Raw genomic sequence first — 230,686 nt, forward strand, 5'->3', positions numbered from 1 at the left:
GTTATGCGCCAGCCATCCGCATCCGTATAATGCAATACGGCCATCAGGTAGGTGCCGGGTTCTACGTCTAGATTATCGTTCTTAAATACCACCTCGCCGGTTTTGCAGTTTTTGCATAACTGATCTACTTGTTTTTGCCCGATTTCAAACTTAAAATTACCTTCGAGATCATAAAGGTTTAGTGCTATTATTCCGTTGAAGGAAGTGTTCCCCGCATTTTGGATAAAGGTACTTACCGTTATTTTTTTGCCCTGGTACAATTCATTGGGTTTTTGCACCGCTACCTCTTCGTATAAATTTAAATTGTTTTGGTTGATAACTTCCAGCGTTACGTGGTCGGAGTAGGCATTGCCGCCTTTTAACTGTTCCCATTGGCCGCCTTCTATTCTACTAAAAATATAGAGGTTGTACACTCCTGGTAATAACGACACCATACCGTCCGTTTTGAAATCAATGCCTTCGGTATAATGGTACCCGCTTTCCAAGCTTTCTTTCGGATACGTTTTAATAAAATCAATAAAATTACCATTCTCGTCGAAGGCAGCGGCGCCGTAATCGCCGGTAAAAGTACCATTGCCGTTGTTGATAATATCCGTATGAACCGTAAAGGTATGCCCGAAGCTTATTACCGGAGTACTAATGGTTACGTCGTCGTATAATTCTAAATCTGCGGTTTGCTGATCGGGGTTTTGGTTAGGAGCTTTAATGTTAATTAAAGCTTGCTGGTTACTGTTATAACTACCGGTTCCGCCGCCGGTGCCCTGGCCATCGGGGTTCAAAGCCGAAATCGCAAAAAAACCATCGTAGTAGCCGCTCCAGCCCCAGTTCATGTGAAACAAATCGTTTTGATCGTAGCCGTCACACACAAAAGCGTGCCCGCCGCCACTACCAAATCCGGCAAATAAAATGGGTTGTGCTTTATCCAGTTCTGTTTTCAAAAGATCAATCCATTCTGAATCAGAATAATCGCGCCGTTGTACGCCTCTTACTTCTGCGTAGCCAAAATAGGTTTTAAGGGCAAATTCGGAGCAATGCTCGCCCTGGCTGGAGGCCGAAATAACGTAAGCACTGCTACCACCGGTAGAGCCTGTACCGTAACTCATGTCCACGCTAATACCTACGTCGCGCATTAAAGTAGCAATAGCAGTATTGGATCCATTTATGCTATTGGGCATGTTCTCCCAGTCGTAAACCGAGTTGCTAAAGTTAGCCGAAAGTGTCCCGTATTTTTCGTGATTATACGAGTGGAAACCGCTGCCTTGGGCGGGATACTTCCAGTAACGCATAATTTGCGCCATAGCCGTAGCCACACATCCCGTAACGGCACGTTCATTGGCATCGTTATCGTACGGACAAAGCTCGTTGTAATAAGGAGATTGATCCCAGGTGGTGGAAATTAACGGATCTACCGATTCGGCTAAGGTAGAATGGGTGCGCGCCAAAGGGGAAGTACCTTCCTGTAAAGCTTTCCAGGTACGTTTAATTTTTTCGTTGGTGGTTTTTTGCTGGGCTGCCACCCGGATTTCGTTTTTATATCCTTCCAGCCATTTTACTAAGTTAACGGGCATTTTGGCCGGGTTAAAAGTACCCGAGCGGGTGTAACCCAACACCGGAGTTACATTATCATCCGCCGAAATAAAAACCATACCTCCGTTAGCGGGAGCAGCAAAGACGTAGTAAAAGGTAAAAGGAGTCTGGCGGGAATGGGAGTTGTTTTGTTTCGATATTTCCCGGTGAACCAAGCTTAAGGTTTGCTGGCTTTTGCCGTTGCTGGCAACGGGAGCCACCTGGGAGAAAAAGTTGGAAGCCACCCGTAAGGCATCTTCGGCGGGTACGTGTTTAGCTGCGCTGCTAAACCAGCTAAAACAGCCGATCAGAGCGAATAAGTAAATTTTTTTCATGGTTAAATAGAGATTAATTGCTTAGATAGAGTAAAAATAATACTAGGAATAGTTCAATGTTTCAAAAATATAGAAATCACTTTAGTCTATCAAGAGTATGAAAGAGCAACAAATAAATTATTCATTCCTTTGAGTTTATAGATACAAAGGTACCCTGGAATGAAGCGGAGAGAAATAGGTTTTGCTGCTCATTTCCCTGGGTAGTACTGCCCAGGTACAGAAAGGCGAACCTTGCTTCGAATTCTTCGAAACAGTTATAAAGTTTTAAACCCGATCCTAACCAAAATTATTCGGAATTTCTAAATCTCTTCCGGAAAAGGAGTATTCGGGTACGGCCATTGGCATATTCCCTCACTTGGATGATAGGACTAAGATAAGATAGTAAAATAGCTTCTAAAAATACTTAAGAAAGAAGTTTGCTGCTTTAGAAGACATTAGAGGATATACAAGCGCATTTGCCAAAAGATTTCCGGATATTTGCCCTGCTGTATTTACAAAAACACATTACTGTTTATTTCATTTAAAATTATTTCTCTTTGCCTTTCCACCCACTCACCATCGATTTACCCGTGCGGGAAATAATCCCGGAAGTAAAAGAACAACTCACCTCCCGGAACACCTTGATTGTACAGGCCCCGCCGGGAGCTGGTAAAAGTACCTTGTTGCCACTAACTTTATTAGAGGAGAACTGGCTGGCCGGTAAAAAAATAATTATGCTCGAGCCCCGGCGCTTGGCCGTTCGTACCATTGCCGAACGGATGGCTTACTTGTTAGAGGAAGAAGTAGGGCAAACCGTGGGTTACCGCATCCGCTTCGAGAACCGCGTTTCTGCCCAAACCCGCATTGAAGTAGTAACCGAAGGCATTCTGACCCGCATGCTCCATACGGATAATGCTCTAGCAGGAGTTGGATTAATTATTTTTGATGAATTTCACGAACGCAGTATTCACGCCGATGTGGCAATGGCTTTGAGCCGCGAATCGCAGCGAAGGCAACGGCCTGATTTACGCTTGCTGATTATGTCGGCTACGCTGGATATGCCTACCCTGGCGGGTTTGCTGAACGCCCCCATCGTGCAAAGCCAGGGAAGGCAATACCCCGTTGAACTAATTTACGCCCCCGGCGACCTGGACGAATCGCTGTTGCCTGACCTTACGGCCCGAACCGTGCAACGTGCCCTTCGCGAAAAAGCTGGCGACGTGCTGGTGTTCTTGCCCGGCGAAGGGGATATCAAAAAAGTAGAAGGTATTTTGCGCCGGCAATTGCCCCGGGATATTATGATTCACCCGTTGTTTGGCATGTTGCTCCCCAATAAACAATACGCCGCTATAATGCCCGACCGCAATGGCAAACGTAAAATAGTGCTGGCTACAAGTATTGCTGAAACCAGCTTAACTATTGAAGGCGTTGCGGTAGTGGTAGATACCGGCTTTGGCAAAACTTCCCGCTTCGACCCCAACTCCGGCTTATCCCGCCTTGAAACTATTCGCATCAGCAAAGACGCCGCTGACCAACGGGCCGGCCGGGCCGGAAGGCTTGGTCCCGGTACTTGTTACCGGCTCTGGACAGAAGTTACCCATGCCCGCCTGGCTCCACATCGCACTCCCGAAATTCTGGAAGCCGACCTGGCCAATTTGGTGCTGGACCTGGCCCAATGGGGAATTATGGATGTTAACCAGCTTACCTGGCTGAGTCTGCCGCCCAAAGCCACTTTGCTGCAAGCTACAGAAACCCTGCACCAGCTTCATGCCCTGGAGCACGGCCGCATTACTGAGCACGGTAAAAAAATGCACGCCCTGCCTACCCACCCGCGCATTGCCCACATGTTGCTCGCCGCCGAAGAAACCAACCAGTTGGCACTAGCTACGGATATTGCCGCTATCCTGGAAGAGCGCGACCCGCTGCCTCGCGATTCTGGAATCGATATAAATTTAAGAATGGAAGCTTTGCGGCGCTATCGTCAGGAAAATGTAGGCGGCAAAGCTCTGAAAAAAATAGAAAAAATAGCGGCCCAATATCGTCGGATGTTCGAGATAACTCCTGAAAATGGCTCCGTAGACCCCTACGAAACCGGGGTATTGTTGGCGCATTGCTACCCGGAGCGCATTGCTTGCGCCCGCCCCGGCAACAATGCGCAGTTCCAATTGGCCAACGGTAACTATGCCCAAGCCGGTCACCGCGACGATCTCGCGCACGATCCGTGGCTGGCCGTTGCTAACCTGGATGCCCGGCAGGGTATGGGTAAAATATTCCTGGCCTCGCCGCTCAACCCCAAAGATCTGGCCCCACTCGTGAAAAAACAGGAAACTATTACTTGGGATACTACTGATGGCGAACTTACCGCTTCCTTGGATTTACGTATTGGTTCCATTGTACTGCAACGCAAACCCCTACCTACCCCTGACGAGAAATACCGCCCTAGTGCTATTTCGGAAGCCTTAAAACGGGAAGGAGAACACTTGCTCAACTTTACCGAGGCCGTAATACAATGGCAAAACCGCGTACTAAGCCTCCGCAAATGGCGGCCCCAAGAAAGTTGGCCCGACGTTAGTACCCCAACTTTGCTCATGACGAACTGGGAATGGCTGCGGCCTTCTTTACAGGATATAGAAGTACCCGAGGAGTTATTTCAAATTGACCTGTTGTCCATTCTGCAACAATTCTTAACTCCTGCCATGCAAGTTCGCCAGGAAGCTTTGGCCCCGTCCGAAATTACTTTACCAGATGGCTCTACCATGGAGTTGCAATACTTTGCTAACGGCAATCCACCGGTACTGGAAATCCGCTTACAAGATGTGTTAGAATGGTCAAACAAGCCAGTAGTAGATGAAGGGGAAATGCCAGTAGAGTTACATTTACTTACGCCGGATTTCAAGTTGCTAGCAACCGTAACCGATTTAGCAAAGTTTTGGCAGGAGAACTACCCGAGTTTGAAGCCTGAATTGGAGAAGAAATTTTCTAAGGTAAATTGGCCAACAAAGTAGAATAGGGAAGAACTACGCGCTGCTTTTTTAGCTGGTTCCAGTATTATACTTGGTTATCTTCGTCTTCTTGAACTTGCCGGGAATTTTCTAAATTCCTTTCCTGTATGAGCCATATTCTATTAAAAATGAGCAAGATTACTTTCTAAGCTGAAGTAATGCTTTAATGAAAAAGTAACATTAAAATACAAGTATTTGCCATTTCTTAATGCAAGTTCGGGAGGAATGAAGCGCTTCAATTCTATGAACTTAATATAAGTTCATAAAACTATTATACCTGTTGTTTTAATATTTACTAAACCAGAATTAGAGCAAATTATTTATATTTAAAAGCTAAAAATATAAATCATGCGCTTTCCGATCCGATGCCTCCTTAGTTACTTCTTATTCTGGTTGTTGCTTTTGAATCCGGGCCTTGCTCAATCCAGAATTTCCTGGAAAAATGTTTCCATATTGGTATACACTAAAAACGGTAAAGGCTACGTGCACGATAATATTCCGAGTGCCGTAGCAGCCATGCAAAAATTGGCGCAGCAGCGTGGTTTTAAAATTAATGTGAGCGACAAGCCCGAAGTTTTTACCACCGAAAATTTAAAAAAATATACCCTTTTACTTTTCCCGAGTACCAATAACGATGTATTTGATACGGACGAACAACGATTGGCTTTCCGGAAATACATGCAGGCGGGTGGCGGTTTTGTGGGGCTACACTCCGTAATTGGTACCGAACGTAATTGGCCTTGGTTTAAAATGATGCTGGGCGGATCATTTGTCTGGCACCCACCTTTTCAAAAATTGAAAATTATCTTGATTGATCCTTCTCAACCAAGTGCGCAAGGATTACCTAAAGTTTGGGAAAAAGAAGACGAATGTTATTTAATGAAGGATCTTTATCCTGGAACGCATACTTTTCTGGCCCACGATCTGAATAATTTAAATCCAAGTGAGGGCGAAAAAATAAAAAGTGTTGCCGGCCCCTATACCTCGCTTTACCCGGCTGCGTGGTACCAAAAATTCGACGGCGGAAATATCTGGATTACAGCTCTGGGCCACGCTAAAACCGATTACCAGGATCCCCTGTATCTCCGGCATATTTGGCAAGGCATAGAATACGTCGCCGGTCAGGTTCATAAATTAGATTACGCCAAAGCCTACGCCACTCAGCACGACGAAGCCGTGCGGTATTAATAATAACATTTCTGAATTTACTTATTAAAGATTATAAAGGTACTAATCCGTTTTTTATGGTAAATAATAATTCGTTTAATCCTTCGCGGCGGAGCTTCTTAAAAAAAGCGGTAGCCGGAACCGTTACCTCCAGCTTGGCGGTAGCCGGATTCCCGACCATTGTGCCGGCCTCGGTATTTGGTAAAAACGCACCTAGTAATCAAATTAACATCGGGGCAATTGGTACCGGCCGTATTTCCCGCGATCACGACATGCCTGGCATTTGGAAGCACGAACAAGCCCGTATAATGGCCGTTTGTGACCTCGATCAAAAAAGGGCGAATGAAGCTAAAGATTTGGTAAATGCTTTTTACAGTAAAAAAACAAATAAACTCTACGATGGGGTTAAAGGTTACTTTGATCATTTAGAGCTGTTACAAAATAAAGATATTGATGCGGTGGTAATTAGTACTCCCGATCACCAGCACGCCTATATTGGCATCCACGCCGTGGAAGCGGGTAAAGATGTGTACCTGCAAAAACCGGCTTCACTCACCATTGCCGAAGGGCGGGCGCTTAGCAATGCCGTACACCGCTCGGGCCAGATTTTGCAAATCGGGAGCCAGCAACGTTCCTCCGCCCAATTCCGTTACGCCGCCGAGTTGGTACGCAATGGTCGTATCGGCCAATTAAAAACGGTATTGGTTGGTTTACCCGGCGACCCGGCCGGAGAAGAAGAACCAGAAATGCCGGTTCCTAAAAATCTAAATTATGATGCCTGGTTGGGTTCTACGCCCTACATGTATTATACCGAAAAACGCGTTCATCCGCAAAATGATTACAGCCGGCCCGGTTGGCTGCGTTGCGAACAATTTGGCGCGGGTATGATTACGGGTTGGGGTTCGCACCACGTAGATTGCGCACATTGGGCCATGGATACCGAATATACCGGCCCGGTAGAAGTAGGGGGCTGGGCCGAATACCCGACCAAAGGTTTATGGGACGTACACGGTAAATTCCGTACCGAAGCGCTTTATGCCAACGGTGTGAAAATGATTGTGAGTAATGATTTACCAAACGGTATTCGTTACGAAGGCACGGATGGTTGGATATTTGTTACCCGCGGCGATTATGCCGTAACCGCCAGCGATCCGGTAGCTAAAAAATCCGGCACAAAAGCCCTGGAAACCAGTAATCCTAAACTTTTAACTTCTAAAATCGGACCCTCCGAAATTCATCTTACCGAAAGCAGTGACCATCATGAAAACTGGTTAGAATCCATAAAATTGCGTAAGCAGCCCATTGCGCCCATAGAAATTGGTCACCGCTCTTGCTCTACCTGCCTGATCCACCAGATTGCTATGAAGTTGAAGCGAAAAGTATACTGGGATCCAATGAAAGAAAAATTTAAAAACGACGACGAAGCCAACAGCATGCTTTCCCGCCCCCAACGCTACCCGTATTTAGTAGGTTGACATTGATTCCGGAGAACAGAAATATCCGCCGTATTTTCTTTGTCTAGAACTACAATTAGGGCATGTTTTTCTGTTGCAAGTTTTCAACTTGGAACTTCGTATAGGAGCCAGTTTCTAACTGGGGGACGGTTAAAGGAATGAAAATCTAAGTTTTGCCCCTTACAAAATGGCTGGATAAAAAGCTCCCCGATAAAAACTAGAAGCAGAAGAACGGCTGCAAAAGCTTTTTTTTAGGTATCCTATTAGTTTTTATACCAGGTCTGTGGGGTAGTTAGCAATTATAAACCGTTTAAACAACTATGCACCGTAACCTGAAATACTTATAAAGACTTACCAAAATCGAGAACTAATTAATCATCAAAAATATTTTCCATCTAGGTTATCGGAATTAAAATCAGCCTATATTTTGATTTGCTGCGACGGAATCTTTTTCTTTACCAGTTAGATTTTTCGCTTTTAAATAGTACGAATGAAAAAAAATCCTTTAACCGCCTTTTGTGTCCTTATCTCCGTGTTCCTACTTTCTTGTTCCGGAAACAAAAAAGAAACTACCAAAAACGAATCGGCCACAAATAGCTCCGCAGTGACTAGCAAAATCAAATTAATTAACCTCGATCCAGGGCACTTTCACGCCGCTCTGGTGCAAAAGTCGATGTACCCGAACGTGAATCCGCAAGTGCACGTTTTTGCGCCCGCCGGACCAGATGTAGACGAATATTTAAAAAAAATTAACCAGTATAATGGCCGCGTAGAAAGTCCGACGGAGTGGCAGGAAGAAGTATATACCGGACCCGATTACCTACAGAAAATGCTGGCTGCCAAACCCGGTAATGTGGTAATAATGGCTGGTAATAACCAGAAAAAAACGGAGTACATTAAAACCTCTGTTGAGGCGGGTTTACATGTACTGGCCGATAAACCAATGGCCATTAATACGGCTAATTTTAACTTGCTGAAAGAAGCGTTTGCCACCGCCAAAAAAAATAAAGTTCTGCTTTACGATATTATGACGGAGCGCTACGAAATAACCACCATGCTGCAACGTGAATTCTCGCAGTTAGCGGAGGTTTTTGGTACGCTGCAAAAAGGAACAACTGCCGAACCCGCTATTACCAAAGAAAGCGTGCATCATTATTTTAAATACGTTTCCGGGGCGCCGCTTATCCGGCCGGCCTGGTTTTTTGATGTAGCCCAACAAGGCGAAGGAATTGTGGATGTAACTACTCACCTCGTAGATTTAGTGCAATGGGAGGCTTATCCGGAGCAGGTAATCGATTATACCAAGGACATTAAGGTAAACACCGCCCGGCATTGGCAAACCAAGCTAACTCCCAGCCAATTTAAAAAAGTAACGAATTTAACTTCTTACCCTGACTATCTGCAAAAATCGGTGGTAAACGATTCTTTACTGGGCGTTTATGCTAACGGTGAAATTAATTACCAAATAAAAGGTACCCACGCTAAAGTTTCCGTAATCTGGAACTATGAAGCGCCGGAAGGCGCTGGTGATACACATTTTTCTATTATGAGAGGTACCAAAGCGAATCTGGTAATCCGGCAGGGAAAAGAACAAAATTATAAACCAGTATTGTCCATCGAGCCCGCACCCGGAGCAGATTTAAAAACGTTTGAATCTGCTTTACAGAGTGGTTTAACGCAGGTACAGAAAAAATTTCCGGGAGTAACTATCGAAAAAAATGGTTCTAACTGGACGGTTACGGCTCCCGAAAAGTACCATAACGGCCACGAAGCCCACTTTGGCCAGGTTACCGAAAAATACCTGCAGTTTTTAAGTACCGGTACAATGCCGGAATGGGAAGTTCCGAACATGATTGCTAAATATTACACTACCACCCAAGCCTTAGAATTAGCCCGTAAAAAGAAATAAATCCGATTTCTAAAATCAGGAAAAAGTAGTTTTTAGTTATAAGTGAAAGTCGGATTTGTTTAGGTCCGGCTTTTTGTTTTATCAGAAGAATAGTCAATACACAATCATATAAAACAATTGCCATAAACCCGACGGGTTTCTCCGCAATCGTTATAGAAGTTGATTAAGCGATCTGGAAGGTGTAGTAGCTGGTTATAATTAGAATCAGTTAGCCGAGAATGAAGGACAGTAGTTTGGCTAGGAACGGCCTTCCAAGGTTCCGGTTCCGATAATTGTTGGGATTCCGACGTGTAGGGGCGTGCTGCGCACGTTTCTACCAGAGGAAAGAAAAAAGTAATAGCAGCCTCTCCTCCCCTGTTTTTAGGGGAGGTGCCCGGAGGGCGGAGAGGTAAAAGAGGTCCGCCGGTCACGAGGCAAACTGATTACTTTTCAAATAAGATAGCATCGCCAACTGGAGACGGGAACCGGCTCGCACGGTAAATTGCTCCGAGTAAGACTTTTATACTTCCATCTAGTATAATTTATCTCTTGCAGCAAAAATTTAATTTAGAATAGAACAGATTTACCAATGTGGATGTTGCTTACCTAACAGAATTTTGAAATATTATCAGCTGCTTGGGCGTTAGATGATACAGATTAATTCCATTTTCTTTTTCTGCTTGAATAAGGGTGAAAGAAGAAAATTTTAATCGGTATTTTAAAGAGCTTCGTTTGTACTAATTTATTTATTTATCCGGGTGAAACAACTTTACCTTCTTTTTTTATTCATCTACTTACTTTGTCTGGCTTGTTCTTCACCCGAGGATAAAAAAGAGGAGGTGCCTACGCCCGTTCCTACGCCTTTTCAACTTCAATTTTCCGATCGTTTTCAACCACCTGCTATCCCCGAAGATAATCCTTTAACCGTTGAAGGCGTGAACCTGGGGCGCCGTTTATTTTACGAAAAGAAGCTTTCGGGCAATAATACCATGTCCTGCGGGAGTTGCCACCAGCAAAAATTGGCTTTTACCGATGGACAAGCTTTTAGTACCGGTATAGATGGTCAACAAACTACTCGCAGTGCTATGAGTTTGGTAAATCTGGCCTGGAATAAAACCTTTAACTGGGCTGGTGAAGCTAACTCTTTAGAAGCGCAGGCTCGCATTCCGATTGAAAACCCACTGGAAATGCACCAAAACCTGGACGAAGCCGGGCGGGAATTACAAAATACGGCCACTTATCCCCGCCTTTTTCAAAAAGCATTTGGCACGAGTACCATCACCTCCGATTTAATGCTGAAAGCCTTGGGCCAGTTTACCCGCACGCTTATTTCTACCAATTCGAGTTACGATAAGTACCGGGCCGGGGAGGCTTCGCTTTCCGTAGAAGAATTGGAAGGCATGCAATTGTTTTTTACCCATCCGGACCCTAGCCGTAAATTACGGGGCGGTAATTGCGGTGACTGCCACGGCAGCGATTTTTTTACCTTGCAACAATTTCATAATAACGGCTTGGACGTTGATTTTACCGATAAGGGTAGGGGAGCAGTTACCGGAAAAGCAACGGATAATGGTAGATTTAAAGCGCCTTCTCTCCGGAATATTGCGGTAACGGCGCCTTACATGCACGATGGCCGTTTAAAGACCTTAGAAGAAGTACTGGATCATTATAATGAACATATTCAAAGTGCCAGCCCGAACCTGGATCCTTTAATTATAGAAGCTTCCAATAAAGTGGGCGGGAAAGCCTTGGAACTTACGCCCGACGAAAAAGCAAAAATTATTAAATTTTTACATACTTTAACCGATGAATCGTTCTTAAAAGACGAGCGTTTCTCGGAAATTACTACTCCTTAATCAGGCGTTAGATTTAAAAATTTAGTAAAAAGTTTTTATGGTAGGGCAGGTTGCTTTACTTTTACCGCATAAAAATTTCCTTGAAAAGTACCCTTACTATATTGCTACTGGTGGTAATGATGCTGCAAAGCTTCAGCAAGGTACTTATTGTCTTAAATTACCAGGCAAATAAAAATTACATTGCCGCGTTTTTGTGCGTGAATAAACAAAAACCGCAGCTTCATTGCGAAGGGCATTGTTACCTCAAAAAAGAATTAAATAAAGCGGAAGAAGCCCAAAAAAAATCAACCAATCAAAATCAAAAATTCGAAATTACTCTTTTCTGCCAAAATCTTTTGAAGGTTAATTTCCAGCCCGAATATAAGCTAGAAACGTATCAGGTATTTAAGCCGGCCTCTTACCGGTTTTCGGTCTTACTAAATTATTTCCACCCACCCCAAGTTCTCGCTTAACCTCTTCGTTATTTTACCTTATTTAATTAGGTTTCAAGATTTCACCGGTTTTAAATCAACTTAAAACTAGGTTTTGGGCCTTTGGCAATCTATTTATTCGCCTAATTTAGTAGGCTGGAGACAGAATGCCCCTAAATTTTGGGTAATAAAGTTTCAAAAAAATTCCTGGAACTTTTAACCTGTAACTATTAACGCTCTAACTTTTAATTTCTCATGCAAAACTTACTTTCCAAATATACTGCCTCTGTGGCCCTTGCTTTTATTTCTTTATGCACGCCTTCCTGCAAAGAAGATCCGGATACAACTCCGGCCTTGCCCGGCCAGGTTACCCTAGAATTTGATAATGTGGTGGGAGATGCGGCTTTATCACTCGATGATCAGGAATATACCAATGCCAACGGCGACAAGTTTAAAGTTTCCATGTTTAAGTACTACATCAGCAATTTAATTTTTAAAAAAGCGGATGGTACCGAATATAAACAGCCGGAAAGTTATTATTTGATTGATGAAAGTACGCCTAATTCTAAGCTGGTTACTATAAAAGACATACCCGCCGGCGAATATACCGGCCTTACCTTTACCATTGGCGTGGACAGCGTTCGCAATGTTTCGGGAGCGCAAACGGGTGCATTAGATACGGCTAACGGCATGTTCTGGACCTGGAAAAGCGGTTATGTTTTTGTAAAATTAGAAGGTACTTCGCCGCAATCTCAAAACGGCGGACTTGTATTTCATATTGGCGGTTTTCAAAAACCAAATAATACCATTCGTACCGTTTCTCCTTCTTTAAACGGCAATAAACTACTAGTAGAAGGCGGTAAAAATCCGGAAGTGCACATGAAAGTAAACGTGCTGAAGATGTTCCAGGGCGTAAACACTATTAAATTTGCGGAACTAGCCACCACTATGGGCGGTGAGAATTCGGTGAAAGTAGCCGACAATTACGTCAATATGTTTACGGTTGATCATATTCATCCTTAATGTTTATGGTTCGCCAAGTTTGGAAGCAATTCTGTCACTTAAGTTTTTTGGTAGTTAGTTGCGGAATAACAGCTTGTAACCCGGAGCCTGTAGTACCAACCGAGGGAGTTAATGCTCAATTGAGTTATTTTCCGGAACCCGTTTACCAGTACCAGAACAATCCCCTGACGCGAGTTGGATTTGAATTAGGACGTAAGCTTTTTTACGACCCCATTTTATCGGAAGATGGTTCTATTTCCTGCGGGAGCTGCCATAAGCAATTTGCCGCCTTTGCCGATTTAGAACATTCGGTAAGCCATGGGTTAAATAATCAATTAGGTACTCGTAATACGCCGGCTTTAGCCAATCTGCGCTGGAATCCAAATTTTTTCTGGGATGGTGGGGTAAATCACTTGGAATTGGTACCCTTAGCCCCAATCACAAACCCAGTAGAAATGGGCTCGAATGTAAATTCTATTATCCGGAAACTAAATCGTGATCCGGGTTATGTAACGGAATTCCGAAAAGTTTTTCACCAGGATAGCGTTAATAGCCAGCAACTGTTTCGGGCTTTAGCCCAATTTACCGGCGAGCTAATTTCGGCTAGTGCCCCTTATGACCAATACGTGAATGGTAAAACCGACGCTCTTACGGCAGAGCAAAAACAAGGTTTATTAGTTTTTGAAGCTAAATGCAGCGCCTGCCATAAGCCCGGTTTATTTACCGATCATTCTTTCCGCAACAACGGTTTGAATTCGGATTTTAAGCAAGACCCGGGCCGGAGAATAATAACAGACCAGCCAACGGATGAAGGTAAATTCAAGGTGCCCAGCCTGCGGAATGTAACCGTGAGTTCCCCTTATATGCACGATGGTCGGTTTCGAACCTTAGTTCAGGTGCTGGAACATTACGCGAAAGGGGTAAAAACCTCGGCTACGCTGGACCCCCTGCTTGCCGGGGCTAACCCTGGTATTGCTTTATCCGACGAGGAAAAAAAACAATTACTGGCTTTTCTGGAAGCTTTAACGGATAAAAAATTCATCACCGATCCGCGCTTTGCCGATCCTTTTTAATGTTTAGCATGAAAAAATATACTTACTTACTCTTACTTTTCAGCTTTATTCATACGAAAACCCAAGCCTGCGATATTTGCGGCTGCTTTATGGGCATTACGCCGTATGATAACCAGAGCAGCGTGGGCGTGCTGCATCGTTACCGCAGTTTTAATGGTTACAAAAGCCTGAATCAAAAAAAACATTTTTTCCCGAGAGGAGGGGGCATTTTTACGGGTGGCCCTAATAACGAACCAGGCGGCTCGCACAGCCACAACGGTAACCCCACGGATTTTGAGGTTTACCGCGTAACCGAACTTCGGGGGAAGTACTTTATTCACCAGCGCGTTGAATTAAATGCGTTTGTGCCTTACGTGCAGAATACGACGCAGTACAACCAGAACCGGACTACCTTAGCCGGTATCGGGGATATTAATATTTTTGCCGGCCTGCATTTACTGCGCCAGATTGAAGTAGCCGGTGTGCAGCAACGCTTAATTGTGGGTGGTGGTATAAAATTACCCACCGGTCATTATTACCGGGCCAACGGCGAAGGCATTCGGTATCCCTTGTTGTACCAAACCGGTACCGGCAGCGTCGATTATTTTGGTTACGTAAATTATATTGCCGGCTACAAAAAATTTGGGTTGAGCTTAAACTCCAGTTACAAGATTAATGGGGAAAACTATTACCACGAAAGTATTGCCAATAGCTCCGCCCACTTTGCCAATTTATTTTACCGCTACCATCTAAACGATAACTGGAACATAAACCCGTCGGTGCAGTTTTTTTATGAGTATACCAAAGGTGAAAAATTTAAAGGTGAATTAACCGGCGAACACAAAATGAACAATGCCTTACTCGGACCGGGATTCGATATTTACTACAAAAATGCCGGCATAAATCTGGCTTTTCAGTTACCCGTTTTCCAGGAAGATATTGGCCATCCGGCCAGTTCCGGCCGTTTGATGCTCGGTTTTAGTTACAATTTTAATCAGACCAAATATTTAATTAAAAGTAACTAAGGATTTATGAAGCACTGGTCTCGATATTTGATTTTAATAATACTAACAAGCCTCTATTCCTGCTCCATTTCGGAAAAAGAACAGCTCAAGAAGTTGGAAGAACAAGTTCTGACCCGGCACGATGAAGTTATGAGCCAAATGGATAAAATATATCAAAAACAGCGTAAACTTCAAACTTACCTCCAAAAAGCCGATTCAACTAAAAGCGATGGTAAGCTAGTCAGGAAACAAATAGTAGATTTAAAAATGGCCGATGAAGCCATGATGGATTGGATGCACCAATATAAAAGCCCAACTAACTTAACACCTGAAAAAGCCAACTTATATTTGCAGGACCAATTAGTAAAAATAAAACAAGTAAAAAAACAAGTGGAAGGCGCCTTAGCCAACTCGGAAAAATAGAAGCAAGTAGTGAAACAAAAACATAAATTATATTTTTTGCTTAAGCCAGTCAGTTTTTTCTTGCTGGTTAACTTACTTTTTGGCTGTTCTCAGCCGCGTAATACCAAAAACTCTTTGCCCATTTTAGGAGAAAGAGAAGCCGTTCAAAAGGTAGTTGATGGAAAAACCCTGACCGACACCATTTACCACCAAATTCCTGATTTTAGTTTTATCGACCAAGATAGCCAACAAGTAACCAGTCAAACATTGGCCGGAAAAATTTACGTGAGCGATTTCTTTTTTACCACGTGCCCCACTATTTGCCCTAAAATGAAAAGCCAGTTGTTACGGGTAAACGAAAAATTTAAAAACAACGATCAGGTGGTGCTTTTATCGCATACCATTGATCCGCAGCACGATTCCGTAGCCGTTCTCCGGGACTATGCGGAGCGCCTAGGGGTAAACAGCGCCAAATGGCATTTTGTAACCGGGGCTAAAGATAGTATTTATAGCCTGGCGGCCCAGTACATGGTTTCGGCCGCCGAAGATGAAAATGAGGCTGGCGGGTTTGTGCACAGTGGTGCCTTTATTTTAGTAGACCCTAACCGCCACGTACGGGGCATTTACGATGGCACCAATCCGGAACAGGTTGATCAATTAATGAAAGATATCCCGGTATTATTAGCAGAAAAGCCATAACATGCTAAGAAGTAAAGATCTGGGTTTTCTTGTATTTGGGCTGGCAATATTTTCTGTATTCCGTTGTTCTCCAACAATTACCGATAGCGGAAAACAATTATACGAACAGCATTGTGAAACCTGCCACATGCCGGATGGCAGCGGTTTACGTCGGCTTATTCCGCCGATTGCGCATTCCGATTATTTAGTTAAACACCGCCAGCAATTACCTTGCTTACTTAAGCACGGCATGGAAGAAACTATCACGGTAAATGGTCAAAATTACCGTCAGAAAATGCCCGGGGCCGAAAATTTAACCCCCGACCAGGTAACTAATCTGCTGAATTTTGTGCAAACAAATTTTGGTAATAAGAACGAGCGTTTTACCATACCGGAAGTAGCGGCTATGCTCGACTCTTGTGCCGCGCATGATTATTAATAGGTATACCAACTTATTACTTTATTTAAAGCCAAAGAGCGTAGCTACTAGCTACGCTCTTTGGCTTTAAAGCTAAGATTAGAAATCTTACCAGAAAATAGTATATAATGCGGCGATAATCCCGAAAATAATAACTGCTCCCACCGCAAAACCTGTCGAAGTTTTAAACATAGAAGCATCAATGGCCAAACCTTTGGGGTTATTCTTGCTTTTCGGATCAAATAAAGTAATAATCACCATTAAGGCTACCAATATCAAAAACACAATTCCCATACGATCGATAAAGGGAATTTCGGGGAATTGAAATTTTAAAAAGGTAGATAAAGGTATGGTTAAAACCGCAGCTACTAAAGCGGCGGGTGCCGTGGTACGTTTCCAGAAAAAGCCTAAGGCAAAAATAGCAAATACGCCCGGCGAAATAAAGCCGGTATACTCCTGAATATACTGGAAAGCCTGGTCAAGATTACGTAAAACCGGCGCTACGAAAAGAGCAATTATAAAAGCCGCCACCACTACTAATTTGCCAAATGTAACCAATCGTTGCTCCGAGGCATTCCGGTTAAAAAATTTCCGGTAAATATCCAGGGTAAAAATGGTAGATATACTATTGGCTTTACCCGCTAACGAAGCCACAATGGCCGCGGTTAGCGCCGCAAAAGACAAACCTTTTAAGCCGGTTGGCAGCAGATTGAGTAAAACCGGGTAAGCGTGGTCCGGAATAACGTTACCGGCCTCGTTTGCCATTTCGGTCTGAAACTGGCCATTTTTGAAAAGCACGTATGCGGCTATACCCGGTAAAACCACAATAACCGGCATCATTAATTTTAGAAAAGCGGCAAATAATAAACCACTGCGGGCTGTTTTTAAATCGGCGCCTAAAGCCCGCTGCGTAATATACTGGTTACAACCCCAATAATTCAGGTTGATAATCCACATACCCCCAATTAAAACCGATAAACCGGGTAAATCCATATACGCATCGCGGGTACCGCCTTCCCCGTTCGGAATCATTAGCTCGCCTTTTGATAGAATCATACTAAAATGATCGGCGGCTTCTTTCCGTAAAAAACCTAAACCTTCCCAGGCGCCTCCATCCCCTAAAGTAGTAGCTACCAAATCCAAAGCTAAGTAAGTAGTGGCTAAGCCACCTAGTACTAATACAAAAACCTGAATGACATCTGTATAACCAATTACTTTCATGCCGCCAAGGGTAATAAATATGGCGAATATGGCCAAACCATACATGCAGTAAAAAAAGTCGATACCCGAAACGGTTTGCACGGCCAAAGCGCCCAAATACAAAATAGAAGAAAGGTTCACGAATACATAAACCAACAACCAGAAAACGGCCATAATCGTACTTACCGCATCGTTATAACGTTGCGATAAAAACTGCGGCATGGTGTAAATTTTGTTTTTCAGGTAAATAGGAATAAAGAAAATGGCTACTACCATTAACGTAGCCGCAGCCATCCATTCGTAAGTAGATATAGCCAGACCCAAAGCAAAGGCAGAACCCGAGGTACCAATAAATTGCTCAGCCGAAATATTGGACGCAATCAGCGAAGCGCCAATAGCCCACCAGGTTAAGGATCCCTCCGCCAGAAAATAATCTTTCGAATCGGCCTGGCCGGTTTTATTTTTTCGGTAAATCCAATAGCCGTAGCCGGATACAATTATAAAGTACACCAGAAAAACGATGTAGTCAATTGATTTCATAGGATGGTGAAAGTGTGGAAGTATGAATTTGTTGCGGCTTAAAGATAATTTTAAATTAAAACTATGTCTATTTACTGACCGATATTTTTATATAAAAAACTTAAAAAATTGAAAAATTAAGTGCCTTAGTTACAAACAGCAATTATTCTAATCTGTAATTTTAAGCAAGCTAGAATTCTTTATTTAAACCATTTTGCGGGCTTTTATTAAAATTTAGTAATAAATAAACCCGGTAAGTAAAAAAGCTCACCGGGTTAACTTTAAATATTAAAATTTTACTAATTTTAGATATACTGATTTATCAGGTTTTCGAATAATTCTTGCTTACCGCTAATTTGCTTCGGTTCACCATTTTTAAGCGCTAATTCGCGCAACTCTTCCAGGGTAAGCTGGCCTTGTTCAAAACGCTGTCCATCGCCGCTATCAAACGAGGCGTACCGGTTTTGGCGCAATTTCTTATAATCCGATTTCTGCAGAATGTTATCCGCAATTGTTAAAGCGCGGGCAAAAGCATCAATGCCGCCAACGTGCGCTAAAAATAAATCTTCCAAGTCGGTGGAGTTGCGGCGCAGTTTGGCGTCGAAGTTAACGCCGCCATTACCTAGTCCACCGGCTTCCAAAATTACCAGCATGGCTTCCGTTAATTCATACAAATCTACCGGGAATTGGTCGGTATCCCAGCCGTTCTGGTAATCGCCGCGGTTCGCATCAATGCTACCCAATAAGCCGGCATCGACGGCTATTTGCAATTCGTGGGCGAAAGTATGCTGGGCCAGCGTAGCGTGATTAGTTTCCAGATTTAATTTAAAATCGTTTTGTAAATCAAACTTGTTTAAGAAGCCAATTACGGTAGCGGCATCAAAATCGTACTGGTGCTTGCTTGGTTCCATCGGTTTCGGCTCAATCAGGAAGGTACCGGTAAAACCCGCTTTGCGGCCGTAGTCGCGGGCCATGGCCAGGAAACGACCCATATGCTCGATTTCGCGCTTGGTATTGGTATTAAGCAAAGACATGTATCCTTCCCGGCCTCCCCAGAATACGTAATTTTGCCCGCCTAAAGCAATAGTAGCATCAATGGCGCCTTTTACTTGAGCCGCCGCGTAGGTTAATACGTTAAAATCGGGGTTAGTGGCCGCCCCGTTCATGTAGCGCGGGTGCGAAAACAAATTGGCGGTACCCCACAGTAAGTTAATGCCGGTTTCTTTTTGCTTTTCCTTGGCGTAATCCACCATGGTTTGCAAGTTGCGCTCTGATTCGGCAATAGATTTGCCTTCGGCGACAATATCAAAGTCGTGAAAGCAATAATAGCTCAAACCTAACTTAGAAGTAAACTCAAAAGCGGCATCCATTTTTTCTTTGGCGCAGGTAATGGCATCGGAACTCGTTGACCACGGAAATTCCCGCGTGCCCGGCCCAAATGGATCACCGCCGGTGCCCGTAAAAGAATGCCAGTAAGCTACCGAAAACTTGAAGTAATCTTTCATGGGTTTACCGGCTACCACTTTGTTTTCGTCGTAATATTTAAACGCCAAAGGGTTCGTTGATTCTTTGCCTTCGTAAGCAATTTGGGAAATATTCGGAAAGTATTCTTTCGCTCCTGTTACTACTTTAACTGCCATATTTTTTGCTTGGGTTTAGTTTTAGAATTTTACTAATTAAATATCAATTGGAATGAACTCCTTCATAAAAAAGAGTTGGGGTTTTGAATTATACGCAGGCTACTAGTTGTGGCGCCCGGCTAATCCCACAATAATTTAAATTTTAAGCGGAAAAGCGGTTTAATTGTACCTGCAATTCGGCTAACCAATCCTGGTAAATAGCTTCGTATTGTTCTTGTAATTGCGTTTCGGGTTCTACGGCCCGGGTGCGGCGTAAACCCACAAATGCCTGCGAGTAATCAGCGTAAATTCCGGCTCCAACGCCTGCCCCGCGAGCAGCTCCTTGCGAACCATCGGTATTATACAGTTCCACTACCGTATTGGTGACGGTAGCAAAGGTTTGGGCGAACAAAGGACTTAAAAACATATTTGCGTCGCCGGCTTTCACCGTGCGGGCGTTTATCTGCAGACCTTTCATAATATCAAAACCGTAGCGCAGGGCAAAGATAATTCCTTCCTGGGCCGCCCGCGCCAAATGAGCCGGCGTATGTTGATTAAAGGACAAACCGGCAATATGCGCGCCTACTTGTTGATTTTTTAGAAACCGTTCCGCCCCGTTACCAAAAGGCAAGATAAGTAAACCTTCTGCGCCGGGCGCCACGCTTTGCGCCAGATCGTTGATTTCTTCGTAGGTATAGCTGGCGTTGTTTTTTTCGGAAGTAAATACCGTTTTTCGTAGCCACGAATTTAAAATGCCCGTGCCGTTTACGCACAGCAAGGTACCCGTAGACGGTTGTTCCGGCGTATGATTGACGTGCAAAAAAGTATTTACCCGCGATTCGGGGTCGTACGTAAATTGGTTATTAACCCCGTAAATAACGCCGGAAGTACCCGCGGTGGCGGCTATTTCGCCGGGATGCAGTACATTTAAGGAAAAAGCATTATTCGGTTGGTCACCGGCCCGGTAAGCAATAGGTGTTCCCGCAGCTAAACCTAATTCTTCCGCCGCTGGTGCCGATACTTCGGCTTGTAAACCAAAACTGGGCACAATTTCCGGAATAAGTTCGGCCGGAATACCGTAATGATCGAGCAAGTCGAAAGCGGGGGCGTTTTCTTTGAAGTTCCACAAAATACCTTCCGATAAACCGGAGGCCGTGGTCTGAATCTTACCAGAAAGTTTCATGGCAATAAAATCGCCGGGCAGCATAAACTTGTGAACGCGGCGGAAAATTTCCGGTTCGTTTTCTTTTACCCATTTCAGTTTAGAAGCCGTGAAATTCCCCGGTGAATTTAAATAGCAGGATAAGCAAGTTTCCGGGCCAATAGCGCGAAAAGCTTTGTCACCCAACGAAACCGCCCGGCTATCGCACCAGATAATAGAAGGCCGCAGTACTTCCTGGTTTTCGTCGACAACTACTAAACCGTGCATTTGGTAAGCAATGCCAATCGCTTTTATGTCTGCTACTTGAATCCGGCCTTCCCGGATAACCCGGTGCGTTACCTCTCGCAGGTAATACCACCAACGTTCGGGATCTTGTTCGGCCCAGCCTTCCTGCTTTACCATCATGCCCATTTCCTGCGCCGGCGCAAAAGCCGAAAGTAAAACTACTCCGGTGGCGGCATCTATTAAAGTAGCTTTTACCGAAGAGGAGCCAATATCATATCCTAATAAATACATCGTGCTTTTATATCCGAATGAACTATTTTTTAGTAACGTGCCGCAATTGGTTCCGGAAGAGTAAACCTTGCAGCCTTTTAATAACTGGGTGAATTATTAATTTATAATGGAATAAAAAGGCTTCAAACTTATTTATAAAAATTCATTATTAATAATTCGTTTATAGCAATTATATTACAAATTAAATAAGAAGCACACTTATTGTAAAAGTTACAATATTAAAATATTATTCTTAGCAAACCAATTTAAAAGTAGTTATTTTAGCTTGTTAAAGCGATTAAGTTTTAAATTAATATCGGAAGGAGAAAGTGTTTTAATAATTTGGGGGCGTAAACATTTTCTTTTTTACCGTGTTATGGCTAATTATTACAGGATAGATTTATGGTTCAAACTAAATTTGCCGGTTCTATTTTAAATTTTAAACCCGAAGATATTATTCCCGCCGTATCCACGGACTGCATTATATTTGGTTTAGACGATGGCAAACTAAAAGTACTCCTCCTAAAACGTAACATCGAACCTTCCTTGGGCTTATGGGCCTTGCCGGGCGGCTTTGTCCTGAACTTTGAAGAACTGGAAATGTCAGCGAAGCGCACCTTGCACGATACCACCGGCATGACGAATGTTTTTATGGAGCAAGTACAAGCTTTTGGACAAGTAGACCGCTTTCCCTGGCGACGGGTAATTACCATAGCCTTCTACGCCCTCATAAAATACCGCACCGACGATCTAAGGGCCGGGCCGGACGCTAGTGATATTCATTGGTTCGATATTTCGGATTTGCCGGAATTGGTTTTTGACCATAAACACATCTTAAATGTTACCTTGCAGCACTTGCAAAGTAAGGTGCGGAGCGAACCCATTGGTTTTGAACTATTACCGCCTAAATTTACTTTAACGCAGTTGCAGGAATTATACGAAGCCGTTTTACGCACTACTTTTGATACCCGCAACTTCCGCAAAAAACTGCTCAAGATGAATTTGCTCGAACAATTAAACGAAACCCAAACGGGAGTAGCCCACCGGGCGGCCCGCTTGTACCGCTTTAATCCGGGTATTTATCAGAAATTGAAAGAAAAAGGCTTTACTTTTGAATTGTAGAATATAGGTTAGTGGCCATTTTTCGTTTATAAGGAAAATAAAACTTTCATGAAGAACCGAGCGAACCTGCTGATTCCCTTTTTCTGCTTGGTTTTTGTTTCCCCCACCGCTTTATGGGCGCAAGATGTTGAAATTCCTAGTTCGGAGTTAATTATCAAGCAGACTAAAAATCAAAAACTATTAACGAAAATAGGTCTTAATATTGGTGCTGGAACCTCCGACATGAAGCTGAACCAGTTAAATAAACGGCTGGCTGATATGAATATTGGTTGGCTTGATCCAACGCTTTCCATAGTTAATACAAGTATCTATGCCGAGATTAAGAAAGTGATAGGCATTTCTATAGATTTTGGAGTAGGTATTTCGCAGGATGGCAAGCTCAACCGGCTAAATTCGTATTTAAGTTTTACTACATTCTCTTTCGGACCAAGTATTTATGTGCCGTTATATCGCTCGAACCGGATTTTCCTGTGGGCTACCGGTGGGGTACGTTCCGTAGACATGACCTTAAAATACAATGCTATCCGGAATAATGCCGTTAATTTTAATTCGCTTTTAAGTAATCCGGGAGCCAATAGTAACAGCTTTCATGTAACTAGTGGTTTAAATCAAAATGCGCAATTTGGGGGAAGGTTTCAGTTCCGGTTAGAAAAAGGTTACCAGGAAAAATCCCCGGATTTCCGGCTGGGCCTGGATGCCGGTTATGCTTATTGCTATCGTTTTTATCCCTGGCACGAAACGGGAAGTAATGCGCCCATTGTTAATATGCCGGAGGTAAAGCCGGATAACTTTTATTTTAATTTAAATTTTTCGGGGTACTTTTAGCGAATGAAACAGTAGATCTAATTTGCATGAAAATACTCCTGGTGGAAGACGAACCCAAAGTAGCTTCTTTTATAAAAAAAGGTTTAGAAGAGCAATCTTATGATGTAGAACAAGCCTATGACGGTTTTTTTGGAAAACGGCTGGCGCTGGAAAAAGAATACGATTTAATAATTCTAGATGTTATTTTGCCCCAATTAAACGGCCTGGAAGTTTGTAAAGCAATCCGGCAGCACAACAGTTCAGTGGCAATTTTAATGTTAACCGCCTTAGGCAATACCACCGATAAAATTGAAGGTTTAGATGCCGGGGCCGACGATTACTTAGTTAAACCTTTCGAATTTCAGGAATTACTCGCCCGCATTCGGGCTCTTACCCGCCGTAAGAATGATTTACCCAGCGGCGAAATTTTACGCATTGCCGATCTGGAATTAGATATGGCGCGCAAAACCGTTACCCGCAACAACCAGCCCATTACGCTCACCGCCCGGGAATTTGCCTTGCTCTCATATTTGCTGCGCAACAAAGGCCGGGTAGTATCGCGGGTAGATATTATCGAAAATGTTTGGGAAACATCTTTCGATACCGGCAGCAACGTTATTGATGTATACATCAACTTTTTGCGTAAAAAAGTAGATAAAGATCATTCGGTTAAATTAATTCATACCTTGGTAGGAATGGGTTACGTGATAAAAGAAGCCTGATTTCCATGACTATCCGCTCGAAATTAACGCTTCAATTCGCGGTTATATTTTCGTTTATTCTTATTCTCTTTTCGGTTTTTATTTACGTGTTTGTGTCGCTTTACCAGGAAAGAGATTTTCAGCAAAACTTAAAAAACCGGGCCAATATTGTCGCGCACGTTTACCTCGACGCCAACCAGGTAAGTCAGGAAACATACCGGAAAATTTTGCGGCAGTATAACCAATCTTTGCCTTACGAAATTGTAAACGTTTATGATAACACCGGTAAACTGGTTTTCCAGGAAGGAGAGGGTAGGTTACCGGTAAGCAAAGAAATACTCTCAGCTTTGCAGCAAAATATCGAAGTCATGCAGCTGGTGCAGGGAAGGCAATTAGTGGGGGTGCCGTACTTCGACGCGAAAAATAAAAAAAAATACCTGGTAATTGCTTCTTCCATTGATGCCAATAGCCGGCAGCAGTTGCGCGAGTTGCGGCTTATTTTATCTTTTGGCTGTTTAATAGCCGTGGTTATTGTTTTAGCGGCGGGTTGGGTATTTGCCCGGCAGGCTTTGCGGCCCATCACCAAAGTAGTACAGGAAGTTGAGAAAATCAGCGCCTCGGATTTGCATTTAAGATTAACCGATTCGGTGGGTAAAGACGAGTTATCGCATTTGGCGCATACGTTTAATAAAATGCTCGACCGGCTGGAGCAAGCTTTCGCCATGCAAAAAACGTTTATTTCCAACGCTTCGCACGAACTTCGTACCCCGCTTACCGCCATGATCGGAGAGTTGGAAGTTGCCTTAATGAAGCCCCGCGCCGCCCACGAATACGAGCGGGTATTGCACGCTACCCTCAACGAAGCCAAGCTTTTAACGCAGCTTTCTAATGGGTTATTACAAATTGCGCAGGCCAGCTTTGATATCTCTAAAATAGAATTAAAAAAAGTCCGGTTCGATGAAGTGGTTTTTTTGGCGAGTGAGGAAGTAAAAAAACGCCACCGCCAGGCTAAAATTGATATTAATTTTGAAAACCTACCCGAAGACGAAAGTAAATTATTTTGTAAAGCGAACGAATCATTGTTGTTAATTGCCTTCATCAACGTTTTTGAAAATGCCTGTAAATTTTCGCCACCGGAAGGATTAATATCGGCCACTATACATGTTACCCCGGCGCAATTACAATTGCGGGTGCAGGATAGGGGAGTCGGGATTAAAAATGAAGATTTGCAGCATGTTTTCGTTCCTTTTTTCCGGGCCGATAATGTCCGGGATATCTCGGGCCACGGTATTGGTTTGCCACTCGCCGAAAAAATTATCAAATTGCACCAAGGTACCATTCAAATTAATTCGGCGCTTCACGTCGGTACCGAAGTTTTAATTTCACTTCCCGCAGCATTTTAATCTTATTTTAATGTGCCTTTAATGTCTTATTAATCTTGCCGGAATAAGTTTGTAAAGTGATAAAAGCTTAAACAGCTAAATTCTTTATAAAAATAGACGTAGAAATTCGGCATGAAGTCAATAGATGGTATTTCATTTAAAAGTCTGAGCAGTGATTTGCCCGCAGGATTGGTAGTTTTTTTAGTTGCTTTACCGCTTTGTTTGGGTATTTCGTTAGCGTCCGGGGCTCCCTTAGTAGCAGGGGTTATTGCGGGCATTGTGGGAGGTATTGTTGTTTCCCTTTTAAGTGGCTCCTCTTTAAGTGTTAGTGGACCGGCGGCCGGATTAACCGTAATTGTTTTAAATGGTATTACTAAGTTAGGTTCTTTCGAAGCATTTCAGTTAGCGGTAGTAATTGCCGGACTGTTGCAGCTTACTTTAGGATTCCTGAAAGCCGGTATTATCGGGCATTATTTTCCGTCGAGCGTGATTAAAGGCATGTTGGCAGCCATTGGTTTGACTTTAATTTTAAAACAAATTCCTCACTTTTTAGGGGTCGATAAAGATTTCTTCGGTGAAATGGAGTTTTTACAGTTCGACGGCCGGAATACGTTTACCGAAATGACGTACGCCATGCAGCACGTGGAAAAAGGTGCTTTAATCGTGGGAATTATTTCTCTGCTGATTATCATCTTGTGGGATAATCCTAAGTTAAAAAAATACGCCTTTTTTAAATTTGTGCCTTCCGCTTTAATTGCGGTATTGGTAGCTTTAGGGCTTAATTATTTTTTCCGGATTAGTACGCCAGTTTTAACTATCGGCACCGAACATTTGGTACAGTTACCAGCTATGGATTCTTGGGAAAAAATGGTAAATCAGTTAAGCCAGCCAGATTGGAGCGCTTTTAAAAATGTCGACGTTTATATTTTAGCCCTGACCATTGCCATTATTGCCTCCCTCGAAACGCTGTTAAGTGTAGAAGCAGTAGACCGGATGGATCCCTTGAAGCGGGTTACGCCGACTAACCGCGAATTAAAAGCCCAGGGAATCGGTAATTTTATCAGTGGTTTACTGGGTGGTTTGCCCATGACGGCCGTAATAGTGCGGAGTTCGGCTAATATAAATTCCGGTGCTAAAACTAAATTGTCGGCTTTTACGCATGGTATTTTGCTTACCATAAGTGTATTGTTTTTATCGCCTTTTTTAAATCTTATTCCTTTATCGGCACTGGCCGCGGTATTATTGGTAGTAGGTTACAAACTTACCAAGCCGGCTTTATATGTCAATCAATTTAAACTAGGTTGGGAACAATTTATTCCGTTTATTGTAACTATAGTAGCTATATTGTTTACTGACTTGCTCATTGGTATCTCTATCGGTTTGGCAGTGGGGGTATTCTTTATCCTAAAGGCGAATTACAAAACTCCTTACTTTTTTCATAAGGAGCAGCACCACGAAGGTGAGGTAATTCGGTTGCAACTAAGCGAAAACGTATCGTTCTTAAACAAGGCCAGTATATTACTAACATTGCACCACTTGCCCGATAACAGCGAAATAATAGTAGATGGCTCCAAGTCAACGTTTATTGATTACGATGTGCTTGATGCCATTCAGAATTTTAAAATTAATGCGCACGAACGTAACATTCGCCTGCATTTAAAAAATATACCCGAAGTTATATCCACGAACGCACACTAACTCATTCTAAAAACCTGAATAGAAAATGGAAAAAATATTTGAAAATAACCGTAAATGGGTAGCTGATAAATTAGTACAAGATAAAGATTATTTTAAAAGACTGGCTTTAGGTCAGAAACCGCGTTACTTGTTTATTGGCTGTTCCGATAGCCGGGTACCGGCCAACGATGTATGCGGTACAGGACCGGGCGAAATGTTTGTGCACCGCAATATTGCCAATATGGTAGTTAATACCGATATGAACATGTTATCGGTGTTGCAGTACGCCGTGGAAGTATTAGGGGTACAAGATGTAATTGTTTGCGGCCATTATGGTTGTGGCGGGGTAAAAGCGGCTATGGGCGATCAGCAATATGGTTTAATCGATAACTGGCTGCGCAATATCAAAGATATAATGCCTTCGCACCAGGAAGAACTGCAAAACTTACAAGATGAAGAGGCCCGTTGGCGCCGCATGGTGGAGTTAAACGTAAAGGAGCAAGTAAATAATTTATACAAGACCACCATCGTGCAGAACGCTATCAAAGCGGGTAAAACCTTAAAATTGCACGGTTTGGTGTACGATATTGCCAATGGTATCTTAAAAGATATTAACTGGTCAACCGAAGATTTTAAGCTCTACGCGGAAAGTTATCACCTAAACATGGAAAATACTACTTCTCAACTAACTGAGGTAGTACCGCAAGAATAACCGGAAACGCAGAGAGTTTAAAATTTCTAATTCGTACCGTACTTGTTGTAACGGATTAGAGCAAAGATAAAATTACATTTAGCTGTTTCTCCTTTATATTTACTAAAAAGCCTCGCATATTTTATGCGAGGCTTTTTACTTTTTATTCATCTGGTTTTATTAAAAACTTCAACAAAAATAGTATAATAAACCAGATTATGATAATTAACTGACTACCATAAAATTATTAGTCGAACAACGAACAACTACTTATTTTTTCTTACCAATCGTTATTCCGGTTTGAAGAGTTATAATTATCGTTTCTGTTGTATCGACGGGGGTTATCTTCCTGATGGCCCCGGTTTTCATTGAAATCATTGTTCCAACGGTGCTGGCTGTTCATATTGCCTCTTTCCTGATACAAACGCTCCTCGTCTTCACCGGTAAAGCGGTCCCAGGCCTGGCTTATTTTGTTACCCATCCGGTCAAAGAAACCTTCGTCTTGGTGCTCGTTATTCCGGCGATTTTGGTACAGGTCATCGTTAAAGCCGCGGCCTTGGTTCATGTTATTGCGGTTACCGTAATCAGAGGAATACCGGTTTGGTTGATTATAATCGCTATAGCGCTGCTGGTTGTATTGGTTTTGGTTCCGGAATGACTGCGACGAACGGTTATTGTCGTTGTTATTGTCGTTATCGGTCCAGCGATTCCAGGTTTCATTTATCTGATCGCCGGCCCGTTCAAAAAAGTTGCGATCGTTGTGGTGCCGGTTCTGCGAATTTTGCCAACTGTTATTATCGTTTTGCTGATTAAACCGGTTATCGTTCCGGTACGGCGTATGCTGGTTGCCGTAGTTGTAATTTTGGCTTTGGCCATATTGGCGGTTATTGCCTTGACTGTTTTGCCAGTTTTGATCGTGTTGCGACCAGTTATCGTTTTGCTGGTTATTTTGGCGATTGAATGGTTGATAAGCCGAGTACTGGTTTGGTCCGGAATTAGAGCGGTGATCGGCAGTGCCCTCGTTAGAGCCGGGCCACATACTGGCCTGATTCGTGCCAAATTCGTTGCGGGTAGAATTATCGCGTCTCGGATTTTCGTTTCCGGTCCGGAAACTATTAAAAGATGTCGGATCAGAATCTTCGTAATTTCTCATAATTGACATTTTTTAGTTTATCGTTTATACTTACTATAACCGGAGTTACTCCGGTTGGTGTTCTTTTTACGATAGGCAAATTAGAAATGTTCAAATAGCGGAAAGTGCTTAATTATAGCAATATCTAAAGAAAAGGGTATTGCTTTTTATATTTAACAAAGAATTAAGGTGGTACAGAAACTTAATTAGCAAGATTTATGCTTTTCTTTAAAAGATTCAAAAAGTTGATAATCTTGATTACTTTTTTGTAAAGCCCGGTGGTTAAACTAAAATACCAATAGCAGTTTAACAAGAAGGTAGTAATACTAATATATAGCAGTTTAAGTAGTTAACGTGCCTGCTTTGCAGATATAATCCTAAATCGTAGTCTTATTCTTAATTGAACTTTCTTAAATATAAAAATTATTAAAAACTATATGATCCAGAAACATTTACTTAATTCGGTTTTAGCGGTAGTGCTTTTCTTTTTCCTGGCAAGTTGTGAGGAACTGTTCGATACTTCTGATACCAAGCCAGATGGTTCCGCCCCAGCCGTTAGACTGGAAGCCCCCCAAAATAACAGTGTTTTTAGCTTAGGTAATAATGTACCCATTAAATCCGTTATCAGCGACAAAGACCGCATAAAAGAAATGGAAGTGCAAGTGGTATTGTTAGCGGATGGCAGCGCCAACCAAACAGTTTGGGGGTACAAGAAGAATCCGACAACTAACCCGGTTATTGTGGATACTACCATTAATACCGCTGTTTTAACGCCGGGTAACTATTTACTCCGCATGAATTTGGTTGATAACCGGACCAACAGCAAAGTGAAAGAAGTATTTTTCTCCGTAAAATAAGTAAAGTCCTTTATTTAACTTTTTACCTGTTTTTACCCGGGGCATCTGCAAAGATGCCCTTTTTTGTTGCTTCCGATAAGCAATAAACTCCGGCTTAAGTAATTGAAGAAAGATAGAGAAAGGGATAGAAGCAGATGAACGGAAACCTAATTGTAATTATAAAACTTTGTATATATTTACTTGTTAGTATTTACTAGTACATAAAATTTAACCTTACCTTAGAAATAAGGCCTGAAGCGTGAGTATGGATGATTTTACTCCGTATATAGTGCTGATAACCGGAACAACTCCGTATATCTGGGAGTTGGCAGCAATAAAATTAAAAATGAAAGAACTCTTAGAAAAGTATGCAAACGATAGTTTTGGAAACTTAGAAATACCTGAAACTGACGAAAAAAAGCAGCAGTTGGCTAGAGAAGTCTTCGGTAAGAATCTTGTAAGCGTACTTGACGGCTGGTTAGAAATCGCTTTTGATTTTGTTGACAATCCTGAACCTAAGGAGCCATTCCAAAGGGAAAATGAATTTAGTAGAAGAGACAAAGCTTTTAGAGAAAATTTTAAAAACCTGGACTCTCAGACAAAAGAAAAGATAAAAGAACTTATCTCAGATACAGCAACAGGAATACTTTTCAGTACTCTAGTATCCTTTGACCAATTCGACTATGGACAACTTAAAATAACCCTTTCACCAAAGACAATCGACAACCTTGATGAAGAATGGATTATTACAGATGAGGATATTGACTTACACGATGAGTTAGATGGATGGGTTGAAAATTATAGCAAACAAGTAAAAAATAAAGCAACCTAACAAGGTATAATCATCATCCTTCGGCCGATGGCCTCGCACGTTGTTTATACTAGACGTTGGCAGCAATTATTTAAAAACAATGAAACAATTTTTAACCTTATTTTTTTTATTCAGTTTACTAGTCTCTTGTAACCAAGAAGTAAAAAATAAGAAAATAAACAAAAAGGAAGCAGAAAAAAGAAATAAGGTACAAAGGCCTAATATTAGCTATAGTAATAAAATATCCACAGGGAAATGGTATTTTCTGCCTTATACAGATTCAACAATCATAAATAAATCCATCTTCAAATATTCTCAATCCTGTGCAAGCTTTGCCTACATGATTTCATATGATAGCAGCAATCCTGACAGTATCTTTTTTAAAGGTTATCATGAAGAGACAATGATGCCACTTATAAAAAGAAGCGATACTATTTTTTGGGCAGGAGACACCATACAGCATTGGGAAATTACTTTTAATAATGACTTTTCGTCTCTTCAATTTCAAGAGTATATGGATAAATCTTATGCTCACAAAGCAGACCCAAGGCTTTTTCAGTTCGCTAAATCTGTTAAGGAGATTCAAAATTTAGCCATTTACTTTAACAAGTTCATTTTGGCAGGTGCTTATAAAAATGAACAAAGTAAAGTGAGATTTACTGATAAGTTTGAAGTAGTTGGTATTGATAATGCAGCAACCTATGAATTAGTAATTGATTTTTGGGAAATGGTTCCACAAATGGATCTTATAAACTTATTTGACAAGAAAGGGGAATTATTAAAACAATTAAACTGGGAATATGATGGTGAGATTCTAAAACTTAGAAATGTAAGACAGATTTATGATAAGGATGGAGACCTTGATAGAGGTGTAGCAGAAGATATAATTTATGAACTCAAAAAAATAAAATAACTTCTGCCAACACCGTGTATACCAAAACCATGCTTCGCTATGATCTTGGCATGCACGAGGCCCGTTACTCATTTTTTGCATGGTGCCAACACGTCCTTGGCTTGGCGAAGGTAGCGATTTTACCATCCCAATAAATACGAAATAATTCTGTTTTTTTGTCCACAAAATTGTAAAACGAAGTACTAAACCGCCCCATTTGCCAAGCTATTGTTACTTGCCGGGTTTCTGTTTTTGTTTCTTATTATCGGTATTAAGGAAGCAACGAAATTCCGGTCAATACTGCTTTGCCATTTTTTAAAAACTCATAAGTCATGCGGTCGGCTTGGCAGTCGATAAATGTAAGATGCTTTAATGTCTTACATTTAAAGAAAGTATTGAGCAAAGTCGCATTTTTGAATGTTACTTTCGAAAAAGAACAATTATCAAAAGAACAATCTTCCAAAGTACCATCAAAAGTAATGTCAACCAGGGAGGAATCTTTAAATAAAGTAAATTTCCATACGGCATTAATAATAGTATTCTTTTGAAAATCTACCCGCAGAAACTCTGTTCCAGAGAAATTAGCCGTTGCAAAACTACAGTTATTGATTTCATTTTTTGTAAATTCAGCATCAATGAAAGAACAACCGATAAATGTGTTTTCAAACAAATAGGATGCCTGCAATTTGCTGTCTCTCATATCCGAACCCGAAAAATCACAATTTTCTATGTAATTACCTTTCAAAATAAGTCCGGCTAATTCTGAATTTAAAAACTTACAGTTCTTTAAATTAGAAGCGCTAAATTTTTCTTGAAGATTCTTTAAGCCTGAAAAGTCTGCATCAACCCAGTTTCCTTTTGACATATCCCAATTCCAACCAAATCTTTTCCGTTGCTTTAATGGTGTTATCTCATCCATTTGACTGTCTGTTGGTTTAGCCTCTGCCGGTAAGGGTACCATAGTCTTCACACTATCTGAAAAATAGTTTAGGTCAACGCCAAAAATTTCTGCCAGTCGGTTTAAAGTGGTAATATCCGGCATTGATTCGCCACGTTCCCATTTACCTACGGCTTGTGAACTGATGGCTACTTGTTGGGCAAGGTCGGCTTGTGAAAAATTAATTTTCTTTCTTGCTTGGGCAATTTTATTGCCAATAGATTTTGAGTTTAGCATATTATTTTTTGTTTTTTTGATGCGACAAAGCTATTCTGTTCAATAAGGATCATGCAAATAAAATCGCCTACTTATGGTTGTAAATACGCTACATTCCGTTGTTTTAGTACAACTATTGGTGGTTGGACGGAATTATAATGAAATTACCTTTTAAAACGCGAACAAATTTTGGTTTAACTTAAAAGTTAAGTCAGAAATTGTAGTCTTTTGTTCCGTTAGTATTTTGTGAGCTCCGTAAATTGAATGGTCGTTTAATTGTGCAGGTAACAAATTGGATAGGCAAAGCCCGAAGTGGAGCAAGAATTTATATATAATTGTACGTTGTGCTGCTTTTTATCTTTTTGCTCTTTTATTTTCTGGAACATTTATGACCCCAGCTCCATCCACTAACGATTTGTTATTTTCCAGTACTACTTTAACGACAACAGTAAATTCTGGCCAATCTCTGCCTTGCAGGGTCACGAATCCGTTTGAATCTTGGCTGGAAACTACAAAACCTTCATCCGGAAAATCTTGAGCATCAAAAATAGGATCGAAATCTAAACTCATTTCTGGATCCACTTTATTAGCTGAATCTAAAAGGTTTGAATACCTGGTCTTAAAATTATTTGTTAACATTGGGTTGCGATCTACCCAAGTAGTATCACTTGAAGGCGGGGATTTAGGAGTACAATAATCCGCATATTCATTCATAAATTTTAATGCTACCTTAACATCAGGAGCCACATTCAATTTTTTGATTCATTAGAAATAGCTGTTTTGTCGTTTGTCAGTAGGTTACATGAAGCCTCTAATATAATTAGCGTGAAAAGGTAAATGTATTTCATTTTATAAATCCTTAATGATTTTAGAATTGCATAACGTACTTGGCTAAGGCACGCTTTAGTGTGCTTTAGGTGTGGTTAGCAACAGTTCGTTTTAACCACCAATACTTATTATTACTATTTTCTTTTCATTCTTATCATAAAAAGCAAAGATGTCTTTATCACCCCTACCAACTCCTATAAAATCACCAGAATAGATATAGCATATAAATTTTAATTTTTCACCTAATTTATTTAGTGGCCAGTAATCTTTTTTAAAATACCTTGGCCTTTTACCTAAGTCTAAATCCTTTATAACAATACTGAAATCCAACAATCCATTTTTCAATTTCTCTTTTCTTTCAAAATACAACTTCCTATCCATTTCTAAATAGTCCATCCAATTTTCATTTGTATCAAAAAAAGTGAAGTCTCCAGTAAATTGTAATTTGTTATCTATTAGATTAAAGCTTATTAAATCAATATTATAATCACCAGTATAGCATCTAATAGAGTTATTACAATAGGGGTCGTTATTTAAATAAACAATATGAATCAATCCTGAAAGCCTTTTACTGACAATGGATAGGTCAATAGTAGCTAAAGGATAAAAGTGTTTTTTGTATAATTCAATATTATCGTAGAATACATCTTCATATTCAGGATAAAATTGAATACCATTCATTTATATAGAAATCCAAATTTTTGACGATAAATTTATTTCGATGAATTGTAGCTAACTTCCAGATAAACGGAGTCGTTCCGGTTATCGGCATTATATTTAACCAAGTTATTCCATATATCCTCCCTTACTGGAGGTATAAACAAAGTACAAAGTAATATAGCTGATTACGGCCTATACTTTTAAAGGGGCATTTTCCTATAGATAATTTTACAACGAAACCCCGCGTTTCCACGGAATAAAATCATCCTGGCCGAGTTGTACGGCTTTGGGAATGATTTCACCGCTGGCTACTTTAAGGCAGAATTCCAGGATTTCTTCGCCTTTGCTTTCTATGGTGGCTTCGCCGGTAATAATGTCGCCGGTATCCAGGTCAATAATGTCGGCCATACGTTGGGCCAGTTTGGTATTAGTAGATATTTTAACCACCGGGCAAACCGGGTTGCCGGTGGGCGTACCCAGGCCGGTAGTAAAAACAATTACGTTCGCGCCCGACCCCGCTTTACCGGTAGTAGCTTCTACATCGTTACCAGGCGTACAAACCAAACTTAAACCGGGTTTACGGACCGGTTCGGTATAATCAAGTACATCGACCACGGGCGCGGTTCCCCCTTTTTTGGCGGCTCCGGCGCTCTTAATGGCATCGGTAATTAACCCGTCTTTGATATTGCCCGGCGAAGGATTCGCGTCGAAACCAGAACCTACGGCCTGGGCCTGGGCGGAGTAGCCTTTCATGAGCCGGATAAATTTATTCGCGGTTTCGTCGTCTACGCTGCGGTCTACCAGTTCTTGTTCTACCCCGTTTAGTTCCGGAAATTCGGCGAGCAGCACCGAACCGCCTAAAGCCACTACTAAATCGGCCGCGTAACCCAAGGCCGGGTTAGCCGAAATTCCCGAGAAACCATCGGAACCGCCGCATTTAACGCCTAAAACCAATTTGCTGAGCGGCGCCGGCTGACGGATTTGTTTATTGGCTTCGATTAAACCTACGAACGTTTGTTTTATAGCATCGCCCAGTAATTGTTCTTCGCTTTGGCTGCTTTGCTGCTCAAAAAAGTAAACCGGCTTATCAAAATTCGGGTTACGTTCCCGGATGTGCTGCTGCATCTGGTCGAATTGTAAATGCTGGCAACCTAAACTCAAAATAGTAACCCCGGCCACGTTCGGATGATCCATGTACCCTACCAGTAACTTACTTAAAATCTCGGAATCCTGGCGCGTACCGCCGCAACCACCCTGGTGGGTTAAAAACTTAATCCCATCAATGTTTTCGAATACGCGTTTAGTTTCGAATTGCTCGGTGTATAATTTAAAATCAGTTTGCGCAATAACTTCGGCGGACTTACTTTGTTGATACAATTCTACCAGTTGGCGGGCTTGGGTTTGGTATTTCTGACTTTTGCCGTAGCCTAGTTCTTTCGTTAATGCGTCTTTAATAATATCGAGGTTACGGTTTTCGCAAAATACGGTAGGTACGAATAACCAATAATTGGCGGTGCCCACTTTGCCGTCGGAGCGGAGATACCCGTTAAAGGTGCGGTTTTGCCATTTGCTTACGTCGGGAGGCGTCCAGGTGTATTGCTTGGTGCGGCTGCTGTATTCCGAAGCCGCGTGTTTTAAGTTAGCCGTGGAAATAAGTCCGCCCCGGGGAATAGGCTGCATGGCTTTACCCACTAATACGCCGTACATGGTAACCAAGTCGCCGACCGCAAAATCCTTCGCGGCAAATTTATGTTTAGCGGCCACGTGGTCTTGCAGCAAATACGTTTCGTTTTCAAATATAATAGTTTCTCCCTTTTTTAAGTCGGTGAGGGCAACAATTACGTCATCTTGCGGGTGCACTTTTAAAACTTTGGCTTGCATATTTTAGTCCATGGTCGACAATAAATAGTCGATAGTTTACGTGAAATATTGTTTATAATTAATTGTTCTGTTTGGCGTAGAGATTTAAAACGAGAACTTTCTCGCTGATTACAAAACCGGAACACCTATAAAGAAATAGATTTAACGGCGGAAAGTCAAAAGAAATGCTTTGTTATTTACATGAGCCGCAACTGTCAGCTTGTTGTTTTTAAAAATAGATTCCCTGCCACTCGCATCATTGTTATAAGGTTAAGAAAATCAGCCATCATTAAGTTTCTATCTTCCTGCGGAAGCCATTAAAATCCATACCATATTATTTTTTATTTCCGGAATAAACCTTCATCTTCCGGGTTAGAAGACCAGAGTCAAGGAAAGCTTTTATAGATTTTGCTATCCGGGTAGGGTATAATTCGCTAGCTGCTTCCTCTTGTTTTGGTTACCTTTAGAACAGCCAGCGCTCTTTCACCAAGGCTTTGATAAATAAAATGTAATAATTGACTTATACTTTTCACGATCTATTATTTAAAAACTATGCAAAATAGAAGAAATTTTTTGAGAGCTTCCGGTGCCTTAATGTTAGGCGGACTGGGCGGTTTAATGCTACCGGGCTGTAATACCAAGGATGCCAAATCCACTTCTGAAACGGCCACTGCTGATAGTACGGCTACCGCCACCACTAACCAGACAACTGCTGCGGCCAATTTACCGGCGGCTGGTTTGCAATTGTACACGGTGCGCGATTTACTGGAAAAAGATTTAAAAGGAACTCTCCAGAAAATAGCGGATATCGGGTACAAAAACATGGAATCGGCGGCCGGTTCTAAAGGGCATTACTACGGCATGAAACCGAAAGAATTTGCCTCGATGCTGGATGGTATGGGCATGAAAATACGCAGCAACCACGTGCTTATTGGTGGCCAGACGAAGGAAGAGGCCCCCTTACCGCCTAGCGTACAAACCTTAAACAACGGGATGCAGCAACTCGTGGATATGGCCGCCGAAGCTGGCCAGAGTTATTTAACCTGTGCTTTCTTGTTTCCGAGCGAACGTAAAACCATTGACCAGTACAAAAAATACGCGGAGCTGTTTAACAAAACCGGAGAGGCTTGTAAAAAGGCGGGTTTGTCTTTTGCCTATCATAACCACGATTTCGAGTTTCAAAAAATAGATAACCAAGTGCCCTACGATATTCTTTTAAATGAAACCGATAAAGAGTTGGTTAAAATGGAATTGGATCTGTATTGGGCCACCAAATCCGGTAACGATCCGGTAGGTTTATTCGAAAAAAATCCCGGCCGTTTCCCGCTCTGGCACGTGAAAGACATGGACAAAACCGAAAAGAAATTTTTTACCGAAGTAGGTAATGGCTCCATCGATTTTAAACCCATCTTTGCTGCGGCTAAAACTTCCGGTATGGAATATTATTTTGTGGAGCAAGATGTTACACCCGGCAACCCCCTTGATAGCATTACCACCAGCTATAAAAATTTAGGCAAATTCGTAACGGTATAGTACGTCTGCTTACTTTACAACTACCCAACTGTTTGCTTGGCTAAAAAGCAGGCGGTTGGGTTTTTTCATGGAGCGATGATTGGCCGTGGTAATTTGTATCTGTATATAAACCAGAGCAGGTTCCATCCGGATTTTCCTTCTTGTTAGCATCCGGATTGCTTTAAATTTCCTTACTTGTAAATAATGACAATTTAGTAAAAACGACAGACAGTTGATTGATAAAACTAAATCTATAACTCCGAACCGTAAAGCATTACGCTTACGAAAGATGATAAGGCCAGTCCCATTTTTTGTTTTTTGATATAAAAGTTTTTATAACAATTATTGTTTTTTATCTTGGTTGGGTCATTATTTGTGGATTTAAGCAAAGTATTAACCACCCAAATTAAACGGGCTTTGCTTAAAGCTGTTATTTTGGCATTATAAACCTATTGCATGAAAAACCTTAATTTACTTCTTTTATATCTTCTGGTATGTTTAGTGGCGGGCTTGGCTCCGGTTTATGGTCAAGAAACAGAGGAGTTTGATGAATTACAATTCGATAAAATTTTAATTGCAAAAAGTGCCAGTAAATCGTTGAATGCAAAATTTAATATTGCCGGTAATTCGGCCAGTTTAGTGAAAGCCTTTGGCCCGCCTAAATCCAAAACCATTGAATTTGCCGAGATGGACCAGGTTAATTTTACCGTGTACCGGTACCCGGGCGCGGAAATATCGTTTTACCAGGATAAAGTGATTTACTTCCGAATAAAAGGGCCGGAGTTTAAAGTTATGGCACCTGCCAGCGAATCAAATAAATTCCTGATTCAGGTTGGCAATCCAATCAGCCAACTGAAAACTGTTTACCCAAAATCGTATAAAAGCCTGAACAGCGATGGCGTATTATTCTTTTTATTATACAACCAAAAGGCGGATAAAACTACCAAAAAATTAATTAAAACTAAGTTGGAGCCAGGTATTGGCGTTTTTACCACCGATGGCATAATAACGGATATTGTTTTAGAAGAATAATTTATTGCCAGATTACCATCCACTAAGTTATCAGCCATTTAACCGACTTGACTTACTAAGCCAGCTTACCAAAACGTTTTTCCAGCACTTGGTGGCGGTAAGCAAAAATCCCTTCTAATTGCTTTTTCACGAATAAAGCATGCGCCAGCGCGCCCAACGGACCGAACGGTAATTTGTAATGCACTTGGTCGCGCATTTCTACCCCCCGGGTATTTCTTTAAAGAAATGAGTGTGATGCCACAAGGCATAAGGGCCAAAGCGTTGTTCATCCACAAAATACACTTTTTCGGCTACGTGGGTTATTTCTGTCATCCAGAAAAGTTTTAGGCCAAATAAGGGCTTAACATAATAGGTAATAATCTGGCCCGGGTACATTTTAGCAGAATCGGAATTGTTTATTACTTCAAAACCCATGTAAGCCGGCGTAATTTCGGCAAGATTATCCGGCGAAGAAAAAAAATCCCAGGCAAGGTCTAAGCTAATGGGTAACTTTTGCGTTCGCTTTAAAACGTAGTGGCTCATGCCTTGAATGCGTTAAGTTGTTGTTAAATTTTTAGATCTGCTTACCTAACCACCAGAAGCAGGATAAGTTTTAAATTTTAGATGATAGGTCTTGGAAATTTGTTTTTTAAGCTGCTTTAATAACCTACTTACAGAAGGAAAATTCTAAAGTATTTTCTTATGGTATACATAATTTATAAATGTTCTTTCCTTTAAAATTCCTTTGGTAGAATAACCAGTATCGATTAAGTGGTTGCGAGTATTAATTTCAAGTTTTCCACGAGAAATGCCTTTTGTACCAAGAATAAGCTTTTCTATTTAGGTAAAAATTTTAGAGTTTGCGCCCCAAAAGGATAAATGAAATAGGTATTGCTAACTTTGATCAATAGAGTTAGCCCGACATTTTACCAGCCTGGAAGATTTTCGTGTCTTAGGCTGCTGGCAACATGCGGTAAGCGCCATTTTAGATCTGGTCCTGGGTGGAAGGCTCGGCAACTGAGATGATTGTGCTGAAAATAGCTATGGCCATGCCCATCTGGCTTTTCTACAAGAGGCGTTCGACTTAGTATTGGCCAAGGGCATAATACCCTGGAGCGGGTGGAGCCTCAACGGGACCGCCGCAACTAGCAGCTTGTTACCCTAGTGCCTGGCCGACTTGTCGCTGGCCGGTCGGCACATCCGCTGCAATGGCAATGAGTGGCAGGGGAGCGTACCGGCGGGCAAGAAGCCTGCTGGGGTACAAATGGTTAAGGTCTGAGGGGCGAATTTTTGGTTGCAGGAAATGTCGATGGAACAGAAGCGGAGTGAGCTTACCGCCATCCCCGCGTTACTAGATGGGGTGGCCCGTGTGGTCAGAGCCGGAGTCCGCCCGGAGCAAGGGCACTGAGAAGGGGCTGCCCTTTGGGCGAAGATGCCAGCCGGGAAAGAGAGGAGAGCGGGAGAGCGGGCCGGCAAACCGGCATCGGCTGGGCAAAATGGGCGCTCTATTTACTGAAAAAGGAGCAAGTTAAAATAAGGAGCCAATGAAATCGTAAAAAGCTAGCCGAAGCCCCAACTACCTGCTACAAATCCTCACACCGTAAACTTTGGGGCGGAAACCTTATATGATTGAACCTGATCAGTCATATTTGTAAAAGCAATACTACCGGTTTGTCGTTGAAGCCTTTTCAAGTCTCCAGAATAGGGTGCTATATTATTTGAATCGTACCCTGTCTGCTTCGTGGCCGGCAGGCTTCGTTTGGCTCTATTAGGCGCATTGGAACGTGCCGCGGCACGTTCTACCTATTTCACAATTCCCGTTTCTCACCACCGAAACCTTAGAAGGCCCTCTACCGCCAAACGGGTGTCCACTTTTCTTAGCTACTGTTCATCATCTAACAGAAACCCTCCCAATACGTCTTATTCCTTTTAAATTGGTATTATCATGTCATTACGATTGTCGCTAACAAGCCTCTGATTAACTGCACCAAGGTAGTAGGATAAACTCCTAACCAAATCAACAATAAAGCTAAAATCGCCATAGTTGCCCCGGTAGCAAAGGAGATTGCCGGATGGAGTACTTTGCGTTCTTTTTTCTGATTTGGCACGGTTTGCGCAAACATAGCGGCAATTACTTTAATGTAGTAATACAACCCGATTACGCTGTTGAGAACCAGCATGAAAACCAGCAACCAATGCTGCGTATTTACCCCGGAAGCCAGAATATAAAACTTGCCTACAAAGCCGGCGGTTAACGGAATGCCGGCCAATGATAAGAGCATAGCCGTAAAAATAGCGGCCGTGCCGGGCCGCCGCCAGAATAACCCGCGGAAATCGCGTAACCGGTCGGCATCGCGCTTGGTATCCGATAAAAGTGCCACTACCCCGAACGCACCTAAACTAGTAATAAAATAGGCTACCAGGTAAAAACTCACTGCTTCGATACCCAATTGATTTCCGGCCAGAAAAGCTACCAGAATATACCCCAAATGCGCAATAGAAGAATAAGCCAGCAAGCGCTTGATATTCCTCTGGCGTAAGGCCAGTAGGTTGCCCGCCAGCATCGAAGCAATGGCAATTACCGTAAAAATCAACATTAGGTTTTGGTACCGATAGGCATCTACCTGGGCAAAAAACGAATGAGGAGTGCCATCATTCCTCCTTTGGATACGGTAGCAATAAAGGCCGTTACCGGCGCTGGGGCACCTTCGTATACATCGGGTGCCCACATGTGAAAGGGTACCACGCCTAATTTAAAGCCGACGCCTACTACCATTAGCCCAAAACCCGTTAACAGCAAAAGAGGTAACTCCGGTAACGCTTTTAGATGTGCGGCAATCCCCGGGAAAGTCATGGTACCGCTATCGGCATAAATTAAAGCCATGCCAAACAGCAAAAAGGCCGACGACATAGCGGCTAAGATAAGGTATTTAATGCCAGCTTCGTCGGAATGCTCGCGGGTACGCAAGTAGGCAATTAAAGCGTACAAGGCTACGCTGAGTACTTCCAAGCCTAGGAATAGCGCCATAAAATGCTGACTAATGACCAGCACGCTGGAGCCGAGGGTGGCGAGTACGAGCAAAATATAGTATTCTTCCCGGCGTTCTTCCCGTTGTTCAAAGTAGGCATACGACAACATCGTTACAAACAGGGAAGTAGCCAGAATTAACCCCAAATTAAATACTCCCCAGCCATCAATTATAAAAAATGGGTCTAGGGGATAAGGCTCGCGGCCGAGTGGCATAAGGGTAAATAGTGATACCAGGTGGGCAGCCAGAGTAATGCCGTAGATAACTTTATGATTACGTTTTACCGCTATCACGAGCATATTTAAAGTAGCGGCTCCCACTAACACCAGCAGCGGCATCAGGGCATAAAAATCATTTAAGCGCATGCGAACCTCCTTTTATGGGAACAGTTAAAACAGAATCGATGGGTATATTTTGTTGGGCCACCTGAACGGCCTTAGAAGTTTTTACGTCCGGTTTTTTGTAGGCTTGCAATTGTTCTTGCAAGGATAACCGGGCCCGATCTAACACGGGTTGCGGATTTAATCCGAGCCACAAAATTAGTATCACCAGCGATACCGCCATCAGCATTTCCCGGAAATTAAGGTCGGGTAATAAGTGCTCGGAATAGTTTTTACCCAGAAATACTTTTTGCATAATCCGTAGCGAATAAGCCGTAGCAGCTACCAAGCCGATGGTCGCTAAAATGGTGAGTACCCGGTTGGCTTGCCAGCTACCTACCAGCGTCAGGAACTCCGCAATAAAATTACCTAAACCGGGTAAGCCCAGGGAGGCCATTACAAATACCATGGTAATCACGCCCATCTTGGGAATGCTGGACCAAAAGCCACCCATTTGCCGGATGTCGCGGGTATGCAAGCGTTGGTACAGAAAGCCCGCCAAAATAAATAAAGCTCCGGTACTTAGGCCGTGCGTAATCATCTGCATGACTACTCCCTGAAAAGCCCATTCGTTAAAGGCAAACACACCGAGCGCCACAAAGCCCATGTGGCTCACGCTGGTATAGGCGACTAATCGTTTTAAATCGGTTTGGGAAAAAGCCAGAATGGCGCCGTACAAGATTCCTATTACTCCTAACAGCATGGCCCAAGGTGCAAAAGCCTGCGCCGCCTCCGGAAACAAAGGCACCACGAATCGTAATAACCCATAAGCTCCGGTTTTAAGCAGCAGGCCCGCCAGAATAACACTACCGGCCGTGGGGGCTTCGGAGTGCGCATCCGGTAACCACGAATGAAAAGGCACCACGGGCAGTTTCACCAGGAAAGCCGCTAGGAAACCGGCCATCAACCACCCGCCTACGGCCGGGGAGAAGGAAGTATTTAGTAATTGAAAGTAGTTAAAGGTGTAAGTGCCCGTATTACTGCCGTGAACAAAATAAACCCCCAAAATAGACAGCAACATCAGCAGCCCACTGGCTTGGGTAAAAATGAAAAATTTATAAGCCGCGTACATCCGGTTTTCGTGGCCCCAGATACCAATTAAAAAATACATGGGTATCAACATTACTTCCCAGAAAAAGTAAAACAGGAATAAATCCATGGTGAGGAAAACCCCGGTAATTCCCGCCAGCACCCACAAAATATTAAAATAGAAAAAGCCAACTTTGGTTTTTATCTCGGTCCAGGAAGCGAGTATGGCCATCATACCCAAAAAGAAAGTAAGCAGCAGCATGAGCAAGCTTAAACCATCCAGGGCCAGCGAAAAGGACACGCCCCATTGCGGTACCCAGGGAATATCTAATCGGATAATCCAACTACTGTTAGGTTGAATTAGCGTGGAACTACTGGTCCAGAAAAATAAGGTGGTAATGAAATTAGCCAGTACTACCCCTAATGCAATCCAGCGGGGTAAGGCAGGATTTAATTTGCTGGAAAGCCAGGCAACTATGCCGCCCATCAGAAGGAAACCAATTAGCCCAGCTAGAATCATGGCAGTAAACTTAAGGTGATAATTAACAAGGCTCCTACCACTATTCCCATCATGTACCAGCGCAAGATGCCGCTTTGCGTTTGGGTCAGTCCGCGGTTAAAGGTGCGGGCCAGGGCTGCTATTGCCGTATATATTTTATCGATAACATCATTTTTATTAATGGTAGCCAGATAAACAAAAGGCCGCACTAATACGAGGTCGTACAATTTATCGAAACCCCAGCCAGAGTACCAAAATTGAAGAATGCTTCTAACCAGGCCCGATTGGTCGAGAATATTTTGTAAGGCAGGCCTTTTGAGAAAAAACAAATAGGCCAAGTACACGCCCGACGAAGATACCATTACCGCCAGTACCTGGAACAGCCACTCCAAATTTCCTAAGTTTTCGTTAATGGTAATAGCAGGTAAAGTAGAAGTTAAAAAATCGGAGAAGATAGTAACATGACCGAAATTATGCGGCAGCTCAATAAAACCACCTACCAGAGAAAGAACCGCGAGAATGACTAAAGGAATTGTAATTACTTTGCCGGGCGGATGCGATAACTGGGTTTTGGGTTCACCGTAAAAAGTAATAAATACCATCCGGAAGGTATACACTCCCGTAATAAACGCCCCGAACAGACCTGCCAAATAAAGCCAAAAACTGCCACGTTCACCAGCTAAAGAATACCATAAAATTTGGTCCTTACTGTAAAATCCGGCGGTAATTAAAGGTAAAGCAGCTAAAGAAGCCGAACCAATCAGAAAAGTCCAGAAAACAACCGGCATTAATTTTCGGAGCCCACCCATTTTAAACATGTTTTGTTCGTGATGCAAAGAAATGATGATAGCGCCGGCACTTAAAAAAAGTAAGGCCTTAAAAAAAGCATGAATCATAAAATGGAAAATTCCCGCCGACCAGGCCCCTACGCCTAAAGCCAAAAACATATACCCAATTTGGCTAATGGTAGAATATGCCAGTACCCGTTTTAAATCCGACTGGGTTAAAGCGGAGCAGCCAGCAAGTAGTAAAGTTACGGCCCCAATAATGGCAACGGTTAACTGTGCCGCCGGTGCTAAGTCAAAAATTACGTGCATGCGGGCAATTAAATATACCCCCGCGGTAACCATGGTAGCCGCGTGAATTAATGCGCTCACTGGTGTTGGACCGGCCATAGCATCGGGCAGCCAGGTTTGCAAAGGCAATTGTCCCGATTTGCCTACCGCCCCGCCTAAAAGCAAAAAAGCAATGATAACAGCGGTTTGGGTGCCTACTCCCCATAGTTGCGGTGCCTCAGTAGCAATGGTCTGAATATGCAGGGTACCAAAATTCTGAAATAACATGAATAATCCGATGGCCAGGGCGGTGTCACCCACGCGAGTAGTAATAAAAGCTTTGCGGGCCGCGTAACCGTTGGCAGGTTCCGTGTACCAGAAGCCAATTAAAAGATAACTGCAAAGACCCACGCCTTCCCAACCTAGATATAAGAGCAGTAAGTTATCGGCCAACACCAGTACCAGCATGGAGCCCACAAATAAATTGAGGTAAGCGAAAAAGCGGGCGAAACCTTCGTCGGGAGCCATATAGGCCGTAGAATACAGGTGAATAAGAAACCCAACGAAAGTGATAACAAAGATAAAAACCAGCGAAAGTGCATCCAGGTGAAAGGCGATGGATGGATTAAACCCGGCAACATCAAACCATTGTCCTACTTCCTGGCGATAGTAAGGCGGAGTGGGATGAGCAGATATAAAATTAATTCCTAAAATGATAGTTATCAGAGCGGTTAGTCCAACGCTGCCCACGCCAATTATTGCAACCGCGGTACGCGAAATTCGGGCGCCAAGTAAAATAAGCAGGACCGCCCCAGCGAAAGTTAAAGCAGGTATAGACCAAAGTAAATCTTCCATAATTATCCGTGCATTTGATTGGCAGCGTCACTGTCCAAGGTTTTTAGCTGGTGGTATAATTGTAAAATCAAGGCCAGTCCAACGGAAACCTCCGCGGCGGCCATGGTTATAATGAAAATAAACATTACTTGTCCTTCGGGCTGCGCCCAACGGGCACCAGCGACAATAAAGGCTAAACCGGCGGCATTCAGCATTATTTCTACTGAAACCAGCATAAAAATTATATTGCGCCGAATGAGCACGCTGATTAAGCCCAGCATAAAAAGAATGCCGGCCAGCACTAAGCCGTGTTCCATGGGTATGGGATTCATAGTTCCGTCTCCTCTAAAAAACGATGCATTACTTTTCTTTTCTGCCGGCCTAAATGGTAAGCTCCCACAATACCCGCCATCAGCAGCATCCCGCTTAATTCTACCCCTAAAATATAAGGTCCAAATAGCGACATACCCACGGCTTTCGCCTCCACCGGTTGGCCCCGGTAACTAGGAGAATCTGCCGCGGTAAAAATGTACAGCAGCTCACTCAAGAGTACTAATGAAAGTATAGCCGGACCAAGCCAGATACCAGGCCGCAACCATTCCTTTTCGTGCTGCACGTCTTCGTGGGTCAGGTTGAGCATCATAATCACAAAAATGATAAGTACCACAATGGCCCCGGCGTAAATAATGATTTCTAAGGCGGCCATAAACGGCGCACCCAGCACAAAAAAGATAACCGAAATAGCCAGAAAAGAAACCACTAGGTAAAGCAGGGCGTGAATAAGATTATAGCGGGTAATAACCATTATTGTAGAAACAATGGCTACTGCCGCCGCGAGATAAAAAGTTAGTTCCATAGGTTTAAGGCAATAAACTTTTTATATCCACCGGTTCGCTTTCATTGATGGCTTCGCCTTTTCCTTTACCCCCAATGGCCATACCGGCCACTTTGTAGTAATTGTAGCCGGGGTATTTTCCTTCGCCGTCGATGAGCAAGTCTTTTTTCTCATACACCAGGTTCTGGCGATTGTATTCGGCCATTTCAAAATCCGGAATCAGTTGGATGGCATAGGTAGGGCAAGCTTCTTCGCAGAAACCGCAGAAAATGCACCGCGAAAAATTAATGCGGAAAAACTCGGGGTAGCGGCGGCCGTTTTCATCTTCGGTAGATTGCAGCGAAATGCAATCTACGGGACACGCGGCCGCGCAGAGGTAACAGCCCACGCAGCGTTCCCCCATATCCGGGTCGCGGGTCAATACAATCCGTCCCCGCCAGCGCGTTGAAAGTTTAACTTTCTCCTCCGGGTACTGGATGGTGTCGCGTTTGTTAAACGCGTGCAGAAATACAAGCCACATACTGCGCAGAATGCTGAACATGTTACCTCCTTTTTTTAATAGTATCAGGTAGTAAGTACCAGATACCTGTTTTTTTCTTTTTCTATCGCGAGCGTCCTCGCTCGTGATAATCATTGTCCGGCTGCTGGCCGGTAGGATGCAAGCGTATTTAATATTAACTCAAGTTTATCGGTTCGTCCGGCCGGAGGTCTACCAGATAATAGACACGAGCGAGTCTGCTCGCGACAGCTAGAGATTAATTCTGTTTTACTACTTGCTACTCATTCATCCACAACACTATCCCGGCGGTTACCAGCAGGTTTAACAAGGTTAAGGGCAGCAATATTTTCCAGCCGTATTCCATTAATTGGTCGTAACGGGGACGGGGTAAGGAGGCCCGCAGCAAAATAAATAAGCTGAGAAAGACAAACACTTTTAAGGCAAACCAAGCAAGAGGCGGCAAAAAAGCGGGTCCGAGCCAACCGCCGAAGTAGAGCGCCACCACCATACACGAGATAAGCGTAATACCTAGGTATTCACCTATGAAGAACATTCCGAATTTCATCCCGGAATACTCCGAATGGAACCCGGCAATTAATTCACTTTCGGCCTCGGGGATATCAAAAGGCAGACGGTGGGTTTCGGCTACTCCGGCAATAAAGAAAATGACAAAACCTATAAATTGCGGCACCACAAACCACAATCCCCGCTGCGCTTCTACGATGTCTTTCAAGTTAAAAGAACCGGCTAATAATACAGTTCCCATTAAAGCCAATCCCATAAATACTTCGTAGGAAATCATTTGGGCCGCGCCCCGCATGGCACCTAACAAAGCATATTTGTTATTTGATGCCCAACCGCCCAGAATTATACTGTAAGCACCCATCGACGACATAGCCAGGAAAAACAGAACGCCGATATTTAAATCAGCCACCATAATGCCCGGTGCAAATGGAATGACCACAAAGCCCAGCAACACGGTTACCACCACAATAGCCGGCGCAATAACAAACACGGCTTTATCTGCGAACGGCGGAATCCAATCTTCCTTGAAGAAAAGTTTCAGGGTATCGGCCAGTACAATAAATAAACCGAAAGGCCCAGCGCGGTTAGGGCCGTAGCGGTCTTGCCACAAAGCCAACATGCGGCGCTCCAGCCAGATAAGTCCGGCGGCTACATTGAGCATCACGAATAATACTCCCCCGATTATCAGGAAATAATTGGTGCTTGATTCTTCCATGCTGGTTTAATTTCGGGTTCAGATTTTAAAATAATCGCCCAGGTAGGCAGGTCGGTGAAGGGTACACCCGGTAGACCTTTCGGCAAACCGGCCGTACCTCTAGTTAGGATGTTATTTAGTTTTACCGGTAATTGGTAGTTTTGCCGGTCCAAGGTGAAGCTTAGAGAATCTCCTTCTTGCAATCCTAAATCCATAGCATCCGCCGGACTTAAAGCCACGTACGGATTAGGTGCTCTTTGAGCAATACCAGGTGATAAAATGCTCAACTCCTCGGAACCGAAAATATGGTACAGCGGTACCATAAATAAATGGTCGCTAAGGGGTTGAAAGTCTTCAGGAACAGCTGTGAAATAATGAGGAGTAGTTTCGGGTTTTGGTTCTATCAGCCGAATTCCTGGGTCACCGTAACGTAAATGCCCGCCCACCTCATCCTGGTATTTATTTACGGACTGCATTGAATTCCAGCCCGGCGACCAGAAGAACGGGATAATGGGCGATGGTACCTGGCCCCGATAACCTTCCATAGTAAACGATAAAGGTGAATCCGGGTCTTCGGGTGGTTTGGGTTCGCTCACGTTTAAGTGGGCGTTCATGGCAGTACGGCCGCTGTAGCGGTGCGGTTCGCGGGCTATTTTTTCGCCGGCAATCCGGAAACTAGCCGGTGGCCCAATGGATTCTAAACCTTTAAAGAGACTATTATCTTCTTGAATGGCTCGGGTGATATCGTCCAGGTTTTCCCAACCACTAAGCTTGGGGTGATGCAAAGTCTTACCTATTTGAATGAGCCAGCGCCAGCTTTCCTGAATATCTTCGGCAGTAGGATAAACCTGGTAAAATCGTTGTGCCCGCCCTTCGTTATTTACCAACGTACCGTCTGCTTCGGCGAAAGTGCCGGCGGGCAGTAAAATATGGGCTTTATCCGAGGTGGCGTGATGCAGGTGGTCGAGCACCACTACTTGTTTAGCGTTTTTCAGGAAGGAATCTACCGTTACTTTATCGGTACTGCGGTAAAGGTTATTTTCCAGAATAATAACCGAATCCGAATACCCGTTTTGAATGGCTTCCATGGCTGATTCGAGCCGGTGGCCACCCATCATAGCTAAGCCCAAACTATTGCATTCGGGTACGGTTAAAACCATTCCCGCCGCAGTGTTTTGACTGTATAATGCCGAAACAATATTAGCTGCTGCCTTCAAAACGGCTTCACTGCCGCTGGAACATCCCGAAATAATGAGTGGTTTGCGGGCGGCTTTTAACGCCTCGGCAATTTGCTGAGCTAATAGCAATTCAGCTTCGGGCAGATTCATCACCGGCGGTGAATCACTGTTAATAAAATACGCTACCGCAAAGCCTAATCGCGCAATTGCATCCGGAGAAGCGGGCCAGGTAGCCGTGGCTACTTCATCTAGTTTAGTAGCAGTAATAGTGGAAAGAAATAACGGGCCCGTCTCGCCTTGAATTAATTCCCGGGCCGCGGCATCCTGCCATAATGGTATATTAGCTTTATTTACCTGTTCCAATGGTTGCTGCCGTACTGCTTGCCGTACGGCCAGCGCTAACATTGGAGCCGTATTGGTTAGGTCTTCGCCCAAAATAAAAATGGCATCGGCTTTTTCTACTTCCTTCAACGAAGAAGTACGGGCTGGGCTTTCTTTTAATATTTTAAGGGTAAGTGCTGTTAGGTCATATTCGTTATCTGAAACACCTTGGTAAAAATTATCTGCGCCGACTAAGGTTTTTAAAGCAAAATTAGATTCCAGGGATGCCCTTGGGGAACCAAAACCCATTAATCGGGATGATTTTAAGGCCGTTGTTACTTGCTGCAAAGCCACTTCTTTTGTAACGGCTTCGGGCAGTTGCGTGCGCACCAAAGCTTTACGTACCCGACTGGCGCTGTTCACAAATTCATACCCAAACCGGCCCCGGTCGCAGATAAAATACCCATTTACTTCGCCGTTATACCGGTTGGTGATTTGCCGCAAAGAGCCGTAACGCTCGCCGGCGGTAATATTGCAACCCAAGCTGCAATGCTGGCACACCGATGGCGCCATGGTAAGGTCCCACTTGCGGGTATAATGCTGTTTTAAAGTTTTATCAGTGAACACGCCGGTGGGGCAAACTTCGGCCAGGTTACCGCTAAATTCACTTTCCAACACCCCATCTTCGCTCCGGCCAAAATAAACGTGATTATGCGCCGCAAAAACGTCTAAATCTTTGCCGCCCGCGTAATCTTTATAGAACCGGACACAGCGATAACACTGAATGCAACGGTTCATTTCGTGGTTCAGGAAGGGACCTAAATATTGGTTACGATAGGTGCGTTTTTTAAACTGGTAGCGGCGGTAGGAGTGGCCCGTCATTACCGTCATGTCCTGGAGGTGGCAGGAACCGCCCTCATCACACACGGCGCAGTCGTGCGGGTGGTTGGTCATGAGCCATTCAATAACCGTTTCCCGGAATTCTTTCGCTCCTGGCTCATCAATCGAAAGGCGAAGGTTATCCCGCACCGGCTCCATACACGACATTACCAAACGGCCTTTGGTATCGGTTTCATCTTTAAAAACTTTAATCGCGCATTGGCGACAAGCGCCCACCGAACCCAGGGCCGGATGCCAGCAAAAGTAAGGTAAGTTAAAACCCAACGTAAGGCAGGCTTCTAATAAATTCTTGTCTGATTTAACCTCGTAAGGTACATTGTCGATATAAATAGTAGCCATTACCTACCTCCAGGGACATTGTTTCTCGTGAATATGCCGTTCAAAATCCTCCCGGAAATATTTCAGGGCGCTCTGCAGGGGTTCCATGGCGCCCGGGGCCAACGCGCAGAACGTGTTACCAGGGCCTAGCAGTTTAGTATGAAAATCGAGTAAATCCATGTCATCCGGTTTGCCTTCGCCGCTATCCAAGGAAAGCAATATTTTTTCTACCCACGGCAAGCCTTCGCGGCAAGGCGTACAGAAGCCGCAAGATTCCTGCGCAAAAAAGTGCTGCAGGTTATGCACAAACCCCACGGGGCAGGTGTGGTCGTCCAGGATAATCATGGTTCCAGTTCCCAAACGGCTACCCGCCGCTGCTACCGAGGCATAATCCATGGATACATCCAAATGTTCTTCCACCAAAAAATCAGTAGAAGCACCTCCCGGTAAGGCTCCTTTAAATGTATAACCGTTGCGCATACCACCCGCGTGTTCTTCCAGCAGTTCCCGCACGGTTACGCCCATAGGTAGTTCCCAGGCACCCGGTTTATTTACCTTACCGCTGATGCCATAAATTTTAGTACCCGCATCGGCAGACCGGCTCAAGCTTTTAAACCAGTCAGCCCCGTTGTTTATAATATGCGGCAGGCAGCTTAGCGTTTCGACGTTATTAACTATGGTGGGTTTACCAAACAAGCCGCTTACTTGCGGGAAGGGGGGTTTGGCGCGGGGAGTAGCGCGTTTGCCTTCCAGGGCATTGAGTAAGGCGGTTTCTTCGCCGCACATGTACCGGCCCACTCCCGTGTGTAAATACATTTCTAAGCTGTAGCCGGTGCCCAATATATCCTGTCCCAAATAACCGGCTGCATAGGCTTCTTGAATGGCTTTGGTAATTTCCTTGGCGGCTACTTTGTACGCCCATCGCAGGAATACATAAGAAATATCTGCTTGAATGGCATAAGCCGCTATAATCATTCCTTCGATGAGCTGATGTGGGTTTCCTTCCAGTAAAAGTCGATCTTTGAAAGTACCGGGTTCCATTTCATCGGCATTCGCTACCAGGTATTTGGGTCGGGGCACGTCTGGACCCATGGGCACAAAACTCCATTTCAGGCCGGTGCTAAACCCCGCGCCCCCGCGCCCTTTCAGATTTGATTCTTTCACTAAATTAGTAACACCTTCCGGAGTGAGTTCCCGGAGCACTTTTCGCACCGACTGGTAACCGCCTACTTTTTCGTATTCTGGCAGGTTCAACGGTTTCCTATCAGGACGGATGTGCTGCGTTAAAGGTCTTTCCATAGAAGGTTCTTTTTAGTTAGAAAGATGAAACTCTGTTACTTGGAATGTTAATGACGCATTCGGTATTTATTGTTTATAGTTGGAGCCACTTCCCGTCTCCAGGCGGCGGTGCAATCTAGTTTGACAAGTCCCTGTTTGCCTCCTGGCCGGCGGGCCTCGTTTGGCTCTTCCGGGCTGGTCTAAGCTTCCTGTCCTCCTAACGTCGGAATTCTGCTCCGCAGAACCAGAACCTTAGAAGGCCCTCCACAGCCAAACTGCTGTAGTTTATTCTTGGCTACTAATTATCAGTAATCATAATAATAGAATTACCAAATACGTCTTATTAATCTACTTTATCACTTTTTATATTTTTGCTTTTATTCTATGTATGCATTCTGATAATTGCACTCACTTATATAATCTTTTCAACTTTCCAACCTTTCAACCTTAAAACAACCTGCAACTCAATCATACTTACGAAGAATCTCGGTTAAATCTGCGGGGGCTACGTCCTGGTATAAATCTCCGTCTACCAACAGGGCTGGAGCGTGGTCGCAGGTTCCCAGGCATACATTGGGCAGCAGAGTAAAACGACCGTCGGGAGTAGTTTGGCCGTAATTTATTTCGAGTAGTTGCATCAGGCTTTTTTTAAGGTCTTCGTAGCCCATTACCCAGCAGCTAATACTATCGCAAAGCAAAATAACGTGTCGACCTACCGGTCTTCGGAAGATTAGATTATAAAACGTAGCCACACTGTCCAGTTCATCGGGCGACATATCCAGCAGTATGGCGGTGTCTTTCAAACTCTCGTCCGAAACCCAGCCTCGGTGCTGCTGTACCACTTTTAATGCTTCAATGCAGGCCGCCTTTTTCCTGGGAACCAGGCCTATTTCATGCTCTATCTTCTGTATTTCCTCCTGGGTTAACATACTTTTTAATTATGAATTAGAAATTATGAATTAGAAATTGGTGGTTCACATTCAAGAATTTGCAGCACTTTATTTTAAAACTCCCCTCCTAAGCTTAGGAGGGGCAGGGGTGGTTAGTTTTTATTCTGATGTAGCTTATACTTTTATTTATTTAGATTATTTAAATCATTTATTCAGGCATCATTTCAAATCTCACCTATCAATATCCGCCAGCACATAATCCATGGCTCCCAGAATAGACAGCAAATCGGCTACGGTATAACCCCGGCTGATATAGGGTAACATTTGCATGTGGGGGAAAGAGGGAGTCCGGATGCGTACCCGGTAAGGCGAAGTGTTACCGTCGCTAATCAGGTAATAACTGTTGGCGCCTTTAGTGGCTTCTATACAGCTCATTGCTTCACCGGCCGGAATCACTGGTCCCCAACTTACATTTAAGAAATGCGTGATGAGTGTTTCAATGTCCTGCATGGTGTGTTTTTTAATGGGGGGTGTAGTCAGCGGATGGTCAGCTTTGTGCGGCCCTGCAGGCATATTTTTCAAGCATTGTTCAATAATGCGAAGGCTTTGCCGCATTTCTTCCACGCGAACCAAAGCCCGGTCGTAGCAATCGCCGTTATTCCCAATAGGCACCTCAAAATCAAATTGCTCGTACCCAGAATAAGGCCGTTTTTTCCGGAAATCCCATTCCAAGCCGCAAGCTCTTAGATTAGCACCCGTTACACCCCATTCAATTGCCTCCTCTAAGGTAAATATTCCAATGCCGATAGTACGGGCTTTAAAAAGACTGTTACGCAGCACCATACTGTCGTATTCTTTCAAACGTTTAGGGAAATAATCTAAGAAGCTTTGTACCAGCGTTTCCCAACCCCGGGGTAAATCCTGCGACACACCACCAATTCTAAACCAGTTGGGGTGCATGCGGCCGCCACAAACGGCTTCCACTACTTCAAACACTTTCTCACGGTCGGAGAACATGTAAAATACCGGTGAGAGTTGGCCTAAATCCTGAGCGAAGGTACCGTACCAGACCAGGTGGCTGGCAATCCGGAAAAATTCGCATAGCATTACCCGGATTACTTTAACCCGCTCCGGCACTTCGATACCGGCCAGTTTTTCCACGGCGAGTAAATAAGCCAGGTTATTCATGACTCCACCCAGGTAATCTACCCGGTCAGTGTAAGGAATATAAGTATGCCAGGACTGGCGTTCGCCCATTTTCTCAGCACCCCGATGGTGGAAGCCAATTTCGGGTACCGCATCCACAATATCCTCCCCGTCGAGTTGCAGAATAATCCGCAACACGCCGTGCGTACCCGGGTGCTGAGGTCCGATATTCATAAACATGAAATCGCTGTCGGCACTTTGGCGTTTTAGCCCCCATTCTTCCGGGTTAAATTGTAAGGCTGCTTGTTCCCGGTCTTGTTTTTCGTCCCAGAGCCGGAAGGGACCCATTTCGGTGGCCCGGGCCGGATGTTCTTTACGCAGCGGATGGCCTTCCCAAGTACGGGGCATGAGGATGCGGGCCAGGTGCGGATGGCCTTCGAACTTAATCCCGAATAAGTCAAATACTTCCCGTTCGTACCAGTTGGCATTTACCCATATATTGCAAATACTTGGCACCGAAGGATATTCGCCGAACAAGCCTACCTTTAAGCGGATAAAGGTGTTGCGAGCGTACGAGAAAAGGTGATAAACTATAGTGAAGTCAGCGTGCGGAACGTGGTTGGTACTGCGGTTACGGGTACGTTCGTCTATGGCCGTTAAATCGTAGAGGAAGAGGAAAGGCTGGGAAATTTCGTTTTTCAGAAATTTGAATATTTCCTGTATCTGGTTGTTAGGAACCCAGAGGGTAAGAATATTATCTTTGGTCGTTTGCCGGGTAAATGTTTTCTCCCCGAACTTCGACTGCAATAGTTCCAATGTATCGCGGTTGCCTTCCATTTGTGAGTGTACCCTTGGTAAAGGGTGTTGCCTTGGTTCCTGTATGCGTATTACCTCATGAATCTTAATGCCCGGTGGTTTCTTTTACTGGATGTATTATTTTTATAATTAAGCTTATTCACTGTAAAGTACTCTACCAATTGGCGCACGTATTAGCAAAGCGCCAGCGGCGTCAAGTGCTCGTAAAATTTATATACTCTAGTATTTACTATTACTTTCAAACCTCATCCGGCGACCGGAAAGTGGTCATTTGCTGCCTTTTTTCTACTTTTCGCTCTTTTACATCTAGTTTGTCTGGTCGAATAATTCCTTGCTCACTCACGGTCCAGCTTAAAGGCCGTTTTTCTTTACCCACTGATTCGGATAATAAAACCAATCCTTCCATGAAAGCATCCGGGCGGGGCGGGCAACCGGGCACGTACAAATCCACGGGCAAGAATTTATCCACGCCTTGCACCACGCTATAGATATCGTACATGCCGCCGGAATTGGCGCAGGAACCCATGGAGATGACCCATCGCGGCTCCATCATTTGCTCGTGCAAGCGTTTAATGATGGGTGCCATTTTAATAAATACCGTCCCGGCAATAATCATCACGTCGGCTTCGCGCGGCGTACCCCGGATTACTTCGGCCCCGAAGCGAGCCAAGTCGTACTTGGGCGTCATGCTGGTGGCCATTTCGACGAAGCAGCAGGAAAGCCCGAAATGAAAGGGCCACATGGAGTTTTTGCGTCCCCAGGCTAGTAAACTTTGCACCGAGCTCAGCATAATGCTTTGCTGCACGGTATCTTCAAAAGAGCCGGTTCCTTTTATGGTATTAGCCGGAGTTTCGGGTTTACTTAGCCACCATTTCATGCGCCTTGCTTTTCAGAGTCATTCTTTTATAAGCCTGCAGAATTTTCTTGCCGTCCGGACCAAAATCCAGGGCTCCGTTGCGCCATTCGTAAATTAAAACCACTACCAGTAAAAGGACAAAAACCAGCACCCCGGCATAGCCGTACCAGCCCAGTTCTTTAAAAGCAATGGCCCACGACACAATAAAGATGGTCTCCACGTCGAAAATGACGAAGAGCATGGCAATAAGATAAAATTGAGCAGAAAAGCGAAGACGGGCCGAGCCGGTGCTTAGTATACCTCCTTCGTACGGTTCACCGGTGGCCCGTTCTTGATGGCGCCCGCCTAACAAATGCGAAAGGGTTAAAATAATCCCCACGAGGCTAAAGACAATAGCGCCGTAAACTAAGAGAGGCCAAAGAAGATTCGGGTTTTCGGTAGACGGATTCAAAACGGATTCTCCTCCCGAGAATCGTTTGGTTTTAATAATTACCGCATCAACATCAATTGCACACTAACTGGAATAAAAAAGTAAATTTTATCTAGGTAAAATTATATAAGTTCCGGCTAACAGAACACCTTCTAATTAAAACCTAGAAATTTACTATTTACTTCGTTAATGACCGGTTATATAATGTTCCAGGTCTTCGATAATAATTCTTTGTTCTTCAATAATGAATTTTACTAAATCGCCGATGGAAACTATCCCTACTAATTCGTTATTATCTACCACGGGTAAATGGCGGAATTGCCGATTAGTCATAAGTTTCATGCAATCTTCTACGGTGGCATCAGAGGTTACCGTTATCGGATGCTCGCTCATAACTTCCCGGATTGGCGTTTCTTTCGAAGCTTTTCCTTTCAGGATAACTTTGCGGGCATAATCCTTTTCGGTAAAAATTCCAATAAACTTTTCGTTTTCTATGACCAATAGAGCACTCAGATTCTTTTCCATCATGAGTTCTAGTCCATCGAAAACGGTTCTGCTGGGGTCAATGGAATAAATTTTATTCCCTTTTTTTTGTAAAATATTTCTGACCTTTCCCATTTTACCTCTTCCTCCTCAAGAGTATTAAGTAGAAGGTAGAATTAAAAAATTATTATAATGAGGTTAAGTTTAGGCAGCTCGAAATGTAAAGGATTTAAATATAAATATTTTTTTTTATTACATGCAAATAAAACTTAAAATATTATATAAAAATTGAAGGTTTTATTTTACTTTTTATTTTTTGGAAGTGGGTAATCTATTGCCCCTGACTAATATAGGTGTGGTTACCCCTAATTTTTAAGATTTCTAGTTGATTGATAGAAGAGATTCCTGGTTCCTAGCTCTTATAAATGGCGGATAGAAGAAATAAGCGGCTATTTTGCGCTTATTTTAATTTACAGTAAATAGTACCAGGAGTATTAAAGTTTATGGATAAATACCTGATAAAAGAATAACATAATAGCAGAATATAGCAGAATTAAAAATTGCAACTAACTAAGGATCAAAAATTTATTATATTGCTTGGTTTAGGTAAATAGCACAAACAGAGATTTTCGATTGGTACAGCTTTTCTATAATCAGCCGCTTGCATAAAAAAATCTAAACCTTAGGAGAAGTAGGATACTGATATTCCACCATAAAAAGTTTTAGAATAAGTCCTACGGCAGAAGTAAATGGCAGGAGCATCTAACCCTCCTCTCTAATTCATAATTTTTAATTCTATTTAGGTCAACCATTAATTACTACTCGCTGGAAAAATTAAGCTCGCGAATGGTTACCAGGTCCTTCTCTTCATCTACATCGGTCAGTTCGGGTAAAAGGGCGACCGTTTGGCCAGCTGCTTTTATGTTGTTGAGCGTATCGGGTAATACCGAATCAGTACTCCATTTTTTACCGGTAAAAAAAGACTCGTGTAAGGTTTTCATGCCTAATAAATAATAGCCGCCGTCTTGCGCCGGACCAATTACCACATCGTTGCGCTCTAATTTCTCGAAGGCTTGTTCAATTATTTCTTCGGTTAATTCGTAACAGTCGCTGCCAATAATACAAACTTGTTCGTACCCGGCCGTAAAAGCTCGCTCAAAAGCATGACGCATTCTTTCACCTAAATCCTGCCCGGATTGCACGTAATTTTCATAAAAAGGCGGACTCCAATTATCTTCCTGGATGTAATCGGAATAATAAACCGCTTTGGTTACTGGCAAGGTTAGGGTTATTTCGTAGGTTCGCTTTAGTAATAACTGGTAAACCTGTAAAGCTTTTTCCTCCCCAATACTGGCCGCTAACCTGGATTTAACTTTTCCTTGAACACTGTTTTTAACAAATATTAAGAGTAGTTTTTTATTCATAAACTTTAATGCCTTTTTTAAGCCAGATGGCCCAATAACGATTGTAGGTATGCACCTTATCGGTAGGAGTATTATCCTGATTGACTACGATAAAACCTTCGTTTTTCCATTCAAAAATGCCCCCGTATAAGTTTTTTACGTTTTTAAAACCTGCCCGCAATAATTGCTCGCCAATCCGTTCGCTTCGTACTCCCACCGCGCAGTAAATCACAATCGGCGCATCCCGGCTAATGTTTTTAACTTGCTCTATGGAGAAAGTATCATAATCTATAAACTGAGCCTGAGGCAGATGGCTTACCGCGTATTCGGCCGGGGAACGAGTATCCAGCAGAAATATATTTTGCTTTTGCTGTAATTCAGCGGCCAATTGAGCGGGCCGGATAATAGAAACCGTTTTTTTATATAATAAACTTAATTGCGTATCAAAAGCATTTTGGCCGCAACTGGGGAATAATCCGGCTACTAGCAATGGCGCAAGTAAAACGATTTTCTTCATGGTTAAGCGGTGGCCCCTCCGCAGCTGGAACCCGCGCCCGCGGTGCAACCATAGCAATGCTGATTGACAACAATAGAACGATTATTTAATTCTTCTAAATCAAACTGGCTGATGTGCTGCGCACCGGGCGTACTTACTTTTAAATCGAGCATCTGATTAAAATCGCAGTCGTACAAATAACCATCCCAGCCGATTGAAAGGGTATTGCGGCACATGGTGTTGGCCGCCGCCGTTGGATTATAAGCATTTACCAGTTTTTCCATGTAGCCGTCGTAATTATTGCTTTCAATTAAGTAATCTAAAAAACGACTGATGGGCAAATTGGTAATCGCAAATAAATTATTGAACGCAATGTTATAAGCTGCTTTCAGTTTCTTTTTAAATTCATTTTGCAAGGCTAATTGGTTACCCGGTAAAAAAGCACCCGACGGATTATACACTAAGTCTATTTCGAGGCCGGAACCTACCTGGCCATAACCAACCGTATTTAACATTTGAAGAGCCTTAATAGAATCTTCAAAAACCCCATCGCCGCGTTGGGCATTGGTGCGGGCCGCCGTAAAATAAGGCAGCGACGAAACCACATGTACCTGGTGCTCTTTATAAAACTCGGGCAAATCGTGGTATTTTTTATTGGCTAATATAATCGTGAGATTACATCTAACCATTACTTTTTTGCCCAATAAGGTAAGCTGCTCTACCAGCCAACGAAAATCCGGGTTCATTTCTGGCGCGCCACCGGTTAAATCTACAAGGGGTATATCCGAGCCGGCCAAAGCGGTTAAACATTCTTCCATGGTAGCACGAGTCATTATTTCCCGGCGGTCCGGACCCGCGTCTACGTGGCAGTGTTTACATACCTGGTTGCACATTTTGCCCAGGTTCATCTGAAAGATAGTAATTCCGGTGGGTTGGTAAGGCACTAATCCGGATTGCTTTAATTTTTGGGCAAAAGCAGGGAACTGGGTTCCCTGCTGCGTGGCCTGATTTAAAACTTGTAACTGAATAAAGGAATCGGCTAATGAATGTTCCTGCCTTTTTAATGTTTTCATACTTACATGGTCAATTCTTTCACTTTGTTCATCATCTGCACTCCGTGTACCAGCAACGCTCCCCCTTTTATAGCGGCCGCTACGTGAATAGCTTCCATCATTTGTCCTTCTGTAGCCCCTTTTTCCAGGGAATCCACGGAATAAGCATCAATACAATAAGGGCATTGTACGGTATGGGCCACAGCTAAAGCAATCAACGATTTTTCCCGCTCGGTCAGTTCGCCTTCTTTAAAAACTTCGCCGTAGTAGCTGAAAAACTTAGCGGCCAGTTCGGGTTGAAATTCGCTTATATTACCAAATTTTTTTAAATCATCGGGGTTATAATAAGTTTTGCTCATGTTTATGGAGGTTGTTTAGGTTGAATGGTAAATTATTATTTGAAAAATAGTAAAAATGATTCCCGTAACACTACCTGGCTAATAACCATTTTATTTGTAGCCGCACGTAATATTTATTACCAAAAGGTAAATCAATTGCTTGCGCTGAATGTTGGTTCCTTTTTTAATAATCGGGATAGAATGCTTCTGAATAAGGCCTGAATTAACCAATCAATGAAGGTTCAATCGCTTTTTTAAAGATCCAGGAAATATTAGGAAAAAAGGGGAGGTCCCCGGAATGAAAAGGAAGGAGTAAGATAATTTTTAAAGGAAAAAGTAAATGGACTGCTCTGGTATTGGAGAGTAGAGAAAACCGCCGCTAATAAAGTTAAAAGTAATTGGGGCAACTGCTTGTTATAATAAGCCACTTGAAGATCCTGGTAAGTGTCTAAATCGGAGTAAACCGTGGCTAAATTGATGGTTTCGTAGTTGTTGCTCCAGGCTTGTAATTCCGCCAGTACCGAAGAAGTCTGCCAGTTAATTTGCGCAAAGCCGGTATTTTGTTCGAATAAAGTTTTATCTAAACCCAGGAGGTAAACCCCACCATCGCGGGCCGGACCAAAAACGGCGGCCTTTTGTTGCAATAAAGTAGCAGCTTGTTTTATGTCTTTGGTTCGCAACTGCGCACAATCGTTCCCGATAATAATTACTTTAGCAAAACCACGGGCAAAAAAGGTGGCAAATGCCTTCTGCAATCGTTCCCCAAAAGTGTGGCCTTGTTGGCTACTGGAATTTACCACGAAAAAGATAGGCCGGAGTTTTGCCCCAGCTTTCGGGCGTGTTCCATTAATTTGTGGAAAAACTGCTTTTGTGCGCTTACCTTTTGCTTTTCAATTAAATTTTTATGCAAAACTTCTTCCTGCGGCGTGCGGGTAAAAAGCAGGAGAGCGGTATTTTCGGTAGAAGAAAGCAAGTCAGCAGTAATAAAGATAATGATGTAACAATTTACCTATTTATTTCTAAAGAATACGCATAAATAGTCATTCCAGATTTATTAAGCACTGAGTAATACAGAAGCAGGTAAATATTAAATATATTTTATGCCCTGGCTTGTGCTTAAAATAGAATGAACCAATGAATAATTACTGTTTGCAGGGAAAGAGCAACCCGCAGGAGGCGATTATTATTCGTAAGGAGGAAGCATTTATATTTAGATTTCAGGTAGTTTAGTGCTTCAGAATAATTATTTCAATTACTACATAACTCAAAAAGAATTTGAAATATGCGTTTTTTAATTAGTCTATTTATTTGCCTGTTTACTTTATCGAGCTTTGCCCAAATAAATTCATCCGTAACTTACCGCAACCCAGTTATTGCCGGCGATTTTGCTGATCCTTCGGTTATTCGCGTCGGGGATACTTATTATGCCGCGGGTACTTCTTCTGAATGGGGGCCAGCATATCCTATTTATTCTTCGAAGGATTTAGTTAACTGGCAATACGTGGGACCGGTTTTTAAAACCCTGCCTTCCTGGACCATGGGCAGTTACTGGGCTCCGGAGTTATATTACCATAATGGTACATTTTACGTGTATTACACGGCTCGCCGCAAATCTGACCAGCATTCTTACATCGGAGTGGCCACCACAAAAGATTTAAGCCAAGGCTTTACGGATAAGGGTTGTTTATTAGAATGGACCAACGAAGCCATTGACGCCTTCGTGATAGAAGATGCCGGGAAACTTTACATTACCTGGAAAGCCTATGGCCTGGATAAAGGAAAAGCTATCCAGATTCTGGGCCGGGAACTTACTCCCGACGGACTTAAAGTAACCGGGGAAGTATTTACCTTACTACAAGCCGAACCCAATAATTGGGAAGCTGGTGGCGTAGAAGGTCAAGCCATTTTCAAAAAAGGCCGTTATTTTTACATGACTTATTCGGGTAATGCTTGTTGCGGACCCGAATGCAATTACCAGGTGGGGTTTGCCCGGGCGGAAAAATTGCAAGGACCTTGGGAAAAATACGCGGGAAACCCGGTATTAAAAGGAGACCAAAATTGGAGATGCCCCGGCCACGGAACGGTAGTAACTACGCCGGATAGCCGCTATTTTTATTTGCACCATGCTTACAATGGAACCGATTTTATATTTACGGGCCGGCAAGGAGTACTCAGTGAGCTAGTTTGGGATAACAAAACCGGGTGGCCAACATTTAGATATGGCAACACGCCACCTGATCAAGCAGCTTCTCCCTTTAATGTTGCTCAGCAACAAAACTTACATGTAACGACGAGTTTTGAAAAAAAAGATAAACAACTTCCTTGGGTTTGGGATGTAAGCCAACCAAAGCCAGAATTTAAGCAAGAAAATGGATTTTTGCAACTTACCCCTGATAATTACGCCCAGCTGGCCGGTAGCTTTTTGGGCCTGGTAATTAAAAAAGGTACCTATACCTTTACGGCCGAATTTCTTCCACAAGACAAAGTGCTGCAAAGCGTTTGTGTTTACGGCGATGCTAAAAATGCCCTGGGAGTTGGGGTAAGCAAGGATTCCCTGGAATTATGGCAAGTAAAAGACGGTCGCCGGCAAATTTTACAAAAGCATCCTTTGCCGAACAGCAAATCACCTATCCGTTTAACGATGACTAGTAAACAAGGTAAATTTTACCAATTTAGTTGGAAAGATACTAGGGGAAAATCAGGTTCAATAAAGGACGTGCCTTTAGATGGCACTTTTCTACCGCGTTGGGACCGGGCGCCCCGGTTAGGCATCAGTGTAAGGGAAGAGGGGAAGGCAACCGGAACGGTTGGTTCAGTAAGTCTTACATACGATTAAAAAATTGAATATCCGTTTAACGTATGTCCTGTTAATGAAATTTTTCTTTTAAAATGGCAATTTCCACGGCTGGCGAAATGCGCTCGTACAATATATTATAGGCCGCGGAGGTAATGGGCATGTTTACCCGCAGTTTTTTATTTAACTCGTGAATGATTTTAACGGCGTAATAGCCCTCGGCAATCATATTCATTTCTACTTGAGCTGATTTAACGGAATAGCCCCGCCCAACCATATTGCCGAACGTGCGGTTCCGGCTGAATTGCGAATAAGCAGTAACCAGTAAATCGCCTAAATATGCCGAGCCGCTCAGATTCCGGACTCCGGGATGAATAGCTTGCAAAAAAGCTTCTATTTCGAGCATGGCATTGGAAACCATTACTGCCTGAAAGTTATCGCCGTAGTTTAGACCGTGGGCAATGCCGCAAGCCAGGGCAATAATGTTTTTCATGACGGCGCAATATTCAATACCGTAAATATCTTCAACCGGCGAGGCCCGTACGTACCGGTTGCGCAGCAAAGCGCAAAAGCTTTCGGCCAGATTTACGTCTAAGGCTCCGATGCTTAAGTACGATTGTTTTTCCAGGGCAACTTCTTCGGCGTGGCAGGGTCCGGCAATAACGCATTGCTGACTCATAGGTACCTGAAAGTTATTTTGGAGGTATTCGGTAACCAGACAATTTTTTACGGGAATCATACCTTTTATGGCCGACACCAGAAACTTATCCGCGAAAATAGCTGCCGGTAAATTTTGTAAAACTGATTCGATAAAGGCAGCAGGTACCGCCAGAATAACCCATTTTGCATCCTGAATTACCTTTGCTAAATCAGTAGCCGGTTCTACGTATTGTAAATCAAAAGTAACTCCGCTTAAATACCGGGCATTGTGGCAATACGTTTGCAAATGTTTCACATCAGCCTCGTGCCGGAACCACCATTTAACCGGAGTTTTATTTTCGGAGATTATTTTTACTAAGGCAGTGGCCCAACTACCGCCTCCAATTACCGCTACCTTTTCCAATTAATTCGTTTTAATAAAATCGGATGTATAAAATTTAAAAATAAAATAAATTGCTTGGTTATTCTAATCGCATCCGGAAAAATGCATGTCTCAACGTACAACTAATACCAAAAAAGCGGCGCTTTTTAGTATTAGGTAATTTATTAAGGTTTAAATAAAATGGGTATTGGTAAATTATACGATTTCTCCTTTACTACTTGCCATAAGCAATCCAAGAAAGGCCAACAAACCCGCCGGGTTTAGCCAGATATGTTAGGTAAGCCAGCTTATGCTATTGGGTATTACTCACCAAATGAAACATAGGTTTAACATGGAAAAGGGTAGTTATGAACCACCCTTTTCCATTTAAATTTTTAGGAGTAAACTACGAATTACCTTCTTTTTCTTCCCCGCCGGCTTTATTCAGCGATTTTTCATCTTTTACAATAATGGCGGTACCATTTTTTAATTGGGTGGTTACGGCCCGGAAAGGCCCGGAGATTACTTCTTGCCCAGGTTTTAAGCCGCTGGTAATTTCAATATTATCAAAATCGCTGATACCGGTTTTTACTTCCACCATTTTAGCCTTGCCGTTTTCCTGCACAAAAATAACTTCTTTTAAATCTTCTACCGGAGCGGGTTTGCTGTTGGCGTTGTTAGCAGTATTATCTTGATTATTATTCGATTGTTCCGTTTTAACGGGTTTAGTAGTACTGGCATTTTCGTTTTCGTTGCGGGTAGTAACGGCGGCTAAGGGAACCGACAATACATTGTCTTTTTGTTCGGTAATGATATCTACCGATGCGGTCATGCCGGGCCGAAAAGGAGTAGTGTTTTTCTTCTTCAGGTTTTGGTAAGAGTCGCTGAGTAAACGAATCCGCACTTCAAACTCGGTTACCGCTTCCAGGGTGGTGGCATCTTTAGCCGTATTGGCAATGGCGGTTACTACTCCCCGGAATTTAGTATCGTCATTGGCGTACGAATCTACTTCCACAATTGCCGAATCGCCGAGACCTACCCGGATAATATCGTTTTCGTTTACGTTCACCCGCACTTCCATGGAATGCAAATTGGCAATCCGGAGCATTTCGGTACCGGCCATTTGCGACGTGCCCACTACCCGTTCGCCGCGTTCTACGTTTAGTTTAGAAATAGTGCCGCTTACCGGCGCGTAAATGGTGGTTTTTTGTAAGTTTTTACTCGCTTCGTCCAGGCTGGCCTGGGAGCTTTGCAAGTTAAATTCAGAAGCCCGCACTCGTTGCTTCGCCGATTCTATTTCCTGAATGCTGGCTTCGTATTGCGCTTTACTTTGGTCAAACTCCGATTGCGATATTACTTTTTGTTTAAATAGCTCGGCGTTTCGCTGGTGCGTTAAACGAATATTGGAACTACTGGCAATCAACTGCGATAGCTGCGCTTTGGCCTGCGCCATATTGGCCCGCTCGGTATTTACCCGCGCATTCTGAGCGTCCACCATTGCTTTGTAATTATCGGCCCGAATGCGCAGCAGCAACTGGCCTTTTACCACGGAGTCGCCTTCTTTCACGTATAAGTCGGTAATCTCCCCGGAAACGTCCGGACTGATTTTTACCTCTACCTCGGGTTGTACTTTGCCTGAAGCGCTCACCTTTTCTACAATTTTGGTTTGTTTAGCTTTGGCAACAGTTACTTCCACCCCGTTGGGTTTCCCAATCCAACCTTGTTTTTTAGCAATAACTAGCCCTACTATTACTACCAGGGCTATGGCACCTATACTATACAATAATCGGTTTGAATTCTTTTTGGCCATGAATATTTGCTTTTATAAGCGCTAGAAGGATAAAGGTTTATTTTGATAGTAATCTAAAACTTTTAACTTGAATGTATAATCGTATTTTGCCTGAATGAGGTCGGATTGAGCTTTGGTGAAATTATTGCGGGCCACATTAAAGTCGGTGGCATTCATCACTCCATTGGCAAACCGAATCTCGGCATTTTTATAAGATTGCTCTAAAGCCGCCAATTGATTTTTAACGGCGATAAATTTCTTCTGGGCCGCTAAGGCATCCGCTACCGATTGCTGAATACTTTTTTGTAGCTGGTCCCGTACCAGTTCCGTATTGAGTACCGCATTCTGATGATTTATTTTAGAACGGCTAACGTTGTTCCGGGCCAAAAAACCGTTAAAGATCGGAACATTTAAGGATAAGCCAATATTCTTACTTTGGTTATCTTTTATTTGGTCAAAATATGGGTATTTCATAGTCCGAGAACCCGGAACAAAAATTTTCAACTCCTCTCCTGGTAATCCATCATTACTGGCAAATCCTAATGTTTGCTCTACCAGCGAACCAGTTGGTTCAAATAAAGGCCGGCCACTGGAATACAGCGTATTGTAACCGGCATTAAAAGAAAGTTGCGGGTAATAAGCGCTTCTGGAAATATCAATGCCGGCTAGAGCACTGCTTACGCGCAGATCAGCCGCTTTTACTTCCGGTAAATTTAATTGGGCGGTTTCAAATATTTGATTGGCATCTACAATTATCACGTCCTGGTCGGGGTCAGGAATAGCCGGTACCTCTAGTTCAAAAATTGCGTTAGGTAGATTCAATAATTGAGATAAGTTAAGCTTAGCAATGTCGATATTATTCTTGGCAGTAATAATATTTACATCATCCGAAGCTAATTGCGCTTTAAGTTCCAGCACATTAGTTTCCGGTACGGAACCAGCGTTGAATAACTTTTGGGTCCGGTCTAATTGCGCCAATGTACTACTGCGCAATAATTCGTTCGCTTTTAAAATTTCGTTATTGAAAATAATTTGAATGTAAAACGTGACTACGTTCAACATAATATCGTTCCGGGAGCGGGCCACATCCGCTACGGCTGCCTGATTATCAAAATTATTCCGCTTAATAGTATTTATTAACTGACCGCCAGAGAACAACGGCACACTGGCATAAACCTGCAAGTTATTGGATTTAATAGTTTCGCTGACGAAGCTGTTGGTAGTAGGGTCAATTGACCGGCCAGAATTTAAATTATAAGCGGTACTGCCGTTTATAGTTGGTAGCCGGTTTAATTGCGCTTGCCGCAATGTTACCCGGGATAAATCGGCTTGGAGTTGCGTCTGTTGAATCGTTAAATTGCTTTTTATTGCCTGGTCAATGCATTCTTGCAAAGTCCAAGTTTTAGGCTTGGTTTGAGCCATGGCTGGTTGGCTAAAGATAAAGCCAATTATGAAAGCCCCAGCCACTACTATTTTTTTGGAAAGATTTATCATCATAGGTCGATGTTGGGAATGTAGGTGATTTTTTTTATCCAGCTTAACTGACTAAGGTATTGAAGCGTAATGGGTTTTAAACCGGTATCCATTTGTATAAATTGGCGGGCTAGTTCGTTTTTAGCGCGCCGGGATACATTCATGGTGGCAATATTACAATCATCGTGGGCGATGACACTGCCAATAAAAGCAATGCTGCCTTTCATATCGTCGGCATCAATAATTAAAGTATGTAAAGTGGCCGAAAAATCGCACGAAAAACCATCTACTTCCACAATGCGGATAACGCCGCCGCCCCGACTTTCACCGATAACTTCTACTTGGTTGGTGGCGCCGGTTAACTCTAGCTTTACCGTATTGGGGTGGAGGGTAGAGGCATTGCCTACGGAACGAAACGTGTATTGTAATCCCGCTTCGGCGGCGTAAGTAAAAGCATCTCTCAAATGAACATCGTCGGTGGCAAAATCGAGTAAGCCGGCAACAACCGCCCGGTCCGAGCCGTGGCCTTCGTAGGTACGGGCAAATGAATTATAGAAAGTAATCGTCGCCGTGCGCGGTGTTTCCCCTAATATCCGGATAGCGGCTCGCGCAATTCGTACCACGCCGGCGGTATGCGAACTCGAAGGACCAATCATAACCGGTCCGATCATGTCAAAAATACTGCTTTTTTCGGCCATCTGACGAATATAGGAAGCTATACTTCAAAAAATCAAATTTACTTATTCGCTACAATTAAGAAAGTATTAGTTAAAATATTTAAGCGGCTTATATTAAATTTAGTATGAATGCTGTTTTTCCGGCTTTTCCTGCCATACTTTAATGTGCAAGATAAAGGTAAGTTTATTATGATAGATGCGAATAATTTTAAATGGGTTGCCCAAAGGATATCACCAGAATAAAAATTTAACCTTAAGTTTACAGGCAAAACTATTTTCCTTTTGTTTAATGAGCATGCCATTGGAGCCGCAGGTATTAGAACAACTAAAAAAGCTGGAAGAAAAATATTCGGCTTTAGGTCAGGATCTCGCTGCCTACCTGGAAGGATTGTATCACTCCGATTTTTTAAATTATTGGAATTATATTCACCTGGATACGCTGTTAAGTTTGCAAACCCCGCGAACTACTTTTCCGGACGAGAAAATTTTTATTTTGTATCACCAAATTACCGAGCTTTACTTTAAGCTTTGCCTGAATGAATACGAACAGATTGGAAACTTACCCGAAGAGGCTCTGTCGGAGTTAATTTTACGCATCAGCCGGATTAACCGTTATTTCGAAAACTTGATCGATTCGTTTGATGTGATGGTTGATGGCATGGACCCGAAAGAATTTTTACAGTTCCGGATGTCGTTAATGCCGGCCAGTGGCTTTCAGTCGGTGCAGTTTCGGATGATTGAAATTTGCTCGACCGATTTAAAAAACCTGATGGATAAAGAAAAGCGCAACGCCCTGGGTTTAACCGCCGGTCACGAAGAAATGATGGGTTGCATTTATTGGAAAGAAGGCGCAACAGAAGTGGATTCCGGTACTAAAACCTTAACCTTACTGCAATTCGAAGAAAAATACGCCGATACGCTTTCGGTATTTGCTTTAAAATTTAAAGATAAAAACGTTTGGGCCGTGGTAAAACGCTTGCCCGAAGCCGACCAGCAAAATCCAAAATTATTGCGCCAGTTGAAATTGCTGGATAGCAACGTAAATGTAAACTGGCCCTTAATGCATTTTAAATCAGCGGTGCGTTATTTAAAGAACGAGAAAGAAAGTCTGGCCGCTACCGGCGGCACTAATTGGCAGCAGTATTTACCGCCCAAATTCCAGAAGCGCATTTTTTTTCCCTCTATCTGGACCGATCAGGAAATAGAAGACTGGGGAAAAGGCTGGGTAGAAAAAGTATTAAGTGACTTGTAATTAAGTTGCAGGTTGTACGTTGTACGTTGTACGTTTTAAGGGTTAAGTTTCTATTGTATATAACCAAGTGGATTCAACTTCAACTCTATTACGCTTATCGAATTTGCTAAAAAAATGCTTTATTGCTTTTTAGTTGTGGTTATAGGCTTTTTTTATTTACAGCTAAATATCTCTTTTTCCTCAAAGTAGGTAATCGGCCTGTTTACGGAAGGAAGAAATTTTAAATACACAACACGTATTGTATCACCTACCCTGGTTAAATCTTCTTCTAAAGAGTCTGATTTATAATTTACCCCATGGTAGTAAAAGTTATACAATAAAGTAGCCTTATGGTATCTTATTCTTTTTGATTCATTAATTAGTATAGCTTCTCCACAGATACCATAATGTTTTACAAGAAAGTTAAATACAGGAGTCGAAAGAATTATACATAGAAAGTAACAGACGAATCCAATTCCCATTAATTTTCCAAGTAAACTATTAGAGTTTTTACGAATCATTTAGATATAAAAAGATTGCCTATAACGAACAAGTTAAAAAAATTCTTTATAAGCCATAATAATTCAATTATTATGGCTTATAAAGAATTTTTTTAACCGTAAAATCTCCAACCTAAGACGTATAACCTAATCCTAGGTTTTAGGTAGGATTACGGGGTCAAAGGAAGTAAAAACGGTTTCGGGCAGTTCATCGAAAACCTGGATATCGGTTAGCTTGGCTTTTCCCCGGTCGCCGGATAATTTAATTTTACCGTAAGTTTGGTAGTTTTGCCAGGGCATAACAAAAACCGGCGTTGAATCGGCGGCATTTCTGTAATGCGCCCATTTAGACACTAAGTGCGAAGATTTATTTACGTAAACGTGGTACTTATTATCGGGAGTAACGCCCACTTTTTGAAAAGTAAGCTGCAAAACATCCGCTTTCTGCCCGCCCGAAACGGTATCTTCCCCTACATATTTAAGAGTAACCCCCGAGTCTTTTAACTTAAATGGCATTACCAACCAATACGAATCGTTAATCCAGGCTTCTTTGCCTTCTTGCAGGTATTTGGCCAGAGAATCGGGCTGCGTAACTTCTGTCCCATTTTTAAAAACCTTGCCTTTACCCGTATTTATATTCACTAAAGTTTTAGTACCGTCTTTTAAATTTTCAATGCGCACATTCCCGGTATACTTATCCCAGATTAATTTCCGGACGTCGAAGAAGTTCCAGGCGATAAAGTGGGTGGCATCCCAGTTTTGGCGGCCGCCTTGCGCCGCCATCACCGAATCCGCAATCTGAATGGCTTTCGGGTCAGACCCAGTTAAATTAAAGCCATCCATCGGTGGGTTACCAGTTTGCTTTTGCTCTTCCTTCGATTGGCACATCTGGAAAGTAAGACAAGTAATTAGCAATACTAAGTTTAAAAAAGTAGTTGTCGTTTTCATAATGGTTTTTATAATGGATTAGGAACCTAAAAATCAACCTTATAGTAAATAGGAATCTTGTTTAAACAATGTCTTTGGCTAACGGTATATAGTTTTTTGTTTAGTTGCAAAATAAATGATACAATTTCGTTTCTTCAGAAAAAATATATAAATAATAAGGGTGCAAAAAGGTACCAGAATTTTCTAATTAAAATAAATAATTTGCTGATTATTAACTTAAAATGAAAAGATGCTACTTGCATTACTTAAAGTAAGTAGCCTAGAGAGAGCCAGAAAAAATTAATACTTTTTTTACGCCAGGGTTTCTTACTCTCTATTAACTCACCTACTCAGATGAATTTTTCAAGTGTTCTCCTGCTGTTTTTTGTTTGTAATTTCTTTATTAGTTGTTCATCGCAAAGCCAATCCAGGTCGGAAGAATTATATTCTGGCCATGCAACCAAAACTCCGGTTTCCCATCAGGCTTACAGCGAATTGTTGCAAAAGTATGTTTCGACCCAGGGGAAAGTAAATTATAAAGAATTTTTAAAAGACAGTGTTGCTTTAAATCAATACCTGCAAACCCTGAGCAATAATCCCCCCGCTGAAACCTGGAGCCGGGCCGAGCAACTGGCTTATTGGATAAACGCCTATAATGGTTTTACGCTGCAACTCATTTTACGCAACTATCCCCTAAAAAGCATCAAAGACATCGGCAGTAAAATTAAAATACCGTTCGTAAACACGCCCTGGGACGAGAAGTTTATTCGTATCGGACAATCCCGTATAGACTTAAACGAAATAGAACACAGTATTTTACGCCAAAAATTTAACGAGCCGCGCATCCATTTTGCCATTGTTTGCGCGTCGGTTTCTTGCCCGCCCTTGTTAAACAGGGCCTATACCGCCTCTGATTTAAACCAACAGCTAAATAAGCAAGCGCACCTATTTATCAATGATCCCAGCCGCAATAAGATTAAGCCTAATCAAATTCAGATTTCAAAGATATTTAGTTGGTTTAAAGGGGATTTTACCAAAAAAGAATCTTTAATAGGCTTTTTAAATAAATATTCCCGGGTAAAAATTAATCCGGATGCTCAGGTTTCCACGCTCGACTACAACTGGAATTTAAACGAATAGACGATAGACCATAGACGATAAACCATGGACCATAGACTATGGTCTATCGTCCATTGTCCATGGTCCATAGACAGGAGATCATTAATAATTTATGGAATAAGAAATACTGTTCTTTTCCCTTACTCCTGGTTTTTCGTTGGAAAGTTGAAAGATTATAAAGTTGGAAAGTTGACATAATAAAGTTAATATTATTTTATGTAAATGAAGTTAAATTTCAATCTATCAAAAGTTTACCGTTGCTTTCTGGTTATTAAACTTTCTAACCTTTCAACTTTCCAACCTTTCAACCGGCAACTATTTTACTGCGACCACTCGGTGGGTTCGCGGTCCCAACGGTGTTGTTTTAATTGGTGCAATAGTTCTTCAGGTAATCCTTTGCCGTCGCTGGCTTTTAAGTTAGCCTCGGCGTGATTCACTTTGCGCATACCCGGGATAACGGTTCCTACCTGCGGGTTACTTAAAATAAAACGAAGCGCCATTTCGGGCATCGTCATTCCGGCCGGAATCAAAGGTTTTAAAGCATCGGCGTGGTCTACGCTGGAATTTAGATTTTCCGGTACAAAATAAGTGCTGCGCCAGTCGTCGGCGGGGAAAGTAGTTTCTTTGGTAAAAGTGCCGGTTAAAGTGCCTTCATCAAATGGAACCCGAGCAATAATGCCCACATCTAATTTTTGGCAGAGCGGAAATAATGCGTCTTCGGGAGCTTGGTCGAATATATTATAAATTACCTGCACGGCTTCAATCAGTCCGGTTTGCAAAGTGTGCAGCACATTGTTCGGTTCCCAACGGTTCACGCTTACTCCCATTGCCTGAATTTTACCGGCTTTTTTTAGATCTTCTACGGCCCGCTGCCATTGCTCCTCTTGCGCCCAGGAATCTTCCCAGACGTGAAATTGCTGCAAGTCAATGGTCTCTACACGTAAGTTTTTCAGGCTTTTTTCGGTGTACTCCACAATGTGGTCGTACGGGAAGCAATCTTCCAGTTTAGACGCGCGGGTAGAAGGCCATTGAAAATTTTTAGGCGGAATTTTAGTGGCCAGGTACAGCTTTTTGTCGGCGTGCCGTTTTTGTAATTTACCTAAAATTTGTTCGCTGCGGCCCGAGCCATAACCCCAAGCCGTATCAAAAAAATTACAGCCTCGTTCCACCGACAAGTCCAGCGATTGATTAGATTCCTCATCGTCCGAACCGGTCCAACCGGCCAGGCCCCACATACCATAACCAATTTCACTCACTTGCCAGCCGGTGCGGCCAAATCTTCTGTATTCCATAGTTTATCATTTATTGTTAGTTGAAAAATTTTACAGTTAATTTTGTCTGAATCGCGGAATTCGGGTAATCCGTTTAATCTACAATTTAATTACTCGTGAAATCTGCGAAAATCCGCAATTCAGAAACTTTGTAATGCCTCGTATACTTTGTGTACCGGTAATCCCATAACATTGTAAAAAGAGCCTTCCAGCCGATAAATGGCTGCCATCCCCATCCAATCCTGCGCCCCGTAAGCCCCGGCTTTATCATAGGGTTGGTATTTTTCCAGGTACCAGGTAATTTCGGCTTCGCTTAATTCTTTAAAATACACCCGGGTTACGTCGTGAAAAATTACTTTATTTGGCCGGGAAAGTAAACAAACGCCCGTTATCACCTCGTGCGCTTTGCCCGAGAGGGAGCGAAGCATGGTTCGGGCTTCGTTTAAATCAGCGGGTTTATTTAAAACTTTATCTTCGAGACAAACAATGGTATCGGCGGTAAGTAAAACTTCGTTTTCTGCTAAACTTTCCCGATAAGCTGCTGCTTTTTTACCCGCTAGGTACTCGGCTATTTCGTGGCGGTGTAAATGCTCCGGAAAAGATTCCTCTACTTCTTTAACGCGCACCGTATAGTTTAAACCAAGTTTGGTCAATAGCTCTTGTCGGCGCGGAGAATTAGAGGCAAGGACTAACTTCGAGGTAAAATTCATTTTGTTTAATCGAACTAAATACAAATCCACTGATTACTTTCGGGTAGAAAAAAGTTGATTTCTGAGGCATGAGCGCCCCGCTGTAACAAACTGTTTTAACCTGCTCTATCGTAACTCCATTGGTAATAAAAGCTACCTCGGCCTCCTCGTGATCTACCCGGCTTAAACATTCGGCAAAATTCCGAATGTACTGAATTTCAGTACTGGTGCGCTGCGCCTCTTGCGAAATGCCGAGAATTTTTTCCAGCACAAAATAATGTAGTACCGTTAAATCCAGTTCTTTTACCACCGCGGGCAAGGGCCAGCTAATGTCGGCGTGAACCTCGGTCTTGAGGCGAATTTTGTATGGTTTTCCGCGCAGGTAAAGCCCAAAGGCCCATTTTTTTCCAATGATAATCTCGTTCAGGTCAAACGGGTCCGCTAGAGGAATAATGGTAAAATAAGCGGCAATTTTAGATAAGAATTCTTCGGAACTTAAAGGCAAATGCCGGAATAAGCGGTGCGTGGGTAAAATGCGTAAATCGCAACCTTCAGTGTTCGTCAGGTAAATAAAATGGTAATTATACGATTCAGTTCCGGTGTGGTCCGGGTTTGCCGCCCTGCTGGCTTTTCGGTACTGCAACGAGCTTTCGTAGCGGTGATGGCCATCGGCCAGCAACACCTGTTTGTCTTTTAATACGCGTATAAATTCTCGAACGGCAGCAGCATCCTGAATAACAGCTACCACATCCCGCACGCCTTGGTAATCTTCACTTTCGTGTAAGGGCGCCTGGATGCTTTCGTCCATGTACTTTTCGAGCAAAAAATCCGGATCGGTGTATAAGCCGTGAGTAGGACTAACCTGCAACTGGGTTTCGGTTAACAAGTCAATCCGGTCGTTTACCGAGGCCGGAATGGTATTTTCGTGACGCAACAAAACTTGTTCGTCCCAGTCGTACGCCTTTATTTGGCACATAAACCCTTTCCGGCAGTGTTCCTGCTCCGACCCAGGTAGCCGGAAGTATTGGTAATAAACGTAAATACCCGGTAAATAATCTTGTTTTAGGATGCCTTCCGTTTTCCAGGTTTGCAGCAATTGGGCGGCTTCTTTAGCGGGAAAAGTACCCTGGGGTACCGATAAATGAATGCTATTATAGGAATTTTGATAAAGCGCTTCCCGCTGTTTTAAAGAAACCACATCAAAAAGCGGGGAAGTTAAATCCTGAATGGAGTTGCTAAGTTCCTGGTTATAACGCCAGCCCCGCAAGGGAATAATTTCGGCCAAAGTAAGTAGAAGGTTTTAGGTTTTACGTTTATTAATGGCTATTACTCCTGCTAGGAGGTAAAGTTTAACATAAATTAAATTTTTATCCGGCTGCTTACTATAATTTTTGAACAGATTTCGAATAAAAATAAGTTAGAAAACGTAAAACTTGCTACTCAAGGAGCAAGTCGCGAAATCTGCCAGTCAGCATTCGTTACATTTTTAGTGTACACAATGCGATCGTGCAGCCGATTAGGGCGGCCTTGCCAAAATTCTACTAAGTGGGCCCGTACTAAGTAACCTCCCCAATGTTCGGGTCGGGGGATTTTAGGTAAACCCGCAAACTTAGCGGTATACTGTTCGTGGGCTTCTTCCAGTTCTTGCCGGTTGGTAACCCTTTTACTTTGCGGCGAAGCCCAGGCGCCAATTTGGCTGCCAAGGGGCCGGCTCCAGAAATAGGCATCGGATTCGTTTTCCGTTGTTTTTTCTACTTTCCCCTCAATTCGTACCTGCCGTTCCAGCTCGGGCCAAAAAAAAGTAAGCGCTACTGCTGAGTTATGGGCTATGTCTTGCCCTTTGTGGCTGAGATAATTGGTAAAAAAAAGAAACCCTTCCGCAGTTACACCTTTAAGCAAAACCACCCGGGCCGAAGGAGTTCCCACCGGATCGGCGGTAGCTAAAACCATAGCCGTTGGTTCGGGCAAAGCCGCTTGAATAGCTGCCTGCAGCCACGTATCAAATTGTTGGTAAGGATGAGCCGCCACACTGCTTTCATTTAATTCCTGTAAAGAATAGTTTTTCCGAATACTGGCAAGATCAACAGTTAAAGGCATATATATTATAATATTTATATTTTAAATGGCTTAAAATGCTAATTTTTCTAAATTATATCGCATATTTCATAAAATTGTAGTATTTTGCAGCTTAAAATCTTAATCCTTTTTTATTGATCGTAAAAGCATTAAGTATTTGCCGCCAGAACTATTCAAATTTGAGAAAATAATTCATACATAGTAGATTATTTTTCAAATTACTGCTACTATTAACCTCGAAATAGCGTAAAGCGAAAGGTTAATTCATGACCTTTAAAACAATTAACTCCGAAGTTTATTTTGATTATGACGAAAGTTAAAAGTGGCAGTATACTTATTTCTGAACCTTTTTTAGGCGACCCAAATTTTGAACGTACCGTAGTGCTGGTTTGCAAACACGATGAAGAAGGATCTTTTGGACTGGTACTGAACCGTAAAACCAATCTTAAGTTAAGTGATGTGCCCGAATTAGAACACCTGAACTTTGATATGGAACTGCATGTAGGCGGGCCCATGGAACATAATACTTTGCATTACATTCACCAGCTTACGGAATTAACCGAATCTATAACCTTAGGTTCTCATGTTTTTTGGGGCGGTGATTTTGAACAACTTAAATTTTTATTAAATACCAGTAAAATAGACCCGGACGACATCCGATTCTTTTTAGGTTATTCCGGTTGGTCGGCAGGCCAGTTGGAGGATGAAATAAAAAATAATGTTTGGATAGTAAATAATTCAGCAACTGATAATCTATTTCATTTAAATACGGATTCACTCTGGCGCGATATACTAAAACAAATGGGGGGGAAATACAAGATATTGTCTAATTACCCCATAGATCCAAGTTTAAATTAAACCAATCCGGCTTTGTAAGAAGCATAGAAAGCATGTTAGAAAACGAGAAAAATAGCCCATCCGGTAACGAGAACTTTCCATCTAATCTTCGTCCCGATGGAGGTAACCCACAGGAGATTTTAGAAAGAAGACTAGCCGAATTGAATGCCCGCGATAAAACCGAACCGCAAGCAATAGGAGGTACCCCCGGTCCGGATTTAACGGACCCAATGCCCTTGACCCAGGAAGAAATTGCCGAAGGGGCCGCCAATACTCCGGAAACTACTAATTCATCTGTACCGACCACTCTGGCAGAACCAGCCGTTGCGGATACTCCCATTCAAGCGTTAGCCGATGCCGAAAAACCAACGGGTACCGTGCACTTTGAAGTGCCGCCCGTGGAAAGCAGCGTAGTAAATCAGGCGGATGAAGTTTCGGGTTTTGAAGGCGATTTAACCAGCAATAACGACCTTGCTCCGGATGAACCATTTACCGAAACTATTTCGGATGCCCTGGAGTCGCCGGATGCGGAATCGGACGTTAAAGACGCACCCTCTACTCCCGATGATAAAACGGCTCTTACTCCTTCCGAAATGAGTACCGCTGGAATTGTTCCGGAACAAGAAGCACCGGCGGTAAACCCCGAAAAAACTGATCCGGAAATTACCAACTTAGTTTTAGAAGATACCGAACATCCGGACGAAGCGCATTCCGACGATTACATTCCGGAAATAGATTACAGTACTTTACCGGCTCCTGAACTAAAAAAGCAGCTGCTAAAAGCCTATAAAACTTCGGATCCGCGAAAAAATGCCCGGCAAATTTTTGAAATGTACCGGCAGTATGAACTGCGGGTAGCGGCCGAAAAACACGATGCTTTAGAAAAGTTTGTATCCGAAGGGGGCGATGCCGAAGACTTTGCTTTTCATCCTGGTCCGGAAAACCAGGAAATTGAACGTGGCTTCCAGCAGTTCCGGGAAAACCGCAACCGGGAGCTGAAAAACGAAGAAGAGCAAAAAGAAAAAAACTTAAAGCGCAAAAACGAATTGCTCGAACAACTACGGGCCTTAGTAGAATCTGCGGAAACAAAAAATAGCGCTGATAAACTCAAAGCGATTCAAAGCGAATGGAAGGCCATTGGCGCGGTACCTACTTCGGATGCCCAACAACTCTGGAATTCTTTCCACGCGCTGTTAGATAAGTTTTACAATAACCGGAGCATTTTCTTCGAACTGAAAGAACTCGACCGGAAGAAAAATCTGCAACAAAAAATTCAGTTATGTGAACGCGCCGAAGGCTTATTAACCAATCCTTCCATCAACGCTTCTTTGCAGGAATTACGGCATTTACACGAAGAATGGAAAAATATTGGCCCGGTACCGAATGAATCGCGGGATGCCATCTGGGAACGGTTTATTCAGGCTTCCGAAAGAATTCACGAGCGCAAAAAAGAATATTTAACCGTCCGAAAATCGCAGGAGCAGGAAAATTTACAGCGTAAATTAAATGTTCTCGAAATCGTAGCGCCTTATCAGAACTTTAACTCGGACCGCATTAACGATTGGCGCGATAAAACCGACGAAATTCAAAAGATAAAAGAACAATGGGATAGCATAGGTCTGGTGCCGAAAGAAAATGCCGACGATGTAAACCGCCGGTTCTGGAGCAGCTACAAAGCTTTTTACCAACATAAAAATGCTTTCTTTAAACAGCTCGACGAACAAAAAATGCAGAACCTCCGGCACAAAACCGAGTTGTGCGAGCAGGCCGAAGCCTTGAAGAACAGCACCGATTGGGATGAAACGAAAGAACGTTTGATTCAGTTGCAGAAAAAATGGAAAACCATTGGCCGGGTGCCGGATAAGTATTCCGATAAAATCTGGAACCGTTTTCGGGCTGCTTGTAACGAATTTTTTGACCGGAAGCAAAACCAGCAACAGCAAAAAGAAGCAGAGCTGGAACGGGCCGCTTCGGAGAAAACCGCTTATTACGATAAACTAGCCAGTCGACTAAGTACGCCGACGCCTACCGTTGGTTCTCTAGAGGAGTTTAATCAATTGCTCAGCGATTGGCGTAGCTTTGATGAAGCCGGTCAGCGACCAAACGGGAAATTGGAAGAACGCTTTTTTGATTTATTACAGAAATACCTGGATACGGTTCCGGATTTAAGTTACGAAAGAAAAAATGAATTAGCCTTTCAACTTCAACTGGACCGATTACGTAATCATCCGGATGCTTCGCATAAATTGTATCAGAAAGAGCAAAATATCCGGAAAGAGATCAGTACTCTGGAGAACGATATTAGTACTTTGCGCACGAATATCGAGTTTTTTGCCCGCTCTAAAAACGCCGAGAAACTGCGCCAGGAATACCAGCAGCGAATTGAAGATGCTACTTCTCGGATGAATGTGCTTAAAAACCAACTACGGGCCATTCGTTCTTGATAAATATTCTTTTTGATTTTCAAGGATTTGCTAAAAATTGCCAGAATACTTAACTAAGGAATTTGGATTATTAAGCAGGTTTACTAATTTTGTATCCGCTTCCAAACACGAAGCAATCGTTCATTAAAAAGCCTCCTTAGCTCAGCTGGTAGAGCAACTGACTTGTAATCAGTAGGTCGTTGGTTCGATTCCGACAGGGGGCTCCTTAAGATCAAGCACTTGTAGGGTTTAACCTTGTAAGTGCTTTTTTATTGGTATCTGGTTTGTTTCCTTTAAAAAATTTATTAGAATCAGAAGCTTTATCTATTCTTTAAAGATTCCTGAATCTGAAATTATCTTTTTAATTCGTTCTCTTTGGTTTCGCAGCAATTTTCTTTTAAGATAATCTAAACTGCCTTTTAAATAAATCTTTTGGCTCTCCTCGTGCTCAAGAATGAATGAAGCAATTTCCTTGCATTCTCGTGCCTTTGCGGAACTGACTAGTAAGTGGCTGGTGGAGTAGGGGAAATGTTCCGGACTACTTCTAAAGCATAAGCTAGTAGGAGTGCCGCTACTGGTTGGATGCTGTTGATGGATAATTTTAAAGGACTATATCTAATACTCACCTGGACTATTCAAGAGTAAATTGAGTAAAAAATCTAGTGATCCGCCGGGATTTGAACTGCTGTATGTATATAAAAGGTTGCCCTTAGTACTCCGGATTAGATAAATAGCTTAAATACCGAAATTAGCCTCAAAATAACTAACTTTGCGCCTCTTTTTTTTAATTTTATACCGTACAATTAATTAATAATTACATTACACTTCTTACAGTTTTTCATTTAAATAACGCATGGAATTAGTATACTGGGGTATTATTATCCTGCCTATTCTGGTGTTCTGTGTAGCAATTATTGCAATTTATGTGCATAGATACTACGAGCGCATACCGGGCACTTCTACAAGCAAAAAGGGCTGGCATAAAAAGAAACGCAGGAAAAGATTAAAGTTAAATTGGGAAGATGAAGATTTTTAACTTGTTTACTTAATGCTGATGGTAAAACGGTAATGATACCGGCAAGGAGCTTTTTTTAGCCGGCGATACTACCACGAAAGGTAAAAGTAAAAAGCCAGTGGTTCAAGGGAACGAGAAAGCCGTTCTTGTTTTACAGGATTAAATAATCTCTAGAAAGAAGAAAGTAAGTACGTACGGGGACAAAATTTCTTAGATCTTGCGGACGTCGCAATTGCTGTAATAAAGCGTTGATTATTGATATGTTAAATCTAAATAAGTCTACTATCTACTATTTTAATACTGGGGTTTCTTTACTTACTAAGTTAGACGGGTAATACATAAATTGAAAAAGTAAATCCGAACTTACAACTACCCGAACGGGGGAGAAGATTTAAAGGTGAAATGCTGCTTGTGTTATAAATTATTACCGTATTATTTTTACCCTCATGGAATTACAAACCTTATACTCAGATGAAACCGCTCAAGTTCACGTTAATCAGGAGGATTCCTATATTGGAATAAGGTGGTTAACTCATCCGGAAAGTTCTACTTTTCGGGATATAATTACCCGGGCGCATGCGTACGCGCACGAGCATCATTTAACGAAATGGTTGTGCAATATGGAACAAGCTGAGTTTCTGGAGTTAGCCGATCAGCATTGGCTGGTGGAGGAGATATTTACCGCTTTTAACCCGCAATTGCAGCACGATTATGCCTATATTATTCGGCCCTTGGTGGCAGAAGTATTAACAACCTATCACATTCAGGATTTAGTGCAGGTGGATGAACAATTAAAAGAAAAAGTAAATGTTGCCGTATTCATGGATATTGACCAGGCGTACCAATGGCTTTTTACCTCTAGTAATCCGGTAACTTTACCACCGCAGCCCTAAGTAAATGGAGTAAGTTTAATTTCAAATAACGAGTTATACCCAATCGTACTTATTGGTTTCCAGAAAGTAGTGTAATGGGGAAGCAAACCTGCTAGGTTTCCAAAGCAGGCTTGTCCGAAACCGAGATTCTGGCTATGCCCATCAAACTTACACTTCTCTTTTCCGTCATCATTTTAAGAGGCCTTGAAAAAAGAAAATGCTATATTTTACTTATATCCAATGGCAAGGAATAAGACGTATGAGTAAGGAGCAGTAGCTAAATGAAATAACATCAGTTTCGCTGTAGAGGGCCTCTAAAGTTTCGGTCCCGCAGGCATTCCGACGGGTAGGGGCGTGCTGCGCACGTTCCCACCCGCCTGCAAGACCCAAACGTGGCCCATCGGCCACGAGGCAAACCGGTTACTTCTCAAACCGCATTCGCACCGCTTTATTGAGAAGGGAACAGTCTCAACGGATAAACCGTTCCGGGTACATCTTCCTTATTATAATCTAAGTACTTCAACAGAATTAGTTGAAATTACCATTTGAGGTAACTTACGGATTCTCCTAAATTAATTAGTCGAACAACGAACAACGAATAACCCACAACTACTTAGTTATTACCTAATTTATTTTTCTAACCATTCGGCGGCTTGCTGGTAATCATCAAAAATTTGCATCCGGAAAGAATTATTAATTTTAACGTACATCTGCTCCGCCGATAAACGCGCCATGGATTCGGGGCTGACCACGTGGGCAAACTGGGTTAATCCTAAGGCAATCGCCCGCGGAGTCCAATCCTGAGCAATCCAATCGGTGGCGTGCTCCCAAGGACCTAAAACCTGGCGATTATCATTTAACAGCCGCGGGCATTTAACTTGTTGAATCACCTCTAAACAAGCATTGGCTCCCTGTATAACACTTTCCAAAGTTTGGTAACCTTGCCAATCATTATACACCCACTGATGCCGGGCATCATAACTAATCGTGAGAAAATTCTTCCCGAAAGCATTCGTAATTTCGCGTTTCAAGTAGCTGTTTTTTAGCGATAAATATACTACAACAAAGTAAGATTTTCGTTGGCAATAAGCAAGCCGGAGGACATAATTAGAAAGAGGAGTTGAGTAATCCGGTTGGTTCGGAAACAAGGTACTACTATTTCACCTGTTAAAGTAATTTGTACCGTTAAATTAATTACCAGATAATTTAGAAATCAGTAAATACGTGACACCATCGTACTCCTGGCAGTTGCAACTATACTGACATAAATGCTGAAACCGGCTTTCGAAACGAGTAATGACCAAATCGGGAATAGAACGATTTTTCATTTGGCGGGCATCCATTACTAAAATATAAGCTTTGGTTTCGGCTATGGTGAGCACTTGCTTGAGAAAGAGAGGAGAAGGCTCAATTAAATACTCCCATACGGCTTCTTTTGTCTTGACCATTTCCATCCCACTCTCCTACGTACGTGCTGTTTGTTGTGTCCGTATTTATTACGGTTACTTGTTTATACTGATGCCATAAATTATAGTTGATAAAAGTTTAAGTAATTCTACGCATTAGCTTTGAAAAAATAACTCCGATAAACTTTAAGTTATCGAGCCGGCATTCGTTGAAATACGTAAGTATCTATTTTAGAATTGAAAGAAACAACTTTACTTAACACCAGCAGGAGCAAAACAAGTGCTTGGTTTGAAAACAAGGTAATTTCTTTGTAATTCGTCCGGAAAAAGAAGACACCATCTGTTTGTACTCGCGCGATGATTTCTCTACGCAAATTTAATGCGCCATGACTTAAAATAAAAAGGACTAGTCTGTTGAGGAAAGGAAAGAATAGGCGTCAAACTCCTGCCTCCGGAAAAAAGCAGAAGTTATAAATAGAACGTAATTACTTCTTAGATTATGAGCTTAGCCAATATAGATTTGAGTAAGTATAGTATTGTTCGGCACCGGGATACCGATAAAGTGTACCTGTTCGAGACCGCCTTGCACTCCCGGTTTCAAGAAGCAGATGAAAACCAGGATTATTTGTGTTACGCTTTAGATATTAACGGAAAAATCAATTATACGGACCAGTATCATTTTACCAAGGAAAAGCTTTACTGGCAGCCGGTGAGTCTTAGATGAACGAAATTATTAGTACCTTTAAGGTTAGGTTTTAAGTAAAGGAAAAGAGATAAAAATTGTAACTAAATGGCGTTTTATCGGCGCTATTTAGTTGCAGTTATTCTCCAGGGCTTGCCCCTGGGAAACGACTTAGCCTACCGAATAATCAAACTCCCAGTCGAATAATCAAACTCCCAGTACTGGATAGACGGCACCAGATAATTCAAGGGTTAAATTAATTTTCTTCCAAAAAGAAGAAAAGATTTAACTTTTCGGAATTTAGATGTAAAAAGTAGTGCCTTTATTTTCCTGGTTTTCAAACCAAATATGGCCTTGGCGTCATTCTACAATGGTTTTAATAATGGACATGCCCAGACCCACGGAAGGCTCGCCTTTAATACCAGGTCGCCGGGCCTGGTTAAATTTCTCGAATAAAGTAGCATGGTATTTACCGGAATGCCAATCCCCATGTTGGCTATTTGAATGATTATTGTTACTTCTTTTTCTTCCACCCTCACGGTAATTTCCCCCCAGCGGGCGTAACCTTAATGGCATTGGAAATGAAATTATTAATAACCTGCACCAACTCTACCCGCCGCTTGATAACCTGGGTTTGAGAAGATTCCAGAAACTCTTGTCGCATAAATTCCTGAATCAATTGGGTTCCCTGCTTACTGCAATTTTCAATGGTAGCGATAAACTGCTGTACCTGTTCGTTTTCCAAAGATTTTAAATCTTCCTCCAAGGCTTGGGATAAAGTTTAAATCATGGCCAAAGGGCCCGCTAAATCGTGGGAAAGGATGTTTAAAATGGTATCCTTTTTTTCGGAGTACTTTTTTTAATAATCATTATATTTTTTGACAGCCGTTACATCTTCGGCCTGGCCAATAATCACCTGTTCGTCATCCAAAAGGATAGGCCGTAAACAAATCCAGCGTTCGGGCTGTTTAGGAGTTTGAATGCGAAATTCGATATCGTTAACCAGGGCGCCCTCCCGTAAATCCTGGAAGGTTTGCTTTAAGTGAGATTTATCCTCCGGATGAATTGTTTTCCATAAAGAAGCCGGGTTTTTCATAACGCTCTTCCGGTTCCGGGACCATACTTTCTCGAAGGCTTGGTTCAGCAATGTGAATTGATTATCTGCCAGTTGGTAGGCAAAAACCACTTGGTTGGTACTTTTAGCTACTATTTCTAAGTAATGCAGATTCAGGTTTTCCATAATCGTGATATAGTAAATAATGCTAATAACCCTGCCAGCCACTATTTAGCTATTTACAGGGGTAGAGAATATCCCGAAGCTTCCTGGCGGGCTAATTATTACTGTTTCCGGAGATTAAGAGTAAAGGTTATCGTCCGGCCGGTTTTCAGGGCGGTAAATTGTAGCTGAGCTATAAACAGTAGAATTAATTTATTTTTTGAAAAACCAGAGATAAGCCGGAACTTACGTGGGTTTAGGTAAAATAACTTTAGAGAGCAACTTGTAAGGATTTATAAAGGTCGGATAAAAGATTTCTGCTTATAAGCAAACCCCTATAAAAACCTTTAACTTTGTTCTTCCAAAGGTAAAATGAAAGTGTAAAGCTTTCTTGCAGGTAAAGCTAGCTTTTACTTCTTAAAAATTTTGTTTCTGATCGAACAGATTTCCTATGCTTATAAGTTGTCGTTTTTAGTAACCTAATCTACCATTTTCTACATGATTTATTCGTACGACAACTTATTGCAGGATCTGGAAGCAGTAAGGCAAATATCCTTTGTTCCGAGTATGTTGGAAATTATTTGCCAAGTAACCGGAATGGGATTTGCCGCGGTGGCCCGGGTAACTCCCGATAAATGGATTGCCTGCAGTGTGCGGGACGAAGTGCAATTTGGCTTAGAGGCCGGGGGAGAGCTGCCCATTAAAACTACGCTCTGCAATGAGATTAGAGATCACCGGAAACCAATTATCATTGATAATGTGGCGCAAGACCCAGAGTATAATAACCATCATACGCCTAAAATATACGGGTTGCAAAGTTACATTTCCTTTCCTATTATTTTAAAAAATGGCACCTTTTTCGGCACGTTGTGCGCCATTGATTCGAAACCAGCGCAGTTGAACAACAAGAAAATTGTGGACACTTTCACCATGTTTGCCGAACTCTTATCCTATCATTTACAAAGTCAGGATTTACTGGAACGAAGTTACTGCGCCACCGTAGAATTATAGAATAAAAATACTATTCTGACGAACGCCAATAATGACCTCGACACCATTGTTTATACGGCTGCCCACGATTTAAAATCCCCCATCACCAATATAGAAAGCTTAGTAGCGGCGCTCTCGTACTCGGTAGAAGCAGAAAATTTTAACCGGGAAGAGATGAATCAAATTATCAGGTTAATGCAGTCTTCTTTAAAAAGTTTTCATACCACCATTCAGGATTTAACCACCATTATTGAGGCGGATACGAGTAAGAGCGAAGAAAAACCAGAGGAAATACACCTTCGGGAGTTGGTAGAAAGTGTAAAATGGGATTTACAGCAATTAATAGAAGAATCGCGGGCCAAAATTGAGGTAACGGGGGAAGAGAACATTTCGCTGCATTATCCCAGAAAATACTTTAAAAGTATTCTGTATAATTTGTTAAACAATGCGCTAAAATACCGCTCCCCGGTCAGAACACCGGTGGTAGTAGTAGCAATAAAGCAAGTAAACGGAAAAATTTATTTATCTGTAACGGATAATGGTTTGGGTATTTCTGAGGACCAAAAGATAAAGTATTTACCTTATTTAAACGCTTCCATAACCACGTAGAAGGTAGCGGCTTGGGTTTGTACATTGTTAAAAAGATGGTGGAGTACGGCAACGGGCAAATACAAGTAAATAGTACCCTGGATCAAGGAACTACCATTACCATTACATTTTAAATTGACTGGCAAAAGCTTCTGAGTAATGGAAATCAATTATATCCAATCAGTTAAAACAACTGCCCTAACGATGGCGGATGAAACCCTGTAGGTTTCCCAAACAGGATTGTCCGAAACCCAGGCCTAAAATCCATCAATCTCTTCTCACTTCCCTCTCTTCTGGTCATCCTGGAAGGATCTAACCCGTTTAAAGCGACAGCTGGGGCGGAATTCAGGTAGTTTTTCTTCCATTCAAGAGGCAATCTAGTAAATACTATCCGGAATAATATTTCAAGAAAGAACCATTTGCCTGAGAAAGAACTTGTATCGAATGCATTTAACCGTACTTACCGGACTGCGGTAAACAGATTTTTAAGGAGATAAGCTGATTAGCCTTACTTTCTGCCGTCCGTCATGTTATGCTGAATAAATTGTTGGAGTACCTGAACCGGCGACTCTTCCTCCGGGTGGGGTAAAGCAACGCTTTCCGGATTAACGTAACCTTTTAAACCAGTGAGTGCAGCTTCATCGACGCTTCTAAAACCCATACTCCAGTTCTCAAACACACGTTGGGAGATGGAACCATCGGCTAATTTAATCAAATTCGTGTGATGATAATCTTGGCAGATTTTGGCGAATAATTTTCTTAAGGCTTCTTCGGCTCCTTCAATTAACTGTACGTAATGCTCGCCACTGTATAAGAGCATCCCCGTAATATTATCTCGTAAATTGTTGCGGCGGTATTGGGTTAACATGGCGGTTAATTCTTCTTCCTGGACGAGTACCAGGGCGGTACTCATGTACATGATATGATGCATGGGCCGTGGGTTTAAACAAACAGGTAAACAAGAAAATACATAAATAGCCAGCCGCTAGAGCGGAATATAAATGATTTGTAATTCTTTTTTAGGGTAACGAAAGGTAAGCTGGGTATTAATTTCACCGTCCGAAAGTACCGGATAACAGACGTATAAATCGGTGTCGGAAGCCGCATCAAAATCCTTATTATCGGTTACCAGAAAAGCATAATAGTCCTCTGTAAGTAGGTGTTGCACCGGAACGTACTGCTCAAAGTTTAACTTAAAAAACATGCGAATACTCTTTCTGGTAAAGACCTCCGCGCACGATACAGGCAGGAGAATTTATAAATTTAATGGGAATACCTAATCCGGCTTATCTTATTAAATCTTTTACCTGAAGGTAGAAAGCAGGGTTCTGGAAAAGCTTAAATTTACGTATTATAAGCTGATCTTTAAGTATTTACCTTAAGTTTATAAACAGATTGCGTAAAATACGGAAAAGCAGGTGCATGTTGCGCTAAAATCGTCGCGGGAAAGGTTCCGGAAAGGACTTGCCCCTGGTATAAATACCTAATTAGCTTCTTTTAAAAGACTGTTTTAGGGAAATTAATTTAAGTTATTCAAATTGTACTACTTTTAAAGCTATTTCTGAGGCAGGCGGGAATATACATTCCTTACCGACTCGTTTTATTCCTTGTTTTAGTACCCGTAAGCTGTTTTACCTGCTCTATTGTTAGATAAGAACGAGAAATTTTGTGGAACCGGAAAATAAGAAACGCACAACGGAATAGTTGAAGATAATGAACAAACGGAACATTGTGCTTATTGGGGCCTCCGCCGGTGGTTTCGAGGCCATCAGGCAACTCATGGCCGCGTTACCGGCCAATCTGAACGCCGCTATTTTATTGTCTGGCACATGTCGCCGGATGTAGCGGGTATTATGCCGCAAATAATTAATCGACTGAAAACTATTCCGGCAGCTGATGCTGTTGATAATGACCTATTAGAATGAATCGCATTTATGTAGCCCCGCCCGACCGGCACTTGCTGTTGGAGCGAAACCTAGGCTCTGGCTGTTTCCATCAAACTTACTTTCCTTTCCTCTTTTTCAGTCTCTCTAGCAGGATCTACCAGATAAGCTTTAGGGGAGCCAATAGAATCATCCGATATCTTTAATGCATTGCTTATCCGGTAGGAGAGTGATCTTCGAAGAAATAGTAATTTTATTAAAATCTGGAAAGCTATCCTATATGAAATGGTAAACTGCAATTACTTTTTTTAAACAATATCTTCCAAGTTTTCGTCTAATCCACAATGCTTTAAAAACTCATTATTAAAAACTTTCCGGGTATTTTCATTTAATAAACTTCTCCGGCAACTCAGCCAACTTTCAATAACGGTATCACCATAAATTCTTCTCACCCGTTCTTTATTCAGGAACCGGTTAATCTTACCCCAGTGTACGGTATACGGGATATTCTCGCTTTCCAGTTTTTGCGCAAATAGCTCGATAAATTGATAATTTAATTCAGTATCGGCTCCGTCTAATTCTAAGACACAGGAATGTTCAAACTTGCAAAAACCCAGGGTAGCTTGCGTACCCTTCACGAACCGGAAAGCCATTACTCCGGTAAAAGGCAATTCTTTATTCATTTTTAAAAATAGTTGAGTAACAACTGGTATGTCTTTCTGGTCGAAGGCAAAGCCGGAGCTAAATAACTGGCCCCGAAATATGGTGTTTCGGAAGGTTTCTCCAATAGTACCAATAGCAGATTCGGGGCGGTCATAGGCTACCTCAAAAAGTTCATTCACCGTTTTAGGTATGAGTTTCAACTCTATTTTGCCGGGTAATTTCTCTATTCTATCCAGCACGGATTGTATAATGCCCAATACATCATCGCCGTAGGTGAATTTTCCATTCTGATTCGGGTCGAATGGGGTGTAATTGGGCTGGTAAGGCTGCTTGTACATTAACCGCAAATAAACTTCTTCGGTTTGTCCATCTTGTTTAAAATTATGGGGGTTTATAGCTAATTCAAAATGATATAATTGTTCGACGGGTAACTTTAATTTGGCAATTAAACCGGAAAAATCATTAAATTTTATAGCGTTTTCCAGGGCAAGGTTATACGGTACTTTCTGGAGTTGCTGGACTAGTAAAAATTTAGGTTCTACTTTTATTATTACGCTATGAATAAACCCGAAGCTACCAAAGCTCACCAGGGCGGCGTTAAATAATTCATCGTTCCGGATCACTTCGGCCTTTGTCCATTCGTGAAAAGCAGATGAGGTAACCGGGTAAGAAGCCCGCTCCAGCCATATATGGCGGTCCGGCCCCACAATTATATGCATGGCTACCACACAATCGCACAAGGATCCCCTGGTCTGGAATGCTGCCCCGTGGGTTCCGGTACTAAAGGCGCCTACTATAGTTTGGCCGTTACTACCTCCTGACATGCATAACGATTTAGCTGGATTCTGTTCTTTCTCCAGTGAACTGTTTATCCGGATGATTTCGTTACCGCATTGGGCAAACAGCAGGTTAGTGGGATCCCCACCATTTTGCAGATAAGTATCGGATAGATGTACTGCCGCTAATTCGGCTTTTAAAGTAAGTTTTTTAGTATTAATAATGCCATCTTCCGAAACGGCCACTTTACTTAATGACCAGCCGCTACCCATGGCCCGCAGCCTTATTTTGTTATCAATAGCATGTTTAATCAGCCACTGAAAATTTTCGGTAATTTTGTTGTACTTTTCTTTAAACGTAGGGTATTTTTGTTTGAACTCGGGATCTGAAACCGTTAATTCAAAAGAGGCATCTTTCTTTAATTTCTGAGTAAAATTTTGATGTGCATTGGTCCATTCGTCGTCGGGTAATTCTAAGGGCTTTATTCCGATAGGAAGTTCCATAATTTTATTTGTATTAGTCAAGTTTTTCTATTTTCTCTACACTTGGGCAGCAGCACCAAACAACTTTTTGCGGCACCACAATGCCTAAAGTGACGGTAGATAGTAAAATGAATCCTAGGTTGGATTGGGTTGTTACCTGGCAAATGCTTTTCGATTCGCATTGGGCCGGAATATCTTTGGGCTGAACAATGCCCCAAAGCAGGTTTACCCTGGTAGCCGTACTGCGTTGAACACTATCGCAACTGTATTCACCAATTAACCGGGTACTGGCACAACCCGCATTTAAAAGAATTACTAGCGTTAAAAAGAAAGAAGCAAGTAGACGGCCCATAAGTGTATAGTTTTTAGAAATTTCTTCTTAAAAATTCCACCACGTTTTTGTAGCAAATTTTTTCTGCCAATTCATCTACTTCCGCACTATCGCGGTAAGGATTAAATCTATCTTGATTCAAGAACCTTTTCAGAAATTTCTTGAAAGTCGGGAATTGATCGGAGGCCGCAAATTTGTCGGTTGGGTTGATGGTTCCGTCGAAATCAGAACCAATACAAATGCGGTCCCAAATTTCCTTTTTATCCGCGGCTCCGGTGTTATACACGGTTTTTACTATATGCTCCATCTGGTCGGCGAACAACTCGGCCCAATCTTCTTCGTTCCAGAATATTTTACCTTTTCGTTTTTTCTTGCCCGATAAAATAGGTTCAAAAAATATTAAGCCAATTAATCCTTTAGATTGATGAATTCGGATTATTTCCTCATCGTACAGATTGATACTCCAAGGGTTAAAAGAGTCACTGTTTTCCCACTCACTATCCAGATCCGCCGGAGCAAAACCTTGATCATTTAAACTGGGCTTACCATTTACCGCCGCATGGCTCATAATTACCGGAATTATATCGGTGGGGTTTGCCGCCCGGTAGGTATCTAAGATAGTATAATAATCCTGACGGCTTCGGGTGCTCATGTGCTTAATATCGATGTGAATGCGCTTGCCGCGGTCGGCTCTGGCTAACGATTCGGCATCAATGCTTAGCAATCTTTCTATTATTTTTTTACCTAACGGGGTAATACCGCCGTTTAAAGCGGCCTGATACTTGGGGGGAATTTTTTCAGGCGGAAAAGGTTCGGCATAATCCAGAATTTTCCGGAACAAATCCGTAAGCGGCTGGGCATGGCCGCAAACCTCGTTGTTAAAAGCGTGTGTCATGGTCATCCACAGGGGGGAATGCGTCCAAGCCGGTACTTCCGGACTATTAATGCCTTTAAGGGCATCTACCCGTCTCAAAATCAATTCTTCGCTTACGTTAAAATTATTGGGTGCCCCATTAAAGCTTAAATGCCCGGTACCTAAACCATGCGACGATTCAACCGTAAAAACAAGGGCTATAATTCTTTCAGATTTATTATCTTTATTGGCGTCCAGAACATTTTGAATGTCGGCGAAATTGCGGGCCACCACGTAGCGGCACTTAGTTTTTTTGCCCGTAGATTCCAGTTTAATTTTTTTCGAAATATTCTGGCCACCCAAATAAAATCTAACTTCTTTATTTAGCTGATTAAAATGATCGTAGGCCGGCGATTGGTAAAAGGAAATTTTATCGGAAGGAAGCGTACTTAAAAAAGAAGAAAACTCAGCTAATATTTTTTCGGAAATAGATCCCTGAAAAGATAAAATCTTTTGCTCCGGCGGTGTTAAGGCTATACAGGCAATTTGCACATCGCCTTGGGCCATGTTTTTTAAATCCGCCGCTGTAGATCGAACGGCACCTACCAATTTTTCCAAAATCCTAGGTCGCCCAATGGGCTCCCATATATCTACGACGTCATTCTGAATGTACTTCAGCAACGTATGGCAATGAATATCGGCAAAAACTTCGGCTTGCGGCATAGCTAAAATGGTTTTAAGTGATAACGGACTCCTATGGTAATATCAAGTGATCGGAAATTAACCGCGTGGGCAATCAGGTTGGTGGAGCCTTCTTCCTGTTCCGGTACCCGCACTGTTTGGCGTGGCCGGTAGCCAGCTTTTAATTGCAATGACAGATTTTGGCGGGAATAATAATCAATGGTTGCCCGGTAGTGGGTTGTAATGGTTTTTTTTCGTACTTCATATTTATTCGTCCCCAGCGAACCGCGCACCAGTAAGTTGTGGAAGCTTGGCCCAGCCCCCGCCGCAAATTCCAGCCGGGTTTTATTTTGCGGAGTAATGGGATTAAGGATATAATTAGCCAGCAAGCTATAGGTTTCTCCTTTCGCTGCTTCGTATTCCGGACCAGGTTCGTGATGGTCGGTGCCCCCCCGAATTTCCTGATTTACAAAATTATTAAAGGATATGCCAAGCTGGAATTTGCGCTCCAGGTTATAATCGGTGGTAATGTTCCAGGTATAAGGGGTGCTGGAGTTTTCGCCGTTTGGGTAGTGTAAATAACCAAACCAATGCGGTATATGATTAGGGATACCCGAAATAGCGTAAGCATTTTTAATGCTTTGATATGTCATTACGCTGGCCCAGCCTCCGCCTAGGGCAACATGAAACCGGGAGGGAGCCAGCGTACTTACATCACGTCGGGCGCCTACGACTAACCCCATAATAGTTAAAGGGGTAGCCACTATAAACAGATCTACTACCGCGTGAAGGGGCCTAGGTACCACCTTGCCATTGGCTAACACCCATTCCTTTCCGGATAATCCTAATACAATGCCTCCGGTACCGCCAATAGCAAAACCAAATAATGCTCCTCGCCCAGGCGTATTCATTATTCTTTTGGTTTTTAATAATTCCGGTAGTAGAGGAGTATTGAGTTTTGACTTGCTTACAATAGGATTGGCGCTGCTATCGAAAACCGCATTATATTCGGCATTAGCCAAAAGCTGGGCATTGCTCCGAAAGGAAGATAACAGCAGGCAGAACAGCAGGATTAAGAATTGCGTCCGAAAAAAATGATTGTTTTTCATAGGGCTTAGATTTAGTACAAGAGATTCAAACCAAATTGCACTTGAGTTAAAGGCTCCAAGGAAACATTGCCCGAAGACCAGCCATTTGTTTTCCGGTCGCCTTCTAAAAACCACTCGAACTGGTTCGATAACGGAGCCGCAATTCCCAGTTTTACAATTCCCCCGGCCGTACCTCCTTCGGAGCGGAACAATTGGTCTTTGGGTTGCATCCACATGCCAAGTGCTCCAGTCAGGAATACTTTTTTCATCGGAAAACGATGTACTTCCAGATCTATCCCCGGGAAATGACGCTCCCGGTTTTTATAATCGTGGTAGGTAAAAAATACATTCCATTTATTTTGCTGGAGGTAAATATTGTAATCGATAACCCGGCCAAAAGAAACTAAATTGTGCACCAGGCTAAAGTTGTAATGAAATGGCTGGCTGTTAAAAGGGCTGATTGCCCGGAAACGGGCAAAGCCAAAATTATGCGGCGAAACCAGGTTCAGCCACACTAACCGCGATTGTTTTTTTAAATAATTTAATTCTTCTGAGGTCAAATCTTCTTTGCCAATATACCGGTCTACCCCAGTGCCATACGGATGCGCTCCGCCATTATTACCCCGGTTTTGGTAAGGTTCTTCCGGCCGGAACAAATCATAGACCCAGGGAGTAAATTCCACACCGGAAATATCTCGTGCATCCGCAGTTAATTCACTTTTATTACGCTCGTCAATGTCTTGGTCGTAATTCTTTTGCCGGAATTCATTCACGTACTGGATGGTAATAATGGTATTTAGCAGGTTAGGAATTATATCGCGATAACTGGGCGTGCCGTAGAAAAAAGCATCTTTCTTAAGCTGTTCAATTACTTCCAACTGGGCTTCGTGGCCAATGCCTTTATTCCGGACAAACTCCGCCGGATAATCTCTTTTAAAATTTATCAGATCCTGGTCGCTAACATTTTTGGTGGCAATTCTTTTTTTAAAAAAGCGGAAGTCGTTGGCCTGGTTGTAGCTGGATATTCCCCGGAGGCGCAGTACTGCCCGGTGGGCTTCCTGGTGCTGCCAGGCCGTTCCGCCCGGCAGATAGGTATAAATGACATTAAAAGCCAGAATAGACCCGGTAGTGAGTACTTTTCCCCAGAAAGGATGAACAGGCTCCAGGGCGTTACCTAAAGTGGTATTTACAACCTGGTGCACCGCCACGGTATTGTTAATGGATTGATTTAAGCTCGGCCAGTAATATCCATTTTTAAAATTAAGCGGATAATCTGCCAAATAAATATTTATAGGCCGATTGGCCGGAGTTAAAGGAGTAGGAAAACTATCTGGTATTTGTGCCTTCGCGCAAATGCCAGAAAAGAGCAGGGGTACTAACCCAAAATGAATAATTTTTAAGAATAAATTTTTCATAAATTAGGGCAGTTGGGAATTGCCAATCCTAAAAGTTTTCTTTATTGCCTCAATCACCACGTATTGTTAAATAAATGAAGGATGGATGATAAGGGTGTTGGGGCTGTTTTATTATTCTGAGGAGTCTTTTGTTATACAATAACTATATATCAAACTACCTTGGCGAATAGCCGGACAAAAGGAGGAAGTAGTTAGGTTTAGTAACCCTAACTTTTTTTATTTTTTTAGATTCTACAATTCTTCTTAAAAGAACAGGAATCCGGGAAGTATTTATTTAATAAGGTAAGTTAAAACTGGGATTGTTGCTTTAGTTGTTCTGCTTGAAAGGATAAAATAGAGTATTATGGTAAATGGATGTTTCAAACACAAATTTATTCAAATCAATAGGTATTCGGCTAATACAGTAGATCAACTAGTTTCCATCCTATTTAGGTGAATGAAAAGGTAGATAATAATATTTAACGAAAGGTATGTCCATCGTAAGCTAATGTCAATACTGATTTTTCAGTATTTTAAATCAATTTTCCCCGCTTTTCTCTTAAAATAGGCTGACTAAAAAGTATCTAGCTAAGCATCGTTTTCCTGGAACAGAGATTATTACATTTGATTTGACGTATAAAGTTATTCGGGAATTTGTTAGGCCGAGTAGGAGGGGAGAGTCAATGGCTTGGCTATTTTGCGTTAAGGTAGCATACGTGTTATAAGGCAGAGGTTTCCTGCAAATAATTTTACTTTCGCAAAGTACCATGAGTCTGGCGCCACAGCACTACTTTTATCATTCATCTATTTACTTAATTTCTTCCGTTTCGCATCAGATTATATCAGCCCCCATTCATTAACTGCAACGTGGAAGCTTTTTCCAAATACGCGACCAGGTGGTGGCGATAAAATATAGGAAAACTTTCAACCAGACGTACTACTTATAGTTTCACACTAAATTTTATATCTGAGTAATTAATTATAATTGGTAAAGCCGGGTGCAGCCTTTTGTCTAAGATAAGAAATTTTAGAAGATTTTAGTTGTAAGTAAGGAGTGCGTTTAACATTCTCCGAGTACTCTATACTAGGTATTTATCCAGGAGTTAACTTGTGTTTAATTCTGTTCTACTACTTATATTTTCATTGTAAATTTAAAGTGTATTTTGCCTTAAAATAGGTTGGCAAAATCGTCTTACACCAGAGCAAATATAAGAATTGAGCTTGTCGAATTTTACGTAAGCTTAATTTTAGGTCTGTGTATTATCTATAAGAAGCCCATACACTAGATTAAATCTAAATACCAAATAATGACATATAAATAATCTTTCATTAGTCATTATTTGCATGTTAGAATCGCATAATACATAATTTTATAGCTAATCACATTTTCTTCCAGCTAGGATAAGCCGTCAATGACTGAAAAATACTGAAAAATCAGTATTGCATTATAATCTAATTCAAGGCAACTTTCATGTTCATATTGCAAATTTTACCCGAACCTTTAATGTTATTGAAAAATAAGAACCGGGAATAACTCATGAAAGTGCAGAGCTCTGTTCAATTAAAAAAGTAATTTATGAAAGTAATATTCCAGATTTTATCATTATGCTTTTTAGGATTGCTTCCGCAAAAAGGATATTCACAAAAAAATTGGAAATTAGTAGAAAACAAAAATGGCATTATGATCTTTACCCGGTTGGCTTTTAGTAGTAAGTTTAAAGAAGTAAAAGTTGTAACAGATCTACCCGGAACTACAAAACAATTAATTAACACCATTCTAGATGTAGAAAATCATAGAACTTGGGTGTATGGAGTGAAACAAGCTTATCCTATAGAAAAACAGAACAATAGCCCCTTTATTTACTACTGCGAATACAGTTTGCCATTGGTTACCGATCGGGATATGGTTTTAGAAATAAAGTATTCAGAAGGTTCTAAAAATCAACAAGCCGTAATGGAAATAAATAGTATTCCTGAAAAATTACCAGAGAAGAAGAACCTGATAAGAATTTCCAAGTTATTTGCTAGTTGGGAAATATTTCCAATGTCAGATAAAAAGATGAAAGTTACCTACATTCTTCGTGTTGATCCGGCAGGGGAAATTCCAGCTTTTATTTATAACCCTATAGTAACAAGAGGTCCTTATAAATCTTTCATGAAATTAAAAACAATGCTGCAATAGTAAAAACCATTATCAAAATTTACGGAGTCTATGTTTAACAATCACTATCAAATTTTTTTTTAAAAACGCAGCCTAATTACAAATAGATTGGTATTTTATTGATAAAGCAGGCTAAATCTAACTATAATAATCTATGGAGGCTAATAACGAATTTCAGCCTATCGAAAAAGATACATCAGCCTGGTTTAGTCCAATTGTTATTACCGCAGTTTTTCTTATAATTTCTGTTGTTATACTTATTGGAGCAACTTTATTTGGATTTAATAAAGGCGATATATTAGGTCAATTAAAAAACGGTGAATATGCGAGAGGGCTAATTACGTATCTATTTTCCATTGGAACCATTGGCTCTTTTGTAGTTTTAATCCTGGCTGCGCTTGTAGGAAAGGGATCGAAGGAAGAACGTGAAGATAGATTTAAAAATGCCAAAGATGTTTTTTCTTTACTGATCGGGATATTTGGTTCAATTATAGGTTTTTACTTTGGTTCTATTATCGCGGAGAAAGAAATAGCTGCTCCGCAAATTGTTGTGGCAGAACCGATAGTTGAACGGACAGACCCCTTAAACTTTACTATAATGAGTCACATTAGTGGCGGAGTTCCTCCTTATTTTTACTATATCAAAGTTAAAAATAATGATTCTATGCCTATCAAGCGTACTAAAGAATGGATAAGAGAGGATATACTCAAAACTATGTTAAAGTCCGATAGTGTTTTTCAAATTACCTTGTCGGTATTTGATACAAAAGGGGACTCTATAGTTGTCCAAAAAGAAGTACTACGACCAAAAAATTAGTAAAACTTTTAGGAAAGTATTAAATAAAACGTCCTTTTTCCAGAGATTAGAACTGCCATAAACCCGCTGTAATTACTCCTCCTGTACCAAAACTACATATAAAGACTTTTTTACCTTCAATATTTGATTCGGAATGCTTTAAAGCAAGGCCTATGGATGCAGTACCACAGTTACCTGTCAACTCCGATACGTTTACAAAATTTATTCCTTCTATTTCAAAAATATCTTGAAGATGTTTAATTATTTTGGTATTTACTTGATGTAAAATCATGACGTCAGGTCTAGAACGACTTTCAGATAAAAATTCTTCGTAAAAAAACTTTGCCTCTTTAATTAACTTTAAGGCTAAAGAATTATTCATTTCTAAGCCTAAATATTTTCTTGGATTCTGGTTTACAGCTAAACCCTTCGCTAATATAAGATCAGCATCGTGTCCAAGCTTCACCTGGACAACATTTAATAGTTCTTTATATTGTTTTGATTTATAGTGAATCAGATTGGTTGCATAATTGCCGCCGGTCAATATACAAGCAAAGGAACCATTACCAAAAATGCTATAATTTTTACTCGCTCTATCACAAGCTTTTTTAGCTGCATCAGCGATAACAACTAGAACGTTGCTATTACAAACAGTTGCAAGTTGACTTCCTAATAAAAGTGCAGTAACACCGCCGGCACATCCTTGAACAATATCTATCACGTGCGTATCCGTAAAATGAGGATTAAAGACTTGGGTTAATTGTTGGCCAAGAGAAGGGGCTATACTATCTGGACAAGTAGTTGCCATTATCAAGTGTGAGATTTTACCGAGATCCTGGTCGAGAAGTGGAGCTACTACTTTTTTTGCAAGAGCTAATACTTGTTTTGGGTAATGTTCATGAGGGGACAGGTCACCATACTCATGATAACTGTGCATGTTAGAAAATTTTACACCCATTAAAATACAGTATTATTTAAGTATGCTTTTCTAAGTAACATACATACTTTATTTGATTACTAAATTATTATAACAAAATAAACTTTATTATTTCTAAACATCCTAAGTAAAAGTAGTTAAATGAGAAAGTATAAGGGAGGTATTGTCTTGATTTTTTAAATTCGTAAAAGACTAGTTTTAGAATAGTTTACCAAACTTATTCCAAAAACGACCGTTTTCCTGAGTCTCATTTCAAACTTCTAAGAACCATCTCAAATGGGCATTTTATACAACAAGATTTTATACCGCATTCGTGATACAAAAAGAAAATAGATACGCCTAGGTAATAACAATTTAAGCTTCCCAGGCATGATTTTCAACTACTTTGTTTTTAACTTACAGTTCTGCCAGGATATTATCCACAAATATCGCCTTTATTTTAGTTGCATAGCAGCCATTCCGTACACCCTTTCTATGTTTTCCCGGAACACCTTTTCGTCGTAAGTCCGGAAAATAATATGCACACTCAATACCTACAGAGCCTTGGTACACTCAAAACTGCGCTTACCCCAGGCCTGGAAAAGGTTTAACAGGGGAAATTAATGGCTTTTGAAAATCCGGCAAAAGGTTAGCTGTTGGTTAGGCTCCAGCCAAGGAAAAACTTTTTCTTCTTCTTGCCCGGCAGGGGCATTATCCAGAAAATCGGCTAAATAATCAATAAGTTTATGTCCCTGTTGGCGGAATTTCTCTGAGGAGTATGCCTGATGGAGTATATTATCCATTTTGGTTACGGCTCTACAATTATTTCAAATGGGGACATTTACCTGTATTATTTTATTACCAACCCGTTTATAGAGCCCGGTAAGCTGGTTTTCTACTAAATAAAATGGTAAAAATTACGAAGCTGTTTTACGTATCTCTTAAAATAGGCCGTTCCATTATTGCTGAATTTAATACATTTAAATCTATTTAGGATTTTATTTATTCTGAATAGTGCTTCACCTGAAAGAGTAACTTCTTTAAATTTTTTCTAAAAGTTATTTCAAGTAAATCTTCTGATGATCAGTAGGTTTAAATACTTTTATCAAACATAAAATTTGTGGTAAGAGAAAACTTGTTACCGACTTTTTCCTGAAAATAAAAGCCAATATTTCTCTTCTTCGTCTATTTTATCCTTATTAAAATAGATACTATCTTTGTTCGTCTGGTTATTAAATAGTCACTAATTTTATCGCCTTTTGGTTGCTTAGTAAAAACTTTTTGGCTCAGGTTTCTCACTGCCGTTAGGCTACTGGCATATTCGACGAAAGTATTTATACCGCACTTAGGCAAGACATTTTAGCCATACCTTTAATCCTGTTTTAAAAAGGTAAATTCTGAAGCAAAACAATATGCAATTAGTAGACACACCGTATTCCCAGTTCCTGAAAAATTTCGAAGAAACTCTCCAGCACTTATTTCATTCTAAAGCAGATATTGATCAGCTCAGCTTAGAGAGAGGTTTACCACCCGCCATAATGAGCGAAATCATGGCGCAAGTACCTTTATCGGTGGCTATTCCCAAGCCGTACGGAGGACGAGGTAGTAGGGTAAAAGAATGTTTAGGCATATTGGCCGCTGCCTCTTACGAATCGCTCCCGCTTTCCTTAATATTCGGGATTAACATAGCCCTTTTTTTAGAACCTGTTTCTAAATACGCGCCGGATTCGGTAAAAAAAGAAATCTTTGACCGTTTTTTGAAAGAGCAAAACATGGGCGGGCTCATGATTACGGAACCTAACTACGGCAGCGATGCTCTGAATATGAAAACGGTAAATATACCTACGGATAATGGGTATAAAATTAAGGGCAGCAAGCATTGGCAAGGCCTTACCGGAATGGCGGATTACTGGTTAATTGCCTGCCGCAAAGAAAGTAGCCCAGGAGAGCTTAGCCGGGATATTGATTTTTTAATTTGTGATGTGTCGCAGGAAAAGCAGCGGGTAGTAGTAGAAGAGTATTTTGATAATTTAGGGCTCTACATGATCCCTTACGGATTAAATAAATTAGATTTAGAAGTTCCGGCCAGCTTTAAATTACAACCGGAATCTACTGGTATTAAAATGATGCTGGATATTCTGCATCGTAGCCGGATGCAATTTCCTGGCATGGGAATGGGCTTTATTCAACGGATGATGGAAGAAGCCATTGCACATTGTCAAAATAGGGTAGTGGGAGCGGCTAATTTATTAGCCCTGGACCAGGTGCAGTTTCAATTAACCCGGATACAAGCGGCTTTTACCATTTGTTCGGCCATGTGCGCCCGCAGTAGTGAAATTAGCGGCATCGATCATAACCTGGCGGCCGAAGGTTTAGAAGCAAACAGTATGAAAGCAGTGGTTACCGATTTAATGCAGGAGTCTGCTCAAATCCTGGTTCAGCTGTCCGGAGCGAATGGTTACCGGATAACGCATATTGGTGGGCGCGGAATCGTGGATAGCCGGCCTTTTCAGATTTTTGAAGGTTCCAACGAAATGCTTTATGCTCAGATAGCGGAAATGATTACCCGCTTAATGAAAAAGCAGAAGCAAATGCAGGTTTTTGCTTTTCTAAAAGATTTCATCCTAACTTCTCAGGCCAGCGAGTATTTTAAACAAGAACTTAGTTTTACTCTTCCCGATTCTCTGCCGCAACGCAAACTAGTGGACTTGGGAAAAATAATTGGGCGGATTGTTACCGTAGGTTATGTATTAAACCTGCAGGAAAAAGGATTTCAGAAAAATTTGGTGGAAAACTGTATTATTTCGGTCAAACAAGAAATTGCCGCGCTCGTTTCTGCCTTTCAATCAAATAATAGCATTCAAGTTATTACTGATTTATCCGAAGATAGCTCCTGGTTGAACTTTGCCGAATAAAGAATGGAAATCTAATTAGTTAAAGTAAGCTGGTAGATGCAGGTAAATGCTGCCAATCCATTTTTTGATTATCTCTTCTACTTATAAAATCAACCACTTTTAGGCAAAAGATTAACTGCTTTTTACTTTTAAAAGCAGTTAATCTTTTGCTTTTTTAGAAGAATATTATCAAATAAGAAAGAATGTATTCTTAATTAAAATCGAAGAGTAATGCTTAAAGTTTGGTTGGTAAGTAGAGGTTGCCGTTTATTGAATTGAATTAAAATAGAATTGTCCGTTTGCGTGTACTGCACCGGTAGAATTTGCTTGCCGAGCTTTGCTATTACTTTTTGAATGGGCTGCTTATCCTGTATTTCCAATTTAATCTTTTCTACTTGCAAGTCGCCGTATTTTAACTGGATCTGATGAACCTGCTGGTGCGGGTTTATTTGCTGGGAGTAACTTCCCCAGCCATTGGCCGAAGTAAAAGCTGCTTTAAAACGTTCGGGGTTAATTTTAGGAGCAAAAGCAATATAGCCTTTCGGACCATGATTCTCAAAGCCGCAGGCCGTGATAAAAGTACCGTAACTGGCCATGGCGCGGGCATAATGGTCGCTACATTCTATCTCATTAAAAGGGTTTCGTTTACGGGCATGGTACCGGTCGTGAATGGTTCGGGTAATCACTAGAGCTTCTTCTATCATGCCTTCCGCCATCATATGGGCCGCTACCTGGTGTTCAAAGCCACTCATGCATTCGTGAAAATAGCCTAACTGCCAGGTCTGGTTGTCGCCGTACGGCTTGGCTTCTTGCTTGGGATTGGTATTCATAACCAGCCCGCCTTCACCCGCCAAAGCATAAGGGCGGCCGCCGGTATGTTCTTTTATATAAGGACCAACATCCGGCGTGTAATTATATTTCCACAGCGACTTTAAAGCCGACAGGGTTTTCTGCTGGTTTATAATTCTACCTAATCCCACCTGAAAGGCCCAGCTTTGGCCGTAAACCTGATCAATGTGAGAAGTGTTATAAGAGCCTAAATGCGCCCGGCCTTTTTCCGGATCTGGGCGATGAATAAAATATTCGCCGTTAAAAAGTTTATCTTCCATGTTTCGGCTCCCCTTGGTTACATATTCCTGGCAAACTGCCGCAAAATCTGCATCGTGCATTTCCTCTGCCATAGCTTGACCGGCTTTTACGGCGGCCAGGCACAAACCTACAATCCAGGCTATTTCTCCGTCCCAAACGGCATCCAGCGTATTTTCTAAGGGAGTATCTTCCAAGCCATCTTTATTCTTATCCAGAGTTAGTAAAAAAGTGATTGCCCGCTTTATTTTGCTCCAGTTTTGATTTAAAAAAGAGGAGTCCGTACTCATTTGATGCTCGCGGTAAATGCGCAGAATGGTGCCGGCCTGGCCGTCGACCGCCGGCCGGTGATCTGCTTCTCCCCGAAACCAAATAGCCCCGTTTTCCGACAAGCTCAAACCTAAATCAATTTGCTCGCGGGTTTCTCTTTCCAGCAAAGGGAACAAACGGCCTACCGCCTGGGCATACTGCCAGACGTGGGTGCAGGTACCCGGGCAACAACCAACACCTTCCCAGGCATAAAACCGGCCGGAACCAAATCGATGGCACGTAGTGGTTGCCAAGGTAGAAGTATTGGCAAAGGTTCTTTCTAAAAACCAATGCGGCAGCGTTGCCTCCTCGTACCAGGTTTGCTTCCACAGCTTACTTAAGGACGAAAGCTTTTTAAAATTTTGCTGAAGGTAGGTGGCTACTTCCAGGGAAGAATTAAATTTATTGGCATAATACCTTTTCTTATCCGGCACTTCCTTTAGTTGCAGATTAGGAAAAAACCAGGAAATGACATAATCCGCCCGTACAGCTTTACCGGGCTTCATCGAAAAATTATGACCCACTCCACCTATTAGCTTCTCCTTAATATCTTTAATGGCCTCCGTATTATTGCTTGGTTGAGTAAATACTGCATCGGCTAGGGGCCAGGTTATATCTGTGCCTACGAATCCCGTATTCTTGTTTAAAGAGGCAATGGTCATGCTGCCGTAATCCGGTTTTAACTTTAATTCTTCCAAAGCTGAACCTTTAGCTCGGATACTTCCCGTTACACAAGATAAACCTGGTTGCTGGTAAGCAGTATTATACCGTTGATGAATTGTTTGCTCACCAGAATAAATTCCCGCTTTATTTTCCAGCCAGCCCATAATAGTTACTTCAACCAGCTTCCGGGAGGTGTTTATAATTTGAAAAGAGTAAATAGCAGCCGGTAGTCCGGAATTTTCGGCATCTAAAGGAATAAAGGGAGAATACACTTCCACTTGAACCAAGACGGGTAGCCCGGCATCCAGGTAATGAATAGTGGCGAAGGGATAAGTGGCTTCAAACTTAATTTCCGGCCAATCTTCCGTTTTTAACTGCTTTATTACGGTAGTATTTTCGTATTTAATTTGCAGGGCAAAACCTTGTTCTAGTGGCCGGATATTTTGGGCCGGTTGCACGTAACAGGCCCCATCCCGCGATTTTACTACATTGCTCTTGTCCAGTACGCCTATGTCCCACTGCAATTCTTTGGGCTCTATGCCTTCCTGGTTTTTGTTGAATATATCCCACAGCCAAAGCCGGCCATCCCCACCTAAATACAAGGTGCCGCAGGTAATACCACCCACCGGCATCCCAATATAATTTAATTCATTTTTAGTTTTTAAATAAGTAGTAACCTGGCCTCGTTGGTATAAAGATTTAATCCAGGCGGGATCAAGCTTTTTATCCACTGGTATTTGTCCATCGGCTAGGGCGCCGGGAGGAAAAGGACCGGCAATGACGGGTAAACCTGACGTTAGAAAACTAGCCGATAAAACGCTGCTTTGTTTCAGAAAATCCCGCCGGTTGATTTTTCTTATCTGCATACCTTATTTTTAAAGCATAATATAAGAATACAATCCGGCAAATTGCAATAATCGGACGGTAGACAAACGTCGTATTTTCATGCTTTACCGGTTCTAATCGGTTCTGCTAAACTCGTTGATGGAAGTCTGAAAAGTTGGTTTAAAACAGGCTCAAGTAAATTCAGTGGTATACTTTAACGGCACGGAGCTGTTTTTTGCGCCAAAAATTACCTGTTCGCACGCTTGCCAACAGGTAATTTTTTTGTATTAGGTCCGTTTATGTAAAATCGAAATATTTACGGCGGTGACTGCCCTTTGCTGGCTATTTCTGGTGATTTAAACTGTCACTTACACTAGTAGAGGTATCACTCATCATTACACCTACCGGATTAGCCGAATCGGAGGAGGCAGGCGGCGTGGTACTATCGACTTTAGTTGTGCTGTCTGCATTCGAAGAACTTTTTCCGCAGGCCGTAAAAACACTGGCAATAGTAAGGGCGAATAAAATCTTTTTCATATTAGGTATGTTTTTCTCTTTGAAATTTATCGCCCTTATACGAGTGGTTGTTTGCCCTGTAAGAAGGGTTGGGTATATTCCCGCTGGCCGGTGGCCTTGTACAAGGCATTCGCCAAAGCTCCAAAAATAGGGGGGAACAAGGGTTCACCCAGGCCGGTCGGATCGGCCTCACTTTTCACAAAATGAACTTCAATTGCTTTTGGCGCTTCGCTGTGCCGGATCAGGCGATAGGTATGAAAATTATTTTTCTGGGGTACTCCCTCCTGAAAGGTCATTTCGCCATATAAAGCATTTCCGATTCCGTCAATAATGCCGCCTTCGCCCATGTTGGTAGCGGCGTCCGGGTTTACTACCACCCCGCAGTCAACGGCCGCATATACTTTTTCTACAATGGGTTTGTTATCCTGCATGGTTAGATCAATCACCTGGGCCACGTAGGTATTATGACAAAAGTAAGCGGCAATGCCCCGGTGAACATCTTTCTTCGCTTGTTTCCAGTTGGACTTGTCTCTTACTAATTTCAATACGCCGGCGTATCGTTCCGCGTCATAATCGTTTTCTTTTCCCACGGGCTTGTTTTTGGCCCGCTCTAACAATTCCAGACGAAACTCGATTGGGTCTTTGCCCGCCAGTTCGGCTACTTCATCCAGGAAAGATTGCTCCACGCCCCCCAGGAAATTGGACCGGGGTGCCCGAAACGCGCCGATGGTGATGTTAGAGTCCAGCATCCATTCCTCGGCCAAGTAATTATCCACGGCTCCGGCCGGAAAGCGGTTTTGGGCAAAACCCAGCGGGCTTTCCGGAATACCACCCGCCTTAACTTGGTAAGCAATTAGGTTGTTTTTTTCATCCAGCCCGGCTTTGTAAGTAATGGTGTAGGTAGGGCGATAGATGCCATAAGTCATATCGTCTTCCCGGGTGTACACCAGCTTTACGGGAGCCTGTAGTTTTTGCGAAATTACCGCTGCCTCCACCAAATGGTGCCCGTAAGCCCTTTGCCCAAAGCCGCCGCCCATTCTGGCCAATTTAAGGTGAATCTTTTCTTTAGGCAGGCCCAAACGGGTGGAAAGGGTTTGCGTTATTAATTCGGGTGCCTGAATAGGAGCAACGATCTCGGCAGAATCTTTAGTTATATGGGCAAAACAGTTAACCGGTTCCATGGCATTGTGCGCCAAAAACGGCGCCGTATAAGTCCGTTCTATAACTTTTTTAGCGGTTTTAAAAATTTTCTCCGGATCACCATCTTTGCGGAGCACTTTGCCGGGTTTTTTAGCCATTTCTGCCATTTTCGCTTGGTGCTGTTCGGTGCTCTCCAGACCCGCCGGAATCTTGACGGTTTGTTTACCGCCCCAACCCGCTACTTCAATCGTGGAGTCGGTTATTTTTTCCCATTCAACTTTTAAGGCCTTTTTGGCGTTCATCACTTCCCAGGTACTATTGCCCACCACTACCACCAGTTCCGTGAAACTAGTCGTATCGAAACCGTTTCTTTCGTAATCGTCCGCCAGGGTTTTAATCGTAAATACATCCTTAATGCCGGGCATTTTTCTGGCGGCGCTATCCTCCACCGATTTTACTTTCAAGCCAAAGGCCGGCGGATGCGCCATCATGGCAATCAGCATTCCTTCTTGTTTGTAATCCAGGGTGAACAAAGGCTTGCCGGTTATAATATTTAATCCTTCTACATTCCGCTTGGAGTTACCAATAATTTTAAAATCACCTATTTTTTTTAAAGGAACTTCTTTAGGTACCGAAAGCGCGGCTGCTTGGGAAGCCATTTCGCCATAGCCCGCTTCTTTACCACTCGTTTTGTGATGTAGTACACCATCTTTCGTGGTAATTTCACCGGCTGGTACCTTCCAGGCTTTCGCAGCAGCTTGAATGAGCATGTGCCGGGCAGTGGCGCCGGCGGTGCGCAAAGGTTTCCAGGCCATTTGCATGGCCAGGCTGCCCCCGGTAAACTGCCGATCAAACCGTTCCGGAAAGAAATCAGCCTGCTCTACGGTAACGTTTTTCCAGTCAATATCCAACTCTTCTGCCAGCATCATGGGCAGGGACGTCTTTACATTAGAGCCAAATTCCGGGTTAGGAGCCATCAGCGTTACCAAACCGTTGTCGCCAATTTTAATGTAGCTGTTGAGCTCAAACCATTCTTTCGGCAGGTTCGACACCTCTTCGGTGGTGGATTTGCATCCGGCCAGCCAGCTAAAGCTGAGCAGCATACCGCCTCCGGCCAGAGCCGAAACCTTTAAGAAATCTCGCCGGTTTATTGTGTTTTTTACGGTTTCCATAGCAGGTTCAGTAATTAGGATTTAGCAACTGATTTAGCGGCAGTTTTGATGGCCGCTTTAATACGCAGATAAGTGGCACAGCGGCAAATGTTTCCGTTCATGGCGGATTCAATTTCTGCATCGTTCGGGTTAGGGTTGCTTTTTAACAAGGCAGATGCGTTCATGATTTGTCCGGCCTGGCAGTAGCCGCACTGCGCCACATCGTGCTCCAGCCAGGCTTGCTGTACCGGGTGGTCGCCTTTCTCCGATAATCCTTCAATAGTAGTGATGGCCTGTTCGCCGACCGCCGATACCGGGATTTGGCAAGAGCGCATCGCTATCTCGCCGAGGTGAATGGTGCAGGCGCCGCACTGGGCAATGCCGCAGCCGTACTTAGTTCCGACCAGGTTCAGGTGGTCCCGCAGCACCCATAATAAGGGAGTGGCCGGATCAACATCCACCTGCTGCGTTTTTCCGTTGATTTTTAAATTGAATAGGGCCATGATAGTGTATCAGCTAAATTTGTTCTTGCGTAAATGAACTTTATCGGTAAAGGACAGAATAATTTTCCGGTTGCTGCTTATACAGATTACAGGATTGCCTACCAAAATTCCTGATTTAGAGAATTATTGGTAAGTAGTCTTATGATGCGGCAGTAAATTTGTTCTTTTTTAACTAAGTCGATATAAAGGCAATATACTCAAATTCGATACAGTTAGCGAGTATAATGCATTCAATTATTACAACTCCGGTATTATTTGGACAATGAAAAGTCATTTTAAAAATTGACTTTACAACTTTTCATTTGATCGCCACATGGCAAGCTCCTGGCCAGATTAGTCGCCCGAAAGGCTACCTTCATCAGGTATTCCTTTGGAAATAGTTACCCCTTCACTTCATATCCCGCGAATATTTCCATGGTAATTTCAGTTTCTACCAACTCTTCCGGCTTGCTAACTGATGAAAAACGTACTGGGGAATGAAGAGTGCCACCATGGCTAGCGATAGTAGCGATAAAAACTTTCTTATGTCTATGAGATTCCTGGTACAAGCCTATTTATTTATACAGGTTAATCAAATGGGTGAAATGGAGCTAAAAGAGTGTGGAGCTGCCACCTTGTTTGTCTGTATGGTAAAAGGCCAACAAGCTATTAAATATATACTAACTATTTTACGAACTATCCTGTACTACAATCCTCTTTGAGAGACTTTTCAACAAATATTTTCTTAAGGACATTTTCCCTGACTTACTTTGATCTTTTCCCTGTATTCTCTATTTTCTTGTAAAAATTCATTCTGGTAAATTAAAGAGAAAAGATATTAGAGTTAAAGTGAAATCAACTAGAAATCTGCCTAAAGAAGGAGGATCGGCAACTTGGTAATAATCGTTCCTTTATGCCGTACTGAATGACACTTGTAAGTATCGGTTACAGCAGCTGTGTCAAAATTTTTATTCTCCGCCACCCGATTGACAAAGTAAACCAGAGTCAGCTTATGTTGGACTGCAACGTACTGATTGAAGGCGATTTTAAATTGCATGGCATTCAGATATAAAAAGCGGAGTACCTGACTTAAGGATAATTTTTGACAAATTGGCGTTTTAAAAATACTAATAGATATTATTAGCCCTGGTATCTTCAAATGGGAAAGAAGTATTATTTAATAGTAAAATTTTATTGTGCTAGAAGTTAATCATTTATATAAATGAAAAACGATGATTAAGTTCTTACATTTAAATATTAAAGGCATAGAGTTATGAACAACCTGGCACTGGAATTAATTGAAGAGGCTTATAAAAATAAGTCTACTTTTCTAAATTTGGGAAATTGTAATCTTACTTACGTACCCGAAGAAATTATTAAGCTTAAAGATACATTAGAACATTTAAGCTTAGGGCCTTATTGGTACCTGGATGAAAAAAGAATAAATAGTACTAATAACCTTAATGGGTCTGAATCCTATTTAAAGTACTTTTCTGTAAAAGAACGCACGGAAAATAGCCAGTGTCTAAATAACTTTGCCAATAACGATTCCAATTTACTTAGCCTTCTGGAACTTAAAAAACTTAGCAAACTTAGTATAGCTGGGTGGGCAGTAGTGAAAGCGGGATAAGTGCAACAGTAGCTGAAAATATCGGCAGACTTACTTCCCTCACTTATTTGGATATTAGTAATAACAAAATTGGTCTAAAATTTACAGGATATAGTAATCCATATTATTACAGTCCACATCTCGGGGACTACCGAGAACCTGAGTTTGAATATACGGACTTGGCAGATAAGGCCGCCGAGCATATTAGCCGACTAACTTCTCTTACTTATTTAAATGTGGCCGGAAACTATATGGGTGAAAATGGGGCGGCATATATTAGTAAGCTTCCTGCTCTTACATATTTGAATATAGGCTACAACAAAACTGGAGAGAACGGGGCAAAACACATCAGCAAGCTTCCCGCTCTTACTTTTTTAGATATAAGCGGGAATGAGATCGGTGATAATGGCACCAAACATTTAGGGTCCCTCTCTTCTCTTAAATCTTTAAAAATAAATCACAATGAAATTGGAGAGGGAGGCGCTGAAACTATTAGCAGCCTTTCTGGTCTTACTTCTTTAGAAGCCAGGTTTAACGAAATTGATGAAAAAGGGGCGGAACACATCAGCAAACTCGCTAACCTAAATTCTTTAAATCTAGAGTACAATTCCATAGGACAAAAAGGGGCGGCACATATCAGCAGGCTTTCTGTATTAAAACTTTTGAATATTAATAAAAATAAAGTAGGTGATATCGGAGCTGAATATATCAGCAAGCTTTCTGCCCTAAAATCTTTGGATATCACAAATAATAAAGTAAGTGATTTAGGAGCTGGACATATTAGTTATCTTTCCTCACTTTCTTCCCTGAATATTATGGGTAATAATATCGGATATTTGGGTGCCCAATATATCAGCAGCCTTAAGGCTCTTAACTACTTAGATATTTCCTTTAATCAAATCGAAGTGAAAGGGGCAAAATATATTAGCAAGCTGCCTGCTCTTACCTCATTAAATATAGGCTATAATGGAATTAAAAGGAAAGGATCAAAATATATTGCCCGTCTTTCGGTTCTTACCTCATTAAATATAAGCAATAATGAAATTAAAAAGAAAGGAGCAAAATATATTGCCCGTCTTTTGGCTCTTACTACATTAGATATACACTATAATCGTATTGGCGATAAAGGCATGAAATATATTAGTAAGCTTTCGGCTCTTACTTATTTAGATATTAGTAAAAATAATATAACAGGTATAAGTTCTAAATATATCATTCGACTTTCTAATCTTGAAGAGTTGAACAAAAGCAATAATTATATCTCCGACGAAGGGGGCATAATAAATTTCCGGCGTCCTCGTCTTAATTAAGAATTCATAAAAACTATATTAGCGAAGTACTCTACGACCACCTAAGAAAACCCCATACTGTATTTGTAAATTCTAGATTTTTAGGAGAGTAATTTTGGCAATATTGTTTAGTAAGTGTTTAAAAGCTCTATCAATAAATCATTTATAGATTATCTATTCTCTCCTTCTAATAACTTTAAATAGTTACTTCAAGTTATGCCTTTGCCGACAACACACAAACCAAAGTAACATTTCTATATTAACTTGTCAAAGCCAAAATACAATTTAATTCCCACTACTTTATGGAAATGGCAGAATTACTGGTAATAATTGGCTTGATGAATTAAATTTTAATCACTTGCAGCTTAACTCAGGAATCAAACAGGTAATCTTATTCAGGAAATGGCTTTAAAATATAGATGTACGATAAAAAAGACCTAATACTTATAATTTTTTATATTTTAATTTTTATATTCTTTTTTGAAATGATTTATTCAACCTATATCAGTATAATACATATCCTTGATAAGTTTGTTTAACTTATCTATAAGCCTTATTATACTCATTATTATTTATAGATTACTGACAGCGTTTACATAAATAAAATTATTATAGGAATGATGGCATATAATTTACAACTTAACAACATTCTTTAAATAGAAAACTTTAAGCGAAAGAGTAGAGCATGTTTAGTAAGGTAATAAGTTGGTTTTACCTCAGACTTCAGCTAAATTATTAGTTTTGCTAAGTGTAATCATACCGTAATTTAATCTTCTTGTTAGTAATTTGGCTGGTAAAGTAACAGCATTCGGCTTTAAGGTAAGGCTAACACTAACAATCAATGAGCAAAAATTTAATGAAGCACTGTAGGCGGGACTTCGTTATATCAGCTCAAAATTATCAAATTTCATCACCTGCATAATACTAGTAGTAACCTACTCCAATACGTTTTGTCTATTGAATTAATCTGCTTGGGCGAGTATTTCTCTACTTCAAGGAAAATGAATAATACGAAATCGTTTTTTTCCGGCACCATGTATTTTCTACAATAATAACAGGACATACTTAAGTTTTTGAATTAAGATAGGTCAGTAAGACAAACAACAGAGTAAAAATATGCTGCTGATAAAATATTACATAAGCATTTATATCTCTTTTTCGAAATGATACAAATGCACTCATCTAAGTTGCTTAGTTAAATGGGCAAAATTAGAAGGCACTTTATAATGTTGGTTATTAGATGCATCTGCTCAAGAGAGAGATTTTCTAAATTAATTGATAAGGCTTTAATTCAAAATTTATGAATAGACGCAAAATGCTAATTAATGGCTTATGTATTACCACCTTAGGTTTAGTTAGTAATAAATTTAAGTTTCTGGTACAAAGTTCAACTCTACGTTTATTTTTAGATAGAAAAGAAAAGACGGATACTTGCATGCGTGGGTATTTACTTACCCAATTAACTACAGAGGACAAACCGAAAGTTATTTGTTATGTTTTAGAACTGCCTCCAAGAGACAATGTGCCTTTTGTGAGTTCCATTCCTGCAGGTACCTATCCTGTAAAAGTAAGGACTGATGGGGCTCTTGGCTGGCGGCTTGAGTTGGATAATGTACCAGACCGCAAAAATGTTCAAATCCACATAGGTAATTTTCCAAAAGATACGATTGGTTGCTTGCTTCCAGGGAAGGAAGCAGGTGCTAGCCAGTGCAAAGTATTACGAAGTAACGAGGCCATGGCTGAGTTAAAAAGTCTCTTTACCGTATTTGGAACAATGGAAAAAACAGAAATTACGATTAGGGATATTTCATAAATAACAACATTACAAAATAGTCAATATGAAAAGTAATTATCTAAAAATATACCCTGTATCAATTATTGTATCCCTCAATAATTAATTCTCGCTTGCTTAATAAAGTTTGTTACTTAATGATGTAAATGAATAATAATAAACCATAAGGTTAGAGTTGATAGTTACCCTCTATTACTTAGTGTTACTAATTGTTCACAGTAGTATAAATGACTCTAGAACAAAAATTGACAATTATGTTTTTAAGAAAATCAGTTTTGCAGATTATATTAAAGCTAAACTCAAAATAGAAGAATGGAAAAAGAAGAAATATGAACTGACACGACAAGATTGTATAAGTTTTTTTATTGACGTTGCCAGTATATTTCCTGACATAGTTCTACCTGATCGAACAAAATTTGTAACTCCTAAAAAGTATGTTAGTCAATTCTTATTTCTAAATAAATTACTAAAATGAACAATTTTTAATCTTATAATCTTTAAAGATTTTATCAAAATAAACGTAAACACTTATGAAAATTTTGTATACAACATTGTTAATATTTATATTTCATTTAAATGTTAATGCCCAATTCACAGTGGGATCAGTTCAATATTCTATCCTTAATCCAGAAAGTTTTACTCGACTTAATCCTGGATGGGTATTGATGGAAAGACGAAGTATTAGAGGTTCGAGACTAGCTGCAGAAACAGGACTGGATAGCCTTCCAGATGCCCGAGGAATATTTATTAGAGCTATGCAGGCAGGCAGAACTGATGACAATGGAGAAGATATAAGGTCTGATGCAAGAGTTAATAGAGCTGTAGGCTCTTATCAAAAGGATAAGGTTATTGCTCATGTTCATGGTACTTATGGAACTGAGGATTCAAAAGCATTTGAGGGGACAATCCATCACAATACAACCCCTAAATATATAACAAATGTAATAAGAAATAAAACCGAACCTACAGGTGATTATGAAACTCGCCCGCGTAATATTGCCCTTTACCTTTATATAAAAATAAATTAGTTCTAATTAACTCTTCAAAATACTGAGAAAGTCATATTAAGATTGATTATAAAAATTTCTAATTTCTGAATCAAATGAAGAAAATGTTATTCTTATTGGTTTTTACTGTTCAAACAACGTTGGGCCAAAATGGATTAGTAAGGAATTACGAGACCTTTAATATAAAAAATGTTTCTGGCGAAACACTAAAACTTATTAATGCTGAACTTTATATAGTTGCCAGGCAGGATTACACACGAGTAGTACAAGCTGGTCAGGATGCTTTTTATAACCGATTTAATCTAGGAGATTCCCTTAAAAAGACACAATACATTAATTATTACAATGCAACTTTACAAAGGAGCCGGGCAGCTTTAAATAATGAAGTTTTGCTACAAACAAATAAATATTATCTGGCAACTTATGCCTTAGATGGGCTCTCCTATTATACCGGAAACAGCTCAAGTGAAGAGGTAGCAGCATTTATTATTCCAGCTATTCAGGCGGGAGCACAAAAATACGCCGAAAAACAAGTAATAGATGCCCTAAGGGATACGCCCATTGTACAACCATCAGTTGATAGGTTAACTACCTATGCGGTTTCATACCTTCAAGCAAGAAACGTGGCTGCTTCTGCTAGTATTATTGATATACGCCAGAATCTGCGGAATCTGCACAATACTGTACCATATCCGGATAACACAGCGGAAGCTTTTGCGGGACCAGTCTTTGATTTTTTAGCTGATAAAGCCAGATCCAGATTAGCAGTTCCTGTAGCCGGATTAGTTTTAACAGAACCAGAATTTAGAAATGTATTTAATCAAGTAACCAATATCGCTAGGGATAGTGCTCAAGCTTCTTTTAAACAATTAGCTTCAGATATTACTATACTAGTTGCAAACGAATCAAGGGCCCAAGTTACAATAAATGCCATTGAGCAGGAATGGAAAACTACTAATACACAAATACAAGATTTTAATAGTAGGATTAGTAATCCTGAAATAACTCCAACTGATTTTACCCAACAGGAACGAAGAGTGGCCCAAAATTCAGTTCGGCTAGAAGTTATTAATTTATACGTAAACAAAGGTTTGCAACTTGCAAAAACTGCTGAGCAAGCAGTTCTACAAGCCGATAAAATAAGGAAACAATTAGAAAAAGTATTTGATCCTGTAAATAGAGAACAATTTATTAATCAACTTTCAAGTCTTAATGCCCCTACTCTCTCACAAACAATAAGTGCCGGGGCCGATGCAGCAAGATTTCTAAACACAGCTTTTCCCAATAATCCTACCTTCAAAAAGGTGGCATCCTTTGTACAATACGCAGTATCCGCAGTAAATATTGGCACTGGCGTAGGTCTGTTGTTTAGCATGCAACCAATGGGTATAATAAATGTAATGCAGGGTTTACAAGGATTGTTTGGCGGTGGCCCCCCACCTAGAAGCCCGGAGTTGCAAATGATGGACCAAATGATGGGATACATGGAAGGCCAATTTGACCAAATAACTGGTAGACTTGATAGGATTGACCAAAAATTGAATAGGATAGACGAAAAACTGAATTACTTAATGGTGCAGTGCAGCTCATGTATAAAGATACAATGAAGGGCTTTCAGATTGTCTCAGGACAATTAGCCGGTATTGCAGAACAAATCAATATTCTAGATTGGAAATTGAACACCTTACTTGGATTAACTACAACTCAGGTAAATGCTCCTCTTTCTGATTGTGCCAATATGCAACAAAATTTTGATAATTTAAATAATCCGTCTTTTTCTACTTACTCAAGTGCTTATACTGCTAGTCAACTCAATTGCAAGCAATGTCTTACCTATCTAAATAACTTAACAAATAGAGATGTTCCAGGTGTAACAAGACTATCTGGTAATTTTGCTTTAAAATTTAGTAGTTTAAGTAATCTTGGCTTGGCTGGTGCTGATTTTGCTCGCAGAATCGAAGTAAATGAGTTTAATCCCACACGGGATCTTTTTCTTAGATATTATCAAAGCAACAATAGAGCGTTTAATGCTTTATTAGCACCCCCGAAAAGAATAAATGATGGGAGAAGAGCTATTGATAGCGCACCTAATAGAGCTATATTTAATGCAGGTGTATTTCAAGATTATTATAATACTCTTTTGTTAGAACAAGTTGGGAATTTTTTTACTCAATTCAGTCAACTTTTCGTTCTGAGTACTGGAGTTGATTTTATGCCAATGACCCTAACGAGCTATCTTAATCAATCAAACAACGATATAGATAGACGCAGGAGAGATGTAACCGCACGGCTACAACGTTTACTTGTGTATGTCAATGAAGCACTTTTACAGCAGTCAATGATGGCAGGCACTTTAATGATGGCAAATACCTATAATGCATTAACCGGTACCGATAATGAAAAACTTAGATTAGCAATAATGGTACTTAAAAATAATAAAATTTTTGCAAAAAATTTTGCTAATTATCTTATTTATAATGATTTAATAAGAATTAAGCCTTTTAATGAATTGCAAAGAATTGATTCAATTGACGACTATTCCTCAAAATTCTATGCAGCACAATCAGCTATTAGCGCTTTAGAGAATTTAAATTTAATGTTTAATTGGGGAGGTTATCCTGGTGTAAATATACGGTTTACCCGTGGAGTTCAACCTGAACATTTAGTACTTTATATAAGAACAGCTAACTCTGGCGTGCTTAACTTGCCAGTTCCTGACCCACCATTTATACTTAATAATCAGTTAGTATAATCTGATAATTTTTATAATCTATTACGCGTAAAAGAAAAACTTATTAGTAAAATTATTGATATGTCGTTTACTAATAACCTACTTGATATAGATCCACAAACTAGAATTACTCCGAACGAATTGAAATATTTGTTCTCAACCTTACCCAATAATTAATGTAGACATATTTTAAAAATAGAATATAGGGATTATCTTCTTTAAGTGCTAGCAGGACTTTTATCAAGTTTTTTTAGCCCCAATTATACTCTAGTTGTAACTTTAAGCTTATAATTTCTGGTATGAGTTCATTGTACACATAAAAGCATTATTAAAACATTATGCACTGTCACAATTATTTATTGTTTTAACTGATCTTAGTTTTAATTTTGAGTGAGATTAAGATTGATTTCAAGCGCTTGCCTATAATGTTGCTTAGCGGCTTCATACTCTTGAAAATGATCGGCTAAGAGAAACGACAAGTGGTAATGCGCCGCCGCATTATTTGCCTCCATGTGGAGTGCTAGTTCATAATGATCCCTGGCCTGTTGGTACTTTTGGAAATGATCTTTCAGCAGAGTAGCTAAGTTCACATGAGCAGCTACAAAATCCGGTTTTAGATGAAGGGCATGATCATAATATTCCTTTGCCGTCGGGTACATTTGCAAGTGATCCGCATATACCAACCCTAGATAGTAACGCGCATAGGGATATTCTGGATCCGTATCCTGTATCTGCTCTAAGAATTTAATGGCTTTCTCGTATTCTTTAAAAGGATCAATTAGTAAAAGTGCTAAATTATAATGCACTTCTGCGTTCCAATAATTTATGCGTAGCGCCAACTCATACTGCTCCCTGGCCTGACGGTAATCCTGGAAGTGATCTCTGAGCAAGGCGGCCAGTTTAGTATGAGCCTCCCAACAATCCGGCATTAATTCAAAGGCCAACGCGTAATGTACTTTAGCTAAATGGTACTCTTGGAAATGCTCGGTCAGCAACTGAGCAAAATAGCAATGCAAAGGCGCATACTTCGAATCCATTTGCAGAGCCTGCTCGTAGAGCCTGCGGGCTTGTTGGTATTTCTGTAAATAAATCGCTAACAAATTCGCCAAATTATAGTACCCCTCCACATAAGCCGGATGTTGGGTAATAAGCCTTTGGTAGGTTGCCCGGGCTTTGCTATAATTTTTGCTATCCTGAGCTAATCGGGCGAGAGTAAACAGAACATACTGGTTGGTCGGATAGGTAATAGCCAGTTCCTCCAGGGCAATCTCTTTATCTTTGGGTTGGAGGAAAAGATTTATCTGAATGCACCTTTCCAGCACCTGATCCTGGTCAAAGCCCATCCTTTGGAAAAGAGGCTTATAACCCCCTTGTTTAGCCTCGTGCCAGGGAATACAAATAAAACTATTTATATCCGCCAGGAAGGTATTAATACTGGCTCTTATTCTTAAGTAGGGGTATCGTTCCTTAAGAATGGCCTCCTCGTCACCTGCCCAGGTATCTTCATCTATTTGAATAAATCTTCTCTCCCAATAATCCAGCAAGGTTAGCCTTTCGAAAGGATTATCGATCCGGGCCGTTTCCGTTAGAAGCAGCAGTATCTTTCCTTTAATAGAGGAATGATAAATTATCTCCAGGGCCTCATACAAGCAGTCCTGGCGGTGCAGGTAATTGTCAGTGATAAACAGCAACACCGAGTCTTCCTGCTGGACCTGTGTCATCCAATTCCCCGTTTCCGGCAGGTGAGGCCGCATCGTTGTTTTCCTTAGGAGCCTAACCCCTACCGCTTCCCATTCCGCAACTATCCCCTTAACCAGAGCTTGGTCCCTTTCGCTATAGGAAATGAATATTTGGGGTGGCATGATATTTATATTTTTTAGTTCATGGTCTTACCTTAATCTACTAAATTGGTAGGCTTAATCAGTACCGTCCCCAAGTTTTACAATTCTTGCATTTTGCATCAAATCCATTAGGGTAAAAGCCACAAGATTATTGTCAATTAACTTATTTGTTCTGTCTTCAACGCCTTTACTTATTAAATACTTCCTAATTTTAGAGAAGCCACCTTCTTTCGCATATTCAATCAGGTAACTATAATTACCATACCGTAAATCCCAGCCATCGGAATTGATTTTTCCTTTTTCTATCAGAACTTTCACAATACCTAATAATCCAGATTGGCAAGCATCTAGCAGGAGGGAATGATGATTTAAAGCTTCTACCTGCGGGGCTAAATACGCCACTTGAAAATAATTACCCTCCTGAACAGTTTTCCGGAGAATATCAATTTTATTCATTTTTATGTTCTGCACCCATTCTTCTTCTATCTGCCGAAATGTATCTATTTCTGAAGGACTATAGTTCAATTTCCCCAGAATATACTCGTTTTCAGTAGCTAAAGCTATATTCAATAGCTCATGACTGAACCAATTGTCCAAAGGTAAAAGCTTTAACACGGCTACGAGCAGTTCTTGCGCCGGCAGGTCTTCTTGCGCCGCTAGGGTTAAAATAAAAGGATAATCGCAGAAAGTACCGTATTCCTTTTGGATCACCTGCAAATAGAAAGAAACAAATCGTGCACCATCAGTCGTATGGGTTCTACCATAAGCTATCTTTAATCCTTCGATCAGGCGAAAAAGGGAAAGGCGGGGTTTCCTTTTTGAATAAAGAAGTTCGTATAATTCAAATTTGTAATTGTTAGCAGAGATATTTAGTAAGTTTTTATATTCACGAGCAGTCACTGGCACCAATTGGAGGATATCTTCTAATTGCTGGGCTTGCCAGGATCCAGGTTGGCACATCTCCGTGAGCAAATCTTTTTTAACTACCTTACTAAATTTATATTCATGCAAGTATGATAGAAATTTTCCCCAATCTTTACTTCCCACCAGCAACAATAAGAATTTAGCATTTACCTCCAATAAGGCATCTTTATCCTGCAAAAGGTCCAGATAGAGATGGGTTTGTTGATTCGTTAGTAACCAATCCTCATAGGCAGAGACGGTAGTTCGATGAAAAGAAGAATATTTTTTTAAAAAAAATCTCCCCTTTGGTAATCTCTTCACATCCTCTAGTTTATCTAAACAAAATGTATCTTCAATTACCACCTCGGAAGTTCTTACTCCGGCATACTTCGTAAAATCAGATGCACTATCCCGATGACCTTCCCAGATGATTTGAGTTTTGGCATTTGGCGGAAGGGAAACCCGATGAATTTTGACGGGTTTAAAGCCATTGCCTCTCCAGGATAAAGCTTTTTGGAGCAAGTCTCCTAAATAGTGTAGACTCGTGATATCTTTTGCGTGCAAATCTTGTACTTGGCGAGGGCTCAACAGTTCTCCATGAGTCAAAATAATATTAACGATCTGGCCTTGATCATCGCTCAAGGTATAGTAATCCGTTAGATTTGGATGGTACAAAAGCTGCCCTTCCACTTCCCGGTACCGGCGGTGGAGATCTTTTCGGTAACGGTAATAGTAGTCCTTGTAGTTATGTGTTCCCCAGCCAAATGATTCACTTCTAGCATTATTAGTTATATCCTGCTTCCAATTGCCAAAATGATCAATAGCCTTTATAAATTCTGCTTCGGTATCAGAAGGGTAATGCTCAAACCAAATAGTGGAAACCTTTGTAGGAACGATTCTTTCTAGTTCCTGTTTTATTTTTTGAGCAAAGGGCCTGTTGTCCTGTCCTGTTTTATCTTTCTCCGCTACGGCTACTCCCAAAATTACTTTGTTATCCCCGGTAAAATGCACCAACAAGCATTTCAAGTCTGGCCGGATATAATTACAGATATAAAGGCTAAAGGACTGGTTTTTTCGGGCAATACCCAGAGCGAGAGCCTCCCTTAAGGTATTTACCCGTATCGTTTCCGGTTCTGGGTTACCGGTATATTCATCAGGGGAGGACAGAGCCGTACTCTCCGAACTACTATCCGTATCCTGGTACCTACTCGCTAAAAGCTGGTGTTTTTGGGGTAGGGAAACATCCGGAATAAGGGTAAGCACCTCCCTTTTTCTGGATTCAATTTTATCTCAGTCGGCAAAATGGCTTAAGAACGCCTCAATGGTGCTTAGTTCCCTTTTTTCGGATAATCCGTAAATGTCGTACCAGTATTCTCCTTCCTTTCCGCTTGATTTCATTTTTTAATTTAATTAGATTTTCCTAATTAATTTTAGAATATACGGTTCCTTATTGCCTCTGTAACCCTCTTAGCAACAAATAAAAAGAACAAAAAAGCTTTTTTTTACTGAAAGATTAAGTGCCTAGGCAAATGCTAGTAACTATTTTGTAATATACTGTTAAGCTTTTACTATTAGTTAAGAACGAGCTTATTTCTTTTGGTAAGCTCCCAGACAAGTAGAATAGGTAAGTTAGAGCAGATAAACCGTTTTAATGAAGGAAAAGGAATCCAATTTTTCTCTAGTTTAACTAGAGGCATCCGATTAAATCCTGCTATCTCATATTTTGCCTAATTTTTAAACGAGACAATTCATCTACGAAATACTTATCTTTGAACCTTCTTACGGCTTTGCCTTACCACTATATTCCTCATCATTAACAGGCTCCAACCATACAGTTGAACCTTTGTGCGCGCTGGTTACAGCAATTTGAATAAATTCATTATCGGGACTGGCTCCGTGCCAGTGCGCCACGTTCGGCGGACACTTTATTACTTCTCCTTTCCGGAAAATCCTTTTCGCGCTGCCTTTCTCCTGATAGTACCCTATTCCGCCGGTTGCCAGCAAAATTTGCCCGGCCGGATGTAAGTGCCAATTGGTCCGAGCGCCCGGTTCAAAGGTTACATTTCCTACCGACGTCGAATTCAAGCTGTCACTTGCTACCAGCGGCTGCAGCCAAGGGCTACCTTTAAAATTATTGTTGGTGATTTTTTTGCCTTTGGGAAAGATAGTTGTTTGATAAACGGAAGCGTTCCTGCTTTTTTGGGCCGGAGCATAAAAACTCAGCTGACTCAAAAGTGCGAAGAAGAAGAATTTTATTGCTGGATTTCTCATGTTGCTGCCTTTTACTCTTTTCTGAATTTTATTACTTCGGAGAGAACCTGTTTGCCCGCATCCGCTTCCTTTTTCCCAACTGATGATTCAATGAGCGAAAGTGTTTGCCAAAGCTGCAACTCAGTCAGGCCGACGCGTAAGCCAATGCCGAGATGGCCGCGCAACATCGGTTCCACTCCCCCGAGGCTTATTAAAGTTGAGATAGTAGCCAGTTCCCGATCCGCGTAATTCAAAATATCGCGCTCGAAAATATCGGCAAATAAATGTTCCTTTAAAAACACTTCTATTTCCGGACTGAAAGCCGCGTAACCGGTTTTTGGCTCTTTTTCCGGTTGGCCGGTGAGTGTTTTCAATACTTTCTTTCCCCGCTCGTATTTAGTCCCGCTATCTTTTATCGGCGTAGCTTCTTTCCCTGTTTTATCGGTTATGCCTTTCGCCTTTCTGGCTTCTATTACAGCCATCAACGTGTTAATTCCTTGAATGCTCCGCGGAAAGCCACAATACGCATACAGGTGAACCAGTACTTCTTTACTTTCATTAATAGTTAATCCAGCATCTAAACCATTACTCAAGGCTTTTTGCAATCCGGTTAAATCTCCTTTAGCGGTGAAAGCGGCTATTGCAACTATACTTTGTTGCCGGGCATTCAAAGCTTGGTTAGTACGCATGAGTGTTTGGGCATTTAGGTTGGCGGTCATCCCGATTACCAGAATTCCTATGAGTAAGAAAAATTTAAGTGATTTCATTACCTTTTCCAACCTAGACATAAGCATTTCTTTTGAGTACATTAGTTGGGTTTATGAATGCCCAAATTTTAGCGGACATGTTTTTCAGGCGATTGAACAACGCTGGCAATGAAGCTGGCAATACTTTTTTTAGAAATTTTCGATTCGCCTTTTTGGGTCAGTTCATAATCAATTTCGTTTGCATTGGTAAACCAGGTAGGTCTTAAAATCGTGTAATCAAGCCCGGATGCTTCCAATACATCTGCTAATTTCCGGTAAGGCTGTAAAACCGATTTTAGAGGGGTTTCATATATGCCAATAGAACTAATGGCTATGATTCTGTTTACGCCTGTTTCCTCCATTGCCCGGACGATATTTTTGGCCATTGCTTCTACATTTCCGGCGAGGTTACACCATGTCCTGCCCTTTAATGGCCGCCTTCAGCACCGGGTAGTCCCGCACATTCCCTTCCACTACCTTGGCATTAAAAATATTTTGGTGCCGCAATCGGCTTTTTTACGCAGAAATAAGGTAAGATGAACCTGCTGAACCTGCTGCCGTGCTTCGATGACTGGACTAGCCAAGTCACCGTTGGCTCCTATAATTAGGACGCTTCTCGTATTACTCATCTAAAAGTTTTCCTTACCATTATCTCTATTTCTTACCTAAAAACCTTATCCTTCCTGCGGAGCCAGTTCCCCAAACCAATAAGCAGCCGTTACGCCGCCATCCATCAAAAAATCACTGCCGGTAATAAATCCACCCTCGGGTCCCATCAGCAAAGCACCCACATTTCCTACTTCGTCCGGTGTACCGGCCCGGCCCGCTGCCGACACTTCTATCATACGGCGGTAGCCGCCGCCCCGGGGGCCTTGCAATTCATCGTGGGCGAGTGGGGTAATAATAATGCCGGGACTAATGGTATTGACCCTCGCCCCCCGTTTGCCCCAACGAACGGCCTCCGCCATTACCCGCAAGGAGTTGCCGCGCTTCGAAAGTTGGTAGGCATGCAAGGAGTCTTTCACCTGTCCGGGTTGAAGAAAGGGTAATTTTAGTAATTCCTCCGTGGGGGTAGTAGCGAGCGCCCTGTTTTGTTCGACTGAAAGCGGGGGCAGGCGATGCCCGGACTGCGAAGCAATAACCACACAAGCGCCGCCAGCCGCTATAACATTGCCGAATTCTTCCAGCACCAGGGCGGTTCCGTACAAATCAACTTTCAGAATTACTTCCGGCGAGGCTTGGGAAGGAGAAACTCCGGCAGCATGGATGACCCCGGAAACCGCGCCGAGAGAAGTTGCTTTCTGAACCAGCGCCTGAACAGAATCGCGGGATGATACATCGACCAGTGCCGTTGTTACCTGAAAACCGGCATTACGTAACGTTTTTGCGGCGGCATCGGTATTTTCTTGCCGCAAATCCGCCAGCAAAATAGGCTTACCCGCACTTACTCGCCGGGCAATCGCCTGACCAATGGACCCGGCACCAATTACAACAATCACTTGCCTCATATTTTTCGTTTATATTTTTACTCTGTCTATTATAGCGCCGTCTTATTCTGCTCAAACCGATATTTTACATCGCCTTTTTCCAGCGGCTTGGTAGGTAAGCTAACCATCCAGCAGAAATAAGATAATTGTTGACGGCATACTTTATGGAAGTAGGGAATATAGTTTTAATTGGTTTGCCTAATCGGGTACCGGTCGCCAAAAATTTTAATTTTTGAAATAGTCTCGGTAATGCTGTTCAGCTCTTGTGGGGTAAAGGCAATATTGGCAGCTCCTTGGTTTTCCTGGAAATGGGCCAATTTAGTGGTACCCGGAATGGGAACAACCCAAGGTTTTAACGCCAGCAACCAAGCCAAAGAAACCTGAGCGGGTGTCAGGCCTCTTTGATTTCCAAAATCGGTTAAAAACTCAATGATGCTCCAGTTGGCTTTGATAGCTTCGGGGGTATAGCGCGGTAGGGTTGGCCGATTATCATTGCTGGGAACAAATTTGGTTCTTTCGTTGAGATATCCGGTGAGATAAGCCCGACTTAGTGGACTGTATGGAACAAAGCCAATACCCAATTCTTCGCACACCGGAAATATATCCGTTATCGGCTCTCTAGACATCAAAGAGAGTTCTGTTTGAATAGCAGTAACCGGTTGTACGGCATGGGCTTTTCGGATATTTTCAGGCCCGGCTTCGCTTAATCCTAAGTTTCTTACTTTTCCTTCTTTTAATAAATTTTTAACTGTACCGGCAACATCTTCCATCGGCACTTTGGGGTCCACTCTATGTTGATAAAGCAAGTCAATAACATCCGTTTTTAGTCTTTTTAGGGATTGCTCAACTACTTGCCGGATATGGTTAGGATTGCTGTTAAATCCCCCGGTTAATTTATTATTTTGGATATCAAAGCCAAACTTGCTACAAAGAATTATTTTTTTACGGAATGGCCCTATTGCTTCACCAACTAATTCCTCATTGGCAAAGGGTCCGTAGGCTTCGGCGGTATCAAAAAAGTTTACCCCCATGTCATAGGCTTTACGGATGACCGAAATACTATTTTTTCTATCCGGTACAAAGCTCCGGTTCCAACTCATTCCCATACAACCCAGCCCAAGAGAAGAGACTTTTAAGCTGTGCTTCCCGGAACCCAAGGTGCGGTACTTGACATCTGTTACTAGCTTTTTATCTTCTTTACCGGAGGTTGCTTTTTCAGAGTTAGTGAAACTAAAGGCTGACGTTGCCCACAAGGAAGCTCCTAAACTTGTACCGGCTTTTAAAAAATTTCTTCTGTTTTGATTTTTCATGTTTTTAATTTTTAACGCTTACTAAAACAAGTTTCTTAGGCCACAATCAAGTTTAGAATCATTGAACCAAGTGATTTCCAGGATTAAAGGCCTTAATGCTTGGAAAATTTTATCGAAGAATTTTTATTTGCTGCAGCCATTGCTTTACTTTCATTTCACCTTCTTTGGCTTTATCCCCCTCCATCACAAAATAAATTCCGTCTCTTTCCACGCCGCCTTTTATGGAAAAACCTTCCAGTATTTTACTGTTCGGAGCCAATGATTTTACGGTTTCGAACGTGCTGCCAATTCCGTAGCCGGCGTTGGTGTTAAAAGGCACAATGGTTTTTCCGCTCAGGTTATATTCTTTTAAAAAGCTTTTCAGGGGGGGTGGTAACTGCATGCCCCAGGTCGGGAAGCCGATAAACACCACCTCATAGTTTTGGATAGTAGTAATTTTGGTTTTTAAAGGCGGTAAAAAGCCGGTGGCATTTTCATTGGCCACCTGGTCTACAATTTGTCGGTAATCTTTAGGATAAGGCTTTTCTAACTCCAAGGCCACCAATTTTCCACCGACTTGTTTCTGAATCATTTCTGCGATGGCCTTCGTGTTGTTGGTCCGGGACAAATACACGATTAAAACTTTATCCGGATTTACGTAAGAGGCTTCCTGCCCATCAAGATCCTCCGTTTGGGAAGAAGAGCAAGCAGAAAATAAAAGAAAGAACCCCAACAATAGCTGCAGCATAGACTGAATAGTTTAACTACCTTGATTTTACCGCCATCCCCATTTTACCAGCTCAAAAGTTTTGGGAAAGCGCGTTAATTTCCCATTAGCCGGGTAAAGGAAAGGGAGCCTAAAGTCCATTTATTGGCTTCTTTAACGTACACTTCGGTAACTATAAAGGGATTGGTAACTTCATTGCCCCCGACGACGGCTAGTAACCGGATTTTGCTTAAAAGAATGGCCGTGTTGCCAATAAACTTCACGGATGTTTCCTGAATATCTGCGTGCTTGTAATGAATCCCGCCGCTTTTAATGATATTGACTTCTTGTTCCTTGCCCCAGCTGCCTCCCATGTGCACGAACATTGCGTTTTCGTGAAAGAGCGCGGCCAAAGTATCGGCTTTTTTATCGGCCATCCATTGCCATTTCTTCTTAGATAGGTTTATGATTTCTTGTTCTGAATGCGGACTGTTGGTTTTAGAAGCGCTTGCTTTCTTTTGGGCGGAGGCCGCTATCGCACTCGTTAGAAAGAAACACAGTCCCAGAATAAATACTTTCATCCCGGTATTTACCAGTTTATTAAGGAATATAACTTTCATATTATTGTAGATTAAATTTTCTGTTTTATCTAATTTTTTGCGGCCACCCGGAATCACCTTTTTGTAATAACCTTCTTCATTTACCTCTTTCTGGGTAGTGGCCGTTAACTTCTGTAACCAGTAAAATCTGACTGGGCTATTAATGTTTAATTTGATGGGTGTCCCGCACGCTGCTAAAGGTCAAGGTTAACAGTTTCCAATCGTTTCCTTGTTTTTTATAGACTTCGGTAACCGTAAATTCGGTAATGGCGTCATTGCCCCGCACCACCGCCGTCAGCGTGATGCGGTTCCAAAGAATTGCCGTGTCGTCCACTATTTCTACCGCTACATCGTGCACATCGGCTTTCTTGTACCAGATACTGCCGGTTTTAATAATGTCCAGTTCTTCGGCTTTTTTCCAGGTGCCACTCATGTGCACAAATTTGGATTGATCGTGAAAGAGTTGAGCTAGCTTGTCCACGTTTTTATCGGCCATCCACTGCCATTTCTCCCGGGATAGATTCATTATTTCCTGCTCCGAGTGGTTGCTATTCATAGCGGTAGAAAGGTTTTTGGGGGAGGAACAGGCCATTCCTAGTAGCAGGAGTAAAAACCCCAAGGCATTATTTACTATTTTCATACTGTTGCTTGATATATTTTAAAAAATAGAGCTTCTTTTCACTCCCATGCCTTTGGTGGCTTTCGTTGCGGAAAAATTAAGTACTACCTTGAACCGACGTTCGCCTTTAGTCCGGATCATTGCTGTTTTTATTTAGCTAGTACCTAACGATTAACCATTTTTTGCGACTGTTCCGAATACCGGCCGCCTTGTACTTCAATCTTGGCCACGGCCTCATTTATGTCTTTGAGGTCATTAGCACTAAGCGTGATTTCCGCTGAGCCTATATTTTCTTCTAAGCGGTGCAATTGGGTGGTGCCCGGAATCGGAACAATCCAGGGCTTTTGGGCTAATAGCCAGGCAAGGGCTATTTGAGCGGAAGTTACCTTGTTTTCGTTTGCTATCTTGCCCAGTAAATCAACTAAGGCCAGATTAACTTTCCGGTTTTCTTCCGAGAAACGCGGCACGGTATGGCGAAAGTCGGTTTCGTCGAACGTGGTGTTCTCGTCGATTTTACCGGTTAAAAAACCTTTACCCAATGGGCTAAAAGGCACAAAACCTATTCCTAATTCTTCCAGAGTGGGCAATATTTCCTGTTCCGGCTCTCGCCACCAAAGCGAATATTCACTTTGCAGGGCTGTTACGGGCTGCACCGCATGAGCGCGCCGAATGGATTGTACTCCTGCTTCTGAAAGACCAAAGTGTTTTACCTTTCCTTCCCAGATTAATTGTTTCACGGTTCCGGCCACCTCTTCCATGGGAACATTGGGATCTACCCGATGCTGATAAAACAAGTCGATCACCTCGGTTCGCAAACGTTGCAGGGCGGCTTCGGCCACGGCCCGGATGGTTTCCGGTCGGCTATCCAGTCCTAAGGGTGGTTTGCCTTCTTTAAAACCAAATTTAGTGGCAATTACAACTTCTTGCCGAAATGGCTTTAATGCTTCGCCCAGCAGTTCTTCGTTGGTAAACGGTCCGTAGGCTTCCGCGGTATCAAAAAAGGTAACGCCTTTCTCGTAAGCAGCCCGAATCAGATGGATAGCATCTTGTTTTTCGGTGGCCGGACCATAACCAAAGCTAAGCCCCATACAGCCCAAGCCAAGTGCCGATACTTCCAGGCCGCTTTTGCCTAATATTCGTTTTTGCCTAATTTTCATTTTTTAAACAGTTAAACCTCCAGTTTTCTTTCTCCTAACCATTTTACCATCGCCGGGTTCCGGTGATCGAAGAAGCTACTCGTATTGGTATTTAATGCCTGGATGGCTTCCATGTCTTCGCCACTTAGTTCAAAATCGAAAAGGTTGAAGTTTTCTTCTATTCGTTCCTTGCGCACGGATTTAGGAATAGCCACTACCCCTCTTTGGGTGAGCCAGCGAAGAACTACCTGCGCAATAGATTTATGGTGTTTTTCACCAATGGAAAGCAGCAGCTCATTCTGGAAAAGGTTGTTTTTGCCTTCCGCAAACGGCCCCCAAGACTCAATCTGTACCTGGTTTTTCTGTAAAAATTTTTGCGTTTCGATTTGCTGGTGGAAAGGATGAGTTTCTATTTGGTTAACGGCGGGAACAATTTCGTTGTGAATAATCAAGTCCATCAGCCGGTCCGGATGAAAGTTACTGACGCCGATAGCTCTGATTCTGCCTTCTTGGTACAAGTCCTGCATGGCCCGCCATTCGCCGTAGACATCGCCGTAGGGCTGATGAATCAAATACAAGTCCAGGTAATCCAGTTGCAGCTTCTGAAGGGAGGATTCGAAAGCTTTTTTGGTACCCGCATAGCCATTGGATTGTATCCAAAGTTTGGTAGTAATAAACAAATCTTCTCGGGGCACCCCGCTGCGCTTAATGGCTTTACCCACGGCCTCCTCATTCATGTAGGAAGCGGCCGTATCAATTAAACGATAACCGGTGTTTAGGGCATCTAAAACGCTTTGCTCACATTCCGCCAAATTTGTTACCTGAAACACGCCAAAACCCAGGACGGGCATTTCTACTCCGTTATTTAATTTAACCTTTTGCATTATTTTACTTGTATCTCCGAACAAAGGTCTGGGTTATCAGCCACCCGAATGGTATACAGATTACGGTTTTACCTACCAATATTACTGATTAAGGAAAGCTCTGGAAGGAAGCAAGGAATAAACCGTTAATTTTGAAAGACAGTAAACATTTGTGCTATGGATAACCTGAGAAGATTTGAGACCATCAATGATTACAACGCCTTCAACAATAATGAAACCCTCCACCCGCTGGTGAGTGTGGTTGATTTATCGAAGGCAAGTCCTCGGCAGGGTTCCCGGATGTATTTCGGCTTTTATACCATTTTCTTAAAAGATGTGAAATGCGGTGATTTGGTGTACGGAAGGCATACTTATGATTACCAGGAAGGTACCTTGGTTTTTCTGGCCCCCGGCCAGGTGGCAGGTGTGAATAGCAACGGCGAGACTTACCAGCCAAAAGGCTACGCGCTAATTTTTCACCCGGACTTAATTCATGGTACTGCTTTGGGCCGGCATATTCAGGATTATACCTTTTTCGGTTATCAATCGCACGAAGCCCTTCATTTATCGGAGCGGGAAAGAAAAATTGTTCTGGAGTGTTTTTCGAAAATTGAATATGAACTAGAACATGCCGTGGACAAGCACAGTAAAAGATTAATTGTATCCAACATCGAGCTTTTCCTAAATTATTGCGTCCGCTTTTACGACCGCCAATTTATCACCCGAGACAATGCGCACCAAGGAATTTTAGAAAGATTTGAGAATTTGTTAAACGATTATTTTCAGACGGACAAACCGCAAACGGTTGGTTTGCCTTCGGTTGCCTACTGTGCCGGCGAATTGAATTTATCCTCCAATTATTTTGGGGATTTAGTAAAAAAAGAAACCGGAAAAACGGCGCAAGATTATATTCAAGCAAAGGTAATGGAAGTGGCGAAAGAAAGAATATTTGACCAAAGTAAATCGGTTAGCCAAATTGCCTATGAATTAGGGTTCAAGTATCCGCAGCATTTTACCCGCCTGTTTAAACAACGGGTGGGCCACTCGCCGAATGAATTTCGCAGTTCCTTAAACTAATAGAATTTAGATTTTTTTTAGTAAAAAATTTGCGATCAGAAATTCTGGAACAACCTGCTATTTCTGGTTTTAAGTTAAAGCATTTTATTAAATAGGCGAATAGAAATAATTATATTTTAATTAGATATGGCAGTAATTTCAAAATAAAACTTGGAGGCAAATGGATGGTAATAAAGTGAAAGAATAATTAGCTGCTTATTGGAGGATACATTTTAGTTAATAACTCTACAATTTTGTTTGTCCGAACTTCCCCATGGGAATTTGATTTTTCCGATATAGTATTTTCCTCGGTATTATTCATGTTAGTAGGCGCTTCATTAGTTACAGAAAGGTGGAAAGAATGGAAACTTTCTTCTACGTTTTTTGAAGATTCCGATACTAAAAAAATGCTAGCGGGAAAAACCTGATAGACTGATTTAATAATGGCGGCGTGGGCGGGATTAAATGTGAAAATAACATCGGCCCGTTCGATAACTGACTTTTCCAATTCGTACATCCATCCCTGGTTATTTACCTCCCTACGTTCCTGGCACAACGAATCAATCTGAATAGCTAAGGGCTTGCCTGTAATTAACTTTAACTCGCTTCCTGCCAGATAAGTAAGCCAATTATGCGCAAAAATTAGGTCAAAAGCTTGGTTTATGGCATATCGGGCTGCATAACGGGCATATTGAATAATTTTAGTATTTGTACTTATATTATCCCAGTTTGGTAGGTCAAAAACACGCGTTGATTCTTCCTGGTTACTGCTAGAAGTACTTTTCTTCGGTAAATTATCTGGTTCTCCCGAAAATGATCCGGCCTTATTCTCTCTCGAATAGGAGCGCTGATTCTCAGGTATATCAATAGAACCATAAAGAGGTATTAAGGCGCGAATGTAATCTGCTTCGGCAAAAGGGAGCACTTTAAGGAAATGACTATTAGCAAAAGCTGAGGTAAGAGTATGGTTGTTTAATCCAATTAAATTTATATTTTCTGCTTTTACATTCAGATCGGCTCTAGGTAAAATTAAAGATACTTTTAGCTGGTTAGCCATCTCCGTAGCTACCTTATAGCAGTTCGTTCCTTGCTCTTCGTCAAACGGAGAGAAATCCCATCCTAAAAAAAGCACATTTAAGTTCTTCATGTATAGTAGCTAAGCAATAACTTAATTACAACGGGTATTATTTAAAAAAGATGAACCTTCTGGTAAAATGTGTACATGAAAAGATAGGGGAAAGATTATTGCCTGGTTTAAAGATACCTTACCTGATTTAGTTAGTAACCACCACTCGCGGTAATACTTTAAGAATTTAACTGGCATAAAACGTAGAAGCTAGCTATAAGTATTATAAAACTGGCTGGCGAGGGCTTTGGTTGTTAGGCGGCAGCTATGACTAGTAATAGTTTAAATTCTTCTGAAAAGACAATTCCTTACTTTAACTTAATTTAACTGAGTATTTTTTATTTGGGGTTTACGGCGGTTATAGTTAATTGGATAGTTAAATTAATTTGAAAGAGAGCATTTTAGAAAGCGCTGAATGCGCTATTCGCGGCTATTTTAAAATTTCTGAGAATCAGTTACTTCGGGAAGATTTGTTATAATTTAGAAGAAAACACTTAAACTTAATTACTTTTACCGGATCATGGAGTTTACATATAGAAGTATTTATCTTTGATATTATGAAAAGAAGTAGAGGAGGTAAATGCATGGGTAAGTTAAAAGTACAATCTTGGTTGCTTTTGAGAGAATGAATTAGTAATTTAATAAATATAATTATTCATAAAATAGTAGTATGTGATATAAACAGATGCCTCGTAGTTAATTAACTTAAATGCAACAATTAGAAGTGGATAATGAAGCTAGGATTAAGGAAACAAAGTACGTCACTATGATTATCCAGAACGGCATCTTTCATGCTTATTACAAAGAATTGGAAATCTTGGATATGAATTTTGCCAAAGTAGCGGTCCAAGACCGGTTGAATTTCTTTCAAAATATAGCTTATCCTTGTTTGTTTGATATTACAAAAGTGAAGGAAACCACGAAAGAAGCGCGTGACTATATGGCTAATGAAGGCAATGAGTTGGTTTTAGCCAGCGCCATGGTTGTAAATAATCCTATGCTGAAAATGATGGCTAATTTTTACATCATGGTAAATAAACCCAAAAATCCTACCCGCTTGTTTACCGACCGTGACAGCGCTTTAGATTGGCTGGAACAATTTAAAAATAAAAATTAAAAGTTTTTGTTTAAAGCCCTTCCCGAATCGGATCTATCTGTGAATTATTACTTTTATTCGTACCTGATTATTTATACCTAGATCCCTTCCTTCGTCTATTTATTTTTATTCATAATGGCCCCGGTTTATGATACGTATGGCAATACTATTTTAAATTTTGTACCCTAGAAATCTATCTGGTAAATAATGTCTCACCGTTTAATTTTAAATTACTTAGCAGGCCAAAAGGTCTATATTAACGAATAACAAACATTCTTTATTTAAGATGAGTATTTTTTCTAAATATATCTCTCCCCGGTTAATGAATATGTTCATGTCCGTGCAGGTTATTACACCTTACCGGGCAGAGTTACTTCAGTACGCCCAAGGAAAGATACTGGAGATTGGATTTGGGTCCGGCTTAAACCTGCCTCATTACCCGGCCGGTGTCCGGGAGATTGATATTGTGGAGATTAACGAAGGCATGAAAAACCTAGCTCAAAAAAATATCGCCCAATCGACCATTCAGGTTAACTATCACACTTTAAATGCGGAATTACTACCTTTTCCGGCAGCTACTTTTGACACGGTTGTAAGCGCCTGGACCCTTTGCAGCATTGCGGAAGTTAGCCGAGCTTTGGCGGAAATTTACCGGGTGCTTAAACCGGACGGCCAGTTTTTATTTGCGGAGCATGGTTTAAGCAACGAACCGCAAGTGCAAAAATGGCAGCACCGACTTACCCCCATTCAAAAAATCATTGCCGATGGTTGCCACTTAGACCGAAACATAGAAGCTCTTATTGCCGAGGCCGGGTTTAAGTTCCGGAAACTCCGGAAAGAATACGCGGGTTCGCCTAAAGTAGCCAGTTATTTTTACATTGGGGTGGCGACTAAAGCTATTCCTTAAAAATCGTATAATTCAATATGCCGGCAAAGCGCCTTCTCTATTTAGTTAAATCCTGCTTAACAATGGGAATGCCGGGTGCTTGCCCCTGAATAATCTGGATTTTATTCGAAAATATGCGGGCAATGTTGGCCGCCCGTAATTTAGCTTCCTCCGCCAAGGGTCCCCGGAAGTTTTCGGTTACTGTTGCAAAAAATAAGCTTAGCCATTGCGCAAAGTGCGTCGGGTTAACGGGTAAAAACGCGTGTTTCGGAAAAGGCTGGCCCTCGTACGAGGCGGAACCTAATAAAATAGAGCTCCAAAATTGGTACATTATAGGTAAATGCTTTTCCCAATTTACCTTAGCGTAGTCGTTAAAGATCGGGGAAAGTAAGGAATCCTGGTTTACTTTATCATAAAATGCATCCACCAGTTTCTTGATATCCGCTTCCGTAGAAATGTCTTTTAATTGGTTACTATTCATAAAGTAGTTTTTATTACGAAACAATTAATTTAGAATTTTGCTCCCCTAAAAGTAATATCCATTTAAGTAAGCTTTCGGCAGCACTCCAGTTCATATAGATTGAATTATAAAAGTTGTATTCGGGGTGGTTTATCTTGGAATCTTTTCAGGACTTCAGGCAGTGGTGCTGATGGTACCCTATTTGCCTCGTGGACGGCGGGCCTCGTTTGGCTCTTCCGGGCGGGAAGGAACGTGCCGCGGTACGTTCCTTCCTATCTTACGATGCTAACTAATTTTAATTAAAACTAGTTAATACGTCTCGTTTATATCCATTGGTTATAAGTTTATCTTAATGAATGAATTAATGAAACAAAATAATTTAAATATACCTGATGCCGAGATTGTTGTAATAAATTACTAATAATGAGCGCGTTAATTTTTAAAAGGCCTACTATCTGGTATTTGCTTGTTAATAATAAAGGATCAGGTGAGTAGCTTAGAATAAGAGTTTAACACAACAATAAACTCTGAGCTCAATACGAATAATGCTGTTTAACTGGATAAGTGTTCTACGTTTTTGTGCTTTGTTGCAAAAATTATGTTAAATGAGAAGATTATAGTAAATAAATATATTCAAGCTTCAAACCAGAAACAGGTACTATTTTGGGTTTGCAGTACGAAGACGATTACACACCATCCCTTAGATATTTTTCGGGACGGAAACTGGATCAAATAACGGATTAAAATTTTAAGTTGAGAGAACCTTCACGCGAGATAGAAATACCGAAGCGGTAATGATATAATTTCCTGGTTTGCATAAAGGTTATTCAATTAATCGTTCAAAAAATCCTTTTAGTAACTCACTTCCAGGTATACAGCAACAGCGACACTCCCTGGCGGGGTAAGAGCATAGTTACCTGAGTTTGTCCATTCATTATTTTCACCAACTCCGGCTTTTGCAAGGTTTGCAATTGCCCGGCTTTTTCCAGTTCTTTTATTTGGGCCGGTGTGGGTTGAGAAGGTGACCCCATTTTCTTCCAGGCTTCGTAAGAATTACTGTGTTCTTGATCAATTCGGTAATGCGTGAAAGTTACTTGCTTCGAAGGAAAGCTTTTTATGGAAATAGTTACCGGAGAAGGGGGCGCGGGCAAATCATCGTCGTGGTAATTCCAAACCATGACGGTCGCCGAGTTTTTACCGGAAGTAGCCAGAGCATTTACATCTGGTTGCGGTCCGCGGACGCTGTGGTCGCGTACCTGCCGGAACGAATAAGTAGTGTCGCCGCTTACTTGAACCCGGTTGCCTTGCATTTTCCCGAACATCCGGAATACGTTAAGTACCGGTTTATCAACGCCATTCGTTGCTAAATCGCGAAAGCCGTAAAACCAAGGTTGGTTTTCAAATTCAAATGACCACGAAACGGCCCCTTTAAAGTTAACCTTAAAATAATCGGCCAGCGCGTATTTACGGGCAAACGAAGCGGCGGTATAACTCGAGTACATGGTACCGTTGCGGTAAGCATTTTCGGGGTTGGTTTGCATGCCGCAAGCGGCGCATCCTTCCGGATCAGATTCGCCGATAATAACGGGTAAATTCTTCAGTTCCGGGTAAGAGGCTACTATCTGAAAACCGCCGGAAATATCGCGTAATTGCTGGCCCATGTTCATGCGTACCATATTATTTACCACTTTAGGAGCCCCTTTGGCATGAAAAGCAATAAAATCCAGGGGAGTACCTAGCTTACCCGTTACCGAATTAGTGCCCCGCAAACAATGATTCAGAAAGTAATTCAGGAAAGTAGCAGCTCCTTTGCCGGCCGGACCCGTTACGTGCGGGCCACCTACTTTGGCCGTTGGCAAAGCCCGTTTTACCGCATCCGCCGAGTAATCGTATAACTTACAATATTCTTCTACGGTTCCGCCCCAGTACTTGCTATTGGGTTCGTTCCAAAGCTCCCAGTACCAGGTTTCTACTTTATTCCGACCATAACGATCAATGGAGTGTTTTACCCAGGCATAAATTAAATCGGCCCATTTCTGATAATCCTTGGGCGGATACGTCCAGCCGGTAAAAATTTTTTCGTAGGATTGGCCCGGTTGCCAGGTATGTTGGTAAGGCTGCGGGTTAATAGACAAAGCTTCGGGCATAAATCCCATTTGCGCCATTGGCCGCATGCCGCGCTCCACATACGTATCCATAATCCGGTCCACAATGGTCCAGTTATACACCGGGTTACCGGCAGCATCTTCGGTGTAAGCATTCGTGGACCCCCATTTCAAAGCAGGTGTGCCGTCGCCGGTGGTAAGCAGGTTATGGGTCCGGATGTAAACTGGTACTGGACTCAGAGCGGCTAACTCCGAGAGCAACTTTTTACCATCCTGCATGTAGGTATAATTTGGCTCGTCGTAGCCAAACCAGGCCCAAACCGGTTCCATGGGCGCAACAGGTTGCTGTAAATCAATTTTTATGGATACAGCGGCTGGTTCAGTTGTTTGAGGAAAAGCGAGGAAAGAGCTAAACCAAAATATAAAGAAAATGAATGCGGGCTTGTGCGTCATATTGCGGATGAAGAAGAAACAGCAAAGATTAAATGTACCACATCATTTCGTTATTAAAAGGATTTCCAAATTAATTCTATCCGGTTCCGGATTATTAGAAAAATAGATTTTGCTTGATTATAGCAAAATAATAAAGTTTTAATGATAAATTTGAATTTTTCTCTTACTTCCCCTTCTCGAATAGTAATTTTGATAGTACTACTGGGAAAGCACATTCTGCAACGGGAAAAACTTCGGGTGGGTAAATCATTCCAAATAAATTGTTGCTTATAATTGTCTTCTGCTAAGCATGTAATGTTCTATGGATGTTCTTAAAAGAAATAATGTAATCATAAAGGGTAAAGGTCAAACTCCCATGTTATTTGCCCATGGTTATGGCTGCGACCAAAATATGTGGCGTTTTGTTACGCCGGCCTTTGAGGAGGATTATAAAATTATTCTCTTCGATCAAATGGGTTTCGGCCAATCCGATTTTTCGGAATATTCGGCGCAGAAGTACAGTTCCTTACAAGCTTACGCCGACGACATTTTAGAAATAGCGGAAGCTTTGGACTTAACCGAAATTGTTTTTGTGGGTCATTCCGTAAGTGCCATGATTGGAGTACTGGCCGCTAATAAAGCCCCGCATTTGTTTCAGAATTTAATTCTAATTGCTCCTTCGCCGCGGTACATCAACGATACGGACTATTCCGGCGGTTTTGCCCCGGAAGATATTGACAATTTGCTGAACTCGTTAAATAGTGATTACCTGGCCTGGTCGGTGGCAATGGCTCCGGTGATTATGGGAAATGCCGATAAACCCGAATGGAGCGAAGAGTTGGCCACGAGTTTTTGCCGGAGCCACGAAGAAATAGCGCGAAATTTTGCGCATCTGACTTTTCGTTCCGATAACCGGGCTGATTTAAAAAAACTTCAGGTTAAATCTTTAATTCTGCAGTGCCAGAATGATGTAATTGCACCTTTGGAAGTAGGTAGTTACATGCAGCAAAATATAGCTAACAGTAATTTGGTAATATTAAATGCCAAGGGGCATTGCCCTAACCTGAGTGCGCCGGAAGAAACAATTCATGCCATTCAAGATTTTTTAACTGCTCACAAAGTGCTTCAGTAAAGATTATTATCCACTATAAACGAATAAATGGGGGAACCAGGCGGGAAAAATCATTTGGCTTGAATGGAGAGAAAGGAATTAAAAAAATTTAACGGTGATCTGTTCTTCGAGGTGCAAAGGAAAGCCGCTAATTCGTACATTTTTACGAACTGGGTGGGCATTCAAACTTTGGAAACAATCCTGCTGGGCACTAACCAGGTACTAGATATGCTGCGCAAAGAGCCGAGTACCGGTATTCTAAATAGTAATAGAGAACTAATCGGCCCCTGGGACGATGGGGCCTTGTACATGGGAAATAAGTGGGTGATGGAATTAAATACTTTAGGAGTCATTCATTTTGCGCACGTACTTGCGCCCGGTATTTACGGCCAACGTTCCTTCGAAAAATTCTTCCAGTTGGCCCAACCTTACCTGCAAATCGAAGTTTTTAATTCTAATGAAGAAGCTGAATCCTGGCTGCTCAGTTGATATAAGGAACTCTCCGTACTTTGCTCTTCTCTCAGGTTCTCAGCAAATTTATTTGTCTGAATAGAAATTTTTGTGTTTTTATAGATTAAGTTAATTTACTAAATAAAGTGAAAAATTGAAAATCTAATAATAAAATTAGTTTAATAATAAAACATTTTAAATATAAATACGTTATTATTGATAAAAATGTATTTATATGAAGTCTTTCGTTTTTACCCTCGCCTTTTTTCTTACCCTTTCGCTAAGAACTTTAGCTGACGATCCAACTACTACTGCCAAGTTAACCAAAGTAACCGAAACCGTGCAAAGCAAGTTTGCGCAAGGTTTTGCCGGAGCAGAAAACGTAACCTGGGAAATAACCGACAAATTTCAGAAAGCTTTTTTTAAGAAGAACGGTATTTATTTTACCGCTTTCTATAATTTAAAAGATGAATTTGTGGCTACCACGCACCACGTAACCTGGAATGCCTTACCGCTTAAATCTTTACACCGGATTGGTAAAATCTACCGGGGTTATAGGATTAAATCGGTTATTCAGTACACCAACCAAGAGAAAGTATACTTTGTAAATCTGGAAAAGAAAAATAAACAATTATTAGTACAAGTACAGCCCGATCAGAATGTCACCTTATTTAAGCGCCTGCAATAAGGTACTCTTCTAGTTATTATAGGGTAGGAGCATTTACTCCTTAAAGGATAGCTTTGGAGTTAATAAAGTATGTACGAAATGGCTTACCTGATTTAAACTTTTTCTAAAAAATCAGGTAAATGCGTACCTCTAATATTGGTACATCCGGCCTGGAAGTTCTTTTTGGCAAAATCTTGCCGGATTAAAACCCGCATGAACCAGCAGCATAGTATCTTTTGTGATATGTAAGGCTGGGTCGCTCGTAAAAATTGCAAGTGTTTTTTCGGCATTCTTGTTTCTAACCCGAATTATTTTATGGTGGCGGCTCCGCCTTGTGTTACCCATCATTCCATTTCCTCCTGCTTTTCAAGTTCTGACTGCAAGAGTTCGCCGGTATAATATTTAGCGTCCTATTGAACGTGGTTTCCGAGTAAGTGAACTAAATTGGGTATATTTAGTAATAGCTCTATGCTTTACTTGGTTGCGAACCAGCCATCCACCACATTTCCCAAAAATGAGAGGTAATCTCTTGTATTATTAAAGCCGCCGCGCTCCAGGTATTGAACCTTAGCTTTGTACCCTCCATGACTATCCGAAAACACAAATCTTCGCCTAAAATTTTAATTTTTTAGGCCGGAGATGGTCCTCCCTATACTTTGTAAAAGTTTAAGAATCCTTATTATGTGTTTTTTACATGGCATTCATAAGTTGATGTACTTCTTCCTTTAAGGACATCCATTAATCATCTTCATTAGTTTAAGAATAAGCAGTTCTTCTATCTATTATTTACTGAACATCTTTCTGTTTACTAGTTATAAAACCCGAATTAATTTATCCGGTTATACCTCAACAGCACCGGAATAGACACGTACTAAGAAGTTAATTCTGGTTTAAACTTAAAAACGAAGGAATATGGCTAACGAATCAACCCCCGCCTTTTCTACTGATTATACAATTGGCGGCGAATTTACAATTAACCGGATGGGCTATGGCGCCATGCGCATCACCGGTACTGGTATCTGGGGCCCGCCGCCAGACCGGGAAGAAGCCATTCGCGTGTTACAAAGAACCGTAGAGTTGGGCATAAACTTTATTGATACCGCCGATAGCTATGGTCCCCACGTGTCCGAAGAATTAATTGCCGAAGCTTTACACCCTTACCCCGCGGATCTGGTAATTGCTACCAAAGGTGGTTTGCTGCGTACCGGTCCTAACCAATGGCCCATTAACGCGCACCCCGATCATTTACGCGAAGCCTTGGAAGGAAGCTTGCGGCGATTAAAATTAAACCAGATTGATTTATACCAACTGCACCGGGTAGATCCCGAAGTGCCTTACGAAAAAACTTTAGAATTTTTACAAAAAGTACAGGAAGAAGGCTTGGTAAAGCACATTGGTCTTTCGGAAGTAACGGTTGACCAGATTAAAAAAGCGCAGGAGTACGTAAAAATTGTATCGGTGCAAAATATGTACAGCGTAGATAACCGTAAGTGGGAAGAAGAACTGGAATATTGCCGGCAGCAAAACATGGCTTTTATTCCCTGGTACCCACTTGCCGGGGGTAATTCGGAAGCACTATCTAAATTGGAGAAAATCGGGCAAAAATACCAGGCTACCAAACAGCAAATTGCGCTTAGCTGGCTTTTGCATCACGCCCCCAATATTTTGCTCATTCCGGGTACTTCTAAAGTAAAACATCTCGAAGAAAACTTTAAAGCCGCCTCTATTTCTCTTTCTCCGGAAGATTTAGATGAATTAGATCAGCTTAAAAAAGCAGGAATTTCGGGCTAAGTTTTCTGGAACTTAAAATATCTAAATAGATTATTAAACGAGAAAGATGGAATATATCCGCTTAGGTAACACCGGAATGAAGGTGTCCAAAATTTGCCTGGGTTGCATGACTTACGGCACTCCAACCGAGCGCTGGCCCTGGGCCCTAAACGAAGAACAAAGCCGGCCTTTTATTCAGAAAGCGCTGGAACTCGGCATAAATTTTTTTGATACCGCCGATGTATATGCCAATGGGGCCAGCGAAGATGTGGTCGGGCGGGCGTTAAAAGATTTTGCCAAACGGGACGAGGTGGTAATTGCTACTAAAGTGTTCAACCCTATGGGACCCGGTCCCAACGACCAAGGTTTATCGCGGAAGCACATCATGAGCGCTATTGATGCTAGTTTACGGCGTTTAGGTACCGACTACGTAGATTTATACCAGATTCACCGGTGGGATTATGATGTTCCGCTGGAAGAAACCCTGGAAGCTTTACACGACGTGGTGAAGGCGGGAAAAGCGCGCTACATTGGCGCTTCATCGATGTTTGCCTGGCAATTTGCCCAAGCTTTGTATACCGCCGATTTACATGGTTGGACGCGCTTTATTTCCATGCAGCCGCAATATAATTTGGTATACCGCGAAGAAGAACGGGAAATGCTGCCGCTTTGCCAAGATCAGAAAATAGCCGTTATTCCCTGGTCGCCATTGGCACGGGGCTTACTAACCGGTAAACGCGCCAAAGGTGGGGGAGAGACCGAGCGCGCCCGGACCGATGCCTTCGGTAAACCCATTTACACCCGCGACGATGACTTTTATATTTCTGACCTGGTGAATGCTATAGCCCAAAAAAAAGGTATTCCGAACGCGCAAGTGGCCCTAGCCTGGTTATTAGCGAAGCCCATTGTAACCGCTCCCATAATCGGCGCCAGTAAACCGGGGCACCTGGAAGATGCAGTAGGAGCATTATCCGTTAAACTTACTTCCGAAGAAATTAAGCAATTGGAAGAACCTTATCAACCGCATCCTATACTCGGTTTCTCTTAAATAATCAATCATGATAAATTTTTAAATAAATTATCATTTCATGTAACCTAACGGTTTTGTTATCGTTAGAGAATATTGTAAGCTAAGACAATAATGTTTTAGTACATACAAAAAAAGCCAGACTTGAAACGTTTGGCTTTTTTTGTATGTACTCCGTAGTATACTACTTATTGATTTTCCTTTCTCATCTTCTTTGTAATCAAGCATATACTAAATACTAGATTGAAGTAAAAAATCTACTAAGGGCGGTTATCTTTGGAGCCTGCCCAGTCTCCATTTGACGGTGCGGATGCGGTTAGCGAAGTAACCAGTTTGCCTCGTGGCCGGCGGGCCTCGTTTAACTCTTCCGGCCGGGTCTAAGCTTCTTTTGTGCGTGCCTCACCATGGCTCGTTCCTCGGCACCAGAACCTGAGAAGGCACTCCACCGCCAAATTGGGGTCTTTTTCTCTTAACTACTGCTTATTTGTAATCATCATAGTTGAACCGGCAAATACCTCTTTATTTTTTAATTTTGTTTAAGTAAAAGCTTGGCTGAAGAACACTTTTCAGTTTTCTTGCTGTTGCTGTAATTGCTGCTCAAAACCGAATCTATCCATCTGAATCCAGTATTCCATGATTTTTCCGTTTTTAACCCGGTAAACGGCACTCGCAATTTCGTTTAATGGTTTGCCCGTAGCATTATAACCATCCAAATTGGTGAGGTGGTGGCCGCTTTGTTTCCAGCGGGCATATACTTTATCACCATCCGCTAAGAGTTTGGTAATTTCAAAAGTATAGTTACCGTATTGCGTTAATAATTCCCGCACGTGGGCGGCGTAATTTTCCGGGGTTCGGGTTACGGTTGTTTTCTTTTCGGAGTTAAGTTGATGGGCCAAAACCGTTTCGGCCAGGTATTTTTTTGCTTGATCCGGTGCTTTGCCCGAACGTACTTCTGTTAAAAATGCTTTTACAATTTCTTTGCTGCTAATAATTGGCGGTACCATTTTTTTCTGCTCCGGAAGAGTTGGTAATTGATTGGAAGACGGGCTACTTACTTCTTTTTGTTGGTTATTATTTTTCAGGAACGCGGCTTTAGCTACAAAATTAATTTTTTGCTGCTTCATGGGATTTAAGGAACTGATTAACAATAAGGAAAATATTTCTGAAAAGGAAGAGGCAAAATTTTTTAAAAACTCTTTAAAAAGTGTAACCGAAGAATCACCTATTCGTATAAAAAATCTGAAAGCTAAAGCCAGTAAGTTTTAGTAAACAAAAGAAAGCCAGACTTAAAACGCCTGGCTTTCTTTATGCCCTTTCCGTAGCAACTTGCCTGTTTTACCTTCCTCCCGGCGGACAATGTTGTTTTAAATAATTGGTGTATAAAGTGGATAAGTGTTCGTGGGTTCCTTCGCCTTCCGAAATGCTGTGGGTACGGTTAGGGTAGGGCATTACCTGAAATTGTTTGTTGTACTTTATCAGTTCGTTAATGAGTTGTTCGGCATTGTTGTAATGTACGTTATCGTCGCCGGTGCCGTGGATGTAGAGCAAGTTGCCGCGTAAGTTTTTGGCGTAGGTAATCGGGGAGCCATTTACAAAATCTTCTTTGTTTTCCTGCGGCAAACCCATGTAGCGTTCCTGGTAAATATTGTCGTAAGTGAGCTGGTTACCCACGGCGGCCACGGAAATTCCGGTTTTATAAATTTGTGGGTACTGAAATAATAAATTTAAAGTAGCCGAACCGCCGCCACTCCAGCCCCAAACTGCCACGCGGGAAGTATCGATAAAAGGCATTTTTAAAACTTCTTGAGCCGCTAAAGCCTGATCTTTAATATTAACCAGACCAATTTTGCGGTAAACGCTTTTACGCCAGTCGCGGCCTTTGGGTACCGGCGTGCCCCGATTATCGATGGCCATGTACACGTATCCGTCATCGGCCATTTTGCCTTTGTATAAATGATTGTTGCCGATACCGTACTCATCTTTTACTTCCTGGCCCCAGGGTTCGGTATACACGTAAAATACTACCGGGTACTTTTTGGTTTTATCTAGGTGGGTGGGTTTTGCCATCCAGGCATCCATTTCTACGCCTTCGCTGGTTTTAATTTTGAAAAACTCCAAATTGGTTTTTGCTTTATCTGCTTTGGCCAGGGCATCGGCTACCACGCTGGTTTTATCTAAAGGCTTATGGTCGGGCAGGCTTACCCATTCCGTCGTATTAGGCGTGTAATAATTCGAAAATTGGTGCCGGGCAAACTTCGCGTTGGGGGATAAATAATATTTATGCGTGCCCGGCTGGGTAGCGGGAGAAAGTCGCTCTGCTTTCCCTTTACCATCCAGGCGAGTGCGGTACAAATAAGCTTGCGTAGCATTTTCGGGCGAAGCCATAAAATAAACCATTCCTTCCGGCTCGGCTATTTTTACCATTTCCATGACGTCGTAGTTACCGCGGGTTACCAAAGTTTCTTTTTTGCCATCCCGACTTACCCGGTACAAATGCCGCCAACCATCTTTCTCGCTGGCCCATAGAAATTCCTGCCCTTTTTTCAGCCAATCCCAGCCGCCATTCGCGTATTTAGGGTCCCATAAGGCTAAAACATCAATCCAGGCTGCATCTTTTTCCTGGTAAATGGGTGTAACCTGACCGGTACTGGCCTGGCAAACAAATAAGCGGCTTTCGTTTTGTTTGCGGTTTAACTGCTGTACAATTATTTCATTCGGGTTTGCCGTCCATTCCAGGCGGGGAACGTAGTGCTGGCGCGGGTCGCCGGGTAATAACATCCAGGTAGTTTTAGCATTAGTAATATCTACGACACCGATTTTGTAAGGCGAAGGAGCTTCGCCGGCCACCGGATATTCTACGGGTTTTACTTGGGAGTAAACCGAATCGGTGAAATTAATCATTAAATAATCTTTTACCTGATTGGCATCAATCTGCCAGTAAGCAATCTTTTTACTATCGGGGCTCCACCGGAAACCGTTGCGGCAAAAAAACTCTTCTTCGTAGGCCCAATCAAAAGTCCCGTTAATTAGTTGGCGCGTACCATCGGCGGTAAGTTGTTTGGTTGTTTTGGTGTTTAAATTTTCGGTGTAGATATTATTTTGGCTGACGTAGGCTACCTGGTTGTTATCCGGGGAAAATTGAGCGAACATCAGGGAGGCCGCTGGTTGGTTCTTGCCAATTTGTTCCAAAGTTTGCGTGGCCAGGTTATACACCCAGTAATCGCCGCGGGTATGCAGTCGCCAGACTTTGCGGGTATTGGTAAAAAGTAAAATCTTCTGCTCATCCGGAGAAAAAGAAAAACTGCGGATAATAAGCGGCGCGGTTTGACCAGCCGGAATTAGTTTTTCTTTGGCAAGAAGTACTTGTTTTTCGCGCCCCGGCAAGGTGAATTGAACAATGTTTCCATCTTCCTGTTGCACAAAAGCATGGCCGGATTTCAGCCAGGTTAAAGGACTACTGTTTTGAGCTTGGGAGAGAAAAGATAAACCGATTAGTTGAATCAGAAGCAACCAGTCCCGAAAAATTTTACATTTCATGAAATAGAATTAAAGACGAAATTTATAGGGGCAAGTAAAAGTTTTACATAATACGTATAACCCTTAAACTTGATTTTTTTTGCCATATTTAATTCAAAACGTTCCAGGAATTTAGATTTTCACCAATTAGATGCCTTAGGATTTAATTTGGATAAGAAATTAAGTTTAATGCAAACAAAAATAATTATCCCTAAGAAGGCAGAAGGTTCGTTAAGTTCTACGGGAAAAAGTTGATATAACGCGAGCGTCCGCGCTCGTGTTGCGCATCGTCCGGCCTCTGGCCGTTAGGAATTTAACTCCAATCATTTTATATAAGCATGTGGGTTCGCCCGGTCGGAGGCCTCCCAATTATCTTCACGAGCGTAGACGCTCGCGAAAGTAGTATTTTTTAGAACTTAACCGACCTACATTCAAAAGGTCTTTTTTCTCTTAATGCGCTTAACTTGATGATATCAGGTAAAAGCTTGTAAAGCAAATTCTACAAACACATTCAATTACTACGAACACTGCGGTAGCCAAAACCAAACAAAGTATGCAGGGCAATGTTGGGTACCGTAGCGGTACCGCCGCCCAGTAAAGGCATGCGGGCCCAGGCGGCGGTGAGTTTTACTTCCGGCCGAAAATACCAATGTTCCGCTCTGCCCAAGGGCGGCCCAGCCGCGGCTTGCAGACAAATGCCGGAAATATGGTAGCCACCTCCAAAAAAGCTTTTTACGGGGTTAATGGCATTGCCCCGAATGCGGCCTTCCGGGTGGCCGATAACCAGGCCCAGCCCAATCCGGAAAATACCCGGCGAACTTCTGGAAGGTAAGGTTCGGCTAATTAGGGCCAGGTTGTACCCGTGCGATACTTCAAAATGCTGGATTTCGGGGGCAGGATTTTGCAGGTACAATTTGTGATGCACCAGTTCGGCGCTCCATTTTTGGTAACCTACCCGGTACGCGTAATAAGGCGAACCACGCCAAGGACGGGTATGGTAACGGGCATTAACTTGAATAGTAGATTCTCCGGGTTGTTTTATTCGTAAAGTAGTAGGCAAGCTCCAGGAAGTGCCGGCAAATACTTCTGCCGTTAAGCCTTGTCCAAAAGTTTTATGGTAACTGCCAAAAAATAACAGCAGTACTAGCAGCCTGGACCGGTAAATTATTTTAATCTCTACCATTACCCAAATAACCCTTTCAACTACGAATAATACCACTGCCAGGATAACGAGAAAAGATAAAAGGAGTTGATAAAACAATCCTAAGCAAATTAGTTTGACAAATACAAAATTCAGGAAAAAGATAAACCAGATCAGCCGGCTGCCTACAAACCCTTTTGTTTTATAAATTATTGATTCTAAATTAGATGGTAATACTATCTTCTCCTTCAACACTTTTCTTATGGAAACGAATAATCAATTAGGTTTACCGGTAGGGGTAACCCTGGACCGGTTTATCAAGCGGAGCCAAAGTGCCTTTGGGTATGCTACCGGGGAACTGTCGCAGTTATTGCGTGATATTGCTTTGGCCGGGAAAATTGTGAATCGGGAAATAAACCAGGCGGGCTTGATTGGTTTAGCCGGCAGTATGGGAAATGCGAATGTGCAAGGGGAAACCCAGCAAAAACTGGATGTAATTGCCAATATCCGCTTTGTTCGGGCTTTAAAGAATGGGGGAGAGGCCTGCGCCATTGTTTCGGAGGAAGAAGAAGATATTATTTACACGGGCAATGATACCGGCAAATACGTGGTGGCCATGGACCCCTTGGATGGTTCTTCTAATATTGATGTAAACGTATCGGTAGGAACAATTTTTTCTATTTACCGGCGCGTAAGCCCCCTCGGCACCAAAGCTACTTTTGAAGATTTTTTACAAGGCGGCGAAAAACAAGTGGCCGCCGGCTATATTTTATACGGCACTTCTACCATGCTGGTGTATACCACCGGGCACGGGGTAAGCGGCTTTACCTATGAAACATCCTTAGGCGAATTCTTTTTGTCGCACCCGGATATAAAAAGCCCGGTAAACGGTAACATGTATACTTGCAACGATGCTTACATAAAAAATTTTCCGGAAATGGTGCAGGAATATATTCAGCGTATCCGGGAAAAGGGCTGTACTGCTCGCTACATTGGTTCGATGGTGGCGGACTTGCACCGGAACTTGCTGAAAGGGGGCATTTATTTATACCCACCGGTGCCGAAAACACCCGATGGCAAGCTGCGTTTGTTGTACGAATGTTATCCGCTGGCCTTTTTAGTGGAGCAAGCCGGCGGCAAAGCTTTTGACGGAAATCACCGGACTTTAGAAATCCTTCCTAATTATATTCACCAGAGAAGCCCGCTTTATATTGGTTCGGCCGCGATGGTAGAGGAACTAATGAAAACCATCCAAAAACCCCAGGAATTGACTTAAATTTGTAAATTATTTATTCTGAAACAACCCTTTGAGAAATCAGCCAGGAATTCTCCGGATGATTTACTCAATTATCAGGTCGTATTTAGCCAATAAGCCGCTTAAACCCGACGACGAGAATTTTGCTTTTTTGGCGGTATTTAGCTCTAAATCAATGGCGTAATGATAAGCCGTCCGGAAATCCGTTTTGGTGAGATTAGTACGATTAAACAAGGTTTGGTCTAAGTCGCAGTTTAGAAACGTTGCTTCGCTTAAATCACATTCGGCAAAATTGGCTTCTTTAATGCTGCACGTATCGAAGGTAGTTTTCTTCAGTTTCTTGCCCACATAACTGGCAAAATCGAGGTTGCAGTGGTAAAAAGAAACGGCAAACAGAAAATTATCGCAGCGGCTGAAATTTAAGCCCAATAACTTGGAGTTCCGGAAAACCACGGTTTGTAGTTTCGCCTGGTCCAGGTTAGCCAGCCCCAGATTACAGGTATCGAAAGTACAATCAATAAACAAAGCCCCGGCAAAAGAGCTTTCGGCAAAATTACAGTTTTTAAACGTACAGGCATTAAACTCCGTACCGGCCAGCTTCTTTCCCGAAAAATCAATTTTATCAAAGGTAATTTCTTCGTGCAGTAGTTCTTCCATAAACGCGTTTTAGGTACGCAAACCTACGGTTTTTTAGGGTAACTTTTAGGTGGAGGAAATTTGAGAAGTTGCAATTTAGGAAGCAAGCCTAAAAAAAGAAAAAACTAATACTAGTGCGAGCTTCTAGCTCGTTATTAATCTAACTCTTTTGGATCAATACCGGCTTGTTTTAGAATACCGTGTAAGGTGCCTTTCTTCAAATCTTTGGCGTGCATGGGAACAACGGTACGTTTGCCAGATTGTTGATTCACGTAGATTTGGTGGCTCCCTTTGGTTCGTACCCGTTCAAAGCCATGTAACAGCAGCAACGCAATGACTTCTTTAGGTGTATAGGATTTCAAACTTTAAGAAGCCAAGGTTAAAGTATATTCTAAGCTGTTACTATCGTCCGGAATGGATTCTCCCTCTGCTTCCAGGCTTTCGATATAAAGGCTTATAGCTTCTTTCGCCATTTCAATGGCTTCGGCGATGGTTTCGCCTTGTGTAAAACATCCAGGTAAAGCGGGTACGCTCACGCTAAAACCGCCTTCTGCTTCCGGAGTTAATAATATTCGATAAGTACGCTGTGACATAAATCAAATTTAATTAAAATTTTTCTTTTGTTGGAGATACGAAATCTATGCATAACATAGAGGATACTAGTTGCAATATCGCACTAGCAAGGATTAAGTGAAGTTATTGATTATTAATAACGGATGCTTTTCTAAAATTATCAATTTTAATTAACAACTCTTTCATTTCTTTTGGGAATTCAGAAGGGCTAATATTATTTATAATATTAGTTTGCGAGATAGTTATAGAATAATTTTTTTGTAAATATTCATTAAGACAGGACAAAAATTCTTTACCGGGAATTATTTTAAACCTGTGGTTTACCTCTTTCCATTTTTCTTCAAAATCCTTAAGGAGTTTTGCAAATATTGTAGAATCATCTAAATGCTTATTTAATTTTTTCTCATACGGTATTCTTTTCGCTTGTAACTGAGATTGGATTTTTATCTTGAAATCTTCTGTAATATTTTCTAAAATTTGATTCATATCTTCATCAAAAGCGACTTCTTTCCCAGTTTTTAAATTTAATTCTTCAATTCTTTTATTGATGGTTTGTCTTAAATGGATTGGTATGATAAGGAAATTTTCTAACTCTTTATTTGAATGAATATGAACAAAATAATTATCTTTCTTTAATTCAATCTCTTCCTCATCAATTTCCTCATCAGATCTATAATCTCTATCAAAAATAACTGCTGACAAAATAGATGTTCCAATTGTTCTTTCTATACCTTCTTTGAAAACCTTTAACCTAAAAGGATTAAAACCTTCCACAGGGATAACAGCAAAGTCAGATCTATTTGCTACATGTTCTAATTTTAATTTTCTAGCAAATCTAGAAAAAAGTAAAAAATCTTTTCCCTCAACAAATAATACTCCTCTAGTTTTTGCTATTTGAGTTAAAATAGGATTCAAATTCGAACCAAGAACATCAAAAATCTTTTGTAATTCTAATGGATTTTTTATTCTCCTCGCAGATTGATTATGTTTGTTTATTATTAAAATATCATTAATTTCAGTTTCACTTATTAATTCAGTAGAATGGATAGCAATAATTATGTCAGGCCCTAAATTTTTTAATATACCTAAAAGTTGTCGTTGTAAATCTGAATGTAAGTATATGTCTGGTTCATCTATTATAAAAAGAGTAGAATGTTTATTTTTAATAATATAAGTTAGCATCTAGCACCAAACATGGAATCCAAAACCAGCCCAAAATATTTCTCTGGGTATTCTCTCTTCAGGGCAAAACATATTAATTGTAGGTCTTTCTCCTGAATAGTCTATTTCAGGTGAATTAATATCCATACCAGGCCATGTAGAATTAATAAGCTCTTTAAATTCTTCAAAGTCTTCTGGAAAGTGATGCCAAATATTACGAAAGTTTCTCGATACTTTGTAAGTTAATAAAGCTAACCTTACAGCTTCTTTTAAGTATAAATTCTCTTTGTGATCAACTGGACCAAGAATAGGAACAAAGCCTATTTCAATGTCAAAATTTTGTTTGAAGTCTTTAGTGTTTTAATAATCTTCACAGGTGAATTGCAAATCAAATAACATTCTCCTATTGCAGGAAAAACTATCTCAATAGAAGAATTATTAGAGAATCTAAATTTAATTAAAGCTGGACCTTCGTCATGGTAGTTAAAAAAACGTTTTCAGTAGCTATAGGCAAATCCTTTAAATCAATATGATAGCCATATGTTTGATTTCCATTAATATGATTTATAAGTACTGGCTTATTATACCGAGCTTTCTTTAAACCTTCACTTAGAATTTTTAAAGCTCCAATTATAGTAGATTTCCCAGCGTTGTTTGGTCCAACAAGTATATTAAATTCATTTAAGGATACTGAATAATTTATAAAGGATTTATAATTCTTACAAGTTATGTTAGATAAATGAATCATGAAGGTTTATTAAAAATAATTATTCTAACAGTTTTAATCATAAGCAATTTCAAAAGAGTGTTTTACTTATGAAGGTATATTTAAGTTCAGTAATATATTATAAAAAATTATATTATGCATTTACTTAATAAAATTTAATTGACTATAAATTATATCCAGAAGAAAACCTTCTTAAAGTTTTACTTTATTCTACTATTTACACTTCTAACAACAATCACCCCTAAAACTTACAACCGTTATCTTTTAGCCTAACACTCTTACGGATATTTGTAATTTTTAAAACTAACACGCACCTATTCCCGCAAACATTTACTCTTATATAATCAGCTGCTTTATGCTAATGGTGGCATTAATGTAAAGCAGTCTTAAAATAACCTTAAGCAAGATCGTCTTCCCCAAAATTCAGTAAGGCCTCTATCTGGGCTTGGTATTTTTCTTCGTAAACAAATTCGCCTTTTAGTAGAAACTTGTTCGTGTCCAGGAGTACCTCGTAGTTGGGTATGGGAATGTGTTTGGGGATTTTGAAAAGGCGTGGGTCATTTTTAGGGAACGGGGTAGCTACTTTCGAATTAAAAAGGTACGGAATCAGGATTTTAGAACAACTCAGGGCAATGCGGTGAATGGGGTAGTGCGCAAAATAATCCTGTAAACGTTGGTTAATATTTTCGAAGAATTCGGCGGTTTCGGCCAAACGAACCCGGGAACCCGCCCGCGATTTACCTTTTGTTTTTAAGTATTTTACCTGGCTGACGCCTTGTTTCATCCGTACCATATATGACCGGAATACTTTATGATCCAGGTTTATGCCGTTCTCAAAATACCCGATCGCGCAATGTCCGGATTGAATCAATAAAATAACGTAATTAACTTTTTTAGCTTCGGGTGCAACGGCTAATTCCGGTGAAAGCACCAAGGGCAAGCGGAAGTAAAAAAGTTCGTTTTGGTTGGCATCCAGGAAAATAAGCCGGTGTTTTTCCGGATCATACACCCTTGGCTGAGCGGCATTCTGTACCTGTTGGAGGAACTGCCCGGAGGTAGTTTGGGATAAAAAGCGGTTCATGATATTTCTTCCTCCTCATTGCCCAGAATATAACCATAGGGTTGTAGTTGGGTTATTTCGTCGAAAACAATTCGTAAAATACCAAAAAAAGGCACAAACAACACCATACCCGGTACGCCCCATATCAGACTGCCCAGCAAAATGGCCAGGATCGTGGCCAAAGGATTTAACCTTACCCGGGAACCGGTAATGTAAGGAGTCAAAAAGTTGGCTTCGAGCAGTTGCGTTACCATAAAAAATACCAATATCAAAACCGGCTGTAAAAAAGAGTTTTGGGTAAGAATAGCAAAAGCAATGGGAAAGGCAATTCCTAAAAAAGACCCGAAATACGGTACAATGCGCAGCAGCGCGGTAATTAAGGCAAACAATAAAGCATGTTTTAAATTAATTACCCAGAACCCGAAAGTATAAATAACGGCTAAAACCAGAATGACAATAAAAGTACCTTGCAAATAATCGTGCACCACGCGGGTAATCCGCAAAAATACCCGCCGCGATTCTGCGTGATTATGAAACCAATTTACTTTAATAAAGAAATTTTGAATGCGGTGGCGGTACACCAAAAAAAAGAAAGTATAAGTAAGCACAATGAAAATCTGGAGCAACAAGTAAAGCCCTCGCACCAGAAAGTTTTTAATAGTTTTGCCTACTTCTTTTAGAATATCGGGCTTTTTCTGTTCAATAATTACTTCCTGTTCCAACTCCGAAATGTCGGTAGTTTTAGATAGGAGGCCCTGCAAGCGGTTGGTCTTTTCTTTTATCTTTTGTTCAATTTCGGGCAGGTCTGTTTTCAGGTCAGCTAGTTTGTGATAAACAATAGTACTTAAGCCCCCCAGCACTGCCAACACCAACAAGAGAGCCGCTAAAGCCGCCGTTGCTTTTTTTAAGCCGTAATGTTGCAGTTTTAAAGCAAAAGGATACAACAACATGGCAAAAAAAGCCGCTATAGCCACCGGAATAAGAAAAAGTCTGGCCCAATGCAGGATGGTAGAAATAAGAAAAATAGCCAGTAAAAGCTTATTCAGCTGGCTTAAGTTTAATCGTTTCGCGTTCATCTGTAAAGGAACCTAAACGAAAAAACAGGAAGGATGTTTTTACCATTCCAATCCAAGTACCAGACTTATTTTAAACAAAACTAACCTGACAGAAAGTAGTCCAAATCCCTGTATAATGCCGGAACCATTATTTATTTAAACCTGGTCGGGTACTTTCGTTTATGGATGAAGAGTAGTCTTTGCGGGCGGACTTATTTTATTCAGATACCTAATAGTATATTCGTTCCTCTAATTACGTTTACTCAATTGGCTCTTTGTAAATTTAGCCAAGCTATATTTGCAGCAAGTTCAGCGTGAGATTAAATTCTTTAAGCAGGGTAGACCGTATTGTTTTTAAAGTTCGGGTGGATTTAGTAAAAAATTTATATTCTTTTTGTAAAAATCACCTAATGGGAGTTCCTTCTTTCCTAGGCAAACAAAATCACGTTTAACGGTGGTGATTTTATCGGAGGCAATCAGAAAAGATTTGTGAATACGTATAAAAACCGGAGGTTTAAGTTTGTTCTCTATGGCCTTCAGGGTCATTCGGGTAAGTACCGGCTTGGCCGACGACGTTAAATATATTTTGATATAATCTTTTAATCCTTCTATGTATTCTATATCTGCCACAACAATTTTAACCTGGGTATATTCTACGTTTACAAAGAAATGATCTATTGGCGCCAGTGCCGTTAACTCTTTTTTTTGTTGCAGATGAAATAAATCATTTGCCCGGTTACAAGCCTTAAGAAACCTTTCGAAACTAAATGGTTTTAACAGGTAATCTACCACGTTTAAATCAAACCCTTCTAAGGCATATTTTTCGTATGCGGTTATTACAATCACAAGCGGCGGAGTATCTAAAGATTTCAGCAGTTGGAGCCCGGTTAACCGGGGCATTTGAATATCCAGTAAGATCAGGTCAATCTTTTCTTTTTGCAGTATTTCGACTGCTTCCAAAGCACTTTTACAAACCTGTACCAATTGTAAAAATGCAATTTGCCGGATGTTGTCTTCTAGCAGTTCCCGGATCAGCGGTTCATCATCTACCACAATACAGCGCATCATCTAAACAGCAGGGTTAAAATAATATGGAAGGTGTTGTTCTGATCATTTATAAGTAAAGTATGCTTGTCTTTGTAAAGCAAATTTAAACGCGACTTTACATTACTGATGCCAATGTTCGAATTTTCCTCTTTGTCGGCTGCCGGTGTAGGTTCAAAACTATTGCTTACGGCAAAAGTCATTTTGCCCTCGTTTACGGATAGCCTGATATCAATCCAGGAGGGCTTATTATAACCAATTCCATGTTTAAAGGCATTCTCCACAAAAGGAATAAGCAGCATTGGCTCTATTGTATAAGCATTTTCTTCTTCACTCAAATTAAAGGAGTAATCCATTTTTACCTCCTTGCCAAACCGAAGTTTTTGTAATTGGATATAACTGTTCAGGTATTCTATTTCTTTTTGAAGAGTAGTGTTTTTACCCGGTGCCTCATAAACAGAATAGCGCATTAAGTCGGAAAGCAGAAGGAGCGACTCTTCTAGTTTATCCGATTTTTTTCTGGCAAGAGATACAAGGTTGGTTAGTATATTAAACAAAAAATGCGGATTTATTTGTGACCGGAGAAATTTTAACTCGGTTTCTAGTTGTGTCGTGCGCCTTTCTTTTAGCGCCTCTTCTACCCGGATTTGGTCAATTACTTTTCGGTAAACAATACTGATGATAAAGAAGGCGACAGAAGGCCCAAAAACAAATTTAATTGTGGTATCATTTGCAAGTACTGGCGGAAACCAATTGACTAATAAGTAAAACTTTACTTGAAAAGAACCAACAATAAGTAAGACACTAAGTAAAATATAGAGCCACCAAAAACGCTTGTTGAGAAATACTGGATACAGGAAAAAGGCATTGCCATAAAATATAACGGCATGGATCAATCCGCCCAGAGCAAAGAAAAAACCGGGAATGTCGCCTATTCTATAATCCTTTTCGGTACTCGATACTAAAAAAGGCAATAGTAGTAGTAGGCTCCAAATAAATACATGAAGCATAACGGCAATGCTAGCCGTTCTGGTAAAGGTTTTTATCAATGGTGTATAAATTTAAAATACTTTATTTTAAAAATGGCATCAGCAAAATTTATGGATGAACCACATTGTTTCTGATGCCATTAAACAAAAATGTTTTTGGCACTCTAAGAATTGGTCTTCGGGTATAATTAATCCATACTTCAGCCACTATTGCATGGCAGGTAAAACCCATCCAGAAGGCGATACCCAAAAAATTTTCGGGTCGAACTTTAAAGAAAATAAAAGTAAATACGGTAATAAGGCGCACCGTGGCGATTGCCAGGCCAAGAGAAAAAGCCCGTATCATCCACTCCCGATGAAGCAAAACCTGCTTTTTTAAAATATAATGCAGAGATAAGCTAACGCATACCAGGAAGAAAACGGAAAAAAAGACACTCGCCACCGCTTCACTGAGACCACCCAGGAGGGGCTTGGTAAAAGATAGTACAACGGAAGTAAGCCCGATTGTATAAGCAGCTGCAATAAATACCCTTCCGCTCCAGCGATGAAATAGAAGATGCCGGCCCCGTATACGGGGCATAAACTGGAGCGGACCTAAGAGCATAAACAAAGCACCCGGGACAATATGCAGGATGGTTGTCCCTGAATTTACATCAAAGCCGGTAAACCCCGGTTTATTATTATCTGACATAAATCCGCTTAAAATTAGCGATCTTCTGATGACTAAAACCAGACCAATAGTTGCTAATAAAAACATAGCCATTTTTAATATTGGTAATATGCTGTTTGTTTTTTTATTAGCCATTATAAAAAGGTTATATGGGTGATTTATTAAATAGCCATGCAATTTATTTTACTCAGAGGGCAAGCAATAGCAAATAAGTAGATGCTGGCTTACAGTTACTTCAATTGGTTTTTTTAGAGTTACTGTAATTTTGATAAATAGCCATACAACCAGCCAGAAGCGCTCCTGCCACTGCTAATGTCTGAATCCATAATCCGGTTGAGTCACCGGGATTTTGTAAATCAATCAGCCGTTTAGACGCTCCGCTCAGAAAAAGTCCGGCTGTTAAAAAGATACCTGCCAGCACAGCACTGATGGGCGTCCATTTCCAAGGAGCGAAATAAATCAGGGCGGCCGGAATTAGCAGGATAAAAAACACCGGTGGAATTTTGGGGTAAGGATGGCCAGAAATAATCTGGATTAGCACTCCAAAAGCAGCAACAAGTAAACAAGCTGTTGTTAACTTTCCTGCGAAGGATAAGGCAGTCTTTCTTTTCATAACGGAATAGTTTATCTGAGATGTCCATTAACTGATTGGCGTACCCAAATGTATTCGGTAAAAACAACTTTAAAAGGAAGAGTAGACAGCACGGTAAAATGGGTAGACAAGCCGAGAAAGTTAAGATCCTAAACAAGAAAACTACTTATGGGCGCACCCTTAACTTCACATTAAGGAAAGGGAAGATTAGCAGCCTGGAATGGATAATGTAAGAAACCTAAGGTGGAGAAATATAAAAATTACTAAATGATCCCACCGTAGTTATGTGCACTATTTTAGTGGACGAAATTATCGCCGGAAGTTTGGCCAAACTTGAGTTAGAGAGAAAAGCTGAAATTACGTGTTGGCTAGACAGATACTTTTGGGAAAAGAGAATAGCCTTTCAGAAATTTTTGACCCTCGAAACCATAAGGGCTATTGTGAGACAGGTTGCCTTTGATAATTTGGGTTCGCAATGAGTATTAGAAAATGCGGTTTAGTAAAAATTGGTACAAACAGAGAATCTGCCCAGGCCCGACAAACCAAGATAGTAGAATTTATATACAAGCTGACCTAAAACGAACAATTGCCTTGGTAATAGCAACAAAAGTGTTGCTGAACCTTGAAAAGATAAACAGCAGATTTTTTTTCAGCTTGGTTTCAGGGCGAAGAATTTTGCCGAGCCAGTAGACTTTACTGCTTACTTAAAAGTTGCTAATCTTTAGCAAAGTAAGGCAAAAGGAAACCTTTTTCTGGTTGAAAAAAGATTTCCTTTTTGCCTCATGGCAGTAGCCGGTTTTATACTTTTTAAACCTATTTTTTAATCAAAGCAGTTTGTCTAAAGTGATAGGTAAATCGCGGACGCGTTTGCCGGTGGCGTGGTAAACGGCATTGGCAATAGCGGCGGCGGTTCCCACAATCCCAATTTCTCCCAATCCTTTTACGCCCAGCGGATTTACTATGTCGTCGTGCTCTTCTACAAAAATTACTTCCAGGTCTTGGATGTCAGCGCTTACCGGAACGTGGTACTCGGCTAAGTCGTGGTTAATGAATCTGCCGTAATTAGAGTCCATAACGGATTCTTCTTCCAAGGCCATGCCAATGCCCCAAACTATACCGCCTAAAATCTGGTTGCGCGCGGTTTTTGGATTAATAACCCGACCGCCGGCAATCGCGCTAACCACCCGCGAAACTTGCACCGTGCCAAAATCCTCGTCCACCCGGACTTCCACAAATACCGCCGAATGCGTGAACATGGAATATTTTTTTTGTTTTAACTCCGGCGTCGTCGTAACCGAGGCTTCGACAAAATTCTGACCGGCTTGCTGCATTACTTCCGTTAAAGTCGTGAACCGATCAGGATTATTTTTTAAGCTGATTTTACCATCGGCAAAAGTTACTTCTTCTAGGCGGTGTACCCCGGCTAAAGGTGAATCTTCCAGTTTACGGATATAGGCAATTAATTTTTCCTGAATGCCTTCGCAAGCTGCTTTTACCGCTGAGCCAACCGAGGCGGCCGTCCAGGAACCACCTTCTAATGGGGACTCCGGTAAAGAGGAATCGCCTAACAAAAAAGTAACATCAGCTAAAGGCAAGCCTAAAGTTTCGGCGGCAATCTGGGTCATAATGGTGTAGGTGCCCGTTCCAATATCAGCCGTAGCACTGGATACCTTTAATTTACCATCGGCCATTAATAAAGCTTTGGCGCTGGCTTTTTGTTGTTTTATTTCCCAGGCACCGGTCGCCATGCCGTAACCAATTAAAGTGTTTCCTTCACGCATGGAGCGGGGTTGGGGATTGCGTTTCGACCACCCAAATTTTTCAGCTCCTTGGCGGTAACATTCTTTTAATTCTTTACTCGAAAAAGGATGATCTTGGCTTTGGTCTATGTCAGAATAATTGATGTACCGTAATTCCAGTGGGTCGATATTTAATTTATAAGCCAGTTCATCCATGGCGCATTCCAGCGCGAACATACCCGTAACGCCACCCGGTGCCCGCATATCTAAGGGCGTGTAGGCATCTATCTTAATTAATTTATGGGCGAGTTGCACGTTATCGCACTTATACAACATGGCCGACCAATTCACTAAGTTTTCGGTATACTCTTCGAACTGCGACGTTTCGGAAAAACCTTCGTGTACCACCGCCTGCAAAGAACCTTGTGGGTTAGTACCTAAAACTACCTGCTGCAAAGTGGCGGGCCGGTGACCAAACGAAAACATTTGCTGGCGGGTTAACATTACCCGAACCGAACGTTTTAATTCCAAAGCGGCCATTACTGCTAAAAATAATTGGTACTGCGGCCGTAAACCCGAGCCAAAGGCCCCGCCCACAAACGGCGAAATAACGTGGGCCTGGTCTTTGGATAAGCCAAAGATTTTGGAAATATATTTCTGACTGTTTTGTACGCCTTGGGTTTTATCGTAAACGGTGAGCGTTTCGTCTTCTTCCACCATTACCGTAGTGGCGTGCATTTCCATGGGGTTGTGGTGTTCACTCGAATGAAAGTATTCCGCCTCCATTTTTAAGGCCGATTCCGCTAAGCCTTGTTGGGCATCGCCGCGGGGCGAAGGTTTGGCGGATTTATATTCTTTGGGCGTATACGCTTCGGCTTTTCGGTTTTTAACTTCCGTAACCGGCGTTTCGGTTTCGTAGCTTACTTTTACTAAAGAGGCACCATACCGGGCTAGTTCAAAAGTATCGGCCACTACTAAGGCAATTGGCTGCTGCCCAAATAAGATTTTCTCGTCGTACAAGGGCCGGAAAGGAGCGCCAGGTGGTGCATCCTCGTCCTGGTAACTTTTATCGGACCAGGCCAGGCCGGGCCGGTTTTCGTGGGTAAATACTTGTAGAACTCCCGGTAAATTTAAGGCGGCTTTCGTATCGATTTGAATGATTTTGCCTTTAGCAATAGCACTGGAGACAACTACCCCGTAGGTTAAACCTTCTTTGTGAAATTCAGCGGCATATTTTGCCTCGCCGGTAACTTTGGCCCGTCCGTCCACGCGACTGGTTGGTTGGCCGATATAATTGGTTGTAGTTTCCATTATTTAGAGTCCTCCATTTTAGCCGCCTGTAATAATGCCCGCACAATAGCTCGTTTGGCCAGTTCAATTTTAAAATTATTGTGTCCGTATCCCTTTGCACCGGTAAGTAAGGCTTCGGCCGCATTTTGTAAATTTTCGGCGTTCACTTCTTTTCCCACCAGGTTGGCTTCTACTTCGGGTTGCCGCCAAGGTTTGTGGGCCACGCCGCCTAAAGCTATCCGCACCTCTTTTATGATAGTACCTTCCAATTCTAAGGCAGCAGCTACTGAAACCAGGGCAAAAGCATACGAAGCCCGGTCGCGTAGTTTTAAATAAGTGTTATATTCTGCAAAACCTTGTGCCGGCAAGTCAATGGAAGTAATAATTTCGTCGGGACCTAAATTAGTATCCAGGTGCGGCGTATCGCCGGGTAAACGGTGAAAATCCAGAAAGGGAATCGAGCGTTCCCCATTGGGGCCATTTACGTTTACTGTAGCATCCAGAGCCGTCAAAGCCACCGCCATATCCGAAGGATGAACGGCGATGCAAGATTCGCTGGTACCTAGTATAGCATGAATGCGGTTATAACCCTTAATGGCCGAACAACCGCTGCCGGGTTCTCTTTTATTACAAGCTGTGGCGGTATCGTAAAAATAATAACAACGGGTGCGCTGTAAGGGGTTGCCGCCATTGGTAGCCCGGTTGCGTAATTGCGCCGATGCGCCCGCTAAAATTGCTTTAGCAAGTAAAGGGTATCTTTGTTCGATTTGCTTATTGTAAGCGGTTTCGGCATTGGTAACCAAGGCGCCTAAGCGTAAACCAACCACTTCTGTTTCGGTTATCTGGTTGAATGGCAAACGACGGATATCAATTACATGGCTGGGTTGCTCCACGTTTACCTTCATCAGGTCAGTTAAATTGGTGCCACCGGCAATAAACCGACCATCCAGGGCAGTAGTTTTTTCCTGCAACGCCGTTTGTACATCTTGGGCCCGGGCATAGGTAAAACTATTCATGATTTCCTCCTTCCTGTTGCCATACTTCTTGTACTGCTGCCAGAATATTGGTATAAGCGCCGCAACGGCAAATATTGCCACTCATCAACTCTTTTATTTCCTCTGGTGTTTTGGCTTTCCCTTCCGCAATTAACCCGATTGCGGAGCAAATCTGGCCGGGAGTACAATAGCCACATTGGTACGCATCATGCTCGATGAAAGCCGTTTGCATGGGGTGCAGTTCTTCGCCTTTCGCTAAGCCTTCAATAGTAACAATGTCGTTACCTTCTTCCATTATGGCTAAGGTTAGGCAGGAATTAATCCGTTTGCCATTTACCAGCACGGTGCAAGCGCCGCATTGACCGTGGTCGCAGCCTTTCTTGGTACCCGTTAAATGCACGTATTCGCGTAAGGCATCCAGCAAAGAAACCCAGGGCGCCAGTTGCAGCTTTTTTTCGGAACCGTTTACCCGAAGAGTAACAGTGTGGGTGGGAGGCAAAGCAACAACTGGCTTTCCCAAAGCTCCCTTTTCGGCAATTTTTTCCATTTTTATTTATTCGTTTACAGATTAAAGTAAATTGTGCTGGATGATAATTATAGCGGGGCTGGTGGGCAAAATAGTTTATATAGCAGAAAGCGGAATTTTAAAAATGTTAAATTCCAAATCGGAAATGTCTCCTTCCATTTGGTGAATGCGGGAAGTAGTCACGTAAAAATTATCCTGCTCGTCAATGCTAAAAGTATCGGGCCATTTTAGCTCGGCATCCTGCACCAAGGTTTTTAATTCCCCTTCCGGCGTTCGATACAGAATTGCATTCTTTTCTAAATCGCCCAGATACAAATTGCCAAGATGGTCGAATAGCATCCCATCCGGAGCCGAAGTTTTACCTAAGTTCTCTACTTTACCCTCCAGTTCTTTTTCGCTCAAACTTTCATCATTTAAGGCTTGAGTAGGTACCCGGTACAACGTATATCCGGTAAGAGCATGGTAGTACAAGTATTGTTTATCCGGCGACAGAGCAATACCGTCGGCGTGCATTTGGGGTTTTTGACCTTCTTTTACCCAGCGTTCGCCTTCCACCGTTAACCATACATCTTCGGATTTGGTAGAAGAATGATTGTCCAGTAAGCGCCGGGGAATGTTGGTTTTTAAATCCAGAACTACAATGGCTCCCATGCCTGATTCCGTAATGTAAATTTTACCGGCTTCGCGGTCGATACGCAAATCGTTCAGGTAAGATTTTTCCGGGGCAATGGATTCATCGAAAATCCATTTATTGATTAATTCGTTGGTGGTTAAATCAAATTCATACAAAGCCGCATGGCCCACTACGCCTTTCATCATGGGACTGGCCGGGTCCAGCACAAATAAGGAATTCTCGTGCGCTACCACCGACTGCACGCAGGTAAATTTATTTTCTTCGGGTTTGCCGTTCCAGGTATTCCACTCGGCATTAGGGTAAGGGTGGTATTCTCCGTTTAAGCTTACTTCTACTACCGAAAAAGGCAGGTTTTCGTGCCAGCGCGGAAAGTTGGCGAATAAGCGCCCGTGAGTACTAATGGTAACGCCGGTTACCTGAATTCCTTTAAAAGAGGCTACTTTAATTAGTTCTTTCGATGACATATTTGCTGGTCTAGATTTTTAATGTACTGGGTTAAATGGAGGAATGTTTATTCCTTTTCTTTCTGAATTTCTTCCTGCACTGCTTCTCGCAAAGGGTCTTCTAAATGTTCCTGGGCGGCGGTATCGCCTTTGGTAATGGCTTGAGCTAGTTCGGAGGCAAATTGAGTAGCAACTTGGGGAGTAAATACCAGAATTTCCGGATCGGTAAGGGCATCAATTACCACGGGCCGGTTGGCTTGTAAAGCTTTTTCCCAAGCCGGTATAACCTGGTCCGGTCGTTCTACCCGGATGCCAATTAAACCTATATTTTCGGCGTACTGGGCATAGTTAAAATCGGGTAAAACCTGCGAATCATCAAATTTAGGTTCACCCTGCATCAGGCGCTGTTCCCAGGTTACAAAGTTTAAATCGCGATTATTTAAAACCAGAACAATTAGCTGCGGATTTTTCCATTGCCGCCAGTATTTTTGAATGGTAAGCAGTTCATCGTTGCCGCCCATCTGCATCGCCCCATCGCCCACAAAAGCGAATACGGCCCGTTCCGGGTGGGCAAACTTAGCTGCTATGGCGTACGGAACCGCGCAACCCATGGTAGCCAGGGTACCCGAAACCGAAAATTGCATGCCTTCCCGAATGCGGATGTGCTGAGCCGTCCAGCTGGAAGAAGAACCGGAATCGGAAGTAAGAATGCAATTATCGGGTAAGCGGGGCGACAACTCCTGAAACAGCAAACGCGGATTTACCGGATTCGCGGCGTGGGTGGCATATTCCTGCACGAGTTTATCCCAGTCTTTTATTTGTTGCTCTATATCTTGCTGCCAGGTCCGGTCGGTTTTTTTATCTAAAAGCGGGAGCAAGGCCCGCAAGGTTTCGGCGCTATCACCGGTCAGGTTCACCTCCATGGGGTAGCGAATACTTTGCATGCGACCATCCAATTCAATTTGAATGCCGCGGGCTTTACCTTCCTGGGGTAAAAATTCGGCGTACGGAAAACTGGAACCTATCATTAATAAGGTGTCGCAGTTCTGCATCATGTAATGCGAAGCATTGGTCCCGAATAAACCAATGGCGCCGGTTACGTACGGTAAATCGTCGGGTAAAGCAGCTTTCCCGAGAAAGGCTTTGGCTACTCCGGCGCCGGTTGCTTCTGCCAGCTGTTTTACTTCTTCGGCCGCGTGAAGGGCGCCGGAACCCACCAAAATAGCAACCTTTTTACCGGCGTTTATAATTTCGGCGGCGCGAAACAAATCATTTTCCTGCGGTATAACCCGGGGAGCGGAGAAGCCTACTCCCGAATGAATGGTTTGGTGCTCGTGCGGCGGATTTTCGTATTCTTCCGTTTGCAAATCATTCGGAACAATAATACAGGTAACGGTTCTTTGGGATAAGGCGATCCGGAAAGCCCGGTCAATCAAGTGCCGGATTTGGGCCGGGTCAACGGCCATTTGGAGGTACTCGGAAGCTACATCCTTAAATAAAGACATTAAATCTATTTCCTGCTGGCTACTGCCGCCTAAGGATTTTAAAGCTTTTTGCCCGACAATGGCTACTACCGGCTGATGATCTAATTTTGCGTCGTACAAACCATTGAGTAAGTGAATAGCGCCCGGTCCGGAAGTAGCCAGGCAAACGCCGACTTGTTTCGTAAATTTAGCGTGGGCGCAGGCCATTAAGGAAGCCATTTCTTCGTGGCGTACCTGCACAAATTCCATAGTGTCGGAAGCCCGGTTCAAAGCTCCCATTATGCCGTTAATGCCGTCGCCGGGGTAACCGAAAATTCGATTCACTCCCCAAGCCTGCAGGCGTTTAATCAAAAAATCACTTACATTTTCTTTCATGGCTTGTTTCCGGTTTTAAGGGTTACAAACGTAAATGAGAACGCAGGGATGAAGAATTTACAAATTATTTGTAGTATTTTTTACCCGATTGGCCTTTGTTTCCCGGACGGCTTTTATTTTCAAGATTTTTAATAGAAACGGCTGGTATCGTACGCTAAATAGTAAATCAAAAAGCCGGTATTTAAATATTAGTGCTGGGATACTTGGAGGGCAACCTAAAGAAACCTGCTTATTCCGTTAATTAAGCTTGTATTTTCTTATAATAAATTTCCTGTCTTTAACGGAACCCAATTTATACATCCCAGAAACAGAATATTTTAAATGGGTTAACAGAAATAAATCTGCTAGCAGCTAAAAAAATGATTTTATTTAAGTATGTTAGAGTTTTATATCTTAACCCCATTAAAAATGAGTAATTACACAGGAACAGTAAAGTTTTTTAACAGAGAAAAAGGCTTCGGATTTATTAAAGTAGACGGTTCGAGCGAAGATTTATTTGTGCACCAAACCGGTCTTATTGATACTATTTCAGAAAACGACCACGTAGAGTTTGACCAGGAAAAAGGAAAAAAAGGAATGAATGCCGTTAATGTAAGACGGGCTTAATTCATTGCATATTAGTAAAGTATGTCTCAAACGGGACATACTTTTTTTATTTCTTCCATTTAAATAGTGATGGACTTCGTTCCATTATACTTAGTCAGAGTTCTTTTGAAGCGGCCAAGTAGTTCCCGCCCGCCGAAAGTTGTTTACTGCCAAGTTGTAAGCGTTCTAATTTATTCCCCTTTATATACCTTTTCCGCAACTATCTTCAAGCTAAATTGCCCTGTGGGATTTTGCAAATTATGCCGTAGCAAAGCAGTGGGTCTGCCTGCGGCTACTAACCAAATTACCTTCCTAAGAGGGGTACTAATAGAGACCACATTTCCGGATTGCACCTAAACGAGGAACCCGAAAATTATTCTTTAGTTTGTTTATCGCCTGAATAACCGCATCGTCGCGCTGACTAAATCCTGCTTGTTACTGACGTATATTTTAAGTATGCTGCTCGTTATTTCTAATGGTATTGTAATCTTTCAGTTAAGGAATTTGCTGGCAGGCAAACGCAAGTAATTAGTTGTTTTAAACTGGCAATTAATAAATTTAACTTACTTTTAATCCGTTTTAAGTTTCCGGAAAGACAAAAGAGTGTATGGGCTTTTTTAATTTTTTATCCCAAGATATTGCCATCGATTTAGGTACTGCCAATATTCTGATAATGTATGATAATAAAGTGGTACTGGATGAACCGGCCATTATTGCTTTTAATCGTACTACCATGGAAGTGCTGGCCGTAGGACACAAAGCCATGCGCATGGAAGGCAAAACGCACGAGAATATTCGTACGGTGCGGCCATTAATGGACGGCGTAATTGCGGATTTTAATGCGGCGGAGCACTTAATTCGGGGTCTTATTAAAATGATAAACTTGCGTTCCGGTTGGTTTACGCCTTCCTTGCGCATGGTAGTTTGCATTCCGGCCGGCATTACGGAGGTAGAGAAAAGGGCCATTCGGGATTCGGCGCAAACGGCCGGGGCCAAAGAAGTTTACTTGATTCACGAGCCCATGGCCGCTGCCCTGGGCATTGGCATTGACGTAGAAGAACCCGTAGGAAACATGATTATTGACATTGGCGGCGGCACTACCGAAATTGCCGTTATTGCCATGAGTGGCATTGTTTGCGAACAATCCATTAAAGTTGCCGGACAAACCTTAGATGCCGAAATAGTGCAGTATATGCGGCAACAGCACAATTTAATGATTGGGCTCCGGACCGCCGAAAATATAAAAATTGAGGTGGGTTCCGCCTTACCTGATTTAGATGATCCACCGGAGGATTATGCCGTATTAGGCCGCGACCTGATGAGCGGCATCCCGAAAGAAATTAAGGTAAGTTATTCAGAAATTGCCACTTGTCTGGATAAATCCGTGGCCAGAATGGAAGAAGCCGTCATGAAAGCCCTGGAAATAACCCCGCCCGAACTTGCCAGTGATATTTATCAGAACGGAATTTATCTGACCGGCGGGGGGGCCTTACTACGGGGCCTGGACAAACGCATATCCGCCATCTCGAAGCTCCCGGTGCACATTGCCGAGGATTCATTACGGGCCGTAGCCCGAGGCACGGGTATTGCTTTGCAAAATATTGGTAGGTTTAATTTTTTAATGCGGTAAATCAATGAGTGGTTAGCTGAATTAATATTAATTCTTATCCTTATTTAGGTAGTTTATACCCAATAAAAGGAATAAGATGTATTGGTAACGAGCAATAGCAAGTGCAATCAGACAGCCGTTTGGCGATGGAGGCCTTCTAAGGTTCGGGTGCTTTAGCATTCCGAGGCAGGAGAAAAAGGTAGCAGCCGCCTCTCCTCCCCTGTTGTTAGGGGAGGTGCCGAAGGCGGAGGGGTCAAACGAGGCCCGCCGGCCACAAGGCAAACACGGACGTTTGAAACCGCATCCGCACCGTAATCTGGAGACTGGAAAAGGCTACAAAAATCAACTGCCTCGAGTACGTCTTTCCTAATTCGATCTAAAATTAGTTATCTCAATTTAAATAATTAGATAAAATTTTTTAAACTTAATTCTTCGTACCCAGTGAGTTAAAATATTTTAGGAAACGGCCAATTTTGATAAAGTCCTTCTTTAAAGGTAAGACGGATAAGTTCTACTAGTAAAATTTGGAATGGTGCGAGCATCCACGCTCGTGTTGGTCATCGTCCGTCCTCCCGGAATTACTTCGGAATTTGCAACTGGTCAGTAGGTACAGGCTGATGAATGCAGTATAAATAGGCTTTTGGGTTCGCCCGGCCGGAGGCCTCCTGAATAATCTTCCCGAGCGAAGACGCTCGCGAAAGCAGGAATTTATTAGAACGTAACAGCTCTACCCCTCTGGAGAAGTTACCGAGTTTTTTATTTAGCCCGTTCCATTTTTACTTTTATATTTTTAAGCTTTGCGTTTTGTAAAGATTGCATTAAACGATCCGCTTTATCCCGGCTTACTGCCGCAAATGCAGCGTGTTCTTGTAAGTCAATTAAACCCAATTCATTTTTTTGTAATACTTTATTCTGCAACAGAAACCCGACTACATCGCCTTTACTGATTTTGTCTTTTTTGCCGGCACTAATGTAAATGGTTTCCCAAGGACTAGGAGGCGGTAAAATAATGTTTGTCGGCAAGCTTTCAACTGGGAGCGACAGAGGTAGGTAAGTTGGCTTCTCGCCGGGTTGGAGCAATACGTAAGCGGTCCCTTTGGCTTGCATGCGAGCCGTTCGGCCATTGCGGTGTAAATAAGTTTCGGCGTTAGGGATTTCGTAATGCACCACGTTCTCAATTTCGGGAATATCCAGACCGCGGGCGGCTAAATCGGTGCTGAGGAGCAACTGGTAGGTACCGTTCCGGAATTTAAGTAAGGCCCGTTCCCGGTCGGGTTGCTCCAGACCACCGTGGAAAATACCGTGCGCCAACTGTTTTTGGGTAAGGAAAGTACTTAGTTCTTCTACCGCGTCGCGTTGATTACAAAAAACCAAAGTAGGTTTATTCCCGATTTTACACAGCAACCGGAATAGAGTAGTGGCTTTATTTGTATCATTTACCAGCACGGCTTTTACCTCTAAATCGGGAGCAATAAGCGTATCTTGCAAAAAGTTTAGAGTAACCGGATTTTTCAACCCCACAAAAGCGGGTATTTGCGTTAAAGAAGTAGCCGAAGTTAAAAGTTTTTTTTGCAAGGCAGGTAACTGGCCAATAATAAATTGCATATCAGCTTCGAAACCATATTCCAGGGATTTATCAAATTCATCCAGCACCAGGGTATGTATGGTGGCTCCATCTATATTTTGTTCCCGGAAATGAAAAGCCAGGCGCCCCGGCGTACCGATTAATACCGCCGGCGGATGAACTAAATTGTTCTTTTCCGGGCGGGTAGCTTGGCCGCCGTAAAAACATCTTACCTGATAACCGGTACTCATTTGCCGGAATACCTGCTCAATTTGTAAACCTAATTCCCGGGTAGGCACCAACACCAGGGCCTGTATACCGGAAGTATTGGATTGGAGTTGCTGTAATGTGGGTAGTAAGAAGCCCAGGGTTTTGCCAGAACCGGTTGGAGCTAATAATACAAGGTCTTGCTTTTGGGCAGCTTCCAAGGCTGCCTCTTGCATGGAATTTAATTGGGTAATTTTAAGGTTCTCAAGCGCTCGTTCCTGCATTCATTTTATTTTTAAAGGTTAAAGGTACAGGATTTTGGGTTAGCTTTATTCCGAATAGTTGGTTGTTGGGAAAAGGAAAATTTAATGAACGCAGAATAGGACGCACTATTTGAAATTCAAACCTTAAAGAAGCTGTTCAAACGCGCGTAAAACTTCCGGATTCATAACTATTTTTGGTTCAGTTGTAAGAAATAAGCTGGCTGATTATAATTTTACGTGCGCGTACGCTGAGATTACCTGGGGCCTCATTGCAGTTTAGTAGTATTCTCTGTAGGGTTGGCTGGGGCAAGGGTTTATAATCCGTAACCGTTAGGGCAATTGTTTTATCTGATGGAGTATTATATATATTACCTACAAACGTAGATTTTTGCAACTTTATCGTATTCGGCGTGGGGGCACCACTTATCGAGCCGCACCAGGTACGACGAATTATTTAACTTTTCCTTTACATCAAAAAGAACGTTAACCGCATCAGAATAAGTGGCAAATTGTCCTACACAAGTCCGGTAGATGTTGTTGCGTTGCCACACCCGCACGGATTGAAAGCCTTTTTGTAAAAACTTGCGTTGCTCAAAACGGGCGGCTTCTAAATTGGTATCGCCGCCGGCGACTATAATCCAGGTGAAAGTATCGGCAGTATTTACGGAGGAACCCGATTTAGGAGGGAGAGGTTTTACATCCCCTCTGATCTGGCTTTTATCCACGACAGTGTCCGATTCACTAGTTAGCGCTACGGTTTCGGAGTTGGTCGGATTACTTTGATTTAACTTTTCGGCAACAAATCTCTTCTTCCGAAATTTTGCAATCTTCGCAGAGTCCAGCGATAAGAGTCCGTTTTCCTGTAAGGCCAGCAGCATATCCGAGAACTCGTCGTAGGTTTTGGCATCCGTAGCTTTCAATAACAACGAAGATTGAAATTTTTTGTCTTCTAATCGTAATACAGCCACGTTGTCGTAATATTTTAAAATAAAACCGGTTATAATGGTAATTAAGCCGCCTACAATTGAGATTACCAAGGGAGTAAAAACTCTTCGGCTGGTTTGTTCCTGAATTTTCAATTCCAGCTCTTTTTTCTTCAGACTCAGCTCTTCCAATTGTATTTTTTGTTCTAATTCAAATTTTTTAATTTGAAGCTCTTCGGGTGTCATGGGGTAATTGGACTAAATTAAAAGGCCGGGAAAAGTAAATTAAATCTAAAGGAATAGCCAGGTAAATAAAATACTGAATTTTCAGTATTTTCCGGGTTATAGACAAGTTGTATTTAAATCCCAGCTGATTTTCAAGTTCTAGCTAAATCTTTTTTCTTAAGATGATTGTTGTACAAATAGTTAAATGCCGTTAAGTGCGTTAAAACTTTAAGTAATAATAAGGGAGAATTACCGGAAATCTAAGTTGGTACTAATTAAAACTAATTTTGATAATACGCAGTGCGGTTTGTACTACGTTAAGCAAGTTGGCCGTTATCCAATAAGTTACTCTCATCAAAGGGCAGGAACTTAGGTGAAAGCTGGCGCAAACTGGCGGCATAAATAAAAAAGTATTTAATCGTAATTATAACAGTAAAATTATGGCAACTGTATTTTTGTTTTTAGGGGATATTGGTGGTTCCGAAGTAATGGTTATTCTCCTGGTAGTTTTGGTGTTCTTTGGCGCCAAACGGATTCCGGAACTCGCCCGGGGTTTAGGCAAAGGTATCCGGGAGTTTAAAGATGCCACCAACGGCATTAAGAACGAAATAGAACAACCCGAAAAAGAACGGAACGAACGACTCTAAAAGTTTAACTGCCTGGTAATGGAAACGGCAAATTCATGGCGTAACTCGGGGAGGTTAAACTTCTGTTTTACTTACTCGCTAATAAATCAGGCAGATTAATTTTATTTTATATGTTTTCTTCCGCTAAAATTTATTTTTTGGTGGGTAGTGGTAATCTCTTTAATTTTAGTTTAAGTACTCCGGCAGAAATAGTTAAAAGTCGTATTTCTATTCATCTATTGAATAATTATTTAATCACCAATACCTTGAACAGCTAATAACCAGCAACCCTTTAAATAATTTTTTGTAGTACTGCTACCTAAAAACCATATCCCAAAGAAAGCCATACCTGCATATCCAAGTAACCTTTCGCGTAAGTGTTAGGATTCGTTTGCTTGTGGCTAAGGTAACGGCCATAACCTAAACTGGTTTGCCCATCCACCACAATTTTACTTTTAAAGAAGCAAGCAATTCCCAAAGTGCCACCGCCCCGAACCGACTGGGCGGAAAAATCACGGGAAGGAAAACCGAACCAGCCCGTGTGATCGGATTGGCCGTTTGTTTGAATAGTGCGTTTTAAATTACCGGCATAAACTCCCAGGTAAGGATAAATTACACCCAATTTCCCTTTCCCGAAATACTTTTTCGTTCGCAACAAAAAGCCTCGGTAGTAATAATGATCCGTAAATAAAAAATAATTAAACTTCCCTTGCACAAAGGAAATTTCTGCGCCGTACCCTTGCTTAAAAACTTTTTCGACGGAAAAAGTGGAACGTTGCGCTAGTAAATTGAAAATATTGGTTTTTACCAGTATCCGGTTCTCCCAGGCGTCATTCTTTTCCTGCGCGAAACCGGGAAAGTTTCCAAGTAAAAACATCAGTCCTAAAGAAAGTAAAATTGGTTTTAGCATAAAAGATTATTTCTCCTTGAGCCTAGCCCGATAAAATGAAACTTTAGCTGCAACAGAATTCCAACTCGATAAAGACGATTACGCCTAATCCCGATGCTTTTACATAAGGTACGAATAAATAAAAACTAGCCGGAGCAAATACAGATTTTTTAAAGCAATATGATAAAAATAACTTTTGCGTTCGTTTCAGGTACTTTAGGATGGCGCATCAGCGAGGAATCAGTATAAAAATCAGATAGAATTAATTTGATTTCCTTAACTTTGTCCCATGGAAAATAAGGTAGTGCGTGCGGTTTCAGATTTTAATTCTGAGTTGAAGCTAAAAGGTTTTAATGTGTTTCAGATAGAAAGCGACGGGGCGGCTACCCGCATTTACAGCCGCAAGGACTTTTATAAAATTTGTCTGACTACCGGTAAAAGCGCCATCCACTACGCCGACCGGAGTTTTGAAGCCGAGGGCACGGTTTTGTTTTTTGGCAATCCGCATATTCCTTATTCCTGGGAAACCATTTCTACCAGCTATGTAGGTTATACCGTGCTTTTTTCGGAAGAATTTTTAAAATTATCCGACCGCTCCGAAAGCTTGCAACATTCCCCTTTTTTTAAGATCGGCGGTACTCCTATTATAAACATCTCAGAACAGCAGCGCGATTTCCTGAACACCATCTTTCAAAAAATGATGGAGGAGCAACAAACGGATTACGCTTATAAAGACGATCTTATCCGGAATTACATCCACCTGATTATTCACGAAGCCTTAAAACTGCAACCTTCGGAAAACTACGACCAAAACAAGAATGCGGCTTCCCGCCTTACCGCGGTATTTCTGGAGCTTTTGGAAAGACAGTTTCCGGTAGAAACCACCGACCGGCCCTTGCAGTTAAAAACGGCCCAGGACTACGCCAATAATTTACATGTGCACGTCAATTACTTAAACCGGGCCGTAAAGGAAGTAACCGGCAAGCCTACTACCGCCCACATCGCCGAACGCATTATTAGTGAAGCAAAAGCGCTTTTGCAGCATACCAACTGGAATATTTCGGATATTGCTTATGCGCTGGGCTTTGAATACCCTACTTATTTTAATAATTACTTCAAACGGATAACCGGGACTAACCCCAAATCGCTGCGGGCACAGGAAGTTTGAAATTCTTAATTATCCGTTTGATTTTTATTACCCACCCGGGTAATGGCTGACGTACCTTTGCCGTGTATTAAGAAATACAGGAGCAATGGAAAAGTTAGAAGAACAAAATAACTTAAATCATAACGGAAGCGGCATTTTTAGAAGAATGCAAGCCGGGGAGCCCATTCGTCTGGACGATCCTGAATATCCACAAATACAGGAAATCGTTTCCCGTACCATCCAGCTGTCCGCAGCCCTTAACTCTTCTACGGACGTTAACCAAATCCGGGAGCGATTGAGCCAAATTATTGGTAGTGAACTGGATGAAAGCACAACTATTTTTGCTCCCTTTTACACCAATTTTGGCCGGTTTACCCAGCTAGGCAAAAACGTATTTATCAACCATGCCTGTTCTTTTTTAGACATGGGTGGCATTACCCTGGAAGACCACGTGCTACTAGGACGAAAAGTAAACCTCATCACCGAGAACCATCCTTTAGATCCTGCCAACCGCAGAGCGCTTATTTGTAAGCCAATTGTCATTAAACGCAATGCCTGGATTGGGGCGGCGGCTACCATTTTGCCCGGCGTAACCATTGGGGAAAACGCAGTTGTGGCGGCCGGAGCCGTGGTTGCTAAGGATGTTCCGGCGAATACCGTGGTAGGCGGTATTCCTGCCAAATTCCTTAAAACAATAGAATAATCATTTACTGTTCAACCATATCGGCCGGACCAATTAATTTAAAAATCATGAAAAGAATATCCCTTTTAGCCCTTGCGTCCCTGATGCTTTGGGAACAGGCTTATGCCCAAACCAAACAAAATGGAAAATCAGAAAAAACAAAAACAATGATAAAGACCCAAAATAAAGATTATTACACCTTTCAGTTAAGCGACAAAGTTACCCGGCAAGCCGTTACCTACAAAAACCGTTACGGCATTACGATTGCGGCCGATTTATACTTGCCCAAAAATCGGGGCAATGAACCTTTGGCGGCCCTAGCCATTAGCGGCCCGTTTGGGGCAGTAAAAGAACAAGCCTCCGGACTATATGCCCAAGCCATGGCCGAACGGGGTTTTGCTACGCTCGCGTTCGACCCGTCTTATACCGGGGAGAGCAGTGGCGAACCGCGTAACGTGGCTTCGCCGGATATTAATACCGAAGATTTCAGTGCCGCCGTGGACTTTCTGGGTCTGCAACCTACAATTGACCGCAACCGCATCGGCATCATCGGGATTTGTGGCTACGCGGGCATGGCTCTGAACGCAGTAGCCGTGGACAAACGCGTGAAAGCGGTGGCCACCACTAGCATGTATGATATGTCGCGGGTAATGGCCAAAGGCTATTTTGATAAGCTGACTTTAGAAGAACGCACGAAAATGCTGGAACAAATAAGCCAACAACGTTGGGCCGATGCCGCGAAGGGAACCCCGGCTCCATCCACCAATAATCTACCGGAAAAGTTACAAGGCAACGAACCTCCATTCGTCGTGGATTATTTTAATTATTACAAAACGCCCCGCGGTTTTCATCCCAACTCGGTTAACTCCAATGGCGCCTGGACAGCTACCAATCCGCTATCGTTCATGAATATGCCGCTGCTGACGTACCTCCCAGAAATCTCTCCCCGGCTAATTTTACTCATTGCCGGTGAAAAGGCCCACTCCCGGTATTTCTCAGAAGAGGCTTACCAAGCTGCCGCCGAGCCCAAAGAGTTAGTAATTATCCCCAATGCCAGTCACGTGGACTTATACGACCAAACTAACGTAATTCCGTTTGATAAACTAACAACCTTCTTCACCGAACACTTGAAAGCGGGTAAGCCGGCGCCAAAAGAAAAAACACCCGCCTATGGTTCAGCCATTGGAAAATAAGCAAAATTTAAAATAATTAATTATGAAAAATTACATGTTAGTCATTTTGGGTATGGTAACCTTGTTCAGCATCAATTGTGAGGCCCAGGTAAAAAAACAATCCGCTTCCCCTAAAACAAATGCTATTTTCCCGAAAGGAGAATTAGGCCCAGCAGAAAACTTTACCGGTAAGGCCTGGGCTTACAGCTTAGTTCCGAACGACACTACTTACAACACCTTAATGGGCAATGTCTATTTTGAACCGGGCGCCCGCAGCAATTGGCATATTCATCCGGCCGGGCAAATACTGGTAATTACCGATGGCGTGGGTTACCACCAGATAAAAGGCCAGCCCCGGCAAACCATCAAAAAAGGAGATGTAATAAAATGCCCGCCTAATGTCATGCATTGGCACGGCGCCAGCCCTGATACCGGATTGCAGCAACTGTACATCCTTCCGAATACCGAAAAAGGAATTGTGAAATGGTTGCACCCCGTTACAAACGAAGAATACAGTAATGCTAATTAAAGAATAGCCTAGGAAAGCTTAACTGTTAGGAAACATTTACTATTAATTATTTTCCCTCTTTTATTCTTTTCTGCAAGTTTTGCCTCATGTGATAAAGACGGCTCGGCACCCGGTAATCCAAACGTAGCAAACAATAACAACAACAATCCTAACCCAACTGGCAGGCAAATGAGAATAAAAATTGGTACCCGTACTTTTACCGCCATCCTGTACGGTAATGCTACGGCAACCGCCTTTAAAGCTTTGTTGCCTTTAACTTTAAATATGAGTGAGCTGAATGGTAACGAAAAATTTTTTGATTTAGCAGCCAGCCTACTGGTTAACGCCGCTAATCCCGGAACCATTCAAACCGGCGATTTAATGCTGTATGGTTCTAAAACTCTGGTGCTTTTTTACAAATCATTTCCCACTTCTTACAACTACACCAAATTGGGCCGCATTCAGGATGTGGCGGGGCTTACGGCTGCTTTGGGTTCGGGAAATGTTAAGATTACCTTTGAAGTAGAGTAATAATTAAAAAAATTAATAGAAAATATTCCGGGGATAGTGTTGGATCCAGTATTCGTGCCAGTAAGCATCAAGGCAAGTAGCTTACTCTAAAATAAGGAACCTTAGGTTAATGCATAATGATTATTATTCATTAGCAGCTAAAATCAAAAACAAAAAATACCAATGGAAATTAAAAGAATTGGAACGCAGCCTTCAGCGAAAGGACCCGAAGACTGGTTTACCGGTACCGTACGGATTTATTACTTGTTTCAGGCAAATGACCCGGCGCGGGCGGGTGGGGCCCAGGTTACTTTTGAACCGAGTGCCCGAACGGCCTGGCACACACATCCGCTCGGCCAGACATTAATTGTTACCTCCGGTTGCGGTTGGGCGCAGCGCGAAGGTGGCCCCATTGAAGAAATCCGTCCCGGCGATGTCATTTGGTTTGCGCCCGGAGAGAAACATTGGCACGGCGCCACCGCCACTACCGCCATGACGCACATTGCCATTCAGGAAAGTCTTAATGGTAAGCCGGTTGATTGGATGGAAAAGGTCAGCGATGAGCAGTACGGCCATTTTAAATGAAATTTTAATAAGTAGGCCCTCTTTCATTTAGATGGAAGAAGAGCAATTATTTTTGATAATGATTGCTCCTTTTTATGTTATCCCCTTTGGGCACGAATCACCTTGCTATTTTTTAGATTTTTATTCTGGTTAGCAGGCATTCTCTTAAACTAACCCTTCTCTAAGCAGAAATAGGACAAGCCGACAGTACAGGATAGTATTTTTCAATTTATCCTGTTAATTACAAGGTTCCAACTATCTACTAACCTCGTTATGGGAAAAAAATATATAGCCGGTATTTTGCTTGCTTTTCTAGTGCTTTCTGCCCCTTTTTCATTCGCACAAAACATAAACCCGGATATTTTACAAAAACGGTGGCCAGCCTTTTGGCTTACCGTTCCGGATGCATCTCCGGATGGCTATGGCGTGTACCTGTTCCGGAAAACGGTGGAGCTAAACGCCAAGCCAACTACCTTTACTATTCATATTTCCGCCGATAACCGGTACAAGTTATTTGTGAATGAAAAACTGATTTCTTTAGGCCCTGCCCGGGGCGATTTAAGCCATTGGAATTTTGAAACGGTAGATATAGCCAACTACCTGAAAGCCGGTAAAAATATTATAGCGGCCCAAGTCTGGAACGAAGGAGAATACAAACCGGAAGCGCAAATCTCATTTCGGACGGGCTTTATTTTGCAGGGCGCTACCGCTATGGAATCAATTGTAAATACCAACAGCACCTGGAAATGTGCGCGGGATAAAAGTTATGCGCCGTTACAATTTAAGGCCCGGACCTACTACGTAGCCGGCGCCGGTGAAATCCGGAATATGGCCAATCAGCCTAAGTTGTGGCAAAGCATAAATTTTGATGATAAAAACTGGCAAAAAGCGCAGCAAATATTTAATGGTTTGCCCAAAACCCTTCTGGGGCCTTTCGGTACCACGAATGGCTGGATGCTGGTGCCATCCGGCATACCCCAAATGGAATTGAAGGAGGAGCGGTTAACCAAACTCATATCGGCAGAGGGCGGCATAAAAATACCCAAAGGCTTTCCAGTGCAAAAAACCGCCATTTCCGTTCCCGCCAATTCGTCCGTTACCATCTTATTAGACCAGACTCATTTAACCAATGCCTACCCAAACCTGTTTTACAGTGGTGGCAAAGGCGCCGCTCTAACGGTACGGTACGCCGAAACCTTATTTGCCAAATTTCCGGTTAAAGGAAACCGGAACGAAACCAAAGAGATGCAATTCTTCGGTCGGGCCGATAGCGTTATCTCGGATGGTACTACTGAACAAAAATTTACGTCCTTAACCTACCGGACGTACCGCTATGTGCAATTGAAAATTGCAACCCAAACTCAGCCTTTAATCATAAATGATTTTTACGGCACGTTTACGGGTTATCCGTTCGAGTTGAAAGCTTCCGCTACAACAAGCAATGAAGAAATAAATAAAATACTCAACATTGGCTGGCGTACCGCCCGGCTTTGCGCTACCGAAACCTACATGGACTGCCCCTATTACGAGCAGTTGCAATACATCGGGGATGGACGCATCCAAGCCTTAATTTCCTTATACAATACGGGCGATGACCGGTTAGTCAAAAATGCCATTAACCAGGCCGACTTTTCCCGGCAGCCGGAAGGTGTTACGTTAAGTCGCCACCCTTCTTACACCCCACAGTACATTCCCACCTTCTCGTTGTGGTACATCGGCATGTTGCACGATTACAGTCGCTATGGTTCGGATACGGAGTTTGTAAAAAGCAAAATAGGCGGTACGCGCCAGATTCTGGATTATTTTAAAAGTTATCAGCAAGCCGACGGCTCTTTAAAAAATGTGCCCCAATGGATGTTTACTGATTGGGTAGATAACAAAGAATGGAAATTCGGGACAGGCCCCATGAGCGCCAACGGTACCTCCGCCATGTTAGATTTACAATTACTGTGGGCCTATCAATTAGCCGCCGACCTGGAAACAAAATTTGGTACCCCGGCATTAGCGGAACAATACGAAAAAACCATCACCCAATTAAAAATACCATCACCCAAAAGTACCTGGACCAAGAGAAAAAACTGTTCTCCGACCGGGAAGAAAAAGATGTTTTCTCGCAACATACTAATTCTTTGGCGATACTGACCGGTATAGTCACCCAGACCGAAATGCCCGCTCTGGCGCATCAATTACTCACTAACCCCAACCTGGCTCCGGCCTCTATTTATTTTAAATTTTATTTACACCAGGCCTTAATCAAAGCCGGCTTAGGCAACGATTATTTAAAATGGCTAAATAAATGGCGCGAAAACATCCAAATGGGCCTAACCACGTGGGCCGAAACGTCTGATTTAGCAAAAACCCGTTCGGATTGCCACGCTTGGGGAGCCAGCCCGAATATTGAGTTTTACCGCACCATTCTGGGAATTGATAGCGATGGATCAGGATTTTCAAAAGTAAAAATTGAACCGCATCTAGGTGAAATCACCAACATCGGGGGAACAATCCCGCATCCGCAAGGTAAGATCTCAGTTAATTATAAATCAGAGAAAAATAAGTGGAAAGTTGCCATAGACTTACCTAAAACCGTGACCGGTACTTTCGTTTGGAAAGGAAAAAGTTTGCCGTTAAAATCAGGAATTAACCAATTTACGCTGTAAAGGAAACAGGAATTTCCCAAATCGAGTAAAATGTCTCTCTTCGGAGGGGGTAGGATTATAAGTTTAGAACTTTCATTTCGTGAAAGTCCCGAGATAATGTTCTGTAGCAACTGTATCAGTAATTTTTTATGTCAAATTCAAAGCTGCCGTCCGTTTTGTTGCTAGTATTTCATTTGAATATTTTCATGGCTGGCTGTTGTAAAAAATAGTGTTAAATAAGTCTTGTCGGCTTCTTCATTTCAATTTGTTTTTTATTAAAAACCTATCCAAATCAGAAAAATGAATGCCATTAAAAGACGCCAATTTCTTTCCCAAATCTCTTTAGCCGCGGTTGGAGCTGCTATTACAGGTAAAGTAAGTGCCGCCCAGAATGCCCCGGCTTGGCCGACTTATAATTTAAAAAACCGACCTACCATGCGGATTCGTACGGAATTAAAACTTGTTTATAACCGATATAAAACAGAAGTGGAGATGTGGCGCTCTCTCGGAAAGTTTTAAATTTTAAAAAACGAAGGCTGACCGGGCAAAATACATACAGCTAGCCTGCTATAAAAATAAGTAAAGCTTTTACTTAGCTCTGCTTCGGAATTTCGTTATTAGCACTAGCGCCAAAAAAGCACTTCATTACCTAATGGATAAAGAATAGTATTTGTATGATTGATAAAATTATTTTATTAGGTTTCTAACGGTGCATTTCAATTATCCTATAAAGATCTGATTGATTACCTACTGGTTTGATCCTGCTAGAATAACTATATTACAGAGGTTAGGCTTTCTTACAATTCCTATAATTGTCTTCATTTCGAACTTCAGTTTATTACAAACAATTCTAAAGGGCGGCTTTTTCATTTTAAAAATAATTGAAATAAACCTTCCCGCTAAGTGCGTAGGTCAGTAGCCACATACCCCTCCGCGGCCCGTTGGGGAGCCCGGTTCACGTAAAACTGTAAATCAGTAGGCGCCCAGGTAGCCAGGCCATCTACGTACCGGTTGAACATACAAAACGCCGCCGCAATTAAAACTGTATCGTGGATTTCACGGTCGGTAGCACCCAGGTCTCGGGCTTGCTCTATTTGCGCGGACGTTACTTGCTTGCCACTTTGTTGTACACTGCCGGCTATTGCCAGTAAGGCTTTCATTTTGTCTGATAAATCAGCTGCTAGGTAATCTTTTTTAATTTCTTCAATGGTTTGTATATCGCATTGCAGGTAATGCCCGGCCAAAGCGCCGTGCACGTGCTGACAGAAAAAACAGTTGTTGCGATAAGAAACGTACGCGCCAATTAGTTCGCGCTCGCCGCGGGTTAGGGTGTTATCGTCCGACCGGAGAAGCGCTTCGGCCAGGGCGTTTAAAGGTTTAGCGGTATCGGGCCGGTAAGCCATTAGCCCGCGAATGCCCGGTAAATCGTTTTGTAAATCAATGTGCGCCATTTTTTTAAAATTTTAATTATTTGTGGAGCGTTGTGGAGTTACGTAACCGTGTTCGGCTAAGCGCTGCCCCATGGCAACGTACGCGGCATCGTCGGTGGGCGTGAGACTAGCTAATCCATCCACGTAACGGTTAAACATACAAAAGGTGGCGGCAATCAGTACCGTATCGTGGATTTCACGGTCCGTAGCGCCTAAGTCCCGGGCGGCAACAATATCGGCGGGCAGCACGGCTTTACCTAGTATTTGCGTTTTGCCGGCAATGCGTAGCAAGGCTTTTAGTTTGGGGCTAACCGCCGATTGGTTCATATCGGCCAATACCTCGTCTACGTGGTAGGAGTTGTCGGGGCCGTATAAACACCGGGCGGCCGCCGCGTGGCTGTTGCGGCAAAACATACAATTATTTAAATGCGACACGTAGGTTGCTATCAGTTCCCGGTCGGCCGCCGCGAGCGGCGACTCGCCCCGCAACAGCACCTGAGCCAGATCGTACAAATGCTGTCCGGTATCGGGCCGGAACATGACCAGCGAACGAATGCCCGGAACACCTTCCAGAACGTTAATGTGAGCCATAATTATTAACTTTTAAATTCAGTAGATTTGTTTAAAGCCAGAAGTAACTATTAGGGTCTATCATTCCCTAGGAAACTTGTTTGGTGAACAGCATTTTAGAAACAAGCTTCCTAGGGAATAACAGATTTAAAAATTTAGAAATAGAGTAACCAGGTAAGCGATTGATTTATTGTTCTAACAACTATCCTTTAGGTAGCTTTATTGAAAAATAAGATTTTACCGTAAAAACCATCTAGGATTATTTAATTGAAACAAGCTGTTACTGTTTTAGATCAGAATCATTGCTCTGCCTCAGGAGTATATTCCCGTTTATCTTTCAGGAATACAACCACAAGTAATCCTACCAGGAAAACCAGGGAAAACAGAAAAATAGCGTTACCGTAACCACCTAGCGTCGTCACCAATATACCCACCAGCAAGACCGCCGTAGCCGTGAACAAGCGACCAATGTTAAAACAAAAACCCGTGGCCGTAGCCCGAATACCCGTTGGAAATAATTGCGGGATATATACGGCTAAAACGCCCTGGCTTAATCCAAAAAACAAAGCCAGCACCAAAATTTCGGCGTAAATAAGTGGCGTAAAAACCGGATTGGTTTTAAACAAAATAAACGATAGAACCGCGCACACGGCAAAACACAATACGAGAGATGGGCGCTGTCCCAGAAAACGGATGAGCCATCCCGATAAAAAACCACCGGTTAAACCACCCATTCCCAGGAACATCATGCTTAGGCCCCGCTCCTGCGGGGCATCCGTAGCTATCAGGCTTTGTACCCAGGTGGGCAACCACGAAAATATCGCCCACAAACCAATGAGCATGGCGCCAAAAGTTAAAGAACCTAAGAGCAAAGCAGGACGATGCGCGGCCGAAAACAAGGTGGTTAAAGGCGGTGCCGTGTGGTGGTTTTCGCGGCGATAAGCCAGCCATTTATCGGATTCCCGGACGAACCAAATGCCCAGTAAAGCCAGGATTAAAGGCCCTAAACCAATTAAAAAACCGGCTCGCCACGACGTTACCGTGTAATTAAGCAAGCCCGCCGAAAATATCCCCACGGGAAAAGCAATGGACAAAATACCCGTGTAAATGGCCCGGCTGCGAACTGGCCATACTTCGTTGAGCAAGGTAAACGAAACTACCAGTACGCCACCTACCCCAAAACCGCTCAGAAACCGGCTAACCACTACGGTTCCCCAGGTGGGAGCTAACCCCGTAGCAATAGTAAACAATCCGTAAAAGGCAATAGCCAATAGTAAAGCTTTTTTGCGCCCAATTTTATCGCTGATCAGTCCCCAGGAAAAACCACCGAAGGCCCAACCGAAGATAAACAAAGCGTTGATATACCCGCTGATATCGTTGCCGGCGCTAAGGTTGGCTCCAGGCTGCAAATCTTTCATAACTACCGGTAAATAAACCGCCATCAACGTAGAAACGGTACCGCCCAAAGCACTGCTGATAAAACAAAGAACGAACAAAATAGCCCGGTACCGTTGTCCGGTTTGATCCTGACCGGTAGCTACTTGGGAGTTTAATACGGTGGTGTTCATAGCGCTATTTTAAAAGATCGTTGAAAATAATGGACACGTGGTAAATGGCGCCAATGGCCGGCGAACCGTAAGCCTGATACACGCGATTATTAAATAAATTACTGGCCCCCAGCTTGATGGTGGAGTTAGCTTTCACCAGCTTTTTGCTAATTTGGGCATCTACTAAGGAATAGGCTTCGATGCGGCCCGGTCGGTTGCCGTTGAAAGTACCGTACCAGTCGAAAGCACTTTGCCAATGCCAGGCCAAGTTAAAACCAAAATCCCGGATAACGTTGGGGTTGCCTAATGTAAGATTGGTGCTGTATTCCGGAGTGTTAAAAGCGGCAATGTTGTCCCGGTTCGCATTTTTTAAATTAAAATCCGCCCAGGTGACGTTACCGCCCACATTGTAGCCTTTGTTCAGCAAATAAGTAAGCGATAAACCGGCGCCCTGCGCGGATACTTTATCCGGAGCGTTGGTATACAATTGAAAAGCGTGCATCTTCCGGTTCCAAATATCGTTACCCGCATCAAAATTAATTTTACCATCCGGACCGTAAACATTATTCTGGGGCTGAATCACGACGGTATTTAAAAGAAAATCGGTGTAAGAGCTGTAGTAGTAATTAAGATCTACTAATAGTTTGCTGGCCAGGTAACTTTTATAACCTACCTCGAATGCTTTTTGCTGCTCCGGCTTAATGTAGGCCACATCAGACTTTTGCAATAAATTCAGGTTTTCGGCTACGGCCTGCGGAACAGGTTTACCACCCCCTACTGCTGTCCCAACGGCTCCGCTGAAAGCGCCCACCGAAGCCGCCGTAAAAGAATTTTCGTACACATTTAAGCCCCGGCTGTTTTTGGGCGCTCCTCCCAGAATGGTAATCGGTCCCACGTTTAATTTAATAAACTGATCGACGGGAGTGGGATTGCGGAAACCGGTTTGGTACGAGGCCCGGAAATAATGCATCTTATTGATGGCATAAACGCCGGAAAAGCGCGGGGTAAAATTGCCGTCAAAGTTTTCGTTTTTATCGTAGCGCAGCGAAGCCGTAAGTTTTAATTTATCGTCGAATAACTTTTTGGAGGCTTGCACAAAACTGCCGTATTCATTAATGGTAATTTTCTGATTTTTATCGTCGAACAAACTACCGTTGGTAAACATATCGTAGTACCGGAAACTACCCCCGGCTAGTAACTCTACCACCTTGGTAAAACGCGAAAAATCGTACTGGCCTTCGGAGTGGTAGAATTTACTATTACTAAACACGCCGGCCCCGCTTAAACCGTAATTATGAATAGAAGCATCTTTGGCCTGTTTAAAAGAATCGGTACCCGGTAAAAACCGGCCCTGGTCGGCGAAAGCGCGAGCCGCTGGGTGGTTGCCGGCCGTTACCCCGGTGGCGTTGCCGTTAAACGCGTGAGCGTACCGGGTAAACCACATATTGTCAGCTTCTGAAGGGGAAACCGTCTGGCCATCCAGGTTTTGCACCCAGTCGCGGTTAATAAACTGCGCCAGCGAGCGCGTGTTGTAAGAATCGTGGGAGTTTTCGGATACGGCGTAGCTCCGCAGAAAAAAATTGCTACCTTTTAACTCGGCCCGGTGCGTTTGTAAAACTAAGTTATTTAAATCGAAGCGGCTGCTCCCAGTATAACTGGCGGTACCGCGGCCAAAATTATACTGGTAAATGGCTTCCAGATTATTCGAAATCCGGTAATGTACCGCCCCGTTCAGTTTCAGGCTGTATACATTATAATTCATCAAATCTTTTTCTTCGTAACCGGTGCGCGATACCAACCCAATACCTGGCAAGGGTTTCGCCACTTCGTCGCCGTAAATATTTAAAGCATCCCGGCCCGGATTATTGGGACCGCGCTGCGCGGGAACGGTCTGCGCACTTACGTCGGTAAAATTAGTCGCGTACCAATCTACCCCCGACAAATAAGAGGCGTTAAGTTTAAAGGCCAGCCGGTTGTTAAAAGCTTTGGCGTAGCGGGCGGCAAAATCGTACAAACCTTGTGGGTTTACCTCGTTTTCGCCCACGTGGTTCAAGCCGGTTTTGGCTTGCACCGTTAAACCCTGGTAGGTAAACGGATCTTTGGTGCGCATCGACAATACCCCGTTAAAAGCCACCGGCCCGTACAAAGCCGAGGCCGCCCCGGGTATGATTTCTACGCTTTCCAAGTCAATATCGGAAGCACCAAACTGGTTGCCCACCGAAAAATTAAGCCCGGGCGTTTGGTTATCTACCCCGTCTATTAACTGCAAAAACCGGGAATTGCCGGTACTATTAAAGCCACGGGTATTTACCTGTTTGTACGTGATGCTGCTAGTTACGGCATCCACGCCCTTTAAATGTTGCAGGCCATCGTAAAAAGTAAAAGAAGGATTTTCCTGAATCGCTTGCGTCGTCATTTTTTCGATGCTTACCGGCGACTCTAATATCCCTTCGTTTACGCGGCGGGCCGCAAAAACCATTTCGTTGAGCTGCACGGTTTGGGGCTGCAAAGCAATGGTTAGTTCCTGGCTGGCCGTAGTAACGGCAACTATTTGCCGTTCAAAACCCACCGACGATACTACCAAGTTAAAAGGCAGCTTTATTTTTGGCACCGTTAAATTAAATGCACCTTCCCGGTTGGTAATGGTGCCAATCAATTTATCTTCCACGGTAATACTTACTCCCCGCAAAGGTTCTTTAGTAGCGGCGTCGGTAATGGTGCCGGTTAGTTGGGTATCCTGGGCAAATAAGGAAAAAGAGAAAAAAGTGAAATATAGTAGTAGGATTGTTTTCATTTTAAATGTTTTTTTAAATTTTTTTATTTTTTGAGATGATCGTAGCCTTGCGGCAAGCGGGTATAACCATGGTCCACAAGACGTTGCGCCAATTGGTCATAGTAGGCGGGCTGCGCGGGCAAAGCAGTAGCCAACCCGTCGACGTAACGGTTGTAGAGGCAAAACAAGGCGGCAATCAACACGGTATCGTGGATCTCTGAATCGGTGGCCCCGGCGGCTTTGGCTTGAGCAATGATCTCGGGCGTTACTAATTGTCCGCTTTGCCGCACTAAATCCGCAATGGTGAGCAGCACTTTCATTTTAAAGCTCACCGGTGCGGTAGCTACGTCTTGTTTAACCTGCTGGGTCAGGTGCGGATCGCCGTGCAGCAGATCGGCGGCAGCCGTGTGGGCCGTAGTGCAAAACGTACATTCGTTACCCGACGAAACAACGGTGGCAATCAGTTCGCGTTCGGCTTCGGTGAGCGTAGAAGGACCGCGGAGCAACAATTGGGTTAAATAGCGGATGGGTGCGGCGGAATCTTGCCGGTATTCGAGCAAGCCGGTAATACCCGGCAAATGCGGTTCCAGGGGAATATAGGACATAAAAAATTAAGGATAAAAGAAATGAAACAGATAGCCGCCCCCAAATCACCTGCTTTTTAAAACAGAGGTGCTTTGCAGGATGCAAACAGAAGCAAATTAGCCAGCCTAGCTCAATTGCCCTACTCAACAGACCACAATAGTCTGAGGTAGCCACAATAAGCCTGGAACAACAGGGAGATAGGATATTTCTTAACCTTGACTATTGGTAAACAAGGCAAAATATACCTCACCCTTAAAGATCCGGTAGATTATTCGCTAAATTAAGATAAGAAAGGTTAAATACGATTTTCCGGCGGCTCGCCGGGAACCTCAAACGCCGCGGGCACGGGCGATTGGGCAGGATAAGAATTGTAGGTGACCGCCATTAAAATTGGCGAAGCAAATTGGTAATTCAGAATTTTAAAATCATACTCGCTATAAAGGCCGCTCTTCTTAACACTACCTGTCTGGCTCTTTTTGCTCTGCGGCAAATCATTTATATGTTTCGTGAAGGCAATGCGGGCTTTGCTTAACCGTTGGGTCACTCGGTTAGGCAAACATTGCAGAAAAATGGTATCTCTTTCAATCTTGCGCTTCACGTAGGTATACAACACACCTTTAATCTCTACCTGTCCGTCCACCCGTTCAAAATCGGGTCTATCGACAATGTAAGGTACCGGAATGGGTATTTTAAATTGGATTAGCTCACTTTCCTGGTACTTATTTAAATCCAGTTGCGCTACCAGGTTTGTATCTGTCTGGTAGATAAAATATTGGAAAAGGAGGGAGTAGCCAGCTATATTAAATAGATGTATTGCGAGTAAACTATAAGCAAATAATCGTCTCACTAAAGCTGGTAGGATCTATTTGGTAATCCTGCCTAAATCTAATATTTTTCTTATAATATTATAATATAATTTTAAATTATTTTATTTTTTTTATATTAGCATCCTTCTAGTTAAGTACTCGGTTTTACCTTGCTGTGGTATTCATAGTTAGTTGCTGCTTCTTTATCTTGCTTTAACTTAAATTTAATAAAATTAATACTGAGTATGTATTTAATTAAACTCCAGCAACATTATTTTATTATGAGTTTTCAGTTACCATGCTTGTAGCGGGTGCTGATGATTTAAATTTCGTTTGGGTATTTTTAGCTAAAGTATGTTCCTCCATTCCGGCAGGAAAAAAGCAGCGGCATCTACATTTCTCCAAGTTCTGATAGCCCAAGTTCTTGCGGGTACCGGAAGTTTGAAAATCATAATTTTTGGTTTGATAATCATTACCTATCCCGGTATGGGCGGCAATATCTTTATGCGTTGAAAAAACCTGAAACCAAGCCGTACTTCTGGTGAACGCAGAAAGCCTATAAAGCAAATCAGGTTCGGGCTACTTACTTATAAGAATAAGGGTGAAGGTATTTCTATGCCAGAACTATGCTGTAGAAAATAAAATTTACCATAAAAACTTGTAAGGGGGCAGCGCTAAGCCGGAAATTAGCTTGGCTACTATTTCTTTGTTAACGTAAGCAAAGGAAAAACAATCGGTAAGAAGAGAAATCAGGCCATACTCTTTTGATTAATGGCTTTCATTCTTTTAAATACCCACTCTAAAATATACACAACAATGGAAGTAAAAGAAATTAAAGCCTTCGGCACAGAAGCCGCAACGGCACCTTTAAATCAGATGAACATCAACCGCCGGAAACCAACGCCGCACGATGTGGAAATAGAAATTCTGTTCTGCGGGGTTTGCCATTCCGACCTGCATACCGCTCGCAGTGAATGGGGCCCTTCGCTGTACCCATGCGTTCCCGGCCACGAAATTGTGGGCAAGGTTGTTAGCCTGGGCAATCATGTGAGCAAATTTAAAGTGGGCGAAATGGTGGGCGTGGGTTGTATGGTCGATTCGTGCCAAGAATGCCAGTATTGTCAGGAAGGACTGGAGCAATATTGTGAACCCGGCATGACCGGCACGTATAATTCGCCGGACAAGCACCTACCCGGCAACCCAACCTTCGGGGGTTATTCGGAAAGCATTGTGGTAGATGAAAAATTTGTATTGCGTATCCCGGAAAACCTGGACCCCGCCGCGGCGGCTCCGCTGCTTTGCGCCGGAATTACTACCTATTCTCCCTTGCGTCACTGGAAGGTTGGTCCCGGTCAAAAAGTAGGTATCGTCGGCATTGGTGGATTAGGGCACATGGGCCTCAAGATTGCGAAAGCAATGGGCGCCCAGGTAGTAGCGTTTACCACCTCCGAATCAAAATTTGCGGAAGCCAAAAGGCTGGGAGCGGACGAAGTGGTACTATCGAAAGACGCGGAACAAATGGCGGCGTACCGCGGCAAATTACACTTTATTCTCGATTGTGTTTCGGCCGAACATGATATTAATGCTTACCTCGCGCTGTTGCGGGTAGATGGTTCGCTGGCCCTGGTAGGCGCGCCGGAACATCCGCTACCTGTTGCGGCTTTCAGCCTTATTCCGGGGCGCAAAAGCTTCGCCGGATCTATGATCGGCGGCATTGCGGAAACACAAGAAATGCTGGATTTTTGCGCCGAACACCAAATACCTGCTGATATTGAGATGATAAACATCCAGCAGATTAACGAAGCTTACGAACGTTTGCTGAAAGGTGATGTGAAATATCGTTTTGTCATTGATATGGCCTCTTTAAAAAGTTAATAACTCCAGGGTCAGATACAAGGACTGGTTTTGAATAATGCTTTATCTATCGCGAGCGTCCCGCTCGTGAGAGGTATCGTCCGGCCTCTCCGAAATACTTCGGGATTTGCAACTGGCCGGTAGTAAATTGTTACTGAATTGCTTTGAGAAAAGTTTATCGGTTCGCCTGGCCGGAGGCTTACCGGATAGTGGACACAAGGCTGGAGCCTCGCCCCAGCTTTAATACGGCAGAACTTAACAGTTCTACCTCCAAAGCGGGACTTTTTACCACTTAAGCTAAAATGCTAAACTAGGACAATAGTATACATAAAAGTGCGCGAATTAATAAGTGCGCGAATTAATGAAAAAATAAATACCTGCAGTTATGACTCGCAAAAAATCACCTAACCCACAATCAGAAGAACAGCAGCCCAATGAAGGAAGGAGGGACTTTCTAAAGCAATCGACCCTACTAACGGCTCTGGCTGTTACGCCACCTTCCTTACTTGAAGCCGCTGAATTAAGATGGGATGAAAAAGCTGCGTCTTATTTGGAGAAGATGCCGCTGGACCTGGAAATAAACGGTAAAGCCCAGCAATTATCCGTAGAACCCCGAACTACCTTACTCGATTTATTACGAGAGCAACTAGGGCAAACCGGCACCAAAAAAGGGTGCGACCATGGGCAATGCGGAGCCTGTACGGTACACGTGGACGGGAAGCGGGTACTTTCCTGTTTATCGCTGGCGGTAATGCAGGATGGCAAAAAAGTCACTACTATTGAAGGTTTGGCTAACGGCGACCAATTGCACCCCATGCAGGAAGCCTTTATTAAACACGATGGTTTTCAGTGCGGCTATTGTACTCCCGGACAAATTATGTCGGGTATAGCTTGCATCCGGGAAGCACATGCTAATTCGGAGGAAGAAATTCGGGAGTACATGAGCGGCAACATTTGCCGGTGCGGCGCTTATCCTAACATCGTGAAAGCCATTGTGGATGTGAAACAGGGAGGGCAAAAAGTATGATTAATTTCGGCTACAGTCGGGTTTCCACTATCAAAGCGGCGGTAGAGGCCCTGAGTAAAGACAGCAATGCCCAATGGATTGCCGGCGGCACCAACCTGGTAGACCTGATGAAAAAAGGCGTAACGACCCCGGAAAAACTCATCGATATCAATAATCTGCCACTGAAAGAAATAAAAAAAACTGGTAATAAATTGTACATTGGGGCCCTGGCTCTCAACAGCGAGGTAGCGGAAAACGAACTAGTGCGCAAAGAACAACCTTTGCTTTCCTTAGCGCTTCAGGCCGGCGCTTCGCAGCAAATCCGCAACATGGCTACTATTGGTGGCAATATGATGCAGCGCACCCGGTGCTCTTATTTCTACAATACCGATATGCCCTGCAATAAAAGAGAGCCGGGTACCGGTTGCGGGGCCTTAAAAGGATTTAACCGGATGCACGCTATTTTTGGGACTTCGGAAAAGTGTATTGCCGTACATCCCAGCGACATGTGTATCGCCCTCGTAGCTTTAGATGCTGCTGTACTCGTTACCGGACCAAAAGGTGACCGGCGGATTTCCTTCCAAAATTTTCATCGCTTGCCCGGGGATACGCCGCAAAAAGACAACACCCTGGAAAGAGGCGAATTGATTACGGGTATTGAAATTCCGGATAATTCTTACCAAGACCACGTCCATTATTTGAAGGTGCGCGACCGTACTTCCTATGCTTTTGCCTTAGTGTCGGTGGCCGCGGCCGTGAATTTGCAGGGAGATACCATCCAGGATGTTCGGTTAGGCATGGGCGGGGTAGCGCACAAACCTTGGCGCCTGACCGAAACGGAAAACTTTTTAAAGGGGAAAAAGGCTTCGGAGGCTACTTTCCGGCAAGCCGCGGAACTGGCACTAAAAGGCGCCCACGGGTTTGGCCACAACAACTTTAAATTAAAATTAGCCCCCAACACTTTGGTAGAAGCCTTAAAAATTGCTGCCGGTAAAGCTTAATAGATAAATTTATGGAAAAGGATTTCTTCTTCGATCAGAAAAAAAATGATCCTATTAGCCGGGTAGATGGCAGAGCCAAAGTAACCGGCACTGCTACTTATGCGGCGGAACACAAAGTACCTAACCTAGCCTACGGATTTCTGGTGGGCAGCACTATTGCTAAAGGCCACATTAAAAGCTTGGATACTAAAAGTGCCGAAAGGTCATCTGGGGTATTAGCCGTTATCACGCACGTAAATGCGCCTAAAATTCCCGGCTATCAAACCGGGAAAGATCCCTCTAAACCCCAAACGGCCGGACAACCGCTTCGCATTTTCTATAACAGCGAAATATTTTACTACGACCAACCTATTGCCCTGGTCATTGCGGATACCTACGAACGGGTACTGGATGCCGCCAAATTGGTGAAAGCTCAGTACGAGAAAGAGGTTCACCAGACAGAATTAGAAAAGAATCTGGGTAAAGCCAGAATTCCATCTGGACCCCGAAAAGAAGATTATAAACGCGGAGAAGCGGAGGGGTATAAAAACGCGGCAATTAAAATTGAGCAGGAATACTACCATCCCGTGGAAGTGCATAACCCCATGGAACTTGGGAGCATTATTGCGCGGTGGGAAGGTCCGGATAAAGTAACGGTTTATACCAAAACCCAAGGTGTAGAAGCTACTAAAAAGTCTATCCAGGATGCTTTTAAATTAACTCCGGAAAACGTTACGGTGCAAGCGGAGCATGTTGGCGGTGCTTTTGGGATGGCGTTGCGCACCTGGCCCTATGAAATTGCCGCTATTATGGGGGCTCAGAAAATAGGCAGACCCCTGAAACTGGTCTTACACCGGGAGCAGATGTTTACCAACGTGGGCTATCGCCCAGAAACCATCCAGAAAATAAGTATGGGCGCTACCGCCGATGGGAGACTAGTAGGAATAACCCACGAAGCAACGGCTAACACTTCCGCTTACGAAGAATTTACCGAAGCTACCGTAAATATTACCCAGTTTATGTATGCCTGCCCGAATGTGACCACCCGTTACCGGATTGTACCGTTAAACTTTTGTACACCTATCTGGATGCGCGGACCCGGCGAAGCCACGGGCGCTTTTGCCCTGGAGTCCGCGATGGACGAACTAGCCTATAAATTAAAAATAGATCCCATTGAGTTTCGCTTGCGCAACCATGCCGATATCGATCCGGAGCACAACCGGCCCTGGTCCAGTAAACATCTGAAAGAGTGTTACCAAATGGGAGCCGAAAAAATTGGCTGGAAAGACCGCAAACTGGAACCCAGAACGGTGAAGGACGGCGACTGGCTCGTTGGGTATGGCATGGGTATCGGCTCTTTTGGCGCGATGCGCTGGGTGGCTACCGTGAAAGGAAGATTGCAACCAGATGGCACACTGCTCTTACAATGTTCGGTAAACGATATGGGACCGGGCACCGCTACCATGATGACGGCCATAGCCTCGGAAGCAATGGGCTTAACCCCGGATAAAATTACGGTGCAAATGGGAAACACCCAGTTGCCACCCGGACCAACGCAAGGTGGTTCCAACGTTACTTCTACGGTAGGTTCGGCCGTTCACGATGTTTGCGCCGGGTTGAAAATACAAATTGCCGCCCTGGCCAGTAAAGAAAATTCGGTATTCCGAAAAGGGAAAAATCCCGAGGTAAAAGCCGAAGACCTTATCTTCTCCGGCGACGGTATTGCCTTAAAGAAAAATGCTGCCGTTAAAGTAACGTACAGCGACTTGTTCCAACAAAACAATTTGCCGGCTCTGGAACTTACCAAAGAATCCAAAGGACAGGAACAACCATATTCTATGTATTCGTTCTCCATGCACTTTGTAAAACTGCGGGTGCATCCCGCCACTGGTCGGCTTAAAATTGACCATGTGGTTTCCTGCGCGGATGCGGGTACTATTATCAGCCCGAAAACCGCAGCCAGCCAAATGATCGGCGGCGCAGTGGGCGGGATTGGTATGGCCTTAATGGAAGATTTAGTGGTGGATCATCGCTTCGGCCGGCCCATTAACAACAACCTAGCCGATTACCACGTGCCGGTAAATGCCGATATTCCGAAGGTAGATGTTTTGTTCGTGAATAAAAAAGATCCCTTTACCAACCCGATGGGTTCCAAAGGCTTGGGCGAAATTGCCTTAGTGGGCGTGGCGCCAGCCGTTGCCAATGCCGTGTTTAATGCCACCGGCAAGCGCATCCGGTCCTTACCTATTACTCCGGATAAGTTGATAGAAGCTTAATAAACTATATTTTTAATAAGAAGATATACCGGAAAGATAGAGTCCCGGACGAGTAGTTTTACCAATAAACTCAAAATTGAATTTTTAAGATATACTTTCTCAGAGAGGAACGTAATCTTGACGACAACAAAGACCTGAAATTCCAGGTCTTTTTGTTGCTCCACTTTTTAAAATAATGTTATCCCCAATCGTATGGAGTGGTTTCCGTAAAGTATTCTAAAAAGAAGCAAACCCGGTAAGTTTTGAAAAACATAATTGTCCGATACCCAGGTCTAAATCAAGTAGAATATAACCTTTCCTAATTTTTCGAGCCCTTCTGGAAGGATCTAACCCGTATACAAAGAGAACCGGGGAGCCGAAACACCCTTTATTACCAGCTACTACCCAATTTTTCTCCGACGATCTCAGGTATGTTCAGCATTCACTGTTTCTGGTTTTAGTACAGTTAGCAAATTACAAGGTGGACACACGTTAAGGACTGACGACCCAATGTGTTCTTGTACTATGTGGCCAATCAACCAAGCTCCTCTTATTTTCAAGGTAAGTATTTTATAATATTTTTAGAAATACCCGGTAACAATTGGGCGATTTGCTGGATTTATTAATGATATGGGGGCGTATCGTCGGCTCGGATATAATAGAAGAATGGTCAGGGTAGAAGTAAACTTTTACTCCTTTAGAATAAGCTTCCCTTTAAAAAGGCCTTATTATTTGTTTGCCTCTGATTTACTTACCGGTTCCATTTATGTCTAAATAATTAGAATACCGGGCTTATTCCTTTACCCGGTAATGAGTACTGGAACTATGGAAGTAAAGGATTAACCAAGTAAATTATTAATGCTAAATACAGCTATATACATTCATCCCAATCTAAATATATAAGATTAGGAATACTAAAAATACCCAATTTTAGGTATATGATGAAGTTTAGCAACTGTATACATTTACGAATTCCCCTCCTGACCTTCATTGGAAAATGATGGTTCAGTTACTTTTTCCAAGGCTTTTAATTTTACCTATTTGTTTCTATTTCTACTTGCCACTCTATGAAATTACCTCTAACTCCTGATTACCCGCTGCAACCAATTCCGGGATTTAACCATTGGCAAATTAAGCTGGGCATTTTTTTGCTGCTTTATTGTATTTTGGTAAATCAAAGTTTTGCGCAAACTAAAATTTGGGATAAAACCATTGGCGGTAAATCCAATGAACAGCTAACCTACGCGCAGCAAACCAGCGACGGGGGCTACATTCTCGGGGGTACTTCCCAATCCGGCATTAACGGCGATAAAACCACCGCCTCAAAAGGTGGTCAGGATTATTGGATCGTTAAGCTAAAAGCCGATGGCACTAAAACCTGGGATAAGACTTTTGGCGGTAACAAGAATGATTTATTAACCTCGTTACAACAAACAAAAGATGGCGGCTATATTCTGGGTGGCTTTTCACTTTCCGGGAAAAGCGGCGACAAATCGGAAGCCAGTCGGGATAATTTAAAAAATATTGAATTTAATAGAGGTGACTATTGGATTATAAAGCTAAATGCGGACGGTACCAAGGTATGGGATAAAACGATTGGAGGCGATAGTAGAGATGAATTTAGTTCACTACAGCAGACCAGCGATGGCGGCTATGTTCTGGGGGGAAGTTCTTTATCCAGCAACAGCGGCGACAAATCAGAATCTAATAAAGGATTATACGATTATTGGGTGGTGAAGTTAAAGGCCGATGGTACCAAGGTGTGGGATAATACGATTGGGGGTAACCGCTTTGATAAGTTAAATTCCGTGCAGCAAACCAGCGATGGCGGCTACATTGTGGGCGGCTCATCCGAGTCTAATATTAGCGGCGATAAAACCGAGAACAATAAAGAAGTTTTACATTATTACTCCGCAGATTATTGGATTGTAAAGTTAACCTCGGACGGTACGAAAGCTTGGGATAAAACCTTGGGCGGGGAAAATAATGATGAATTGCGTTCTTTGCAACAAACAAAAGATGGCTACGTTTTAGGCGGTTCTTCCAACTCCGATAGTAGCGGCGATAAAACCGAGCATAGAAAAGGAGGTACAGATGGTGGCGGTAATATCACTAATGATTATTGGGTGGTAAAGATAAAAGCGAACGGCAATAAAGTCTGGGACAAAACCATTGGCGGTAATAATAACGATGTTTTAACCTCGCTCCAACAAACCAGCGACGGCGGCTACCTACTCGGTGGCTCCTCCGATTCGGGTAGTAGCGGGGATAAAACCGAAGAGTTCCAGAAAACGGATGAATTTTATGATCCAAACGATTTTTGGGTAGTAAAAATAGCGGCGACTGGCGCCAAAGTTTGGGATAAAACCTTGGGCGGGAACGCCGGGGATTATTTATCTTCCTTGCAACAAACCAGCGATGGCAACTATATTCTGGGCGGTTCCTCTAATTCGGGCAAAAGCGGCGATAAAAGCCAGGCGAAACTCGGTGAATGTACCTCTACTATTTGTACTTCTGATTATTGGGTAGTAAAATTAGATAATAGCGGTAAAAACCTGAATCAGAATATTACTTTCGTGCCTATTATCTATAAAACCTACGGTGATGCGCCTTTCACCATTTCTGCTACAGCTAGTTCCGGCTTATCCGTTACTTTCAGCATTGTGTCTGGCCCGGCTACCGTAAAAGGTAATATTGTTACCTTAACGGGAGCAGGTAAAGTTACGGTAAAAGCCCGCCAAGCCGGGAATGATACTTATAAATCAGCGGAAGCCACACAAACCTTTTTGGTGATGGAGAAATCGTTAGTGCGGAAAGGTTGGGAAAAGGCCTTTGGGGGTAAATATGAGGATAGACTTACCGCTATGATTGCCACCTTTGATGGCGGCTATTTAGTGGGGGGTACTTCCAACTCGGGTAAGTCCGGCGACAAGAGCAATCCCGGTCAGCCCTACACAAAAGATTACTGGATTATAAAAACCGACCAGCAAGGTAATAAGCTGTGGGATAAAAGTTACGGCGGAACCCATCAAGATAAATTGGCCGCTATTGTTGCTACCCCCGACGGCGGGTACCTGCTGGGGGGCACTTCCGAATCAGGTATTTCCGGCGATAAAACCGAAGCCGTTCGGGGCGACGCCGATTATTGGGTCGTAAAAATAGATGCGGATGGCAACAAGCAATGGGATAAAACTTTCGGCGGAGCGAAGGAAGATATTTTTACTGCTCTGATAGCTACGCCCGACGGCGGGTACCTGCTGGGGGGCACTTCTGAATCTGGTATTTCCGGCGATAAAACCGAAGCCATACGGGGCGGATTAGATTATTGGGTAGTTAAACTGGATGGTACCGGTAAAAAACTCTGGGATAAAACGTTTGGGGGGATTGGCGTAGATAATTTGGCCGCTTTGGCGGTTGGAGCCAACGGCGACTATTTGCTTGGCGGTTCTTCCGTTTCGGGCTACAGTGGCGATAAAACCCAAGCCAAACGGGCTCTTAACGATTTTTGGGTTGTACGCATCAACGCAACTGGCACCAAAGTATGGGACAGAGCTTATGGCGGTATTAAAGGCACTTACACCGATCCTTGGTGTACTACTGGCTGTAATGTAACTACTTATGGCGAATCGGTGCTTTCGGGGCTAATTACCACACCGGACGGTGGATTTTTACTAGGCGGTACTTCTACGGCAGAACCAGGAGCTGAAAAAAGTGAAGATAATTTGAGTGATAAGTACACCAACCTTAGAAAATATTGGGTAGTGAAGATAAACGACCAGGGTAAAAAAGAGTGGGATAAAACCTACGTGGGGGGGCTTACGGAATCTACTTTGAAATTTGTGGATAGTACCTATACTATTTATGGCGGTAGTGCTAACCTTAGATCTCTTATTTCTGCCCCGGATGGCGGTTTCTTATTGGCCGGTGATTCCGATTATGGAAAAGGTGCTGACAAAAGTGAAGATGTCCGGGTAAAGGATTATGAATTTGTGGATTACTGGGCAGTGAAAATTGATGCCCAAGGTGTTAAAAAGTGGGACAAAACTTTGGGTGGCTTTAATTACGATTTTCTAGCCGCGGCTGTTACTAGTTCAACGGGGGGCTATTTGTTAGGCGGCTCTTCCGAATCCGGTATCGGCGGGGATAAAAGCGAGGCTCTCCGGGATTCAACCAATATAAATTTTGAATTTTGGCCCACGGATTATTGGGTAGTAGAAATAAAAGACGAAACTTCCTTAAATAACTCCGCCTGGGATAGGCGCTACGGTGGTTCCGGCTACGATGTGTTAACTTCCTTTATTAAGACAGCCGATGGCGGCTACTTGTCCGCTGGCTATTCTCCGTCTGGCATTAGCGGGGATAAAACGCAAGCGAGCCGGGGCAAGAACGATTACTGGATGGTAAAATCAGATAAAAACGGCAAAAAGATTTGGGATAAACGGTATGGCGGGGGCGGCGATGATTACCTAAATCGGGTAATTCAAACGCAGGATGGTGGTTATCTGCTCGCTGGCTCCTCGCTCTCGGGTATTAGTGGCGACAAGAGCCAGGCCAGCCGCGGCGATCGGGATTACTGGATTGTGAAGATTAGCGGCACCGGGGTAAAACAATGGGATAAGCGCTACGGCGGCAGCGGTTACGACGAACTCAAAAAAGTAATTCAACTTTCTACCGGTGACTATATTTTAGCCGGTTACAGCAACTCCCCGGTTAGCGGCGACAAAAGTCAGGGTAACCAAGGGGGCTATGATTATTGGCTGGTAAAAATAAGTAATACCGGCACCAAGATTTGGGATAAACGCTATGGGGGCAATTTAAACGATGCGCTCACGGGTATTGTGCAAACTTCAGGGGGCGGATTTTTATTAGGCGGCAGTTCCACCTCGGCTGGCAACGGCGAAAAAAGCGAGGAAAGCCGGGGTGGCAAAGATTTCTGGTTGATCAGCGTAAATAAAAATGGCGCGAAGCTTTGGGATAAAACGTATGGCGGCGCCGGCGAAGACGAAGCTTATTCCTTGGGCCGCAGTGGCAGCAGCGATTACTTTATCTCGGGTTCGAGCGATTCACCGGCGGGCAGCGATAAAACCCGCGGCAGCCAAGGGCTGAAAGATTTCTGGTTCCTTAAAATAAACAATAAAGGCGTTAAAATATGGGATAAGCGGTTTGGAAGTAACTTTGACGACGAAGCTAAGGCCAGTATCCAAACCCAGGATGGCGGGTATTTACTGGCCGGTATTTCGGCTTCCAGCATGGGCGGCAATAAAAGCCAAAACAGCCAGGGAGGCTTTGATTACTGGATCGTTAAAACCGATAAAGACGGCATGTACCAGTGGGACAAACGTTTTGGGGGCAGCAGTGTGGATGACCTGAGGGCCGTTATTCAAACGCCGGATGGTGGTTACTTGCTGGCCGGTAAATCACTTTCGGGTGCCAGCGGCGATAGAACGCAGCCTAGTCAGGGCGAATACGATTACTGGGTGGTGAAAGTAGCGCCGGAAACTTCTCCCCTCCTTGCTGCCAGAGAAGCTACCGAGGTAACCCTACCAACAGAAATATCCGGCTTAAAACAGCTTCAAGCGTATCCAAATCCGTTCAGCGAAAAGGTAACCGTGAGCTTTACTTTACCGCAAACGCAACCTGCCAGTGTAAAGGTGTACGACAACCAAGGCCGGGAAATTACTACTTTGTTCCAGGGCGAAGCAAAAGCAAAGAAAACCTACCAGGTAAAATGGCAAGCACAAAATAAAGCGACAGGGTTGTATTTCCTCCAATTGCAAACCCCAACTATTCAACAGCAGCAAAAAATTCTCTTAACTAAATAAGCTCCTCGCTTTAAAAACCGGATAGAAGAATCTCTATCCGGTTTTTTTATGACTGAATTTTAATTTGAATTGGGCGTAATAATGAGAGTGAAATAATCCTTTTACGTAAAATGGTTTTAGAATTGAGTTATTTTATTAAATAAAACATAACTAAGGCTATAATTTAGGCAAAATTACTTTCATAAAAGCCTGCATTACCCAAATGACATATTTTAAGGAGTGGCCTTGGTAAATGAATATTCCGTCATTATAAATGCTCATCTTACTCAAGAATACACATGCTCTTTTTCTTGGTAGCATTCAGGTATTTGTTTAATTGCATAATGATTACGCGTAAAATTTAGTATATTGAAGATCAGGAACTTTGATCTGGAATTTATGCTCTTTTTACAAGCCGCACCCCATCTGGCTTTGCAAAGATTTATTGGTCAATATGTTTATGTTTCCTTCAACACGGCTATTTTACCCAGCTTAAGGCAGACTTTTCTTCCTTACGATATACCCGGCATATCCTTTTTTATCGGTCCGGTATTTTTGGAACAAACCAAAGATTATTTAACTGGACCTATAGCTGCTACTAACCTTTCCTCTCTTGCTTATTTAAATGCATTAACCACTGTTCCTATTACTTTATCTTTTAAAGAATATGCCCTCATACAAGTATTGGTGATTCCGTTTAAACCCGCAGGCTTTTCGGCTTTATTTCGGCAGAATATGGCCGAATTAACTAATTCGTTACCTGACTTTTTATTATTATCCGGCGCCTCGGAAGGTAGCCGGTTTCTAAATCAGTTGGTAGAAGCTTAAGATTTTGCTGCTCAAATAGCTATTGCCGATGATTATTTTTTGAAAAGAATTTCTTTGCGCTATCATTCCGGCGATCAGATTAGAGAAGCCTGCCGGAGACTGATGATCACGAATGGGCAGATGACCATGACGGACCTTGCCTATCATACCAACATGCCCTTGCGAACACTGGAACGGCAGTTTACGGAACGGGTCGGGGTTTCGCCCAAATTATTTGCGCGCTTCAAACGCTTCCATCAGGCATTAGCGCTCATGAACTACCCCAAACCCGCTACTTGGACGGATATTGCCTTGACCTGCGGGTATTACGACCAAGCGCATTTTATCAAAGAATTCAAAACTTTCAGCAATCAATCGCCCACTACCTACTGCCCGTCAGAGTTTTTGTTGTACAATCAAATGGTACTATACCGAAATTTTATTTCTTTTTAGAAATGGCGTTTTTTTACAATACTTTCTTATACACCATTAGTAATTTTACTTCAAGTCAAAAGATTTTTCTGTTAAATACCTGATTTAGCATTAACTAAAACTTAGCAGCGAAAGCATAGAATTATACTGCTCAGAGCCCTTTAGCTTCCCAACCTGCTGTTTGGCAGTAACCATTACCCTTGTCTACGCATTATTTTACCTTTTGCTATTTTTAAAACAATGAAAAGACTTTCTGCAGTAAAATCACTGGGCCCCATTGTTGGCGGTTTTAGATTGTGCAACAGCGCAAACGAACGGTTCCTTAATGGCCACCTTCGGGAGGTTGCTGACTATTAGTTTTAAAACTCAACCAACAAGAACCCGGAACAGGAATTAATAAAGATAACCCAGGAACTAACCGATGCTAGTATTCGGAGGAACCGTATTTGACCGTTATTTAACTGCTGATTACTCCTATATCAATGTTGATGGGAAAGTTACCCCTTCGTCTCCTCCGTACAAGGGTTTCACCGTTTCGGCATCGTGCAACCAGGCGGCCACGGTAGCTCAGCCTTTCACTCACTCTGCGCGGCGACGTTGGCCAGATAACCCGCGCTGGCACAAATAGCGGTCAGGAAAATGTTGTTCTTGTCCACTCCCGGAACTGTTTGCAGATAAATTATAGCATTTTGGTAATCAGCAATTTTAGCGGCCGGGTTTTCCCAAAACCGGGGTTGGCCTTCGCTTTCGCCAAAGTAACGCGGGTCGATAGCGAAGGCAATAAAACCTTGCTTGGCTAATGCATTCGCGTATAAGCCGCTCATTTGTTCTTTTACCGTGGTCCAGGAGCCACCCACTAATACGGCCGGGTACTTCTTAGTCTCCCCCCAATCCTGGGGTTTGTATAAGTGGCCCGCTAACACTAAGCCTTCGCTGGTAAATTGAACGGCTTCTTTCACAGGGCTGCTTTTTTTTCTAAAACTGCTTTTGCTTGAGCGGGAAGTTCCTGGTTGCCGCTTTGTTTGATTAAATTAAATTTGTGTTGGGTGACCAACCACTTATGGTCTTGTTGTTCGAGTGCGGTATTAAACGTGCCTTCAGCGGTCCAAACTTCGTTGTTTAGGAAATGGTTTCCTTTGCCCTGATAATGGGCCACGGCCTGATTACCCGTAATTGTTACCCGAAAGTCGGAGATTTGATGATGGGTCTTATCAAAGCCGGGCAGAAAGGTAGCCCAAATCGCCGTTATTTCCTGGGGAGTTTGTTGGTTGGGTTCGCCGCCGTTCAGGGAGGTGTAGTCCAGCATTACCTGCTCGGCCATTATGACTTGTACTTTCGGCCGGTTGCGTTCATCTACTCCCTCAAAAATAGTATGTATCGCTTGAATGATTTCTGCTTCCATTTTCTTTTGATCTTTAATTAAATAATCCAATGACGTAAAGAAAGGCCTGATAATCAAAGATAACTATCAAAAATCAAAGTAATATTCACAAAATAAAAGCAGAAGACTGTCCCGGAATTGTTGCGGAGTAAAACCAATTGCTTTTTAAAAATAATCCAAATGGGTGGACTCGGTGATATGCAGGGTATACGCCGCTTCCTTTCTCCGAATGAAAAGCAGGGTTCCTGTTGCTGCTGGAGGAACCCTGCTATTGAATTTAATAAATATCTAACCTCGTGGCGGAATTGAGATCTCGCCACCCAATCCATACATTATCCAGATTATCCTCTCTCCAACCCGGATAGCAATATACCCAGGTCCAATCCGTATTGTCACTCCATTGCGCCCATCCAAGACCTACATAGGCATGAGAATTAGCGCCAATATGCACCGGCGTATAATTATTGGCAATGCCTTCGGTAACAATATTAGCTAGATTAACATTACAACCCGGACTATTACACCACCACGCACTGAAGTTATAGCCATAGCCTTTAGCGGGTGCGTAATATACTCCCTTATAAACATCAGAGAACAAAGTCCAACCGGTGCCATCGCCACAATAAGTACCGCTTATAGCCCTAATGTACATTTGAATCGGATCGATAGCATCTTGTCGAGCGTAGGTATTCCGGTATAAGGGACTGGCTTCGCCGGTAGAAGTAGTAGGAATTAAAGTAGATTTACTTCTGTTCGCGTCCCACCAACCGTAAATATTAGTCCACGCATTATTCGAACAACCTGACCAGCAAGGAAAATAATTATATCTATAACCGGGATCAATCTGGGTATAATAAGCGGAATAACCGGGTACCCATCGGTAATAATATTCCCCGGCCGTTCTCAAGTTGGCTCCCTGTTTTTTTACCGCTTCGCCGTGACCATTTGTTGGAAAAAGGCGTCTTTTCATTTCTTGCGCCGCGATGCTTCTTTTGGAAGAATAATAATTTTTAGCGTACACTTGTTTTAAAGACTCATAACCCGTAACCGCCGTATAATCAACTCCTTCTTTCGCTTCTACCGAACTTTTCCGGGCATTTTTATCTGGATTTTTTGAATCTCCGCTGTTGCTGCCTTCCAGTTCCCGGTCTGCGTTGGCAATAAAGGCCGGCATTTTTCCATAATCAGCTACTTTTTGCCCGTTTTTTTCCATGGCGTAATAGCTTACGCCAAACCGGTAGATCTTATTATCTTGGTTCGTTTCAGTTAACATGCGCGAAGAGTAGGGGAGGCCCTGCGAAAAGTTGACCAAGGGATAATCCTTATCGGTGGCACTGATCAATATCCAGCCCAAGGGTGTTTTATTATTTTCCGTAAACCAGATTTCATAATAGGCTACGCCATCTATTCCGTAGGCATATATGGGTTGAATGCGACAAGGTTTCTTGTTTTTAAATTCTTTGGTTTGGTGGTTAATGGTAAAGAATTCCTTGGTGACAGAAATTATTTTTTCTGCGTTGGGCGCTTCTTCTTGATGAGCTTTAAAATAGGCTTCACAAAGGGCTTCAATGGTGGTGGCTTTGCCGCCCAACAAAGTACTTTCATCTGCTTTAGTCGCAGGCGGATTTTTGGTAATCTCCTCTTCTTTTTGGCAAGAGGAAGTCAGGGAAGCTACCACGAGTAGCAACCCGCAAAAGGTTAATTTGTTCATTTTGTAGAGTTTAAAATTTAACTTGAATGGAAAATTAAGTTGTGGGATGAGGGAATGAGAATGGCAGTTGCATAAAAGGAAATGGCAGGGAAGGCTGGAAAATTATTCATTGCTGCTATGCCTTTATTGCCTTCCTCGAGTAAGTCAATAAGGGTTACAGGCTGAATATACAATCTCCCCATTATGGTCCCGGGAGACATAATAAAGAGTGATTCTTTACCTTTCTATAGAAATTTTTCATGTACATGGCTGGTCAAATATATAAAGGAGCGTGGTGGTAGGTTTTGGTCGTTCCCGATGAATGCTCTAATTTGTGGGTAGGTACGGGTTTTCTTGTATTTGCCATAATATTCTCCTTTTCAGGCAGTAACGGGTTGTTTCCTTTATGAACTTACCAGTTGATGCCAGAAAAGAAAGAAGGTCAACTAGGCGGAAACTATTTTTTATTTTTATTTTAATAAGGATATTTATTGATGCTATAGATGGATAGTCTTTACCTCTGAACAGGAGGGAAGAAGGAGAGTGTGTGGCCCAGTAATAAGTTGAAAAACAACTTAGTAAAATAGAATTCCTTTTCCATCTTTCTCCGGCGCCAGAGTTAAGCAAAGCGTCACGGGTGACAAACGAACAGAAGCCAGGCTCCCGACTGGCGAAATGAGGTATACGTCAGTCAGGATACTGACTGGTGTCTATTAAGCACCCGTGACGCTTTGCTTAAATCTGGCGCTAGTTGCGTACCTGGTTTGCTTCACCTACTCTTAGAACTTTTTACAAAAAAAGCATTACCGAAAAACTTTCAAATTTTATCAAAAATCTAAAGCCAAATATGCAAAGACCTAAATGGAAGAATCTTAATTATTGTTTTTGGTTTCTTTTTTTATTGGCAGGTTTCCCGGTTCGGGCTAATACCTATAGTGTTCTGGACTTCGGAGCCGTGGCCGATGCTAAAACCCAGAATACAAAAGCCATTCAAAAAGCTATTGATAAATGCGCCGAAACGGGGGGTATCGTCTTTTTTCCGAAAGGCACTTTTTTGAGCGGAACCATCTACTTGAAAAGCAATATCCTATTGCATCTTTCACCCATGGCCGTTTTAAAAGGCAGCGCTTTACCGCAAGACTATCTCTTTACCGGCTTACGGATTTTATCTGCGGCACGCCAAAAACATCTCTTTTCAGAATGTAGACTTTCAGTTGCGAAACCCCGATAAACGGCCCGCTTACGCCATGGAAGATGTAGCAAAAATTTTTATCCGCCACCCAAACGGCACTGATTTTAAAGTAAAAACAGAATCCAAAAAACTAGTTTATTCTCCCCTACAAAAATGAAATATTTTAAAAAAATTAAATTTTATTGGCTCGTCCTCTTGACTTTGCCCCTGGTAAGTTTAGGCCAAAACGTAACGCCGCATTCGGTGCCGGAAGAATTTGCTTCGGATTATTATGTGGTTACCGTAAACGGGCAATCAGTACCGGTTTTTCACGCGGGGTTGAACGTTTATTTTGCCAGTTTTGATTTCACGGAGAGGGTGGCGGTTTCGGTTAAATCTAACTTTGATACCCAGTCTTATTCTGGGCAGACCTCTAACAAAGAAATTATTAAACCAGACGAAAAAGGTTATTGGCGGGGAGAAGTGCAGGTCCGGCCCTTATCTAAAAATATCAAGCCGCAACTAAATGGCTCTACCGTTACTTTTGCGCTGACCGAAGCGGGTCAATATTCCGTAGAGCGGGTAGGAACGAGTAATTTTAAAGATGACGTGCTTTTTATTTTTGCCAATCGTCCGGAAACAAATCTGCCTTCTTTAACCGATGTCAACGTAATTCGGTTAAAAGCCGGCATTCACCAACAGCATATCGACCTCAAAAGTAATCAAACGCTTTATCTGGAGGCCGGAGCCGTTTTGTTTGGCAGTATTAACGTGTGGAATGCTAAAAACGTCAGCATCCTGGGGCGGGGCACGGTAGTTTATTACGGCCCGCAATCCGAACACCACGATGATGGCTGGAAACATCAGAAAAACTGGCATCCGCTCACCACCCACAACGTGCAAGGGCTAACGGTAAGGGGGGTTACTTTTGTGGGACGCAGCCGCACCTGGTCGCTGCAAACCCATACAACTTTCGATGCTGTTTTTGATAATATTAAAATTATCGCGGTAAATCCGCAAAATATTAACGGGGATGGCATCGATTGGTACGGCGGGGGCCGCAGTAAAGTAATCAACAGCTTTATCCGCTCCATGGACGATTGTTTTGCCTTTTTTACCGAAGACAGTAGCAAAGATATGTGGGCTACCACCAGAAATACGGCGGGCGAGGTAAAAAATATCTACATCGAAAATTGTGTGCTCTGGACTACTTTAGCCAACGTATTCCGGATTGGCTTTAATGGCCAGGCGCTCCGTACAAACAACATTACTTTAAAAAACAGCGATGTTATTCACATGAGCAAAAGCCAGTGGTATGCGCCTTGGTCTTTGTTATGCGCGGTTAGTCCGAACAGCCAAGGGAAAGCCATGCATACCAATTATTTAATGGAAAATATCCGGTTTGAAGAACCCACCGCTCTGTTAGGCCTGCAAAATCCGGAAGCGGAATTTAAAGGAGTGGTATTCAAGAATATTACCATGACGGGAAATCCGGTACCCTCCCTTGTTAAAAGCCGGTTTAGCGGTGCAACTTTTCAAAATGTGCTCTTCAATGGGAAAAAGGTAAACAGCGAAGCCGATATTCCACTTCAAACGGGCAGTAAGGTGGCAGACGCGCAGTATGGCCCCACGAAATAGCTTTTTAATAGCATCGTTCAATTTAAAAAACTAACATTTATGCATAACCGGAGAGATTTTTTAAAAAAAACTGCAATATCTGCCCTCGGCGCTTTAGTGGCCGGGGAAGCCCTGGCATCTTTTAGCAAAGGAGAGATTAATTTTAAAGTAGGCAAGCAAGCGCCGCGGCATATTTTGCTTCGCTCGGGCTGGCAGACAGAAAACATCGGCGACATTGCGCATACGCCCGGCATGCTGGCTTTGCTGGAAAAACATCTGCCCGAAGCTACCGTCACTTTCTGGCCCTGGTACAGCTATTTGCCCGACGAAGAAGTTGCGATGCTGAAAAAGCGGTTTCCCAAGCTTAAAATAGTGCAGGGAACCCTGAGTACCGATGGCAAAGCCTCCACCCCGGAACTGCAGCAGGCCATTGCTTCCGCTGATTTTTTCCTGCATAATTCGGGTCCGGCCACCATTGCCTGGCAAGACGCGGCCACCTTTAAAAAGATAACCGGCAAACCCTTCGGGGTATTTGGGGTAACCTACGGGCTGTACGGCACCCCGGAAACGGCTACCCTCAGCGAGGCAGCCTTTGTGTATTTAAGAGATTCGGTGTCCCTGAAAAAAGTAAAAGAGCTGGGTGTCCGTTCCCCGGATATAAAATTTGTGCCCGATGCCGTATTTGCCTTTGATATAACCGACGATGGGAAAGCGCTGCCTTTCCTGAAACAACACGGGCTGGAGAAAGAGCAGTTTTTAGTGTGTCTGCCCAAGCAGCGCCATACGCCTTCCTGGTTGCACCAGCACAAGAACCGCCCCATCGACCCGGTTAAACATGCCCGCAACGAAGAAATGAAAGAGCATGACCACCTTCCTCTCCGCGAAGCTATTACGGCGATTGTCCGGCAGACCAACCATAGAATATTGATTGGCAATGAAGATGAAACCGAACAATCTATCGGGAAAGATTGGGTGTTCGATAAATTACCCGACGATGTAAAGCCACGAGTGATTTGGTTGAACCGGCACTGGGCGCCGGATGAAGCCTTAAGTGTTTACAAACAGTCGGCCGGTTTGTTCGGATTGGAGATGCATAGCCCGATTATGTGCATTGCCCAGGGCATTCCGGCTATTGTGGGCCGCTGGGAAGAACAAAGCAGCAAGGGCTACATGTGGCAGGACATTGGCTTAGGCGAATGGTTGTTTGATTTTGATAAGGAAGCGGAAGTGAAGCAATTTGTGCCTACGGTGCTGGCTCTGGCCAAAGATACCCAAGCGGCGAAAGCAAAAGCGAAAAAAGCCCGGCAACTAACCCAAACCATGCATAAAAACGCCCTGCAAGATTTGGAAAAAGTAAGCCGACCCCAAAAGCAGGGTTGAGCAGCAGGTGGTTGTGGACTACCCAAAGTTAGATATCTTAGCAAAAGCAATGGAAGCAAAATTGGCATTCTCAAAAGTAGAAAGCTTTTCTTCCTCAAGCCACTTTCGATTATTTTAAATATCCGGTATATTAGTTTCTCTAACCCAATGAAGACGTGCAGCAAGCAATTCGATTGTTTTACCAAGGTGCCGAGTTAACTGCCACCCTTATTGCCACCCCCAAACCCGAGTTTGTACCAGTTATTAGTAAATAATTAGCTGGCTTGGCCTACTTCGTCTAAATTACGAAAAATATGGATGCCGTATCCCAACAGAATAAACAGCTTTGGAATGAATTAGCCCGCCAAGGCGTGGTATGCTCCCAGCCTAAACTGGGATTAACACCGGAGCAAGCGCACCAGTACCTTAATAAGCACGGCTTCTATCCCGCTAGTTTAGCTGGGAAAAATGTTCTTTGCCTGGCCAGTGGTGGAGGGCAGCAAAGTATTAGCTTTGCCTTGTTAGGCGCTCAAGTGACCGTCGTTGATTTTAGCCAAGTACAGTTAGAAAAAGATCAACTCGCCGCCGCGGCCTATAATAAACCCATCCGAATCATCCTGTCCGATATGCGGGATTTATCTTTTAGTCCGGCGGAAGCATTCGATATCGTCTATCAACCTTATTCCATCAACTACCTGTCTAGCGTAGAAGAGGTTTTCAATGAAGTGGCTCGCGTTCTAAAACCGCAAGGCGTTTATGACTTAATGTTTCATAACCCCTATGTTCATGGTTCATGGAAAGATGGCTGCTGGGGATTAGAATGGCAAGCAGAGGAGTTATGGCAAGGCAAAGGTTATCCCCTCTGGCAACCCTATCAAGAAGGATACCCCGTAAAAACCGTGGACGCACACTGGAACTTTACCAATCCCGAAAATCAAGCCGTGCAAGTCACCAGCCCGCAAGAGTTTAAGCATACGATGGCCACTGTTATTAACGGACTAATTGCTCGCGGCTTTGAAATCCTAAGCTGGCAAGAAGAAGTAGGATCAGATTACACGAGTAAACCAGGCACTTGGGAGCACTATACAACCTGTGCTCCGCCTTGGATTTATCTATTAAGTAGAAAAAAAGCTAGCTGAGAAAAGCAACTTCCTGAAGCCAGGCGGATAACTGCTGCTGTTTTACCTAACGTTAGGTAGAAGATAAATTTTTCACTGGCAGATCATCTTTTAAATACAATTTAAATACATAAGACTGTTAAAAACTTTTATTTAGCCTGTGAATTTAATAATTTAAGCTGCTGAAAACTAAATACTTGAATTATGAAATATCTATTTTTATTAGCTATCCTGCTATTCTCTACTCTGGGTTTCGCTCAAGAAAACATGGCCCTGCGGCAGGAAATTGAAAAACTGGATCTGGCCCATGCGGCTGCTATCTTGAAAGGGGATGCGGGAGCACTCGATAAGTTAATGGCGGATGAGGTGACGGTGAATCATCCCACCAACCGAATTGTCAACGAAAAGAAAGAACTGCTCCAATTAATTCAAAAAGGAGTTATTCGATATACTTCCTTTAAAAGATTTCCGGAAAAGTTTCTCTTTTTTCCCAACATGGTGGTGATAATGGGAAGAGAAGAAGTAATTCCCGCGGCAGGAGCTCCCAATGCCGGAAAACAATTAAACCGAAGATATACTAATATTTGGATGAGGAAGGATACAACATGGCAATTACAAGTTAGGCATGCCAATAATGTTTGTTCGGAGTAGTAACTTTTTGTACCTCCTTGTCATGGAACCCGGCGCCGAAACCACCTAAAAACAATTTTGCGCTTTCTCTTCTTTCCGACTTTGTTTCGTAATTAAAAAGAGCACCAGTGTTTATAGTGACAAAAACTAGGTGCGGGGAATCTAAAGGTAAAAAGATAATACGATCTACTATCGAAGTGCTACCTTAGAGATTCACAAAGAAAGAGCGACAATCTTTGGCCGTGAGGAAAAGGCAGATTTTATAGCGAATGGACCTTAGTCTTAGTTTATCGGAAGAGTAGTTATAGGAAGGATTTTTGGGTTACGTTTTGAACACTATTCTATGGAAACCCACTCCGGAACTTTCGTCTCGCTATAACTCGATAAAAAGACCATATTTCTCTCAGTTGCTTGTTTCTATTGCTGGAAATATATCCTATATTCGTTCTTCCTTTTCCGTTTATTTAACCTGTATTCGTTGGCCCAACTTCATTCTGCCGGGGAGCGCGGCCAGGTTGGGTTACTTGTGAAACTTCCTCTCGAATAGTAGTACGTCGAAAATAAATAGCAACCTATGGACCAAGCTACCTAAACCATGATTGAAAACCTGCACCAGAATACAGGCAAAACCTTGCAACAATGGATGGATCTGGTACAAAAAGAAAACTTGCCCAAATACGGCGAAATCGTCAAGTTTTTAAAAGAACAACATGCGCTTACCCACGGGTTTGCCAATCTGGTTGCTCTGAAAGCCAAAGGTTCGGACGTCGGTTCGGTTCCAAATCAGGCTGATTTAATCCGCCAACAATATCAAGGCAAAGAACATTTTAAACTCCTTTACGAGAAGCTGGTGACGGAAATTCAGAAATTAGAGTCGGATATTGAAATCGCTCCCAAAAGGCTTATGTGCGTTTCAGACGGAAAAAGCAGTTTGCCACCTTACAACCCGCTATCCAAACTTGCTTTAAAACCGGCATTAACCTGAAAGGACAAAAGGCACAAGGAAAGTTAGAAGCTATCCTGGCAACCAACGTCATGGGTTCGCATAAAATGAATCTTGCTGACTTGAACGACCTGGACCAGGAGGTAATCCGTTGGATCAAGACGGCTTACGCTAACGTTTGCTAACCGGGGTTAATACTATTTCTAAGAAGTAAACTCCTTTGAAGGTTTCTTCCTACAACCGAAAGGATAACATTTCTTCTCGCCGCTTAGCTAAATTCTTTCCAATAGGATAGTATATTCGATAGTTCCGTTTAGCTACAGGTTACTCAAAACTACTAGCAACTAAAACATAATTTCTCATGGCCGATAACAAAACAAAAGCTACTTCCGCCAGTGTAGCGGATTTTATCAATAGTCTTCCGGAAGAACAAAAGCGCAAAGACAGTTGGCAGCTTTTGGAAGTGATGCAAACAGCCAGCGGCGAAGAGCCTAAAATGTGGGGCAGTTCGCTCATCGGTTTTGGGCAGGTAAGACTCAAAAGCCCCAATTCGGGTCGGGAAGTAGATTGGTTGCGCATCGGATTCTCGCCCCGCAAAGCCAATCTTTCGTTGTACCTCAGCGGCGATATTCACCAGCAGCACGCGCAAGCACTGCAAAAATTGGGCAAACACAAGACTGGGGTGGGTTGTCTCTACATCAATAAGTTGGCAGATGTTGATCTGGAAATTCTGAAAGGAATGCTAGAAGCCTCCTTAAGGATGGACTATTTTTTCAAAACAAGTAATTAATTTTCCTCTTTTATCTTTGGGGGAATTCCTTAAAATACCCGAAAGTACACTCTATTATTAAAATCTTGCTTATGGCATTACCCAACATTTTCACTCAAGCTGTTTCCGCTCAAATAATTGCAAGAATTCAGACGCTGAAACCCAATTCCCGTCCTCTTTGGGGGAAAATGACCGTTGCCCAGATGTTAGCCCATTGCAACGTCACGTATGAAATGGTCTTTGAAAACAAGCATCCCAAACCTAATTTTTGGCTGCAATTGATTCTAAAAACGTTTATCAAAAAGATCGTCACCAGTGAGGTACCTTATAAACGAAATTCGCGCACTGCTCCCGCCTTCCTGATCACCAGCAATAAAGATTTCGAAACTGAGAAAAATCGCTTAATTGGCTACATTCAGCAAACGCAACAATTAGGCGAAACGCACTTTGATCAGAAGCCGTCTCACTCCTTTGGCGCCTTAACCACAACGGAATGGAATAATATGTTTTACAAACACTTAGATCATCATCTAACCCAATTTGGGGTGTAAGGTGGGCTTAGTCCAGAATTCCTGGTAAATGAACCTAGTTTAATCCGGTTAGCTTTTATTTCTTTAAACTCATCTCAAAAATCAACTTACCCTTTTCTTTCCTGAGATGGTATTTCGAGACGGTTTTTAGGCTAAAATAGGTGCTTTATTAAAGCTTAAACTTCGTCAGGTAAAACGGTCGTTTTACCTGATTAAACACCGGTCTATTTTTTTCTATCCGGCTTTTCTACTAACCCAAGTAAACGACTACTCTTTTTCAAATAACAGATGCTGGGCTAAAAAAGGCAACACCCTGGTATTAAAGCGGTCGTTCTGCCAGGGCGTACCCCGGTATTCTTCGGCTTCGTGTTCAATGCCCAGGTCTTCCAAGCTCCGCGTAAAAGCCCGGGCCGCATGAATATGGTCATAGTTGCCATCATTGCGGGCCCAGTCGAACGCGAGTGCCCGCAACGATCGCAAATTCTTATAGGATTCGTTGAGCGTTTCCTCCAAGTGAAAATTGTGCTGGATCTGGAGTACTTTTGCCGGATCCATGACTATTTTACCATTTTCCCGTTTGACAAAATAATCACAGTAGAAAGGTGGACGAGAGGGGTTAGGTAAAAAGGCCTGACAAATGGCCAAAAAAGTTTCGCAGGGTTTATCTCCTCCCAAGTCGGCAAAAGTTTTAGCCGCCAATATTCTTTCCCAGTTAACTCCCAGCTCGGACCAGGGCCGGGTGCCCACCCCCACTGCTACCGGATGCAACGCATACACCACCCCGAAAAGCTCCGGGTGCGTCATCCCCAACTTCAGCGCCCCGCGACCGCCCATAAAGTCCCCAGTTACCGCGCGACTGTCGCGGTGCCGGATGGTTCGGTATTTACTATCAATAAAGGGAACGAGTTCCTGCGTGATGAAATCCAGCCACCGGCCACTCACCGGGGAATTTTCGTACAAGCTGCCAATATTGGCCGAAGAAAAATCGGCCGCTACTAAAATAAATTCTTTTTCTCCCTTAGCAAACGCGCGATTTAGCGACTGTTCAATCGGGGTACCCTCGTCTAGTACCCAGGTGGCTTTCCCATAGATGCTGTGGCAATAGTACACGACGGGGTAAGTTTTACCGGAAGCTGTGTAGCCAGAGGGCAGGTAGATCTTTACTTGCCGCACGGTTTTCAGGCCGACTAAATTTTCCTTCAGGATTGCCGAGGATAGTTGCTCCGTCACAATCGTTCCTTTTTTCCCCTGGGCGCGTGCCTCGGATACCATTGCGAAAGAAAGCAGGGCAACAAGCAAAGCTTTTAATAAGGTCATCCTTGATTAATTTTAAGAAATATACCAAAAAATTCTTCCTTCTGCAGTGGCCCATAGTTGTTTTTTTGTTACCGTTTGTCAGAGTTAACTTTTCTTACTTTTTTTCCTACTTTCCTATTCTAACTCACGAGAGCCAAGCAGTAGCTTTATTTTAAACTAAATACATTCTCAGAAAAATCGTTGTTTTACAAGATAAACTTGGTCAATGTATTTCCGGACAAGACACTCCTAACTTTCGGCCATTTTGTTTACATTCGTACTTTCCTCCCAACCAACTCATGAAACGTTTCACCTACCCGGCCTTACTCCTGACCGTTGGCCTGCTCAGCCTGACCGATAAACCCGCCAACACCGACTGGCCCGAATACAACGGCGGGCCCGATCGCAACCATTTTTCGCCGCTCACGCAGCTAAATGCCGGCAACGTGGCCGGCTTACAGGTCGCCTGGGAATATGCGTCGGGCGGGGTCGATACGCTCAAAAACAACACCCAGATCCAGTGCAACCCGCTCATCATCAATGGCGTGCTGTACGGGGTTTCGGCGGGGTCGCAGGCCTTTGCACTCGACGCCGCCACGGGTAAGGAGATTTGGAAAACCGCTTTCACCGACGATACCTTCGCTATGAATAGCCGGGGCGTTACCTACTGGACCGATGGACGGGAAGCCCGTATTTTCTTCGCCTACGGCTCGCTGCTCTACGCCCTCGACGCCCGAACGGGAAAACCGGTGGCCAGTTTTGGGAAAGGCGGAAAAATCAACTTAAAAGAAGGTCTCGCCCGTCCCGGAGCCGACGAGTACGTGGTGAGCAACACGCCGGGCGTGGTCTATAAAAATCTGCTTATCATGGGCCACCGGGTGTCGGAAATCGCGCCGGCCCTGCCCGGCGACGTGCGCGCCTACGACCTGCGCACGGGAAAGCTGGTTTGGACGTTCCACACCATTCCCCACCCCGGCGAGTACGGGGCCGATACCTGGCCCAAAGACAGCTATCGTAACTTCGGGGGAGCCAACAACTGGATGGGTATGGCCATCGACCGGCAGCGCGGCATCGTGTACGTGCCCACGGGAACGGCGGCCTTTGATTTATACGGCAGTACCCGGCCCGGCCAGAACCTATTCGCCAACTGCCTCATCGCCCTCGATGCGGCCACGGGCAAGCGAAGCTGGCATTTTCAGACGATCCACCACGACATCTGGGACCGCGATATTCCGGCTCCGCCTAATTTATTCACCGTCGTTCAGGACGGTAAAAAGGTGGATGCCGTTTCGGTTTTATCTAAACAAGGATTCCTCTTTGTCTTCGACCGGGTCACGGGTCAGCCGCTATTTCCGATTGAGGAACGACCCATGCCCGCATCCACCGTTCCGGGGGAAAAAGCCTGGCCCACCCAGCCCATTCCCCTCAAACCCGCACCTTTTACCCGGCAATCGTTTCCGGAAAGCGATATTAACGACTTTGTTACCGACCGCGATACCATTCTGGCCCAACTCCGGAGATGGCAATCGGGAAAAGAGTTCTTTCCCCTTCCTCTGAGCCCCAACCGGACCGTGTTTTTCCCCGGCACCGACGGGGGGGCGCAGTGGGGCGGGGCCGCAGTAGACGAAGCCGGTATTATGTACGTTCCGGCTAAGCAAATTCCGGTCACCATGGCGCTGGTTCCAACTCCTGCCAGTTCCGTATCCGCCCAGGCTGTTGACCGCACCGGTAGCCAACTCTACCAAACCAACTGTGCTTCTTGCCACGGGCAAAACCGCGAAGGCAGCCACGACGGGACCTATCCGGCCTTGGCGAGTATTTCCCAAAAACGAAACGAGACGTCTGTGACCCAGGTGCTGGCCAAAGGCCAGGGCATGATGCCTGCCTTCACCCACCTCAAGGAAGCCGAGCGTAAGGCCATCGTGGATTTTTTGTTCGGCAAAACCACGTCCGTCGCCAGCAACACGGGCCTGAACACCGCGCCCTACCACCACACCGGGTTTACCCGCTGGTATGACCGCGCCGGGTATCCCGTGAGCCGTCCGCCCTGGGGCACGCTGACGGCAATTGACTTGAATACGGGCGAACACCGGTGGCAAGTCCCGTTGGGCGAGTACCCCGAACTAGTGGCGAAGGGCTTGCCCCCAACGGGCACCGACAACTATGGTGCTCCGGCCGTCACGGCGGGCGGGTTGCTCTTCATTGCCTCCTCCCGCGACGAACTCATTCGGGCATTCGACCGCAAAACGGGCCGCGAACTCTGGCGCGCCAAACTGCCTGCCGCCGGTTATGCTTCGCCGAGTACCTACGCCGTCAAGGGTAAGCAATACGTGGTGATTGCCTGCGGGGGTGGCAAACTCAAAACGAAGTCGGGGGATCGGTACGTGGCATTTGCGTTGCCGTAAAGAGCTTCTTCGTTGTTTAAAGTTTGACAGGTATTTTTACCGAACCCCAGAAAAGTAAAGTTGAACTCTAAAGCGGCGCCTGCGGCAATCGATTGGAGTTATCTATTAAACCGCTACCCAAAGACCACTTAAATCGGAGGGGGTAGGAAGACAAATGCATCTTGCTTCATTTTTGAATCGCTTCCTCCAGGCCGAAAATCGCGCCATGGAGAAAAGTTTACCTCCTGAGCAAATAAGATTATTGAACCTGGAAAAATACGCGCAGTTTTCGCTGAAAATGTGCCAGGAATCACCAGCTATGTGGGTTTGAGGAGATTTTAACCGGCGGCAGAAGTTGCAAAAGTTAGTGTTTCCGGAAGGGGTAGCGTACGACAAAGAAACCAACCAGTAGCGAACCGGAAAAGTTAAATCCATTTTCTAATTAATTTCTTGTTTATCCGCCGGAAACAACCCAATAAAAAAAGGACAAACTAGTAGTAAAACTAATTTGTCCCCTTGAGTAGCCCGTAGGGGAATCGAACCCCTGTTACCAGAATGAAAATCTGAGGTCCTAACCCCTAGACGAACGGGCCATTTTGGTTAGTGGTGCAAATGTAGAAGATCAGTTTAATTATTCAAAAATTCTGAGCTAAAAATTTAAGTTAAATTCTTAAAAAAAGCTAAAAGCTTTTGTACCAAAGTTATCCGGAAAATGAATGAACGATGCTTGCTTAGACCGGGTTGGTAGTTTTCTTAAAAGTGGGTATTACCCTGGTTTTTGAGGCTTGTTCGTAGGCGTAGGCTAGTTTAATCAACTCGGGTTCGGAATAAGCCGTTCCGAAGAAGGACAAACCAATGGGTAAACCATCTACCAGGCCCATGGGCACGGTTATGTGCGGGAAACCCGAAATGGCCGCCGGCGACGACAAACTATTCCCCGTGGAGTAATCGCCGTTGATTAAATCAATGCACCACGATGGGCCATAAGTTGGTCCGGAAATAGCCTGCAAGTTATTTTTCTCCATTACCGATTGAATTATACTGCGGGCAGCCGTTAAATTTTTCGTTACCGCTTCTTTATAATCTTTATTGTTCAAGTCGCCTAAAGCTTCGGAGCTTTCCAGCGTTTCCTGTTTAAAATAAGGCATGGCTTTATCTTCGTTCTGCTTATTAAAAGCTATTAAGTCTTTCAAAGATTTTACCGGTCCTTTGGTTTGAGCCAGGTACTTATTTAAGCCATCTTTAAATTCGTACTGCAGCACTTTGTATTCATCCGCGCCCAGTTGGCCTATTTTATTTATAATTTCCACTTCTACTATGGTAGCCCCCTTGCTTTTCAGCACGTCAATCGCTTTTTTTAACAAAGCGGTTACGTCATCGTGGCCCGACAAGAAAGATTTTTCAATCCCGATGCGTTTGCCTTGTAAGCCGTTAGCGTCCAGGAAAGGGGTATAGTCTTTTTGTGCTTTGCCGGTACTTTCCTGAGTAACCGCGTCCGCCGGATCGGAACCGGTAAGCGCCCCTAATAAAATAACCGCATCGCGCACGGTACGGGCAATCGGGCCCGCGGTATCTTGGGTTTGGGAAATAGGAATAATACCCGAGCGGCTTACTAAGCCTACGGTAGGTTTTATGCCCACGGCACTGTTTATGGCCGCCGGGCAAACAATAGAACCGTCGGTTTCGGTACCTACCGCTACCGCGCATAAATTAGCCGCTACCGCTACCCCCGAACCGGAACTGGAACCGCAGGGGCTACGATCCAATACGTACGGGTTCTTGGTTTGGCCGCCCCGACTGCTCCAACCACTCGCCGAACGAGTAGACCGGAAATTAGCCCATTCACTTAAATTTGTTTTTCCTAAAATTACGGCTCCGGCTTCGCGCAAGCGAGCGGCCACAAAAGCGTCCTTCGTTGCGTGGTTTTCGGCCAGAGCAATGGAACCCGCCGAGGTGGCCATTTTATCGGCAGTGTCGATGTTGTCTTTTATTAAAACCGGAATGCCGTGCAAAGGGCCTCTTACTTTGCCCGCTTTTCGTTCCTGGTCCAGGGCATCCGCCAAAGTTAAAGCATCGGGGTTTACTTCTATTACGGATCTTAGATGCGGGCCGGCCTGGTCAATGGCTTTAATCCGGTCTAAATACATTTGGGTAATTGTCCGGGAAGTGTACGTGCCATCTTTCATTTTCTGCTGTAAGTCGGCAATGGTTACTTCGTTCAATTCAAAATCATCCGCTTCGGAATCAGAGGATTTAGCCGCAGATTTATTTTGAGTAGAACTTGATTGACAAGAACTTACCAGAATAGTGGGTAAAATGAAACCGGCCAGCGAGGTATTTTTAAGGAAAAGTCTTCTGTTCATGAGGGTTATTTTACGGATAAGATAGTTTTTGATGAAATAATAAGAAAGGACCGGCTGAAAATTTGTTGTAAATCGAGCTGGCATTTTATACTAAAAATTTTTCCATTTTTTTTGCCTATGTACCTTGCAAAAAACCTGCGTATAGGTGATCTGGTTAGGGAGCTTAGCAAAAATACCATTTATACCAGTTAGTACCTTCGCAAAATTTGTAAAATGTTCCCCTGAGGAGGGAGGGCCATTTCGTTTCAAGGTTGAAAGCTGGTCTAATGCGAGTGTCTCCCGCGCGCGTGGCGCATCGTCCGTCTTCCCCGAAATACACCGGGATTTGCAACCGGCTGGAGGAAATAAGCTGACCGCTGCGCTAAAATGGACTATTTGGTTCACCCGGTTGGAGACCTCCCAAATACTCTTCACGAGCGGGACGCTCGCGAAAGCAGTATTTCTAGAACTTAATGGCTTAAACTTTAAAGAAAGTAGAATGAACAAAAGCAAAGGAATAGAATAACCGTGCAGTCTTAAATTCATTATTGAACTTAAAGCTATTTTCTCCAAGATATTTTATAATCTAAAACGCTAAGCAGGTTTTGAGCTAAAACAGAAATATAGATCTGTTTACCGCTAGAACTTTCCGGAAATTTACTCGGGTATTATCGTTAAAAAGCTTCGCCGATGTCAAAATACAAACCTTTTGCTTTGTCACTGCCTACGGCGTAATCAATCCGGATGTTCAGGCGCTGCTTACGATTGAGCATTAACCGCAGTCCGGCGCCAACCGCTTGTTTAAGTTGTCCAAAACTAAAGTCGCGGCCGCTGTTACCTACTTCTCCAATGCCGCCAAACATTACAAAGCCCACCCGCGAAAATACCTGTTGCCGGTATTCGCTTTGCAAAGCGAGTAATTGCCGGTCGCGGAACCGGCCTTCGTAAAAGCCCCGCATGGTTCGTCCGCCGCCTAATAAGGCCATTTCTCGGAAAGGGACGTGGCCCGTGCTAAATTTTCCTACTCCCTGAAATGCCAAAACTTGTTTGCTGGAGAGCGGCAGAAAACGACGAACATCCAGGATAAAGCGGGTAAAATTAAACTCGCTGCCCAAACCTTTGTGATTAATAAAAGTACCCGCTTCGGCGTACCAACCCCGAACAGTATTTAAAGGATTATCGCGGCTGTCGAATAAAAATGCCGGCCCGAAACCCGACGTAATACTTCCATCCAGTTCGGCGGCATCCCGCTCCTGAATTTTACTCGCTGGATTTTTAAATTGCACGTTATTGATGCGGGTAAGCTGGTATTGGCCACCCACAAATAAAAAGTTTTTTAGTTTTTTAAGCACCCGGTTCTGGAACAAAAATAGTTTGTAGGTTACCAGCGAAGAATCGGTGAGAGTATTCGAATTGCCAATGCCATAGTACAAAATGGGCCAGTCGTAATAATTAGCCGCACCCGTAATATTATAGCGTTCGTGGTTGGTGTAAATGTTATACGTCAGCTGAACCGAGGCTTGTTTTTTCTGGGTGTAATAGGCGAGTAACTGGCCGTTCGAACTGCGGGTAAGTGAATCAGAGCCAAAGTTATATACGGGTACTACCAAGGCTCCGTACCCAATCCCCGTTTCAGGAGTAGAAAACAAAGCCGGAAAAGGAGTTAAACTTAATTTTTTGCGCTGCCCCGTCGAATCGGCCTCTATTACCGCGAAGCAATTTGGTACAAGTATTAGCAGTAAAAAGAAAAACAAGTAGATTTTTTTCATCCGGCATAAATTAAGAGGAACTTATGTATTTAGATATAAGTAGTTGTTCGTTATCAGTTGTTCGTTGCTCGACTAATCATTATTTGGTAATTAGTAAGCTACTTTAAAAGGTAGCCAAAACTATTTTCGTCGAAGTACTTAAAACAGAAATCAATTTTAAGAAGATTCTATACTACTTTCAAAGTCCTGGTGCGCTCAACCAGAGAAAATACTTTAAAATACCCAAATCTGTATATAAAATATAAAAGCGAAAAGCTACTACTATCCAGAACAAACGGTTATTTAGAATCGCGAGAAATAATTAAAACAGTACAATTTTAAAATTAATCAAATAGTGGAGCAGCGCCTACTATTTTCCTAACCAATATTCCCCAATTTTAATCGCTTCTTTAGTTTCAGGCGAAGCTTTTACGAGGTTTAATTGGGAGTAGACAATAGAATATACATCATCACCGCTCTCCATTTCCAAGTAAAAATCACGATTAATAAAGCCTACTTCCTCGCTTATCAGGCCGGTTATTTTTGCTACTTTATTTTCGGTGTTGCCATCTCGTTTTTCTAAAGGTACAGTAACAAAAGGGAATTTCAGGTTCTCTTCCATAAAGTCATACCAACCCATACTTACCTCTAAATCGTCGTAGCCATCCATTATTATTTCCTCGTCAATCATTCGCTGCATTTCTTCTTTTGTCAGCATAGCCGTTATTTTAATATTTTGTTTAATTCTTCCAGCATGGCCGGGCGCCGCGGAAATTGTTCTCTCAAGTTACGAGCTATATTTTGAATTCTTTCTTTACCGGCGGGTATGTCTTGCATGACTTTTTTCATTTTAGCGGTCAGATCGGTGTATTCTCCCCGGCCATTGGCTTGCTGGCCGTATTGTTCGAAAGCGGGCAGGTATATTTCTAATAACTCGGCGGGGTAGCGGGGGGCCAGGTAGCTATGGTACTTCAAGGTGGTTTTTAGATCCTGCTCGCGTTGTACCAGCGCTAATAGCCGGTCCCAATACTGCTCCTGAATAAAAACCGGGCCTAGGTAGTGCAGCAAAGGCGGATGCTTTGAATTCCAGTAGTTTCCTTTATTACTTTCCCATTTCGGCATTAGTTGCGCAGTGGTTTCCTGAATATACTTCTCAATGACAACGGGCCATTCCGTGGTGCGGAAAGTTTCTTTCCATTGTTTGTAATAGGTGATGTCAAAACCCCGATTATAAGCGAAATGCCGGGTGAAGTGCCGGATAGCCGCCAAATTTTTTTCTGAAACGGCTATCCGCAATAGTTCTTTTTGCCACGCCGCTACGGTGCCCGGATGGTTCTTACTTTCGGCCAGGGCAATACCATCGGCAATTAGTATTTTGGCCGCTTTATAATCTTTTTTCGCGATAGCTTTCTCTACTTCTCCCTGCCGTACTTCTACAATGGTTAAGTTTTGCTGAATAAGTTCTTCGGCCTCCTTTGCTTGGCCGATAGCCTTTAAGAATGCAATTTTTTGCTGCTGAAAATAATCTTTGCGGAAATTATCGTAAAAGCCGTTCAATCGGGGAAGTTGCGCGTCGATAAAATTTAAATATACCGCGGTTTTATTCAGTTCAATGGCCAGATTTTGAAATACTTCCATCAGGTTGTAACCATAATCGCCGTAATTGAAATATACTTTATGGCTAAGTTCTTCTTGTAAGAAAAGAAATACTTGCTCTTTCAACTCACGAGCCGCGGCGCTGGTACTAATGGTTTCCAGGAGTTCAATCGCGTGGGCAATGGTTCCCCCAAGGTTGCCGCTCGAATCATCCGATTCGGTGGCCACTTTCAGCATGGCTTTTAATACCACGGTGGCTAGCATAAAAGCATCCCGGAAATTTCGTTGTTGGATAAAATCCTGGCTATTTTCCAGTAATTTATTTACTTCTTTGGCTAAGCTATTTGCCGCCCGGTAATCAATAAAGCCGTGGTCACTGTGTTTGCGGATAAGTTTCTGAATTAAATCTTCGTACTTCTGAGCTACATCAATCCGGCTGTCTTTGGCGGCAAAATATAATTCAAACTCCGTTTTAAAATTTTTATCTTTAGCGGCATACCGGCGAATAAACTCCTGAAACTCGGCTAGTTTAATACTTTGCAGTAAACTTTGGAAAATATCTTTTTTCGCTTTGGCGCGAAACGGTTCCCGGTTCGGTTTTTTTATCTCGGCCAGTAAAGCAAAAAATACGGCTACCGCATGTTTGCAAGTATTACCATCGTAGGGGCAATCGCAGCGGTAGTTCCTTATTTCGGATTGGTTTATAAGCGTAATGTTCACCTGGTAGATCGCCGTACCTTCTACTTCGGCCTGCCATTTGTTTTCTTCTATTTCTTCCAGCCAGGTAATGGCTTTATCGCTGTAATATTGTTTTCCCCGTTGCAAGATGGCGGGACTTACCTGTGTTTCGAAGTTTTGAAGCGTGAGCATGCTTTTTTACCATTGTTGCTTTGCTAAATTAATGAATTACAGATTATTTCCTCTTTAAAGCCGTATATAATATTATGTAAATACCTGGTTTTCGGTTTATTATGAGTGGCTAAATACTCGCTTTCCTTGCGATGGATTATTGGGAGGTTTTCTGATAAAAAAGATTGTTGTAACGTACTGCCATTACGACATTCCACCAAATTATTTAAAATCATGAAAAAACCTTTTGTAACTGTTTGCTTTGTTTTATTTCTGTTCTTATCCGGCCAAGCGCAAACGTACCAGGGAAATTGGCTGGTGGGCGGTACGGGTAATTTACACCTGGGTACCAAAAATAAAGGTACTTTGTTAATGCTGTCGCCGCGCTTTGGTGTATTTGCCGCTAATAATTTGGCTTTTGGCGCTATTTTGCCCTTAGCTTTATATTCTTATTCGGGTTCTACTACCAGTAGCTTTGGGTTAAGCCCATTTGTACGGGGGTATTTTGGCTCCATGCCCACTCAATTTTTTGTAGAAGGCCGCATCGGGTACCAGCGTTATAATTTTAATAGCGATACGGGCGATTTTAACGATTACGCCAATACTTTTACTTACGGAATAGGATTAGGGGTGACGCGATACATTACCGAACAAGTTGGTTTGGAATTATTGGTTAGTTATGATGAAACCGGTAACAACGATGCTATTTTAAATACCTCTAACTTAACCGGTATAAACGTTAACGTTGGTTTTCAAATTTACTTGCCTGGCACTAAATAGCTAGGGTTGATAGTTACGGTTTATTTTGCTTTTTACTTCAGAAAATGAGGATTTAATGAAATGATTTAGTACGGGTAAATTTGAAAGTCTGCTATTGAATCTATTTCTAAAAGTGTATCTGGCTAGGAGGGCTGTTTGTCGGTACTAGATTGTAAAGGCAATTAGAAAGGAGTAGTTGAAAACTACTCCTGTCAAGATTTTATCTGATTTTAAATTAAAAATCCGTTAAAGTTTCTGTGTTTTCAATCTAGGAACTGCACGACAGCATAGAACAACCGGCTTTCTGACTGGCCCAATCGGGTCTTTTAACAAAAAATTCGTCGAAACTACGGGAGTAAGGTTCCTTTATAGCCGCTTGCAGTTTTGTAAATAATTGATTTTCGCCTTGTTCTAATTCTTGAATAGCTTGGTGCAGTAAGTAATTCCGTAGAATAAACCGCGGGTTATGGGCGCGCATGCGGGCATTGGATTCTGCTCGGTTAATAGAATTTGCCTGTAAACGTTCGGAGTATTTCTTTAGTAAACGGAAGAGCATTTCGCTTTTTTCGGCATTTAGTTCCTGGTAAAAACTTTCTGCAAAATGGCCTATAACTTCCGGCTCTTCGTTTAACTCGAGTGGCAAATCAATTAGTAACTGGTAAAAGATGGTCATGTCCGGTTTAATCTGCGCCAGAGTTTATTGCCATTCATTAATCAGCTCTTGGTCTCCGGGTTTTATTTCGTCAAGCCCGAGTTTATTGCCCATCATGGCATAATAGTGTTGAAAATAAATGGGTTCGAAGGTTTCCAAAGCCGCTACTAATTGGTCGGTGTCCGGAAATAAAGGAGCCAAGGCGCTAGCCAGGCAGCCCAGATTCCAGTAAGCAATACTCGATTGCTTACCAAAAGCGTAGCGTCGGCCCGGTAAATCGGTGGTATTGGGCGTAAACCGCAAATCGTAGTTATCGACAAACGAAAAAGGTCCGTAGTCAATTGTTAAACCTAGAATAGACATATTATCGGTATTCATCACGCCGTGCACAAAGCCTACCCGCTGCCATTCTACCATTAAGCGAGCGGTTCGTTCTACCACTTCTTTATACCAGTTTATTACTTTATCGGAGCCGGTAATATGCGGGTAAAATCGCGTGATGGTCCAATCAACCAGTTTTTGCAGATTATCTATTTCCTGACGCGCCGCCAGCATTTCAAAATTCCCGAAACGTAAAAAGCTGGGTGCTATTCGCATGACAATGGCGCCTGGCTCGTACTCCGGATTGCCGTTATAAAACATATCGCGCATTACTTTGTCGCCGGTAGAAATTAAACTTAAAGCCCGGGTTGTGGGAACGCCCAGGTAATACATGGCTTCGCTCATTAAATATTCCCGCACCGAAGAACGTAATACGGCCCGTCCGTCGGCCCGCCGCGAATAAGCAGTTGGACCGGCGCCTTTTAACTGAAGCTCCCAGGACTTATCCGCCGTAGTTGACCACTCGCCCAAGGTAATGGCCCGGCCATCGCCTAGTTGACCGGCCCAGTTACCAAATTGGTGTCCGGCGTAACAGGCGGCGTACGGGTACATGGATTCGGTAACCCGGTTTCCGCCCAAAATATTCACGTCTTCTTCGGAAGGTTCTTGAATTTCCAGTTCCCGGGCCAGATCCTCGGACCAAGCGAGTAATTTCGGGTTTCGTACCGGGGTAGGTATTGCTTTACTATACAGCATTCCGGGCGTTTGGCGGGGTTTCAGGTTGCCGCTTTCGTCCCCCGGAAAAGTGTTTACAAATTCGTTCTTATATATTTTAGAGCTTAAACTTTCCATTCTTACAATTCAGATCATTTTTTATTACAAACGCTTGTGAGCCAATCCAACTCTGGTAGCTGTTAGTAAACGTTAATTTCACCTTTAAAATCAAATTTTTAATGAAACTTCTAATAAAATACGTCAATCCTGAATTTTGTGAAGTTTTAACAATAACAATCTTGTTTTTAAAAACTACCGGTTAAATCCGCAGTTATTAGGAAATTCATTCCGGCGATTGGTATAAATGTTTTAGAGAAGATATAATAAATAAATAGAAGCAAAACGGCTGTGCTACAAACCGCAAACGGGTTATACCAATCTGGTTCGAGTTTTAAAGTAAAAGCTTATCCTAATGATAGCGTATTTCTCTCAGTTACAAAACTAATTGCGCGTGTAAACGAAGTAGCGTTTCTTGAGCATTTACGCATAAGCCGGAATGAACTTTTGAGGTTTGAACCACGGTACTGCGGGTAGCCGTGAGCCAGCGGAAACGTCCCGCAAGGGGTAATTGCCCGATACTGCCTCCTTCGGATTTTCCGGCGCAAACCCGCTCAAAGGCGCGTAGGCGCGCTGTTAGTTCGGCAATATCTATGTGGTCGGAAAAAGCTTTTAACCGATCTTCGTTCAATTCAAATATAGTTTGCAAAAATCCTTGCGCCGGACAATACAAAATAACGCCGACATTTAAAAATTCTTCGCGTTCCACGCGGGGTACCACGCGTAGAACGGCGTATTCAAATAAGTGCTTTTCTGGCATGCTGCGCTTCTTCCACAAAAATTTCTGAATGGGCAATCCGGGTATTTAAAAACTGGGCGTAAACCTGACGAGTTTCCTCCACTGATTCAGAAGAAGATTCGCTTATAAGCCATTGGTCCGGAATATAGGCTACAATTTCCTCGATGCGAGCGGGACTTAAAAGCGCCCGAAAGTCGGCATCGACGGTGGCGAGTTCGGTAGCTTGGCGCAACAACACGTGGTCTTTCACTGGAGCAAAAGGCCGGCGGCTCTGCTCTTCCCAATTTAGCCCCGCATGATGAAAGTAAAGGGCCGCCCCGTGATCAATCAGCCACAAATCTTTGTGCCAGATAAGCATATTAGGGTTGCGGACGGTGCGGTCAACATTGGTAACCAAACAATCTAGCCAAACAATCTGCGAAGCTAGTTTACCCTCCACGCTATTTACCAACGGATCAAAGGTGATGGCTCCGGCCAGGTAATGAAGACCCAAGTTTAATCCTTCGCTGGCGCGCAGCAAGTCCTGAATTTCTTCGTCGGGTTCGGAGCGGCCAAAAGCTTCGTCGAGCTGGGCAAATACAATTTCCGGTACCCGCAAACCCAAGGTACGGGCTATTTCGCCGGCGACCAGTTCCGCAATCAAAGCTTTTACTCCCTGGCCGGCTCCCCGGAACTTAAGAACGTACAAAAACTCATCGTCGGCTTCCACAATGGCCGGCAAAGAGCCTCCTTCGCGCAAAGGGGTAACGTAACGAATAACCTGAACGGAGCGGGGTAGAGATGAACGATAACTCATGCGTGCCTCTTACGATTTTTTGTGGGCCTTGTTTTATTATAAACAACCGGCAAAAGTAAACTACTAAATACTAAAATATGAAATTTCCTTTAAATATCAGGAATAAAACTCACTTTCGGGGCAATAATTTATCTTGTATTCAGGCATTAATTGCAAGTACGCTTATTTTTTAGTAGCTTTTTACCTTGATTAATTTATAAAGTAAAAAGCAATTCTTCCGTATGACTTTTTTGATATTTATCTCTGTCTGGGTTCTTAGTTTTATTAACGACTCGGACCAGGGAAATTGGGAATTGCGCCGGAATGAAAATGGTATCGCCATTTATTCCAGAAAATTAACGGATGTTTCGTTTAAACAAATTAAAGTGGAATGCGAATTGCCGGGTACGACTAGCCAATTATTAAAAATATTACGGGATGTACCCCATCATCCGGATTGGGTGTATGCCACCGCTAAAGCGAGCCTGATTAAAAAGAAAAACGAAAATAATTACATCTACCTTACGGAAACGGACATGCCCTGGCCCGTGGCGGACCGGGATTTAGTAGCGGAAACAATAATTTATCCCATTACTAAAGCCGGTCATTTGTATGTTGAGGTAAAAAGTTTGCCCGAGTACGTACCAGTAAATAAAGATTTTATCCGGATTCCTTTTTCCGAAGCTACCTGGGATATTTTTCCTTTGCCCGGCAACAAACTTAAAATTACCTACACTTTTAGTATCAATCCGGGCGGTGCCATTCCTACCTGGCTGGTAAACGCTACCGTGGTTACTGGTCCTTATAATACGTTTATGAAGCTGCGCAAAATACTCAACGAAAGCCAGGAAAATTAAAAAGGGAGAGGATGTTCAAGCATCTTCTCCCTTTTTATTAAAATGAACTTCTTTTTGCTTTACAACTATTTAGCCGATAGTTTTTCGAGTAAAAGGTAACGCTCTCCATTTTTATCAGTTTCCACGCGGGTATTTACGTCCAGGTGCATTACTTGGGCGGGACTGCCTGTTTTTAAAGCGGGCCAGCTAGGCAGACCTTTGCCGTTAGGGTTGCCAGTTTTAATAAAATTAGCGAAATAGCTTTGCATGGTCGCCGATACTTTGTAGTCATCCGGAGTCCAAGCGTACACTTTATTGGTAGCCAGGTTGCCCATGGCATATTCAATCTCCGCTGAATGTACGGCACCGCGGGCAGGTGGGGCTTTTTTAACGGATGCATCCGGATTTTTAATAACGCCTCCCGCTAAACCCGCCACGGCATTGCCCATTTCAGGCGTCATTTCGGGGCGGGGACGAAGATATAAGTAACGGTAAACCGGTTTGCCGCCGGTTTGGCTGTGTACATCAATCCACTTCCAGGTGCTGTACCCAATAAACCGGTCGCCGGCTAAATTAGTAGCCGCATCTAATACTTCTTCTTCCGTTGTAGCCGGATAGGCCTGTAACACTTCGCTCGCCCGGTCAGTGTACAATTTTTCGACGGCTTTCTTGTAATTTTCGGGAGTAGGAGCTTCTTGTCCTAAAATAGCGCGGTAACCCGATTCTTCGGAATTCCAGCCGGCTAGTAAGGGTACGTGGGCTTGTTCACCGGCCATAAAAATTTCTTTAGGTGATTTCGGGAAGAAATAACCATCGGTTACAACCGAAAAGCGGGGTGTACCCGGTTTGCCGGTTGCTTCCAAGAGTTGTTCTGCGGGCATAGCGCGTAAAGCAGCCAAGGAAGTAGCGCCAATGCTGGTGGCGAAAGTTACACCCGTTTCCTCGCCCTTCGCAAGCGCTACCGTAGGTTGCAACGACAACAAAGAACCACTTTCGCCAATGGCTCCGGCAAATAAGTTTTTAGACAATGGAGAAGCCATTTGCGCACTCACGGCAAACGAACCAGCCGACTCGCCGGCTATGGTAACTTTGGCGGGGTCCCCGCCGAAAGCGGCAATATTTTGTTTTACCCATTTTAAAGCGGCACTTTGGTCCAGGAGACCGTAATTACCGGAGGCTTTATTCGGCGATTCTTTCGTTAACTCCGGATGCGCCATAAAACCAAAAATACCGAGGCGATAATTTACCGTAACGGCTACAATACCGCGCTGAGCCATGCTTTCGCCATCGTAGCGTGGTTCCGAACCATCGCCGGCCACAAAGCCACCGCCGTAAAAGTAAACCAACACGGGTAATTTTTCTTTTCCGGTTTTAGCCGGGGTCCACACGTTCAAGTACAAACAATCTTCGTTCATGCCGTTCGACCGGAAATTCATGTCGCCAAATAATGCTAATTGCATGGCGCGAGGACCGAACTGCTTGGCTGGTCGAACTCCCGTCCAGTTTTTTACCGGTTGGGGTTCCCGCCAACGGAGCTCACCTACCGGGGGAGCCGCAAAAGGCACTCCTTTAAAAGCTTGAATGCCGCTTTTCTCCGTGGTGCCTTCGAGCAAGCCGTTAGCCGTTTTTACCTGATTTAAAGCTGAACTACCCGAAGATTTGATTTTTGTTTGTGCTAAGCCTTCCGACAGAAACGAAACTGCCAAAAGCCCCACGCATACCAGTTTGTTTACGTAATGCATAACATTTAAAAATTATGGTTAAAAGAGTGAAATTTTGTAAAATGTTAATCTGACATAATAATAGAAATATTTTTCTGATATTGAAGGCTTCCACTGTATTATTAATTTGAAAAATTAAATTAGAAGTCAGAAATTCAGATCAAGCTAAAACGCTAGCCCAAATTAGATTTTTTAAAAAGTTTTAATCAGAAAGTATATGAAAAAGTATTTCACTTCCTTATTCATTTCTAATTCATAATTTCTAATTTTTTAACTCTTAGAATTGTACATCCAGTAGTTTTTTCAAGTTTTTCTCCAGAAAACGGGCGGGTAGTGCCCTTAATACCAAGTTGCGGATTTTAGCAGTGAATGGATTCTGGATTTGAGCTATTTGGCCTGCTCGCCGGGATTGGGTGGTTACAAAATGCGTTCGAGGCAGGCGCATTTTTTCGAACTGAAGAAAAGTATCTTCTACCCGGTTATTATTTCTCCATAAATTGGCCAGAATTACCGCATCTTCAATGGCCTGGCAAGCTCCCTGACCCAGATTGGGCGTAGTAGCATGTCCGGCATCGCCCAAAAGTAAAATAGTGCCAAAGGCTAATTGGGGCAAAGGTTTTAGGTCGTAAATGTCGTTCCAGATTAATTGTTCGTTATGCGATTGCCGCCATATTTCCGGAATAGGACGATGATACTCTTTAAACTGCTGGACTAAATCGGTTACGGTAAAGTTTTTAAATGCAGAATCAGGTTGCGGAGCGGAAATACAGGCAAAATAGTAAATTTTGTTCGGTGCTACCGGTACCATCCCAAAACGGCCCGCTTGGCCCCAGGTTTCAATAGCCTCGGTTTGGACTACATTTGGCATATCTACTACTGCCCGCCAGCAAGTATAGCCCGCGTACCGGGGAGTAGCTTCCGGCAGGATAATTTTTCTAACGGCCGAATGAATGCCATCGGCGGCAAGTAAATAATCCGTTTTGGTAGTACTGCCGTCGCTAAAATGCAGCAGCAATCCGGAGTTCTGTTTTTCCAATCGTACCAGTTGTTTGTTCAGGTATAAGGTATCCGGCGCAATACGGGAAAGTAAAACCTGGTGTAAATTAGCCCGGTGAATGGCAATGTTATCGGCCCCGTATTGGGCCCGGAATACGGAGCTATTGGTTTGGGTTATAATTTTTCCTTTCTCATCCAGAATGTTGAAGGCCGTTAATACATTTCCTTGGGCCAGGACTTCTTCCGCTAAACCTAATTTTGCCAGAGCTTTCATGGCGTTGGCCGCCAGCGTCAAGCCGGCTCCCAGGGGTTTAATTGCCGGGGCGGCTTCGTAAATAGCACAGGAAACACCTGCTTGTTGCAAGGAAATAGCGGTAGTAAGACCCGCAATTCCGCCCCCGATAATAACTACTTTCATATTATTGGCTTTCATTTTTACAAAGATGCACCAGAAAAATGAAAGCCTTTTTTAGATAGGTTGTCAGAGTCTAACTATTTTATATGAAAAACACGATTTATAACTCCACAATTTTATTTTGCTCTTTCAATTTTTCATTACATAGAACTTACCTTGTTTTTTTGAAAATTTTAAAATTTATGTATATTGCTTGAGAAGTATTTAAAAAAAATATTATACTCGGTACTATAGAAAATGATGCATTAAAAGTAGCGACAGGTGCAGCAGAATTGGGATTTAGTGGTTCTCCATTTTTTCAAATCATAATTTTTGTTTTAATTGCTATTGGTGCATTCTTTTTAAAAATTTATTTAAACCAGATCAAAGAAACAAATCCTAAACTTGCTTACACTATTATTGCAGGAATATTAATTTTCTCCTTAGTTTGCCTTATAATTGAATTTTCATAAATTACCAATCATATCTTGTTTAAACTATAATTAAAAATTATTTCAAATCTACTAACTTTATTTCCAAGTTGAATTAATGAACACTAAAGTGCTTTATTTATAAATTTAGGTAATAATTTAGTTCATAAATTATCTCTAAACTCTTTCAAGTGTCATTTTTGAATTGAATGAAGTAAGTTATATATTGTAAATTTAGTTTAATTGATGAGGCTGTTTATTTAATTATATTAATTATATTAATACAATATAAAGAATTACAAATAATACTTATTTGATGCATAAGAATATTGATGATGATCTAATTATTAAGCTTCAACAAAAGCTCGATTTATGGCTTAAACTTTCCATGCTTTGGGCTAACACATATTGGATAATAGGTATTTTAGGCTTGACAATGTCTGCTTTGGCTACAGCTGATTTTTTGAAATTAGTTGATAGTAATAAGTATCAAATTCATTTTAATTTTGCTCCTGTATTTTCCATTATTTCAACTATATGTTTTGGAATATTGGGTTTTGCAAACCCTCAACGTAGAACAGCTAGATATATTAGATCTTACCGAATATTAGAAACTTCAAAGCTTGAATACCTTCATGGGAATTTATCAGTACTTGGATTATTAAAGAAGTATAAAGAAGCCGAATTACTTCTAAATGAAAGCGACATATTAGAATCCAATTCCTCAATAAAAGATTCTAAAATATCCAGAAATGATACAGAAGAAAATGAAAGTGAAAATAAAAAATTTAAAGATGCAGATTTATGACATGACCTTGAGTTCTTCGTTGCATTGGTCGAAAATTAATGCTTATATAAATCTAAAATTGGGGCGTATCACAATTTTGATCATACTTTAAAAAAATATTAATTAAGTAAAGAATTTCGAAATCGTAAAACCTATCCCTCAACAACCCAATTGGTAAGCCAGCAACATAAACTCCCGTACTTCCTCGTTCAAATCTTCTTTATCGTACAGGCGTAAATGGTGATTAAACTGTTTGTCGTCGCCGGGTACCTGGGCAATTTTTTGAAAACATAGATTATCCGGGTAAGGCTGCGCAAACGGAAAATACACGTGAATAAAATTTCGGCCTAACTGCGTAATATAAGCAATGCGCTTGCGCGGGGTAGCAATGCCAATCATGGTTTTAGCCGGCCGCAAGGCTATGGGGCATAGTAATAAGTATTGTTGCACAAAATAATGAAACAACTCCACGGTATGGACCGATTTACCGGCTAAAAATTCCTCTAGGGTTTTAACTCCAGTGACCGGTCGTTGATTTTGAGTCATATTAATGGTTAACGGTTTTATTTGGATTAGCCGGAAGATAGTAAATACCAAGCGTATTTTTTCCCTATTGTCTTTATGCGTGAATAAATTACTAACCGGAGCAGGGTACATTATAAACTTGAATGAATAATAAAATGTACAGCTTACCGCGCATCCGGAATTTATCCATCCTACAAAAAGCGGTGCTTGTACCAGAATGGCAGATTGTGATACCGGTTAAGCCAGGTTTAAAACTTTAACTGCTTAATTTTGGTTTTTCTATTAAATTAAAGCAGTATTTTACCTGAATATTTTATAAAATAATGGCTAAATCAAAAATCAAAATAGATATAATATCCGATATAAACTGCCCTTGGTGCTATTTAGGCGAAGCTCGTTTACAACAGGCATTAACCCAAACCAACGACCAGTACGTTGCCGAAATTACTTTTAAACCTTTTGAGTTGAACCCGAATGCGGCGCCGGAAGGCGAAGACAAACAAGAATACTTTATCCGGCATTACGGTTCCGAAGCTTTACCGCGCTTGCACGCTTCGAGTAAGCAATTAACCGAAGCCGGCAAAGCCGAAGGAATTGTTTTTAATTTCGAGAAGGCAGATAAAGTGCATAATACTTTTAATGGGCACCGGCTAATCTGGCTGGCCGGTCAATATGGCGTGCAGGTAGCGGTAGCTAAGGCTTTATTCGCGGCAAACTTTACGCACGGCGAAAACGTGAACGACCCCGCAGTACTAACTCTAATTGGTCGGCAGCACGGAATACCAGCTGAAAAATTAGAAAACTTCTTTGCAACGGATGAAGGCAAAAAAGAAGTAAAAAGCTTGGAAAGTTGGGCGCAGCAAGTGGGTATTTCCGGAGTGCCGGCTTTTATTATGAACGATCAGTATTTAGTAAGCGGCGCCCAACCCGCTGAAACTTTCCTGCGGGTTTTCGAGCAAATAGCGCCCGAACTAAAACCTATTAGTACCGACGGGCCAAGTTGCGAGGTAAATGGGATTTGTTAAGTTACATCGGAATTTGAATGTTTAGAGCCGCTACAGCAACGTTTTAAATCGCTGTAGCGGCTTTTCTTTTGGCTTCGCTCTAACCAGTTCTGGTAAGCCGCCGAATGGTAAGTCTTTCAGTTTAGATTTTTTACCAAAGTATCTCCTTTTATTTCGAATTTTTTAGTCTTGCAAATAATACCAGCTTGGGTATAAACTCCTGATGACTTAGCCCAAGGCACAATAAATCTATTTTCTTCAGCTATTCCGCACTTCTCCTTATTGCCTCAATTTGCCGCACTCTTCCTGCAATTAATTAATATTGGTTGCAGCATCTTCTTTCTTGTCTATTTTCTTAAACTTGGCTCATTATTTTTTAGACGTTAGTAAAAAGTACCAAAATATTTCTATTGGGCTGTAAGGTTTTTATAGGTTGGTCGTCTTTGTTAGAGAGGAACTCTAATTGGATTTTAAAATAGCCATTACCTTATCTCATCTTCTGAATTTAATTGAATGAATGATTGACTCTGGGAACATCTTTCATTGGTAGGTGCCTGTAACCGCATAGTGGCTTAATGCCTGTTCTTAAATACTATAAGAATAGCAGAGTAATAAAGTAAAAAATATTTTTGAAGGTTCTGTTACTTTCCGGATTAAGTGAAGTTAACTTACATATTCCTTTAAATTATTTGAGTTTTACCGGAATATAGGCTAAATTTTTCATAGGGTGTTTACCCCGGAGATGCTTTGACGGTCGCACTCTAACATTACGATTTCCTTTTTTCTACTCATACCTTAAATAATTTTTACCTCTGATTTTATGAAAAGAGCCTGGTTGCTTTTTCTTTTGCTTGTAGTTTTTACTCACTTTCTTTCCGCGGCAACCCTGGATTCCGTTCAGGTGAAAAAGCAATATTTTACCAAACTGCTTACCGGAAATATTATCTTAGATGGCGCTCCTAACGAAGAAGTCTGGAACACAGTAGAATGGGGCGGTGATTTTACCCAATACCAACCAAACGGAGGGAAAGCTCCTTCGCAAAAAACAAATTTTAAAATTTTATACGATACCAAATTCCTCTACATCGCTTACCGCTGCTTCGATACCGCACCCGATTCTATAATTAAACGCATGGGCCGGCGCGACGAGTTTCCCGGGGATTGGGTAGAAATAAATATTGATAGTTACCACGATCAGCGGACGGCTTTTTCCTTTTCTTTGTCGGTTTCGGGAGTGCGAGGCGATGAGTTTATTTCCAACAACGGCAATAACTGGGACACGAACTGGAATCCGATTTGGTTTGCCAAAGCCCAGGTAGATGCCGAAGGATGGACCGGGGAGGCTAAAATTCCGTTAAGCCAGTTGCGATACGGCAACGAACCCGAAAAAGTATGGGGATTTCAGATTACCCGGCGATTGTTCCGGAAAGAAGAACGGTCTACCTGGCAATATATTCCGCAAAATTCGGGCGTTTGGGTAAGTGCTTTCGGTGAACTGCACGGCATAAAAGATATCCCCACGCACCGGCAGGTAGAAATTGCTCCCTACGTTACGGCCCAAACTGACCAGTATAAAAAGGAAGCTGGCAACCCATTTGCGAAAGGCTCCGAATCGAAAATAAATATTGGATTAGACGGCAAATTTGCCATTACCAACGATTTAATTTTAGATTTTACGGTAAATCCCGATTTTGGCCAGGTAGAAGCCGATCCTTCCCAAGTTCGGATTGATGGATTTCAGAATTTTTTTGAGGAGCGTCGGCCATTTTTTATTGAAAGTCGCAACATTTTTGATTACCAGCTAACCGGTTCCGAGGCCGGCGGCGATTACGACAGCGATTTGTTATTTTATTCTCGCCGCATTGGCAGCTCCCCGCACGGCAACCCGGAATTGAACGACGGCGAATACCTGAAATCGCCGCAAAATACTTCTATACTGGGAGCACTTAAATTCAGTGGTAAAACGAAGAAAGGCTTGAGCATTGGCATTCTGGAAAGTGTTACGCAACGGGAAATTGCCACCATCGACCACGACGGGCAAAGAAGAGAGGAGTTGGTAGAGCCGCTCACTCATTATTTTGTCGGGCGTTTGCAGAAAGACTTTAAAGCCGGCAATACCGTTATCGGCGGAATTATAACCGGAGTGAACCGCGAAAAAGGCTTGAGCGACCAACTGCACCGCAATGCTTATTCCGGCGGACTGGACTTTCTGCATTATTGGAAAAACCGCACTTGGTACATCCGGGGTAACGTGGTTTTTAGTGAGGTACAAGGCACCAAAGAAGCCATCTTAAATACCCAGACCAGCTTCGAGCATGTATTCCAAC

General features: G+C 42.5%; 206 protein-coding genes and 2 tRNA genes (2 of these 208 only partly in view). 89 read left to right on the forward strand and 119 right to left on the reverse strand.

All coding sequences use genetic code 11. The features are described from left to right. Positions 1 to 1,901, reverse strand: the 5' portion of a protein-coding gene (locus AHMF7605_RS02945; protein ID WP_106926291.1) for a thiol protease/hemagglutinin PrtT. 700 nt of this gene lie to the left of the window's left edge; 1,901 of the gene's 2,601 nt are visible here — the first part of the coding sequence; its start codon is at positions 1,899 to 1,901; its stop codon lies off the left edge, out of view. Positions 1,902 to 2,437: 536 nt separating this feature from the next. On the opposite strand from AHMF7605_RS02945, the gene hrpB reads away from it, so the two are divergent. From hrpB to AHMF7605_RS03005, 12 genes are all read left to right on the forward strand, one after another. Further along, positions 2,438 to 4,885 (forward strand): ATP-dependent helicase HrpB, encoded by a 2,448-nt coding sequence (gene hrpB / locus AHMF7605_RS02950; protein ID WP_106926293.1) that lies wholly within the window; start codon positions 2,438 to 2,440, stop codon positions 4,883 to 4,885. 345 nt (positions 4,886 to 5,230) lie between these two features. After that, positions 5,231 to 6,070 (forward strand): ThuA domain-containing protein, encoded by an 840-nt coding sequence (locus tag AHMF7605_RS02955; protein ID WP_106926295.1) that lies wholly within the window; start codon positions 5,231 to 5,233, stop codon positions 6,068 to 6,070. A 56-nt stretch (positions 6,071 to 6,126) separates the two neighbouring features. Beyond that, positions 6,127 to 7,524, forward strand: a complete 1,398-nt coding sequence (locus AHMF7605_RS02960) for a Gfo/Idh/MocA family protein (protein WP_106926297.1) — start codon at positions 6,127 to 6,129, stop codon at positions 7,522 to 7,524. Positions 7,525 to 7,993: 469 nt separating this feature from the next. Beyond that, complete coding sequence (locus AHMF7605_RS02965) at positions 7,994 to 9,412, forward strand: putative oxidoreductase C-terminal domain-containing protein (RefSeq protein WP_106926299.1); 1,419 nt, start codon at positions 7,994 to 7,996, stop codon at positions 9,410 to 9,412. A 737-nt stretch (positions 9,413 to 10,149) separates the two neighbouring features. Continuing rightward, entirely contained in the window at positions 10,150 to 11,247 is a 1,098-nt protein-coding gene (locus AHMF7605_RS02970) for a cytochrome-c peroxidase (protein ID WP_106926301.1), read from the forward strand. 80 nt (positions 11,248 to 11,327) lie between these two features. After that, positions 11,328 to 11,699 (forward strand): hypothetical protein, encoded by a 372-nt coding sequence (locus AHMF7605_RS02975; protein ID WP_146153502.1) that lies wholly within the window; start codon positions 11,328 to 11,330, stop codon positions 11,697 to 11,699. 213 nt (positions 11,700 to 11,912) lie between these two features. Then, complete coding sequence (locus AHMF7605_RS02980; protein ID WP_106926305.1) at positions 11,913 to 12,680, forward strand: MbnP family protein; 768 nt, start codon at positions 11,913 to 11,915, stop codon at positions 12,678 to 12,680. 5 nt (positions 12,681 to 12,685) lie between these two features. Next, complete coding sequence (locus AHMF7605_RS02985) at positions 12,686 to 13,732, forward strand: cytochrome-c peroxidase (protein ID WP_106933325.1); 1,047 nt, start codon at positions 12,686 to 12,688, stop codon at positions 13,730 to 13,732. Between the two features lie 8 nt (positions 13,733 to 13,740). After that, positions 13,741 to 14,736 carry a hypothetical protein gene (locus AHMF7605_RS02990; RefSeq protein WP_106926306.1) on the forward strand — a complete coding sequence of 332 codons (996 nt, stop codon included), beginning with the start codon at positions 13,741 to 13,743 and terminating at the stop codon, positions 14,734 to 14,736. A gap of 6 nt (positions 14,737 to 14,742) precedes the next feature. Further along, on the forward strand, positions 14,743 to 15,138 hold the full coding sequence (locus AHMF7605_RS02995) for a hypothetical protein (protein ID WP_106926308.1): 396 nt from the start codon (positions 14,743 to 14,745) through the stop codon (positions 15,136 to 15,138). A 114-nt stretch (positions 15,139 to 15,252) separates the two neighbouring features. Then, a complete protein-coding gene (locus tag AHMF7605_RS03000) occupies positions 15,253 to 15,816 on the forward strand; it encodes an SCO family protein (protein ID WP_317046489.1) in 564 nt (187 codons plus the stop codon). A gap of 1 nt (position 15,817) precedes the next feature. Beyond that, positions 15,818 to 16,234, forward strand: a complete 417-nt coding sequence (locus AHMF7605_RS03005; protein ID WP_106926310.1) for a c-type cytochrome — start codon at positions 15,818 to 15,820, stop codon at positions 16,232 to 16,234. 87 nt (positions 16,235 to 16,321) lie between these two features. Here the strand turns inward: AHMF7605_RS03005 and AHMF7605_RS03010 are convergent, their stop codons facing one another. The 3 genes from AHMF7605_RS03010 to AHMF7605_RS03020 form a co-directional block, all read right to left on the reverse strand. Continuing rightward, positions 16,322 to 17,953, reverse strand: coding sequence for a sodium/sugar symporter (locus tag AHMF7605_RS03010; protein ID WP_106926312.1), 1,632 nt, complete (start codon positions 17,951 to 17,953; stop codon positions 16,322 to 16,324). A 284-nt stretch (positions 17,954 to 18,237) separates the two neighbouring features. Further along, positions 18,238 to 19,572 (reverse strand): xylose isomerase, encoded by a 1,335-nt coding sequence (gene xylA, locus AHMF7605_RS03015; RefSeq protein WP_106926314.1) that lies wholly within the window; start codon positions 19,570 to 19,572, stop codon positions 18,238 to 18,240. Between the two features lie 142 nt (positions 19,573 to 19,714). Further along, positions 19,715 to 21,229: a xylulokinase gene (locus AHMF7605_RS03020; RefSeq protein ID WP_106926316.1), complete on the reverse strand. Its 1,515-nt coding sequence runs from the start codon at positions 21,227 to 21,229 to the stop codon at positions 19,715 to 19,717. A gap of 381 nt (positions 21,230 to 21,610) precedes the next feature. Between AHMF7605_RS03020 and AHMF7605_RS03025 the strand changes: the two genes are divergently transcribed. The 6 genes from AHMF7605_RS03025 to AHMF7605_RS03050 all read left to right on the forward strand — a co-directional run bounded on the left by AHMF7605_RS03025 (position 21,611) and on the right by AHMF7605_RS03050 (position 27,606). Next, a complete protein-coding gene (locus AHMF7605_RS03025) occupies positions 21,611 to 22,330 on the forward strand; it encodes an NUDIX hydrolase (RefSeq protein WP_106926318.1) in 720 nt (239 codons plus the stop codon). 48 nt (positions 22,331 to 22,378) lie between these two features. Beyond that, positions 22,379 to 23,155, forward strand: coding sequence for a hypothetical protein (locus AHMF7605_RS03030; protein ID WP_106926320.1), 777 nt, complete (start codon positions 22,379 to 22,381; stop codon positions 23,153 to 23,155). Between the two features lie 26 nt (positions 23,156 to 23,181). Then, complete coding sequence (locus AHMF7605_RS03035; RefSeq protein WP_106926322.1) at positions 23,182 to 23,856, forward strand: response regulator; 675 nt, start codon at positions 23,182 to 23,184, stop codon at positions 23,854 to 23,856. Between the two features lie 5 nt (positions 23,857 to 23,861). Continuing rightward, positions 23,862 to 25,238, forward strand: a complete 1,377-nt coding sequence (locus AHMF7605_RS03040; protein ID WP_106926324.1) for a HAMP domain-containing sensor histidine kinase — start codon at positions 23,862 to 23,864, stop codon at positions 25,236 to 25,238. A gap of 111 nt (positions 25,239 to 25,349) precedes the next feature. After that, positions 25,350 to 26,915: a SulP family inorganic anion transporter gene (locus AHMF7605_RS03045; RefSeq protein WP_106926326.1), complete on the forward strand. Its 1,566-nt coding sequence runs from the start codon at positions 25,350 to 25,352 to the stop codon at positions 26,913 to 26,915. A gap of 25 nt (positions 26,916 to 26,940) precedes the next feature. After that, a complete protein-coding gene (locus tag AHMF7605_RS03050; RefSeq protein WP_106926328.1) occupies positions 26,941 to 27,606 on the forward strand; it encodes a carbonic anhydrase in 666 nt (221 codons plus the stop codon). 259 nt (positions 27,607 to 27,865) lie between these two features. On the opposite strand, the gene AHMF7605_RS03055 is transcribed toward AHMF7605_RS03050, so the two are convergent. Further along, positions 27,866 to 28,738, reverse strand: coding sequence for a hypothetical protein (locus AHMF7605_RS03055; RefSeq protein WP_106926330.1), 873 nt, complete (start codon positions 28,736 to 28,738; stop codon positions 27,866 to 27,868). Positions 28,739 to 29,154: 416 nt separating this feature from the next. Here AHMF7605_RS03055 and AHMF7605_RS03060 point away from each other — a divergent pair, with 416 nt between their 5' ends. The 3 genes from AHMF7605_RS03060 to AHMF7605_RS03070 all read left to right on the forward strand — a co-directional run bounded on the left by AHMF7605_RS03060 (position 29,155) and on the right by AHMF7605_RS03070 (position 31,277). Further along, positions 29,155 to 29,574 carry an Ig-like domain-containing protein gene (locus tag AHMF7605_RS03060; RefSeq protein ID WP_106926332.1) on the forward strand — a complete coding sequence of 140 codons (420 nt, stop codon included), beginning with the start codon at positions 29,155 to 29,157 and terminating at the stop codon, positions 29,572 to 29,574. Between the two features lie 244 nt (positions 29,575 to 29,818). Continuing rightward, positions 29,819 to 30,385 (forward strand): hypothetical protein, encoded by a 567-nt coding sequence (locus AHMF7605_RS03065; RefSeq protein WP_106926334.1) that lies wholly within the window; start codon positions 29,819 to 29,821, stop codon positions 30,383 to 30,385. 79 nt (positions 30,386 to 30,464) lie between these two features. Next, entirely contained in the window at positions 30,465 to 31,277 is an 813-nt protein-coding gene (locus AHMF7605_RS03070) for a hypothetical protein (protein ID WP_106926336.1), read from the forward strand. Positions 31,278 to 31,527: 250 nt separating this feature from the next. Here AHMF7605_RS03070 and AHMF7605_RS03075 read toward each other — a convergent pair whose 3' ends face one another. The 4 genes from AHMF7605_RS03075 to AHMF7605_RS03090 all read right to left on the reverse strand — a co-directional run bounded on the left by AHMF7605_RS03075 (position 31,528) and on the right by AHMF7605_RS03090 (position 35,778). Next, on the reverse strand, positions 31,528 to 32,430 hold the full coding sequence (locus AHMF7605_RS03075; RefSeq protein ID WP_106926338.1) for a helix-turn-helix domain-containing protein: 903 nt from the start codon (positions 32,428 to 32,430) through the stop codon (positions 31,528 to 31,530). Between the two features lie 333 nt (positions 32,431 to 32,763). After that, positions 32,764 to 33,123 carry a hypothetical protein gene (locus AHMF7605_RS03080; protein ID WP_106926340.1) on the reverse strand — a complete coding sequence of 120 codons (360 nt, stop codon included), beginning with the start codon at positions 33,121 to 33,123 and terminating at the stop codon, positions 32,764 to 32,766. A gap of 225 nt (positions 33,124 to 33,348) precedes the next feature. Then, the gene (locus tag AHMF7605_RS03085; protein WP_106926342.1) at positions 33,349 to 33,918 is read right to left on the reverse strand and encodes a hypothetical protein; all 570 of its coding nucleotides are present in this window, start codon (positions 33,916 to 33,918) and stop codon (positions 33,349 to 33,351) included. A gap of 207 nt (positions 33,919 to 34,125) precedes the next feature. Then, positions 34,126 to 35,778, reverse strand: coding sequence for a UxaA family hydrolase (locus AHMF7605_RS03090; RefSeq protein ID WP_106926344.1), 1,653 nt, complete (start codon positions 35,776 to 35,778; stop codon positions 34,126 to 34,128). A 531-nt stretch (positions 35,779 to 36,309) separates the two neighbouring features. Between AHMF7605_RS03090 and AHMF7605_RS03095 the strand changes: the two genes are divergently transcribed. Continuing rightward, the gene (locus tag AHMF7605_RS03095; protein WP_106926346.1) at positions 36,310 to 37,290 is read left to right on the forward strand and encodes a sugar phosphate isomerase/epimerase family protein; all 981 of its coding nucleotides are present in this window, start codon (positions 36,310 to 36,312) and stop codon (positions 37,288 to 37,290) included. Positions 37,291 to 37,299: 9 nt separating this feature from the next. On the opposite strand, the gene AHMF7605_RS29610 is transcribed toward AHMF7605_RS03095, so the two are convergent. Then, complete coding sequence (locus AHMF7605_RS29610; protein ID WP_158267443.1) at positions 37,300 to 37,440, reverse strand: hypothetical protein; 141 nt, start codon at positions 37,438 to 37,440, stop codon at positions 37,300 to 37,302. A gap of 285 nt (positions 37,441 to 37,725) precedes the next feature. Between AHMF7605_RS29610 and AHMF7605_RS03100 the strand changes: the two genes are divergently transcribed. Beyond that, on the forward strand, positions 37,726 to 38,301 hold the full coding sequence (locus AHMF7605_RS03100) for a hypothetical protein (RefSeq protein ID WP_106926348.1): 576 nt from the start codon (positions 37,726 to 37,728) through the stop codon (positions 38,299 to 38,301). 55 nt (positions 38,302 to 38,356) lie between these two features. Here AHMF7605_RS03100 and AHMF7605_RS30895 read toward each other — a convergent pair whose 3' ends face one another. From AHMF7605_RS30895 to AHMF7605_RS03205, 23 genes are all read right to left on the reverse strand, one after another. Beyond that, a complete protein-coding gene (locus AHMF7605_RS30895; protein WP_317046490.1) occupies positions 38,357 to 38,497 on the reverse strand; it encodes a hypothetical protein in 141 nt (46 codons plus the stop codon). A gap of 2 nt (positions 38,498 to 38,499) precedes the next feature. Continuing rightward, positions 38,500 to 38,823 (reverse strand): SRPBCC family protein, encoded by a 324-nt coding sequence (locus AHMF7605_RS03105; RefSeq protein WP_317046491.1) that lies wholly within the window; start codon positions 38,821 to 38,823, stop codon positions 38,500 to 38,502. A gap of 1,400 nt (positions 38,824 to 40,223) precedes the next feature. Further along, on the reverse strand, positions 40,224 to 40,877 hold the full coding sequence (locus AHMF7605_RS30760; protein ID WP_199200183.1) for an NADH-quinone oxidoreductase subunit N: 654 nt from the start codon (positions 40,875 to 40,877) through the stop codon (positions 40,224 to 40,226). 23 nt (positions 40,878 to 40,900) lie between these two features. Then, the gene (locus tag AHMF7605_RS30765; protein WP_199200184.1) at positions 40,901 to 41,674 is read right to left on the reverse strand and encodes an NADH-quinone oxidoreductase subunit N; all 774 of its coding nucleotides are present in this window, start codon (positions 41,672 to 41,674) and stop codon (positions 40,901 to 40,903) included. Continuing rightward, positions 41,661 to 43,238, reverse strand: coding sequence for an NADH-quinone oxidoreductase subunit M (gene nuoM, locus AHMF7605_RS03115; protein WP_106926350.1), 1,578 nt, complete (start codon positions 43,236 to 43,238; stop codon positions 41,661 to 41,663). Before nuoM ends, AHMF7605_RS30765 begins: the two co-directional genes overlap by 14 nt. Continuing rightward, positions 43,235 to 45,127, reverse strand: coding sequence for an NADH-quinone oxidoreductase subunit L (gene nuoL / locus AHMF7605_RS03120; RefSeq protein WP_106926352.1), 1,893 nt, complete (start codon positions 45,125 to 45,127; stop codon positions 43,235 to 43,237). Before nuoL ends, nuoM begins: the two co-directional genes overlap by 4 nt. 2 nt (positions 45,128 to 45,129) lie before the next feature. Next, on the reverse strand, positions 45,130 to 45,438 hold the full coding sequence (nuoK, locus tag AHMF7605_RS03125) for an NADH-quinone oxidoreductase subunit NuoK (RefSeq protein WP_106926354.1): 309 nt from the start codon (positions 45,436 to 45,438) through the stop codon (positions 45,130 to 45,132). Beyond that, positions 45,435 to 45,962 (reverse strand): NADH-quinone oxidoreductase subunit J, encoded by a 528-nt coding sequence (nuoJ, locus tag AHMF7605_RS03130; RefSeq protein WP_106926356.1) that lies wholly within the window; start codon positions 45,960 to 45,962, stop codon positions 45,435 to 45,437. Before nuoJ ends, nuoK begins: the two co-directional genes overlap by 4 nt. A 4-nt stretch (positions 45,963 to 45,966) precedes the next feature. Beyond that, positions 45,967 to 46,575, reverse strand: coding sequence for an NADH-quinone oxidoreductase subunit NuoI (gene nuoI, locus AHMF7605_RS03135; RefSeq protein WP_449369321.1), 609 nt, complete (start codon positions 46,573 to 46,575; stop codon positions 45,967 to 45,969). A gap of 142 nt (positions 46,576 to 46,717) precedes the next feature. Then, complete coding sequence (nuoH, locus tag AHMF7605_RS03140; protein WP_106926358.1) at positions 46,718 to 47,680, reverse strand: NADH-quinone oxidoreductase subunit NuoH; 963 nt, start codon at positions 47,678 to 47,680, stop codon at positions 46,718 to 46,720. Next, positions 47,650 to 50,397, reverse strand: coding sequence for an NADH-quinone oxidoreductase subunit NuoG (nuoG, locus tag AHMF7605_RS03145; protein ID WP_106926360.1), 2,748 nt, complete (start codon positions 50,395 to 50,397; stop codon positions 47,650 to 47,652). The genes nuoH and nuoG overlap by 31 nt, the downstream gene beginning before the upstream one ends. A gap of 3 nt (positions 50,398 to 50,400) precedes the next feature. Continuing rightward, a complete protein-coding gene (gene nuoF / locus AHMF7605_RS03150; protein ID WP_106926362.1) occupies positions 50,401 to 51,675 on the reverse strand; it encodes an NADH-quinone oxidoreductase subunit NuoF in 1,275 nt (424 codons plus the stop codon). A gap of 443 nt (positions 51,676 to 52,118) precedes the next feature. Next, positions 52,119 to 52,583: an NADH-quinone oxidoreductase subunit NuoE gene (nuoE, locus tag AHMF7605_RS03155; protein ID WP_106926365.1), complete on the reverse strand. Its 465-nt coding sequence runs from the start codon at positions 52,581 to 52,583 to the stop codon at positions 52,119 to 52,121. A gap of 192 nt (positions 52,584 to 52,775) precedes the next feature. Then, the gene (nuoC, locus tag AHMF7605_RS03160) at positions 52,776 to 54,596 is read right to left on the reverse strand and encodes an NADH-quinone oxidoreductase subunit C/D (RefSeq protein WP_317046574.1); all 1,821 of its coding nucleotides are present in this window, start codon (positions 54,594 to 54,596) and stop codon (positions 52,776 to 52,778) included. 148 nt (positions 54,597 to 54,744) lie between these two features. Next, entirely contained in the window at positions 54,745 to 55,383 is a 639-nt protein-coding gene (locus tag AHMF7605_RS03165) for an NADH-quinone oxidoreductase subunit B (RefSeq protein WP_106926369.1), read from the reverse strand. Continuing rightward, positions 55,364 to 55,813 (reverse strand): NADH-quinone oxidoreductase subunit A, encoded by a 450-nt coding sequence (locus AHMF7605_RS03170; RefSeq protein WP_106926371.1) that lies wholly within the window; start codon positions 55,811 to 55,813, stop codon positions 55,364 to 55,366. The genes AHMF7605_RS03165 and AHMF7605_RS03170 overlap by 20 nt, the downstream gene beginning before the upstream one ends. Positions 55,814 to 55,978: 165 nt before the next feature. Further along, positions 55,979 to 56,410: a CBS domain-containing protein gene (locus AHMF7605_RS03175; protein ID WP_106926373.1), complete on the reverse strand. Its 432-nt coding sequence runs from the start codon at positions 56,408 to 56,410 to the stop codon at positions 55,979 to 55,981. Positions 56,411 to 57,093: 683 nt separating this feature from the next. Beyond that, a complete protein-coding gene (locus AHMF7605_RS03180) occupies positions 57,094 to 57,699 on the reverse strand; it encodes a TIGR04282 family arsenosugar biosynthesis glycosyltransferase (protein WP_106926375.1) in 606 nt (201 codons plus the stop codon). Next, positions 57,692 to 58,195, reverse strand: a complete 504-nt coding sequence (locus tag AHMF7605_RS03185; protein ID WP_106926377.1) for a rhodanese-like domain-containing protein — start codon at positions 58,193 to 58,195, stop codon at positions 57,692 to 57,694. Before AHMF7605_RS03185 ends, AHMF7605_RS03180 begins: the two co-directional genes overlap by 8 nt. A gap of 2 nt (positions 58,196 to 58,197) precedes the next feature. Then, the gene (arsS, locus tag AHMF7605_RS03190; protein ID WP_106926379.1) at positions 58,198 to 59,247 is read right to left on the reverse strand and encodes an arsenosugar biosynthesis radical SAM (seleno)protein ArsS; all 1,050 of its coding nucleotides are present in this window, start codon (positions 59,245 to 59,247) and stop codon (positions 58,198 to 58,200) included. 2 nt (positions 59,248 to 59,249) lie between these two features. After that, entirely contained in the window at positions 59,250 to 59,585 is a 336-nt protein-coding gene (locus AHMF7605_RS03195) for an arsenosugar biosynthesis-associated peroxidase-like protein (protein WP_106926381.1), read from the reverse strand. Positions 59,586 to 59,836: 251 nt separating this feature from the next. Next, entirely contained in the window at positions 59,837 to 60,364 is a 528-nt protein-coding gene (locus AHMF7605_RS03200; RefSeq protein WP_158267444.1) for a TIGR04282 family arsenosugar biosynthesis glycosyltransferase, read from the reverse strand. Continuing rightward, entirely contained in the window at positions 60,358 to 60,537 is a 180-nt protein-coding gene (locus tag AHMF7605_RS03205) for a hypothetical protein (protein ID WP_106926385.1), read from the reverse strand. The genes AHMF7605_RS03200 and AHMF7605_RS03205 overlap by 7 nt, the downstream gene beginning before the upstream one ends. Positions 60,538 to 60,846: 309 nt before the next feature. Between AHMF7605_RS03205 and AHMF7605_RS03210 the strand changes: the two genes are divergently transcribed. Next, positions 60,847 to 62,400: a glycoside hydrolase family 43 protein gene (locus tag AHMF7605_RS03210; RefSeq protein ID WP_106926387.1), complete on the forward strand. Its 1,554-nt coding sequence runs from the start codon at positions 60,847 to 60,849 to the stop codon at positions 62,398 to 62,400. A 31-nt stretch (positions 62,401 to 62,431) separates the two neighbouring features. Here AHMF7605_RS03210 and AHMF7605_RS03215 read toward each other — a convergent pair whose 3' ends face one another. The 4 genes from AHMF7605_RS03215 to sdaAB all read right to left on the reverse strand — a co-directional run bounded on the left by AHMF7605_RS03215 (position 62,432) and on the right by sdaAB (position 67,339). Continuing rightward, entirely contained in the window at positions 62,432 to 63,421 is a 990-nt protein-coding gene (locus AHMF7605_RS03215) for an NAD(P)H-dependent glycerol-3-phosphate dehydrogenase (RefSeq protein ID WP_106926389.1), read from the reverse strand. 364 nt (positions 63,422 to 63,785) lie between these two features. Next, a complete protein-coding gene (locus AHMF7605_RS03220; RefSeq protein WP_106926391.1) occupies positions 63,786 to 65,189 on the reverse strand; it encodes an efflux RND transporter periplasmic adaptor subunit in 1,404 nt (467 codons plus the stop codon). A gap of 21 nt (positions 65,190 to 65,210) precedes the next feature. Then, on the reverse strand, positions 65,211 to 66,665 hold the full coding sequence (locus AHMF7605_RS03225; protein WP_106926393.1) for a TolC family protein: 1,455 nt from the start codon (positions 66,663 to 66,665) through the stop codon (positions 65,211 to 65,213). Next, positions 66,662 to 67,339: an L-serine ammonia-lyase, iron-sulfur-dependent subunit beta gene (gene sdaAB / locus AHMF7605_RS03230; RefSeq protein ID WP_106926395.1), complete on the reverse strand. Its 678-nt coding sequence runs from the start codon at positions 67,337 to 67,339 to the stop codon at positions 66,662 to 66,664. Before sdaAB ends, AHMF7605_RS03225 begins: the two co-directional genes overlap by 4 nt. 175 nt (positions 67,340 to 67,514) lie before the next feature. Here sdaAB and AHMF7605_RS03235 point away from each other — a divergent pair, with 175 nt between their 5' ends. Beyond that, positions 67,515 to 68,570 (forward strand): tryptophan 2,3-dioxygenase family protein, encoded by a 1,056-nt coding sequence (locus AHMF7605_RS03235; protein ID WP_317046492.1) that lies wholly within the window; start codon positions 67,515 to 67,517, stop codon positions 68,568 to 68,570. 632 nt (positions 68,571 to 69,202) lie between these two features. On the opposite strand, the gene AHMF7605_RS03245 is transcribed toward AHMF7605_RS03235, so the two are convergent. Further along, on the reverse strand, positions 69,203 to 69,997 hold the full coding sequence (locus tag AHMF7605_RS03245) for a hypothetical protein (RefSeq protein WP_233218919.1): 795 nt from the start codon (positions 69,995 to 69,997) through the stop codon (positions 69,203 to 69,205). A gap of 333 nt (positions 69,998 to 70,330) precedes the next feature. On the opposite strand from AHMF7605_RS03245, the gene AHMF7605_RS03250 reads away from it, so the two are divergent. Then, positions 70,331 to 71,116: a DUF547 domain-containing protein gene (locus tag AHMF7605_RS03250; protein ID WP_106926401.1), complete on the forward strand. Its 786-nt coding sequence runs from the start codon at positions 70,331 to 70,333 to the stop codon at positions 71,114 to 71,116. 299 nt (positions 71,117 to 71,415) lie between these two features. On the opposite strand, the gene AHMF7605_RS03255 is transcribed toward AHMF7605_RS03250, so the two are convergent. The 4 genes from AHMF7605_RS03255 to pdxH all read right to left on the reverse strand — a co-directional run bounded on the left by AHMF7605_RS03255 (position 71,416) and on the right by pdxH (position 75,152). Next, positions 71,416 to 72,387: an aldo/keto reductase gene (locus AHMF7605_RS03255; protein WP_106926403.1), complete on the reverse strand. Its 972-nt coding sequence runs from the start codon at positions 72,385 to 72,387 to the stop codon at positions 71,416 to 71,418. Between the two features lie 119 nt (positions 72,388 to 72,506). Then, positions 72,507 to 73,076 (reverse strand): Maf family nucleotide pyrophosphatase, encoded by a 570-nt coding sequence (locus AHMF7605_RS03260; RefSeq protein WP_106926406.1) that lies wholly within the window; start codon positions 73,074 to 73,076, stop codon positions 72,507 to 72,509. Continuing rightward, positions 73,042 to 74,340: a DUF1015 domain-containing protein gene (locus AHMF7605_RS03265; protein WP_106926408.1), complete on the reverse strand. Its 1,299-nt coding sequence runs from the start codon at positions 74,338 to 74,340 to the stop codon at positions 73,042 to 73,044. The genes AHMF7605_RS03260 and AHMF7605_RS03265 overlap by 35 nt, the downstream gene beginning before the upstream one ends. Positions 74,341 to 74,495: 155 nt before the next feature. After that, entirely contained in the window at positions 74,496 to 75,152 is a 657-nt protein-coding gene (gene pdxH / locus AHMF7605_RS03270; protein ID WP_106926410.1) for a pyridoxamine 5'-phosphate oxidase, read from the reverse strand. Positions 75,153 to 75,437: 285 nt separating this feature from the next. Between pdxH and AHMF7605_RS03275 the strand changes: the two genes are divergently transcribed. From AHMF7605_RS03275 to AHMF7605_RS03295, 5 genes are all read left to right on the forward strand, one after another. Beyond that, the gene (locus AHMF7605_RS03275; RefSeq protein ID WP_106926412.1) at positions 75,438 to 75,989 is read left to right on the forward strand and encodes a YqgE/AlgH family protein; all 552 of its coding nucleotides are present in this window, start codon (positions 75,438 to 75,440) and stop codon (positions 75,987 to 75,989) included. A 32-nt stretch (positions 75,990 to 76,021) separates the two neighbouring features. After that, complete coding sequence (locus AHMF7605_RS03280; RefSeq protein WP_233218926.1) at positions 76,022 to 78,412, forward strand: DUF349 domain-containing protein; 2,391 nt, start codon at positions 76,022 to 76,024, stop codon at positions 78,410 to 78,412. Between the two features lie 130 nt (positions 78,413 to 78,542). Beyond that, a tRNA-Thr gene (locus AHMF7605_RS03285) sits at positions 78,543 to 78,615 on the forward strand. A 629-nt stretch (positions 78,616 to 79,244) separates the two neighbouring features. Further along, positions 79,245 to 79,427 (forward strand): hypothetical protein, encoded by a 183-nt coding sequence (locus tag AHMF7605_RS03290; protein ID WP_106926414.1) that lies wholly within the window; start codon positions 79,245 to 79,247, stop codon positions 79,425 to 79,427. Positions 79,428 to 79,852: 425 nt separating this feature from the next. Further along, a complete protein-coding gene (locus AHMF7605_RS03295; protein WP_106926416.1) occupies positions 79,853 to 80,299 on the forward strand; it encodes a hypothetical protein in 447 nt (148 codons plus the stop codon). Positions 80,300 to 80,907: 608 nt separating this feature from the next. Here AHMF7605_RS03295 and AHMF7605_RS03300 read toward each other — a convergent pair. Next, the gene (locus AHMF7605_RS03300) at positions 80,908 to 81,309 is read right to left on the reverse strand and encodes a hypothetical protein (protein ID WP_146153504.1); all 402 of its coding nucleotides are present in this window, start codon (positions 81,307 to 81,309) and stop codon (positions 80,908 to 80,910) included. A gap of 159 nt (positions 81,310 to 81,468) precedes the next feature. Beyond that, entirely contained in the window at positions 81,469 to 81,726 is a 258-nt protein-coding gene (locus AHMF7605_RS03305; protein WP_158267445.1) for a hypothetical protein, read from the reverse strand. 457 nt (positions 81,727 to 82,183) lie between these two features. Between AHMF7605_RS03305 and AHMF7605_RS03310 the strand changes: the two genes are divergently transcribed. Next, positions 82,184 to 82,408: a hypothetical protein gene (locus AHMF7605_RS03310; protein WP_106926422.1), complete on the forward strand. Its 225-nt coding sequence runs from the start codon at positions 82,184 to 82,186 to the stop codon at positions 82,406 to 82,408. 318 nt (positions 82,409 to 82,726) lie between these two features. Here the strand turns inward: AHMF7605_RS03310 and AHMF7605_RS29435 are convergent, their stop codons facing one another. The 3 genes from AHMF7605_RS29435 to AHMF7605_RS03320 all read right to left on the reverse strand — a co-directional run bounded on the left by AHMF7605_RS29435 (position 82,727) and on the right by AHMF7605_RS03320 (position 83,606). Continuing rightward, a complete protein-coding gene (locus tag AHMF7605_RS29435; RefSeq protein ID WP_146153505.1) occupies positions 82,727 to 82,942 on the reverse strand; it encodes a hypothetical protein in 216 nt (71 codons plus the stop codon). After that, the gene (locus AHMF7605_RS03315) at positions 82,902 to 83,111 is read right to left on the reverse strand and encodes an ATP-binding protein (protein WP_158267446.1); all 210 of its coding nucleotides are present in this window, start codon (positions 83,109 to 83,111) and stop codon (positions 82,902 to 82,904) included. The genes AHMF7605_RS29435 and AHMF7605_RS03315 overlap by 41 nt, the downstream gene beginning before the upstream one ends. Positions 83,112 to 83,225: 114 nt before the next feature. Further along, positions 83,226 to 83,606: a PAS domain-containing protein gene (locus AHMF7605_RS03320; RefSeq protein WP_146153506.1), complete on the reverse strand. Its 381-nt coding sequence runs from the start codon at positions 83,604 to 83,606 to the stop codon at positions 83,226 to 83,228. A gap of 474 nt (positions 83,607 to 84,080) precedes the next feature. Between AHMF7605_RS03320 and AHMF7605_RS30400 the strand changes: the two genes are divergently transcribed. The 3 genes from AHMF7605_RS30400 (at position 84,081) to AHMF7605_RS30410 (ending at position 85,294) form a co-directional block, all read left to right on the forward strand. Then, complete coding sequence (locus AHMF7605_RS30400) at positions 84,081 to 84,593, forward strand: GAF domain-containing protein (protein ID WP_233218927.1); 513 nt, start codon at positions 84,081 to 84,083, stop codon at positions 84,591 to 84,593. A 153-nt stretch (positions 84,594 to 84,746) separates the two neighbouring features. Further along, entirely contained in the window at positions 84,747 to 85,181 is a 435-nt protein-coding gene (locus tag AHMF7605_RS30405; protein ID WP_233218928.1) for an ATP-binding protein, read from the forward strand. Positions 85,182 to 85,192: 11 nt separating this feature from the next. Next, entirely contained in the window at positions 85,193 to 85,294 is a 102-nt protein-coding gene (locus AHMF7605_RS30410; RefSeq protein WP_394336185.1) for a hypothetical protein, read from the forward strand. A 374-nt stretch (positions 85,295 to 85,668) separates the two neighbouring features. Here AHMF7605_RS30410 and AHMF7605_RS03330 read toward each other — a convergent pair whose 3' ends face one another. Further along, complete coding sequence (locus tag AHMF7605_RS03330; protein WP_106926428.1) at positions 85,669 to 86,091, reverse strand: BLUF domain-containing protein; 423 nt, start codon at positions 86,089 to 86,091, stop codon at positions 85,669 to 85,671. A gap of 54 nt (positions 86,092 to 86,145) precedes the next feature. After that, positions 86,146 to 86,364, reverse strand: coding sequence for a hypothetical protein (locus AHMF7605_RS03335; RefSeq protein WP_106926430.1), 219 nt, complete (start codon positions 86,362 to 86,364; stop codon positions 86,146 to 86,148). A gap of 509 nt (positions 86,365 to 86,873) precedes the next feature. Here AHMF7605_RS03335 and AHMF7605_RS30095 point away from each other — a divergent pair. Then, complete coding sequence (locus AHMF7605_RS30095) at positions 86,874 to 87,005, forward strand: chemotaxis protein CheB (RefSeq protein ID WP_199200185.1); 132 nt, start codon at positions 86,874 to 86,876, stop codon at positions 87,003 to 87,005. Positions 87,006 to 87,351: 346 nt separating this feature from the next. On the opposite strand, the gene AHMF7605_RS03345 is transcribed toward AHMF7605_RS30095, so the two are convergent. From AHMF7605_RS03345 to AHMF7605_RS03365, 5 genes are read right to left on the reverse strand one after another with little or no spacing between them, the layout of a single operon-like run. After that, positions 87,352 to 88,986: an FAD-binding oxidoreductase gene (locus tag AHMF7605_RS03345; RefSeq protein ID WP_146153507.1), complete on the reverse strand. Its 1,635-nt coding sequence runs from the start codon at positions 88,984 to 88,986 to the stop codon at positions 87,352 to 87,354. A 13-nt stretch (positions 88,987 to 88,999) separates the two neighbouring features. After that, positions 89,000 to 89,317: a Bor/Iss family lipoprotein gene (locus AHMF7605_RS03350; protein ID WP_106926434.1), complete on the reverse strand. Its 318-nt coding sequence runs from the start codon at positions 89,315 to 89,317 to the stop codon at positions 89,000 to 89,002. 13 nt (positions 89,318 to 89,330) lie between these two features. Beyond that, positions 89,331 to 90,872: a membrane dipeptidase gene (locus tag AHMF7605_RS03355; RefSeq protein ID WP_106926436.1), complete on the reverse strand. Its 1,542-nt coding sequence runs from the start codon at positions 90,870 to 90,872 to the stop codon at positions 89,331 to 89,333. A 2-nt stretch (positions 90,873 to 90,874) separates the two neighbouring features. Beyond that, positions 90,875 to 91,939, reverse strand: a complete 1,065-nt coding sequence (locus AHMF7605_RS03360; protein WP_106926438.1) for a hypothetical protein — start codon at positions 91,937 to 91,939, stop codon at positions 90,875 to 90,877. Positions 91,940 to 91,950: 11 nt separating this feature from the next. Further along, positions 91,951 to 93,333: a hypothetical protein gene (locus AHMF7605_RS03365; RefSeq protein WP_106926440.1), complete on the reverse strand. Its 1,383-nt coding sequence runs from the start codon at positions 93,331 to 93,333 to the stop codon at positions 91,951 to 91,953. 1,555 nt (positions 93,334 to 94,888) lie between these two features. Between AHMF7605_RS03365 and AHMF7605_RS03370 the strand changes: the two genes are divergently transcribed. Both AHMF7605_RS03370 and AHMF7605_RS03375 read left to right on the forward strand, forming a co-directional pair. Then, positions 94,889 to 95,494, forward strand: coding sequence for an START domain-containing protein (locus tag AHMF7605_RS03370; RefSeq protein ID WP_106926442.1), 606 nt, complete (start codon positions 94,889 to 94,891; stop codon positions 95,492 to 95,494). A gap of 133 nt (positions 95,495 to 95,627) precedes the next feature. Beyond that, positions 95,628 to 96,290: a hypothetical protein gene (locus tag AHMF7605_RS03375; protein WP_106926444.1), complete on the forward strand. Its 663-nt coding sequence runs from the start codon at positions 95,628 to 95,630 to the stop codon at positions 96,288 to 96,290. A gap of 46 nt (positions 96,291 to 96,336) precedes the next feature. Here AHMF7605_RS03375 and AHMF7605_RS03380 read toward each other — a convergent pair whose 3' ends face one another. Continuing rightward, positions 96,337 to 97,227 (reverse strand): 3-oxoacyl-[acyl-carrier-protein] synthase III C-terminal domain-containing protein, encoded by an 891-nt coding sequence (locus AHMF7605_RS03380; protein WP_106926446.1) that lies wholly within the window; start codon positions 97,225 to 97,227, stop codon positions 96,337 to 96,339. Between the two features lie 578 nt (positions 97,228 to 97,805). Then, positions 97,806 to 97,988, reverse strand: coding sequence for a hypothetical protein (locus tag AHMF7605_RS03385; RefSeq protein WP_106926448.1), 183 nt, complete (start codon positions 97,986 to 97,988; stop codon positions 97,806 to 97,808). A 609-nt stretch (positions 97,989 to 98,597) separates the two neighbouring features. On the opposite strand from AHMF7605_RS03385, the gene AHMF7605_RS03390 reads away from it, so the two are divergent. Continuing rightward, positions 98,598 to 100,100, forward strand: a complete 1,503-nt coding sequence (locus AHMF7605_RS03390) for an acyl-CoA dehydrogenase family protein (protein ID WP_106926450.1) — start codon at positions 98,598 to 98,600, stop codon at positions 100,098 to 100,100. A 194-nt stretch (positions 100,101 to 100,294) separates the two neighbouring features. On the opposite strand, the gene AHMF7605_RS03395 is transcribed toward AHMF7605_RS03390, so the two are convergent. The 4 genes from AHMF7605_RS03395 to AHMF7605_RS03410 form a co-directional block, all read right to left on the reverse strand. After that, positions 100,295 to 103,003 carry a GH116 family glycosyl-hydrolase gene (locus AHMF7605_RS03395; protein ID WP_106926452.1) on the reverse strand — a complete coding sequence of 903 codons (2,709 nt, stop codon included), beginning with the start codon at positions 103,001 to 103,003 and terminating at the stop codon, positions 100,295 to 100,297. 301 nt (positions 103,004 to 103,304) lie between these two features. Further along, positions 103,305 to 103,499 carry a hypothetical protein gene (locus tag AHMF7605_RS03400; protein WP_106926454.1) on the reverse strand — a complete coding sequence of 65 codons (195 nt, stop codon included), beginning with the start codon at positions 103,497 to 103,499 and terminating at the stop codon, positions 103,305 to 103,307. Positions 103,500 to 103,534: 35 nt separating this feature from the next. Then, entirely contained in the window at positions 103,535 to 105,790 is a 2,256-nt protein-coding gene (locus AHMF7605_RS03405) for a xanthine dehydrogenase family protein molybdopterin-binding subunit (protein WP_106926455.1), read from the reverse strand. 14 nt (positions 105,791 to 105,804) lie between these two features. Beyond that, a complete protein-coding gene (locus AHMF7605_RS03410; protein ID WP_106926457.1) occupies positions 105,805 to 106,272 on the reverse strand; it encodes a (2Fe-2S)-binding protein in 468 nt (155 codons plus the stop codon). Between the two features lie 1,584 nt (positions 106,273 to 107,856). On the opposite strand from AHMF7605_RS03410, the gene AHMF7605_RS03430 reads away from it, so the two are divergent. From AHMF7605_RS03430 to AHMF7605_RS03455, 5 genes are all read left to right on the forward strand, one after another. Then, on the forward strand, positions 107,857 to 109,170 hold the full coding sequence (locus AHMF7605_RS03430) for a leucine-rich repeat domain-containing protein (RefSeq protein WP_106926465.1): 1,314 nt from the start codon (positions 107,857 to 107,859) through the stop codon (positions 109,168 to 109,170). Between the two features lie 1,279 nt (positions 109,171 to 110,449). Then, positions 110,450 to 110,962 carry a DUF5675 family protein gene (locus tag AHMF7605_RS03435; protein WP_106926467.1) on the forward strand — a complete coding sequence of 171 codons (513 nt, stop codon included), beginning with the start codon at positions 110,450 to 110,452 and terminating at the stop codon, positions 110,960 to 110,962. A gap of 509 nt (positions 110,963 to 111,471) precedes the next feature. Continuing rightward, the gene (locus AHMF7605_RS03445; protein WP_106926472.1) at positions 111,472 to 111,969 is read left to right on the forward strand and encodes a hypothetical protein; all 498 of its coding nucleotides are present in this window, start codon (positions 111,472 to 111,474) and stop codon (positions 111,967 to 111,969) included. A gap of 74 nt (positions 111,970 to 112,043) precedes the next feature. Beyond that, positions 112,044 to 113,555, forward strand: coding sequence for a hypothetical protein (locus tag AHMF7605_RS03450; protein ID WP_106926474.1), 1,512 nt, complete (start codon positions 112,044 to 112,046; stop codon positions 113,553 to 113,555). Further along, positions 113,537 to 114,700 carry a hypothetical protein gene (locus AHMF7605_RS03455; RefSeq protein WP_106926476.1) on the forward strand — a complete coding sequence of 388 codons (1,164 nt, stop codon included), beginning with the start codon at positions 113,537 to 113,539 and terminating at the stop codon, positions 114,698 to 114,700. The genes AHMF7605_RS03450 and AHMF7605_RS03455 overlap by 19 nt, the downstream gene beginning before the upstream one ends. A gap of 359 nt (positions 114,701 to 115,059) precedes the next feature. On the opposite strand, the gene AHMF7605_RS03460 is transcribed toward AHMF7605_RS03455, so the two are convergent. The 12 genes from AHMF7605_RS03460 to AHMF7605_RS03515 form a co-directional block, all read right to left on the reverse strand. Next, positions 115,060 to 116,541 carry a toll/interleukin-1 receptor domain-containing protein gene (locus AHMF7605_RS03460; RefSeq protein ID WP_106926478.1) on the reverse strand — a complete coding sequence of 494 codons (1,482 nt, stop codon included), beginning with the start codon at positions 116,539 to 116,541 and terminating at the stop codon, positions 115,060 to 115,062. Positions 116,542 to 116,595: 54 nt separating this feature from the next. Then, positions 116,596 to 118,404 carry a hypothetical protein gene (locus AHMF7605_RS03465; RefSeq protein WP_146153508.1) on the reverse strand — a complete coding sequence of 603 codons (1,809 nt, stop codon included), beginning with the start codon at positions 118,402 to 118,404 and terminating at the stop codon, positions 116,596 to 116,598. 798 nt (positions 118,405 to 119,202) lie between these two features. Beyond that, a complete protein-coding gene (locus tag AHMF7605_RS03470; protein ID WP_233218929.1) occupies positions 119,203 to 119,655 on the reverse strand; it encodes a cupin domain-containing protein in 453 nt (150 codons plus the stop codon). Between the two features lie 50 nt (positions 119,656 to 119,705). After that, positions 119,706 to 120,440, reverse strand: a complete 735-nt coding sequence (locus tag AHMF7605_RS03475; protein WP_106926484.1) for a carboxymuconolactone decarboxylase family protein — start codon at positions 120,438 to 120,440, stop codon at positions 119,706 to 119,708. A 68-nt stretch (positions 120,441 to 120,508) separates the two neighbouring features. Beyond that, on the reverse strand, positions 120,509 to 120,805 hold the full coding sequence (locus AHMF7605_RS30100) for an NAD(P)H-binding protein (RefSeq protein WP_199200187.1): 297 nt from the start codon (positions 120,803 to 120,805) through the stop codon (positions 120,509 to 120,511). Between the two features lie 288 nt (positions 120,806 to 121,093). Then, positions 121,094 to 121,927, reverse strand: coding sequence for an SDR family oxidoreductase (locus AHMF7605_RS03485; RefSeq protein WP_106926486.1), 834 nt, complete (start codon positions 121,925 to 121,927; stop codon positions 121,094 to 121,096). Between the two features lie 164 nt (positions 121,928 to 122,091). Next, positions 122,092 to 123,216: an aldo/keto reductase gene (locus AHMF7605_RS03490; protein WP_106926488.1), complete on the reverse strand. Its 1,125-nt coding sequence runs from the start codon at positions 123,214 to 123,216 to the stop codon at positions 122,092 to 122,094. 109 nt (positions 123,217 to 123,325) lie between these two features. Next, a complete protein-coding gene (locus tag AHMF7605_RS03495) occupies positions 123,326 to 123,943 on the reverse strand; it encodes a flavodoxin (RefSeq protein WP_106926490.1) in 618 nt (205 codons plus the stop codon). 74 nt (positions 123,944 to 124,017) lie between these two features. Further along, positions 124,018 to 124,521 carry a nuclear transport factor 2 family protein gene (locus AHMF7605_RS03500; protein WP_233218930.1) on the reverse strand — a complete coding sequence of 168 codons (504 nt, stop codon included), beginning with the start codon at positions 124,519 to 124,521 and terminating at the stop codon, positions 124,018 to 124,020. Positions 124,522 to 124,660: 139 nt separating this feature from the next. Beyond that, positions 124,661 to 125,140 (reverse strand): nuclear transport factor 2 family protein, encoded by a 480-nt coding sequence (locus AHMF7605_RS03505; protein ID WP_106926491.1) that lies wholly within the window; start codon positions 125,138 to 125,140, stop codon positions 124,661 to 124,663. A 143-nt stretch (positions 125,141 to 125,283) separates the two neighbouring features. Beyond that, a complete protein-coding gene (locus AHMF7605_RS03510) occupies positions 125,284 to 126,276 on the reverse strand; it encodes an aldo/keto reductase (RefSeq protein ID WP_106926493.1) in 993 nt (330 codons plus the stop codon). 11 nt (positions 126,277 to 126,287) lie between these two features. Then, positions 126,288 to 127,139 (reverse strand): aldo/keto reductase, encoded by an 852-nt coding sequence (locus AHMF7605_RS03515; RefSeq protein ID WP_106926495.1) that lies wholly within the window; start codon positions 127,137 to 127,139, stop codon positions 126,288 to 126,290. Between the two features lie 156 nt (positions 127,140 to 127,295). Here AHMF7605_RS03515 and AHMF7605_RS03520 point away from each other — a divergent pair, with 156 nt between their 5' ends. Further along, complete coding sequence (locus AHMF7605_RS03520) at positions 127,296 to 128,195, forward strand: helix-turn-helix domain-containing protein (protein ID WP_106926497.1); 900 nt, start codon at positions 127,296 to 127,298, stop codon at positions 128,193 to 128,195. Between the two features lie 187 nt (positions 128,196 to 128,382). Here AHMF7605_RS03520 and AHMF7605_RS03525 read toward each other — a convergent pair whose 3' ends face one another. After that, positions 128,383 to 129,321 carry a glycosyltransferase family protein gene (locus AHMF7605_RS03525; protein WP_106926499.1) on the reverse strand — a complete coding sequence of 313 codons (939 nt, stop codon included), beginning with the start codon at positions 129,319 to 129,321 and terminating at the stop codon, positions 128,383 to 128,385. 688 nt (positions 129,322 to 130,009) lie between these two features. Between AHMF7605_RS03525 and AHMF7605_RS03530 the strand changes: the two genes are divergently transcribed. Both AHMF7605_RS03530 and AHMF7605_RS03535 read left to right on the forward strand, forming a co-directional pair. Continuing rightward, complete coding sequence (locus tag AHMF7605_RS03530) at positions 130,010 to 130,417, forward strand: DUF7793 family protein (protein ID WP_106926501.1); 408 nt, start codon at positions 130,010 to 130,012, stop codon at positions 130,415 to 130,417. Positions 130,418 to 130,682: 265 nt separating this feature from the next. Next, the gene (locus AHMF7605_RS03535; protein ID WP_106926503.1) at positions 130,683 to 131,303 is read left to right on the forward strand and encodes a class I SAM-dependent methyltransferase; all 621 of its coding nucleotides are present in this window, start codon (positions 130,683 to 130,685) and stop codon (positions 131,301 to 131,303) included. Positions 131,304 to 131,340: 37 nt separating this feature from the next. On the opposite strand, the gene AHMF7605_RS03540 is transcribed toward AHMF7605_RS03535, so the two are convergent. Next, positions 131,341 to 131,763 (reverse strand): group III truncated hemoglobin, encoded by a 423-nt coding sequence (locus tag AHMF7605_RS03540; RefSeq protein WP_106926505.1) that lies wholly within the window; start codon positions 131,761 to 131,763, stop codon positions 131,341 to 131,343. A gap of 839 nt (positions 131,764 to 132,602) precedes the next feature. Beyond that, complete coding sequence (locus AHMF7605_RS03545) at positions 132,603 to 134,300, reverse strand: GH39 family glycosyl hydrolase (RefSeq protein ID WP_106926507.1); 1,698 nt, start codon at positions 134,298 to 134,300, stop codon at positions 132,603 to 132,605. Between the two features lie 301 nt (positions 134,301 to 134,601). Here AHMF7605_RS03545 and AHMF7605_RS03550 point away from each other — a divergent pair, with 301 nt between their 5' ends. The 5 genes from AHMF7605_RS03550 to AHMF7605_RS03570 all read left to right on the forward strand — a co-directional run bounded on the left by AHMF7605_RS03550 (position 134,602) and on the right by AHMF7605_RS03570 (position 139,325). Further along, entirely contained in the window at positions 134,602 to 135,411 is an 810-nt protein-coding gene (locus AHMF7605_RS03550) for an alpha/beta fold hydrolase (protein WP_106926509.1), read from the forward strand. Positions 135,412 to 135,474: 63 nt separating this feature from the next. Continuing rightward, positions 135,475 to 135,879: a hypothetical protein gene (locus AHMF7605_RS03555; protein WP_106926511.1), complete on the forward strand. Its 405-nt coding sequence runs from the start codon at positions 135,475 to 135,477 to the stop codon at positions 135,877 to 135,879. Positions 135,880 to 136,075: 196 nt separating this feature from the next. After that, positions 136,076 to 136,528 carry a hypothetical protein gene (locus tag AHMF7605_RS03560; protein ID WP_106926513.1) on the forward strand — a complete coding sequence of 151 codons (453 nt, stop codon included), beginning with the start codon at positions 136,076 to 136,078 and terminating at the stop codon, positions 136,526 to 136,528. 891 nt (positions 136,529 to 137,419) lie between these two features. Further along, a complete protein-coding gene (locus tag AHMF7605_RS03565) occupies positions 137,420 to 138,298 on the forward strand; it encodes an aldo/keto reductase (protein WP_106926515.1) in 879 nt (292 codons plus the stop codon). A 46-nt stretch (positions 138,299 to 138,344) separates the two neighbouring features. Next, a complete protein-coding gene (locus tag AHMF7605_RS03570; protein ID WP_106926517.1) occupies positions 138,345 to 139,325 on the forward strand; it encodes an aldo/keto reductase in 981 nt (326 codons plus the stop codon). 545 nt (positions 139,326 to 139,870) lie between these two features. Here AHMF7605_RS03570 and AHMF7605_RS03575 read toward each other — a convergent pair. Continuing rightward, entirely contained in the window at positions 139,871 to 140,428 is a 558-nt protein-coding gene (locus AHMF7605_RS03575) for an ester cyclase (protein ID WP_199200188.1), read from the reverse strand. On the opposite strand from AHMF7605_RS03575, the gene AHMF7605_RS29615 reads away from it, so the two are divergent. After that, positions 140,427 to 140,570 (forward strand): hypothetical protein, encoded by a 144-nt coding sequence (locus AHMF7605_RS29615; protein WP_158267447.1) that lies wholly within the window; start codon positions 140,427 to 140,429, stop codon positions 140,568 to 140,570. The genes AHMF7605_RS03575 and AHMF7605_RS29615 overlap by 2 nt on opposite strands. A 69-nt stretch (positions 140,571 to 140,639) precedes the next feature. Here the strand turns inward: AHMF7605_RS29615 and AHMF7605_RS03580 are convergent, their stop codons facing one another. Both AHMF7605_RS03580 and AHMF7605_RS03585 read right to left on the reverse strand, forming a co-directional pair. Beyond that, entirely contained in the window at positions 140,640 to 142,841 is a 2,202-nt protein-coding gene (locus AHMF7605_RS03580; protein WP_106926519.1) for a S9 family peptidase, read from the reverse strand. Positions 142,842 to 143,331: 490 nt separating this feature from the next. Next, positions 143,332 to 144,003: a hypothetical protein gene (locus AHMF7605_RS03585; protein ID WP_146153509.1), complete on the reverse strand. Its 672-nt coding sequence runs from the start codon at positions 144,001 to 144,003 to the stop codon at positions 143,332 to 143,334. Positions 144,004 to 144,223: 220 nt separating this feature from the next. Between AHMF7605_RS03585 and fbp the strand changes: the two genes are divergently transcribed. Then, positions 144,224 to 145,237: a class 1 fructose-bisphosphatase gene (gene fbp, locus AHMF7605_RS03590; protein WP_106926523.1), complete on the forward strand. Its 1,014-nt coding sequence runs from the start codon at positions 144,224 to 144,226 to the stop codon at positions 145,235 to 145,237. 63 nt (positions 145,238 to 145,300) lie between these two features. Here fbp and AHMF7605_RS03595 read toward each other — a convergent pair whose 3' ends face one another. The 16 genes from AHMF7605_RS03595 to AHMF7605_RS03675 all read right to left on the reverse strand — a co-directional run bounded on the left by AHMF7605_RS03595 (position 145,301) and on the right by AHMF7605_RS03675 (position 161,209). Beyond that, entirely contained in the window at positions 145,301 to 145,873 is a 573-nt protein-coding gene (locus AHMF7605_RS03595) for a pentapeptide repeat-containing protein (RefSeq protein WP_106926525.1), read from the reverse strand. A gap of 134 nt (positions 145,874 to 146,007) precedes the next feature. Then, a complete protein-coding gene (locus tag AHMF7605_RS03600) occupies positions 146,008 to 146,214 on the reverse strand; it encodes a type II toxin-antitoxin system HicA family toxin (RefSeq protein ID WP_106926527.1) in 207 nt (68 codons plus the stop codon). Positions 146,215 to 146,217: 3 nt separating this feature from the next. Further along, complete coding sequence (locus tag AHMF7605_RS03605; protein WP_106926529.1) at positions 146,218 to 146,445, reverse strand: type II toxin-antitoxin system HicB family antitoxin; 228 nt, start codon at positions 146,443 to 146,445, stop codon at positions 146,218 to 146,220. A 103-nt stretch (positions 146,446 to 146,548) separates the two neighbouring features. Beyond that, on the reverse strand, positions 146,549 to 147,607 hold the full coding sequence (locus tag AHMF7605_RS03610) for an OLD family protein (protein ID WP_106926532.1): 1,059 nt from the start codon (positions 147,605 to 147,607) through the stop codon (positions 146,549 to 146,551). A gap of 436 nt (positions 147,608 to 148,043) precedes the next feature. Next, positions 148,044 to 148,334: an AAA family ATPase gene (locus AHMF7605_RS03615; RefSeq protein ID WP_106926534.1), complete on the reverse strand. Its 291-nt coding sequence runs from the start codon at positions 148,332 to 148,334 to the stop codon at positions 148,044 to 148,046. Between the two features lie 376 nt (positions 148,335 to 148,710). Further along, positions 148,711 to 149,394 carry a hypothetical protein gene (locus AHMF7605_RS03620; protein WP_106926536.1) on the reverse strand — a complete coding sequence of 228 codons (684 nt, stop codon included), beginning with the start codon at positions 149,392 to 149,394 and terminating at the stop codon, positions 148,711 to 148,713. After that, complete coding sequence (locus AHMF7605_RS03625; RefSeq protein WP_106926538.1) at positions 149,391 to 150,449, reverse strand: AI-2E family transporter; 1,059 nt, start codon at positions 150,447 to 150,449, stop codon at positions 149,391 to 149,393. Before AHMF7605_RS03625 ends, AHMF7605_RS03620 begins: the two co-directional genes overlap by 4 nt. 333 nt (positions 150,450 to 150,782) lie before the next feature. Continuing rightward, positions 150,783 to 151,496 (reverse strand): LytR/AlgR family response regulator transcription factor, encoded by a 714-nt coding sequence (locus AHMF7605_RS03630; RefSeq protein ID WP_106926540.1) that lies wholly within the window; start codon positions 151,494 to 151,496, stop codon positions 150,783 to 150,785. Continuing rightward, the gene (locus tag AHMF7605_RS03635; protein WP_199200189.1) at positions 151,493 to 152,521 is read right to left on the reverse strand and encodes a sensor histidine kinase; all 1,029 of its coding nucleotides are present in this window, start codon (positions 152,519 to 152,521) and stop codon (positions 151,493 to 151,495) included. Before AHMF7605_RS03635 ends, AHMF7605_RS03630 begins: the two co-directional genes overlap by 4 nt. 49 nt (positions 152,522 to 152,570) lie before the next feature. Beyond that, positions 152,571 to 153,266, reverse strand: coding sequence for a DUF2306 domain-containing protein (locus AHMF7605_RS03640; RefSeq protein ID WP_106926542.1), 696 nt, complete (start codon positions 153,264 to 153,266; stop codon positions 152,571 to 152,573). Positions 153,267 to 153,366: 100 nt separating this feature from the next. Further along, on the reverse strand, positions 153,367 to 153,744 hold the full coding sequence (locus tag AHMF7605_RS03645; RefSeq protein ID WP_106926544.1) for a hypothetical protein: 378 nt from the start codon (positions 153,742 to 153,744) through the stop codon (positions 153,367 to 153,369). 803 nt (positions 153,745 to 154,547) lie between these two features. Further along, complete coding sequence (locus AHMF7605_RS03655) at positions 154,548 to 156,773, reverse strand: xanthine dehydrogenase family protein molybdopterin-binding subunit (RefSeq protein ID WP_106926548.1); 2,226 nt, start codon at positions 156,771 to 156,773, stop codon at positions 154,548 to 154,550. Further along, positions 156,773 to 157,768 (reverse strand): FAD binding domain-containing protein, encoded by a 996-nt coding sequence (locus AHMF7605_RS03660; RefSeq protein WP_106926550.1) that lies wholly within the window; start codon positions 157,766 to 157,768, stop codon positions 156,773 to 156,775. Before AHMF7605_RS03660 ends, AHMF7605_RS03655 begins: the two co-directional genes overlap by 1 nt. Further along, positions 157,761 to 158,294: a (2Fe-2S)-binding protein gene (locus AHMF7605_RS03665; protein WP_106926552.1), complete on the reverse strand. Its 534-nt coding sequence runs from the start codon at positions 158,292 to 158,294 to the stop codon at positions 157,761 to 157,763. The genes AHMF7605_RS03660 and AHMF7605_RS03665 overlap by 8 nt, the downstream gene beginning before the upstream one ends. A 75-nt stretch (positions 158,295 to 158,369) precedes the next feature. Next, entirely contained in the window at positions 158,370 to 159,371 is a 1,002-nt protein-coding gene (locus tag AHMF7605_RS03670; protein WP_106926554.1) for an SMP-30/gluconolactonase/LRE family protein, read from the reverse strand. A 47-nt stretch (positions 159,372 to 159,418) separates the two neighbouring features. Next, positions 159,419 to 161,209: a thiamine pyrophosphate-requiring protein gene (locus tag AHMF7605_RS03675; RefSeq protein ID WP_106926556.1), complete on the reverse strand. Its 1,791-nt coding sequence runs from the start codon at positions 161,207 to 161,209 to the stop codon at positions 159,419 to 159,421. 408 nt (positions 161,210 to 161,617) lie between these two features. On the opposite strand from AHMF7605_RS03675, the gene AHMF7605_RS03680 reads away from it, so the two are divergent. Together AHMF7605_RS03680 and AHMF7605_RS03685 are read left to right on the forward strand one after the other, a co-directional pair. Further along, complete coding sequence (locus tag AHMF7605_RS03680; RefSeq protein ID WP_106933333.1) at positions 161,618 to 161,815, forward strand: cold-shock protein; 198 nt, start codon at positions 161,618 to 161,620, stop codon at positions 161,813 to 161,815. 586 nt (positions 161,816 to 162,401) lie between these two features. After that, complete coding sequence (locus AHMF7605_RS03685; protein WP_106926558.1) at positions 162,402 to 163,424, forward strand: rod shape-determining protein; 1,023 nt, start codon at positions 162,402 to 162,404, stop codon at positions 163,422 to 163,424. A gap of 735 nt (positions 163,425 to 164,159) precedes the next feature. Here the strand turns inward: AHMF7605_RS03685 and AHMF7605_RS03690 are convergent. Further along, a complete protein-coding gene (locus tag AHMF7605_RS03690; RefSeq protein ID WP_106926560.1) occupies positions 164,160 to 165,458 on the reverse strand; it encodes a DEAD/DEAH box helicase in 1,299 nt (432 codons plus the stop codon). A gap of 347 nt (positions 165,459 to 165,805) precedes the next feature. Continuing rightward, on the reverse strand, positions 165,806 to 166,606 hold the full coding sequence (locus AHMF7605_RS03695) for a hypothetical protein (RefSeq protein ID WP_106926562.1): 801 nt from the start codon (positions 166,604 to 166,606) through the stop codon (positions 165,806 to 165,808). 419 nt (positions 166,607 to 167,025) lie between these two features. Between AHMF7605_RS03695 and tatA the strand changes: the two genes are divergently transcribed. Further along, complete coding sequence (gene tatA, locus AHMF7605_RS03700) at positions 167,026 to 167,232, forward strand: twin-arginine translocase TatA/TatE family subunit (protein ID WP_106926564.1); 207 nt, start codon at positions 167,026 to 167,028, stop codon at positions 167,230 to 167,232. Between the two features lie 298 nt (positions 167,233 to 167,530). Here the strand turns inward: tatA and AHMF7605_RS03705 are convergent, their stop codons facing one another. Further along, a complete protein-coding gene (locus AHMF7605_RS03705) occupies positions 167,531 to 168,121 on the reverse strand; it encodes a hypothetical protein (protein ID WP_146153510.1) in 591 nt (196 codons plus the stop codon). A 268-nt stretch (positions 168,122 to 168,389) separates the two neighbouring features. On the opposite strand from AHMF7605_RS03705, the gene AHMF7605_RS03710 reads away from it, so the two are divergent. The 9 genes from AHMF7605_RS03710 to AHMF7605_RS03745 all read left to right on the forward strand — a co-directional run bounded on the left by AHMF7605_RS03710 (position 168,390) and on the right by AHMF7605_RS03745 (position 175,838). Beyond that, the gene (locus AHMF7605_RS03710) at positions 168,390 to 169,268 is read left to right on the forward strand and encodes a helix-turn-helix domain-containing protein (RefSeq protein WP_106926568.1); all 879 of its coding nucleotides are present in this window, start codon (positions 168,390 to 168,392) and stop codon (positions 169,266 to 169,268) included. Between the two features lie 85 nt (positions 169,269 to 169,353). Next, positions 169,354 to 169,950 carry a DapH/DapD/GlmU-related protein gene (locus AHMF7605_RS03715; protein ID WP_106926570.1) on the forward strand — a complete coding sequence of 199 codons (597 nt, stop codon included), beginning with the start codon at positions 169,354 to 169,356 and terminating at the stop codon, positions 169,948 to 169,950. Between the two features lie 47 nt (positions 169,951 to 169,997). After that, positions 169,998 to 171,122 (forward strand): alpha/beta hydrolase, encoded by a 1,125-nt coding sequence (locus tag AHMF7605_RS03720; RefSeq protein ID WP_106926572.1) that lies wholly within the window; start codon positions 169,998 to 170,000, stop codon positions 171,120 to 171,122. A gap of 22 nt (positions 171,123 to 171,144) precedes the next feature. After that, positions 171,145 to 171,630, forward strand: a complete 486-nt coding sequence (locus tag AHMF7605_RS03725) for a cupin domain-containing protein (RefSeq protein ID WP_106926574.1) — start codon at positions 171,145 to 171,147, stop codon at positions 171,628 to 171,630. A 168-nt stretch (positions 171,631 to 171,798) separates the two neighbouring features. Further along, the gene (locus tag AHMF7605_RS03730) at positions 171,799 to 172,140 is read left to right on the forward strand and encodes a cyclophilin-like fold protein (protein WP_158267448.1); all 342 of its coding nucleotides are present in this window, start codon (positions 171,799 to 171,801) and stop codon (positions 172,138 to 172,140) included. A gap of 162 nt (positions 172,141 to 172,302) precedes the next feature. Beyond that, a complete protein-coding gene (locus tag AHMF7605_RS03735) occupies positions 172,303 to 172,704 on the forward strand; it encodes a (R)-mandelonitrile lyase (RefSeq protein ID WP_106926578.1) in 402 nt (133 codons plus the stop codon). A gap of 252 nt (positions 172,705 to 172,956) precedes the next feature. Continuing rightward, positions 172,957 to 174,825 carry an alpha-L-rhamnosidase-related protein gene (locus AHMF7605_RS03740; protein ID WP_199200190.1) on the forward strand — a complete coding sequence of 623 codons (1,869 nt, stop codon included), beginning with the start codon at positions 172,957 to 172,959 and terminating at the stop codon, positions 174,823 to 174,825. Beyond that, positions 174,813 to 175,340 carry an alpha-L-rhamnosidase C-terminal domain-containing protein gene (locus AHMF7605_RS30105; protein ID WP_199200191.1) on the forward strand — a complete coding sequence of 176 codons (528 nt, stop codon included), beginning with the start codon at positions 174,813 to 174,815 and terminating at the stop codon, positions 175,338 to 175,340. Before AHMF7605_RS03740 ends, AHMF7605_RS30105 begins: the two co-directional genes overlap by 13 nt. A 279-nt stretch (positions 175,341 to 175,619) precedes the next feature. Beyond that, positions 175,620 to 175,838, forward strand: a complete 219-nt coding sequence (locus AHMF7605_RS03745; RefSeq protein WP_106926580.1) for a hypothetical protein — start codon at positions 175,620 to 175,622, stop codon at positions 175,836 to 175,838. A 380-nt stretch (positions 175,839 to 176,218) separates the two neighbouring features. Here AHMF7605_RS03745 and AHMF7605_RS03750 read toward each other — a convergent pair whose 3' ends face one another. The 6 genes from AHMF7605_RS03750 to AHMF7605_RS03775 all read right to left on the reverse strand — a co-directional run bounded on the left by AHMF7605_RS03750 (position 176,219) and on the right by AHMF7605_RS03775 (position 183,071). After that, positions 176,219 to 176,770: a carboxymuconolactone decarboxylase family protein gene (locus AHMF7605_RS03750; protein ID WP_106926582.1), complete on the reverse strand. Its 552-nt coding sequence runs from the start codon at positions 176,768 to 176,770 to the stop codon at positions 176,219 to 176,221. A 12-nt stretch (positions 176,771 to 176,782) separates the two neighbouring features. Beyond that, positions 176,783 to 177,340 carry a carboxymuconolactone decarboxylase family protein gene (locus AHMF7605_RS03755; RefSeq protein WP_106926584.1) on the reverse strand — a complete coding sequence of 186 codons (558 nt, stop codon included), beginning with the start codon at positions 177,338 to 177,340 and terminating at the stop codon, positions 176,783 to 176,785. A 278-nt stretch (positions 177,341 to 177,618) separates the two neighbouring features. Beyond that, on the reverse strand, positions 177,619 to 178,887 hold the full coding sequence (locus AHMF7605_RS03760; protein WP_106926586.1) for an MFS transporter: 1,269 nt from the start codon (positions 178,885 to 178,887) through the stop codon (positions 177,619 to 177,621). Positions 178,888 to 178,891: 4 nt separating this feature from the next. Continuing rightward, positions 178,892 to 181,660 carry a TonB-dependent receptor gene (locus AHMF7605_RS03765; protein WP_106926588.1) on the reverse strand — a complete coding sequence of 923 codons (2,769 nt, stop codon included), beginning with the start codon at positions 181,658 to 181,660 and terminating at the stop codon, positions 178,892 to 178,894. 23 nt (positions 181,661 to 181,683) lie between these two features. Beyond that, positions 181,684 to 182,244: a carboxymuconolactone decarboxylase family protein gene (locus AHMF7605_RS03770; protein ID WP_106926590.1), complete on the reverse strand. Its 561-nt coding sequence runs from the start codon at positions 182,242 to 182,244 to the stop codon at positions 181,684 to 181,686. 275 nt (positions 182,245 to 182,519) lie between these two features. Then, positions 182,520 to 183,071 carry a hypothetical protein gene (locus AHMF7605_RS03775; RefSeq protein WP_106926592.1) on the reverse strand — a complete coding sequence of 184 codons (552 nt, stop codon included), beginning with the start codon at positions 183,069 to 183,071 and terminating at the stop codon, positions 182,520 to 182,522. A gap of 775 nt (positions 183,072 to 183,846) precedes the next feature. Between AHMF7605_RS03775 and AHMF7605_RS03780 the strand changes: the two genes are divergently transcribed. The 7 genes from AHMF7605_RS03780 to AHMF7605_RS03810 all read left to right on the forward strand — a co-directional run bounded on the left by AHMF7605_RS03780 (position 183,847) and on the right by AHMF7605_RS03810 (position 196,186). After that, on the forward strand, positions 183,847 to 184,905 hold the full coding sequence (locus tag AHMF7605_RS03780; protein WP_106926594.1) for an NAD(P)-dependent alcohol dehydrogenase: 1,059 nt from the start codon (positions 183,847 to 183,849) through the stop codon (positions 184,903 to 184,905). A gap of 364 nt (positions 184,906 to 185,269) precedes the next feature. Then, positions 185,270 to 185,911 (forward strand): (2Fe-2S)-binding protein, encoded by a 642-nt coding sequence (locus tag AHMF7605_RS03785; protein WP_106926596.1) that lies wholly within the window; start codon positions 185,270 to 185,272, stop codon positions 185,909 to 185,911. Then, complete coding sequence (locus AHMF7605_RS03790; protein WP_106926598.1) at positions 185,908 to 186,891, forward strand: FAD binding domain-containing protein; 984 nt, start codon at positions 185,908 to 185,910, stop codon at positions 186,889 to 186,891. The genes AHMF7605_RS03785 and AHMF7605_RS03790 overlap by 4 nt, the downstream gene beginning before the upstream one ends. Positions 186,892 to 186,902: 11 nt before the next feature. Continuing rightward, positions 186,903 to 189,146 (forward strand): xanthine dehydrogenase family protein molybdopterin-binding subunit, encoded by a 2,244-nt coding sequence (locus AHMF7605_RS03795; RefSeq protein ID WP_106926600.1) that lies wholly within the window; start codon positions 186,903 to 186,905, stop codon positions 189,144 to 189,146. 1,046 nt (positions 189,147 to 190,192) lie between these two features. Beyond that, positions 190,193 to 194,947 (forward strand): T9SS type A sorting domain-containing protein, encoded by a 4,755-nt coding sequence (locus AHMF7605_RS03800; RefSeq protein ID WP_106926602.1) that lies wholly within the window; start codon positions 190,193 to 190,195, stop codon positions 194,945 to 194,947. A 348-nt stretch (positions 194,948 to 195,295) separates the two neighbouring features. Next, entirely contained in the window at positions 195,296 to 195,754 is a 459-nt protein-coding gene (locus AHMF7605_RS03805; protein WP_106926604.1) for a DUF6597 domain-containing transcriptional factor, read from the forward strand. Positions 195,755 to 195,793: 39 nt separating this feature from the next. Then, positions 195,794 to 196,186: a helix-turn-helix domain-containing protein gene (locus tag AHMF7605_RS03810; RefSeq protein ID WP_146153511.1), complete on the forward strand. Its 393-nt coding sequence runs from the start codon at positions 195,794 to 195,796 to the stop codon at positions 196,184 to 196,186. A 554-nt stretch (positions 196,187 to 196,740) separates the two neighbouring features. On the opposite strand, the gene AHMF7605_RS03815 is transcribed toward AHMF7605_RS03810, so the two are convergent. The 3 genes from AHMF7605_RS03815 to AHMF7605_RS03825 form a co-directional block, all read right to left on the reverse strand. After that, positions 196,741 to 197,124, reverse strand: a complete 384-nt coding sequence (locus tag AHMF7605_RS03815) for an alpha/beta hydrolase (RefSeq protein WP_106926608.1) — start codon at positions 197,122 to 197,124, stop codon at positions 196,741 to 196,743. Continuing rightward, entirely contained in the window at positions 197,121 to 197,567 is a 447-nt protein-coding gene (locus tag AHMF7605_RS03820) for a nuclear transport factor 2 family protein (RefSeq protein ID WP_106926610.1), read from the reverse strand. The genes AHMF7605_RS03815 and AHMF7605_RS03820 overlap by 4 nt, the downstream gene beginning before the upstream one ends. 256 nt (positions 197,568 to 197,823) lie before the next feature. Next, entirely contained in the window at positions 197,824 to 199,257 is a 1,434-nt protein-coding gene (locus AHMF7605_RS03825; RefSeq protein ID WP_106926612.1) for a hypothetical protein, read from the reverse strand. Between the two features lie 826 nt (positions 199,258 to 200,083). Here AHMF7605_RS03825 and AHMF7605_RS03830 point away from each other — a divergent pair. From AHMF7605_RS03830 to AHMF7605_RS03865, 9 genes are all read left to right on the forward strand, one after another. Beyond that, a complete protein-coding gene (locus AHMF7605_RS03830; protein WP_106933334.1) occupies positions 200,084 to 200,467 on the forward strand; it encodes a glycosyl hydrolase family 28-related protein in 384 nt (127 codons plus the stop codon). 114 nt (positions 200,468 to 200,581) lie between these two features. Beyond that, a complete protein-coding gene (locus tag AHMF7605_RS03835; protein WP_106926614.1) occupies positions 200,582 to 202,045 on the forward strand; it encodes a glycoside hydrolase family protein in 1,464 nt (487 codons plus the stop codon). Positions 202,046 to 202,084: 39 nt separating this feature from the next. Further along, a complete protein-coding gene (locus tag AHMF7605_RS03840; RefSeq protein WP_106926616.1) occupies positions 202,085 to 203,404 on the forward strand; it encodes a polysaccharide pyruvyl transferase family protein in 1,320 nt (439 codons plus the stop codon). A 293-nt stretch (positions 203,405 to 203,697) separates the two neighbouring features. Continuing rightward, positions 203,698 to 204,522: a class I SAM-dependent methyltransferase gene (locus AHMF7605_RS03845; protein ID WP_106926618.1), complete on the forward strand. Its 825-nt coding sequence runs from the start codon at positions 203,698 to 203,700 to the stop codon at positions 204,520 to 204,522. A 183-nt stretch (positions 204,523 to 204,705) separates the two neighbouring features. After that, positions 204,706 to 205,152, forward strand: a complete 447-nt coding sequence (locus tag AHMF7605_RS03850; RefSeq protein WP_106926620.1) for a nuclear transport factor 2 family protein — start codon at positions 204,706 to 204,708, stop codon at positions 205,150 to 205,152. 574 nt (positions 205,153 to 205,726) lie between these two features. Then, entirely contained in the window at positions 205,727 to 206,116 is a 390-nt protein-coding gene (locus tag AHMF7605_RS03855; RefSeq protein WP_233218931.1) for a DUF4287 domain-containing protein, read from the forward strand. Continuing rightward, the gene (locus AHMF7605_RS30415) at positions 206,038 to 206,259 is read left to right on the forward strand and encodes a DUF5655 domain-containing protein (protein WP_233218932.1); all 222 of its coding nucleotides are present in this window, start codon (positions 206,038 to 206,040) and stop codon (positions 206,257 to 206,259) included. Before AHMF7605_RS03855 ends, AHMF7605_RS30415 begins: the two co-directional genes overlap by 79 nt. Before the next feature lie 176 nt (positions 206,260 to 206,435). Further along, positions 206,436 to 206,864, forward strand: a complete 429-nt coding sequence (locus AHMF7605_RS03860) for a DUF1801 domain-containing protein (protein ID WP_106926622.1) — start codon at positions 206,436 to 206,438, stop codon at positions 206,862 to 206,864. Between the two features lie 71 nt (positions 206,865 to 206,935). Continuing rightward, positions 206,936 to 207,394 (forward strand): DUF1569 domain-containing protein, encoded by a 459-nt coding sequence (locus AHMF7605_RS03865; RefSeq protein WP_106926624.1) that lies wholly within the window; start codon positions 206,936 to 206,938, stop codon positions 207,392 to 207,394. A 246-nt stretch (positions 207,395 to 207,640) separates the two neighbouring features. On the opposite strand, the gene AHMF7605_RS03870 is transcribed toward AHMF7605_RS03865, so the two are convergent. Beyond that, on the reverse strand, positions 207,641 to 208,690 hold the full coding sequence (locus AHMF7605_RS03870; protein WP_106926626.1) for an alpha/beta hydrolase: 1,050 nt from the start codon (positions 208,688 to 208,690) through the stop codon (positions 207,641 to 207,643). 278 nt (positions 208,691 to 208,968) lie between these two features. On the opposite strand from AHMF7605_RS03870, the gene AHMF7605_RS03875 reads away from it, so the two are divergent. Together AHMF7605_RS03875 and AHMF7605_RS29620 are read left to right on the forward strand one after the other, a co-directional pair. Continuing rightward, a complete protein-coding gene (locus tag AHMF7605_RS03875) occupies positions 208,969 to 211,074 on the forward strand; it encodes an outer membrane protein assembly factor BamB family protein (RefSeq protein WP_106926628.1) in 2,106 nt (701 codons plus the stop codon). 172 nt (positions 211,075 to 211,246) lie between these two features. Beyond that, positions 211,247 to 211,384 (forward strand): hypothetical protein, encoded by a 138-nt coding sequence (locus AHMF7605_RS29620; RefSeq protein WP_158267449.1) that lies wholly within the window; start codon positions 211,247 to 211,249, stop codon positions 211,382 to 211,384. A 190-nt stretch (positions 211,385 to 211,574) separates the two neighbouring features. Here the strand turns inward: AHMF7605_RS29620 and AHMF7605_RS03880 are convergent. The 5 genes from AHMF7605_RS03880 to AHMF7605_RS03905 all read right to left on the reverse strand — a co-directional run bounded on the left by AHMF7605_RS03880 (position 211,575) and on the right by AHMF7605_RS03905 (position 217,609). Next, positions 211,575 to 211,646, reverse strand: a tRNA-Glu gene (locus AHMF7605_RS03880). Between the two features lie 138 nt (positions 211,647 to 211,784). Further along, positions 211,785 to 213,416, reverse strand: coding sequence for an amidase (locus AHMF7605_RS03885; RefSeq protein WP_106926630.1), 1,632 nt, complete (start codon positions 213,414 to 213,416; stop codon positions 211,785 to 211,787). A 653-nt stretch (positions 213,417 to 214,069) separates the two neighbouring features. After that, positions 214,070 to 215,164 (reverse strand): BamA/TamA family outer membrane protein, encoded by a 1,095-nt coding sequence (locus AHMF7605_RS03895; RefSeq protein WP_106926634.1) that lies wholly within the window; start codon positions 215,162 to 215,164, stop codon positions 214,070 to 214,072. 349 nt (positions 215,165 to 215,513) lie between these two features. Then, positions 215,514 to 215,861: a calcium-binding protein gene (locus AHMF7605_RS03900; protein ID WP_106926636.1), complete on the reverse strand. Its 348-nt coding sequence runs from the start codon at positions 215,859 to 215,861 to the stop codon at positions 215,514 to 215,516. A gap of 5 nt (positions 215,862 to 215,866) precedes the next feature. Further along, positions 215,867 to 217,609: an SWIM zinc finger family protein gene (locus AHMF7605_RS03905; protein ID WP_106926638.1), complete on the reverse strand. Its 1,743-nt coding sequence runs from the start codon at positions 217,607 to 217,609 to the stop codon at positions 215,867 to 215,869. 213 nt (positions 217,610 to 217,822) lie between these two features. Between AHMF7605_RS03905 and AHMF7605_RS03915 the strand changes: the two genes are divergently transcribed. Next, on the forward strand, positions 217,823 to 218,368 hold the full coding sequence (locus AHMF7605_RS03915; protein ID WP_106926642.1) for a hypothetical protein: 546 nt from the start codon (positions 217,823 to 217,825) through the stop codon (positions 218,366 to 218,368). A 247-nt stretch (positions 218,369 to 218,615) separates the two neighbouring features. Here AHMF7605_RS03915 and AHMF7605_RS30420 read toward each other — a convergent pair whose 3' ends face one another. The 4 genes from AHMF7605_RS30420 to AHMF7605_RS03930 all read right to left on the reverse strand — a co-directional run bounded on the left by AHMF7605_RS30420 (position 218,616) and on the right by AHMF7605_RS03930 (position 221,686). Next, positions 218,616 to 219,020, reverse strand: coding sequence for a hypothetical protein (locus AHMF7605_RS30420; RefSeq protein WP_233218933.1), 405 nt, complete (start codon positions 219,018 to 219,020; stop codon positions 218,616 to 218,618). 24 nt (positions 219,021 to 219,044) lie between these two features. Then, positions 219,045 to 220,172 (reverse strand): protein adenylyltransferase SelO, encoded by a 1,128-nt coding sequence (locus AHMF7605_RS03920; RefSeq protein ID WP_233218934.1) that lies wholly within the window; start codon positions 220,170 to 220,172, stop codon positions 219,045 to 219,047. Between the two features lie 355 nt (positions 220,173 to 220,527). Next, positions 220,528 to 220,911, reverse strand: coding sequence for a DUF3037 domain-containing protein (locus AHMF7605_RS03925; RefSeq protein ID WP_106926644.1), 384 nt, complete (start codon positions 220,909 to 220,911; stop codon positions 220,528 to 220,530). Continuing rightward, entirely contained in the window at positions 220,889 to 221,686 is a 798-nt protein-coding gene (locus AHMF7605_RS03930) for a HipA family kinase (protein ID WP_106926646.1), read from the reverse strand. The genes AHMF7605_RS03925 and AHMF7605_RS03930 overlap by 23 nt, the downstream gene beginning before the upstream one ends. A gap of 221 nt (positions 221,687 to 221,907) precedes the next feature. Between AHMF7605_RS03930 and AHMF7605_RS03935 the strand changes: the two genes are divergently transcribed. Then, the gene (locus AHMF7605_RS03935; RefSeq protein WP_106926648.1) at positions 221,908 to 222,522 is read left to right on the forward strand and encodes an START domain-containing protein; all 615 of its coding nucleotides are present in this window, start codon (positions 221,908 to 221,910) and stop codon (positions 222,520 to 222,522) included. A 65-nt stretch (positions 222,523 to 222,587) separates the two neighbouring features. Here AHMF7605_RS03935 and AHMF7605_RS03940 read toward each other — a convergent pair whose 3' ends face one another. Continuing rightward, positions 222,588 to 224,243, reverse strand: a complete 1,656-nt coding sequence (locus tag AHMF7605_RS03940; RefSeq protein ID WP_106926650.1) for a carboxylesterase/lipase family protein — start codon at positions 224,241 to 224,243, stop codon at positions 222,588 to 222,590. A gap of 256 nt (positions 224,244 to 224,499) precedes the next feature. Further along, positions 224,500 to 225,651 (reverse strand): FAD-dependent oxidoreductase, encoded by a 1,152-nt coding sequence (locus tag AHMF7605_RS03945; protein ID WP_233218935.1) that lies wholly within the window; start codon positions 225,649 to 225,651, stop codon positions 224,500 to 224,502. Positions 225,652 to 226,359: 708 nt separating this feature from the next. Between AHMF7605_RS03945 and AHMF7605_RS03955 the strand changes: the two genes are divergently transcribed. After that, a complete protein-coding gene (locus tag AHMF7605_RS03955) occupies positions 226,360 to 226,851 on the forward strand; it encodes a hypothetical protein (RefSeq protein WP_106926654.1) in 492 nt (163 codons plus the stop codon). A 138-nt stretch (positions 226,852 to 226,989) separates the two neighbouring features. On the opposite strand, the gene AHMF7605_RS03960 is transcribed toward AHMF7605_RS03955, so the two are convergent. Next, positions 226,990 to 227,376 carry a hypothetical protein gene (locus tag AHMF7605_RS03960; RefSeq protein WP_106933336.1) on the reverse strand — a complete coding sequence of 129 codons (387 nt, stop codon included), beginning with the start codon at positions 227,374 to 227,376 and terminating at the stop codon, positions 226,990 to 226,992. Between the two features lie 302 nt (positions 227,377 to 227,678). Between AHMF7605_RS03960 and AHMF7605_RS03965 the strand changes: the two genes are divergently transcribed. After that, positions 227,679 to 228,380 carry a DsbA family oxidoreductase gene (locus AHMF7605_RS03965; RefSeq protein WP_106926656.1) on the forward strand — a complete coding sequence of 234 codons (702 nt, stop codon included), beginning with the start codon at positions 227,679 to 227,681 and terminating at the stop codon, positions 228,378 to 228,380. 799 nt (positions 228,381 to 229,179) lie between these two features. After that, positions 229,180 to 230,686 carry the 5' portion of a DUF5916 domain-containing protein gene (locus tag AHMF7605_RS03970; protein ID WP_106926658.1) on the forward strand. Its footprint extends 1,157 nt past the window's final position, so only the first 1,507 of its 2,664 coding nucleotides appear in the window; the start codon lies at positions 229,180 to 229,182; its stop codon lies beyond the right edge, outside the window.

Source organism: Adhaeribacter arboris (genome assembly GCF_003023845.1).
Classification (GTDB): domain Bacteria; phylum Bacteroidota; class Bacteroidia; order Cytophagales; family Hymenobacteraceae; genus Adhaeribacter; species Adhaeribacter arboris.

Coding starts and splice junctions, on each gene's coding strand:
- AHMF7605_RS02955 (WP_106926295.1), top strand. CDS start 5,231: ATGCGCTTTCCGATCCGATGCCTCCTTAGTTACTTCTTATTCTGGTTG.
- AHMF7605_RS02960 (WP_106926297.1), top strand. CDS start 6,127: ATGGTAAATAATAATTCGTTTAATCCTTCGCGGCGGAGCTTCTTAAAA.
- AHMF7605_RS02965 (WP_106926299.1), top strand. CDS start 7,994: ATGAAAAAAAATCCTTTAACCGCCTTTTGTGTCCTTATCTCCGTGTTC.
- AHMF7605_RS02980 (WP_106926305.1), top strand. CDS start 11,913: ATGCAAAACTTACTTTCCAAATATACTGCCTCTGTGGCCCTTGCTTTT.
- AHMF7605_RS02985 (WP_106933325.1), top strand. CDS start 12,686: ATGGTTCGCCAAGTTTGGAAGCAATTCTGTCACTTAAGTTTTTTGGTA.
- AHMF7605_RS02990 (WP_106926306.1), top strand. CDS start 13,741: ATGAAAAAATATACTTACTTACTCTTACTTTTCAGCTTTATTCATACG.
- AHMF7605_RS02995 (WP_106926308.1), top strand. CDS start 14,743: ATGAAGCACTGGTCTCGATATTTGATTTTAATAATACTAACAAGCCTC.
- AHMF7605_RS03005 (WP_106926310.1), top strand. CDS start 15,818: ATGCTAAGAAGTAAAGATCTGGGTTTTCTTGTATTTGGGCTGGCAATA.
- AHMF7605_RS03010 (WP_106926312.1), bottom strand. CDS start 17,953: ATGAAATCAATTGACTACATCGTTTTTCTGGTGTACTTTATAATTGTA.
- xylA (WP_106926314.1), bottom strand. CDS start 19,572: ATGGCAGTTAAAGTAGTAACAGGAGCGAAAGAATACTTTCCGAATATT.
- AHMF7605_RS03020 (WP_106926316.1), bottom strand. CDS start 21,229: ATGTATTTATTAGGATATGATATTGGCTCCTCTTCGGTAAAAGCTACT.
- AHMF7605_RS03025 (WP_106926318.1), top strand. CDS start 21,611: ATGGTTCAAACTAAATTTGCCGGTTCTATTTTAAATTTTAAACCCGAA.
- AHMF7605_RS03030 (WP_106926320.1), top strand. CDS start 22,379: ATGAAGAACCGAGCGAACCTGCTGATTCCCTTTTTCTGCTTGGTTTTT.
- AHMF7605_RS03035 (WP_106926322.1), top strand. CDS start 23,182: ATGAAAATACTCCTGGTGGAAGACGAACCCAAAGTAGCTTCTTTTATA.
- AHMF7605_RS03040 (WP_106926324.1), top strand. CDS start 23,862: ATGACTATCCGCTCGAAATTAACGCTTCAATTCGCGGTTATATTTTCG.
- AHMF7605_RS03045 (WP_106926326.1), top strand. CDS start 25,350: ATGAAGTCAATAGATGGTATTTCATTTAAAAGTCTGAGCAGTGATTTG.
- AHMF7605_RS03050 (WP_106926328.1), top strand. CDS start 26,941: ATGGAAAAAATATTTGAAAATAACCGTAAATGGGTAGCTGATAAATTA.
- AHMF7605_RS03055 (WP_106926330.1), bottom strand. CDS start 28,738: ATGAGAAATTACGAAGATTCTGATCCGACATCTTTTAATAGTTTCCGG.
- AHMF7605_RS03060 (WP_106926332.1), top strand. CDS start 29,155: ATGATCCAGAAACATTTACTTAATTCGGTTTTAGCGGTAGTGCTTTTC.
- AHMF7605_RS03065 (WP_106926334.1), top strand. CDS start 29,819: ATGGATGATTTTACTCCGTATATAGTGCTGATAACCGGAACAACTCCG.
- AHMF7605_RS03070 (WP_106926336.1), top strand. CDS start 30,465: ATGAAACAATTTTTAACCTTATTTTTTTTATTCAGTTTACTAGTCTCT.
- AHMF7605_RS03075 (WP_106926338.1), bottom strand. CDS start 32,430: ATGCTAAACTCAAAATCTATTGGCAATAAAATTGCCCAAGCAAGAAAG.
- AHMF7605_RS03080 (WP_106926340.1), bottom strand. CDS start 33,123: ATGAATGAATATGCGGATTATTGTACTCCTAAATCCCCGCCTTCAAGT.
- AHMF7605_RS03085 (WP_106926342.1), bottom strand. CDS start 33,918: ATGAATGGTATTCAATTTTATCCTGAATATGAAGATGTATTCTACGAT.
- AHMF7605_RS03090 (WP_106926344.1), bottom strand. CDS start 35,778: ATGCAAGCCAAAGTTTTAAAAGTGCACCCGCAAGATGACGTAATTGTT.
- AHMF7605_RS03095 (WP_106926346.1), top strand. CDS start 36,310: ATGCAAAATAGAAGAAATTTTTTGAGAGCTTCCGGTGCCTTAATGTTA.
- AHMF7605_RS29610 (WP_158267443.1), bottom strand. CDS start 37,440: ATGCTAACAAGAAGGAAAATCCGGATGGAACCTGCTCTGGTTTATATA.
- AHMF7605_RS03100 (WP_106926348.1), top strand. CDS start 37,726: ATGAAAAACCTTAATTTACTTCTTTTATATCTTCTGGTATGTTTAGTG.
- AHMF7605_RS30895 (WP_317046490.1), bottom strand. CDS start 38,497: ATGCGCGACCAAGTGCATTACAAATTACCGTTCGGTCCGTTGGGCGCG.
- AHMF7605_RS03105 (WP_317046491.1), bottom strand. CDS start 38,823: ATGAGCCACTACGTTTTAAAGCGAACGCAAAAGTTACCCATTAGCTTA.
- AHMF7605_RS30760 (WP_199200183.1), bottom strand. CDS start 40,877: ATGTTGATTTTTACGGTAATTGCCATTGCTTCGATGCTGGCGGGCAAC.
- AHMF7605_RS30765 (WP_199200184.1), bottom strand. CDS start 41,674: ATGCGCTTAAATGATTTTTATGCCCTGATGCCGCTGCTGGTGTTAGTG.
- nuoM (WP_106926350.1), bottom strand. CDS start 43,238: ATGATTCTAGCTGGGCTAATTGGTTTCCTTCTGATGGGCGGCATAGTT.
- nuoL (WP_106926352.1), bottom strand. CDS start 45,127: ATGGAAGATTTACTTTGGTCTATACCTGCTTTAACTTTCGCTGGGGCG.
- nuoK (WP_106926354.1), bottom strand. CDS start 45,438: ATGAATCCCATACCCATGGAACACGGCTTAGTGCTGGCCGGCATTCTT.
- nuoJ (WP_106926356.1), bottom strand. CDS start 45,962: ATGGAACTAACTTTTTATCTCGCGGCGGCAGTAGCCATTGTTTCTACA.
- nuoI (WP_449369321.1), bottom strand. CDS start 46,575: ATGATTATCACGAGCGAGGACGCTCGCGATAGAAAAAGAAAAAAACAG.
- nuoH (WP_106926358.1), bottom strand. CDS start 47,680: ATGGAAGAATCAAGCACCAATTATTTCCTGATAATCGGGGGAGTATTA.
- nuoG (WP_106926360.1), bottom strand. CDS start 50,397: ATGGCTACTATTTATATCGACAATGTACCTTACGAGGTTAAATCAGAC.
- nuoF (WP_106926362.1), bottom strand. CDS start 51,675: ATGGAAAGACCTTTAACGCAGCACATCCGTCCTGATAGGAAACCGTTG.
- nuoE (WP_106926365.1), bottom strand. CDS start 52,583: ATGTTAACCCAGGAGGAAATACAGAAGATAGAGCATGAAATAGGCCTG.
- AHMF7605_RS03165 (WP_106926369.1), bottom strand. CDS start 55,383: ATGAAATGGTGGCTAAGTAAACCCGAAACTCCGGCTAATACCATAAAA.
- AHMF7605_RS03175 (WP_106926373.1), bottom strand. CDS start 56,410: ATGGGAAAGGTCAGAAATATTTTACAAAAAAAAGGGAATAAAATTTAT.
- AHMF7605_RS03180 (WP_106926375.1), bottom strand. CDS start 57,699: ATGAATAAAAAACTACTCTTAATATTTGTTAAAAACAGTGTTCAAGGA.
- AHMF7605_RS03185 (WP_106926377.1), bottom strand. CDS start 58,195: ATGAAGAAAATCGTTTTACTTGCGCCATTGCTAGTAGCCGGATTATTC.
- arsS (WP_106926379.1), bottom strand. CDS start 59,247: ATGAAAACATTAAAAAGGCAGGAACATTCATTAGCCGATTCCTTTATT.
- AHMF7605_RS03195 (WP_106926381.1), bottom strand. CDS start 59,585: ATGAGCAAAACTTATTATAACCCCGATGATTTAAAAAAATTTGGTAAT.
- AHMF7605_RS03210 (WP_106926387.1), top strand. CDS start 60,847: ATGCGTTTTTTAATTAGTCTATTTATTTGCCTGTTTACTTTATCGAGC.
- AHMF7605_RS03220 (WP_106926391.1), bottom strand. CDS start 65,189: ATGGCCAAAAAGAATTCAAACCGATTATTGTATAGTATAGGTGCCATA.
- AHMF7605_RS03225 (WP_106926393.1), bottom strand. CDS start 66,665: ATGATGATAAATCTTTCCAAAAAAATAGTAGTGGCTGGGGCTTTCATA.
- sdaAB (WP_106926395.1), bottom strand. CDS start 67,339: ATGGCCGAAAAAAGCAGTATTTTTGACATGATCGGACCGGTTATGATT.
- AHMF7605_RS03235 (WP_317046492.1), top strand. CDS start 67,515: ATGCGAATAATTTTAAATGGGTTGCCCAAAGGATATCACCAGAATAAA.
- AHMF7605_RS03245 (WP_233218919.1), bottom strand. CDS start 69,997: ATGAAAACGACAACTACTTTTTTAAACTTAGTATTGCTAATTACTTGT.
- AHMF7605_RS03250 (WP_106926401.1), top strand. CDS start 70,331: ATGAATTTTTCAAGTGTTCTCCTGCTGTTTTTTGTTTGTAATTTCTTT.
- AHMF7605_RS03255 (WP_106926403.1), bottom strand. CDS start 72,387: ATGGAATACAGAAGATTTGGCCGCACCGGCTGGCAAGTGAGTGAAATT.
- AHMF7605_RS03260 (WP_106926406.1), bottom strand. CDS start 73,076: ATGAATTTTACCTCGAAGTTAGTCCTTGCCTCTAATTCTCCGCGCCGA.
- pdxH (WP_106926410.1), bottom strand. CDS start 75,152: ATGCCTTTAACTGTTGATCTTGCCAGTATTCGGAAAAACTATTCTTTA.
- AHMF7605_RS03275 (WP_106926412.1), top strand. CDS start 75,438: ATGACGAAAGTTAAAAGTGGCAGTATACTTATTTCTGAACCTTTTTTA.
- AHMF7605_RS03280 (WP_233218926.1), top strand. CDS start 76,022: ATGTTAGAAAACGAGAAAAATAGCCCATCCGGTAACGAGAACTTTCCA.
- AHMF7605_RS03290 (WP_106926414.1), top strand. CDS start 79,245: ATGGAATTAGTATACTGGGGTATTATTATCCTGCCTATTCTGGTGTTC.
- AHMF7605_RS03295 (WP_106926416.1), top strand. CDS start 79,853: ATGGAATTACAAACCTTATACTCAGATGAAACCGCTCAAGTTCACGTT.
- AHMF7605_RS03305 (WP_158267445.1), bottom strand. CDS start 81,726: ATGGTCAAGACAAAAGAAGCCGTATGGGAGTATTTAATTGAGCCTTCT.
- AHMF7605_RS03310 (WP_106926422.1), top strand. CDS start 82,184: ATGAGCTTAGCCAATATAGATTTGAGTAAGTATAGTATTGTTCGGCAC.
- AHMF7605_RS29435 (WP_146153505.1), bottom strand. CDS start 82,942: ATGCCATTAAGGTTACGCCCGCTGGGGGGAAATTACCGTGAGGGTGGA.
- AHMF7605_RS03320 (WP_146153506.1), bottom strand. CDS start 83,606: ATGGAAAACCTGAATCTGCATTACTTAGAAATAGTAGCTAAAAGTACC.
- AHMF7605_RS30400 (WP_233218927.1), top strand. CDS start 84,081: ATGATTTATTCGTACGACAACTTATTGCAGGATCTGGAAGCAGTAAGG.
- AHMF7605_RS30405 (WP_233218928.1), top strand. CDS start 84,747: ATGAATCAAATTATCAGGTTAATGCAGTCTTCTTTAAAAAGTTTTCAT.
- AHMF7605_RS03330 (WP_106926428.1), bottom strand. CDS start 86,091: ATGCATCATATCATGTACATGAGTACCGCCCTGGTACTCGTCCAGGAA.
- AHMF7605_RS03335 (WP_106926430.1), bottom strand. CDS start 86,364: ATGTTTTTTAAGTTAAACTTTGAGCAGTACGTTCCGGTGCAACACCTA.
- AHMF7605_RS30095 (WP_199200185.1), top strand. CDS start 86,874: ATGAACAAACGGAACATTGTGCTTATTGGGGCCTCCGCCGGTGGTTTC.
- AHMF7605_RS03345 (WP_146153507.1), bottom strand. CDS start 88,986: ATGGAACTTCCTATCGGAATAAAGCCCTTAGAATTACCCGACGACGAA.
- AHMF7605_RS03350 (WP_106926434.1), bottom strand. CDS start 89,317: ATGGGCCGTCTACTTGCTTCTTTCTTTTTAACGCTAGTAATTCTTTTA.
- AHMF7605_RS03355 (WP_106926436.1), bottom strand. CDS start 90,872: ATGCCGCAAGCCGAAGTTTTTGCCGATATTCATTGCCATACGTTGCTG.
- AHMF7605_RS03360 (WP_106926438.1), bottom strand. CDS start 91,939: ATGAAAAACAATCATTTTTTTCGGACGCAATTCTTAATCCTGCTGTTC.
- AHMF7605_RS03365 (WP_106926440.1), bottom strand. CDS start 93,333: ATGAAAAATTTATTCTTAAAAATTATTCATTTTGGGTTAGTACCCCTG.
- AHMF7605_RS03370 (WP_106926442.1), top strand. CDS start 94,889: ATGAAAGTAATATTCCAGATTTTATCATTATGCTTTTTAGGATTGCTT.
- AHMF7605_RS03375 (WP_106926444.1), top strand. CDS start 95,628: ATGGAGGCTAATAACGAATTTCAGCCTATCGAAAAAGATACATCAGCC.
- AHMF7605_RS03380 (WP_106926446.1), bottom strand. CDS start 97,227: ATGGGTGTAAAATTTTCTAACATGCACAGTTATCATGAGTATGGTGAC.
- AHMF7605_RS03385 (WP_106926448.1), bottom strand. CDS start 97,988: ATGGATAATATACTCCATCAGGCATACTCCTCAGAGAAATTCCGCCAA.
- AHMF7605_RS03390 (WP_106926450.1), top strand. CDS start 98,598: ATGCAATTAGTAGACACACCGTATTCCCAGTTCCTGAAAAATTTCGAA.
- AHMF7605_RS03395 (WP_106926452.1), bottom strand. CDS start 103,003: ATGCAGATAAGAAAAATCAACCGGCGGGATTTTCTGAAACAAAGCAGC.
- AHMF7605_RS03400 (WP_106926454.1), bottom strand. CDS start 103,499: ATGAAAAAGATTTTATTCGCCCTTACTATTGCCAGTGTTTTTACGGCC.
- AHMF7605_RS03405 (WP_106926455.1), bottom strand. CDS start 105,790: ATGGAAACCGTAAAAAACACAATAAACCGGCGAGATTTCTTAAAGGTT.
- AHMF7605_RS03410 (WP_106926457.1), bottom strand. CDS start 106,272: ATGGCCCTATTCAATTTAAAAATCAACGGAAAAACGCAGCAGGTGGAT.
- AHMF7605_RS03435 (WP_106926467.1), top strand. CDS start 110,450: ATGAATAGACGCAAAATGCTAATTAATGGCTTATGTATTACCACCTTA.
- AHMF7605_RS03445 (WP_106926472.1), top strand. CDS start 111,472: ATGAAAATTTTGTATACAACATTGTTAATATTTATATTTCATTTAAAT.
- AHMF7605_RS03450 (WP_106926474.1), top strand. CDS start 112,044: ATGAAGAAAATGTTATTCTTATTGGTTTTTACTGTTCAAACAACGTTG.
- AHMF7605_RS03455 (WP_106926476.1), top strand. CDS start 113,537: ATGTATAAAGATACAATGAAGGGCTTTCAGATTGTCTCAGGACAATTA.
- AHMF7605_RS03460 (WP_106926478.1), bottom strand. CDS start 116,541: ATGCCACCCCAAATATTCATTTCCTATAGCGAAAGGGACCAAGCTCTG.
- AHMF7605_RS03475 (WP_106926484.1), bottom strand. CDS start 120,440: ATGAAATCACTTAAATTTTTCTTACTCATAGGAATTCTGGTAATCGGG.
- AHMF7605_RS30100 (WP_199200187.1), bottom strand. CDS start 120,805: ATGGCCAAAAATATCGTCCGGGCAATGGAGGAAACAGGCGTAAACAGA.
- AHMF7605_RS03485 (WP_106926486.1), bottom strand. CDS start 121,927: ATGAGGCAAGTGATTGTTGTAATTGGTGCCGGGTCCATTGGTCAGGCG.
- AHMF7605_RS03490 (WP_106926488.1), bottom strand. CDS start 123,216: ATGAAAAATCAAAACAGAAGAAATTTTTTAAAAGCCGGTACAAGTTTA.
- AHMF7605_RS03495 (WP_106926490.1), bottom strand. CDS start 123,943: ATGCTGCAGCTATTGTTGGGGTTCTTTCTTTTATTTTCTGCTTGCTCT.
- AHMF7605_RS03500 (WP_233218930.1), bottom strand. CDS start 124,521: ATGAAAGTTATATTCCTTAATAAACTGGTAAATACCGGGATGAAAGTA.
- AHMF7605_RS03505 (WP_106926491.1), bottom strand. CDS start 125,140: ATGAAAATAGTAAATAATGCCTTGGGGTTTTTACTCCTGCTACTAGGA.
- AHMF7605_RS03510 (WP_106926493.1), bottom strand. CDS start 126,276: ATGAAAATTAGGCAAAAACGAATATTAGGCAAAAGCGGCCTGGAAGTA.
- AHMF7605_RS03515 (WP_106926495.1), bottom strand. CDS start 127,139: ATGCAAAAGGTTAAATTAAATAACGGAGTAGAAATGCCCGTCCTGGGT.
- AHMF7605_RS03520 (WP_106926497.1), top strand. CDS start 127,296: ATGGATAACCTGAGAAGATTTGAGACCATCAATGATTACAACGCCTTC.
- AHMF7605_RS03525 (WP_106926499.1), bottom strand. CDS start 129,321: ATGAAGAACTTAAATGTGCTTTTTTTAGGATGGGATTTCTCTCCGTTT.
- AHMF7605_RS03530 (WP_106926501.1), top strand. CDS start 130,010: ATGCAACAATTAGAAGTGGATAATGAAGCTAGGATTAAGGAAACAAAG.
- AHMF7605_RS03535 (WP_106926503.1), top strand. CDS start 130,683: ATGAGTATTTTTTCTAAATATATCTCTCCCCGGTTAATGAATATGTTC.
- AHMF7605_RS03540 (WP_106926505.1), bottom strand. CDS start 131,763: ATGAATAGTAACCAATTAAAAGACATTTCTACGGAAGCGGATATCAAG.
- AHMF7605_RS03545 (WP_106926507.1), bottom strand. CDS start 134,300: ATGACGCACAAGCCCGCATTCATTTTCTTTATATTTTGGTTTAGCTCT.
- AHMF7605_RS03550 (WP_106926509.1), top strand. CDS start 134,602: ATGGATGTTCTTAAAAGAAATAATGTAATCATAAAGGGTAAAGGTCAA.
- AHMF7605_RS03555 (WP_106926511.1), top strand. CDS start 135,475: ATGGAGAGAAAGGAATTAAAAAAATTTAACGGTGATCTGTTCTTCGAG.
- AHMF7605_RS03560 (WP_106926513.1), top strand. CDS start 136,076: ATGAAGTCTTTCGTTTTTACCCTCGCCTTTTTTCTTACCCTTTCGCTA.
- AHMF7605_RS03565 (WP_106926515.1), top strand. CDS start 137,420: ATGGCTAACGAATCAACCCCCGCCTTTTCTACTGATTATACAATTGGC.
- AHMF7605_RS03570 (WP_106926517.1), top strand. CDS start 138,345: ATGGAATATATCCGCTTAGGTAACACCGGAATGAAGGTGTCCAAAATT.
- AHMF7605_RS29615 (WP_158267447.1), top strand. CDS start 140,427: ATGGGATTTAAGGAACTGATTAACAATAAGGAAAATATTTCTGAAAAG.
- AHMF7605_RS03575 (WP_199200188.1), bottom strand. CDS start 140,428: ATGAAGCAGCAAAAAATTAATTTTGTAGCTAAAGCCGCGTTCCTGAAA.
- AHMF7605_RS03580 (WP_106926519.1), bottom strand. CDS start 142,841: ATGAAATGTAAAATTTTTCGGGACTGGTTGCTTCTGATTCAACTAATC.
- AHMF7605_RS03585 (WP_146153509.1), bottom strand. CDS start 144,003: ATGGTAGAGATTAAAATAATTTACCGGTCCAGGCTGCTAGTACTGCTG.
- fbp (WP_106926523.1), top strand. CDS start 144,224: ATGGAAACGAATAATCAATTAGGTTTACCGGTAGGGGTAACCCTGGAC.
- AHMF7605_RS03595 (WP_106926525.1), bottom strand. CDS start 145,873: ATGGAAGAACTACTGCACGAAGAAATTACCTTTGATAAAATTGATTTT.
- AHMF7605_RS03605 (WP_106926529.1), bottom strand. CDS start 146,445: ATGTCACAGCGTACTTATCGAATATTATTAACTCCGGAAGCAGAAGGC.
- AHMF7605_RS03610 (WP_106926532.1), bottom strand. CDS start 147,607: ATGCTAACTTATATTATTAAAAATAAACATTCTACTCTTTTTATAATA.
- AHMF7605_RS03615 (WP_106926534.1), bottom strand. CDS start 148,334: ATGATTCATTTATCTAACATAACTTGTAAGAATTATAAATCCTTTATA.
- AHMF7605_RS03620 (WP_106926536.1), bottom strand. CDS start 149,394: ATGAACCGCTTTTTATCCCAAACTACCTCCGGGCAGTTCCTCCAACAG.
- AHMF7605_RS03625 (WP_106926538.1), bottom strand. CDS start 150,449: ATGAACGCGAAACGATTAAACTTAAGCCAGCTGAATAAGCTTTTACTG.
- AHMF7605_RS03630 (WP_106926540.1), bottom strand. CDS start 151,496: ATGATGCGCTGTATTGTGGTAGATGATGAACCGCTGATCCGGGAACTG.
- AHMF7605_RS03640 (WP_106926542.1), bottom strand. CDS start 153,266: ATGGCTAATAAAAAAACAAACAGCATATTACCAATATTAAAAATGGCT.
- AHMF7605_RS03645 (WP_106926544.1), bottom strand. CDS start 153,744: ATGAAAAGAAAGACTGCCTTATCCTTCGCAGGAAAGTTAACAACAGCT.
- AHMF7605_RS03655 (WP_106926548.1), bottom strand. CDS start 156,773: ATGGAAACTACAACCAATTATATCGGCCAACCAACCAGTCGCGTGGAC.
- AHMF7605_RS03660 (WP_106926550.1), bottom strand. CDS start 157,768: ATGAATAGTTTTACCTATGCCCGGGCCCAAGATGTACAAACGGCGTTG.
- AHMF7605_RS03665 (WP_106926552.1), bottom strand. CDS start 158,294: ATGGAAAAAATTGCCGAAAAGGGAGCTTTGGGAAAGCCAGTTGTTGCT.
- AHMF7605_RS03670 (WP_106926554.1), bottom strand. CDS start 159,371: ATGTCATCGAAAGAACTAATTAAAGTAGCCTCTTTTAAAGGAATTCAG.
- AHMF7605_RS03675 (WP_106926556.1), bottom strand. CDS start 161,209: ATGAAAGAAAATGTAAGTGATTTTTTGATTAAACGCCTGCAGGCTTGG.
- AHMF7605_RS03680 (WP_106933333.1), top strand. CDS start 161,618: ATGAGTAATTACACAGGAACAGTAAAGTTTTTTAACAGAGAAAAAGGC.
- AHMF7605_RS03685 (WP_106926558.1), top strand. CDS start 162,402: ATGGGCTTTTTTAATTTTTTATCCCAAGATATTGCCATCGATTTAGGT.
- AHMF7605_RS03690 (WP_106926560.1), bottom strand. CDS start 165,458: ATGCAGGAACGAGCGCTTGAGAACCTTAAAATTACCCAATTAAATTCC.
- AHMF7605_RS03695 (WP_106926562.1), bottom strand. CDS start 166,606: ATGACACCCGAAGAGCTTCAAATTAAAAAATTTGAATTAGAACAAAAA.
- tatA (WP_106926564.1), top strand. CDS start 167,026: ATGGCAACTGTATTTTTGTTTTTAGGGGATATTGGTGGTTCCGAAGTA.
- AHMF7605_RS03705 (WP_146153510.1), bottom strand. CDS start 168,121: ATGCTAAAACCAATTTTACTTTCTTTAGGACTGATGTTTTTACTTGGA.
- AHMF7605_RS03710 (WP_106926568.1), top strand. CDS start 168,390: ATGGAAAATAAGGTAGTGCGTGCGGTTTCAGATTTTAATTCTGAGTTG.
- AHMF7605_RS03715 (WP_106926570.1), top strand. CDS start 169,354: ATGGAAAAGTTAGAAGAACAAAATAACTTAAATCATAACGGAAGCGGC.
- AHMF7605_RS03720 (WP_106926572.1), top strand. CDS start 169,998: ATGAAAAGAATATCCCTTTTAGCCCTTGCGTCCCTGATGCTTTGGGAA.
- AHMF7605_RS03725 (WP_106926574.1), top strand. CDS start 171,145: ATGAAAAATTACATGTTAGTCATTTTGGGTATGGTAACCTTGTTCAGC.
- AHMF7605_RS03730 (WP_158267448.1), top strand. CDS start 171,799: ATGAGAATAAAAATTGGTACCCGTACTTTTACCGCCATCCTGTACGGT.
- AHMF7605_RS03735 (WP_106926578.1), top strand. CDS start 172,303: ATGGAAATTAAAAGAATTGGAACGCAGCCTTCAGCGAAAGGACCCGAA.
- AHMF7605_RS03740 (WP_199200190.1), top strand. CDS start 172,957: ATGGGAAAAAAATATATAGCCGGTATTTTGCTTGCTTTTCTAGTGCTT.
- AHMF7605_RS03745 (WP_106926580.1), top strand. CDS start 175,620: ATGAATGCCATTAAAAGACGCCAATTTCTTTCCCAAATCTCTTTAGCC.
- AHMF7605_RS03750 (WP_106926582.1), bottom strand. CDS start 176,770: ATGGCGCACATTGATTTACAAAACGATTTACCGGGCATTCGCGGGCTA.
- AHMF7605_RS03755 (WP_106926584.1), bottom strand. CDS start 177,340: ATGGCTCACATTAACGTTCTGGAAGGTGTTCCGGGCATTCGTTCGCTG.
- AHMF7605_RS03760 (WP_106926586.1), bottom strand. CDS start 178,887: ATGAACACCACCGTATTAAACTCCCAAGTAGCTACCGGTCAGGATCAA.
- AHMF7605_RS03765 (WP_106926588.1), bottom strand. CDS start 181,660: ATGAAAACAATCCTACTACTATATTTCACTTTTTTCTCTTTTTCCTTA.
- AHMF7605_RS03770 (WP_106926590.1), bottom strand. CDS start 182,244: ATGTCCTATATTCCCCTGGAACCGCATTTGCCGGGTATTACCGGCTTG.
- AHMF7605_RS03780 (WP_106926594.1), top strand. CDS start 183,847: ATGGAAGTAAAAGAAATTAAAGCCTTCGGCACAGAAGCCGCAACGGCA.
- AHMF7605_RS03785 (WP_106926596.1), top strand. CDS start 185,270: ATGACTCGCAAAAAATCACCTAACCCACAATCAGAAGAACAGCAGCCC.
- AHMF7605_RS03790 (WP_106926598.1), top strand. CDS start 185,908: ATGATTAATTTCGGCTACAGTCGGGTTTCCACTATCAAAGCGGCGGTA.
- AHMF7605_RS03795 (WP_106926600.1), top strand. CDS start 186,903: ATGGAAAAGGATTTCTTCTTCGATCAGAAAAAAAATGATCCTATTAGC.
- AHMF7605_RS03800 (WP_106926602.1), top strand. CDS start 190,193: ATGAAATTACCTCTAACTCCTGATTACCCGCTGCAACCAATTCCGGGA.
- AHMF7605_RS03820 (WP_106926610.1), bottom strand. CDS start 197,567: ATGGAAGCAGAAATCATTCAAGCGATACATACTATTTTTGAGGGAGTA.
- AHMF7605_RS03825 (WP_106926612.1), bottom strand. CDS start 199,257: ATGAACAAATTAACCTTTTGCGGGTTGCTACTCGTGGTAGCTTCCCTG.
- AHMF7605_RS03830 (WP_106933334.1), top strand. CDS start 200,084: ATGCAAAGACCTAAATGGAAGAATCTTAATTATTGTTTTTGGTTTCTT.
- AHMF7605_RS03835 (WP_106926614.1), top strand. CDS start 200,582: ATGAAATATTTTAAAAAAATTAAATTTTATTGGCTCGTCCTCTTGACT.
- AHMF7605_RS03840 (WP_106926616.1), top strand. CDS start 202,085: ATGCATAACCGGAGAGATTTTTTAAAAAAAACTGCAATATCTGCCCTC.
- AHMF7605_RS03845 (WP_106926618.1), top strand. CDS start 203,698: ATGGATGCCGTATCCCAACAGAATAAACAGCTTTGGAATGAATTAGCC.
- AHMF7605_RS03850 (WP_106926620.1), top strand. CDS start 204,706: ATGAAATATCTATTTTTATTAGCTATCCTGCTATTCTCTACTCTGGGT.
- AHMF7605_RS03855 (WP_233218931.1), top strand. CDS start 205,727: ATGATTGAAAACCTGCACCAGAATACAGGCAAAACCTTGCAACAATGG.
- AHMF7605_RS03860 (WP_106926622.1), top strand. CDS start 206,436: ATGGCCGATAACAAAACAAAAGCTACTTCCGCCAGTGTAGCGGATTTT.
- AHMF7605_RS03865 (WP_106926624.1), top strand. CDS start 206,936: ATGGCATTACCCAACATTTTCACTCAAGCTGTTTCCGCTCAAATAATT.
- AHMF7605_RS03870 (WP_106926626.1), bottom strand. CDS start 208,690: ATGACCTTATTAAAAGCTTTGCTTGTTGCCCTGCTTTCTTTCGCAATG.
- AHMF7605_RS03875 (WP_106926628.1), top strand. CDS start 208,969: ATGAAACGTTTCACCTACCCGGCCTTACTCCTGACCGTTGGCCTGCTC.
- AHMF7605_RS03885 (WP_106926630.1), bottom strand. CDS start 213,416: ATGAACAGAAGACTTTTCCTTAAAAATACCTCGCTGGCCGGTTTCATT.
- AHMF7605_RS03895 (WP_106926634.1), bottom strand. CDS start 215,164: ATGAAAAAAATCTACTTGTTTTTCTTTTTACTGCTAATACTTGTACCA.
- AHMF7605_RS03900 (WP_106926636.1), bottom strand. CDS start 215,861: ATGCTGACAAAAGAAGAAATGCAGCGAATGATTGACGAGGAAATAATA.
- AHMF7605_RS03905 (WP_106926638.1), bottom strand. CDS start 217,609: ATGCTCACGCTTCAAAACTTCGAAACACAGGTAAGTCCCGCCATCTTG.
- AHMF7605_RS03915 (WP_106926642.1), top strand. CDS start 217,823: ATGAAAAAACCTTTTGTAACTGTTTGCTTTGTTTTATTTCTGTTCTTA.
- AHMF7605_RS30420 (WP_233218933.1), bottom strand. CDS start 219,020: ATGACCATCTTTTACCAGTTACTAATTGATTTGCCACTCGAGTTAAAC.
- AHMF7605_RS03920 (WP_233218934.1), bottom strand. CDS start 220,172: ATGGAAAGTTTAAGCTCTAAAATATATAAGAACGAATTTGTAAACACT.
- AHMF7605_RS03925 (WP_106926644.1), bottom strand. CDS start 220,911: ATGCCAGAAAAGCACTTATTTGAATACGCCGTTCTACGCGTGGTACCC.
- AHMF7605_RS03930 (WP_106926646.1), bottom strand. CDS start 221,686: ATGAGTTATCGTTCATCTCTACCCCGCTCCGTTCAGGTTATTCGTTAC.
- AHMF7605_RS03935 (WP_106926648.1), top strand. CDS start 221,908: ATGACTTTTTTGATATTTATCTCTGTCTGGGTTCTTAGTTTTATTAAC.
- AHMF7605_RS03940 (WP_106926650.1), bottom strand. CDS start 224,243: ATGCATTACGTAAACAAACTGGTATGCGTGGGGCTTTTGGCAGTTTCG.
- AHMF7605_RS03945 (WP_233218935.1), bottom strand. CDS start 225,651: ATGAAAGCCAATAATATGAAAGTAGTTATTATCGGGGGCGGAATTGCG.
- AHMF7605_RS03955 (WP_106926654.1), top strand. CDS start 226,360: ATGCATAAGAATATTGATGATGATCTAATTATTAAGCTTCAACAAAAG.
- AHMF7605_RS03960 (WP_106933336.1), bottom strand. CDS start 227,376: ATGACTCAAAATCAACGACCGGTCACTGGAGTTAAAACCCTAGAGGAA.
- AHMF7605_RS03965 (WP_106926656.1), top strand. CDS start 227,679: ATGGCTAAATCAAAAATCAAAATAGATATAATATCCGATATAAACTGC.